Consider the following 228256-nt stretch of genomic DNA (forward strand, 5'->3'; position numbering starts at 1 on the left):
CTGGCACACCTGCCCTTCGGCGGATGCGTCTGCCAATGCCTGAGCCTTGTCCAAATCGGCACCGAGCAGTGCACACATCGCGCCGTTGCCAACCGGCACCGCCGCCTGCATCGCCTGCCCACGCAGCTTCAACAGTCGAGCGGTATCGGCCAAGCTAAATGCGCCCACGGCGCACAGCGCGGTATATTCCCCAAGACTGTGGCCGGCGACACAATCGCCCTTTTCCACAAGCGAAACGCCAAACTCACTTTCCAGAACCCGGAGCGTGGCAATCGCATTGGCCATAATCGCTGGCTGAGCGTTCTCGGTTAGCGTCAGCTGATCGTCGGGCCCTTCGGCCATGATAGTCGACAGCTTCTGCCCCAGAGCATCGTCAACTTCTTCAAAAACCGCGCGCGCCGCTGCGCTGGCTGCGGCGAGGTCGGTGCCCATGCCGACCTTCTGGCTCCCCTGCCCGGGAAATACGAACGCTCTCATCTTGCTCTCCAGTGAAAGAATGGCCCCGCGCCTATGCGCCTGCAGGCGGTACGGCAAGACCGAAGGGAACGATCTTGTTGTCTATCGTGTGTCCAATTTCCGCTCGCCCCAGATAAGGCACCCCTGCCCGCGCGCACCAATATTGTGCGATCTCTTCCGCTGTCGAACCGAAGGGGCGATCATTTTCCGGTACATCTGAAACAGCCCCTAATCGCAATCCCGCCACCTCTGCCAGATATGGCATCAGAGCGAAGAACAGGCGATCCACAGCATAGAGATGCTCGCCCACCTCCTCGACCATCACAATATGGCCACTCAGGTCGGGCATCAGATCGGTACCGCAAAGCATTGCGAGCGTTATCAGATTGAAGGCGACAGTTGGCTGCTCGCCATCGAGCGTTGGCTCAATTCCCCCTCTGCTACCGGATAGCCATGCCAAAGCTCGGTACGCAGCGGCTCCCTTGCTTACACCTTCCCCTCGGCGCACATCAGCGACGACAGGCCCGTGAACAGGCTTACCGATGCGGTGCCTGTATAATGCGCCGAGCAGATAACCGCAGTCAGAATAGCCGAGATAAGTCTTACTATGCGCCGCCCGATTCATTCCTGCAATCGCCTCAGCGGCAATTCGGTTTGAACCATAACCGCCACGTGCGAACCACACAGCTTCCACCGCTGGATCGTTGGCGCAATCGAGCAGCGCAGCCAGACGCACATCGTCGTCTCCTGCAAAATGCCCATGTGAGGCAAAACATTGTGGATGAAAATCCAGCGTCAGCGCGGGAAAGCTGGACTCGGCCAGCACAGTGACCTTTGCCGCGATATCCGGGGTTATGGGTGTGGCGGGCGCGCAGATTGCGATGCGGGTCATCCACGCTTCATATCAGCCGGTTCACATTTGACGAGTCCCGCACTAGCCAGAGAGCTGTATGACTGACACGACCGACCTGACATCCATTCCATGGTATTTCTGCGGCATTGGCGGCTCCGGCATGTTGCCACTGGCGCAAATTCTGCACGGAATGGGCGCGCATGTTTCCGGGTCGGATCGCAGCAACGATCAGGGGCGCACCCCGGAAAAATTCGACTGGCTGGAAGAGCACGGTTTCACTCTGTTCCCGCAAGATGGCAGCGGCGTGATTTCATCCGAACAGGTAATTGTCGCCAGCGCCGCCGTGGAAGATACCGTGCCGGAAATTGTCCGTGCGAAGGAGCTAGGCTGCAAACGAGTGACCCGTGCCGATTTGTTGTCCACGTTGTTTAATGGTGCGGATACAGGGATAGCTATCGCCGGCACCAGTGGTAAATCGACCACTACAGCCATGCTCGGCTGGATCCTGTACGATAATGACCGTGACCCGACGATCATGAATGGCGCGGTGATGAAGAACTTTGCCACCGCTGCCTCCCCCTATACCAGCGCCCAGGTGGGCAATGGCAGTCTGTTTGTCAGCGAGGTGGATGAAAGTGACGGTTCTATCGCGCTTTATCGCCCTGCAGTTGGCTTGTTGCTCAATGTGAGCCTCGACCATAAGTCAATGAAAGAGCTGCGCCAGTTATTTGGCGATTTTCTACGCGTTTCACACATCCGCGCTGTCAACCTGGACGACGAGGAAGTCCGGAGACTGACCGCCGGATTGGACAATTCCGTAAGCTATGCCATCGAAACGGACACAGCAGACGTTACGGTCGATCCAGCATCGATTGAGAGCAAGCCTTTATCGATTGCGGCAACGGTAATCGATAACCGCGATGGTTCGCGCCACCAATTACATGTTGCGATGCCGGGCAGACACAACCTGTCGAACGCATTGGCAGCGATTGCTGCGGCGAGCGCTGCAGATGTCCCCGTAGAAAAGGCGGTAGCGTCGCTGGGTAGTTTCAAAGGGCTGGCCCGGCGTTTCGATGTCATCGGCACTACACCTGGTGCGGTCAGCGTGATCGACGATTTCGGGCACAACCCGGAAAAATGCGCGGCGACCTTGCGAACGTTGAAAGCGCATCCGGGGCGGATCATCGCGTTCTTTCAGCCACACGGATATGGCCCATTGCGCCAGATGGGGCACGAACTGGCGGAAACATTTGCCCGCGAACTGGGGGACGGTGACCGCGTCCTGTTTTCCGATCCGGTCTATTTCGGAGGCACAGTTGACCGTAGCGAGGGCTCTGAACGGATCATCCGGCTGATAGAGCAATTGTCCGATGATGCCGGAAAAGACATCCGCGCCGACTATATCCCAACGCGCAAGGCGATTGCAGACCGGATTATTCAACTGGCCCGACCGGGCGATCGTATCGTTGTGATGGGCGCGCGCGATGACACCTTGACCGAGTTCGCGGAAAAGCTGTTACCGTTTCTACCGTAATAAGCGAGCAGGCGTGCCGAGCTGCTTCAATACACGCTGCCCCCCTTCCCCAGCAGCGTCTGTCCCCAATGCACGATCAGGGCAAGCACCGCACCTATTGTGAGGCCGAACGCGGCCGATCCCGCTGCATAGGTCAGCCAACCCAGCACACCAGCGAGCCCGCCAGTTGCACTTTCAGTGGAATGACGCAGGCCTTCCACGAAATGCTCAGGCGCGGAGATGCCGACTTGTGCCAGCCCGTGCAGGATAATTCCTCCCCCAACCCACAGCATTGCGACTGTGCCGATAGTCGATAATGCATTGAGCAACCACGGCATTGCACGGAGTAAAAAACGACCGGTTGCCTGCAGGGTCGCCGATGACTTCTTCGCCAAGTGCAGGCCGACATCATCCATCTTCACAATCATCCCGACCGCACCATAGACCAGAAAGGTGATACCAACTCCGACGATAGCGAGAACCGCCGCCCGCACGAAGAAACTTTCTGTCGATACTGCCGCGAGGGTGATCGCCATAATCTCTGCCGACAGGATCAGGTCTGTCCTGACCGCCCCGTTCACACGCCCTTTCTCGAATGCCACCGGGTCTTCGATTGTATCATCAAGCGTTTCACCATGTTTGGCACCGCCTACTTTCTCGATAATCTTTTCCGCGCCTTCGAACGAAAGGTAGCAGCCGCCTGCCATTAGAATGAACACAATTGCGGCGGGAAGAATCAAGCTGAGAATCAGCGCGCCGGGGAGCAGGATCAGCAATTTGTTCCGCAAGCTACCCTTGGTGATTCTCCAGATAATCGGCAATTCGCGCGCCGGGGACAGCCCTGTGACATATCCCGGCGTCACGGCCGCATCGTCAATTACGACACCGGCTGCCTTCGTTCCCGCCTTGCTTGCGGCAACACCAACATCGTCGATCGATGCCGCCGCCGCTCTCGCAATTATGGAAACATCGTCAAGCAGTGCAACCAGTCCACCAGGCAAATTCGTGCTCCCCTAAAAGCAATCGAGCCATTCAATCTCCGGTTGCTCCTCCCGTTCCCGACGCACAAGACTTGCATTTATCGACGATGCCGCTATGTGCGCGCCTTCCGCATCCACGGGTGCCGAAGAAGAAGAAGGCCGGAGGGGCCCCGTCATTCGGACGGACAAGCCAGCGATCGGCATTATGAAAGGACCGCGAAATGGCTCTGTACGAGCACATCTTTCTCGCGCGCCAGGATCTGAGCCAGGCTCAGGTCGATGCACTGGCGGCGACGGCCACTGAGATCGTCGAAAAGCTCGACGGCAAAGTGACCAAGACCGAGACCTGGGGTCTCAAGAACCTTGCCTACAAGATCGACCGTAATCGCAAAGCGCATTTCGTTCTGCTCAACATCGAAGCGCCGGGTACGGTGGTTGAAGAGCTCGAACGCCAGACGCGCATCAATGAAGACGTCATTCGCTACATGACGATCCGTGTCGACGAACATGAAAATGGCCCCAGCGTGATGATGCGTAAGGGCGACCGCGAGCGTAAGCGCCGCGACCGTGAGGAGCGCGACTGATGGCCCGCCCGTTTTTCCGCCGCCGTAAGTCTTGCCCGTTCTCGGCCAAGAATGCGCCGAAGATCGATTATAAAGACGTTCGTCTGCTGCAGGGCTTTATGTCCGAACGCGGCAAGATCGTTCCGAGCCGCATCACCGCCGTTTCGGCCAAGAAGCAGCGCGAGCTGGCCAAGGCCATCAAACGGGCACGCCACATCGGCCTGCTGCCCTACATCGTTAAGTAAGGAGGGCGGAACCGATGGATATCATCCTGCTCGAACGTATCGCCAACCTTGGTGGCATGGGCGATGTCGTGACCGTGAAAGATGGTTACGCACGCAACTTCCTGCTGCCGCAGAAAAAGGCGCTGCGCGCCAACGAAGCGAACAAGAAGGTTTTCGAAGCCAACCGTGATCGGCTGGAAAAAGAAAACGCAGAGCGCCGCACTGAGGCTGAAAAGGCCGGTGAGAAGCTCGACGGTGTCGAAATCGTTCTGATCCGCGCGTCTTCAAACGCCGGCCATCTTTACGGTTCGGTCAACGTACGCGACGTGGTGGTCGGTCTCGAAGACAAAGGTCACTCGGTTGACAAGCGTCAGGTCGTGATGGGGCATCCGATCAAGTACCTGGGCATCCACGATGTCACCATCGCGCTGCACCCTGAAGTGCACGTAACGGTGAAGGCAAACGTTGCTCGTTCGGACGATGAAGCCGAATTGCAGCGTCAGGGCGTCGACGTCATCGGTCAGATGGCTGAGGACGAGCGCTCGGAAAGCGAAGGCTTTACCGAATCTGTCGACCCCACTTTGGAGCCGGGCGAAATTCCGGCTGACATGATGGGTGAAGACGAAGCCGAAAAGGCAGACAGCGCTGAAGCCTGATCGGTTTACACCGCAGACAAAAAAAAGCCCGCTTTCCATTATGGAAAGCGGGCCTTTTGCTATCGGGGAACAACACCCCAATCAGCGCAACGTCTTGGCCAGAATGACGAGATGGGCATCGCCTTCACATGCACGAGGCACGAAACCACGTTCACGTTCGAGTGCAATCGCTTCATGGTTGTCGCGATCTTCGATGGAAATCACTTCGCGCACGCCGCGCTTCTTTGCTTCTTCAGCCAGCAAGCCAAGAACGGCCCAAGCCACGCCCTTGCCCTTGTAATCGGCCCGTACGGAAATAGCGACTTCAGCCGTATCCAGATCATTGTCGCAAGCCAGCATCCCCGTTGCAACCAGCTCGTTGTTGGCATCGTCGAATGCAAGGAACGTTTCCGAGCGGAAGTGATCGACTTCCACCATCGGCTTAAGTTGTTCGTGCCCAACGTGGCGATGAGCTGTCAGAAATCTGAAACGGCGATCTTCGTCCGAAACCTTGTCAAAGAATGCTTCCAGAGCGGTCTCATCACCAGGCTCTGCGGCCCGTGCATCGATGACCACGCCGGAGCGCGTATTCAACCTGTAAGCGATGTCCTGGATCTGGTCGTTCATGATAAACCCTCGCGTTTGCGCCCCATATTGAGCCAGCCGATTGCTGCGCTGCAACATGAGCCTCAGAGATCAATAATGCTAACTGATTTGCAGCAAATCAAGTTGCATTGATTGCAACACCTGCTTCGCGGCTGGCATACTGAGCAAACCGGGCTTAGATCGCCAGTTATGCAATCAATCGAATCGACCATCGCGCAACTCATCGCCATCCACGAAGAATCGGTGAGTACGCTACGCGCAGATATTCTCGAATATGGGCGGAATGGTACTGTCCCTGCCCCTGAAAAACGTCTCGACGGCAGCTATGCCTATCCCGAATTACGGATGCACTATAGCGGCGGCGAGCCGCATTCGACCAAAGCGCGCGCTTATGGAAAGCTGAATGAGGCAGGCGTGTACGCCACAACAGTCACGCGGCCGACAATGTTTGCCGATTATCTTCGCGAGCAACTTGAACTTATCGCAGCGGACTATCCGGTCGATCTGGAGGTGGTACGATCGCGGCAAGAAATCCCATTTCCCTATGTACTCGATGGTGAGGCGGGTGCGGAGCTGGCCGGCATCGCTCCTCAGGAACTTGCGCGTCATTTTCCATCGACCGAACTGGCTCTGATTGGGGACGAACTGGCCGACGGGATCGAAATCAACGATCCGGGCGACACGATACCCCTCTCGCTGTTCGATGGATTGCGAACCGATTTCAGCCTTGCTCGCCTTGCTCACTATACAGGTACGGCTCCCGAACATTTTCAACGCTTCGTGCTGTTCACAAATTACCATCGCTACGTCGATGAATTCGTCGACTGGGCTGGCGAACAACTGGGGCAGAACGGATACACAGCGCTTGCCGGGGCAGGCGGACTGATGCTTACCGAACGGCACAGTAATGCGCGTGAACACCTATCCGATACTGCATGGCGACGGCACCAGATGCCAGCATATCACCTTCTTAGCGAGGACGGGAACGGCATTACGCTGGTCAATATCGGAGTGGGGCCGTCCAACGCGAAAACGATCACTGATCACCTTGCCGTATTACGACCGGAAGCGTGGCTAATGATCGGTCACTGTGGCGGCCTGCGTCCGACACAGAAGATTGGCGACTACGTGCTTGCCCACGCTTATCTGCGCGACGATCACGTGCTCGATCATGTCCTGCCTCCTGAAATTCCGCTCCCCGCGATTGCGGAAGTGCAACAAGCACTTGCCGCAGCAGCGGAAGACGTATCCGGCACGGACGGCGCCGATCTGAAAGAACGGATGCGGACCGGTACAGTCGTTACGATCGACGATCGCAACTGGGAGCTACGTTACACCGATTCTGCTCACCGGTTTTCTTTGAGCCGTGCAGTCGGAATCGACATGGAAAGCGCCACCATCGCCGCGCAGGGCTACCGCTTCCGGGTGCCATACGGGACACTACTCTGCGTGTCGGACAAACCTTTGCACGGGGAAATCAAGCTTCCCGGCCAGGCCAACAAATTCTATGAAGAAGCCATCGCGGCGCATTTGCAAATCGGCATTTCAGCCTGCCATAAGATGCGCGCCGAAGGGGATCGGTTGCACAGCCGCAAGCTACGCGCATTCAATGAACCGCCGTTTCGGTAATTCTGCCGTCACGGCCATTTGGCAATGATGAAATAAGTCGACAGGGAAAGGGGGCGAATTTCACCCCTTCCCTTTTGTCTTCGTCTTCCCGGCAGCAGCGTGGGTTGCGATAAAGTCGATGATCATCCCGGCGATATCCTTCCCCGTGGCGGTTTCTATCCCCTCCAGACCGGGGGAAGAATTCACCTCCATAATGACCGGGCCATGATTGCTGCGAAGCATATCCACACCGCACACGTTCAAGCCCATGCGCCGCGCTGCCCTAACCGCTGTGCTGCGTTCCTCCGGGGTGATTTTGATAAGCTGAGCACTGCCCCCGCGATGGAGGTTCGAACGGAAATCGTCAGGCGCCCCTGTGCGTTGCATGGCCGCAACCACCTTACCCCCGACGACAAGAGCGCGGATGTCCGTGCCTCCCGCTTCCTTGATGAACTCCTGCACCAATATATTGACGTTGGCCCCGCGAAACGCCTCGATAACCGATTTTGCGCTCGCTTCGGTTTCGGCCAGAACCACTCCAATACCTTGCGTCCCCTCCAGCAATTTGATGACCACTGGCGGACCGTTGACCGCTTTGATGATCTGACTGGTCTGTTTCGGGTCGTGTGCAAATGCTGTGAGCGGCAGACCCAGCCCATATTTGGCAAGGATCTGCATCGACCGCAGCTTGTCCCTGCTACGTCCGATAGCGACGCTCTCGTTCAGCGGCCACACCCCGGCCATTTCGAACTGGCGTAAAATGGCGAGGCCATAGTGCGTTATCGATGCCCCGATCCGCGGGATCACCGCATCGTAGCCAGTGATCGTCTCGCCTTCATATGCCACGGTGGGCCGATGGCTGGCGATCTGCACGGTGCAGCGCAAAGTATTAAGTATATCGAGGGTGTGCCCGCGCGCCTCGGCCGCTTCCACCAGTCTACGGTGCGAATAGAGCGACGCATTACGCGCCAACATCGCGATTTTCATTTGAGGAGCTTTCTGCGTTCATCTGCGTCCGATTGCAGGTACGAACGCCCGCTATCGACGAGAAAGCGGCCCCTTAATGCGCTACGGCCGATAAGGATAGGGAATTTCATATCCGAACGATCCCTCAAGCTGAATTCTGCCGCAAATACCTGACTACCAAGGCGAAGTTGCGTCTTGATGATAGGCCGCTGCTCTGCCTCGCCATTCGAACTGGTGATCGTCCGCCGGTCTGCGCGCGGCACCTCAACAACCACCGGCTCGCTCAGCCCGTGCCCGACATCAAGCAGGAAACGCAGCCAGCGATGTCCGTCGCGGTCAAACCGCTCAATATCACTCGCATGCAAGCTGGAGGTACGCGCCCCGGTATCGATTTTTGCCGGAATGCGCGCAGCAGACAGATCGGGCAGCGCAATCATTTCGCGCCACCCGACCGTATCCAATGCCCGCTTCGGGGCGGTTACCACCCCTTTGGCTTGCCCTTGTTCTGTTCGTCGAGCCACTTCTGCAGCGGTGCAAAGTATTCAAGCATCGGCTTTGCACTCATTTCTCTGGTGCCGGTGAATGCCTTCAGTGCCTCAGGCCAAGGTTTGCTGGCGCCCATTTCCAGCATCGCGTTGAGGTTTTCACCGACCTTCTTGTTGCCGTAGAAACTGCAACGGTGCAGCGGCCCCTTCCACCCGGCCTGATCGCACGCAGCCTTGTAGAACTGAAACTGTAAGATACGCGCAAGGAAATAACGCATGTACGGGGTATTGCCGGGAATGTGATACTTCGCACCCGGATCGAAGGCGTCATCAGGCCTCGCGACTGGCGGAGTGATGCCCTGATACTCGCGCTTCAGATCGACCCATGCCTTGTTGTAATCGGCAGGTTTGATCGATCCGTCAAATACGCCCCAACGCCACTTATCGACCAGCAAACCGAATGGCAGAAACGCGACCTTATCCATTGCCTGCCGAAGGAGCAAACCGGTGTCCTTATCGGCACCTGGCACGTCCTTCTTATCCAGCAGACCAATGTCTACCAAATATTGCGGTGTGATCGACAGAGCGATGAAATCGCCGATAGCTTCGTGGAAACCATCGTTCGCGCCGTTGAGATAGAAATACGGCTGCTTGTTATAGGCGCGCTGGTAGTAGTTGTGGCCAAGCTCATGGTGAATTGTGACGAAATCGTCTGCATTCACCTTGATACACATCTTGATGCGGATATCGTCCTTGTTATCGATATCCCACGCGCTCGCGTGGCAGACAACTTCGCGATCCGCGGGCTTGGTGAACAAACTGCGTTGCCAGAACGTGTCCGGCAATTTCTTGAAGCCAAGCGAGGAATAAAAGTTCTCGCCATAGTGCACCATGTCGAGCGGGCCCTTGCCCTTGGCCTTAAGCAAGTCACCGATATCGTATCCCAGATCGCCCGATCCCTTCGGAGCGACCAGGGGATAGATATTGCCCCATTCCTGTGCCCACATATTGCCCAGCAGATCGGCACGGATCGGGCCAGTTTTGGGCTGGACCGCGTCGCCATATTTCTCGTTCAGCTTCCACCGGACATAGGTGTGCAGCGCTTCATACAGCGGCTTGGTTTCCTGCCACAAACGCTCTGTCATAGCTGCGAACTCCGCCGGGCTCATATCGTAACCCGAACGCCACATCGCTCCGACATCGGAAAAGCCAAGCTCTTTCGCGCCATCATTGGCGATGGCAACCATGCGGGCATAGTCACCCTTCATCGGCTTGCCGACTTGATCGTGCCAGCTTTGCCACATCTCGGCATATTCGGCCGGGGTATGATCGAGATTGCCCATTTCCGCTTCGATGTCGGAACCGTTGATCGGCTTCCCATCCAGCGTGCCCTGCCCCTTGCCATATTGGCTGGACAATCGCGTGGCGATTTCGTTTAGCTCTGTAGCTGCGCCCGCCGTTGTCGGGGCCGGTAGCACCAGACCATTCCGCATGATGTTCAGCTTGCGATTCACATCGTAGCTAAGCCCGGCAATATCGGCATAGCGGGCCGCCTCCAGCGCATACTTCACGCTCTTTTCAGTGCCCACTGCATTGATCCGCGCGGCCATCGCGTCGGTATCAGGCGTAATGAAGTTATAGTTGACCCAGTTCACCTGACTGGCTTCGACCGAGTAGTCGAACATATCTTTTTCAGCAGCGACCACAAATTCGCCTGCCCCTTCCGCGGTATGCGGATATTCGGACACATCGTCGTTGCCAGCGGTATCTTCGGCGTAAGCCGGCGCAGCAAGAGCGACCGACAGCGCTGCCAGCGCAGTGGATGCGTATTTCATAAAGTGTTGTCCCCCAAGGACTGCTGATGTGAAACAGGTTTCTATCGTTACCAGTGTGAACCTGTGTTGTAACTTAATCAAGCAGACAAGAAGCGCACCAGCTCCTCGCCCAATGCCTTCTCTGTGACCGAACTCATATGTGTACCGGGAATTTCTGCGAGCGTAGCATTTGGCAGCGCTTCAACCAGTTTTTCCGGTGAGCCATTATCGCGATCATTGACACCGCATAGAACCAGCGTCGGCATGGCGATCTTTGCTAATTCGTCTGGCGTTATGTCCCCGACTGACTGGAGAAGCAAACGCGCCGCCAAGCGGTCAACCTTTTGGGTTTTCATGAAGCTGACTGCGAAAAATGCGGAATCGCCGTGCTTGACGCTATCGAAACGGTCGATAGCATCGAGAAAGAAGGCTGCGCGACGGTTCCACCCTGCGAGCCCTTCCAGCCCCATACCGGAAAGCACCAGCCTCCGCGGCTTCAGACCAGCGATCACGCCGCGCGCAGCCGTTCGCGAACCGAGCGAGAAGCCGACAAGATCGTAGTCCTCCAGCCCGATTGCCTCAACCAGTGTGAACAGATCACGCACCAGCACGTCAATCGGATATGCCCCCGGATCATGCGGCTTCGCGCTGTGCCCATGTGCTCGCAAATCGGGCATGATCGCTTCGAAACCCGCCTCGGCCAGTTGGCGCGCATGTCCGAAACGCACCCAATTGGTGTTCGCGTCCGAAAACAGGCCATGCAGCAGCAAAACTGGTCGCCCACTACCTATACGGTGAACTGCGAGATCGGCACCGCCAAAACCGGGAACAGTCTCTGTGCGAAGATCAGGTTCGAGATTCGTCATGGCCGCCTTCTATCGTTGTGCAGAGCCATCGCAAACCGGATTGAACTTCATAAGCACCCTTATTATAATTGCACGTATGGAAAATTCGACGGCATACCTTTTGTCCGACAGCGCCCGATTGCTGCGGCGCGAATTCAATGTCCGGGTTCGATCATTGGGTATTACATCGGCACAGGCGCGATTGCTGCTCTTGCTGGATAGAAAACCCGGTGAGAATCAGGCCTTTTATGCTGATCGGCTTGAGATCGAACCGATAACCCTCTGCCGAATGGTTGACCGAATGGAAGATGCTGACCTTGTCGAAAGACAAGCTAACCCTAGCGACCGAAGAGCAAGATTGCTTTTCCTGACCGAGAAGAGCCGGAAAGAGATTGCGCGTATCAGGCAAGCCCTTAGAGTATTGATAGAAACCATGCTGACAGGTTTCAGTGGGGAAGAGGAATCTCAGCTTATGGGCCTGTTGCAACGGGTATCCGTGAACCTTGGTAGTACGTCGAATGGAGAGTCGCGTCATGGCTGAAGCAGACGCGGCCCGTCCTCTCGAAGGATCTGATCAACTGGCTGACGCCACCGAAATAACCTCTACAGCAGAGAACAAGAGGCAGCCTCGCCCCTTTCGCAAGTTAGCGTTGATGATCTCGCTTCCGCTCGTGTTGATTGGCGGAGCGGTGTTCTACTGGCTGAGTCTCCAGGGGAAAGTCTCCACTGACAACGCCTATGTCCAGCAGGACAAAGTATCTGTGAGCACGGAAGTGGGTGGAAAGATCGTACAGGTTGCTGTCAAAGACGGACAAATGGTAAAGGCGGGACAGTTATTGTTTCGGATCGATCCAGAGCCATTCCGTCTCCAGGTCGATCAGGCGAACGCACAAATTGCTGTTGCGCAATCGAATATTACCGCCCTTGAAAACTCGCCAGATCTAAGCGGCACGGACATTTCTGCGGCACGGGAGGACATCGGTTTTGCCGAGGCCAAGCTGGCGCGACAGCAGGCATTGTGGAAACGCGGATTTACGACAAAGGCAGATCTGGAAGCGGCGGAACATGCGGTTGCTCAAGCCCGCGAATCTTTGCGAGCAGCGCAAGCACGACAGGTTGAGGCGCGCGCCAAGCTTGCTCATGGCCCACAGGTGCCAGGCGAAAATCCCCAAATCGCTGCAGCGAAGGCGCAGCGTAGCGTGGCTGAATTAAATCTCGACCGAACAGAGGTTCACGCCCCTGAAAACGGAAGGATTGCACAAGCTGATCGCCTGCAACTTGGCCAGATGGTGCTACAGGGCCTGCCGGTGCTAACAATTGTTGAAACTGCAAGCTCGTATGTCACCGCAAACTACAAGGAAACCGACCTCGCCGATATGAAAGTCGGCCAGCCTGCAGAAATTACCTTCGATGCCTATCCTGGCCTCAAGGTCAAAGGACGCGTTGAATTTATCGGAGCAGGCACCGGATCTGAATTTTCCGTCCTCCCCGCACAAAACGCTACGGGCAACTGGGTGAAGGTCACACAGCGCGTTCCCGTGCGGATCGCGATCGAGGGGAAAACGCCACGTTCGTTAATCGCGGGCCAGTCAGCATACGTCACAGTCTTCACCGACGGCCGCAAGTAAGCATCTGATATGGCGAGCACGGCCAACCCTGCGCGCTCTGGAAAACGCACTCGTGCGCCTGCCGCGCCTATCGAAGATGTAGCGGCAAACCCATCCGACAATTTCCCGGCTCTGGTGGTTGGGGCAATGATGGCTTCCCTATTGCAGGTGCTAGACGGGACAATCGCCAACGTTGCGCTGCCTCACATGCAGGCCGCGCTGGGCGCCACAGCCGATACTGTAACATGGGTGCTCACCAGCTATATCATCGCCTCTGCCGTCGCGATGCCCATTACAGGCTGGCTTGCGGACAAAATCGGCGCACGCCGCTTGTTCATGACGGCGGTCGTCGGATTTGTCGGATCTTCTATGCTATGCGGTCTGGCACAGAGCATCGAACAGATGGTCTTCTTCCGCATATTGCAAGGAATTTCAGGCGCATTCATTGCACCGATGAGCCAGAGCTTCATGCTCGATAGCTCCAAACCGAGCAGACAACCGACGATGATGGCCATCTGGTCAGCGGGGATCATGATTGGTCCCATCGTGGGTCCGGTACTTGGAGGGTTTCTCACCGAAAGCGGTAACTGGCGCTGGGTATTCTACGTCAACGTACCGGTCGGTGCCCTGGCATTCGCAATGTTGGCAATTGGCCTGCCCGAACGCGAACGGCGAAATCGGTCCATCGATCTGGCAGGGTTTGCGATGATCGGGATCGGGCTTGCCTCTCTACAGCTCCTGCTGGACCGGGGGACACAGATCGATTGGTTCGCATCGGTCGAGGCCTGGGTCTATGCGATCACGCTGGCTTCCGCGATCTGGTTCGCAGTTATCCATTTTATCACTGTAAAGCACCCGCTGTTCGACCTGGAACTGTTCGAGGACCGCAACTTCCTGATCGGCATGGCGCTGATATTCATGGTCGGCTTGGTGCTGTTCGCTTCGATCGCGCTGCTACCACCTATGATGCAGCATCTGCTCGGCTACGACGTCGTCGATACCGGCCTCGTGCTGGCTCCTCGCGGAATCGGGGTGCTGATATCGATGCAGATTGGTGGAATCCTCCTCCGTAAGAGAATCGACCCGCGTATTCCGGTAGGCATTGGGTTTATGATCTGTGCTTACTCTCTGTTCGAGATGTCGCACTGGTCCTTAGCCGTTGATCGGTGGCACATCATATCGGCAGGGTTCGTGCAGGGCCTAGGGGTCGGCCTGGCGTTTATGCCGCTAAACTTCACATCTTTTGCGACACTGCCTGCACATTTGCGGACTGATGGAGCGAGCCTGCTCAATCTGGCTCGTAACGTAGGCTCTTCAGTCGGCATTTCGGTGGTGACGGTGTTTCTCGCAAGAAATATACAAATCGCGCACTCTGATATTGGTGGCCATGTCACCTCTGTCACCACTGACATGCTCGATGTTACGACTATCGACCGATACCAAAGCCTTGGGGACACCGCATTGCGGATCGTCGATGCCGAAGTGAATCGGCAAGCAGCCATGATCGGATATATCGACGACTTTTATCTGATGGGCTGGCTCACTCTGGCCACTTTGCCATTGGTTCTGATTATGCGGAAAGCGGTGCCGCCTAAGTCGGAAGAAGCACCACCTTTATCTGAGTGAGCCACTCCACCGCCACCCTGCCCTGCCCTGCCCTGCCCTGCTGGCTTAGCCTTTCTTGAGGCAGCGTCGGCCAAGCAGTTCCGCGATTTGCACCGCATTCAGAGCGGCACCTTTCCGCAGATTGTCCGAAACGCACCAGATGTTAAGGCCGTTTTCGACAGTCGGATCTTCTCGCACACGGCTGATAAAAGTCGCACCGTCGCCGACACACTCAACCGGAGTGACATAGCCACCGTCCTCACGCTTATCGACCAGCATCACGCCAGGTGCTTCGCGGAGGATGTCCATCGCCGCCTCTGCCGACAGTTCGCGTTCGAATTCGAGATTGATCGATTCCGCATGGCCGACGAACACCGGCACGCGCACACAGGTCGCCGAAACCTTGATCTTCGGATCGAGGATCTTCTTGGTTTCAACCACCATCTTCCATTCTTCTTTGGTCGATCCATCGTCGAGGAAGACATCGATGTGCGGGATCACGTTGAACGCGATCTGTTTGGTAAACTTCTTGGCGTTGACCGGATCGCCCACGAAGATAGCGCGGCTTTGCTCGAACAATTCGTCCATGCCTTCCTTGCCGGCACCGGAAACAGACTGATAAGTCGAAACTACGCAGCGCTTGATCCCGGCGGCATCGTGCAACGGCTTGAGCGCGACGACCATCTGGGCGGTCGAGCAGTTCGGGTTCGCAATGATGTTCTTCTTCGAATACCCGTCGATCGCATCGGGGTTCACTTCGGGAACGATCAACGGAACGTCCGGGTCCATGCGGAAATAGGAACTGTTGTCGATCACTACGCAACCGGCGGCTGCCGCCTTAGGGGCGTATTCCTTGGCAGGGCCACCGCCTGCGCTGAACAGAGCGATGTCGTAGCCGCTAAAATCGAAATGCTCGATATTCTTACACTTCAGCATCTTGCCGGTATCGCCGAACTCAACCTCGGAACCGGTCGAACGGCTGCTGGCGACGGCTGCAATCTCGTCAATCGGGAATTCGCGTTCAGCCAGAACGGCGAGCATTTCCCGCCCCACATTGCCTGTCGCACCAACGACTGCCACCCGGTATCCCACTATCGATAACTCCAATTAAATCGGCTGATCTCGGCGCCTCCAATACGCGCCACAAGGCAAAGAGCAAAGTGATCGTTGTTGCGGCGCACAAAGCAGGGGTTGTCTCCCACCTCAGGCAATGCCGATAAGGTGGAGAACGAGCATCACTGCCGCACCTGCTGAGCCCACTAACCCTGTCAGAGCAACCCATCGACGCCCTGCCCGGCGTATTATCGCCAGCCAGTTGACCAGCCCAAACACGATCAGAAAAACGAAGCTGCCACCTTCAACAAGCTGTTCGATTCCGCCGATCAGCACCAATACGATAGCAACGGCGGAGATAACGATCGTGCCGAACCACGGGACATTTCGTTCATCACGACTGGCGAATAGCGCAGGCATTTCGCCATCCTGCGCTGCCTGTTCAGCTAATCGCGCAGTCGCAAACACCGTAGCATTGATGGCCGATCCGGCGGAGAAAGTGGCGGCAACGGACACAGCGACGAAGCCTGCAACCCCTAACGCTTCCCGTCCGGCAATCGCCAGCGCCACCTCCTTGTTGGCAACAATCGCATCCGCTCCGGCCAGCATTCCAGCACCCAGCGATACAACGATATAGGTGATCGTGGTGACAATAATTGCCAGAGGCATCGCCACCGCTATCGTGCGTGGTGCGTCGCGCATTTCCTCGTAATCATAGCTCAAAAGCTGAAAGCCTTCGTACGCCATGAATACCACGCCCATGCCGATCAATGCGCTGCCGAATCCCACCGGATCGCCTGCCTCCAGCATCAATCTCTCAGGCGCCCAGTGCCACAATCCAACACCGGCAAGCAGCAGCAGAATGGCAAGCTTACCCCAGACCGCGACCTTTTCAAGCAAAGTCGCCTCTGCCGCTCCCAGCAAGTTGATCCCTGCAAGAATTACAATCGCAGCGATCCCTGCAAGCAATGCAACCCAGTGCGGCATTCCAAAAACGAATGCTGCATATGCACCGAATGTCACTGCATAGACTGACACCGTCAGGGTATATCCCGCAACAAGCACCCACACAGCGATGCGCGCGGCTGTTTTCCAACCCATCTCACGCAGATAGGCATAGGAACCACCTGACTGTCCGACCTGCCTGGTCAGCGCCGAATAGGAATGACCGGAAGCAAAGGCGACGATACCTCCCAGCAGGAAACTGACCCAGGTCCACTCACCTGCGACAGAAATCACAACCCCGAGCGTTGAGAAAATCCCCCCGCCGATCATCCCACCGACAGCCATCGCCCATGCCCCGCCGGGGCCAAGCACACGCTCGTTGCCGGAAGGAGCTGATAGGTTATCGCCCACCAGCAGGCACTCCATTCTTTTCGAGGAAATCGAAAATCGTATTCCACAAGTGAACACCGATCTTCGGCCCGCTCACACGGTGAGTATAGCCAGGGTAAAGCATCATATCGAAAGGCAACGCATTTGCCTGAAGTTCCGCAATCAGGGCGCTCGAATTTTCGAACACCACGTTATCGTCGCTCATTCCATGAATCAGCAGCAAAGGATCCGCGATCTTCGTCGCATCCTGCAATGCGTCGGATTTCTGATATGCTGCGGCATCGGACTCTGGCGCAGGCAGGCCCATATAGCGCTCGGTATAGGCCGTATCGTACAATTCCCATTTGGTCACAGGTGCCCCGGCGATCCCTGCGGCATACAATCCCTGATCGGCCTCCAGCATCTTGAGCGTCATATACCCGCCATAGGACCAGCCATAAGTCGCGATGCGATCCGGATCGACATAGTCGAGACTCTTCAGGAACTGCGCCCCCGCCTTCTGATCCTGCACTTCGATGCCGCCCATTGCGCGCCAGATCGGCTTTTCAAAGTCGACGCCGCGATTTGCGCTTCCGCGGTTGTCGATCTGGAACCAGATATAGCCCTTGTCGACGATGGCCTGCTCCAAGGCGCCCCCCCAACCCCGCGACACGGTTTGAGCATGCGGGCCGCCATAATGGCTGAAGAACACAGGATAGCGTTTCCCCGACTCCATATCGGGCACAATCATTTTCCAATGAAGTGAAGCGCCATCGGCTGTCTTGAGCGTGCCGAATTGCGGCTTACGATGGTTGGCAAGATAGTGGGCGTATGGATGGTCGGCATCGAGTGCATTCTGCTCGATCCAGGTAATTCGTTGCCCCTCGGAATCGGCGAGATAACTTTGCGGCGGCTGATCGGTGGCAGATCGCGTGACGATCAGCGAGCGCCCCTTTTCGTCCATCGAAGCGCGGTTAGAGAATTTCGCATCGGTCAGCCGAACCGGTTCGGCACCGGGGGTAAGCAGCGACAGCGAATAGACCTGCGGGGCCAGCACATCGTCTTTCGTCCCGGTAAAAAACGCTGTGCCACTTGCCTGATCGACACCGTCGAGACTGGTGACGACCCACTCCCCCTGGGTCAATTGCGTCCATTTACCAGACGCATACCGATAGAGATGGCCATAACCATCCCGCTCCGAACGCCAGATCAGGCTGCCGTCGTTGAGCCATTTGTAATCGTCTGTCAGATTAATCCAGTGCTGAGGCGCGGCTTTCTCAGTGAACAATACTTCGCTTTTGCCGGTCGCGGGATCGACCTTGAGCATGTCAAGCCGGGTCTGGAGGCGGTCGAGCCTCTGAACGTACAGCGCCTTGCCATCAGGCGCCCAGTCTACCCGTGCGAGATAGATATCGCGGTCGCCCCCCAGATCGACTTCCACCTGGTTCGCACCGTTCGGGTCCATCACGAACAGTTGGACCAGAGCGTTCGGTGTACCTGCGGCCGGGTAGCGTTGATCGTATGTCCGTGTACCTTCGGCCCCAATGGCCGCACGAGTGACAACACCGACAGGCGCTTCGTCAAAACGCTGTACAGCAATGCGTTTGTCGTGCGGTGACCACCAGTAACCGGTATAGCGACCCAGCTCTTCCTGTGCGACGAACTCCGCCTCCCCCCAGTGGACCGTCTCGGCGGATTCTTGCGGCGTGATCGCCTTTGGCTCTACGTCACCGACCTTGCCGGTCCACAGTCGGCCATCGCTGACAAATGAAACAAATGCCCCTTCCGGGCTGAGCGTTGCGTTCAATTCATCCGCTTCGCTTTCAGTCAGGCGGAGAACCCTTCCATCGACCCCGGCGAGAAACAGATCTCCGTCGAGAGGTACAAGCAAACTGCGAGAATCCTCCGCCCAGTCGTATGTCACGATCCCCTTGAGATTGCCGATCCGCTTGCGTTCACGCTGCATCTTCTCCGCTTCGGACAATTCACGCCTGCTGCCGAGTTTTTCTGAATCGACCAGCATTTTCCACTGACCGTTCTCCCTATCGAACGCCCACAGGTCATAGCGCTCGCGATCGCTGTCACGATTGCGAAGCACGGTCAGCCAACGGCCATCGGGAGAAAGCTTGACCCCGCGCGGGCTTTTCCCATCCAGAGCAGGACTGGCGAACACGCGCTCCAGCGTCAGCGTGTCGCCGGTTGTCGTGCTGGGCACTGAAGAGGGTTTCTCACTCATGTAAGGGGAACTTTCACCGGCAAAGGCAGGAAACGGTATGGCGGCGGCGAAGGCAGCTAGACTCGCCACTGCGACCAGATGTTTGATGGGCATTGAATTAGGGCTCGGCTTTTTTGCTGTCATCGATCGTCTGCCTAGGGCGCACACCACGGCAGGCGCAAGCTTTCGCTGCCCTTTCCCAGAAATAGAGCCACGACAAAGGAAAAGGGCGCCCCGGCCGATTGCCGGAACGCCCTCCTTCGGTGACTGTAAAAGTCTGTAAGCGGTATCGCTTAGGCGTTTTCGCGACGCTCTGCGATACGGGCGCGCTTGCCGGTGCGGCCGCGCAGATAATAAAGCTTCGCCCGGCGCACCACGCCGCGGCGGACCACGGTGATGCTTTCGATGTTTGGCGAATAGAGCGGGAAAACACGCTCCACACCTTCGCCGAAGCTCATCTTACGGACGGTGAAATTGCTGTTGATGCCCCGGTTCGACCGCGCGATGCATACGCCTTCGAAGTTCTGGGTACGTGTGCGGGTGCCTTCGACAACGCGCACACCCACGCGGACGGTATCGCCTGCGCGGAATTCGGGAATGTCCTTGCCTTCGGCAAGGCTTTCGATGGCTTCCGCCTCGAGCTGCTGGATCAGGTTCACTGGTCCGGTTCCTTCATTTCTCGCTGCACACCAGAGGCAGGGCGGCCCCGAGCGTTACCATAACGCTCCCAAAGGTCCGGCCTGCGTAGCCGTGTATCGTTCTCGCTGCGTTGCTTGCGCCACGCCGCGATTTTCGCATGATCCCCCGATCGCAGCACTTCAGGGATCGTGCGCCCTTCCCATTCATTAGGTCGGGTATAGTGCGGATATTCGAGCAATCCTTCTTCGAAAGATTCCTCGGTCCCGCTCGAAGCCGCGCCCATTACGCCCGGAAGCAAGCGAATGCAAGCATCGAGCATAGCCAGCGCGGCAGGTTCCCCGCCCGACAGAATAATGTCGCCCAGGCTCACCTGTTCTACCGGGCGGGTTTCGAAAATCCGTTCGTCGAATCCCTCGAACCGACCACACAAAATTGTCACCCCCGGCCCTGCTGCCAAAGCACGTATGCGATCCTGCGTCAGCGGTGCACCACGTGGGGTCATAGCCAGAACCGGGCAATCGGGCTGCTGCACAAGCGCGTGATCGACCGCTGCAGCGAGCACATCGACCTTGAGCACCATCCCGGCACCGCCGCCGGCCGGCGTATCGTCCACTGTGCGGTGCCTGTCTGTCGCGAAGTCACGGATTTGCACCGGATTGCAAGACCATGTCCCCTGCTCCAGCGCGCGGCCCGCCAAGGACACGCCCAATGGGCCGGGAAACATCTCCGGGTACAGCGTGAGAATAGTGGCAGCAAAGGTCATGTTACGATGAACTCTGCCACGATAATCACCCGCTTGCTGTCCCATTCGGGCACCGCTTCTTCTGTCAGCGGGACCATGAATCGCGTGCCGTCGGGCCGCTTGACCTCAAGAATATCGGTCGCGCCGAAATTCTCCACCGCGACCACGTCACCGAGCGGATCGCCCGTATGCGAAACCGCAGGCAAGCCCAACAGATCGGAGTGATAGAATTCGCCGTCTTCCAGAGGCGGCATTTCAGCGCGAGAAATCGTAATTTGCGTACCGCGCAGCTTTTCCGCGTCGGTACGGTCGGTCACTTCGGCAAAACGCGCGATAGCACCGCCCTTGTTATCACTCCGCACTTTGCTGAGCGTCAGCGTACCATCATTGAAGCTGCGGTAGCGGGAGAGCGCAGCAACGCCCTCCCCAAACAGCTTCAGGCGGACTTCGCCCGTCACCCCGTGCGCGCCTGCGATGGCGGCAAGCATGACGGGCCTATCCGAAACCAAGGATCAACCCTCAGCCTTTTCCTCAGCAGGTGCTTCGGCAGCGGCTTCTTCGGTCACTGCTTCTTCTGCCGGTGCATTGGCTTCTGCTTCTGCAGCCTTGGCAGCTTCAGCGGCCTCTGCAGCCTTCTCAGCCTTTTCTTCAGCACGTGCCTTGGCAGCTTCACCCGGCTCACCCTTCTTCGGGTTGTTGCGGGCAGCGCGCTCACGAATGCCGGCAGCATCAAGGAAACGGGCAACGCGGTCGCTGGGCTGGGCACCAACCGAAAGCCAGTGCTTCGCACGGTCGCTGTCAATCTTCACGCGGTTTTCGTCCCCCTTGGCGAGCAACGGGTTGTAAGTGCCGATCTGTTCCAGATACTTGCCATCACGCGGCGAACGCGAGTCCGACACGACGATGCGATAGTAAGGACGCTTTTTCGCGCCACCGCGCGACAGACGGATTGCAATTGCCATTGTTTGTTACCTTTCCAAACTAAATTTATGTAATCACTTCTTTTTCATCAAATCTTGCAGGTTCGGAGGCATGTTGCCGCCCATCCCGCCTAGTCCAGGGAGCGAAGGCGGCGCGCCTGCACCACCGGGGCCACCAAGCCCACCCATGCCACCTGCCCCGCCGCCACCGGCGCCACCGGCGCCGAACATTGCGGCCAGCCCTTTGAGGCCACCCATCTTCTTGATCTGCTTCATCGCCCGCGCCATTTCCTGGTGCATCTTGAGCAGCTTGTTCACATCCTGAACCTGAGTGCCCGAACCGGCAGCCACACGTTTCTTGCGCTTGGCATTCATCAGTTCGGGACGAGCACGTTCCTTCGCGGTCATCGAACCGATGATAGCGTCCATGTGGACGAGAACTTTGTCGTCCATCCCGCTTTCCGCCATTGCTGCCTTGGCTTTTTTCATGCCTGGCATCATCCCAGCGAGCATACCCAAGCCACCCATGTTCTGCATCTGGCGCAGCTGCATTCTCAGATCGTTGAGGTCGAACTGCCCCTTCGCCATGCGTTTGGCGAGGTGTTCGGCATCTTCTTCCTTGACCGTCGCTGCCGCCTTTTCGACCAGGCTGACAACGTCGCCCATGCCAAGGATACGGTCCGCAACACGCCCGGCATGGAATGCTTCGATGGCGTCGAGCTTCTCGCCCGTACCGGCAAATTTGATCGGTTTGCCGGTGACGGCCCGCATCGACAACGCCGCACCGCCGCGCGCATCACCGTCCATCCGGGTCAGCACCACGCCGGTCAGCGGAACTTCGCCGCTAAAGCTCTGCGCGACATTGACCGCGTCTTGCCCCGTCAGCGAGTCGACCACCAACAACACTTCGGTCGGGTTCGAAACCCCGGCGACCGCCTTCATCTCATCCATCAAAGCCTGATCGACGTGAAGACGACCGGCAGTGTCGAGCATCAGGACATCGACCGCCTGCAACTTCGCCGATTCGATCGCCCGGCGCGCGATATCAACCGGCTGCTGCCCTTTGACGATCGGCAGTGTCGCGACATCGACCTGCTCACCCAGCACGGCAAGCTGTTCCTGCGCGGCAGGACGGGCGACGTCGAGCGAAGCCATCATGGCTTTCTTGCCATGACGTTCGCGAATGTATTTGGCCAGTTTGGCCGTCGTCGTAGTCTTACCCGATCCTTGCAGGCCAACCATCATCACGACTACCGGGGGCTTCGCCTCCAGCAGCAACCCCTGATGTTCCTGCCCGCCAAGCATTTCGACCAGTTCGTCATGGACGATCTTGACGACCTGCTGCCCCGGAGTGACCGAACGGAGCACATCCTGCCCCACGGCCTTTTCCGTCACCGCATCGATGAACCGGCGAGCCACCGGCAGTGCGACGTCGGCTTCCAGCAGTGCGACGCGAATTTCGCGCATTGCCTCGCGCACATCGGCTTCGTTCAGCGAACCACGGCCGCGCAGGCGGTCGAATACGTTACCGAGGCGGTCGGACAGGTTGTCGAACATGCGCTCGTTCACTCCACTCGCTGCGACGGAATGTCGCCAAATGCCAAAAACGCCGGCGGACGAAACCTCGTCAGCCAGCGTGCGGACCCTGAAACGGAACCGACTTTTCAAATCTTGAATGGTGGAGCCTAGCGGGATCGAACCGCTGACCTCCTGCATGCCATGCAGGCGCTCTCCCAGCTGAGCTAAGGCCCCGTACCATTCATCTACCGACCGAAATCGGTCTGCCCATCAAATCCGCAACCGCGGGTGACTGACAGGACGCGCCCTTTATGAGCCACGCCCCGCCAATGCAAGAGCGAAATCAATTATCGTCGTCGTCGTCGTCCGAAGATGTCTGAACGCCGAGGTCATCGTCGCCGCCCAGATCGACGTCGTTATCCGGCGAATCATCGTCTTCGTCGATGTCTTCCAGATCGTCGTCGGCAAGGTCGCTATCGGCTTCCTTTTCCTTCTTCTCTTTCTCTTCCTCGAACGGAATCGGCTGCTTGGATTTGAGCACCGGCTCAGGGAACCATTCTTCGCCGCATTCGATGCACGTCACCGGCTCATCTTTGCCGAGATCGTAAAAGCGTTCACCGCACTTGGGGCACGAACGCTTGGTGCCCCATTCTGGCTTGACCATTGTCTGTCCTTGGCTTGGCCTCGACACCATGTGGCATCAGGCGTTTAATTCCGTGGCTGCTTGATGGGTGCGAATAAACCCTGAATCAAGTAGCGCCGTGAAAAGCGCGCGCGCCTTGCCACACGGCATGGGCGCTGTCAAAGAGCCGCGCGCATTGCAAATATTCAGTACAGCCGGATCATCCGTGAACAATAACCCCGTCCCACGCCGCTTCACAGCCACTGCCCCTCTGACGGGCCGCCTCCGTGTCCCCGGAGACAAATCGATCAGCCACCGCTCCGTTATGCTGGGCGCACTGGCCGTTGGCGAGACACGCGTAACCGGCCTGCTCGAAGGCGAAGATGTGATGGCTACCGCCGCCGCGATGCGGGCAATGGGCGCTCATGTGGAGAAAGTCGGCGTTGAGTGGCGCATTCACGGCGTTGGTGTCGGCGGCCTGCTGCAACCCGATTCGGCGCTGGAGATGGGCAATTCCGGTACATCGACCCGGCTGCTGATAGGCCTGATTGCGAGCCACGCGATCACTGCGAATTTCACCGGAGACGCCAGCCTTTCAAAGCGCCCGATGGGCCGCGTAATTGATCCGCTGTCTGTGATGGGGGCCAGCTTCACCACCTCCCCCGGCGGCACTTTGCCGCTGATGATGACCGGAGCGGAACCGGCCGTTCCGATTTCATACCGCCTGCCAGTCGCCAGCGCCCAGGTGAAGAGCGCGATTATGCTTGCGGGGCTGAATACACCCGGAATTACGACAGTCATCGAACCCGTGCCAACCCGGGACCACTCCGAACGCATGCTGCGTGGTTTCGGCGCGCAAGTCGATGTTGGTGAAGAAGGGGGCGAACGCGTCATTCGCGTTCACGGTCAGGCAGAGTTGTCGCCCCAGCAGATAGAAGTTCCGGGCGATCCCAGTTCCGCCGCGTTTTTCATGGTCGCCGCCAGCCTGATCGAAGGTAGCGATCTACTGATAGAAAACGTCGGCCTCAACCCCACTCGTGCCGGACTGATCGAAGTGCTCCGCGAAATGGGAGCTAACATTGAAGAAACGAACGCTCGCGAAGTTGGCGGGGAGCCGGTTGCCGACTTGCGCGTCCGCCATGCTGAATTGCGCGGCATCGACGTCGATCCGGCAGTGGCACCATCAATGATCGATGAGTTCCCAGTGCTGTTCGTGGCCGCCGCATTGGCGAACGGACGCACCGTCACCCGCGGGCTCGACGAGCTGCGCGTAAAGGAAAGCGATCGCTTGTCCGCAATGGCCACTGCCCTCACCGCTGCGGGCGCGCGGGTGGAAGAAACCGCGGACGGATTGATTATCGACGGGTCCGGCGGCGAACCATTGCGCGGCGCGATCGGCGCCCCAGTCACCACTCATCTCGACCATCGTATAGCTATGAGTATGGCAATCGCCGGACTGGCCACGAAAGAAGGTGTGGAGATCGACGATACGCGGCCCATCGCCACCAGTTTTCCCGCATTCGAGGCGTTGCTCGATGAGGCAATGGCTTGACCGGGCTCGACATCTATTCGCTGGTTGGGTTTGCTGGCATGGCCTGCATTATCGGCGCATATGCATATCTGACTCTGCGACCGACGCACAATCCGTTCATCCTGCATGGCACCAATCTGCTCGGCGCAGCGCTGCTGACAGTGTCTCTGCTGGTCCACACCAACTGGCCCAGCCTCGTACTTGAAGGATTCTGGGCAGCCATCGCGATTTACGGTCTGATCAAAGCATTGATAAAACGGCAGCAGCGCGCATGATTATCGCCATCGATGGCCCCACCGCGTCCGGCAAAGGTACGATCGCGAAAGCTCTGGCGGCTCACTTTGGCTTGCCGCACCTCGATACCGGATTGCTGTATCGCGCCGTCGGTCGGCAAGTATTTCTCGACGGAGGAGATCCGGACGATCCCGTCGATGCTCTCGCCGCGACGACCTTTGCTGATGAATTGTTGGGCGATCCCCATTTGCGAACCGAAGAATGTGGCGGTCTGGCGAGCCGGGTTTCGATCCACCCGACAATGCGGCAAGCGCTGTTCGAACGGCAGCGGGTATTCGCTGAACAGCCGGGCGGCGCGGTACTTGATGGCCGCGATATTGGCACTGTGATCGCCCCCGATGCGGACGTGAAACTGTTCATTACCGCCAGTGTCGATGCACGTGCCATGCGGCGGTGGAAAGAAATGCAGGCGCGTGGCGCCAGAATAACGTTCGACGAAATCGCAGAGGACCTCCGCCGCCGGGATGAGCGCGACATGAGGCGAAAAGATGCTCCATTGCGGGTCGCGGACGGTGCCTATGTGATCGATACGAGCGAACTAACCATCGATCAGGCGTTGGCGGCAGCCATCGATGCCACCGAAGAGGCATTGGAAAGCCGTCGATAGGCGCAATACTTTCGCCAGAGAGTGTCCTCATCATCGACGCAGCACGAGTGAGAACGCGGCTCTCCTGATTGTGACAGACCAAGTCAATCAGCCTGTGGGGGCTGAATAGGCACCTTTATGCCAGACAACTCTCTCACCCCAACAGCTTGCATCAGCTTGGCGTTGTTGAGCACGAAAGCACCACTGGGAATCAGATGAATAGTTGGCAAATGCCAGAGGCATAGGATGCTTTTGGCAAACGGCTATTGAATACCTGCTCTGCTGGGATCCTCTCGGAATATCGGTTCAGCTTTGACCACGCAGCACAGGCCGACCCAAATTCAGTGCGCCATAATTAACTCCCCAATGCTTCGTCGACGGGCAGTAACCGGCCCATTCTCACACCCGATATACTTCGACCAAATTGCCTCGATCATCTCGCGGATTCAGAAATAACCCCAGCTGAATTTCGAACCTACGGTCACCAGTATGGGGCGTAGCTTGAGACAAACAAATCCCGCCCGAGCATTGCCCGGGCGGGACTGTGTGTTGGCTTCACCAACTACGGTAAGCCGATCAGAGGAGAGAGCTTAGAACTCGATCCCCAAGCCCAGCGAGGCCGTTGTCGCACCGCGGTCCGTTGCGATACGTCCCTGAACAGTGCCACGGTCGTCTTCCGTACGGTAGCTTACACCAAACGCGAGGCCGACCTCACCACTCCGCAAGCCAGAGCCGATTGCAAGAGCAACCCTGCCAGGATTGATCGCTTGCGGGAGGGTGCCAATCGCTGCCGCGCTAGCGATACCGGCATTGGTATCGTTACGCAGCGCATTCAGGTCGAACCTCAGCTCCTGATTGTTCGCGAAAAGCTGGCTACCGTTGATCGCATCTGTGGATGTGGCCGAAACCTCACCCGCTGCAACATTGGTGATCCGACGCTCAGCGCCAGCAGCACCAACCGACACGGTATTCGGCCCACTCGCGACGCTACCGTTACCGAGCACAACCGAGTTCGAACTGTTTGCATCGACAGTAATGTTGTTGCCCACCACGTAAGTGTTGCTGGCAGCAACCGTGTTGCCACTACCAACAGCACCGGAGTTCGTACCAGAAACGACGTTATTGTAACCAACAGCGGTCGACTGATCCCCACTTGCCTGGTTGCGATAGCCGACAGCCGTCGCCTCCTTGCCAGCCAGCGAGCTATAACCAATGGCAGTGCCATTGTTTCCGGTCACCTGTGCCCAGGAGCCAAACGCAGAGCCACCCGTCACACCTTCATCGGTCTTCGCGAAGAAGCCTGTAGCGAGCGAGTCACGACCGCCAACCGATGCAATGGCATCGAAATCGGCATAGTTACCGGCGCCCTTTTCAGTGTTGGCGTTCCCGTCCGTAGCAATCATGCCGGACGGAGCGCTGCCACTGCCACCAACGCTGGTTGCCAGCTTCTGATCTGAATCGGTCGAAGCTTCAGCAACAGCGAGCAAGGGAGCAAGTGAGCTGGTCGCAGTCGAAACAGCGGTACTCAGGGAGCCCATATTGCTGTTGGTCGTCGACAGACCCGTGCTCAAGGAGCCGACTGCCTGCGTGTTACCCGATACCGTGGTGCTCAGCGAACCAACGGTGCTCACAGCGCCCGATACGGTCGTGCTCAGCGAGCCCACCGTGCTCACTGCACCAGACACCGTGGTGCTCATCGAGCCAACGCTGCTGTTGGTCGTCGACAGACCCGTGCTCAAGGAGCCGACAGCCTGCGTGTTACCCGACACCGTGGTGCTCAGCGAACCAACGGTGCTCACAGCGCCCGATACGGTCGTGCTCAGCGAGCCCACCGTGCTCACTGCAGCAGACACCGTGGTGCTCAGCGAACCGACAGTGCTGTTGGTCGTCGACAGACCCGTGCTCAAGGAGCTGACGCTACTTTCGGTGGTGCTCGCCACTGAGTAGAGTTGGCTGCCGTTGATGGCATCGGTGCTGCTGGCGGTTACGCGACCGGCGGCAACGTTGGTTACCTGGCGTTCGGCACCCACCGCACCAACGCTGACGACATTGACCGGCGTGGTGCCGGCGAAGTTGCCGTATGTGGTGGAACCGACGGTGGCGTTGATGACAGGGTTGCTTGCAGCATCGACGCTGCCTGCACCGAGGGCAACGCCGCCCGCGGTGGTGGCGGAGGCGTTTTTGCCAATAGCGACGGAATCGGTGCCAGTGGCCCCTTCACCACTATAGTTCGTTCCAGCCGCACTACCCACACTGTTCACACCAAAATAGTGTGCTTCACCGCTAGTCGCTGTGAGGGTTTCGATAGCCTGATTGGTTGCGAACAGCTGGCTGCCGTTCACGGCGTCGGTGCTAGTCGCGCTCAGCTTGCCCGCAGCAACGTGGGCCACCTGACGTTCTGCACCGGCAGACCCGACGCTGACAGTGGACGACGCCACCGGCGCACCCGCAAAGGTGTAGCTATTACCACGAATTGTGGTGCCCGTGGTCTGGGCATATGTACCCGCCGCACTGTCATTGCCGAGCACGACCGAGCCAGCTTTGTTGCTGCCCGCCGGGATATTTACATTGTTGCCGACAACGAAGATGTTGTCGCCATTAACGGTGTTGTTGTTGCCCACCGCATAACTGCCGTTGCCGTTGACGACATTGGGATCGCCGATCGCACCCGATCCGGTGCCTGTGACGGCATTACCTGTACCGATGGCAATGGTGGAAAGACCATCGGCCTTCGCCCCAGTGCCGATGACAATGGAATTTTCTCCGATCGCTTCGACCGACGCCCCGAGAGCGACAGAGAAAGCGCCAGTCGCTCTAGCCCCAGAGCCAAAAGCGGAAGCATCATCAGCGCTCGCTATACTGGCATTACCGACAGCCAACGCACCGGCGCCACTCGATTGTGCAAAAAAGCCAACCGCCACCGAACCGGCCCCGCTCGCCACCGACTCCACCCCTAAAGCAGAGGACGAGTCTGCAGTGGCGCTCGCGCTCCTGCCGAGACTAACCGAACTTGAAGTACTCGCTTTGGCCTCAGAGCCAATAGCAGTAGCCCCAACGCCAGTCGCGCTAGCCCCAACGCCAAAAGCGGAAGCCCCCCCCTCTTTCGCCAGACTGGAGCTACCGATAGCCACCGCGCCCGCCGAATTTGATTTCGCGGAATGGCCAATAGCTAACGCACTAATTGCAGTCGCTTGTGATTCAAGCCCGACGGCAATTGCATTATCCGCCGACACTAAAGACTGCGGGCCTACAGCAACAGACGAGACACCTTTGGCCGTCGCGTTCCTCCCGACAGCGAGCGCGCTATCTTTAGATGCCCCTGAGTTATAACCAAGAGCAGTAGCCCCGTCAGCAGTCGCTTTAGCCAGCTGACCAAAAGCAGAAGTATGGTCAACACTTGCGACACTGGTAGTACCGACAGCTACCGAACCAAGGCCATTCGCATGCGCCGAAAAGCCAATAGCCGTAGCCTGACTTTCCGTCGCAAAACTGTAGGCACCCAAGGCGGAAGCATATTCACCTCTAGTTATCGACTCGCGCCCAATAGCGATTGCACTATTTGCATTCGCAGACGCAGTCGAACCAATAGTGATCGCAGACGGACCTTGATTCTTCGACTCGCGCCCAATAGCAATTGCACTAACTTCATTCGCGGTCGCAGTCGCACCGATAGAGATTGCACCCCAACCGCCATTTTTCGCTTCGCTCCCAATAGCAATTGCCTCAGTACCAGTCACATCCGCAACCGTACCGATGGCAACTGAATTATCTGCCCTTGCCTTCGCAGCCACACCGACAGCGATAGCATTATTACGGGAACCAGAATAATTATTAGCGCTCTTGCCTATTGTAATATTCGCATTACCGGTGGCGCCCCCACCTGCCTCATTTCCAAGTACAACATTATAGTCGCCTTTGACATTAGAACCCGCAGAATAACCGACGAAACTATTCTTATCCCCCTTACCGTTATCGCCAGCATGTCCACCGACGGCTACCGATTCCAGGCCGCTCGCTGTGGCCGAATGCCCGAGCGCGACAGCCCCAGAGCCACTCGCGCTGGCCGCAGAGCCAAAAGCGGAAGTATATATAGAAGTCGCTTTAGCTCCAGAGCCAAAAGCGGAAGTATTCTTGTCTCTCGCCAGACTGGAGCTACCGACAGCCACCGCCTCCATCGTATTTGATTCCGCGGAATGGCCAATAGCTATCGCACTAGTTCCAGTCGTCCTTGAGTCGCGCCCGATGGCAATTGATGCATTTCCCGTTGCAGAAGTAGTCGTACCGATGGCAATCGTATTTTCGTATTTACCGGAATTTATGTTTGCGTGCCAGCCAATTGCGACGTTTGCAAAACCGGTAGTAGACCGCCCCGCAGATGCGCCAACCGCGACATTACCCTTCCCGCTACTGTACCCGCCAGCGTAAGTGCCAATCCAGACAGTATCTTCTTGGTTCTCAATGGTAGAACCAGCACCTGCATCATGGACATTCCCGCCACCCGCCCGCGCTTCCTGCGCGGTTGTGGCCAGCATGCCGCCCAGCACCAGTGCGACGGTGAATTTCTGCATACCGACACGACCGGCCATCGCAGTCAAAGTGTTGCTGCCGAAATAGGCGGGCAGATCGACATCGGCACCATCGGCACCGAAGGCGACACCTTCGGCAGCCAGCGGGCCAGCGGCGGGCACGCCATAACCGAGCGCGCCGACACCGCGATTGCGACGGCGTTTGATGCCCAGCACCAGACAGCTGGCACGCAGAGCAGCCATGATGCGGCGGCGCATTGTCCAGCCCATCTGTTCATCCCGCGCAAATTGCCCGGCAAAGCCGGATACGCCGCGGGACGGCGCGCGATCATGAATACGATCGTTCATCAGTTTATAACTCCATCAAAAATCGAAAAGGATTGCCGCACCGCAGCCCAAAAACGAGCCACGAAGGGGGCGTGCAGCAAAAGACGCCACAATTGCGCGCGCATCACTGGCCCAGTAATAAGAACAAATTGAACAAACCAGAGTTTGCAATACGAATATCCTTACAGAATCGGGGTGATCCACGCGATCCTTACCGTAACTATATTCGCTATAATGGCCGATCAACGGTCATCTTATTGAATACTATCGATTTTTTATTAATAGTATTTAAAATGATAAATGACATCGTAGATTTATCGTGATTTTATCGTGTCTTTCGTGGGATAATGTAAATATCGCCAGCGCCTATGTGTTGCGCGCACGACACGGTCACCCTGCCCCACCCCATCGGGGCGCGCCGGATAAGGTTCGGAAAAGTCAAAGGTTACGCAATTTCAAGAATCATCCGAATCGGCAATATAATATATCCATATCGGATTTATTATATAATAGAATATAATAAATCATCGCAATGCGAAACTTATTATGGTGTTATAATAAATAAAGACTGCCATTTTTAATTAAGCCGATCTGGGCATGCCCTGTGTCCTTCTGGGTGGTGCTGTCGGGTGGATTGTGTGGTTCACACGAAGGCGCGAAGACACGAAGTGGGTTTGGTTTGGGGCGGTGACACAACGAAGGGTGCCGCACATTACTCAGCCACCTCACCGTCATCCCGGCCTCAAGCCGGGGTCCAGCTTCTTTTGACGCCGCGCCAGAAGGTAAAGCGGGGCCCCGGATCAGGTCCGGGGCGACGAGGGAGAGATACGGGCCCGCCCTGCCCCTCGTCATTGCGAGGAGCCGAAGGGCGACGTGGCAATCCGGGGCGGTGTATTGCATCTATCGCGTCGGGTGCGATGGGCGGAGCCGTCAGGCCGTGGATTGCTTCACTGTGTTCGCAATGACGAGTGGGGGAGTAGGCTGCCAACCGGGTCGGGCCTTTTTCCGATCATGGCATCGCAATATGTGGCCCATGCCTCATCCCGTGGAGGGCGCAGCGCGGGGATGGCGGTGGGCGTTTGTGCTTGCGCGGGGGGTGACTATTCCCTATTTGCGCGGCCGTTCCCGAACATCCTTCAGTTATCCGATGGATCGAATGGAACCCGCGCGATGGCATCCGGCCCCGCGCGGCAAGCGGCCCTCTTGCCCCGTCAGCCGCGCAATGGTGCGTGGAAGCGGTGAAAGACCCCGGTAAAACCGGTGGCCGGTAGCAAAACGAATATACAGGAACTGAAACAATGGCATCCAGCGCCAATCCCTCGCGCGCCGATTTCGAGGCGTTGCTGAACGAACAGCTTGGCGGTGCGGGTGAAGACGGCTTCGAAGGCCGCGTCGTCAAAGGCACCGTTACCGCGATTGAAAACGGCATGGCCGTGATCGACGTAGGCCTGAAGAGCGAAGGCCGCATCAACCTCAAGGAATTCATGCGGAGCGATGACGAGCACGGGCTCGAAGTCGGTTCCGAAGTCGAAGTGTTCGTCGACCGTGTCGAAAACGCCGACGGCGAAGCGATGCTCAGCCGCGACCGCGCCCGCCGCGAAGCCGCGTGGGACAAGCTGGAAAGCGAATTCGGCGAAGGCAAGCGCGTCGATGGCCGCATCTTCGGCCGGGTCAAAGGCGGTTTCACCGTCGATCTCGATGGCGCCGTGGCGTTTCTGCCGGGCAGCCAGGTCGATATCCGCCCGGTGCGCGATGTAACCCCGCTGATGGATATGCCGCAGCCGTTCCAGATCCTGAAGATGGATCGCCGCCGCGGCAACATCGTCGTCAGCCGCCGCGCCGTGCTGGAAGAAACCCGCGCCGAACAGCGCAGCGAACTGATCGACAAGCTGGCCGAAGGTCAGGTGATCGACGGTGTTGTGAAGAACATCACCGATTACGGCGCGTTCGTCGATCTGGGCGGCATCGATGGCCTGCTGCACGTGACCGACATGAGCTACAAGCGGGTCAACCACCCGAACGAAGTCATCAATATCGGTGACACCGTGACCGTGCAGATCATCCGCATCAATTCAGATACCCAGCGCATCAGCCTGGGCATGAAGCAGCTCGAAAGCGATCCGTGGGATGGCGTTGGTGCGAAGTATCCGGTGGGCATGAAGCTGACCGGCACCGTGACCAACATCACCGAATACGGTGCGTTCGTGGAGCTGGAACCGGGCATCGAAGGCCTGGTCCACGTTTCCGAAATGAGCTGGACCAAGAAGAACGTGCATCCGGGCAAGATCGTTTCGACATCGCAGGAAGTCGAAGTGATGGTGCTGGAAGTCGATGCCGAGAAGCGCCGCATCTCGCTCGGCCTCAAGCAGGCCCAGCGCAATCCGTGGGAAGAATTCGCAGACGCGCATCCGATTGGCAGCAAGGTCACCGGCGAAGTCAAGAACGCGACCGAATTCGGCCTGTTCATCGGCCTGCCGGGCGATGTGGACGGCATGGTCCACATGTCGGACATCGCATGGGGCATCTCGGGCGAAGACGCGCTGGCGCTGCACCGCAAGGGTGAAGAAGTCGAAGCGATCGTGCTCGACGTCGACATCGAGAAGGAACGCATCAGCCTGGGCATGAAGCAGCTCGAAAAGGGTGCGCCGACCGAAGGCGGTTCCTCGGGCGCGCTGAAGCGTGGCGATGTCGTCACCGTCACCGTGCTGGAAGTGCGCGACGGCGGCCTGGAAGTGCAGGTTGGCGACGACGGTGCGACCGGCTTCATCAAGCGCAGCGACCTCGGCCGCGACCGCGACGAACAGCGTCCGGATCGCTTCCAGACCGGCCAGAAGATCGACGCGCTGGTCGCCGGCTTCGACCGTTCGAAGAAGCCGAACTTCTCGATCAAGGCGCGTCAGATCGCCGAAGAGAAGGAAGCGGTGGCACAGTTCGGTTCGTCCGATTCGGGTGCGTCGTTGGGCGACATCCTCGGCGAAGCGCTGAAGCAGAAGGGCGAGTAAGCCCCACCGCCCTGATCGGCTGCCTCTGCTTTATCGAGGGGGCGCCGGGAGGTGCGATACCTTTAAAGACACAGGAAGGCCCGTCCGCTCATCCGAGCAGGCGGGCCTTCCCTACATTTGCCGTCCTTGATACAGTATCGGCATGGTTGGCGTTCTGTTGTTTTTGGGTGCCTGGGCCGTTCAATGGGCGCCCGCCTGGGTTGCCATAGGCTACATGGTACCGGCGTTGTGGGCAATTCGGCAGGTCGCCAGCGCGAAGAATGGCGATGCGGCGCGCTATCGCAAGTTGGATATGGTCGTAATCGTGGCTGCAGTGGCGAGCATATGGGCACTCCTCATTATGCAGGCGATCGGGCACGGGGCGTGGCAACCTCCGCATAGCGCACCAACCGCCTTCCTGTTTGCGGTGCTATATGGAAGCCTGTCGATGCGCCGGATGCCCTGATCTGCCCTTTCACGTGCGGATTAAGATCGATAAGATCGCCCCATGATCGAAATCCATCAGTTCCCATGCTTGTCCGACAACTACGGATACTTGCTTCACGACCCGACGTCGGGCGAAACCGCCTGCATCGATACGCCCGATGCCGACGCCTATCGGCGCGCAGCGCAGGAGCGGGGATGGCAGATCACACAGATCTGGAACACCCATTGGCACCCCGATCACGCGGGCGGAAACGAAGCGATCAAGGCGGCAACAGGATGCACGATCTCCGGCCCGGAGGAAGTGACGAAGATCTCCCCGCTCGATCGCACACTGCACTCTGGCGACACAGTGAATCTGGGTGATCACACGGCGCGGGTGATCGATGTAGGGGGGCATACTCTTGGGCATCTGGCATATCATATGCCTGCCGAGGGGATCGCCTTCGTGGGAGACAGCGTATTTGCGCTCGGTTGCGGGCGAATGTTCGAAGGCTCGCCGGAACAGTTCTGGGCGAGTTTGCAGCGGATTCGGGCGTTACCGCCCGAAACGATGCTGTATTGCGCCCATGAATACACGCAAGCCAATGCTAGGTTCGCGCTGCATGCCGACCCTGATAACGCCGCGCTAAAGGACTATGCTGCGGAAATCGACGCACGTCGGGCGCGCGGTGAAGCAACCGTCCCGACTAAGTTAGAGCGGGAGTTGAACACCAACCCTTTTCTCCGTGCGGATGATGAGAGCCTACGCAATCGATGGGGCGGCGAAACTGCGACGGAGACTTTCGCAGCGCTCAGGAAAGCCAAAGACGATTTCTGAGATTGCGTCACAGAAGTGACAAGTGGGCTAACTTTGTTGCGACCCAATGGCGTAAATTACTGCATAATCGGAAGCGCTGTATGCGGCGGAAAGACGCCGACACATAGGGCGTTCCGGCCCTCGCTATTTCACGCCCTCCGTTTCTGCACGACGTGCGGCGGAGCTTCGAGCACGAATATACCAGTGCATTATGGGACATAAGAGCGATGGCAATGCTACGAAACGCTGCGCTCTCGATCACCTTAACCTTCCTGATAATTGCTGGCGAGATATCGTTCCCTGTTCGCCGTCGCGCTTAGAATCGATAGGATTGCGATGTTGCGAATTGGAAAGGCCCGGTCCCCAAAGGTCGCCTCTCACAACACGCCAATAAAAAGAGGCCGCGGAAATCCCTGAATCAGAGAACCCGCACGGCCTCAATAAGTCTATCACAAAGCCAGTTAAACTGGACTAAATCGATGAGATAATTTCGTCCGCCAGTTTACGATCTTCTGTTTCGCCATAATTGCCAGCAATTACTGCCCCCGCAGCGGCAACGGCAGCGCCAGCAGCTTCCCGGCGAAGATTATCAGCGGCTGCCCGTTCAGCAGCTGCAATCTTCTGCTCGGCCATCACCGCACGACGTTCAAGCATAACCGACGTATCTGCCTCTGCCTGAGCAATAATCTGCGCCGCTTCCTGCTTCGCATGATCGAGCATGGCAGCAGCATCCTGCGCGCTAGCAGCATGCTGTGCCTTCGCTTCGTCGAGCAAGGCCTGAGCCTCAGCCCGGATCTTTGCCGCCTCATCCAGATTGCGACGCTTCTCCGCAATCTGAGCATCTAATGCATCAGTGATTTTCTTCGGTGCCTTGGCGAAAAAGATCGCGATAACGAAGAAAATAGTGATCGAGACATAAACCCAACCTTCAGCCCCGAGGCCGAGCAGAGTTTGTTCCTCGTGTCCTGCCACTTCGGTGTGACCGGCAGGCTGCTCTTCGACGATTGCGGGAAGTGCACTCATGTCATGCGGTCCTGTCACGTTGCCTTATCGGGCCATCGCGGCATCAACCGCGCTACTTACAGCGTCTGCCGAGGGCTCACTGCCAGTAAGCTTGGCAACGATTGCCTGTGCCCCTTCCACAGCAACCCCACGAAGCGATCCATGCGCTTTGGCACTGGCATCGGCGATGCGCGCTTCCGCTGCTTCGATTTGGGCTGCGGATTCTGCATCTGCCCTGGCAAGACGGACTTCAGAAGCCTTGGCAGCTTCCGCCTTAGCCGCAGCAATATTGCTGCGCGCCTCGTCCCGACTCTTCTCCAGTTCAGCTCGATAGCGCTCGGTCAGCTCATCTGCCGATTCCTTGGCTGCACGAGCTGCCTCGAGATCACCGTCAATCTTCGCCGCACGCTCATCCATCACTTTGCCCAAACGCGGCAAAGTGAGGCGCACAATGCCGAAATAGAGCACGATGAAAAATAGCGCCAACCAGAAAAGCTGAGGCCAGAAGACGTTGGTGAAATCGAATTGAGGCATGACTCTCGAAGCCTGTCTTTCAGTGAAGCCAATCGGTGCGACCGGCCAGCCCCATCACGGGGTCTGGCCGGCAGCAGATCCGCTTAGCTGAAGGCCAGTGCCAGCGCCACAACAGCCGCGATCAGGCCGAGCGCTTCGGTCACAGCGAAGCCGAAAATCAGGCGACCGCCCATTTTGGCGTCAGCTTCGGGGTTACGCAGTGCGCTGTTCAGATACTGGCCGAAGATAGCGCCCACACCGATTGCGGCAAGACCCGCACCAATTGCTGCGAGACCTGCGCCAATAACCTTTGCCGATGCAACGTCCATGTCGAAAACCTTTCCTTGGTTCAATCAGTCATTTTCGGGCGAACTACCCGTTAGTGAAGGTTCACCGCATCATTGAGATAGAGCGATGCGAGAAGAGCGAAAACGTAAGCTTGCACGACCGCGATCAGAAGTTCGAGCGCCGTGAGCGCGACGTTCACTGCAAGAGGCAGTACGCCAAATACATAAGGCAGCGCGTTGAACGAACCGAGCGCCACGACGAAAGTGCCAAACACTTTCAGCAGCACGTGTCCGGCGGTCATGTTGGCGAACAAACGAATGGCCAGCGTGAACGGACGCGAGAGGAAGCTGAGAACCTCAATCACGAAAACGAACAAACCGAGCACGATATTCGCATCCTTCGGCCAAAACAGGCTGAAAAAGTGCAGGCCGTGACGCATAAAGCCAACGACGCAGACCACGGTAAACACAATGAAGGCCAAACCGATAGTCACGGTAACATGACTGGTTGGCGTAAATGCCCCCACCCACGGCAACAGGCCAAGCAGGTTACAAACCAGAACGAACATGAAGACCGCAAAAATCAGCGGTGCATAGCGCTTACCTTCCGGCCCGACGTTCTCGTCCAGCATGCTGGCCACGAAGTCGTAAACATATTCGACGGCCGCCTGCCAACGCCCAGGAACGAGCTGCGGCTTAGCAGTACCGACGAACATGAAGATAGCAATCGCGCCCAACGCAATTGCCATCCACAGCGCAGAGTTAGTGAAAGAGATATCGTAGCCACCGGCAGCGAGCGGGTGAAGCTTGACGATCTCAAACTGATGCATCGGGTTCATGGGATGTCCTGTGCCTTCAGCCGTCGTTACCGGGATCGCTATCGAACTGAGCGGAGGTTTTGATTGCGCGCCGTACGCCGGCCGCAAAACCGAGCACCAGAAGGACAATCATCGCCCACGGTGCCGTTCCGAGGCCGGCCCAGGTATCAATTGCCCAACCTATAAAGCCGGAAACCAAAACCGTACCGACGAATTCGATACCCACGGCCCAGCCGCGCGTTTCCGCGCGCCCTTCCGCATTGGTCACGCCGTGCTTACGGCGCGCCTGAGCATCGGCAATACGGCGGTCAAGATCGTCGCCTGAGTGCTGGTCGTTATTGTCGGCCAAAACTAAGTCCCGTCAGAACCTTGGGCCGCCCGCGAACGAGCGATTCCGGATAAAAGATATACAGAACCGGCCCTACCCGCCAAAGGGGTTGAGCCGGTGCGCCGCTCCCTTAGGCGGGGGGTGTATGCGAGTCAACCGGTGGAGGAAGCCCAAACCGGGGATCACGCCACTATATCGTGGGAAGTTACGAAGGGCACCGACTGTCGCGCTGGGGGGCGGAGCTGGTGCGAGTTTGCCAGGAACCATCAGGAGCCTGATATTTCTCCCCTGGAGCTGTTTTGAGAATCGCAAGACATCCTGCAGTGAACGCATATTCTTCAAGCGTGGCATTCGCCGCTTGTGCTCGACTGGCATAGACCGCGCGCCGCTTGATATTGATATCGCCCACAAGCTTCTGCAGCGCCGGACTGCCAGCACCGACGATGCCGAGGTAGCCGTCCATTTTCTCTCCGACCTGGCCCGATGAGCGCGCCGCTTCGTATGCAGGATCACGCTGTGCCAACGCAGGAGAAGACATTGCGAGACCAATGCCCGCAGCAGCGATAATGATATTTTTCAACAGGCTGCTCATCTTAGAAAATATCCTCATTCTCATCGATCGTATTGTTCGCGTCTGCCGCGAGACGATAAATCACTTCCTGCCGAATGTTGATATTCAGCTCGATCACGATTGGTTTATCAGGTGCCTTGACCGAAATGCACCCGCCAAGCGCAGCCGAACCGGCCATCGCCATCAACATTGTCCGCCCCATGCCACCCAAAGGCTTATCGCGCTCGGCCGACAAGCCATTTGCAGAGACATATTCGCGGATCGATTGGGCACAGATCATGGCCTGTTCTCGCTTTCTTTGGGCTGAACGGGTGTTTTTTCCGGTAAGATATCATGCGGTGAACCAGTGGACGGTGGGAGCGAAACGGCAGGTTTCAATCGCGTCCCATCACTTGAAACCAACCCCAGATCACGTGGATCACGCACAGACGCAGGATCGTACATGGCTTTGATCGAACTGATAAGCTGATAAAATGGCGCAGAAATATTGACGTTGAGGCGAATCGGGAGTGCCGCAATACGCCGGGTGAGAAAGTTCTGTTTCGCCCCTTCCCCCTGACGCACACCGTCAAGGCTGACATGCGTGATTATCTCACCGGTCAGCCGCCCTTCCATGGTAAGAACCATCTGACTGTAATCGATCGATTTCAGAACATCGAAGGCAAAATTCGCAATTGCCCCTTTGTCCTTATACGTCAGTTCACCCAGATAAGAGACATTGCCGCCTGGTGTCCGCGCGATCAGCATGCCGTGATCGATCCGCCCAACTCCATTGCGGTCAAATACAATGGGTACTGTACCGTCGAATATGCCTGTGGCCGCGAGGTTTTCGAGCTCCATTCGCTGAATGAATTGTGCCGCATCGAGGCCGACGATCTCAAAAACATAGCGACGCTCTTCACTCGCGCCGAACCGCATTTTCGTGGGGTGCAACGTGATCGTGCCGCCCATGAACGGCCACGTCCCTCCGGCGACAGCCAGATCCTGACCGTTCTTCAGCGTGAAGGTGACGCTGCCATTATCCACCTCTATTCCTGGATTGACCGATGCAATCTGCAAGGTTTGGTTTGGCGCGGTAGTCATTCCAAGCAAATCGGTGAATACCACAGTTCCGCTGGCACCCTTCACCGGCCCGAATGCCGCAGCGAAGTCTAGCGCATCGCTGGAAAAACGGCCTGAGCTTGTTATGCCCTTCGCATTCCAGTCGATCCGCCCCACACCTCGCACGGTTCCCTTCGCATTTGCTACGACACCGAGAGCGAGATCCGTCAACTGATCGGGCTGAAGCGCCTTATCGAACACCAATCCCTTCACTGCCAGATCGGCGGCCCCTGTCGAATTCACCAGATTATGGGCAATCGATACGTCCGCTACCTCGCGATGGGAATTTGGCGCCCTGAGCGACGCGGTGGCGTGAATGACACCATCCTTAAGCGTGAGAGAGGCCGCTTCCGCATCCAGAGGATTGAACCGATCCGCCAAAGCCCGATCTTCCAGACGGAAACGTCCATCTGCGAGAGTGAGGACACCGTTAGCGTATTTCCAGTTGCCCGCAGCACCGACCATATCGAGCGGTACCGAATAGAGCTTCACGTCCGTGTCCGCGAACGTGCCCGCTATCTCACCGCCAAATGTCGCCTGCAAATTGGATATCCGGAAATCGTTGCTTGATCCGCGAGCGCCAAGACCGACATCAACTTCGCGAGCAGTCATCGCACCGGGATAAGCAAAACCGATCGGGCCGCTCTTGAGCCGAATCGGAGTGTTTGCCAGCGTGCCTGCAAGGTCGAGAGCGGCGACACCGGCGGCGATACGCAGCGCCCCGGCACGCTGCTGAACGATTGGCGCGTCTTTTGTCGGGCAAAGTGTCAAAGATCGTCGCTCAAGAGAGAGTGATGCCATTGTCAGCCCATCGAAACCGACTTTCGTGCAATGGCGCCATAATGCCAGTCCACGAGCACCAGACCAGCTTCCCTCGATCGGCAGCTGCAAGTTGCGCGCCGACCCGCCGGGTAGCGGACCTGACGCTGAGACGCGCCCACGAAATTCGATCGCCCCGGCATCGCTTTGGATAATAGCCAGGTCGGGTATCGCCATACGAGAATCGCCCGCCACATATTCCGCCATCCGCATTCGCAGAACGGCGCGTCCGCCCTGCCCGCCTTCCATCCGTCCGACGATCCGAGGCAAATCCTTTCCGCCAGTGGCGAGATTGCCGGAAAACTGCAGCCCTTTACCCCCTCCCCCGGACACTTGCACTTGCGACAACGAGAGTAGAGTCGAACCACTTCCCCCGCGCAAACTCGCCTGAGGAATCACCAGATTGGCCGCCTCGCCCGTTCTGCGCGCAGTTATATCCGCCACGAAACGACTGGCTCGCCCCTCACGCAAAAGGGCGTTGCGGATTTGAGCCAGAAGGGGTGCAGCAAGCGTATCCTTAGCCGCGTGCTCTGCTGTTGCCAGCTTGGCATCAAGCGTATCACCGAGTCGCACACCATTTCCGGCGACACCAGATCGGATTTCAACTCGACCGAACGCATCGCTGGCTCTCAACGATCCATCCAGCGTCATAACTGCCACACGCACCTCTGGTAACGAAAGACCGCGAGCAGCGAGCGTATAGTTTGCCGTCAATGCATCGTTACGCCACACTGCGCGCACCGTACCGTTCAACCCACTTGCTCGCGTATCGGCTGCATTCAAGGCGCCCGTCTGCAGCTTTGCCTTGCCGTCGAATCCAGACAAGGCGCTATCGGTCGTCAAATCGGTAAGGAGAGCCACACCTTTCAGCGCTATCTGCTGAGAAGGGCACACCAATTCAGCGATTCGCACAGGGCCTGCAAAATGCGGCTTGCTCCCTTCGGTCGTCAGGGCCCCGTACATGGAAGCTCCCAGCGCTTTGCATTGACCGCCTTCGATTTTGGGAGCGACAGCAGCAAGCGTCCCCTTAAACCCATTATCTAACCGACCCTGCCCTTCGGCCTTAATTCCGATTGGCCCGAAATCACTTTCAATAAGGCCCCGTCCATCAATCAGGCGGATATCAAGGGCAGGCAAGCCTGACTGGCTGCTGCGATCGCTAAACAGAGCTTTATCAAGGGCTCCAAAACTCAGCCTGCCATCGCGCACAGAACCATAAAGCCGCGGGCGGATGAGAGTAATCCGACCGAGTGCGGGTATTCCGAAACGATAATTTATTGCAACCTGTGCATTGGCTATCGTGAGATCGGGGCTGTCAGGATTACCGATGACGATATTTTTTAGAATCTGTCGTTCCGGGCCGATTGAATCAATTTCGTAAGTTGCCGGAATTCCATAGCTTTCAAGCTGACTGGCGATGAGATTGTCCGCAATTTCTTCCCGGGAAAACCACACCGCCGCAACGATTGAGGTAAAAATCACCAACAAAACCAAAAGGATTCGCAGCAGCACGCGGCGACGGCCCACACTTGTGGCCTCCCCGTCGTAATCCTCTGCGTCAGTTTCGGCTTCAGCCATTCGTCCCCACTTGCGCGCAAGCCCCGCCAAAGGCAATGCATCAGCGCTCAACGCGATGACGGGGAAAAGGTTGCCTCAGCCTGAAGATTCAATTTCTGCGACGCCAGGTGCAAGATCGCACAGCGGAGAAGGGCATCGTTCACGCCTTCGGCAGCGATTGTTGCACGGTGGCGCTGAAGCATTGGCTGACTACGAAGTCCTCGAATACCTATTATTCGCGGCTAATCCGCGCGGGGATACCAAGCCAGTTGCCAAGGCACTTATAGAGAGATTCGGATCGCTTCCAGCGGTTCTCAATGCCGAGCCAGCCGGGTTGCAAACGGTCAAGGGCGTAGGAGAAACTGCAGCAGCCACTCTAAAGGCGGTCGCCATCGCGACACGCCGCAGCGCTCGTGGACAGGTTCAGCAGAGACCAGTGCTGAGCAGTTGGCAGGCATTGCTCGATTACCTCACGATCGACATGGCGCATTTGACGGTTGAGCGGGTGCGGGTGCTGTATCTCGACACGCGAAACCACCTTATCCTCGACCATCACGTCGGTGACGGTTCGATCGACGAGGCAGCCATCCATCCGCGCGAAGTTGTAAAGAAGGCGCTGGAGGTAGGGGCGACGGCACTGATTCTAGTCCACAATCACCCGAGCGGAAACCCAGAACCAAGTCGCGCGGATATTCAGATCACCACGCGCATCGCCGATGCGGGGAAGCTGTTGGGCATAACAGTTCACGATCATGTGATCATTGGCCGCAGCGGACACGTCAGCTTTCGCGCGAAAGGGCTGATTTAGCGATGTGTGTCGCCGCAATCGCATGGAAGACGCACGATCGCTGGCCATTGGTCGTCATCGGTAATCGCGATGAGTACCACGCACGTGCCGCCGAGCCGTTATCCCGATGGGAATGCGACCACCCGATTATCGCAGGACGCGATCTGGTTGGCGGCGGCACCTGGTTGGGGGTAAGCGAGACAGGCCGGTTTGCGCTCGTCACCAACCGTCGCGGGTTTGGTGCCCCCGACCCTTCCTGTAAATCGCGCGGTGAAATGGTTCGAAGCGTTCTCGCCGATCCTTCAGGCCCCGCCTTTTTAGGAGAGGAGGATCTTAGTCAGTTCAATCCGTTCAGCCTGTTTACTGTCATCGAAGCCAAAGAGTTATCCTTCCACACAAACCGGCCATACGGATTACACGCGCCCCTACCGCCGGGTATTTTCGGCCTCTCCAATGGTTCTTTGGATGAACCGTGGCCGAAAACACTATCGCTGAAGGCCGCTGTCGGTGAGTGGTTGGCGGGTAGCCAAGGCAACCGCGCGCCGCTGTTCGCTGCGCTACGAAGTGAAGCTCTACCGGACGCAGGCATCCCGCCACTCAATCGCTCCGATATCGCGGTGGAACCGCAAGACACCCCGCCCTTCATTCGCAACGATCTGTACGGCACCCGTTGCTCCACCGTAGTAACAGTCGAGTCCAACGGGCGCGGTATCATTGAAGAACGGTCCTTCGCACCCGATGGCAGAGAAACCGGTCGCATCGAAGTGATGTTTCGCTGGCCACCGTTTCGTTAACGGCCGCCCCGTCCCACTCACCTGGCCGGTTCGATCCCGTATGCTGCGTATTGCGCCTTCAAATCAGGATTAAGCTGCAATGCATTGGCAATATCCTGATTTCCGCCTTTTTTGTCTCCTAATTTGATCCGCACAACCCCTCTCATAAAGCGGGTGGGCATCAGATCCGGGCTCGCTGCCAATGCCGCATTTAGATCGCGCAAGGCATCTTCAAATTTTCCCAACCGGTAATAGGCCACCGCACGGCTATCTAAAAATGGTGCGGACCAGTTCGATTTTTCAACTGCACCATTGCACGCATCCATAATTGAAGCGTCGACAACATTCCAAATACCGCCTTGCCAGCATATTGCATTCAGTAAGTGGGCATCTCCCGGTCTGCGGTCAGCCGCCTTGCGGACCATGCTCAGCCCCTCTTCCTTCTGGCCAGCCCACATCAACGCGGCGCCTTCCGTTTGCTGTGCGTCCGAGGGCGTTTCCGCATAATCGGCGTATTCACGGGCGGCAGCCAGACTTTCATCGTATCTGCCCATGCGGCCAAGTAACTCGGCTTGCGCTGGCAAACTTGCCCCCTTGCCATCAAGGGATTCCACCTGTCGATAATCCGCCAATGCCCCGGATAAGTTGCCCTGCGCCTGCCTCACCCGCGCACGATCATAATACATATCCGCTGTTGCGCCTTTGGCGATTGCCTGATCGAGATCGCTTTCCGCACCCGCCAACTCGCCAATGCCGGAACGGAAATTGGCACGATTCACATAACTGGCGGCCTGATCCTCGGGCTCCGAGGCTTGCGCGATCAGCTCGGCATAGGCCTTATCGAGCGGAACGAGCAGTTTCCGTTTAGGGCCTACGTAATCCCACTCCATTAGCGTGTCAGAATCAGCTTCGATCCGGGGAAGGTTATTGGACACAGCAGCATAGGCCCGCACCGCATCGGGAATCGCTGGTGCCGCCAGTTCATCCGCAGCTGAACGGACGGTTTGTCTTACCGCCATCCGATTGCCTGACAACGACGCATCCGAGGCAATCTCTATGCCCGCAATCGTAGTCTTGATCGCCTTATCGCCATGAAGAGAGAACCCTCTCCCCTGATGCGGCAGAATCACTGAAAACGTATAGTCGCTATAATTCGGACCATTGAGCAACAACGGAACGCCCCTCCACGCCTGCCTTGCGCGATCGGCATCGAAGGAAACATTGCTTACCGGAGCACCTGGCGGAACGAGTTGCATAATCTCGTCCTTCCGCTTCCACGGCGGCGTCAGAATTCCCTTTGCCTTTACATGGGCAAAGCCACTGACATCGTCGTACTCGATTGTCGCGCTGGTTGCCTGACTGCCTCCAATAGTCGGTGCGATCATCGAGAGAACAGCCGATCGCAGCGCATCGCCCTCCAACTGCTCGCTCGCAGTCCGCAAACTTGCCGCCATCGGACCGCTGAATGCAAAGTCGACGTCGTACATCGCCGGAACACGCACACCGACACTGCTGTCGTAGGTCAATACGATCTTGTGAAGGGGCGATTTTGGCAATCGCGGTGTAAGCGGTACAAGCTCCGCGCCATCTTTTCGCAACGCCAGGCCATTAAAGAACGGAGGCACGACATCGATATTGTCCCGGCGCGTTCCAATGCTTGTCCCATCCAGCCAGTAGTCCACTCCATCGATAACAGCATGGACGATGACGTGATCAAAGCCCCCGGGCATTGGCAGCAATTCGGGCAAAACGTCACCAGCGGCGCTACGCACGGCAAATGGTTCTGCATCGACACCCAACGCTCTCAACATCGACACCAGCAAGACCGTTTTCGCCTTGCAATCGCCGTACCTCTGTTCCCACGTCTCGTCCGGCGATTGAGGAATATAATTGCCGCCATCCATGCCATTGGCGAGGTAACTAATTTTATCCTGCACAAATCGCGTGGCCAATGCCGCCCGATCAAGTGGATCGCTGGTCTGCCGGGCTATCTCGGCCACTTGCTCTGCTAGCGGCCCGTCCTTCGCAAACCCTGTTTTCGGTTCGAAGACCGCCGCCATTGTCCGCGAGACTTCCGGCCAGTCGGCGAACGTTGTGGCCTGGAGAATAGACGGAAAATCATAACGCGCCGGAGCTGATGCCGCCACTTCGGGTCGTTTGGGCAATGGCAAAGGAATGGCAACGCTCGTCGTTTCGCCCTTTTCCACGGCTTTCAGGCCATCCGGTCCTTGAAAGGCAGCCCACTGGACCGGCTCCGACTTTGGCCAGGAAACGGTGACCTCGCCATTATCGATCTGAAAGGGTTTGACCGGCAATCCCGTGATGCTTTGCATCTCGGCACCTAGCGCCTGATCCGCTAAAGTGATGGTGTACGCGACACGCAGGACATCGCCGACCCTCATGCCGGGAACCGCCAGAGTTGCAGTTCGCCTGCCATCGACTGCTCTGCGCTCAAGATTTTGCTCGCGGCGAAGCACTTCGAATTTCGCACCTTGGGCGAGGAGGTCGATCACCTCTCCATCGCGCAACAACTCGATGCGATGAATGATCAAGTCGCCTTTATCGGGCATCCATTCCGCAGTGATGGTCCCAGCCTGTGTCAGCATCACTGGAGTGGACATGCGAATGGCACTGTCTTGATAGGTGGAGACCACCCCACCTTCCATGTGAACCTGAACATCATACAGAGCGAACGCTGGTCCTGCGCTTTTGGATGCGCCGAGCGTTTTGGGAGCGACCCACCCAGCAGGGGCTGCGTAAACAACTACATCCCCTGCCAAAACCGGCGCGGATACACAGGAAACCGCAGCCGCTGTCAGAAGCCAATTACAGAATCTCATCTCACCCCCAATAGTTCATTTAGGAAAGTGATAGAGCATTACATTCCCTTTCCGCAAATCAAAATCTTTCTATTTCATCACTTCCATCAAGTGCATTTATTTTAGTCCGTACAGTTTGTTTTCGGCAGCCAACAATTGAGATGTTCTTCAGTTAGTTACTGGCTCCAAACCGCATGTCGATGCAGCTCCCGCATCCAGATCGAGACAGCGACCGTCGATATCTCCTTGCGGAATGGTAACACCTACAAAGGGAGCCAGCGTCGGTTCGATATCGACCGTGCGAACTGACAGCGGCTGCTCGAACGGAGACAGACCTTTGCGCCAGAACAGGATCGGTACGCGACGATCATAGTCATAAGGCGAGCCGTGGGTGGCGACATAGCCCGGCCCCGGATGGGCGATAGGGGTGACAGCCTTTCGCAGCAGCACGATAATGTCGCCCGAACGCGGAGCGTAAAACGATGCACGGGCGCGTTCTTCCAGCGTCCATTCTTCCACTGGCCCGGTTGGCAAAGGCACTTGGGCCAGTTCACGCGCATCGAAAACAGCCGCAACCTGCGGATATTCCTTAAGGCGCGTAATTGCCGCAGCGCGGACTTTGTCTCTCATCTCGCCCGACAGATCGCGATTCAGATAGAAATCGCCAATCGGCCCCCGTGCGAGCAGCGGCTTCACTCCGTCTGACAGGCCAAGGTCGGCGGCAATCGCCGCGCCGATATCGTCCGCCGTCAGCTTGTCATCGATCCGGGTCGCGGAAGGATATGCCTGCATTGCCACCCGTTCCGGCAGATCGTGGCCGCCGTGGTCGGCCGTCAGCATGACCATGTAATCGATGCCCTTGGCATCAAGGAAAGAAAACAGCCCTTCCAGAGTCTGATCGAGCGACGCCTGCTGGATGCACATCTCCACCCCTTCGTTACCGAACGAATGGCCGATGTAATCGGTCGCAGACAGGCCAAGCGAAAGAACGTCAGGCACCTTGCCCTGCCCCAGCTTCATATCGTCGATCACTTGTTCGGCAACGCGCACCGTCCAAGCATCGAGTGCCGGGCTGGCACGAAATGCACCATCGACCGCCCCCGGGCGATTGAAATGATAGGTGCCGACCGTTCCGCCATCTTTCACCGGAATGGCCTGATTCAGATGGCGGCACGATTCCGGCACGCTCAGGCCATCGGGATCGGGAGCGGCAAAAACGGGGGCCAGTTCAGCGTTGATCCTCTCCACGCCGGGTTCGACGGTCCGCCCTTTGAGGGTTACAAAACGCCCCTTCTTCCAGAAATAGATCGCGTCGACATTGTTGCCGCCCATCATCAGGGCGGCCCGATCCTTGCCCGATACCGCGACATTGCGTGACGCGGGTGAAATTGCCTTGAGCCGTTCGCCAAGTGTAGGGACGAGCAGGTGCACAGCCGATTCGACATAATTGCGATGATCGGTCCCGGCCTCGCGCTCGTCTTCCGCGCAATATATTATCTTGTCTGCCCGTGCCGCGCTCTGATCGACCCAATCATTGGCGACGATACCGGTGCGCGCTGGATTCGAACCGGTCATGATGGTCGAGTGACCGGGGCAGGTTTCAGTCGCAGCATGGCTTTGATAGCCGGACGGGAACACGATCGCATTGGCGAGCCGTTTCAAGCCGCCAGTGTAAGTCTGGCGATACTGGGCGAACAGATCGGCCGAAAACTGATCGACGGAAATGGCGAGCACCAGCTTGGGCGGATCGTTATCCTCCGGGGTCGCAGGAGGTGTAGTTTCCTCTCCCAATCCCGGACTTGCTGCGAGAACTCCGAGAGATACCGCAACCGACAGAGCGAGCTTACGCGTTGTTTTCAAGGCAATCGACCTTTCAGGATTCCGAGAATCGGTGAATATAATTTCACCGTTCGGCGTATTAGATGACAGCAGCGTGTCGGTTGGCAACAGTCCTGTCGGCTTGCGGACTTGCCTTCATTGCCCTCCCCACCTAGCCGCAGCGGCAAAGCACACTCGCCACACACGGAGTCGACAATGGTCCCCCGCTACGCCCGCCCTGACATGACCGCCATCTGGGAACCAGAGGCACGCTATCGCATCTGGTTCGAAATCGAAGCGCACGCGACAGAAAAGCTGGGTGAGCTTGGAGTTGTTCCGCAAAGCGCCGCCAAGGCACTGTGGGACTGGTGGGCGACCAACCCCAAAATCGACGTGCCTGCGATCGACGCGATTGAGGCGGTGACCAAGCACGATGTCATCGCGTTTCTGACATGGGTTGCGGAACAGGTTGGTGACGAAGCACGCTTCATGCATCAGGGGATGACCAGTTCCGACGTGCTCGATACCACGCTGGCGGTGCAACTGGCACGAACGAGCGACATTCTGCTGGAAGACCTCGACTTGCTGCTGGCCGCTATCAAGCGCCGGGCGGAAGAGCATAAATACACACCGACAATCGGCCGTAGTCATGGCATTCACGCCGAACCGGTGACTTTTGGTCTGAAGCTGGCACAGGCATATGCGGAGTTCGCGCGCTGCCGCCAACGCCTTGTCAACGCACGCGCCGAAATCGCGACATGTGCGATCAGCGGGGCAGTGGGGACATTCGCCAACGTCAATCCACAGGTAGAGGCGCACGTCGCAGAGCGACTGGGCCTGGCGATAGAGCCGGTATCGACACAGGTTATCCCGCGTGACCGCCACGCGATGTTCTTTGCAACGCTGGCGGTAATTGCCGGATCGATAGAGCGCGTCGCAGTCGAGATTCGCCACCTCCAGCGTACCGAAGTTCTGGAGGCGGAAGAATATTTCTCACCCGGCCAGAAGGGGTCGAGCGCAATGCCGCACAAGCGCAACCCGATCCTGACAGAAAACCTCACCGGGCAGGCGCGGATGATCCGCGCCTATGCCTTGCCCGCGCTGGAAAATGTCGCCCTGTGGCACGAGCGGGACATCTCCCATTCTTCGGTCGAGCGCTTCATCGGGCCGGACGCGACCATCACTCTCGATTTCGCACTCGCGCGTCTGACGGGCGTGATCGACAAGTTGCTGGTCTATCCCGAACGGATGCAAAAGAATCTCGACCGTATGGGTGGGCTGGTTCACTCGCAACGCGTGCTACTGGCTCTGACGCAAGCAGGTGTCAGCCGCGAAGATGCCTATCGTCTGGTTCAGCGTAACGCGATGAAGGTATGGGAATCCGATGGCGCGTTGAGCCTCCTGGATCTGTTGAAAGCCGATCCCGAAGTAACGGCTGCACTTTCGGATGCTGAGCTGGAAGAAAGGTTCGATCTCGATTATCACTTCAAGGAAGTCGATACGATTTTCGAGCGGGTATTTGGATAACAGGAATGTCCGACCCGGAGCGCGATACGTGTTCCGGGCCGGGTTCTCTCCGCCCAATCTCAGGCATTTACCGCGCACTCGCGCCGCTCCGCAAAATCACGTTGGATTGAGCCTGTACCAATCCTGCGAGGGCGCCAGCTAATGCCCGCCCTTCCCTTCCGCCGCTCATCGCCCTAGAGACAGGGCAACGCCAATAACGCCGGGAAACCATATGCAGATCGTCCGTACACTCGTCTGGACTGTATTGCTGGTCCTTTTGCTGGCCTTCAGCTTCTTCAACTGGAAGCCGGTTGAGGTACAGATCTGGTCCAATCTGGTGCTCGAAACCAAAGTTCCTGCACTGGTGATCGTTTCGTTTCTGCTTGGGCTGGTGCCGATGTGGATGCTCCACCGCGGCGTCAAGTGGAGGTTGGGCCGCCGGATCGGCGCGCTGGAGACCGCAGCGCGCTCCAAGCTGACTCCGCCGCCTGCTCCCCCGGCACTCACACCAGCGGCAGTCTCGCCTACCGTAACGGAGCGAGACGAAGCGCCGGTTGCCACTGTCGACAAACCTGTTTCGCGGGACGATATTGTCGGATGACAAACCCGGTTTTCCTTGCCCTCGACATACCGCAAATCGATGCGGCAAAAGCTATGGCCGAAAAGGTCAAGGCGCATGTGGGCGGCTTCAAGCTCGGACTCGAGTTCTTCTGCGCGCACGGCCATCACGGTGTACGCGAAATCGCGCAGGTGGGTCTGCCGATTTTTCTTGACCTTAAACTGCACGACATTCCCAACACCGTCGCAGGGGCCATGCAATCGATCCATACGCTGGAACCTTCTATAGTGACCGTTCATGCCAGCGGCGGACGGGCCATGATGGAAGATGCAAAGGCAGCTGCGGGCGATGGCTGCAAGGTTGTCGCCGTCACCATGCTGACCAGCCTCAGCGGACCCGACCTCGAAAGAATGGGAATGGCTTCCAGTGTCGAGGATCAGGTACTGCGACTGGCAGAAATGGCGAATCTTGCGGGGCTTGATGGGATCGTATGTTCCGGTCACGAAGTAAGCGCCGTCCACAGCCAGTGGAAAGACGGTTTCTTCGTCGTCCCCGGCCTGCGCCCGGCAGGTGCCGCAGTGGGCGACCAGAAACGCGTAGTCACTCCACGCCAGGCGCGTGACGATGGCGCCGGGGTGCTCGTGATCGGCCGCCCGATTAGCCGCGCGGATGATCCGGTGGAAGCGGCTCGGACGATCGAAGCCACTCTCTGACAATCTTTTATCTGCGATGGACTACTCGCGATGACTGTCGCAATTCGACCTGCCACCGCTGACGATCTTCTATCGCTGCACGCTATGATCGAACGCGCCTATCGCGGGGATACCGCCCGGATGGGCTGGACGCACGAGGCCGATCTGCTCAGCGACACACGCACGGAACGGGGGGAACTTGAAGCGATTGTCGCTGATTCATCGCAACTCCTGCTGATGGTGCAGGATGCTGACGGCACCCCAATTGGTTGCGTCAATGTCGCCAAGCGCGATGCATCGCTCGCATATCTCGGAATGCTCTGCATCGAACCGGAGCGTCAGGCCCGTGGACTGGGCAGAGAAATGATCGCCGCGGCTGAGCGTTACGCACGCGATACCTTTGGCTGCACGACAATTGAAATGACAGTGCTCGAACAGCGGAGCGAACTCATCGCTTACTATCAGAGGCGCGGCTATGCCCGAACCGGCGAGCGGCGGGCTTTTCCCGTCCCCCTCGACCCTCCCTATTTTATGACAGTGCTGGCCAAGCCCCTGCTTCGCCCGTTAGAGAGCGATCATGCCTGATACGATGATAAAGATTTGCGGACTGAAAACGCCCGAAGCTGTCGACGCGGCGGTCGATGCCGGCGCCACCCACATTGGACTGGTCCACTTCGAACCCAGCCCGCGCCACGTTTCCCTCAACGATGCGGCCAAGCTGCGTCGGCGCGTACCCGACAGTGTCAAGGTGGTGCTGTTGCTGGTCAATATGCAGCCCGCCCCCACCGGAGAAGCGCTCGATGCCGTGCAGCCGGACGTGGTGCAATTTCATGGCAACGAGACGCCTGAATGGCTCGCTCTGGTCAAAGAAAAAACCCGATACGAAGTGTGGAAGGCATGGGGGCTGATGAACGCACAATCGCTGGAAAACGTTCTGGCGTATGAAAGTAAGGTTGACCGTGTTCTATATGACGCCCCGGCGAAGAAACTGCCCGGCGGCAATGGAGTGCCGCTCGACTGGTCATTGCTGCGCGAATACCATCACCGCATTGCATGGGGACTTGCAGGCGGATTGACGCCAGAAAACGTCGTCGACGCTATCCGCACGACCCACGCCCCTTTGGTGGACGCGTCGTCTGGGTTGGAAAGCGCGCCAGGCGTGAAGGATATCGACCGGATTACCGCATTCTGCCGTGCCGTGCGCGAAGCATGAACCAACCAAAATCCCAAAAACCATTTTTCCGGCATTGACCATCGGCACAAGCGTTAGCTTTCGTACGAAAGAACACCTGTGCCGATGGCGATCAGCAGACCATCAAAAAGCGAATCCGATCCCGGTGAGCACCATGTCACCCCGGTCGTTGAACATGTGGCGATATTCGCCCTTCAGATAAATGCTTCCAGTCAGCGCGCGTTGATAGCCTACACCGAGATGGGTTGCGCTCCCCGCTTCGGCATGGCTGAACCCACCGGTGACATAAGCCCGGCCATTAGCGGCAACCTTCGTACCCAAACGGCCGGACAGCGCCCAGACATACTCGCCCCCTCGGGATGTGGCCTTATCGACAGAACCTTCCACGCCGACAAACTGATTGGCACCAATTTGCCAGTTGCGGCCAACGGCAGCTCCAACGCTCGCTGAGTTAAAGCGCTCCTGCCAAACGTATCCGCCCCGAACTTCTGCATAGCTTTCACCAGCATGGGCCGGTGCAGCATATGCCATTGCAATACCCACAGAGGATAACGCCAATGATTTATTGTACATTTAGTATAAACTCCACATATATAATATAATTATCATTGCATAAATAAATGTATATTGATTGTTATTGTAAATATCAATCCATTTAAACGTTAATTATTGATAATTGCAGATACTGGCGTCATACCATTCCCGGCCCGCCCCACCCTTGCACACGCTGGACATGGTTCGCGCCCTCTGCCAAGCGCCAAACCAATCATGAGCACGATCGCAAACTCATTTCGCACCCAGCCCGACGATAGCGGGCACTATGGCCAGTTCGGCGGCCGCTACGTCGCGGAAACGCTGATGCCGCTGATCCTCGATCTGGAAAAACACTACCGCGCGGCAAAGGACGATCCTGCGTTTCAGGCCGAATTCGACGACTTGATGGAGCACTATGTCGGTCGCCCCAGTCCGCTCTATTTCGCGGAACGACTGACAGAGGCACTGGGCGGCGGGCAAATCTGGTTCAAGCGCGAGGAACTGAACCACACCGGCGCGCACAAGATCAACAATTGCATCGGGCAAATCCTGCTTGCAATCCGTATGGGCAAAACCCGGATTATTGCGGAGACCGGCGCGGGCCAGCATGGCGTTGCCACGGCCACCGTCTGCGCGCGGTTCGGGTTGCCCTGCACCATTTTCATGGGCGCCACCGATGTCGCCCGGCAACAACCGAATGTGTTCCGCATGAAGTTGCTGGGCGCGGAAGTGGTGCCGGTGGAAAGCGGCGCGGCCACGCTCAAGGATGCGATGAACGAAGCCCTGCGCCACTGGGTCGCCCATGTGGACGATACGTTTTACATTATCGGCACCGCAGCGGGCCCCCACCCCTACCCGGAACTGGTCCGCGATTTTCAAAGTGTGATCGGCAAGGAAGCCCGTGCTCAGCTGCTCTCCCGCACTGGTCAATTGCCCGACCTGCTGCTCGCCGCAGTCGGTGGCGGATCGAACGCCATCGGGCTGTTCCATCCGTTTCTTGACGATCCCGATGTAAAAATGATCGGGATCGAAGCTGCCGGACACGGCATCGAAAGTGGACAGCACGCTGCCAGCCTGACAGGCGGCTCGCCCGGCGTCCTCCACGGTAACAAGACTTATCTGCTACAGGACGAAGATGGGCAGATAACCGAAGCGCACTCGATCAGCGCCGGTCTCGACTATCCCGGTATCGGGCCGGAGCATTCGTGGCTCCACGAAAGCGGACGTGTGGAATATCTGCCGGTCACCGACGACGAAGCGCTGGATGCCTTCCAGACATGTTGCCGCCTCGAGGGCATCATCCCCGCGCTGGAAAGCGCGCATGCGCTCGCGGCTCTGCCCAAGGTGGTGAAGGATTATCGCGAGGACCAGATCATCCTCGTCAATGTGTCCGGGCGTGGAGACAAAGATATCTTCACCGTGGCCGATGCGCTGGGAGTGAAGATTTGAAGCGCGGAGCGATCATCGCCACAGCCGCTCCGAAGGTCGCGGTACGTAAACGCCGTCTTGGAATGACACTATGAATCGCATCGCCGCCACTTTCGCCAGACCTCACCCTGCCCTTGTCTGCTTCCTGACAGCTGGCGACGGAGATACCGCCGCCAACCTCGATGCGCTGGTTGCCGGTGGGGCCGACATAATCGAACTGGGAATGCCATTCACCGACCCGATGGCCGATGGTCCGGCGATCCAGAAGGCCAACCTCCGCAGTCTGGGTGCTGGAACGTCGACGGCGGACGTGCTTGCCATTGCGAGAGCATTTCGCCAACGGCACCCGGATACGCCTCTGGTGCTGATGGGGTATGCCAATCCAATGATCCGGCGCGGCCCCGAATGGTTCGCCCGCGCAGCAAACGAAGCGGGCGTGGATGGCGTGATCTGTGTCGACATCCCGCCCGAAGAGGACGCCGCACTCGGCCCCGCATTGCGCGACGTTGGCATTTCACCGATCCGTCTGGCCACACCGACAACCGATGATGCGCGATTGCCCGCCGTTCTCGATGGATCGAGCGGGTTTCTCTATTACGTCGCTGTTGCCGGAGTTACCGGAATGCAGCAGGCGGCGATCGAATCGATCGAAGCCAATGTGACGCGTATCAAGCAATCGGCCGATATCCCCGTTGCGGTCGGCTTCGGAGTGAGAACGCCCGAACAAGCGGCTGAGATCGCGCAAGTTGCCGATGGCGTCGTGGTCGGTTCCGCGCTGGTCGAGCTGGTTGAAAAATATGGTACAGAGGCACCGGAACATATCAGAACTCTCACCGCATCTCTGGCCGATGCGGTTCATGGCGCGCAGTAATCCGTCTTTCAGCAGAGCACGTGTTGCGCTAGGTCCGCGATGACGAGAAATCAAAAAGGTCGAATGAAATGAGCTGGCTCACCCGCGTCCGCAACTCGCTACCGTTCGTTGCCAAGCGCGAGACGCCTGACAACCTGTGGATCAAGTGCCCCAGTTGCCAGGAAATGCTCTTTGTAAAAGAGTACGAAGAGAACCTGTCGGTATGCCCGCGTTGTGGCCATCATGGCCGGATCAATGCCGATACGCGGCTGACGCAACTGCTCGACGAAGGGTTTGAACTCCTCCCCCAGCCCGAAGTGGGTGAAGATCCGCTCAAGTTCCGCGATACCAAGAAATACACCGACCGCATCAAACAGGCGCGCGCCAAGAACCCGTACCGCGATGCCTTCAGCGTCGGTTCGGGCTCGATCGACGGGCGCCCTGCCGTTGTAGGGGTTCAGGATTTCAGCTTCATGGGCGGCAGCATGGGTATGGCCGTAGGCGCTGCATTCTGCGCCGGCGCGGAAGAGGCGCTCTCTCGCGGCTGCGGCTACATCGTCTGCACTGCAGCCGGTGGCGCACGTATGCAGGAAGGTATCCTGAGCCTGATGCAGATGCCCAAAGCAACCGTGATGACTCGTCGATTGCGAGAGGCAGGATTGCCCTATATCGTCGTACTGACCGATCCCACGACAGGCGGCGTTACAGCCAGTTACGCCATGTTAGGCGACATTCATGTGGCCGAACCGGGCGCATTGATCGGATTTGCCGGGCAACGCGTGATTCAGGACACCATTCGCGAACAGTTGCCCGAAGGTTTCCAGCGCGCCGAATACCTGCATAAACATGGGATGGTCGATATGGTCGTTCCTCGTGCTGAGCTGAAAGAACGGCTCGCTACCTTGCTGGACTACCTCCAGCCCGCGAAGGCAGCATGACCCAGCCCCCTCTGCCGCATCGGAGGGGCTTGCAATGAAAGACATCGCAAAGTCAGACGACCCGTCGGTTCAGGCTCAGCTTGATCGGCTGGGGCAACTGTCCTTACCGCAAGGGCGGTTTGGGCTGGAAACGATCCGCGCATTGCTCGCCCGCCTTGGTGACCCGCAGAAATTTCTACCGCCAGTGTTCCATGTAGCGGGGACCAACGGCAAAGGATCGACCTGTACCTACCTGCGCTACATTCTCGAAGCGGAAGGTTTGACGGTTCACACCGCTACCAAGCCACACCTCGTGCGCTACAACGAGCGCATCCGGATCGCAGGCAACCTGATATCCAATGCCGAGTTGGCGGCGCTCTTGGCCGAAGTGCTGGACGCAAGCGATAGCCTGTCGCCCAGTTTCTTCGAAGTCACGACTGCGGCAACCTTCCTCGCTTTCTCCCGACATCCGGCCGATGCGTGCATTATCGAAGTCGGCCTTGGTGGCCGGTTCGATGCAACCAACGTAATCGATCAGCCTGCAGTATGCGGGATCGCAAGCCTGGGCATCGACCACGAAGCGTTTTTACTCGCCCCCGAAGAGGATACGCCTACCGAGCCGCTCGCTCGAATCGCGTTCGAAAAGGCAGGGATCGCTCGCGAGGGCGTACCGCTGGTCACACAGAAGTATCCTGCTGCCGCCGCACTCGCTGTGACGAAGACCGCGAACACCACCGGCGCCTTGCTGAAAATGCGTGGATATGAATGGGATATGCGCGCAGACGAAACACTCGAATATATGGACGCCGCAGGCACGCTGTCGCTTCCCCTGCCCGTTCTGTCCGGTGTCCATCAGGCTGACAACGCAGCACTCGCCATTGCTATGCTGCGTCATCAGAGCCGGGTAACTGTAAGCCCGGCCGCAATGCGTCAGGGCTTACGCGCTGCCCGCTGGCCCGCCCGGCTGCAACGCCTGTCTCACGGGCCGCTCGCTGCTCTGGTGCCGGGTCACGATCTGTGGCTCGACGGCGGGCATAACCCCGATGCGGGCGCTGCGATCGCTCGCTATTTCGCCGGGCCAGTGCATCTTGTTATCGGTATGCTGGCAAGCAAGGATCCCGAGGCAATCATCAACCCGCTCGCAGACAGGTTGGCGAGCCTCACTGTCGTCCCGATACCGGGCAGCGAAGCCCACGGCGCCAATGCCTTTGGCCCAACGGCGACGGCGGCAGCATCGGTTTCGGATGCGCTGGCCGCCATCGGTCCAGACCATATTCCCATTCTGATCGCCGGATCGCTTTATCTCGCAGGCGAAGTGCTGCGGCTGAACGGCGAATTGCCGGACTAAGCGGCCGAAGGAATTGGAGAGGAGGGCAAACCGCCCTCCCCCATCAATCGGACCCGCTGACGTAACACTTGCTTAGTCGAACACCGCCGGATCGTTGCGCGCATCGCCCGGGCCCACTTCACCAGCCGTGCCCATTGCCGCATCGACCAGCCCCGTCCGCATCATCCACCAGAACAGAACGATGCCCGGCAATGCCAGAACCGTGGTCAGCAGATAGAAATCAACATAGCCAAATGCTTCGATCAGGGAACCGGCTGTGGTGCCAGTGAGAAGCCTTCCCACCCCGCTCGCCGCTGCACTAATCAGCGCGTATTGTGCCGCGGTGAACCGAAGGTCGCACAGCGCCGAGAAGTAAGCGACCACCACAACACCGCCATATCCACTTGCGAAGTTTTCGAACCCGATCGCCCCTGCCATCCCGAGATTCGAATGCCCCGCAGCCGCGAGCAATGCGAAACTCAGGTTCGATACCGCCATCAGGATCAGAGCAATCAGCACCGAACGCTTGAGGCCCAGCTTGGCATATATAATTCCGCCTACAAACACGCCGATAATCAGCGCCCAGAAGCCCACGCCAACGTCGTACATCGCGATTTCATCGTTGCTGAACCCAAGATCGTCGAACAACAGGCGGAACGTCAGATTGGCCAGGGTGTCACCGATTTTGTGAACAAGAATAAATGCCAGCACCAGCCACGCGCCGCTGCGTCGGAAGAATTCCGCAAACGGCCCGGCAATCGAATGCCAGATTTCGTCCATCGAACGTTTTTGCACCACGACCTTACGCCGTTCCGGCTCGCCCAGGACCAGCCCGGTGATCATAGCGGGCAGAGCGAACACGGCGCACACCATATAGGCCACGCTCCACCCCATACGGCTGGCCACAACCAGCGCCAGTGCACCTGCCGCCGCGGCGCCGATACGCCAGCCATATTGGCTCATCCCCGAACCCGTGCCGAGCTGATAGGGTTTGAGCGTTTCGATCCGATAGGCGTCAATCACAATATCGAAACTGGCCCCGGCAAGGCCCAGAAGGACCGCGCTGGTCGCTGTCCAGTATATGTCCCCTTTAGGATCGGACAGAGCGAGATTGATCACCGCGGCGATCACCAGCAGCCCAGTCACGCACATCCACGATACGCGCTGCCCCATTGCGCCGATGACCGGCAAACGGACACCGTCTATAATCCACGCCCACAGCGGTTTGAGGTTATAAACGAAGAATGCCAGCGTGAACGCAGTGATAGTCGATTTCTCGATCCCATCCTGCGCCAGTCGCGTGGTCAGCGTCGAAGCCAGCAGCGCAAACGGAAAGCCGGACGACACGCCCAGAAAGAACGCCGCCAGCGACTCTTTCTCCAGATATGGCCGCACCGAATCCCACAGGCTGCGCCGTTCGTCGGATATCGTTTCGGCCATTCCCTAGCGTCCTTCACGTTTAACAGGTTTCGTGCGACACTTAGACCAACGAGAGAGGATTAAGGAAGCGTCGCAATGGCACAGACCATCACCGCTCCGGGGAAAAAACCCACAGCTGGCCAGCTTGCATTGGCTCAGGCCGTTGCGCGCGGAGAACAGCGCAGTGAAATCGGCGTCACATCGGTTCCGGCAGATGTCTATACCGACCCCGCGCATTTCGCGCGCGAGAAGGCGGCTTTGTTCGACCGACTGCCGCAGGTTATCGCGCCGAGCGCTCTGCTGCCCGAATCGGGTATGGTCGTGCCGCACGATGCCACCGGCCGGCAACTGCTGCTCACGCGGGATAAAGCGGGGCAGATACATGTGTTCCACAATGTCTGTCGGCACCGCGGAACCCGGCTGGTCGAAGGAACCGAGGCGCAGTGTGCCGCGCGGTTGGTGTGCCCATATCATGCGTGGACATATCGCCTCGATGGCGGGTTGATCGCCCTGCCCCGCCCGGAAACCTTTCCCGGCATGGACAAAAGCGAGTTCTCCCTTGTCGAACTGCCCAGTTGCGAAACTAGCGGACTGATCTGGTTTTCGCCATCCGACAGCGCCGATTTCACCCATGCCCGGCAGGTGGGCGACGACATGGCTGCGTTCGGGGCGCAGGACCATTTCCTGTTTCGGCGGAAAACGCACACCGTGCGCGGCAACTGGAAGCTCATCATGGATGCCTTCCTCGAAAGCTACCATGTGCTGCGTCTGCACGCGAAAACGATTGCGCCGTTTTTCAAAGATGGCGTGACCAGCGGCGATATGATCGGTCCCCATGCCCGCTCTGCGGTTGGCCGGGCGGAGGAACTGGATGGAGTGGACCTGACCGATATGGCAGCGGTGCGCCGGTTCGTGACATTCGCGTACCAGCTATTGCCCGCGACCGTGATCATCCCCAGCCCCGACTATATCAACGTGATGGTCCTGATGCCGCAGGCACACGATTGTACGCTGGTGGAAGACTTCATGCTGATCCCCGAAGCGCCCGCGTCCAACAAGGCGCGCGACCATTGGGAACGCAGCTGGGCCTTGCTCGACGGCGGGGTATTCGCCAGCGAAGATTTCCGCGCAGCCGAGCTGGGACAGCAAGGTCTGGAGACTGGCGTAGTCAGCGAAATCACTCTCGGCACACTGGAAACCGGCATCCACCGCTTCCACCAGACGGTGAGCGAGGCGTTGCGCGCAGCCAATTGAAGGCCTAACGCGCGCGCCATGTCACAGTCGGACCGGCCTCAGGGCGAACGCATCGCAAAACTCCTCGCCCGCGCGGGTGTCGCCAGTCGGCGCGAGGTCGAACGTATGATCGAGGCAGGGCGTGTCGCGATCGACGGCAAAGTGCTGGAAACCCCGGCCACGATCATCCCCAATCTCAAAGGGGTAACGGTCGATGGCAAGCCGGTGGGCCGCGCCGAACCAACCCGCGTGTTCGCCTTCCACAAGCCCACCGGGCTTATCACCGCCGAATACGATCCCAAAGGGCGCCCGACAATTTATGCCGCACTGCGTAACGCGCTACCCAAAGGCACTCCGCGACTAATGCCGATCGGGCGGCTCGACATGAATACCGAAGGTCTGCTGCTGCTGACCAACGATGGCGAATTGAAACGGGCGCTGGAACTGCCGTCGTCGAATGTGCCCCGCACATATCGCGCCCGCGCGTTCGGCGATGTGACACAGGATCAACTGGAAGCGCTGATCGAAGGCGTCACTATCGACGGGATGCATTATGGCCGGATCGATGCCGATATGGAAAGGCGCACCGGCCGCAACCAGTGGATCGTGATGAGCATTACCGAAGGCAAGAACCGCGAAGTGCGCCGTGTGCTCGAACATCTGGGTCTGGAAGTGAGCCGGCTGATCCGGGTCGGCTACGGCCCGTTCGAACTGGGCGATATGCCACGCGGCACAGCGGTGGAGATTCCGCAGGTTCAGGTCGAACGACTCCGCAAACAGCTAAGCCGCGAAAAGAAATGAGGATCGTTGCTGGCGAATGGCGCGGTCGCAAGCTGATTGCGCCCAAAGGGGAGGCCACCCGGCCCACCGCCGATCGGACACGCGAAACGCTGTTCAATATGCTCTCCAGCCGGGTTGGCGATTTCGAAGGACTGGTCGTGGTCGACCTTTTCGCCGGCTCGGGCGCATTGGGCCTGGAGGCTCTTTCGCGCGGTGCCGCATCGTGCCTGTTCGTGGAGCAGGACGATGCCGCGTTGAAGGCAATCCGTGCGAATATCGCGTCGCTCGATGCCCGCCCCCGCTGTGAAGTGCGCGCCGGTTCGGTCATGGCCCTTGGTCCGGCGAAGAAACCTTACGATCTGATCCTCCTCGACCCGCCCTACGAAACAAGCGCGGGTGCGGTTGCGCTCGACCGGTTGCACCGGCTGGGTTGGATTGGCGAAGCGACATGGGTCGCTCTGGAAACCGGTGCGAAGGAAGATCCGGCAGTGAAGTCACTGGCGTTGAACACCACCCGCAAAGTAGGGCGCGCCGCGCTGCATCTGCTGCACGGCGCGCCCTGAGCGATTAAGCAATTTTAGTTGGCGTCAGGCGTTTCGCCGCTGTCGCTGGGCGGCGCGTCGAGCGCTTCCGCACGGGATTCGAACTGCTCCCAGGCAGCTTCCCGCTGGCTTTCGGGCACGGACATCAATGCCGAACGACTGTCGGGCGCAAGTCGCAGGAACGCTTCCTTGCGATTATCGGCCAGTGTCCAGAAATATGTCTGCTCCTCCGCGCCAAGGCTATCGTAAGCCGCGCGACCCTGAGGCGTCCATGCATCGTATGCAGCCTTCTGTTCGGCGGTCATACCGCTGGCGTCGGCAGGCGCCTCGGCTGCGGGTGCGTCTGGCGCAGTATCGACATCCTGCGCCAGAACGGAAGCGCCCGGAAGGGCAATAGCGGCGACCATCAGTGTTTTGACTATATTACGCATTATTAACTCCTAATTCTGCGTAACGAACACTCAGTCTTCACCCCACCCGTGAAGACCCACTCTGTTTGGCCTTTGATGGCAGAAACCTCAATCAGTAGGCTGATCGGCCCACCGCACCCCTCAGTCCAACAGTCGGCTACCGTGGCATTTATGCGTTCAAACGAAAACGGCGCCTCCCTTATTAGGAAGCGCCGCCCTCTCCATCAGTCTCAAGCGACTGAAACGGATTTTACTTTTTCATTTCGCTCGCGGGCTTGCCCGGCCACTTGTTTAGCGGCCTGGTTACACCTTTACCGCGTTTACCGGCCTCCCACGCGTTGATGCAGTTATCCTGCTGATTTTTGGAACACACAGGTAAATCGCCACTGGGCGGGTTGGTATCGGCGGGCGTGCTCTGCACCACTTCGTTACTTACGAAGCGCGGCGCGGCGGTGCTGCCCGTGGCAGCGGCGGTCGTGGCGGCAGCCGCGGTGCCCGATGCGGCCGGAGGGGGTGCGCCGTTCATCTGCGCGGTGATCGAAGTCCACGCGGCGGCCTGTTGCTCAGGCGTCATGACCAGAACTTTGCCGCGCTGATCGGGGGTCAGCACCCACCAGCCATCCTGCTGAACCGGAGTGAGCGTCCAGTAATAGACCTTATAGTTGTCCGGCCAGCCATCGTAATCTGTCTGGCGCTCGGCGGGCCAGCCGTCATAGGCCGCCTGCTGCGTATCGGTCATCACAAAGACATCGCCGCTGGCGTCTGTGGCGACAACGGTTTCATCCTGGGCAAAAGCCACCGTGGCGGGCATCGCCAGAGCAAGTGCTGCGGCGGTTGCAATCAATGTGCTCTTCATAGGTCAATTCTCCGCTTATTGCATTGCCCCCACTACGTTTTGCTGCATAAGCGGTTCCACAGCCTCCGACTTGCGCCCGCCCGCGATGTTCCCTATTTGTTCGCCCATCGATGACTGACATAGCCCCCCTCTCCAATGACGGCGAATCTGCGCCGATTCCCTCCTATGCAGCGCGGTTGAACCCGCCCCAGAGGGATGCCGTGTTGACCACCGAAGGGCCGGTGCTGATGCTGGCCGGAGCCGGCACTGGCAAGACAGCGGCGCTCACCGCACGCCTTGCACACCTTGTCGCAACTCGCCGGGCGTGGCCCAGCGAAATCCTGTGCGTCACCTTCACCAACAGAGCCGCGCGGGAAATGCGCGAACGCGTTGCAGGGCATATTGGGGATGCTGTGGAGGGAATGCCCTGGCTCGGCACCTTCCATTCGATCGCGGCGAAGATGCTGCGTAGGCATGCCGAACTGGTCGGCCTGCAATCGAACTACACCATCATCGACACCGATGATCAGTTGCGCTTGCTGAAGGCGATGATCGTCGAACAGAAGCTGGATGAAAAGCGCTGGCCCGCCCGACAGCTCGCCGGGCTGCTCGACCGGTGGAAGAATCGCGGGCTCAACCCAGACGATCTCGATGCAGTCGAAAACGAGGCCTATGCCAATGGGCGCGGTCAGCACTTCTACCGGCTCTATCAGGATAGGTTGAAGGCGCTGAATGCCTGCGATTTCGGCGATCTGCTGCTGCACATGCTGAACATCCTGCGCCGGGAGCCTGAGGTGCTGGCCCATTATCAGCAGCGCTTCAAATATATCATGGTGGACGAATATCAGGACACCAATCAGGTGCAGTACCTGTGGCTGCGTCTGCTGGCACAGCAGCGCAAAAACATCTGCGTCGTGGGGGATGACGACCAGTCGATCTATTCCTGGCGCGGCGCGGAAGTCGCCAACATCCTGCGGTTTGAGAAAGATTTTCCGGGCGCCAAAGTCATCAAGCTGGAGCAGAATTATCGCTCCACCCCGCATATTCTCGCCGCGGCATCGGGTCTGATCCGTGAGAACAGCGAACGGCTTGGCAAAACCCTCTGGACCGAAATCGAAGCAGGCGAGAAGGTTCGGGTGATCGGCGTGTGGGACGGACCGGAAGAGGCCCGCCGTGTCGGCGAGGAGATCGAGCGACTGGAGCGCGAAGGTCTGCCACTCGATCAGATCGCCATTCTGGTGCGTGCTCAATACCAGACGCGTGAATTTGAAGACCGGTTCATACAAATCGGCCTTAACTATCGAATAGTCGGCGGCTTTCGCTTTTACGAACGCGCCGAAATCCGCGACGCGCTGGCCTATTTGCGCGTCATTGCCCAGCCGCAGGACGATCTGGCATTCGAACGAATCTATAACCAGCCCAAGCGCGGGCTAGGCGCAAAGACGCTTGAACTGATGCACCGCCATGCGCGCAACACCGGCCTGCCGCTTGCCGCTGCGTCGCTGCAGTTGGCTGATAGCGACGAACTGCCCAAACGGGCCTCTGCCGCCATCGCCAGTCTCATGGGGCAATTTCTCCATTGGCGCGAATTGGCGGAGACTGTCACTCCTTCCGAACTGCTACGCACCGTACTGGACGAAAGCGGTTACGATGCGATGCTGCAGGCAGACAAAACCGCGGAAAGCACCGGAAGGGCAGAAAATCTCTCCGAACTCGCGCGCGCGATGGAAGAGTACGGCACTTTGGGCGATTTTCTCGAACATGTCGCTCTGGTGATGGATAACGACCGTGCCGATGACGGTGAGAAAGTCACCATCATGACGATGCATGCGGCCAAGGGGCTGGAATTCGATCACGTATTCCTGCCCGGTTGGGAGGAAGGCGTGTTTCCCAGCCAGCGCTCTCTCGACGAAGGCGGTCTGGCCAGCCTGGAGGAAGAACGCCGCCTGGCCTATGTCGCCATCACCCGCGCACGGCGACGCTGCACGATCTTTCATGCCGCGAACCGGCGCATTTATGGCCAATGGACCAGTTCGATCCCCAGCCGTTTCGTCGGGGAGCTGCCTGCCGACCATATAACCGAGGAATCGACGCTAACGGGTGGTGCCTCTCTATGGCGTGCCGGGCTGAGCGAGCATGACGATCCCTTTGCCCATGTTTCCAGCAACCGCCCGGATCGCTTGCACTCGCGCGGCCCCGGCTGGCAACGGGCGCTGACCACGGGATACGATACCGCTCCAAAGCGGGTGAAAGAAGCCACCCGCTCCGTCGCCAGCTTTGCCGCCAAACCGCGCACCGATATCGCTGTCGGCCAGCGCGTATTCCACGACAAGTTTGGATATGGCACTGTGACCGATCAGGACGGCAACAAGCTCGAAATCGATTTCGAGCAGGCCGGATCGAAACGGGTGATCGACAGCTTCGTATCGCTCGCCTGAGGCGCTTCTTCCTATACCGGCAGAGACAATTGGGCTTTCGTCAGATTCGCCCGGATCAGGACCGCCCCGCAGCTGTCTTTGCACTCTCGGAGTGCACAGACGGTTTCCTACATGACATGTAATCGCCATTGCACGATGGAGTTCGGTTTTACTGCTGAATTCACGCGATTTCTTCGATGAATCCGCAAAGGGGTTTTCTGGTTCTGGACAGTGTAACATGTGGTCCATGTCTCCGCCCGATGGACGGCAGCATATGAGGCGCAGTTACGTGGGCAAATTGTCGATTGGGAGTGCGGCCCCGGATAACGCAAAGGCGCTATCCGGGCCTGTGAAGCAAGCTCCACCCACCGCACCAACCGCGTATAGCACTCCCTCAACAGGGGTGCGACGAATGGCAATTCAGGTCGTTGCGCTCACGTCGAGAAAGTCTGGTCGCGGACCATTCCACTCGCCAGCGGGGATCGGCGCATCGTCGTAATCGTCGCGCCCACGCGAGCGACGCGGTTCGTTTCGCTCTCCGCGCGGTGAACGCTCCTGACGCGGCCGCTCCTGACGCTCATCCGCATCCTTCCGGCGGCTGCGCGTGCGGCGAGGCTGATCCTCAGCCGCATCATCGCTTTGAACTTCAGGCTCTTCCACCTTCGCGGGTGCCTTCAGTTCGACCCGAACATCCTTCTTGCCGAAGATCGGAATCTTCGTGCCGGTCAGCTTCTCGACATTGTCGATCGCTTCGCCGTCTTCTTCCGCCACGAAAGTGAATGCCCGCCCCTTCGCCCCGGCGCGGCCCGTGCGACCGATGCGGTGGACGTAATCGTCGGGGTGCCAGGGCGTGTCGTAATTGAACACGTGGCTCACTCCTTTGATGTCGAGCCCACGCGCCGCAACATCGCTGGCGACCAGAATATTGACTTCGCCCGCTTTAAACCGGGCGAGTTCCTTTTGACGGCTGTTCTGATCGATATCACCGTGGATTTCGCCACTGGCAAAGCCTTCGCGCTGCAAAGCCTTGTTCAGCTCACGCACGGTCGTTTTACGATTGGCGAAGATAATCGCGGTTTCCACCAGATCGTTACGCAACAACCAGGTCAGCGTTTCCCGCTTCTGCCGCGATTTCAGCGGAATCTTGAATGCGGTAATATCCTTGTTTGTCGTCGCCGCACGGCTCACTTCGATCCGCTTGGGATTGTTGAGAAACGTCTTGGCCAGCTTCTCGATCGGAGGAGGCATCGTGGCGCTGAACAGCATCGTTTGCCGGGTTTCGGGCAACTTGGAGCAAATGAACTCGATATCGGGAATAAATCCCATATCGAGCATCCGGTCCGCCTCATCGATCACCAGAAGTTCGCAGCCGTTGAGCAAAATCTTGCCGCGCTCGAACAGGTCCATCAGGCGCCCCGGCGTTGCGATCAGCACATCGACACCTTCATCAAGGGCCTTCAACTGATCGCCCATCTGAACTCCGCCGATCAGCAGGACCAGCTTGAGATCATGGTTCTTGCCATACTTCTCAAAATTCTCCGCAACCTGCGCGGCCAATTCGCGCGTTGGTGCCAGAATAAGCGAGCGTGGCATCAAAGCACGACGTCGACCGTTGGCCAGAATATCGATCATCGGCAGCACGAAACTGGCCGTTTTGCCGGTACCGGTCTGTGCGATCCCGATCAGATCCTTCATCATCAGAACCGGCGGAATCGCTTGCGCCTGAATAGGGGTCGGCTCGGTATAACCGGCGTCTTCCACCGCTTTAAGCAATTCGGGAGAGAGGCCGAGGTCGGCAAACGTCATATGGTCAGTATTTTTCCGGGTTGGGCGGACCGTGGATGGTCCGGGATGGAACTGTGGCAGTCGCTATCCGTAAATTTACCCGCCCTTGCACACGCAATGATGAGAAAGTCAAGAAATTGTAGAAACGGTATGGCGGATCAGTTGCCTACTTCAACCAATCGACGCAGGCTGCTGATCGAACAATTGCTGCCCGCGCGGGAATGAATTTTATCGCGGTTGACGCACATTTGCCCGTCGCGCGTCCGCTCAAGATAGAATCCGGCGTAGTAATCGCGCGCACTGCAATTGCGCGCCAGTTGCGCGGTCACCAGCGTGCGATCGCTAAGGAACAATAGTAGACGATCATCACCACGCGGTTCGACTCCGACGATTCTGTTCACCGGAATGCAATTGCCCATCTTACGCTCGACCAGCCGGGGCGGCGGCGGAACATCCATCCCATTAAAAGCACTGGGCCGCACGGAATTGCCGCGCGGCGATATGCGGATGATAACCCGCTGTTCAATCCGCACCTGATCGAATGCAGGTGTTTGCGTGGGTGGCGCGAGCGGAAGCCATTCGCTCACTTCCGAACCTGCGGGCGGGCGATCTTCTGGCGCCGTCAGGTGCGAACGATCCATCGATCCCTCAGGAAGGGTACTCGGAAATAGCAACGCAAGTGGCGCGACAAGGGCGAGCATGAGGTTCATGGTGAAGAGCGGGCAATGGCCCGAAAATGGACTCCCTGTGTCAATATGCCAACCGCTCTTACGACCTCTGCTTGAATATCGGCTTAATCCCGCAGTCGAAGATCGCAAGTTCTGGCTCTTTACCGGCCGCCTGTGCAATAGCGCCAACAATGACTGAAACGACATTTTTTGCAGAGGCGTCCACGCTGCTGGGCCCGCGCGGGCTTACTCGTGACCCGGAACTGGTCGATGCCTGGCTGACCGACTGGCGTGGTCGCTTTACAGGTGCGACATGTGCTCTGGCCTCGCCAGCATCCGCCGAAGAAGTATCTGCATTGGTCAAATTATGCGCGAAGCACGGTGTGCCGATTGTGCCACAAGGTGGAAACAGCGGGATGTGTGGCGGAGCTACGCCAGATGGGAGTGGTACCGCCTTGTTGCTTTCGCTTCGGCGCATGGATGCCATTCGTGCAATCAATGCAGACGCCGGGCAAGCGGTGTGTGAAGCCGGGGTTATCCTGCAAAATTTGCATGAGGCGGTGGAAGCCGGAGGGATGCGTTTCCCCCTCACTCTTGGAGGAAAAGGTTCGGCAACAATTGGTGGCCTAATTTCCACTAATGCCGGCGGTACTCAAGTTTTGCAGCACGGGTCGATGCGCGCGCAAGTCCTCGGTCTGGAAGCGGTTCTGGCTGATGGGCAGGTGTTCAATGCGATGACTGCATTGAAGAAAGACAATCGCGGGTTCGACCTGAAACAGTTGCTGATCGGTTCGGAGGGGACGCTTGGCATCGTTACCGCAGCAACTCTTCGCATCGTGCCTGCGATTGGCGAAAGACGCGTGATTTGGGCGGGGGTGGATTCGCTGGAAACGGCACGAGCGCTGCTGCTGAAATTCCAGCACGGGGCAGGCCATGCACTCGAAGGATTCGAAGTGCTCGCTCAGTCAACCCTTGAAGACGTTCTCCGTCACCTTCCCGGATCGCGCGGACCATTAGCTGGCAAACATGCATGGCATGCTCTCATCGAATTGGTGGCAGAACCCGGCAAAGCAGGGAAGATCGATGAACTGGCTGAAGGTATGATGGTCAGCTCATTCGAAAGCGGGCTGATCGAAGACGCGACCATCGCCGCCAACGAATCGCAGGCTGAAGCATTCTGGTTGCTGCGCGATTCAATTGCACCGGCGGAACGGGAAAAGGGCCCGGCAGTGCAACACGACATTTCCGTCCCGGTCGAGCGGATGCCTGCCTTTGTGGCTGCAGCAATACCACGAATTGAGCAGGAATGGCCCGGAACGGAAGCGATTGCATTCGGGCATCTCGGCGATGGCAACGTCCATTTCCATGTTATCGCGCCTGACGGTGTCGATCCATCGAGATGGTACGAAACCGATGGCAAAACGATCAGCGCGCAGGTCTATGAGATGGTCACCCAATGGGATGGATCAATCAGTGCGGAGCACGGCATCGGGCAACTCAAGCGCGACGAACTTGGCCGCCTTGGCGATCCCGTCGCGCTGCATATAATGCGGAAGGTCAAGCAGGCGCTCGATCCGCAAGGATTGCTCAACCCCGGCAAGCTCGTGCCGCTTGCACAGGGCGGTGCCACTCCCTAAAGCGACCGTCCACAGTGCCGTCTGGATGAATGGTCCGGCGCGGCCAACTTATTCTGATCCCCTTCTTTGGAGATGTCCGATGGCCACTGCGCCCGAAACCAACCTGCCTTTGTTTTACAATGACCTGATGCCGCTGAACAGCCGCGACCACGCCAAGTGGCGCGCAAAACAGATCGAATCGCTCAAATGGCTTTCCGGTCAGCACGCCATCCCGCTGACGGTAGATGAGTTCGTGCAGACTCAGCGCGACTACCCCATCGTTTTCAGCTCGGGCGAAAACCCTGTTCCGCTTGCGCTGATGGGCCTCAACGAAGGTGTAAACGTATTTGTCGACGAAAACGGCAAAGTCACCGACCCCGTTTATATTCCGGCTTATGTCCGCCGTTATCCCTTTATGCTCGCCCGCCTTACCCCCGATGCAGAAGAACTCTCGCTTTGCTTCGATCCGACCGCAGGCGTGATCGGTGACTTCAGCGAAGGTGAAATTCTGTTCGACGATCAGGGTAAACCGGCCCCCACCGTGGAAGGTATCCTCAACTTCTGCGAACAGTTTGAACAGGCTGGCGCGCGCACCCAGGCTTTCATCGAAGAAATCAAGAAGCACGATCTGCTGATGGAAGGTGAAATCGCTATCACCGACAACTCCAAGCCCGATCAGCCCTTCGTGTATCGCGGTTTCCAGATGATCAACGAGGAAAAGCTGCGCGAACTGAGTGGCGATGTACTCAGCGAATGGACCAAGAACGGCCTCCTTCCTCTGCTCCATGCCCACCTTTTCTCGCTCGATCTTATGCGCGTGATCTTCGGAATGCAGATGGGCCAGGGCAAAGTGCCGCAGCCAACTGCGCTCAACCCGGCCGAAACGCCAGCATCCTGATTTTCATATTCCAACTGCGCGGGCACGGCCAAACGCCCTGCCCGCGCGATTGGATGAGGGTTGAACTGGCCCCGATCAGAGCCTATCTTCCCAATACCGGATCGCGCTTCCCTCATGGCCGGTCCGGCAGGTGCATCATGATGCACCTCCTCCCTGAACCTTGGCCACCTCGTGCATTTGCACGAGGTGGTTTTTTATGGGCCTACGATTTTATTCGGCGGCAAGCGGGATCGCAGAGCCGCGCCCCAGTTCGGCAATTTGCCCTGCCAGTTGACTCACCAGCCCAGCCACCAGTCGCGCGACCCCGTTCATACGAACGGACGGCTCGCTGAGATGCGAATCAAGGTAGCTGGAGCGGCAAATCTCGATCTGAATTGCGTGTATTCCCCGCGCCGGCAGGGCGTGACGATCAAGCACATAACCACCAGCATAGGGCCGGTTGTGTGCAACCAAACGGCCATGCTGACCAAAATAGTCGAGCGCGGTCGCAACGATCCCCGGATCGCAACTTGCTCCAAACCTGTCGCCTATGACAAACTCGGCCGTCCGCTCACCGGGGTGGCGCGGTCGCAATGGCGGCATTGAATGGAGATCGATCAGTAGGGCCGCTCCCCAACGATCGCGAATCAAATCCAGCGAACGCCCAAGTGCCGCATGATAAGGTTGGTGGATATCAGCGATCCGTGAATCCAGTTCGGCGCGCTCAATCGGTCCGCTCCAGATCTCGCCAATTCCGGCCAACCGGCGTGGCACTAACCCCAACCCACTTCGCGAACGACGATTGGCAAGCGAATGCCGTGCCTCGTCTCTGGCCCCACCAGACACCATGCTCCAATCCATATCGTCTGTTGCCCGATTGAGATCGATCATCGCCCGCGGTGCGTATGCCCATAGCAACGCCGCTCCGGTCTGCTCTGCCACAGTCCGGCCAATGAGATCGACATAGCGATCTTCGAGACGCAGCGTTGTCTGAGCGGAACGGCGCATTTTGGCCAACAATTGCTCAGGATAATCGCGCCCGGCATGCGGCACCGATATCAATACAGGCAAAGGGGTCTGTGTTATGCCCGTTAGAACGAACGCCCGCTTACCATCACTTCCTGGAATATATCCGCCCGATTCGCCTGTGTGATCGTTTATATCGTTCATCAAAACTAGAATGCTCCCACGCGGAAGGCATGTCAAAACAGGTGGGAACGACAAACGCATAAGATTTCTTAAGTGCTCTCCGCTATACGAACCGCATGACCGAACTGCGGAAAATCAAGATTCTCCTGGCTGAAGACGACGATGCGATGCGTACCTATCTGGTGCGCGCGCTGGAGAAAGCCGATTATGAAGTTCTCGCTGTCGACCGGGGAACGGCGGCGATACCCCACCTTCAGAATGGCGATTTCGACCTGCTTCTGTCTGACATTGTGATGCCGGAAATGGACGGGATCGAGCTTGCCCAGCGGTGCAATGAGATCGCCCCGCGGACAAAAGTTATGTTCATTACCGGATTTGCAGCAGTCACATTGCGTGCGAGTCGCGAGCAGCCGCAGGCAAAAGTGCTCTCCAAACCATTCCATCTCCGCGATCTTGTGATGGAAGTGGACCGTGTTTTCGCCGGGGAAGCACAAGCGAGTCTTTGACCTCTTGCACAGGCGCGCCGCACTCGCTACATGGCCGCCTCGCCGCACAAGCGGTTGTCCGATAGTGCGGGCGTATAGCTCAGTGGTAGAGCACTATGTTGACATCGTAGGGGTCGCAAGTTCAATCCTTGCTACGCCCACCATCGGACCTTTCGCAAAAGGCGTCGCGCAAGCGGCGCCTTTCGTGTTTCCAGCCCCCACCTTGCACCTGCGCGTCTAGCTGCTAAAGCGCGGCAAACTCTCATACGAACAGGATGAACATGGCCAAGATCAAGGTGAAGAACCCGGTCGTCGAAATCGACGGCGACGAGATGACCCGCATTATCTGGCAGTGGATTCGCGAGCGGCTGATTCAGCCCTATCTCGACATCGACCTCCGGTATTACGATCTTTCGATCGAGAAACGCGACGAAACCGACGATCAGATCACCGTCGATGCCGCCAACGCGATCAAGGAACATGGCGTCGGCGTGAAATGCGCCACGATCACACCTGACGAAGCGCGCGTCGAAGAATTCGGCCTCAAGAAAATGTGGAAGAGCCCCAACGGCACGATCCGCAATATTCTGGGCGGGGTCGTCTTCCGCGAACCCATCGTGATCGACAATGTGCCGCGGCTGGTGCCCGGATGGACCGACCCCATCGTTGTCGGCCGCCACGCATTCGGTGACCAGTACAAGGCGACCGACACACTGATTCCGGGCAAGGGCAAGCTGCGCCTCGTATTCGAAGGCGAAGACGGCAAGAACATCGATCTCGATGTATTCGACTTCCCATCAAGCGGCGTCGCCATGGCGATGTACAACCTCGACGATTCGATCCGCGATTTCGCCCGCGCCAGCTTTAACTACGGCCTTGACCGTGGATGGCCCGTGTATCTTTCGACGAAGAACACGATCCTCAAGGCCTACGATGGCCGCTTCAAGGATCTGTTCCAGGATGTATTCGACACCGAATTCAAGCCTCAGTTCGAAAAGAAAGGCCTGACCTACGAACACCGCCTGATCGACGATATGGTCGCTTCGGCACTGAAGTGGAACGGCAAGTTCATCTGGGCATGTAAGAACTACGACGGCGACGTGCAGTCGGACATCGTCGCACAGGGCTTCGGCTCGCTCGGCCTGATGACATCTGTGCTGATGGCGCCCGACGGCAAGACCGTCGAAGCGGAAGCCGCTCACGGCACCGTCACCCGCCACTATCGCCAGCACCAGCAGGGCAAGGCGACCAGCACCAACCCGATCGCCAGTATTTTCGCCTGGACGCGCGGGCTGATGTATCGCGGCAAGTTCGACGACACCCCTGAAGTGGTGAAGTTCGCCGAAACGCTGGAGCAGGTCTGCATCAAGACAGTTGAGAGCGGTCAGATGACCAAAGACCTCGCGCTGCTGATCGGGCCGGGCCAGTCGTGGTTGACCACCGAACAATTCTTCGAAGCGATTGTGAATAACCTCGAAAAGGAAATGGCCAACTGGGCCTGATCTTTTTCTCCAATCGTCAACGGAATAGAAGGCCCCCGGATATTCGGGGGCCTTTTTCATATCCTTGCAGGAAACGTCTCACCGCGCTCCGGTCCGTGACAATCGATGCTTACGCCGATAGGTGAACCGAATGTCCGCCGAACTAAACACCCCCATGCTGTCCGACGCGCTGGTGATTCTCGGCGCGGCAGGGATTGTCATCCCTGTGTTCCACCGCTTCCGCATCACGCCTGTGATCGGGTTCATTCTGATCGGCATTGCAGTCGGCCCGTTCGGGTTGGGCAAGCTGGTGTATGAATATCCCTGGCTGAACCATTTCACGATAACCGACCCCAAGGGCTTGGAGCCATTCGCGGAATTCGGCATCATCCTGCTGCTGTTCACGATCGGGCTGGAACTGTCTTTCAAGCGGCTGTGGACCATGCGGAAACTCGTGTTCGGTCTCGGCGCACTCGAGCTGACGATAACGGGCAGCCTGCTGGCTATCTTCCTGATGATGCTTGGGCAATTTTGGACCGGCGCACTCGGCCTCGGACTGGCGCTGGCGCTCAGTTCAACGGCAATCGTTCTCCCCATTTCCGGCACAACCAGCCCGGTGGGGCGCGCAGCGCTGTCGATGTTACTGTTCGAAGATATTGCGATTGTGCCTATCATTTTCATGCTCGGCGCAATGGCGCCCTATGCAGGGGAAGCGGGATGGGGCGGCCTTCTTGGAACATTGTGGAAAGGCGGCCTTGTCGTGGTAGCCCTCCTGGTTCTCGGTCGGATCGCCCTGCCCCGTCTGTTTGCTCAGGCAGCACGTACCAAAAGCCCCGAACTGTTTCTGGCCGCCAGTTTGCTCGTGGTTATCGGAGCAAGCCTCGCCACAGCCGTTACCGGGCTCTCTCCGATCGTGGGGGCGCTAATCGCCGGACTACTGATCGCCGAGACCGAATACAGCACGGAAGTCGAAGAAATCATGGAGCCCTTCAAAGGGCTTGCGCTCGGGATATTTCTCATCACCGTTGGGATGAGCATCGATCTCGCCACCATCTGGAGCAACCTGTGGACGTTGGCACTGGCTGTCGTCGCTGTGCTGACCTTCAAGGCCTGCGTCACCGGGGTTTTGCTGCGGATGATGGGTGCCCGGCGTAGTACGGCTGCGGAAACCGGCGTATTGATGGCAAGCCCCAGTGAAACGACGCTAATCGTGCTGAGCGCAGCCAGCGCCGCCTTGTTGATTCAGCCCGGCACCGCACAATTCTGGCAGATCGTTACTGCCATCGGCCTCACCGTTACTCCCCTTTTGGCCCGGTTGGGTCGCATTATCGGGAGGCAGGTCGATCCCGTGCCGGAAATGGCGGTGGAGGATCGCGGCGTACCTCGAGTGATCATCGTTGGCATCGGCCGCGTGGGACGCCTCGTGGCGGATATGCTTGACATGCATGGCAAACCGTACGTGGCAATCGATTCCGATGCCGACCTGATCGCACGAGCGAAGCGCAAGGGATACCATGCGACATTTGGCGATGCATCTCATGGTCACGCGCTGGAACGGCTCGGGATCGATCATGCGCTGGCAATCATCCTGACAATGGACGAGCCTGTTCTGGCCCATCGTCTGACTACCAAGCTGCGTAAATCGCACCCAAACCTGACGATTATATCCCGCGCACGCGATCTGACCCACGCCACCGATCTCTATCGGGCAGGTGCGACCCACGCGGTGCCGGAAACGCTGGAAAGCTCGCTTCAATTGTCGGAGGCTCTGCTGGTCGATCTGGGTGTTGCGATGGGGCCTGTGATTGCCTCCATTCACGAAAAGCGCGACGAATTCCGCAGCCAGATTCAGCGCGAGGCTCAGTTGGAGCACAAGCCTAAACTGCGGACTTCGGTTGCAGAATCGGGATAGATTGCGCCGCTCGCTCGTTATTCCCTTAAACCGAGAGGAGATAACGATGAGCGACGCCAAACAGCACCCAAAGGCAGCCCCCAGCCAAAAGCCGCAGAATCAGGTTGGCGAGAACCACGGCGCCATCAATGGCCCGCAACGCACGGGGCATAACACCCGTACCACCGACACGCCGCGAGGCAGCGAAGTGGAAACCCGCAATTCAAGCAATCGACGCGGATGATCCGCCCCTAAATTACAGGGATGCGCTGAACTCGTGCAAGCAGATCAGGTCGCGGGCGTTGCCCCGGCCAATATGCGACGCACTGCGGTCAGCGCCTCTTCTGCTTTGCTGCCATCGGGGCCGCCGCCCTGCGCCATATCCGGTCGGCCTCCGCCACCTTTGCCGCCAAGTGCTTCCACACCGGCACGCACCAGATCGACGGCACTGAACCGGTCGGTCAGATCATCGGTGACGGCAACCGCGAATGCAGCCTTCCCGTCGTTGATCGCACAGATCGCCGCAACGCCGGATCCCATGCGTTTCTTCGCTTCATCGAGCAGTCCGCGCAGCTCTTTGGCTTCCAGTCCATCGATCGCCTGACCGCTGAACTTCACTCCACCGACATCTTCATCGACCGGGCCAGCGCTCGATCCCCCGCCGCCAAGGGCCAGCTCCTTTTTGGCATCGGCAAGTTCCCGTTCGAGCTGTTTCCGCTCAGAAACCAACGCTGCAACGCGATCGGCCACTTCGTCCACGGATGTTTTGAGCGCCCCGGCAACTGACTTCAAGGCATCCTCGCGCCCGACCAGCCACTGCCGGGCGGCTTCACCGGTCAACGCTTCGATCCGGCGCACACCAGAACTAACCGCCGTTTCGGAGACAATGCGAAACAGCCCGATATCTCCGGTGGCGCGAACATGAGTGCCACCACAAAGCTCTACCGAGTAATTGCGCCCTTCGGAATCATTGCGCCCCATCGAAAGGACGCGCACTTCGTCGCCGTATTTCTCTCCAAACAGAGCCATCGCCCCTGCGGCGATTGCGTCATCCGGCGTCATCAATCGGGTGACCACCGGATCGTTAGCGCGAATTTCAGCGTTCACCTCTGCCTCAATCGCTGCGATGTCTTCATCGCTTAACGCCTTGGGATGCGAGAAATCGAACCGCAGGCGATCTTCTGCCACCAGCGATCCCTTCTGGGTCACATGGTCGCCAAGCCGATTGCGGAGCGCAGCATGGACCAGATGGGTCGCAGAGTGATTGGCCCGGATACGGTCTCGCCGCTCAACATTGACCGACAAACGCACCGTATCGCCGACCTTAATCGAGCCGGCTTCGACCTTGCCTTCATGGGCATGGAGGCGGCCAAGCGGCTTGATGGTATCGCTTACCGCAATCATCAGCCCTTCCGGTGTGGAAATCGACCCGGCATCACCCGCCTGACCGCCGCTCTCACCATAGAACGGGGTCTGATTGACGAGCACTATCACTGAATCGCCCGCATCGGCGCTTGTTACTTCGGCACCGTCCTTAACTAGCGCGACGACACACCCTTCGCCTTCGGTAGAGGAGTACCCGGTGAATTCGGTGCTGCCTTCACGATCGGCAATATCGAACCAGATCTCGCTGTCGGCAGCCTGCCCGCTACCCTTCCATGCCGCCCGCGCCGCAGCTTTCTGCCGCGCCATCGCCGCATCGAACCCTTCGCGATCGACTGCAATCCCACGACTGCGGAGCGCATCTTCAGTCAGATCGTAAGGGAAACCATATGTATCGTAGAGCTTGAACGCAGTTTCTCCATCGAGACTATCGCCTTCGCTCATTCCGCCGGCCGCGTCGTCCAGAAGACCAAGACCCTTTTCCAAAGTGCGGCGGAACTGGGTCTCCTCACGCTCCAGCGTTTCTTCGATCAGCGGCTGAGCACGCCCGAGTTCAGGATAAGCCTGCCCCATCTCGGTCACCAGTGCAGGAACCAGACGATGCATCAATGGCTCTTTCGCTCCCAGCAGATGGGCATGGCGCATCGCCCGGCGCATGATCCGCCGCAACACATATCCACGCCCTTCATTAGACGGCAGAACTCCGTCGGCCAGCAGAAAGCTGGTAGAGCGCAAGTGATCCGCGATAACGCGATGGCTGGCAGTTTGCTCGCCTTCCGCCTTCACGCCGGTCAGGCTTTCACTCGCACCAATCAGTTGCTTGAACGTATCGATATCGTAGTTGTCGTGAACACCCTGCAAGACGGCCGCAATCCGTTCCAGTCCCATGCCGGTGTCGATGCTGGGCTTAGGCAAGTCGGAGACGATTTCACCGCCCGCCTGTTCATATTGCATGAACACCAGATTCCAGATTTCGACAAAACGGTCGCCGTCTTCATCGGGGCTGCCGGGAGGGCCGCCGAAGATATGGTCGCCGTGATCGTAGAACACCTCGGAACACGGACCACATGGGCCATCGTCGCCCATTGCCCAGAAATTGTCCTTCGTAGGAATGCGGATAATCCGCTCTTCCGGAAGGCCGCTGATCTTGCGCCACAGGTCGAACGCCTCGTCATCGGTGTGATAAACCGTGGCGGTCAGCTTTTCGGCCGGAATACCCCATTCTTTGGTCAACAAAGTCCAGGCATGGGTAATCGCCTGTTCCTTGAAATAGTCGCCAAAACTGAAATTGCCGAGCATTTCAAAGAACGTATGATGGCGGGCGGTATAGCCCACGTTATCCAGATCGTTGTGTTTCCCACCGGCGCGCACACACTTCTGGCTGCTGGTCGCAGTCGGTTCAGGCGGCGTTTCCAGCCCGGTGAACACGTTTTTAAACGGCACCATCCCGGCGTTGACGAACATCAGCGTCGGATCGTTATAAGGCACCAGCGGTGCGCTCGGCACTTCGCGGTGCCCGGCACCGGTAAAATAATCGAGGAAGCTGCGGCGGATTTCGTTGGTCGACGTCATGACATGGGCAGTTAGTTGCTGCGCGCGCGCGCCACAAGCGTATTCGCGTGTCTTTTGTGAACGGCAGCAGTGATCAGTGCGTCGCTGAAACGATCCATGCAGCACCGGGGAATGCCACAACCTTGCCCGACCGATGGTCGCGCAAATATCCCCGCAGCCGCTCGATAAAGGCAGCCTTTTCCGTTTCGCTGAGTTCCGCAATGATCCGAGCTGCCGGACCAATAGTCGACAGATACTCCAATGCATCTTCCACCGGGTCGTCGCCATAACCGGCGATATAGGCATAATCGAACGATTCGAATTCGATTTCGCGCCAACCTGCCGTGCTCAGGATTGCATAGACACGATCTTTATCGGCAAAAGCAAATGGACCCGGTCCACCGGAGGGTGGCGGCTGCTTCCCCCCCGGTTGCAACGAGGCGATTCCGCTCGCCCACGGATTTTCGGCGGGTGAGCGAAAGCAGGAGAAAAATAGCCCGGCATCATCTGCCGATATGGCATGAAGGTGAGTGAAGGCGGCCACCGGATCGGGGAAAAACATCACCCCGTGGCGGGATATGAGACGATCGGGTCGGAAGCTGTCTTTACACCATACCGCGGCATCGCCGTGCTCAAAGGTAACGTTGCCCAGATGCGCGCCGCGTTCGCGAGCAACCGAGAGCAAATCTTCGCTAATATCGATCCCGATCACCTGCGACTGCGGATGTCCGCGCGCAATGGCGAGGGACAGTTCGCCCGCGCCACATCCGATATCGAGCACATGGGATAATCCATTGCCGCTTGCCCGCCCCAGAAGGCGTTCGGTCAAACCGGAAAAGCTGCGATCGGTACGCCGCCATTCATTGGCCCATTTGCGACCAACTCCACCCTTCCATTCGGATGCATCTGTCATTGCCTGGCTCCAAATAACAAGTTCGGTTCCGCAGGTGGCTCGGTGAACCAACGCGGACCTTCCTCTGTCATATAAAAACAATCTTCCTGTCGCACACCGAATCTGCCGGGATAATAAATGCCGGGCTCATTCGAAAAACACATACCGATGTCGAGCTGTGTCGTTTCGCCGTGAACGAGATTGACCGGCTCGTGGCCATCCATCCCGATCCCATGCCCTGTTCGATGCGACAGGCCGGGCAATCGATAGCGCGGCCCCAACCCCTTGCTTTCATAGAGCGCCCGCACCGCATCGTCGACCGATCCCGCCGGCTGGCCGGGTTGGGCAGCCGCGAATGCTGTGTCCTGTCCTTCACGAACGAGATGCCAGGTGGCCATCGCGGCAGGGTCCGGTTCACCAAAAAAGACCGTGCGCGAAATATCCGACTGATAATCTTCCACTGTACAGCCACAGTCGAATAGCACTGTGGAACCGGGACGAACGACTTGCGGCTTCCCCGTTCCGTGGGGATAGGCCGATGCCTCGTCGATCAAAACCATCGAGAATTCGGGCGCCCCGCCCAGCGCGCGGGTGGCGGCATCCATCAGAGCGGAAATCTGCCGATTGGTCATGCCCGCCCGGATTTGCGGCACAGCCCATTCATAGGCAGCTTTGGTTACATCGGATGCGGCTTGCATCAACGCCATTTCGTTCGCTGTTTTCCGCATCCGGCAACCCCGCACTACGGCATCGGCGGAAACGATCCGCGCATCCGGCATGGCGTGGGCCAACCCGTCGCTGGCGAAGAAGCGAACAGTTTCCTCGATTCCGATCCGAGACTTGCCCAGCCCGATTGCCCTGAGCTGGCGGGCAAGTAGTTCAGTTGGGCTCTCGTCTTCCTGCCAGACATGGATATCTGCATCGATTTCCAGCGATTCCGCAACCGAAGGTCGTTCGAAAAACGGAGTGACGATAAACGGCATACCCATTGCCGGGATCACAGCCGCCGTCAGGCGTTCAGATCTCCACCAGCGGACACCGGTGAAATAGACCATGCTCGATCCGGGTTCGAGAACGATCGCAGCGATATCGTTTGCTGCCATCAACCGGCGCGCGCGCTCAATCCTTGCTGCGCGCTCGTCACGCCCGATGGGTTCGGCATTGCCGGTGATCGGGGCCAGCGCCGATGTGTCGATTTCCATTGCCCGGGCGATGGAGTGGAACCCAAGACTCGCTGAACCGGCAAGGAAGGCACTTGCCCCCAGCACCTTGCGCCGACTGATCTGCATATTTGCCCCACTACCAAAACTCACAACGCCTGTTCACAACACATGCACATTTGCAGGTGCGGGTGGAAGGGCCTGTTTTCTGGCAGAAGCGGACTTTCAGCCAGGTCAGTGCAGAACAGTATAACGAGTACCTCCAACGAAAAACCGGTGCGGGTTCCTCCGGCAAAGGAGAGAACGCTCGCACCGGTTTCCCAGGTATGTCGGGCGCGCGACGGGGGGTGGGGTATGGCGCGCCCGATTGAGGATCAATCTTCGTCGTCCGCGTCCGGACCCGTCATCATCTCCTCGGCGACAGCGTCGGTCCGGCCACGGATCGCAGCTTCCAACTTGTCGCAAACTTCCGGATTCTCTTTCAGATACTTTTTCGCGTTTTCACGGCCCTGCCCGATACGGATCGAGTCATAGCTGAACCATGAGCCGGATTTTTCGACCAGTCCGGCCTTCACGCCCAGATCGAGGATTTCGCCGATCTTCGAGATGCCTTCGCCATACATGATATCGAATTCGACCTGCTTGAACGGTGGGGCCACCTTGTTCTTGACCACCTTCACGCGGGTCGCATTGCCGATGATATCGTCCCGATCCTTGATCTGGCCGGTACGGCGAATATCGAGGCGCACAGAGGCGTAGAACTTCAGCGCGTTACCGCCGGTAGTCGTTTCCGGGTTACCGTACATCACACCGATCTTCATGCGGAGCTGGTTGATGAAGATCACCATGCATTTCGAACGGTTGATGGAACCTGTCAGTTTACGCAGGCTCTGGCTCATCAAGCGAGCCTGGAGGCCGACGTGGCTATCCCCCATCTCACCTTCGATTTCAGCCCGCGGGACCAGCGCAGCGACCGAATCGACCACCAGCACATCGATCGCATTCGAGCGCACCAGCGTATCGGTGATTTCGAGCGCCTGTTCCCCGGTATCGGGCTGAGAGACGATCAGTTCATCGATATCGACGCCCAGCTTCTTCGCATAAACCGGATCGAGAGCATGTTCGGCATCGACGAAGGCAGCCGTGCCCCCCGCCTTCTGCGCCTCTGCAATCACGTGCAGCGCCAGCGTAGTCTTGCCCGAGCTTTCAGGACCATATACTTCGATCACGCGGCCTTTCGGCAGGCCGCCGACGCCCAGTGCAATATCAAGTCCCAGCGAGCCGGTCGAAATCGTTTCGACCTGCATCGCTTCCTTCTGCCCGAGCTTCATAGCCGAGCCTTTACCAAACGCGCGATCAATCTGCGCGAGGGCGGCATCGAGTGCCTTTTGACGGTCCGTATCCACGCCTTTGCCTTCCACAAGTTTCAGGTTCGCTGCAGCCATGACACATGCCTCCGTCGTTTGCCTAGGGCCGTAGCCCGCTCATCAACTGTAGGATTATGTATCTGGTTTGTTCCACAAGAACAAGAGCGGAACAAAATTTTTGTAGGAAATAAATTATGCCATTATATTCATGTGCTTGCACTCAATTTCGAGCGCGAACGGTCCACTTTCGTTCAACCTGCCCCCCGCCCGGAACGGTGAATTCGTAGATCTGACGTCCATTCTTCACCCGCGCCTTCGTGCCGCGCTTCACCGTCCATTCGCCCGCCCCGCCCAGGTCGAGCCGCACTTTCACAGCATCGCGATTGGCATTGGTGAACACGGCAAGCATCTGACTGGTCTCGCCTTTATTGCCGGCCTTCGATTTGCTGACCGCACATTGCATCCGAATCTGGCCGCTCTCTCCGAGAGAGAAAGCGACTTCCTCCCCCTTCGTATAGTCGCGCAAGCTGTCTTCTCCGAGAAGCAGAGTGCCCTCCCCCGTAGGTTCAAACACGGTAATCCCGCCCATCGGCATCGGCACGCCAAGTCCGTTCTTCTCTTCGTTGTCTGCTTCGACCCGCATTTCCAGCGGCACAGAATCGCCAGTGGCATCGTCGGGCGTACAGTCCCCGCGATAGATCACATCGGCTTTCACCGAATCCCGCTGCAGGAAAGCAATCTGTTTCATACCCTTCGCAGCAACGGTCACCGGTTCGGGCACGCGATAGAGTTTCAGATCGCCCAGCTCTTCCTGTTGAGCGACCATCGCCGCACCAGAGGCCAGCTCGGCCTTGGCCCGGCGCATACCTGTCACCATGATCGCGTCTGCTGCCATTGCCATCGGCGCTGGCGGCGGAGGGGGTGGCGGCGGAGGGACAGGGTAATCTACAGGCATCCCTTCCGCCGTGCTGCCTAACGGATAGCACATAAGCTGGAGAGGCTTACCACGCGGCGGATCGGCCAGTTGGCGATAATCGCTTTTCACACTGAGAGTGCCAGCCACCGCCATCAACTCGGCATCGGGGAAAGACTGACCATTGTCGTTGAGCAAAGTGAGCCAACTGGTCAGCGCCAGCGTGGCTTTCCCCCCCGCCGCATTGTCGCGCAGCGTAGCAACATAGTGCGCCTGCCAGTCGAAGCCCCACGCAAGATAGGTCAGCGTAACGGTATATGTTCCGCCCTGCGGCGAGCGCGTATCGATGCTGAAAACCGGATTGGGCGAAAGACCCGTGGGCACTTTATCGAACGCCAGCTTCTCCGGCAGGCCGGAGCAGCGCACCGCTTCGTATCCGGAGGCAGTTTGCAGTACCAGTCCCCCATCGGCACGGGTGCGGACAACGGCATCCTGCGACACTTCCTTGCCCGTGGCCGGGTTCGTGCGGGTAATCGTCACCCGGTTGCCCAGAGTACCATCCACCAGCGCGGCGGGGCTAAGCAGGTCTGCGTTGCGGTTTTTCTCTATCGTCCCGCCGGGCAGACCGGTGACGATCGCGCTGACGGCAACCATCCCTTCCGCCACACCATCGAAACGCACAGTCGATTCCCCCGGCGGCAGGGTTACGGTGCGCGTCTCGCTCACCATTGCAAAGCCACGCGGCCAGTTGCGATTCATGGCCTGATCCGCCCCGCGCTGCGGATCGCGATAGACAGTCACCGCCAGATGCTGCGGCGGCGAAGCTTCCACCGCCGGGCGTGGAGCCTGCGCGACGACTGGCGATGCCGCGAGCGCCATCGCCAGTGCCGAAGGTATCAGGAAGCGCATAGCCACCCGCTCAGCCCCCTCAGTATCGCGCCTCATACGTCACGCGCACCACGCGCTTGCCGTTGGCGGGCACGGTCACATGATATGTGCGGCGGTCGGCGTTGACCTGCTCCCCCGCGACATCTTCGTTCACCACGCGATAGTCACGGCTCCACAATCCGCGATCCAGCCCGGACTGAGTCAGATCGACATCGACCGGCACCGATTTGGCATTGGTGAAGGTGTAGCGCATCGTCGTGCGCCAGAAATCGACCGCGCGTTGGCTTTCGATCTCCGTTACAGTTTGCCCATTCTTTATCACACGATACCGGCTGGACTTTTCCCATTCGGCGGAGGGTATCTTCTCGCGCTTTTCCACTTCGGCCTGAACCAGAACGTCGAATGCGTCACCTGTTTTCAGCGTCAGATCGCTGCCCATCGGCGTGTGGCCTATCGTGTTTTCACCGATGAATTGCGGCGTGCCCTGCCGGTCGCGCTGGTAAAACCGCACCGTCCCGGCGGGCAGAGCATCGCCCAGCCCCTGATCGCGGGAAGAGGAGAACGCGATGGCGCTATCGACGTTGACTGCGGAATCCTCGTTACTCAACCAGCCGATTGTGCGGGCATATATCTTACGCGCAGCAACGCCTTGCACATCGAGGAAGCTCACCTGTTTGGTCTGGGCATTGGCAATCGTGGTGCGCGCGGACAGCGGATAGAGATAGAAATCGCCAAGCTGTTCGCGGCTGGCAGTCTCAGTGCCCGGACTCATGCGAGTGGTGGCCGGTCGCACGGGGCGCGGCCGATAGTTCGACTGTCCCGACCCCGGCGAACCGGCAACCAGCACAGTATCGGCATTGTGAAATGTTGTGCCGGTCTGGTTGGTCAGCGTGACCCAGCCCTGCATATCGATCGTGCCTTTCCCTTCGTCATACAGCGCGACATAATCGGCTGACCAGCCAAGGCCGCCAGTGAGGTAGCGGATCGATGCCGGACGGCGCCCACCGCGATTGCTGTCCACTGTGACGGAGAGTGTCGGGCGTGCACGTAAGTTCGGCGGCACCCGGTCGAACACTGCGCGCACAGGCAGGCCATCGTCGCGCAGCACCTCGATCCGATTCCCGATCTGCACAACTACGCCGCCTGCGGTGCTCAGCACTTTGGCCCGCTCGCGGGTTTCAGCGCCAGTCGCCGGATTGGTACGGATCAAGGTAATGGTCTGCCCGATAGCCTTTTCCATCAACTTGCCAGGGGTGAGCAGGTCGAAATCGAAATTTTGTTCGATAATCCCCGCGCCGTCAGCTGCGAAGCTGAGCGTTTCCGGGCGGATACGCGCGGACACATCGGGGAATTCGATCCGGCTGCGCCCTTTGGCGATATCGAGCTGGCGTACATCCTGCACCAGCGCCTGATCGTTGTTATAAATCGTCACCGCCAGATCGCCCTGGGCGCTGGGGGCGTCGGGCGTATCCTGCGCCAGCGCGGCCGTAGCGAGCGCGCCGAACGCAGTGGCCGCAAGGATAGTGGAATAGCGCATGTGTCTTCCCCCAAGACTGGTGAATGAGCGGTATCGTTGCCGCAGCGACATTGCGGCACGGTGAATGTCGGGGTCAACCCGCTTCGGGAATGGCGGCCAGTTTGGAAAACGACCGCAAAGCGCGCCTCACTTCGGCGCGTATTTCGCCAGCAAGCCTGCAACCGTCTCCGAAATCTGCTGCACGCTGAATGGTTTGGGCATGAAATGCATCGCTTCGATATCGATTTCGTTGCGAAGCTGCTCTTCGGCATAGCCTGACATGAACAGGATCGGCAGCCGGGGTTTTACCTTGCGGACCTGCCGTGCCATCGCCGGACCATCCATTCCCGGCATGACCACGTCGGAGACGATCAGATCGAATTCGCCACCGTTGGCGACAGCGGCCAGCCCTTCTTCGCCATCGGCGCAAGGGGTGACTGTGTAGCCCGCCCGCGACAACGCGCGTTCGGCCACGGCGCGGACCATGTCTTCATCCTCCACCAGCAGGATGCGCCCGCCGCCCGACCATTTCGCCGCCGGTTCGACCGACTTCGATTTTTCCGCGGCAGGCGCTTCGCCGTGATGGACCGGGAAATAGATACTGAAACGCGCGCCTTCCGGGCGGCCAACTGCCGGAATATTATCCGCGAAAATAAACCCGCCCGATTGCTTCACAATGCCATAGACGGTGGACAGCCCCAGCCCGGTGCCCTTCCCCAGTTCCTTGGTCGTGAAGAACGGTTCGAATATCTTGGTGAGATTCTCCGGCGGAATGCCGCCGCCGGTATCCTGCACCACCAGCACGGTATAGTCCGCCTCCGGCAATATCTCGCTGGCCACCTTGCGGACATCGTGCGCGGTGACCCGGCGAGTGGAAATCGACACTTTTCCGCTGTTACCATGCGCCAGCATCGCATCGCGCGCATTGACCACGAGGTTGACGATCACCTGCTCCAGTTGCTGCGGGTCGGCGCGCACCGGACCAAGATCGCGGTCGTGATGGACCGACAGCTCGATCTTCTCGCCCAGCAGGCGCTTCAACAGCATTCCGACTTCGCTGATGACATCGGGTAGTTGCAAGACTTCAGGGCGCAAAGTCTGCTGGCGGCTGAATGCCAGCAATTGCCGGGTCAGCGCAGCCGCGCGGTTGGAGTTGGCGCGTATCTGCTGGATATCGTCGTAATCGCTGTCACCCGGCGTATGGCGCAGCAGCATCAGATCGCAGGTGCCGATTACGGCGGTCAGCACATTGTTGAAATCATGTGCCACACCACCGGCAAGCTGGCCGACGGCCTGCATCTTGGTCGCTTGCGCCACTTGCCGTTTGAGCCGGTTTTCCTCTGTTGAATCGACCAGACTCAGCAGAACCGCGACTTCGCCCAGCCCCCGCACACCGGCAATGCCCAGCGACACCGGATCATCGGGCATGTCACGCAAACGGATCGCCATGTCGCCGCTGGTCGAAGGGCCTTTGCCGAAGCGACGCACTGCATCGGACAGCGCCGTCTTGTCTTCGCGAACAACGAGATCGGAGGGATATTGCGGCAAGCCCCCTTCCTCGATCCCACCTGCCCGGCGGAATGCGCGGTTGGCAAACAGGAAGCGCCCATCGCGGTCGGTCACCGCCAGCCCCAGCGGCAATGCGCCAAGCAGCGATTCGAGCTGCGGGGTCGCCTGTTGCGTGCTCGCATCGCTGCCACCCATTCCCACGGTGCTGTCAATTAACAGCATTAGAGATGCGCTTTCGTCCGGCCCCGGCGCGCGGGCCGATTGCGGATCGCCCAGCGGTACATGGATCAGCATCTGCGGGCTGCCCCGCCGCCCTTCGCGGGCGAAGAAAATATGATCCTGATCGTCGGTCCGCAGCAACCGCGCGAAATCCTGCCCTGCCAGTGTCGCGCTGGCATCGCCGGTCGCCCGTTCGGCAAAACCAGGGGCACAGGCGCTGACCATGCCATCGGTCGCAACCAGCGCAGCTTCGATCCCGGCCCGCGACAGCAGTCGGCCAAGCTGCCCGGTAATCCGCGCTGCCATTTCGCCGGTCGGATCTTCTTCGGTGATCGCGATAAAGCGCCAGACGAGGTAATCCTCCCCCCGCCCGGCTCGTTCGGCCCAGATATTCCACGCGTGGGTGCCATCGTCCGAAACGATACCACGCGCCGTGCTCTTCCCGTCGCGCCATGCCTCGCGCGCGGTACGGGTGAGCGCCTCCAGACCTTTGCGATCGAGCGGCAACCCCGGCGGTGCGCTCTGATTGCCGAACCAGCTTTCGTATGTCGCGTTGGCGCAGACCAATCGGTTGGCCCGGTCGGCAATCGCAACAGCCGCTCCGTCGCGCTCCAGCGCAGCCACTGTCACCGACCAGTCGGGCGGCGCCAGCTCGCTTCTTTCCGCAGAGGGGCGCATCCGATCCAGCGCAACCGCCACCCCAAGCAACGCTGCAACTCCGCCAAAGAACGCGAGAGCAACAACGCCCTGACCCGTTATCAGCCACAGCAATAGCGCGCTGAGCATCAGAGCGCCCGCGATCCCGCCGAGCAGGACCGGCTGACGCATATCCGCGTTTGCGCCTCGCGGCAGAGTAAAGCGTGGCCCGCCGTTCATTTGCCAGACTTCAACCGTTCATCCAGGCGCGCTTCCATTTTCCGCAACCGTGCCTTGCGGCGATTGGCAACGATAAAGCGCCATACGAAATTGGTGACGAAATAACCGACCGATGAAAACACCACTGCCATCACGATGAAGCCGACCGCCGCCGCACCGGCCAGTTCGAAAAACCCGGTGAACCATGCCCACGGCCCACTGGCCATCGTCGATTGCGAAGCGTTAACCGTGACCGCATCGATTTTCAGCATGAAACGCCCGACTTTCGTCGCCAGCACGGCCCAGAACGGGAAAGTCAGCGGGTTGGTTATAAAAGTGACGAGCGCCGCCAGCGGCACATTGGCGCGTGTCGGCAAAGCCAGAAACGCCGCCAGAAATATTTGTCCGACTGGCACGATAAAGCCAGCAAACAGCCCCAGCGCCACCCCACGCGGCACCGACCGGCGGGTGAAGCGCCACAATTCAGGGCTCAGGAAACGATGCGCGATAGGGGCGAGATACTTGTTCTTCGCCATGCCTTCGCGTGTCGGCATGTTCCTGCTGGCCCAGCGAGAGAAAAGGTTGGACATTTGCCGGTCCAGATACACCTTTTACAGGTCGGTTAAAGAGGTTGCCCGACGAACCTTTGCAATTGTCGGCTCAATCGCGGCTTCGAGGGAAGGGTCAGACGAAACTTCGGCCTCAACCGAATGATTCCGCCGACATCAGCCACGATCGCGCAACAGACGGGCCTTATCGCGTTTCCAGTCACGCTCCTTGATCGTCTGTCGTTTGTCCTGCGCCTGCTTGCCCTTGGCCAGCGCCAGTTCGACTTTCGCCCGGCCTTTGCTGTTGAAATAGATGCTCAGCGGCACCAGCGTCATCCCCTTGCGCTCCACCGCGCCGGTCATCTTGGCGATTTCGCGTTCGTGCAGTAGCAGTTTACGCGGGCGCTTGGGCTCGTGGTTGAAGCGGTTGCCGTGGCTGAATTCGGGCACATTGGCGTTAACCAGCCATACCTCGCCCCCACGAATTTCGGCATAGCTTTCGGCAATTGTCGCTTCGCCTGCGCGCAGGCTTTTCACTTCGGTGCCGGTCAGCATCAGCCCCGCTTCGAAAGTGTCTTCGATAAAATAGTCGAACCGTGCGCGCCGGTTTTCGGCGACAGTCTTTGTTTTATCGAACGGAGTAGGTTTAGGACGGGCCATGAGGGAAGCGCATCTAGGCGTTCCCCTGCATAATGCCAAGTCACCCCAGTCGCGATGCCGCCAATCAGGCCGCTTCGACCAGCCCCGCATGTACCAGTGCGGCATCGACCGCCGCCTTGGCCGCATCGTTGCATTCGACCATCGGCAGGCGGATGTCGGGCAACAGCCAGCTATGCACCCGGCTAAGCGCGTATTTCACCGGGCCAGGGCTGGCATCTTCGAACATCGCATAGTGCAATGGATAGAGCCGGTCGTTCAGCTCGCGCGCCTTCACCAGATCGTTGTCCGCACAGGCCTGCTGGAATTCGGCACACAGCGCGGGGGCGACATTAGCGGTGACGGAAATGCAACCGACCGAACCGGCGGCATTGGCGGGCAATGCCAGCTCGTCGTCCCCGGAAAGCTGGCAGAAGTGCTTACCGATGCCCATGCGGTGATCGGTCACGCGCGAAAGATCGCCGCTGGCATCCTTGATGCCGATGATCCGTTCGGGATAGCGCTTGGCCAGTTCGCACACCGTTTCCGGCATGATATCAGTCACTGTGCGCCCCGGAACGTTGTAAAGAATGATCGGCAGATCGTTGTTTTCCGCCAGATAGCTGAAATGGGCGATAATCCCCTGCTGGCTGGGGCGGTTATAATACGGCGCCACACAAAGCGCTGCGGAAGCCCCCGCCTTCTTGGAAAAGCTCATATGCAGCAAGGCGTTCTGCGTGTCGTTGCTGCCGCAACCAGCGATTACCGGCACCCGGCCCGCTGCCTGTTCGACGCAGACTTCGATCACGCGATGATGTTCGGCGTTCGAGAGCGTCGATGCCTCCCCCGTGGTGCCGCATGGCACCAGCGCGCTGCTGCCGGATTCGATTTGCCAGTCCACGAGTTTGCGAAAAGCCGCCTCGTCGAACGATCCGTCGCGAAAAGGAGTCACAAGGGCTGGTATCGATCCGGAAAACATTGCGGTTGAGCCTTTAGTCTGTTCATATCGGTCGCTGTGTCGGCCAGAAACGGCTGACACATTCCCACGGGGGGAAATTCATTCAGCGCCTGATAAGGAGCCGTTGGCCATAATGTCCAGCATGGTCGCTATTCGAACGATTGTTTTAAGTTCCGTTGCCACTGTCGCGCTCTCCGCGTCGGCACCGTTGGCGGCGCAGGTTACACCGGTGCAGGCCGGGCGCACGCAACTGGTTGCCATGCAACCGACGCAGGCGTCTGCTGCCGTCGCACGGTGGCAGCAGTTGATGAGCAACGACCGGCTGGCATTTGCCGATTATGCCGGTTTCCTGCTCGCCTACCCCGATTATCCGCGTAGTCATATTATCCGCGGGCAAGCCGAAGACGCGCTGGATCGCGATCCTTCCACCCCGGCACAGATCGTGGCATTTTTCGACCGTTTCCCTCCGCTCAGCAATCCGGCCCGCGCGCGATATGCGCTGGCGCTGGCAGCGGTGAACCGCCCCGAGGCTGCAGAAGCGGCGCGGCTGGCATGGCGCGGCGGAACGATGAGTTCGCCTTCGGAAGCCTATCTTGTTGGCATGTTCGGCAGCCGCTTTACGCAGGACGATCAGGATGCGCGGATGGACGCCTTGCTGTGGCAGGGCGATACCACTGCCGCCGCCCGGCAGATCGCGCTGGTCAGCCCGGCAAATCGAGCGTTGTTCATGGCGCGCCTATCGCTGGTGCAAGGTGTCGATCCATCAGCAAATGGCCTGCCCGTTCCTGCCGACGCGACGAGCGATGCAGGCTATGTGTATAATCTTGCACGCTTCTACCGAAAGACGAGCCAGGGATATGCCGAGCAACAGATGCTCGCCAACCGGCCCGCATCCACGCGCCCGGCGTTCGACCCGGAAGATATGATCGGGGAAATGCTGATTTCCGCGCGTGGCGCGGATTCGCGCACCGCCGCGCAGATCGCCAGCAAGACCGACGACCTGTTCGAACCCAACGCCGATATCTCATCGATGAGCTATCGCCTGCGCGACGATTACACCTCGCTGATGTGGCTTGGCGGGACAAAGGCGCTGTGGTCGATGGGCGATGGGCGCCTGGCCGCGCCGATGTTCTATCGTTATGGCAATTCGGCGCGTACCCCGCAGACCCGTTCCAAGGGCTTCTTCTGGGCGGGCAATGCACTGGCCAAAGCGGGCGACCGCGCCGGGGCGGAACGTTATTTCGAAATGGCGGCGGAATACCCGGAATATTTCTATGGCCAGCTGGCTCTGGGCCATCTGAACCGCCCACTGCCCGATTTTGCAGCGAACACCCCGCCGCCGGTCACCCCCGCACAGCGCGCCGCTTTCGCACAGGAACCGCTGGCGCAGGCCATCGCCTCGACAGCGCGCAATGGCACCGACTGGCGCACCGAACGCTATTTCTTCATCGCGATCGCAGAAAAAGCCGAAACGCCTGAGCAAATGGCACTGGTGGCCGATTTCGCGCAGCAAATCCGCTTGCCCGAATTGTCGGTAGTGGTCGGTCGCGTCGCCCCGGAAAAGGGGCTGACACAGTTTACCGGCGCCGGGTTCCCCACCGTATCCAACCCGCCGGGAACTGACTTTACGATGGTGCACGCTATCGCCCGGCAGGAAAGTGAATTCGATGAAACCCGCACCAGCCACGCTGGCGCACGTGGCCTGATGCAGTTGATGCCTGGCACCGCGCGCGAACAGGCGGGCAAGCTGGGCATGGCCTATATGAGCGCCAATCTTACCGGCGATCCGCAGTACAACATCCAGCTGGGCGACGGATATTTTGCCCGGATGATGGACTATTACGGCGGCAGCTATCCGCTGGCAGTCGCCGCCTACAACGCCGGTCCGGGCAATGTGAACAAATGGCTGCGCGCCAATGGCGATCCGCGCAACGGCAATATCGACTGGCTGCAATGGATCGAAAGTATCCCGATTTTCGAAACCAAGAACTATGTCCAGCGCGTGCTGGAAAACGCCGTGGTGTACGAAGCGATGCACCCGGACCGCATCCGTTATGGCCAGCCTAAGTCGATCTACCGCTTCCTCGGCGCCCGTCGCCCCTGATCGGGCACGAGGGGGCAACACGACATGGCGGGGCAACAGCGACCATCCAATCCGATCAGTCCGGCAGGCTATGCCGCGATGAAGGCGCGGTACGATCACCTGCTGGACACCGAACGCCCGGAAATCGTGGAGATCGTCAGCTGGGCCGCGGGCAATGGCGACCGTTCGGAAAACGGCGACTATATCTATGGCCGCAAGCGGATGCGCGAAATCGATCGTGAGCTGGCGCATCTGGCGCGAAGGATGAAATCGGCCCGCGTGATCGATCCCGCACATCAACCGGACCAGAGCCGGGTATTCTTCGGTGCGACGGTCGAGATCGCTGACGAGGACGATGCGCGGATGGAGCTGACGCTGGTCGGAGATGACGAGCAGGATGCCGGCAAAGGGCGGATCGGCTGGTCCAGCCCGCTGGCACGCGCTCTTCGAGGTGCGGCGATTGGCGATCTGCGGACCGTGCGCCTGCCCGGCGGTGTGAAGGAATGGGAAGTCGTGGCCATCCGCTATGCATAAGGCCGCCATCCCCCTGCTCGCTCTGGCGACCACCCTTGCGCTGGCCAGTCCGCTGGCCGCGCGCGACAGTCTGGGCATGTTCGGCGGCTGGGGCGCGTTCCGCGATCCCGCTGCGCCACGCTGTTATGCCATTGCGAAGGCCCGCGACAGCACCAGCCAGCGCGATTACCAGCCTTATGCGACAGTCGCCAACTGGCCCAAGCGCGCCATTCGCGGACAGGTCCATTTTCGCCTGTCGCGCAAGCTGGCTGCGGAACCGCAACTGGGGCTGCGCGTGGGCAGCAAACGCTTCACACTCACCGGCGGCGGTGCAGACGCATGGGCCGCTGACAAGAAAGACGATGCCGCCATCGTCGCCGCTATGCGATCCGCCAACACGATGACGATCACCGCCCGCGACAGCCGCGGCCGCCGGTTCGCCAACACTTACGATCTCGATGGCGCAGCCACCGCGATGGATTCCGCGACAGTCGGCTGCGCGAAGTTGGGGCGATAGGGCGGCTCTCCCCTGCCCTCCTTATCCTCTCACATCACATGAAAAGGGCGGAGCCTTTCAGCCCCGCCCTTCCATTGGTTCGCTGTACTAAAGCTTAGAAGCGATAGCCCATCGTTGCCATGACCTGATGACGGTCGGTATCGATGTCGAAGCGGCTGGAATCCGGCGTATCGCCATTGAAGTCCAGTTCGCCCTTGCTGTAGTTCGAGTAACGGTATTCCGCACCGATATAGGCGTTCGGGGTCAGCGCGTATTCAACACCCGCACCCAGACGATAGCCGTCGGTGTCGAGACGCTGATTCAGGCTCGTCGTGCCGTCAGTCCCTTCGATGCCGAAGCGGGCGTTGGTGTAGCCACCCTTCACGTAGATCATCGTATTGGGCGAGGTCACGTAACCGAGACGTGCACCGACATAGATGTCGCGGTCGGCGCTCACGCGGCCCAGATTGAAGGTGTTGGGAACGCCATTGTTGTTGTCCCATTTGGCCGAGCTGTCGCCGATCGATGCTTCTGCACCCAGACGCAGATCGCCGCCAACGTCGGCATCGTAGCCGACAACAGCGCCATAAGCGACGCCATCGATCGACTGCTTGAGATCGCGGGTGTCGTCGATATCTTCGGTGCTGCCCGAGCGGACGTGGTCGTAACCCACCTCGCCACCGACCCGCAGGCCGGTGAACGGCGCGGCGCCCTGCGCCAGAGCCGGGGTGGCAACTGCCACCAGCGATCCGGTGGCGACGATAGCAAGAATCTTACGCATAAATACTCCATTTTCTTCATCCGGGCCGAGCGAGATGCCCTGCACCCTGGACCTGCCTAACGGAGCAGATTGCGGTCTGGTTTCATGAACGTAACACAACAAGAATATTGTTGTTTTTCAGCAACATCTGCCTCGACGAACCGACGAAATCGAACGACGAATGTCGGGAACCAGATGCTCAGATCGGTGTTCGCGCGTTGCGCGTGCGTAACAGATAATGTCAAAATTCCGATATATTCGTGCAGGTTAGCGGGAAGCTTTGCGTTGCCGCTCACCCGGCCCTATATCCGCCACGCAATGTCCCACACTCCGCTCATGACCATTCCCGGGCAAACCGATCCGGTTCCCGTCGCCCGCGACATCACACCGCGTGCCGATGGCCGTATCGATCTGATCGGCCTGCCCAAGCTACGCATCGCGGAACTGTTCGCGGAAGCGGGACTGGATGCGAAGCAGGCCAAGCTGCGCGCGAAGCAGGTGTTCCACTGGCTCTATCACCGCGGCGTGACCGATTTCGCGGCGATGACCGATATCGCCAAAACGATGCGCCCCTGGCTGGCCGAACGCTTCGTGATCGGGCGACCCGAAGTGGTGGAGGCGCAGCATTCGACCGACGGCACCCGCAAATGGTTGCTGCAAACCGCTGACGGGCACGAGTTCGAGATGGTCTTCATCCCCGATGCGGACCGCGGCACTCTGTGCGTGTCGAGCCAGGTCGGTTGTACGCTCAACTGCCGGTTCTGCCATACCGGCACGATGAAGCTGGTTCGCAACCTGACTCCCGGCGAAATCGTGGGTCAGGTCATGCTCGCTCGCGATGCGCTGGGCGAATGGCCCAAGGGCGCGATGGATTTCGCGGAGGAAGAGAGCGAAGCCGAATACCGCGCCGACGGTCGCCTGCTCACCAACATCGTGATGATGGGCATGGGCGAACCGCTGTATAATTTCGACAACGTGCGCGACGCACTGCGGCTGGTGATGGATGGCGAAGGGCTGGCGCTGTCGAAGCGGCGCATTACGCTGTCCACCAGCGGCGTCGTGCCGATGATGGACCGGTGCGGCGAAGAAATCGGCGTGAACCTCGCGGTGAGCCTCCATGCGGTAACCAAGGAAATCCGCGACGAAATCGTGCCGATCAACAAGAAATACGGGCTGGAAGAACTGCTCGCCGCCTGTGCTGCCTATCCCGGTGCCAGCAACGCCCGGCGGATCACGTTCGAATATGTCATGTTGAAGGACAAGAACGACACCGACGATCACGCGCGCGAACTCGTCCGCCTGATTAAGCAGTACAATCTGCCGGCGAAGGTCAACCTGATCCCGTTCAACCCCTGGCCCGGCGCGCCGTATGAATGCTCCACCCCCGAACGAGTGCGCGCTTTTTCCAACATCGTGTTCGAAGCGGGCATCAGCGCCCCCGTCCGCACTCCGCGTGGCCGGGATATCGATGCCGCCTGCGGTCAGCTCAAAACCGCCGCCCAGAAGAAAAGCCGCGCCGAACGCGACCGTGAGGCGGCTGCTGCGGTTGCGGCAACAACACAGGAAGCCGCCGGGTAATGACCTCCACCCGCGTAGAGGCACTGTGCATCGGGCAACCGGTGCCGTTTCGCGGGGAAGAACTGAGCGCCATTGGCAAAACGCCCGTCAGCGGGCCGATCCATATAGGGCGCGAGGGATTGGCAGGCGATGCTCAGGCCGATCGTCGCCATCACGGCGGGCCGGACATGGCGCTGCACCATTTCCCGCTCGATCATCATGCGTTCTGGCGCAGAGAAATCGGCGATCACCCGTTGCTCGATCTGCCCGGCGCTTTCGGCACCAATATCGCCACCCACGGCCTGACCGAACAGGCGGTCAATCTGGGTGCACGTTATCGACTGGGCAGCGCGCTGATCGAGGTGTCCCGCCCGCGCCAGCCCTGCTGGAAGATCGAACACCGTTTCGGCCATAAGAACATGCTCAGGCACATCCTCAAGACGCGGCGGTGTGGCTGGTATTACCGGGTGATCGAAGAAGGCACCGCGCAAGCAGGCGACATGCTGGAGCAGGTCACCCACGGGCGCGAGGAATGGCCAGTGGACCGCGTGTTCGAAGCGATCTGGGGCACCAGCGAACCGATGGATCGGGCGCAGCTTTATGCGCTGACAGAGGTTCAGGAGCTGGCGCCAGCGCTGCGCGATTCCATTCGCCGCAAACTGGAAAACGCTCCTCCCCGTTAGCCTGCATTTTGCCGCACGACAAACACAGCTCATCGGCAAATCATCCAGAAAACAAAACGTTCATGTGACGTTGTGGACCCAATCGGCAGGTTGAGCGTCAATCCGATGAACACCATTCAGGGAAAGGAAGCATCCCATGAAAAAGACCCTTCTCGTTATCGCCGCTGCGGGCCTTACCATCCCAATGGCAACCCCCGCCGCTGCCGATCCGCCATCGTGGGCCCCCGCGCATGGCTATCGCGAAAAGCAGCGTGACCGCTACGAACGCCGCGAAGCGCGCAAGTACTATCGGACCGACAATGGCATCCGTTACTGGCGCGGGGACGATGGGCGGTATTATTGCAAGAAATCCAACGGCACGACCGGGCTGATCGTTGGCGCTGCCGTCGGTGCTCTGGCTGGTCGTGCAGTCGATACCCGCGGCGATCGCACCACCGGCACCGTTGTCGGCGCAGCAGTTGGTGCGCTATTGGGCAAGGAAATCGATAGCGGGAAGGCTCGCTGCCGCTGATAGCAGCTGAGCCCTCTCCATCGGGGGCGCGTCGGGAGCAATCCCGGCGCGCCTTTTTCGTGGTTCATCGAACAGCGCGACTTCAAAGGGCGAGTCCCCCCGATACAAGCTGGCCCGATACTGGCTGGATTGGGATTTCCTAACACACTCCGGTTGTGCTCTATACTGCGCCGCCATGCTCCACCTTCACGCTCCCTCCCTCCCCTCCGTCGCGGAAGTCCGTTTCAGCACTGTGCAGCAAGGTGACTTTTCTTCTTCAGGACAGTGTAACATGTGGTCCACGTCTTCAGCTTCGGGGTGCAAAGTCTGAACATGCGGACCGTTGTCATCACTGGCGGAGCGAAGCGAATCGGGGCCGAACTGGCGCGCCGGTTCGGGGCCGATGGCTGGCATGTCGTGATCCATTATGGCCAGTCGCGCGATGCGGCAGAGGCATTGGCTGCCAGTCTGCCATCGGCAGAAACCGTGTCGTGCGACCTGCGCGATGGCGATGCCTCGGTGGCGATGGTGGAAAATCTCGCTGCGCGGCTGAGCGACTGGCGGGTGCTGGTCAATTCGGCCGCTGTGTTCGATCCTGACGATGTGCGGCAACTCGATCCGCAGGTCGCGCACGATACCATGCAGGTCAACGCATTGACCCCGGTGCGAATGGCGCAGGCGTTCCTCCGTCATGCTCAAGCCAGCGGCGGGCGGCGGGTAATCCAGTTCACCGATCAGAAGCTGGCCAACATCAACCCCGACTTCTTCAGCTATACCATGAGCAAGGGCGCCGTGGCGGCCGCTGTCAGAATGCTGGCAATGGGCGCAGGCACGGCGCAGGATCGCATCTATGCCCTGGCCCCCGGAGCGATTCTGGCCAGTCACGATCAGACCGACGATGAAATTGAGGTGTCGCACCGGCTCAATCTGCTGAAACGCAAGACCGGCGCGGACGAAATCGCCGACGCCTGCCTGTGGCTGGCCGAAGGATGGCTGGCGAGTGGAGAGACGGTTTACGTCGATAGCGGACAACACCTGCTGCACCAGCCGCGCGATGTGATCTACCTCGCCCGCGCAGGGGTGGACCCGTGATTCGGCGCACGAAACGCCCTGCAAAGCGCCCTACTCGCCGCCACGCGCTGTCCACCCGGCTGTGGCACTGGCTGAACGTGATCTGCGTCGTGATCATGTTCATGAGCGGGCTGAACATCTCCAACGCGCATCCCCGCCTCTACTGGGGGCAAGCCGGGTTCGCCGCGCGCGAGGCATGGCTGCATTTGCCGACGTTTCCCGGCTGGGCAACGATCCCCGGCTACTACAGCCTGTCAGGCGCGCGGGACTGGCATCTGCTGATAGCATGGCCGTTCGCAATCGGGCTGCTGGCAATGTGGGTCGCCATGCTCGCCAACCGCCACTTCGTGCGCGATCTCACCACCCGGCTGAACGAATGGCGCTGGAGCGCAATCCGCGCCGACATCGCCGCGCACCTGCGGTTCGATTTCGACCACGGCGGCGGCAAGTACAACTTCCTGCAAAAGCTGGCCTATGGCGGGGTGCTGGGCATCCTGCTGCCGGGCATGATCCTGACCGGGCTGGCGATCAGTCCGGGGATCGAACCGAGCTTCGGATGGTTCGTCCAGCTTGTCGGCGGGCGACAGTCGGCACGATCGATCCATTTCCTGTTCGCGTGGGGCACCGTGCTGTTCGCAGTGTTGCACATCGTGCTGGTGATCGCCTCCGGCCCGATCCGCCAGTTGCGCGACATGGTGACTGGGGGGCGCGCATCGTGAAGCGGCGTAGCGTCATCGCCGGACTCGGTGCCCTGCTCGCTACGGGCTGTTCGAAAGTGGCCGACAGCTCAACGGGGCAGGCGCTGTTCAAGGCGGCGGACGACTGGCACCGCAAGGCGCAACGCGCGCTGACGGGCCGCAAGGCAATGGCACCGGAGTTCAGCCGCGCGCAGATATCCCCCTATTTCCGCGGCAATGGCTCGCTCACAGTGGGTACGCCCGGCTATGCCGCCGCGCTGGAGAACGGGTTTGCCGACTGGCGGCTGAAGGTGACCGGTCTGGTCGAACATCCGCTAAGCCTCAGTCTGGACAACATTCGCCGCCTGCCGCAACGCACCCAGATCACGCGCCACGATTGTGTGGAGGGGTGGAGCGCGATTGGCGAATGGACCGGGCCGCAACTCTCGCTGCTGCTGGAGGCAGCGAAGCTAAAACCGGAGGCGCGGTTCATCGTGTTCCATTGCGCCGACCGGTTGCGGGGGCAGTCCTATTACGAGAGCATCGATCTCGACGATGCGTTTCACCCGCAAACCATCGTCGCGCACAGCCTGAACGGTGCACCTCTGCCCGAACGCAACGGTGCGCCGCTGCGGATGCGGATCGAACGGCAACTGGGATACAAACACGCCAAATACCTGACCATGATCGAAGCGGTTGCATCGCTAGACCAGATCGGCGGGGGACAAGGCGGATACTGGGAAGATGTAGCGGGCTATCAGTGGTACGCGGGGATATGATCCCCTACCCGGCAGCAAAACACATAAATGGAAGACGGTGTTGCAATGAGTTTGAGTGAACGGATTTTCGACCGCGTGATCGGCAACGCGGTGCACCTCGGCGTGTTCGAGGTGGTCCATGCCGATGGCACAGTGGCGCGCTTTGGCACGCCAACGGCGGGCTTCCCCGACATCCGCGTGCGCTTTGCCGATAACAAGGTCGCGCGCGATATCCTGCGCGATCCGGGCCTTGGTGCGGGCGAAACCTTCATGGATGGCCGCCTGATAATCGAACAGGGCGATATCATGGGCCTGATAACGCTGCTCAGCGCCAATTCGCCGTGGGATCATGGCCGCGCCATCGCCCCTCCCGGCGTGAAGCACCGCGTGGCCAATACGCTGGGCGCGGCTTACGAAGCAGTCAATCGGCAGGCCAGCGCGCGGCGCAACATCAGCCACCACTACGACATCGGCAACGATCTCTATCGCCTGATGCTCGACACCGAATACATGCAGTATTCGTGCGGTTACTGGCCCAGCACCGATATCACGCTGGAACAGGCGCAAGTGGCGAAGCTGGCGCATATCGCAGCCAAGCTGAAGCTGGAGCCGGGCAACCACGTGCTCGATATCGGATGTGGCTGGGGCGGAATGGCGATCTTCCTAGCGCAACATGCCGATGTGACTGTGACCGGGATCACGCTCAGCAAAGAGCAACTCGCCCTTGCCCGCAAAAATGCAGAGAAAGCGGGCGTGTCCGACCGGGTCAGTTTCGAGCTGATCGATTATCGCGATATGGCCGCACGGGGCGACCGGTTCGACCGCATCGTATCCGTGGGCATGTTCGAACACGTCGGCGTGCCGCAGTTCGAAACCTTCTTCCGCGCGTGTGCCACGCTGCTCAAGGTAGAGGGCGTCATGCTGCTGCACACCATCGGGCGGCTGGGCGGACCGGGCAAGACCGACGCCTTCACCCGCAAGTACATCTTCCCCGGCGGCTATATCCCCGCGCTAAGCGAAACGCTGGAGCGGAGCGAGAAAGTCCGCCTGATCGCCAGCGATATCGAAACCCTGCGCCTGCATTACGCGTGGACCCTGCGCGCATGGTACGATCGCTGCGTTGCCAATCGCGAGACGATAGAGGCCGCCTATGGTGCGCCCTTTTTCCGTATGTGGACTTTCTATCTTGCCGGGGCGACGGCTGCGTTCGAAAGCGGTGGCATGTGCAATTACCAGATACAGTACATCCGCGACCGCCACGCCCTGCCCGTCACCCGTGACTATCTCAGCGGCGAAGAGGCGCGGCTGACTGCGGAATGAGTGGCAGTGGCGGAGAGCCCTCCGCCCCGCTGACCCGGCGATCCATTTTCGCGCAGGCCTGGCCGATCATCCTCGGCCAGGCTTCGATTCCACTGGTCGGGATTGTCGATACCTTCGTGATCGGGCGCACCGGGGATGCCGTCGCGCTGGCCGGGGTAGCGCTCGGTTCGGTCATCGTGACATTCGTGTTCTGGGCCTTCGGGTTCCTGCGAATGGGCATGACCGGCCTCACCGCGCAGGCACACGGCACCGGCGATACGCAGGAAACCAACGCTCTGCTGGTGCGCGGGCTGGCGATGGGTGCAGCAATCGGGCTGATGCTGTTCGCATTGCAGTGGCCGCTTACTGCCGGGGCATTTGCTCTGATGGCTGGCGGGGAGAAGCTGACCGAGGCAGCGCATGGCTATGTCTCCGTGCGGTTCTTCGGTGCACCGGCGGCGCTGGGGTTCTACGCCCTGCTGGGCTGGCTGTTCGGTCTGGGCCGCACCCGTGCGGCGCTGGCGCTGCAGTTGATAATGAACGTCGCCAATGTCGCGCTCGATATCGGCTTCGTATGGGGGCTTGGCTGGGGTGCGCGCGGTGTCGCGGCAGGTACGGCAATGGCCGAATGGATTGCTCTGGCAGGCGGGATCGCTATTGCCGTGCGCGTCAGCGGGTGGCCTGCATTCCTTCGCCTGCGCCAGTATTCACACCTGTTTGCCCGCTCAGAATTGCGCCGTCTGATCAGTGTCAATCTGGACATCATGATCCGCACTCTGGCGCTGCTGTTCCTGTTCGCGTGGTTTGCCAATGGCGGCGCCCGGTTGGGAACTGTGCAGCTGGCCGCCAATGCCGTGCTGAACCAGTTCGTAGCTGTAGGCGCCTATGTGCTGGATGCATTCGCCTTCACGGCAGAGGCGCGGGTCGGAGCAGCTATTGGGAGAGGCAGCCGCGAAGAAGTGATGCGCGCCATCCGCCTGACAGGCGAATTCTCGCTCGGAGCGGGGCTGCTGTTAGCCGCGCTGATCCTGATCGCAGGCGGAATGGTTGTCGATGGCATGACCCCGAACGGCGCTGTGCGCGCCGCAGCCTACCCCTACCTCCCCTATGTCGCGCTGATCCCGTTGCTGGGGATGCCCGCATGGCTGCTCGACGGAGTCTATGTCGGGGCCACCTGGTCGCGCCCGTTCCGCAATGCCGCCCTTGTGACCGTGGCCATGTACATCGCAACCGACCTCGCCCTGCGCCCATATGCCGCGCACGGGCTGTGGCTGGCGATGCTGCTCAGCTACCTCTATCGCGCTGTCACGCTGGGGGCATTGCTCCCTGCGCGCCTGCGAACCATTGCGCCACGCGCATCTGCCGCCTAGTGGCCCTCTCCGAGTCCCATTCCAACCTTCTCCAATCGGAGCCTTTGCCAATGTCCGACATCAAGCGCGTCGTCCTCGCCTATTCCGGTGGTCTCGATACCAGCGTGATCGCCAAATGGCTGGAGACTGAGCGAGGGTGCGAAGTGGTGACTTTCACCGCCGATCTCGGACAGGGCGAAGAGCTGGAACCCGCCCGGCAGAAAGCCCGCGCAATGGGCATCCCCGATCAGCACATCTATATCGAAGACCTGCGCGAAGAATTCGTGCGCGATTTCGTGTTCCCGATGATGCGCGCCAATGCCCGCTACGAAGGCGATTACCTGCTCGGTACCAGCATCGCGCGACCGCTTATTTCCAAGCGTCTGGTCGAGATCGCCCACGAAACCGGAGCCGATGCGATTGCCCACGGCGCGACCGGCAAGGGCAACGATCAGGTTCGCTTCGAACTGTCGGCCTATGCACTCGACCCGGATATCAAGGTAATCGCCCCCTGGCGCGAATGGGATCTGACCAGCCGCACCGCTCTGATCGCGTGGGCCGAAGCACACCAGATTCAAGTGCCGAAGGACAAGCGCGGCGAAAGCCCGTTCAGCACCGATGCCAACCTGCTGCATACATCCAGCGAAGGCAAAGTGTTGGAAGATCCGTGGGAAGAAACCCCGGATTATGTCTATTCGCGCACCGACCACCCGGAAAACGCACCGGACACGCCCGAATACATCACCATCGATTTCGTGAAGGGCGACGGTGTCGCACTCAACGGCGAAGCGATGAGCCCGGCGACTTTGCTCACCGCGCTCAACGAACTGGGCCGCAAGCACGGGATCGGCAGGCTCGATCTGGTCGAAAACCGCTTCGTCGGGATGAAGAGCCGGGGCATGTACGAAACGCCGGGCGGCACGATATACGCCGTGGCCCATCGCGGCATCGAACAGATCACGCTCGATCGCGGCGCAGCTCACCTGAAAGACGAGCTGATGCCGAAATATGCCGAGCTGGTGTATAATGGCTTCTGGTTCGCCCCTGAACGCGAGATGCTGCAGGCCGCCATCGATCACAGTCAGGCGCGGGTGAACGGCACTGTCCGTCTCAAGCTTTACAAGGGCATGGCGCAGGTCGTCGGTCGCAAGAGCGCGGATTCGCTCTACTCCGAAGCGCACGTGACTTTCGAAGACGATGCCGGTGCCTACGATCAGCACGATGCGGAAGGCTTCATCAAGCTGAACGCTCTGCGCCTGAAGCTGCTGGCCAAGCGGGACCACCGCTAAGCTGGTTCGCTGAGGCGGGGATGTCCTCTCCGCCTCGCGAAATTCCTGCGCGTTTGACGGTCAAAGCCATCGCAACCGCGCAAGATGCGACCAACGGTTGAGTTATCCACTCGCGTCCACAGCGAAATCTGTGGACGGTGGATAACTACGGCTTGCAAAGCTTGAAAAGCGGCCAAGTCCGGCGCAGTCTCAACCTTGTCGAAAGGGCAGAAACCTTCCGAGATTGACGGCCTAACCGCTGGAAACTTCGAAAGAATTTCAACTCAATCGATATGGCGGCATCTGTCCGCGCGGTCTGCGAGATCGGCCATGCAGCAGGCTTCGGCTCAATGCAAGGCAGGTTGCCTGAACGGATCGCGAAGCAACGTCGCCATGACCGCAACCAGGGCGGTCTGCCGAGGAAGCGCGAAAAGGCTTCGGCCCATCCGCGCAGCCGACTGAGGCGGATCGAACGACGGAAACGGTCTCGGAACCGATAGCTTTAACGATGCAGGCCTTCGGGTCGGTAATACGGGGAGCAGTCGGAACCGGATGCCGGTGCGAGCGCCGGTGACAGAGCCAGCAGGCTTCGGCCCGATGGCGAAAGCACTGGGTGCCAAGTGGTTCCTCGCGAACCCCACGCGCCGGTGAGAGTGGGGTCGACCTTCGGGTCGGCCCCATTTCTCTGTGGGGTTGAGATGGAGCGAACCCGCGTCGCCCCCTTCCCTCAGTATCCGCGGGCCGGATCGAAAATCGGGACCAATGGCTCCCCGGCACGATACCGGTTGCAGTTGGCTAGGAAGCGTTCCGCAGAGCGCGCGAACATCTTGTCCTGAGCACGGCCCGAAAGGTGCATCGTCACTTGTGCATTAGGCAACGCCCACAACGGACTTTCGGGCGGCAGCGGTTCGGGCGTTGTCACATCGAGCAGAGCCCCGCCAATGCGCCGCCCCTCCAGCGCTGCGATCAACGCAGGCTGATCGACCACCGTACCGCGCGCGATATTCACCAGCACCGCGCTGTCCTTCATCGCCGCCAGTTCCGCCGCGCCGATCATCCCATCGGTTTCCGGCGTTGCGGGGACCGCGAGGATGACCCAGTCGAATTCGCCCAGCTTGCCGCGCCATTCGTCCGGCCCCAGTGCCCCACCGGCGGCAGAGCGGCGCACCGGCACGACTTCGACATCGAACGCTTCCAGCCGGGTTTTGATGAGCGATCCGATTGCCCCCAGCCCCAGCAGCAAGGCGCGGCTACCTGCCAGCTCCATCTTGCCCGGCGAATCGAGCAGCCATTCGCGCCGATCCTGAGCGCGGACAACGTCGCGATACCCTTTGGCGTGAGTCAGCATCAGCATGACGACATATTCCGCGATAGTCAGCGCACCGATTCCTGCGCCGTTGGTAATCGTCACCTTGCGTTCAGCCAGCAAATCCAGCGGGAGGAAATCCAACCCGGCATAGACCGAGTTAAGCCATTTCAGACCAGTCGCCGCGCGTACCGTTTCCGCCATCGCCCCGTGGTCGTACATATCGAACCATCCGATTTCGGCTTGCGGAGCGACCTCCAGCGCCTCTTCCTGAGAAGCAAACCACAACGGTTCGACCCAATCGGGTAGTTGCGGCTCGATCAGCGGCCGGATCATGGCGGACAAGGCGGCAACGGTCATGTGGCTCTCTCCCTCGTGTCCTCTGACCTCTCTGTTAGAGGGCGATCAGTCGGACATCGCTTCGTGCAATGCGGCCCGCAGCCCGTTGGGCATACTCGGCGTCGTCATATCGTCGAGCAACCAGCGGCCCTCTTCTCGGACCATAGTCAGGCGTTGTTCGACCGAACTGCCCCACCCTGCACGGACGCGCATACGGATCGTGGCGTGATCGCCATTCTGCTTCACCGAGAGAGGTTTAACCTTGAAGCCCTGTTGATCCCAGTCCTGACATTCGCAGAACCAGCCAAAATCGCTCAACTCGGTCACGTCTCCTGCTTCGTTCTTCGCCATCCACGCGGCGATAATCCGCGTCAGATCGGCGGAAAACACCGGCAGTTCCCAATCGGCGGCCGCGACATCACCCTTCCCCCGATACCCATCGTAGAGCGCGAGAGCAGCCCGCACCGCAGGGCGATTATCCGCAGCGACAGCCGCAGTTGGCAGGGCGGCCAACGCCAATGATGCCGCGAGTATCGACGCGCGGATCATCCCAGCCTCCACTCCCAGCCCAACGGATCGCCATCCATCGCCTCCACCCCCTGCCCCGCGAGCTCGTCGCGGATCGCATCGGAGGTGGCGAAATCCTTCTCCGCCCTTGCAGCTTTGCGGCGGCCGAGCGCGTCTTCGATCTCTGTCTCGCTGATGGTCACATCTTTGGGGCGAATGCGGAGGTCGGGGCGCGTCAGGCCGAACAGGTTGAGGCCGAGCACTGCATCCATTTCAGCGATCACCGCCCGCTTCGCCGCCTGATCGACTTTCTTTACCGCCAACGCATCTTCAAGCGCCGTCAGAGCCACGGCAGTGTTGAGATCGTCCGACATGGCAGCATCGAATTTTTCGAGCATCGGCACGAATTTGGGATGCAGGCGATCGCGCGAAAGCGGGGCCGTATCCGCACCTTCGGCACCTTGCTGCCTGAGATCCCCGCCTTCGCGAGGACTCGCTACTTCGCTGAGCTTTTCAGCGGCCATCAGCATACGTTTCAGCCGGGTCAGAGCCGCGCCCAACCCTTCCCACGAAAACTCCAGCTCGCTGCGATAATGCGCCTGCAGGCACATCAGGCGATAGGCGAGCGGGTGGTATCCCTTGTCGATCAGCAACTGGAGCCGCAGAAATTCCCCGCTCGACTTGCTCATCTTGCCGCTGCGTTCGACCAGGAAATTGTTGTGCATCCAGATCTTCGCGCCCGAATTGGTCGCAGTGGACAGACTGCCACAACCGCAGAATGCCTGATTTTGGGCGATCTCATTGGCATGATGGATTTCGCGGTGATCGATCCCACCGGTGTGAATATCGAACGGGAAACCAAGCAGCTTTCCGCTCATCACAGAGCATTCGAGATGCCAGCCCGGCGCGCCACGGCCCCATGGGCTGTCCCATTCCATCTGGCGCTTCTCTCCCGGCGGAGTCTTACGCCAGATCGCGAAGTCGGCGGCATTGCGCTTGCCATCGACCGCTTCGATGCGCCCTTCGCCTTCCTCGGTAACAGCGCGCGCCAGTCGGCCATAGTCGGCCACCGTCGAGACATCGAAATAGAGACCGCTATCAAGTTCGTAGCAATGCTCTGCCGCAATGCTTTCCGCGAATTCGATCATCGCATCGATATAATCGGTGGCGATCGACCAGTGCGCGGGCTGGCGGATGTTGAGCGCCTTGATGTCCGCCCAATATGCCTCTGTGTAATGCTTCGCGATGTCCCAGATCGACTGGGCGCGTTGCGCGGCAGCTTTCTCCAGCTTGTCCTCACCCGCATCGGCATCGTCGGTCAGATGGCCGACATCGGTGATGTTGATGACGTGTGTGAGTTTGTACCCCTTCCAGCTCAACGTGCGCCCCAGCACGTCGGCAAAGACATAGGCGCGCATGTTGCCAATATGCGGGTAGTTATAGACCGTCGGGCCGCAGCTATACACGCGCGCTTCGCCCGGATGCACGGGCACGAAGGGTTCAAGGCTGCGGGTCAGGCTGTTGAAGAGCGTGAGTTCGGTCATACCCACGGCTTTGACCGCGCACGCGGGCGCGGTCAATCGTTTCGCAGTCACTGACGCGTGTGCAGATCGCGACCGGGCTGGCTCAATCCCATCCTTCCCAGCGCACGACTTCGTCAAGCGGGGCGCGCTTCACATCGAAGCGATTGACCGGGTCAGCGGGATCGCGATGACCGATGGCCATGCCGCAGAAGAATGTGTGATCCGCCGGAATGTCGACACATTCGCGGACCTGTCGCGAATAGGCGGCCCACGCTTCCTGCGGGCATGAATCGAGCCCTTCTTCGCGCAGCAACAGCATCACGCTTTGCATCCACATGCCAATATCGGCCCATTGCGGCGGTCCCATGTATTTGGGGGTGTGGATCAGCATGAGAACCGGCGCACCGAATGCACGGAAATTGCTGGCGAACCATGCCAGACGTTTCGCCTTGTCCTCCCGCGAAACGCCAAGCGCGGCGTACATATCTTCCCCTACGCCGAAACGACGCGCTTCGTATGCTCCCTCCAGATCGGGCGGGTAGATATCGTACTCTGGCTGGAGCGCAGCCCGACCCTTAGGGAATTCCTGCGCCACACGGTCGAACAACCGTTGCATCGGATCGCCGGTCAGAACGATCGCATTCCACGGCTGAATATTCCCGCCGCTGGGCGCGCGCTGGGCCCTCTCCAGAATGCGAGTGAGAGTTGCGCGATCAACCGGCTGATCGGTAAACGCACGGATCGAACGGCGAGTGGCGATGGCTTGGGTAGGGGTCATTCCAGTTCTTCCAATATCGTCCCGATATCGCGGGATGTGTGAATGACGCGGAGGATTTCCACGGCATCACCGTTGCTGTGGAACACGATGTAATAGCGCCCATGGCGCGTGATTCGCACACCGGGATTCCACTCGAAACGGCTCCGGTATAAGCGTGGATTTTCTGCCACCTGAGTAATCCGGGTAAACAGGTCACCGATAAATTTCTCAGCTCTATCCGGATCTTCCTGCCCGATATACAAAGCGATTTCGCGCAAGTCGTCACGCGCGTCCTGCCGAAACGTGTAACCTGTCACTGCTGCCCGGCGCTATACTTGGCGGCCTGTTCGGCAACAATCTGGCGCATTTCGGCAAAGACTTCATCTGCTGGATAGCTGGGGCCCGCCATCGCATCGTCAACCATCTTCCGAAACTGCTGTTCGGCGGCAAAGCGACGTTCCCGATTTTCGTTCCACTGCCGCAAGGCTTCGCGAATAACCTCGCTGGTAGTCGCGTATTCGCCGACATCGACAGCCGCGCGCAAGCGAGCAGCCATCTCTTCCGGCATGGTAACGGTGATACGTTCGAGCTTTGCCATCTGCATACTTTATCACACAAAGTATGCGTCCCGCAATCAATCGACCTCGAACAGGTCCGCCAGTTGTTCGATAATCGTGCCGCCGAGCTGTTCGACATCCATGATCGTCACAGCGCGTTTGTAATACCGCGTGACATCGTGCCCGATGCCAATAGCGACGAGTTGCACCGGCGACTGTTTCTCGATCCAGTCGATCACCTTACGCAAATGCTGTTCGAGATAGCCCGCGCTGTTCACGCTCAGCGTGCTGTCATCAACCGGGGCGCCGTCGGAAATCACGATCAGGATGCGGCGATCTTCGGGGCGCGCCAGCAGGCGGTCGTGCGCCCACAGCAACGCCTCGCCGTCGATGTTTTCCTTCAGCAGCCCTTCGCGCATCATCAGGCCGAGATTGCGCCGGGCGCGGCGCCAAGGTTCGTCGGCCTTCTTATACACGATATGGCGCAAGTCGTTGAGGCGGCCCGGTTGCGGTGGCTTGCCATCGGCCAACCACGCTTCGCGCGATTGCCCGCCCTTCCATGCGCGCGTTGTGAAGCCAAGCACTTCGGTCTTCACTCCGCACCGTTCCAGAGTGCGGCCAAGGATATCGGCGCTGATCGCGGCGATGGAAATCGGTCGCCCGCGCATCGAACCGGAATTGTCGATCAGCAGCGTGACGACCGTATCCTTGAATTCCTGTTCGCGCTCAATCTTATAACTAAGCGAATGGCCGGGGCTGATCACCACGCGAGACAGCCGCGCGGCATCGAGCATCCCCTCTTCCTGATCGAAGTCCCATGCGCGATTCTGCTGCGCCATCAGACGGCGCTGAAGCCGATTGGCCAGTCGCGTGACCACGCCCTGCAACCCGGTCAACTGGCTGTCGAGGTAAGCCCGCAATCGATCCAGCTCGTCCGCATCGCACAGCTCGATCGCCTCGACCACTTCGTCGAACTTCTCGGTATAGGCCTTGTAGTTGAAATCTTCCGGCAGATCGGTCCACGGGCGGTTCGGGCGGACGGGCATCATGCCCTCCTCGCCTTCGTCGTCCGGGTCGCCTTCGGTCATTTCCTGATCGGAAGTGGTTTCGGTCTGCTCATCGCCGTCGGAATCGCCTTCGCTCGGTTCGCCGGCGACTTCGGCGGTTTGCGGATCGCCTTCGCCTTCGTTCTGCTCGTCGCCGTCTTCCTCGGGTGTTTCGCCTTCTTCCTCGTCGCCACCGTCGTCATCGTCGGATGGCTGATCGAGGTCGTCGGGCACCACGAGATCGAGGTGGCGCAACATATCGAGCGCCAGCCCCTGAAATGCCGCCTGATCGTCGAGCGAAAGAGCCAGCGTTTCAAAGTCCGCACCTGCACGGCTTTCGATGAATTCGCGGACCATTTCCACCCCGGCACGGGCGCGGTCGGGCACCGGTTCGCCGGTCAGCTTTTCCCGCAACATCAGCCCAAGCGCCGATTGCACCGGCACATCGTCTGCCGACTGCGCACGGGAAATAGGATCGGATGCGGTGCGTAGCTCTGTCGCAGAAGCAAGATTGCCGCGCATCCCGGCGAAATTGTTCGCACCCAGAGCTTCGTAACGAACCTGCTCTATCGCGTCGTAACAGGCCCGCGCGGTCGGTTCGCTCGGTGCGTTCTTCGCGTGGAGCGCTTCGTTATGATGACGCAACCTGAGCGCGAAGCTGTCGGCAAAGCCGCGCGCTTCCCGCGCCTGATCGGGCGGCAGGGTGCGGCCCGGCAAGGGAACGCGAAAATTCTTGCCGTTGGCACTGGGCGAATCCGCGCTCCACGCGACTTCGACTTCCGGCTCGTGCGCGATGGCGCGCGCTGTGCCGGTCAGCGCCTGCTTGAAACGGTCGAGGGGTGTCTGGTCGGCCAATGCGCGTCTGAAACTTACAGAATGCTCTGCCCGGTCTTCGCCCAGTCAGCGAGGAAGCCTTCGATGCCCTTGTCGGTCAGGACATGGTTGGCCAGCGATTTGATAACCTTGGGCGGCATCGTTGCGACATCGGCCCCGATCCGCGCGCTTTCCAGCACGTGGGTCGCATGGCGAACGCTGGCGACGAGAATTTCGGTGTCGAACAGATAGTTGTCGTAGATCAGACGGATATCGCGGATCAGGTCCATCCCGTCGAACCCGTTATCGTCGTGCCGCCCGACGAACGGGGACACGAACGTCGCCCCCGCCTTCGCCGCGAGCAGCGCCTGATTGGCGGAAAAGCACAGGGTGACGTTCACCATCGTGCCATCGCTCGTCAGCGCCTTGCAGGTTTTCAGCCCGTCAATCGTCAGCGGCACTTTGATGCAGACATTGTCAGCGATTTTGCGGAGGACTTCGGCCTCTTTCATCATCGTTTCGTGATCGAGCGCGACCACTTCCGCGCTGACCGGGCCATCGGTGATGCCGCAGATTTCCTTCGTCACTTCCATGAAATCGCGGCCCGATTTGGCGATCAGGCTGGGATTGGTGGTGACACCATCGAGCAGGCCGGTTTCGGCCAGTTCCTTGATATCGTCGATTTCGGCGGTGTCGGCGAAGAACTTCATGTGAAAGTGGCTCCCGGGAATACGATTCCCGGAAAGCCTTAGCGAGCAGTTCGACCGGCGGCTAGGGGCCGATCACAGTCCGTCGGTAATTGCGCCGCATGCAAATGCGGTGAGCTGGCCCACTTTGGTAACAGAGGTGGTGACGCGCAGCGCATCGTATATCCCCTTGGCCGGATTGGCTGGGAGCAAACGGCTATACGCTTTCCCGTCGGCCCGAACCGGGAAGCCCAGTTTCCGCAACACCGGGATAACTTTGCCCGGCGGGTCGGAAAACAGCAGCGTCTCACCAGACACTGCATCGCTACGCAGGTAGAATGAGTTTTCCAGCCCATAGACTTTCAAGCCATGCCACATGCCTGAAAAGTGAACTTCGGTGACAACATAGTCCGGTTCACCCTGCCCTGTTCTGGGATATGACACCATTGTCTGAATCGGTTTGGAAAATCCGGGCACGCGTACTTTGGCCGGCAGGGGTTTTTCGGTTCGGCTATCCCATCGAACGATGCCATTGAACACATCGTAGGCCGACTTGCTCCATTCGCATTCGGATGGCTTCGCAAAATCAAGCCAGTCGAGCCTTTTCGGGGCAATCGCGAATTGTTTCGTTCCTGCTGCCGGTATGGCAGATCCGTAGATGCGGCTGGCCACCAGCTTCTGAGCCAGTGTGGCCGCCTGCGTATCGGACAGCCCCGCAGTCCCGGATGACGGACGCAGGTCAGACAAAAACGTCAATGCCTCGTCCCGCAAAGCAACATCGGTGCCCGAGAGGATGTAGGCCAACTGCCCGTAAGTCCACGCATCCTGACCAGTCGCGATCTTACGCGCTGCTGCCAGAAACCCATCAGGCGTGCCATGCATCCCGGCCTGCACATAGTATTCAGCAATCTGATCGGTGCATTTCGACTGAGAGAGGAAATTCATGATTTTCGAGGGGCCCTTCGGCTCCTCGTAACCGCATGAGAACGCCAGTGCATAATACTCGGCGCCCGTCAGCGGTTGCCCCTTCTTCACGCGCCCGCGCAAAGTCTTACGCATCTTGGTGATCGATGAGTGTTGCTTGAGGACCGGGCCGATTATCTCCCCGGATGGCCTCGCCTGCGCGGTGGTTGGCAGACTCATGACCATTCCCGCTGCCAGTACCGCTGGTAGCGTTTTCCAAAACTGCATTTCTCAGTCCCCTGCTTATTCCAAGTGCAGGACCAGCATGCAAATTAATCGGCGGATGTCAAAGTCGTGCGCCGACCCCGAACACACCCATAATCAGCGGATCGTTGGTGCTGCGCGGGTTGGCGCGAATATCGGCCTCTTCGATTCCCATTTGCTGCCAGATCACATCGTTGACCTCTGTGGAAAACCTGTTGGCAACCTGGGGAATATCCACCCCGGTCAGCGCGGCGAGCGCCTGCCCGACGATGGGATCCTGCGCCACACGCAGGCCATCGCCCACTTCGGGCAGCATCGCATCGATCAGGCGGTTGCCCATTTCAGCTTGCAGGTAACTTGTCGCCGCCGTCGGTCCGCCGCGCACCAGATCGACCGCGTTTTCGAACCCGATCACGCGGATGGTATCGGCCACCACAGGTGCGGCCCGCTGCGCCCCGCGATAGGCAATCGGCGCGAGCGCACTGGCCAGCCTGTCCTTGAATAACCCGGAGGTGAGAATGCGCGCCAGCACCCCGCCGCGCGCACCGAGCATATCTTCGAAGCCCACTTGCGCGATCTGCTGATCCCAGAAACCGCCGGGAGCAGCCATACGATCGAACGCGCGTTCGCTGGACAGGAATAACAGCCGGGCAACCGCATCGGTGTAACTGTAACCACCATAAGTGGCGCAACCGGGCAGCGCCAGCAGGCCCATCGCGCCGATTCCGGCCAGAAATGTGCGGCGTCCAACGGGGGAAATCGTGCTCGCGGCAATCGAATTGGTCATAGGTGCTCTCCTGATCCTTGCCGCTCCACCCCGGCAACGCCCATATGTATGGTCAGATATGAACCGCGCCCGACTCCTGATGATGAATGCCGCGCTCGGCCCGCTCGACTATCGCGTGCCCGATGGCATGGATGTCGTGCCGGGATCGGTCGTGCTTGCTCCGCTTGGCCCGCGTCAGGTGATCGGAATCGTGTGGGAGGAAGGTCGGCTTCCGGCGGAACGGGTTGCGGACAGCCGCCTGCGTCCTTTGCTCGAAGTATTGCCAGTACCGCCACTGCGCGCCGAATTGCGGCGGCTGATCGAATGGACTGCGGACTATTACTGCGCTTCGCTGGCATCGGTCGCGCGGATGGTCCTGTCGAGCGGCGGCGCGCTGAAAGGCCCGGCGACGATGACCGAATACCGCTTGTCGGGCGGAATGCCCGAACGGATGACGCCCCAGCGCGAACGGGCAATGGCCGCACTGGAAGGCGAACAGGCGACGATCCGCGAACTGGCCGGCTTGTCCGACGTCAGCGAAGGGGTTCTGCGCGGGCTGGTCAATCAGGGTGTGCTGGAGCCGGTAGTGGTCGATTGCGACCGCCCCTACCTCCTCGCGCGGGCAGACTATGCCGAGCCGGTGCTGAACGGCGCCCAGCAGGACGTGGCGGACCGCTTTGTCGCGGCAGTGGAGGAGCGTCGCTTTGCCCCCTTCCTGCTCGATGGCGTGACCGGGTCGGGCAAGACCGAAACTTACTTCGAAGCGATTGCAGCCGCGATCCGTGCGGGGCAGCAAACGCTGGTGCTGCTGCCCGAAATCGCGCTGACCGAGGCCTTCCTGCGCCGGTTCGAAGACCGTTTCGGCGCCGCGCCGGTGTTGTGGCACAGCTCGTTGAAATCGACCGAGCGGCGGCGCGGATGGCGGGCAATTGCCAGCGGCTCAGCGCAAGTGGTGGTCGGGGCGCGGTCGGCCCTGTTCCTGCCTTACGCCAACCTCGGCCTGATCGTCGTCGACGAAGCGCACGAGACCAGCTTCAAGCAGGACGAAGGGGTGCGCTACAACGCGCGCGACGTCGCGGTAATGCGCGCCCGGTTCGAACGGATTCCCGTAGTTCTAGCCAGCGCGACCCCCGCTCTCGAAAGCCTGCAAATGGCGGCGGCGGGGACATATGAGAAACTCGATCTGGAAAGCCGTTATGGCGGGGCAATGCTGCCTGCCATCACGACGATCAACCTGACCGAAGAACCGCCCGAACGCGGCCGCTGGCTCGCCCCTCCGCTGGTGGAGGCGATGCAAGCGCGGATGGAACGCGGGGAACAGACACTGCTGTTCCTCAACCGCCGGGGCTTTGCCCCACTGACCCTGTGTCGCAATTGCGGGCATCGGTTTCAGTGTCCCAACTGCTCCGCCTGGCTGGTGGAGCACCGGTTGTCGCACCGGCTTGCGTGCCACCATTGCGGGCATGAGACGAGCACACCCGACGCCTGCCCCGAATGCGGGGAGCACGACTGCCTTGTCGCCTGCGGGCCGGGGGTGGAGCGGATCGCTGACGAAGTCGCCGCGATTTTGCCCGAAGCACGGGTGGCAGTGGCAACCAGCGACACGCTCAACACCCCGGAGAAAGCCGCCGCATTCGTTGCCGCGGCAGAAGAGGGCGCTATCGATGTGATCGTCGGCACACAGCTTGTCACCAAAGGGTTTCACTTCCCCGAATTGACTCTGGTGGGCGTGGTCGATGCCGATCTGGGGCTGGAAGGCGGCGATCTGCGCGCGGCGGAGCGGACATATCAGCAGGTCGCTCAGGTCGCAGGCCGTGCGGGGCGCGGGGCAAAGCCGGGCGAAGTGCTGATTCAAACCCGCCATCCCGATGCACCGGTAATCGCTGCCCTCGCCGCCGGAGATCGCGATGCGTTCTACGATGCGGAAACCGAAGCACGCCGCCATGCAGGCGCGCCACCGTTCGGCCGCTGGGCCGCAATCATCGTATCGAGCGAAGACGAAGCCGAAGCGCGCGAGGCCGCCAACCGCATCGGTGCCACTCGCCCCAACCTGCCCGATGTCGCGATCCTCGGCCCCGCGCCCGCGCCGCTATCGCTGCTGCGAGGGCGATACCGTTATCGTCTGCTCATCAACGCCCGCCGCACCGCTCAGGTGCAGGACGTGATCCGCGACTGGCTGGGCGCGCTGACCTTCCCCTCAGGCGTGCGGGTCGGCGTGGATATCGATCCGTACAGCTTCGTGTGAGGCAGGCGGAAGCGGGGGAGTGCAAATCCCCTCATCTCGTCACCTCATTCATCACACCCCGCATCGAACGTGGTGCGCGCATCTTCCACCGCAGCGCGATTGGCCATCGCCCAATCCCCCAGCGCCTGCACAGGTTCGCGCAGCGACTGGCCCAGCGGGGTCAGCGCATAGTCGACCCGCGGCGGAACGCTGGGCGTTACCGTGCGACTGACCAGCCCGTCACGCTCCAGCCCGCGTAGCGTGCGGGTCAGCATTCGCTGAGAAATGCTGTCGATAGCTCGCCGTAATTCATTGAAGCGCATAGGCCCGCGATCAAGATTCATCACCACTCGCATCGACCATTTGTCTCCCACCCGGCTCAGCACATCGTTGACCGCACGGCAGGCGCTGTGATCGCCATGATCCGCTGCCTTGTCGGCAGGTGCAGTAACACTGGGGGAACTAACGGACGGAAAGGTGCCTTCTTGCATAACTGCGGTCATGGTTTCCATATGGCCTCCTGGTAACCGATAGTAACTGGAAAGATCCTTCATGCAAATACTTCGAATCGACAGCGCATCGACCGGCGAAAATTCGATCAGCCGCCAGCTCACTCAAGCGCTGACCGATCATTTCACCGCAAAGTATCCCGATGCCAAGCTGATCGCACGCAATCTGGTCGCGAACCCGCTGCCGCATATCGACGATGCGCGGACCGGCGCCATTCGCCAGCCCACCGACGCGCATACCGACGAGATGAAGCAGGTGTTCGACGAAGAACGCGCGGTGCTCACCGAATTCCTCGAATCCGATATCGTGATAGTCGGCGCACCGATGTACAACTTCACGATCCCCAGCCAGTTGAAAGCATGGCTCGACCGTCTCGCTGTGCCCCGCCTCACCTTCCGCTATGGCGAAAATGGCGTCGAAGGGCTGGCCGGTGGCCGCAAAGTCGTGATCGCCTCCAGCCGCGGTGGCGCATACGAACAAGGTGGCGCGGCCGAACATCAGGAAACCCTGCTGCGCGATTTCTTCGGCTTTATCGGCGTCACCGACCTCCATTTCGTCACAGTCAACAACGCCGGTTTTGGCCCCGAAGCGGTGCAACAAGGCCTCGCCTCCGCGAAAGAGCAGATTGCTGAATTGTAAGCGTTTGCGCTGGACTTCTCCTCGATTGCCCCCAACTCTGCCTTGCAATCGAGGAGATTAAACCATGCTGACCGTCCACCACCTGCGGATATCGCAGTCAGAGCGTATCGTCTGGCTGTGTGAAGAACTGGGGCTCGATTACGACCTCAAAATCTATATCCGCAGGTCGGACAACAATCTTGCCCCGCCGGAATACAAGGCGCTGCACCCGATGGGGATTGCCCCGGTCATTACCGATGGCGATATCGTTCTGGGTGAAAGCGGGGCGATCTGCGAATATATCGACCGCAAATATGGCGACGAAAAATTATCGGTCGGCCCGGACAGCCCTGATTTTGCGGGGCACCTTTTCTGGTTCCACTTCGCCAATGCCACTTTCATGGCCAACGGGATGATGGGGCTGGTCGCCGCACAGATGGGCGGGCCAACACCCGAATTCGTAAGCGAACGGGTATCGAAAGCCTGGGCGTTGGCGGAAGCACGTGTGGGAGAAGCGGAATTCTTTGGCGGGTCGCAGCTGACCACCGCTGACATTATGATGGGCTTCAACCTCACCACTTCGCGGATGTTCGGGAACACCTCTCTCGAAGAGTATCCCAATATTGCCGGGTATCTCCAGCGCATCGGGCAACGGCCCGCGTACCAGCGCGCAATGGAGAAGTGCGAACCGGGAATGAAACCCAAGCTCGATTGAGCGATTCTATCGGGCCGGCGGTGGTTACCGGCGATACACCGCCGACGGCCTGCTCGATTGCTCCGCGTTGACCCCGGGGGGGCGCTTACGCCCGAACGATCTCTCTCGCCATCCGGCGACGCACCCACCATGGCCGGACGACATGCCCGGCGCGAACCGCCTTTACCGTCAGCCACACTCCTACCGCACCAGCCAGCACCAGCGCGACGACCGACGCCTCGGCCCCGAATGCACCGCCAGAGATCAGCGCTGCCCCTGCCGGATGGGCTTCGACCATTCCGTCGACGGCATGACCGGAAACGGGAACGTCCCACACCAGCCCTTGGGTCACATTCCATCCGAAGTGCAACCCGATAGGCAGCCATAGCGAGCGGGACAGCATATAGGCCCCGCCCAGCATCACCCCGGCCTCCACCGCGATCGCCAGCGAACTGAACCAGGTCGCATTGTCGTTTGCGATATGGGCGAACCCGAACAGGGCAGATGTGGCAGCCAGCGCGAACCAGCTTCCGCCCAGATCCTCCAGATAGCGGAACAGGATGCCGCGAAACGCGATCTCCTCGATCACTGCCGCCTGAATGCCAGCCACGAAGACAATCTCCAGCCACGATTGCGCGGTACCCATGCCCGAAACCGTGTAGCCGCCCATCAATGCGATCAGCCCGACAATCGCGGTCATCAGCACCGCCGCGCCGACGATCCCGATCATCAACCAGCATACCGACGCGATCCCGGCAAGGGGCAGATAATCCCGCCGTTCGGTGCCGACATGCGGGACGACCAGCTTGTAAATCGCGATGGCCAGCGCCGAACCCAGCGCCGCATTAAACACCATCTTCCCGCCTTCCGACAGCGGCAGATCGAGCAACGTGACCAGATAAGCGAGCCCACCGAAAACAATGGCGAACACAAGTACACTCAGCAGCAATGCAACGATCGGGAAATCGATCACCTGCCGCCACACGGGGAATCGGCGCGGGATGAATCTGGGGTTGAAAGCAGTCATGCGACCGTATCGCCACCGCCGATTGGCAAGGCAAGCACGGATCGCCAGGGCACTGATACACCCACTCTTTCCTACATCGGGCCGAACTGGCACATTCGCGCCGCCCTTCCCTGCCGCTCTTTTACATCGTCGACCGATAGCCAGTTCGCGCTGCCGCGCCGATTGCCTTCAGCTCGCTCCCCGGGGACACCCGAATGCGATCAGGCCACGGTTGGGCAGAGTATTCTGTGTGGAACGAAAGAACGCTCAGCCGGAAGAAGGCTTTTTTGCATCAGGACAGTGTAACATGTGTAACACCTGTTCAACCCCGACCTGCGATAGCTGAACGAAGCGCCGGTCAGTCGCCAGCCTCTTCGCGCCTGAGCAGCTCGCGCTTGATGTCGAGGCCATAGGCATAACCGCCCAGATCGCCCCCGGTGCGGATCACGCGGTGGCAGGGAATCAGCACGGCCACGTTGTTGCGGGCATTGGCACTGCCTGCCGCCCGCACGGCTTTGGGATTGCCCGCCGCCGCCGCGATCTGTGCATATGTGCGCGTCTCCCCGGCCGGTATCTCGCGCAGTGCCTTCCAGCAGGCCTCCTGAAAAGCGGTGCCCTTCACATCGAGCGGGATATGCGCGAAACCGTTGGCAGGCGCTTCCACCGAAGCCACCACTTGCGCCAGCAGGGCCGCAAACGCCTCCCCACCCTCCACCAGATCGGCTTTGGGGAAGCGGGCGCGCAGTGCCTCCTCCCCTTCGTCGAACGACAGGCGGCACACGCCCTTGTCGGTGGCAGCGACCAGCATCCTGCCCAGCGTGGTATCGACCACCGCCCAGTGGATCGTCGCCCCCTTGCCTCCATTGGCCCATGCGCTCGCGGTCATGCCCAGCCTGCCTTTCGTCTCATCGTAGAACCGTGACGGAGCGGAATAGCCCGCCGCATAGATCGCATCGGTCACTGTGCCTTCATCGCTCAGCGCTGCCCGCGCCCGCTCTTCGCGCAAGGCGCGGGCATAGGCGGCGGGGGACAGGCCGGTGTGACGGGTGAACACCCGCTGAAAATGGGTGGGGGAATATCCCGCCGCTTCTGCCAGTTCGGCCAGCGCAGGCGGTTCATCTGCCGCCTTGATCGCGGCAATGGCGGCCAGCACCGCGCGTTCGTCGCGCGCCACGTCTTTGGGGCTGCACCGCTTGCAGGGGCGCAGCCCTGCCGCCTCTGCTTCGGATGGCGTCGCGAAGAACTGCACGTTCTCTCGCCGGGGATGGCGCGCCGCGCACGACGGGCGGCAGTAAATGCCGGTGCTCAGCACACCGGTCACGAACTGCCCGTCGAATGCCCGGTCGCGCCGCAGCACGGCGGCCCATGCCTCGTCGTCGGTGAGGGTGCGTTCGGTCATCGCCGGAGTGGTGGCATATCGCGTCATTGCTGGCCAGATAGCGCATCCCACAGCGGCGCACATCCCGGCGCTTGCGGTCAAAGCCCCGCCCGGCGTAGAGAACGCAGCTGAATGGGACGTTTACTAGCCTTGCTCGCCGCGCTGTGCGCCTTTGCCATCGTGCCTGCCCCTACGCACGCCGAACCGGCCGACATCGCCGCCGCTGCCCGCGGGGTGGTTCGAGTGGTCATCATGGCCACCGATGGGGATCAGGTCTATCCGATCAGCCACGGCACAGGCTTTGCAGTGACACCGACCCGGATCGTCACCAACGCGCATGTGGTGCGGCAGGCGCAGATGGACGATACACTGCGTATCGCCGTGGTTCCGCCCGATGGAGACGGGGCCTCCTACGCCCGCATCGTGACCGTTGCCGCGTCCAAGGATCTGGCGCTGGTCGAAATCACCGATGGCCTGCGCCTGCCCCCGCTGACCATCGCCGGCAACCCGGCAAGCGACGGAGACGAAGTGGCTGCCGTCGGCTTCCCGATGAACGTGGACCGGGCGCAGGGGCTCGACATCGGGGACATCTTCAAGCCGCAGCAACCGGTGAAGAGCCGGGGCTTCATCTCAGGCAGCCGCCCTACCCGCGATTTCGACACCGTGCTGCACACCGCCCCGATCGCGCGCGGCAACTCTGGCGGGCCGCTCCTCGATTCGTGCGGACGTGTGCTGGGGGTCAACAGCTTCGGTGCCGAATCGGATGGCGCCGATGCGGAGTTCTACTTCGCTGTATCCGACCGCGAATTGCTGCCGTTCCTGCGCGATAACGGTATCTCGCCTGCGGTGAATGCAATGCCATGTCGCTCTATGGCTCAGCTCGACGCGGCTGAACGGGAACGCATGGCGGCCGAACAGGCCACTGCCCGCGCACAACTGGCAGCCCGCGCCGAGGCGGATCGCACTGCCCGCGAACGCGCTCAACTGGAGGCACAGCTTTCGGTTATGAGCGAGCGGGAGAACGCTATGGCGCTGGCGATGGTCCTGATGTTGATAGCGTGTGGTGCCGGAATTGCCGCATATGCCGCGCGCAATCGCGACGATGGCGGCAAGCGGATGCGGATCTATGGCGCAGTGGCAGCCGCTGCAACGGTAACCGCACTGACGATCTGGTTCACCCGCCCCGGCCTTGACGCGATCGACCGCAAAGTGACCGAAGCAATGAATGCGCGTGGTGACGCCGACGAATCAGGTGCCGAGGCTGAAAACGCAGCTGCCGCGAAAAACGGCGGCGGTCAGGAACTTGTCTGCACGATAGAGCCGGGGCGCAGCCGCATCGTCAGCCAGCCACCGGAAGACATGGCCTTCGCGTGGAGCGAGAGTGGATGCGTCAACCATCGCACGCAATATGGCTTCGCAGACGGAAAATGGAGCCGCCTGTTCGTGCCGAACGACGAAGATTCGGTCTCAGTCAATTCGTACGACCCGGATTCGCGCACCTTCCGCACCGACCGCTACCCCTTATCCCAGTCGGCAATGGCAGCGGCGCGCGCGGCGCGCGGTAAATACACCGCCCCCGCCTGTGGCGCGGCCAGTGCGGCCAGCAGGCTGGGCGAAATGCAGTCGGGCGTGGTCTCTTTGCTGACCAGTCAGCCAAACGAACGCCTTGTCTATTCGTGCAAACCGAAAGCGGGGGAATAGACCCAGGCAATTCGTCTATCCGCCATCCTGAATGTACCGTCGGATAGCGTGCACAACTGCTTGCGCTATCCACACCCATAAAGATCAATGCGTCAGTCAGGTTGCATCCCGGCAAACCCGATGATAGGGGCGCGCCAGCTAAGCCGGGGCAGCATAACAGTCGCCCACCCAACGGTGCGGCTGTTAAACATTCCTTTCCGACCCTTAGAGGACGACGACGAGTGGAAACTTCCGCCGGTATTCAGGCTAGCCTGCCAGGGCGCTACGCTTCGGCTTTGTTCGACCTTGCGAGCGAGGCGGGCACGGTATCTGCCGTCGAATCGGATCTCGATACGCTCAGCGCCGCGCTGACCGAATCGGCCGAACTCCGCGCGCTGACGATCAATCCCGAACTCAGCCGTCGCCAGCAGGGTGCCGCCATCGAAGGCGTCGCCAAACTGCTCGGCCTGTCGGATCTGACCGGAAAATTCCTCGGTGTGCTGGCGGGAAATCGCCGCCTCGCTTCCCTATCCGCAATGATCGGTGCGTTCCGCGCGATCGCCGCCGCGCAGCGCGGTGAAGTGAACGCGGAAGTGACCAGCGCCCACGCACTGACCGACGCGCAGATCGATCAGCTCAAACAGAAGCTGACCGCGCGCGAAGGTCGCACCGTCAAGATTTCGACCAGTGTGGATCCCGACTTGCTCGGCGGCCTCGTGGTCACCATCGGCTCCCAGCGAATCGATGGCTCGATTCGTACCCGTCTCAACTCACTTGCACAGGCCATGAAAGGCTAATCATGGAAATCCGCGCCGCAGAAATCTCCAAGGTCATCAAAGACCAGATCGCCAACTTCGGCACCGATGCAGAAGTCTCGGAAGTCGGCAGCGTGCTGTCGGTCGGTGACGGCATCGCCCGCATTCACGGCTTGGACAAGGTCCAGGCCGGTGAAATGGTCGAATTCGCCAACGGGGTACAGGGCATGGCCCTCAACCTCGAAGCCGACAACGTCGGTGTCGTGATTTTCGGCTCCGACGCCGAAATCAAGGAAGGCGACAGCGTCAAGCGTACCGGCACCATCGTGGACGTTCCCGTGGGCAAGGGTCTGCTGGGTCGCGTGGTCGATGCTCTGGGCAACCCGATCGATGGCAAGGGCCCGATCGAAGCGACCGAACGTAGCCGCGTCGAAGTGAAGGCACCGGGCATCATCCCGCGTCAGTCGGTGAACGAACCGGTTCAGACCGGCCTCAAGGCCATCGACGCTCTCGTGCCCGTCGGTCGTGGCCAGCGCGAACTGATCATTGGCGACCGTCAGACCGGCAAGACCGCTGTCGCCATCGACACCTTCATCAACCAGAAGGATGTCAACGCTGGCGACGACGAAGGCAAGAAGCTGTACTGCATCTATGTCGCTGTCGGTCAGAAGCGTTCGACCGTGGCACAGATCGTCCGCCAGCTCGAAGAAAACGGTGCGATGGAATACACCATCGTGGTCGCCGCGACCGCTTCGGAGCCTGCTCCGCTGCAGTACCTCGCTCCCTACACCGGTTGTGCGATGGGCGAATTCTTCCGCGACAACGGTATGCACGCCGTGATCGTTTACGACGACCTTTCGAAGCAGGCCGTGGCTTACCGCCAGATGTCGCTGCTTCTCCGCCGCCCGCCGGGCCGCGAAGCCTATCCGGGCGACGTTTTCTACCTGCACAGCCGTCTGCTCGAACGCGCTGCGAAGATGAGCGATGCAAATGGCGGCGGTTCGCTGACTGCTCTGCCGATCATCGAAACGCAGGCTGGCGACGTGTCGGCCTACATTCCGACCAACGTGATTTCGATCACCGACGGCCAGATCTTCCTCGAAACCAACCTGTTCTTCCAGGGTATCCGTCCTGCGATTAACGTCGGCCTGTCGGTCAGCCGCGTTGGCGGTGCCGCACAGACCAAGGCGATGAAGACCGTGTCCGGCTCGATCAAGCTGGAACTGGCGCAGTACCGCGAAATGGCAGCGTTTGCTCAGTTCGGTTCGGACCTCGACCCGGCAACGCAGCGCCTGCTCAACCGCGGTGCCCGTCTGACCGAACTTCTCAAGCAGAAACAGTTCAGCCCGATGCCGTTCGAAGAACAGACGGTTTCGATCTTCGCCGGCACCAACGGTTACCTCGACAGCGTCGAAACCAACCGCGTGACCGAATACGAAGGTGAAATGCTGGCATACATGCGCGCGCAGCACTCGGACGTTCTTGCCGAAATTCGTGAAAGCAAGAAGTTCGACGGCGGAACGAAGGACAAGACTGTCGCCGCGCTCGATGCTTTCGCTAAGCAATTCGCCTGAGCCTGAAGAGACTAGCTAGGGAGCCATCATGGCCTCGCTGAAGGAACTCAAAGGCCGGATCAACTCGGTCAAGTCGACCCAGAAGATCACCAAGGCCAAGCAGATGGTCGCGGCGGCGAAACTGCGTAAAGCGCAGACCGCTGCCGAGGCCGCGCGCCCTTATGCCGAACGGCTGGGCAAGGTCATGGCCTCCATCGCTGGCAAGGTTTCGGGCGACGGTGCCCCCAAACTGCTCGCCGGGACCGGTTCGGATCAGCGGCACCTGCTGGTGCTCGTCAACACCGACAAGGGTCTGTGCGGCGGTCTCAACGCCAACCTGGTGAAAGCCGCCAAGCTTAAGGCGAAGGAACTGCTGGCAGAGGGCAAGCAGGTCCAGTTCTATCTCGTCGGTCGGAAGGGGCGCGCGCCGATCAAGCGCGATTATGCCAATTCGATCGCCGAATGGTACGATACCAGCGAAGTACGCACTCCCGGCTTCCCCGAAGCCGAAGCGATCACAGCGCAGTTGCTCGACATGTTCGAGGACGGCCAGTTCGATGTGGCGCATCTGGTTTATCCGGTGTTCCAGTCTGCTCTGGCGCAAGACCCGACTGTGCAACAGTTGATCCCTGTCCCCGCACCCGAAACCGTTTCGGAAAGTGGCGCGGTTGTCGAGTATGAGCCGGACGAGGAAGAAATCCTCAAGGAACTGCTGCCGCGGTATGTCCGCACGCAGTTGTTCGGCGCACTGCTAGAACGCGAAGCCAGCGAACAGGGTGCATCGATGACCGCGATGGACAACGCGACGCGCAACGCGGGCGACCTGATCAACAAACTGACGATCCAGTACAACCGCAGCCGTCAGGCCGCGATTACCACCGAACTGATTGAAATCATTGCTGGCGCGGAAGCGCTCTAAGACGATAGGCAAGGAAGCAACAATGGCCACCGCACCCGTGCTCAACCAGACCACCAACGGCACCATCAGCCAGGTCATCGGCGCTGTCGTCGACGTCCAGTTCGATGGCGAACTGCCCGCAATTCTCACCGCGCTGGAAACCAAGAACGGCGAGAACACGCTCGTTCTCGAAGTTGCCCAGCACCTCGGTGAAAACACCGTTCGCACTATCGCGATGGATGCGACCGAAGGCCTCACCCGCGGGCAGGAAGTCATCAGCACCGGCGCGCAGATTTCGGTTCCGGTCGGTCCGAAGACCCTCGGTCGTATCATGAACGTAGTCGGTGAAGCGATCGACGAACGCGGCCCGATCGGCGCGGAACAGACCGCACCGATCCACGCGGAAGCCCCGCTGTTCATCGATCAGTCGACCGAAGCCAGCATTCTGGTCACCGGCATCAAGGTGATCGACCTGCTCGCTCCTTATGCGAAGGGCGGCAAGATCGGCCTGTTCGGCGGCGCCGGTGTGGGCAAGACCGTGCTCATTCAGGAACTCATCAACAACATCGCGAAGGGTCACGGCGGCGTGTCGGTCTTTGCCGGTGTGGGTGAACGTACCCGCGAGGGTAACGACCTGTACTACGAGTTCCTCGACGCAGGCGTTATTGCCAAGGATGCCGACGGCAACCCGACCAGCGAAGGTTCGAAGGTGGCACTCGTGTTCGGTCAGATGAACGAACCGCCGGGGGCACGTGCCCGCGTCGCTCTCTCAGGTCTGACTATGGCCGAGTACTTCCGCGATCAGGAAGGGCAGGACGTGCTGTTCTTCGTCGACAACATCTTCCGCTTCACGCAGGCGGGTTCGGAAGTGTCCGCGCTTCTCGGCCGTATTCCTTCGGCTGTGGGCTATCAGCCGACGCTGGCAACCGACATGGGTAACCTGCAGGAACGCATCACCTCGACCACCAAGGGCTCGATTACCTCGGTGCAGGCGATTTACGTTCCGGCGGACGACCTTACCGACCCGGCACCGGCAACCTCGTTCGCTCACCTTGATGCGACGACTACGCTCAGCCGTGCGATTTCCGAACTCGGCATCTATCCGGCGGTGGATCCGCTCGATTCGACCAGCCGCGTTCTGGAACCCCGCGTCGTGGGTGCCGAACACTACGAAACAGCTCGACACGTTCAGGAAATCCTGCAGAAGTACAAGAGCTTGCAGGATATCATCGCCATTCTCGGCATGGACGAACTGAGCGAAGAAGATAAGCTGACCGTCGCCCGTGCGCGTAAGATCCAGCGCTTCCTGTCGCAGCCGTTCCACGTGGCCGAAGTGTTCACCAACATTCCGGGCAAGTTCGTCCAGCTCGAAGACACGGTGAAGTCGTTCAAGGCCGTGGTTGACGGCGAATACGACCACCTGCCCGAAGCGGCATTCTACATGGTCGGCGGCATCGACGAAGCCGTTGAAAAGGCCAAGAAGCTGGCTGAAGAAGCCTAGTTAAGTGGATGAAGCTTTCCTCCAATTCGCGGGGATCGTCATTGGGGCGATGATCGCGGTTGGAGGATGGCTGTACAATGCGCGCAAAGAAAGGGAGTTCAGGAAGTTCGAACTTCGTGTAAAGTACCGCATTGAGACACTTGAATCTGCCCTCAATGCAGTTCTGACGTTAAACGAGAAACATCCTCAAGCATCTAGAATCGTTGAGAGCTTTACGGCTGCACGAAGCAAGATTGGCCTTTTCGGCACGGATGAAGAATTTCAGGAATTTGAGCGCCTAGTACGGATGATTGAGCAAAATGCTGGTGGCCAGTTGCAGGGAGAGAACATAAATGCTTTCCCTAAAATTCTCTTAGCGAACTTTCGTCGAGAAATTGGCCTGCCTCCTAGGTGCAGCGCATTAGAGCCTAAGGAATAATAATGTCTCTACACTTCGAACTCGTCACACCGGCCAAGCTGGTCCGTTCGGAAGATGTCTATATGGTCGTCGTCCCCGGTGCGGAGGGCGATTTCGGTGTGCTCGAAGGCCACGCGCCCCTGATGTCGACCGTGCGCGACGGCGCTGTGAAGATCTACGCCACCGATGGCGCGACGCCGGAGGAAGTTCAGGTCCGTGGCGGCTTCGCGGAAGTCGGTGAAAATGGCCTGACCGTGCTGGCGGAACACGTCGAAGACTGATTGCAACGCCAGTCGATTGCGCTGGCACCAAGGTAGGTCAACCGATCACGGCCTTACACTTGCATATTGGACGGCGGTTCGGCCAGATCACCCGGCCGCAATGTGAAAACCGCCGCAATGTCTGGGCGCGAATAGAGAACACTCGCCGTGCCATGTGACCTTGTGACCACACGGCCCCCTGCCCATCCCGACACGATCTGTACCTGCAGGCTTTGTAGCTATGATGCGTCGAGCCATTTCGCAGGCGTGCCCCCTACCGTGCTTCAAAACTATCCGGGTTTTCAGGCCTTAATCATAACTCGCCTCCGCCCATGCGGCACATTCTTGCACAATCTATAATTGGACGTTGCCGGTCCTCAGCCCGCCCGGCATAATTCCTGCCAATTCGGCGCGGGCGGCATAGCGGCTCTATCGCTGATCGTCGGGCAGGTTGGTATGGCCATGATAGATGGCAATCTTTTCTACACCTACCCCACCAGCATAGTCGTGCTGGCGCTCGTGGTGCTTGCCACCGATCGGGCACCACAGCAGTCCGAAGCAAATACCGCTGCCATTTCAAACCACACCCAATCAGCCTGACGCACAATGGGCTCGTTCCGTATGGTGAAAATAAACTAAACCATTCTTCGCAGGTCACCATTAGCCTTCGGCGCGGAATATGTGCGCGACGCAAGGGGGCAAATGGAGATTGAAGTATGGCTTACCCCTATAACAGTACCGTGGCAGAGGCGATCAAGCGCGCCGGTTTACCCAAATCGCACCGCGTGCACTGGTCCGACAACCGCAAAGCCGATGTCGTACGCGCCGTTCGCGAAGAGGTTATCAGTTTCGACGAAGCTAGCGAACGTTACTTGCTAAGCCGCACCGAATTTCGCGAATGGGAAGAACGGTTTGGCAAAACAGCCACGGCGAATGAAACACGCGAAACGGCAGACGCCTGATCCGCGCGCGTAATCCGGTTTAGTACGTCGGGGCGTGAAAATCGGGTGGCTTATTCGCGACCCAGTGCACGAATTTCATCAGCGCCGGGTTATCGAGCAGGCTTGCCCGATCATCCCCGATCCGGGCGAGCTGGGCGTTGGTGAAATTCGCGTGGATGGCCTGATGGCAGATCGGGTGAAGCGGGACTGTCACACGCCCCTTCTTCGCCTTGGGCACAGGATGGTGCCATTCGGTATGGGTGCCCAGCGGCCTTCCGCATAGCCAGCACTCCGAGGGAGGCGGTACTTCAGTCAACCGCCCTTCTCCCGTTCCGCCGCTTTCTTCTTCTTCATTGCATCATGAAAGCGATCGGCCCAACCGGGTTTGACGAGTTGTTCCGCACGGACGAGGCGCAACTCACCATCGCCAACATCGCGCGTGACCGTACTGCCTGCCGCGACGATAGCATCGGCGCCAATCCGAACGGGTGCGACCAATGCTGAGTTACTGCCAATGAATGCGCGCGCACCGATCACAGTCTTGTGCTTGAAATACCCGTCGTAGTTGCAGGTAATTGTACCGGCACCGATATTCGCACCCGCGCCCACTTCGGCATCGCCTAGATATGTCAGATGGTTTGCCTTCGCCCCTTCGCCCAGCACGGCTTTCTTCATTTCGACGAAGTTGCCGACCTTGGCGCGCTTCTCCATCACCGCACCGGGACGCAAACGAGCGTAAGGCCCCACTTCGCATCCCTCTCCGACCGTCGCGCCTTCCAAGTGGCTGAACGCCCGGATGCGAGCACCGTCTGCCACAGACACACCGGGCGCGAACACAACGTTTTGTTCCACCGTAACATCGCGGCCCAGTTCGGTATCCCAACTGAAAAACACGGTTTCCGGTGCGCGTAGCGATGCCCCATTGTCCATCGCTTCGGTACGCTTGAAATCCTGCCATTGTGCCTCTGCAGCGGCGAGTTCGGAGCGGCTGTTGATACCGCGTACTTCCGCTTCATCGGTTTCGACATAAGCGCTTTTGCGACCATCGGCAGCGGCAGTCATCACGATATCGGGCAAGTAATACTCACCTGCGGCATTGTCGTTACCAATACGGGACAGCAGCGCCCACAGGTCTGCGGCGCGGACTGCCATCATGCCTGAATTGCACAGATTGCAGGCACGCTCTTCCTCTGACGCATCCTTGAATTCCACCATCTTGGCAACTGTGCCGCCCTCGTCCGCAATGACCCGGCCATATGCGCCCGGATTGGCCGCACGAAACGCAAGTACGACGCTGGCGGGGGCATCCTCTGCGTGGAGCCGTTCGAGCATGGTACGCATCGTCGCGGGGCGAACGAACGGCACGTCGCCATACAGCACGATGACATCGCCAGAGAACCCGGACAACGCAGCCTGCGCCTGCTGAACAGCGTGCCCCGTGCCAAGCTGGGGTTCCTGCAAGGCAGTGGCCGCACGGCCCGCAACGGCCGCTTTGATCTGATCGCGACCGTGCCCGACAATCACCACTGTCTTGCTGGGCCCAAGTTCATCGACCGATGCCATCAGGTGATACAGCATAGATCGCCCGGCAATGGGGTGCAGCACCTTGTGCAGATCGCTTTTCATGCGGGTGCCCTTGCCGGCAGCGAGGATTACGGCAGCGAATTCGGTCATGATCTCTCCAGTTGCACGGGCGCTTTGCCACCAAATTCTTGCGGTTGGAAGAACAGTCGCCTAGCCGAAGGGGCACATGGCCGATTTTCCATTCGATATAGTCGCCTTCGATCTCGATGGCACCCTGCTGGAAACGCACCGTGATCTCGGCACTGCTGTGAATCACGCGCTGACGCTTGGAGGTTTCGCGACTGTGCCCATTGGCACCGCATCCGATCTCATCGGCGGTGGGGCAAAAATCATGCTTGCTCGGGCGATAGACGCACAGGGCGGCATAGAAGAAGGCCGGTTTCGCGAACTCTATAAGGCGATGCTCGCCTATTACGGCAAACACTACGCCGATCACACGCAGCCCTATCCCGGCGCAATCGAAGCGCTCGACGCGCTTGCCGCCAAAGGGGTGCGCCTTGCCGTGGTGACCAACAAGTTCGAAAGCTTCGCCAGAGGCATTCTCGACGCACTCGATCTGAGTGACCGGTTCGATTGCGTGATCGGTGGCGATACGCTGGGCAAAGGCAAATCGAAGCCCGCCCCCGATCCGCTGTGGGCAGCACAGGAACAGTGTGGCGGCGGGCGCATGGCATTTGTAGGCGACAGCTCCTACGACACCGGAGCGGCCCGCGCGGCAAATGTACCGGTGATCGCGGCCGCCTATGGCTATTGCGACAAACCGGCGCACGAACTCGATGCGGACGCCGTGATCGATTCGTTCGCAGGCTTAATTCCCGCGCTTGAAACGCTCTGACGCTACGGCATGGCGAACGGTCGCCGCGCCGGTTGCAACCGCGCGCGGAAAGTGCCACTCCCGCGCCACGTTTCCCTTTACGTAAAGCAAACTGGAGAGCCGCATGACCATTTCGTTTAAAGACAAAGTCGCAATCGTTACGGGTGCGGGTGGCGGTCTGGGCCGCGAATACGCGCTCGAACTCGCACGGCGCGGTGCCAAAGTTGTCGTCAACGACCTCGGCGGCTCACGCGATGGCACCGGCCATTCCGACATGGCGCTGCAAGTCGTCGAAGAAATCGAAAAGGCAGGCGGCGAAGCAGTCAGCAATGGCGCCAGCGTGACCGAATACGATCAGATGGAAAAGATGGTTGCCGACGCCAAGCAGAAGTGGGGCGGCGTGCACATCCTCATCAACAATGCCGGTGTGCTGCGCGACAAAACCTTCGCCAAGATGGAGCCGGAAGATTTTGAATTCGTGGTCAAAGTCCACCTGCTCGGCTCGGCTTATGCCAGCAAGGCATGTTGGGAAACAATGCGCGAACAGTCCTACGGTCGTATCCTGATGACGGCATCGTCCACCGGCTTGTTCGGAAACTTTGGTCAGGCAAACTATGGCGCGGCCAAGCTCGGCCTCGTCGGTCTGGCCAAGACTCTTCAGCTCGAAGGTGCCAAGTACAATATCAAGGTCAATTCGCTGGCGCCGGTCGCCGGTACGCGTATGACCGAAGACCTGTTCCCCGAAGAAGCCTTCAAGCTGTTCGACCCGGTGAACGTAGTGCCTGCCGCCCTCTATCTCGTAAGCGAAGATGCGCCCAGCAACGCCATCGTCGGCGCGGGTGCCGGTGGCTATCACTCGGCCTGGGTCGAAATGAACGAAGCCGTCTGGCTGCCGGAAGGTGAGCGGACAGTGGAAGGCTTCGCCGCAAACTGGGCGAAGATCAGCGAAGAAACCAATCTCCACGCTCCGCAATCGGGCGCGGAACAGTCAGGTGCGATCCTTCAGGCCATGCAGAAAGTTACCGGCACCGGGCCTTCGGGCACACGCGGCTGACCAACGGCGTATCGGTACGCTTATTCTGAATGAACATCTTCACCCCGGTCTTGTGTAACACCGGGGTGATTTGCTTCAGGGCTTTGTCTGCCGTCATGATTACCAATGACATGCGGCCGCAAAGATAATCCTGACGAAACGCGCGGACAGTCCGGGGCGACCTTGCGTCACCCGCTCCTCACCCCTATCTCACGATCAGGATACAACCGGAGGAAGATCGACATGGACCTGCATCTCGCCAGCTACACCATCCCGGTTTCGTTGCGAGAAGTTCTATCCCATGTCACCATCGATTTCGCTGTCCAATCTGGCGTGGTCCACACCTGACGGCACTCCGCTATTCGCTAATCTCAATCTGACATTCGGCGCTGAGCGTACCGGCATTGTCGGGCGCAATGGAGTTGGCAAAAGCACGCTCTTGCAACTGATCGCAGGCGATATGCAGCCAGCCGCTGGGCGCATATCGCTATCATGCACATTTGCCATGATGCGACAAAGCAGTCTGGCACACCCTGACGATACCCTTGTCGATCTGTTCGGTGCGCGCACCGCGCTCGACCTGCTTGATCGCGCGGAACGTGGTGTGGCCGAAATAGATGAGCTGGCCGATGCGGACTGGGATTTGCCCACTCGCCTCGAAGCAGCTTTGCATAAATGCGATTTGTCCGTTGATCCGCGCACACCGCTGGCGACCTTATCGGGAGGGCAACAAACCCGCGCGGCGCTGGCAGCAATGATCGTGGATCAGCCCGACTTCCTGCTGCTGGATGAGCCGACCAACAATCTCGACCGGACCGGTCGGCCCGCCGTGCACGATCTGCTGGACAGTTGGCGCGGCGGAGCAATCGTAGTCAGCCATGATCGCGAACTGCTGGAAACAATGGACGCCATCGTCGAACTGACATCGCTGGGGGTCACCCGCTATGGCGGCAATTATACTGCATACGAACAGCGTAAGGCACTCGATCTCGATGCGGCAGCCCGCGATCTCGCCCATGCGGAGAAGGTGGGCGCGGCTGCGGCGCGGCACGCGCAGCAAGCGGTTGAGCGCAAAGCTCGCAAAGATAGCGCCGGGCGCAAAAGTCGCGCGAAAGGGGGCCAGCCCAAAATACTGATGGATGCCGCCAAAGAACGGGCCGAGGCATCGGGCGGTGTCAATGCGCGATTACGCGAAACACGGCGCGATGAGGCGGCAGAGACGCTGATCGCTGCACGTGAGAAGATCGAAGTGCTGCGCCCATTGCATATGGATATGCCCACAACGGGGCTGGTACCAGGGCGAGGTGTATTGCGGTTTGAAGGAGTGAGCGGTGGATACGACCCAACCGGCCCGATCATTCACGATCTCTCGTTCGCTGTGCACGGCGCGGAAAGAATCGCGATCTGCGGGCCGAACGGTAGTGGCAAAAGCACGCTGCTGAAACTGGCGACGGGCCAGCTTACGCCGTTGAGCGGCAAGGTGCGCCGGTTCGTGCAGACGGCAATGCTGGATCAGCATGTCGGCCTGCTCGCTCGCGACGAAACATTCCTGAACAACTACCGAAGGTTGCACCCGGCAGCCGATCCACACACCACCCATGCGGCGCTGGCGCGGTTTGGTTTCCGCGCAACCGATGCCACGCGGATAGCCGGTTCGTTGAGCGGCGGGGAACGGCTGAGAGCCGGACTGGCCTGCACTCTCGGCGCAACGCCTGTGCCGATGCTCCTGATTCCGGATGAACCGACCAACCATCTCGATCTCGATGCGATCGCCGCATTAGAGAAGGCCCTGTCCGCCTACGATGGAGCTATGTTGGTAGTGAGCCACGATCAGGCGTTCATAAATTCGCTGAACATAAACAGGACTATCGAACTGCCCGGCAGCGACGTTCTCGACTAGTCGACCGCCTTCACCAGTCGCCGCTCCATCGGGGCGAGTACACCGCTAAGATCGTGCCCGCGCTTGAGCACCTGTCCGTGTTCGCCGAACAGGGTCCACATGCCTTGTTTGTTACGCAGCGCCGGACGCTTTTCGATCCGCGCCTGAGGGCGCTCCGCGGTGCGCCGGAATGCTGCAAAGGTGGCGCAATCCTTCGTGAAATCCATCGCATAGTCGCGCCATTCGCCTGCGGCGACCATGCGGCCGTAAAGGTCGAGTATCTTCTGCAATTCCTCGCGCGCAAAACCGATCTGATCGGGCGCGCGACCTGGAAAGCGAACGACAGTGCCTGATTGCGCCCCGCCCGACCCCGGGTTCATCAGCGATTGGTTCCGCTGCGCTTAGGCGAAATACCGTCGCCCTGTGCATCGCGCAGCGCGGCAACTTCGGCGCGTAAAGCGGCAAGTTCGGCTTCCAGTTTTTCTATACCGTCGCGATTGGGTTCGCATGGATCGTCGCACGGTGTCCCATAGGGAATAAATTCCCGCAGCCATTGATCTGCCGGCACGAGCGTGGAACGCGCCTTCAGCCCGATCATCGTTGCCCCTTCGGGCACATCGTCCGTCACGACAGCATTGGCCCCCACGCGAGCACGTTCGCCCACTGTGATAGGGCCGATGATCTGGGCGCCCGATCCGATGATGACATTGTCGCACAATGTCGGGTGACGTTTGCCCTTCTTACCATTGGTCGGATTGGTTCCGCCAAGCGTGACACACTGGTAGATCGTGACATTATCCCCGATCCGAGCTGTTTCGCCGATAACGGTGAAGCCGTGATCGATAAAGAAATTCCGGCCGATGATCGCGCCCGGATGAATATCGATCGCAGTCAGAAAGCGGCTGAAATGGTTGACCATACGGGCCAGCAGAAACAGCTTCGCGTCATAAAGCCAATGCGCCACGCGATGCAGCCCCAGCGCCCAGACACCGGGATAGAGCAGGATTTCCCACCGCGAATGCGGCGCGGGATCACGCGCGTGGATCGAGTCCAGATAGCTGGTCAGCCTGTCGAACATCGGTGAATCCTCCCACCAAACCGCCGCAATGGCAAGTTGCAGCTATATCAGCCGCGATTGATCCGCCCCTTGCACCGCTTCCAAAGCATCGCGCCACACCGACAATGTCGCCGGTACTTTGCGTTCGAGGCTCAGGCGGTCGATCGTCGCCACCAGAACCTCAATACCGGCGAAGCTGCGTTCAAGCCGGGGCACGAGATAAGTAGGAGCACCTTCGCCCAGCGCAAGACCGCGCGCCTCGGCATGGGCCCACAACAGCTCCTCGACCATCATATCGTCCGGCACACCCATCTGCAGGTGGAGCGCGGCCCCCATCCGGCTTCGTAAATCCGGCAGAGCAATCTCCCACGGATCGCTGTCGCTCACCAGCAACAACGGTGTGCCGCTTTCCTGCGCGCGGTTCCAGCGATGGAATACCTCGGTTTCATCGCACGTATCGACACCGTCGATCACTTCGCCGCCCTGCCCCGCGAACCAGCGCGCCAGCAGGCTCTTGCCCGAACGCGGCGGACCAACAAGCACGGCAGTGCGAAATGGCCAGTCTTGCGGGTGAGCCAACGCATCTGCCACGGCGCGATTGGCATTTCCGATGACGATGCGGACCGGATCATCGGCCCGCCGCACCGAGAGCGGCAGGGCAATCTGATTCATCAGCGACTGATCGCGAGCGCGTTGCCGCCCTGGCGGACAGTGAACCCGCGCGCCCTCAGCGCAGCAGCCAGTTCGGCCAGGCTGCCACCATAACTGACGCTCATCACCGATGTCCCGCCTATAGCGAGGCTCGATGTTGCGGCGCCACGCACACCCGGCGTTGCCCGAACGGCAGCGATGGTCGCATCGACAGCACCGGCGTTGGGTGTAGCAAACTGGACCACGAAGCTGGACACGATCGCTGGCGTTTGCGCCTGCGACGCTTCCCCTCCGGTCGTTTCGCCAGCTTGAGCCGCCTGTGCCGCTGCCGCCTCCGCTGCTGCACGCGCGCGCTCTTGCGCCTCCGCATTGCGGCCTATATTGATGAGCTGCTGCACCGCTGGATCGAGCTGTGGCGCACCGAGATTCAGCGTCGGATCGGGTTTGATCTGCCCATCGGCCAGCGCCTTTTCATAAATGGTGTTGAACCGCAGAACTGCCTTGTTGAGCATCGCCTGCAATTCCGCCGGATTGTTGGCCGACATCTTGAAACTGTCGAGATACATGTTGTCGGGGCCGTGACGCGCCGTAAACGTGCCATCGACGGGGCCGCCCGGCCAGCGATAGCGCAGATCGGCTACTGCCATCAGCACGTCGCTCGCGCCGAACTGATCAAGGATATTGCGCCACCATGTCCGGCTGCGTCGCGTCGTCTGGCCGAACGTCACCAACAGCGAACCCCCATTGGCACCCGATGGGCGCACATAATCCACCCGGCTCCCGCCCGGCTGATATTCAGCCCATGCCCGCTGCCACGGGTTACGCACTTCATAAACGGTGTCGGCCCCGGCACTGATGGTAACGGGAATCAGCAACATCGGTGCCGAACGCGCCGCCTGCCCGCCCCGGCCCAGAATCGCACCCGCACGCGCACGATCGAAACTGACACCCAGCGTGGCGATATAGCGTTTCGGCCCCAGCTCTTCCCGCTCGATCACCACGGCAGAGACAAGCGATTCGAGCTGCCCTTGCGAAATCGCCGGGCCTTTCAACTTTTTCCATGCATCCTGAATCGCCTGTTTCCAGCCCTTCTCACGGGCGGCATAGGCATTGTCGGCGGTCACATCGACTTCGATGCCGCCCACATCGATGTCGGTGGAAGAGGCGATAGCGGCGATGCCCCGATCACCCGAAACCTGCGCGATCAGCGCCCGTCCGGCGACAAGCGCCAATGCCAACGCGGCAACTGCGAAAATGGCCGTCAGGGCCACGTGGCGCCTTATGCGCGGAAGGGTCATTTGTATGGCCATGCAGAAAAGTTGGGGCCTTTTGCCCAAACGGGCATGGAAATCCAAGCGCGAATGCGTAAGGCGGTTGGTATGTCCACTGATGGTTCGCCCCCCAAGTCCTATACATATGAATCCGCTGGCGTCTCGATTGACGCTGGTAACGCGCTGGTCAAGGCGATCGGTCCGCTGGTGAAAGCCACCGCGCGGCCCGGCGCAACCAGTGAACTGGGGGGATTCGGCGGCTTTTTCGATCCCAAGGCTGCCGGATACAACGATCCGTTGCTGGTCGCCGCCAACGACGGAGTCGGCACCAAGCTGAAACTGGCCATCGATTACGATCGTCACGATTCGGTCGGCATCGATCTGGTGGCGATGTGCGTGAACGATCTGATCGTGCAGGGTGCAGAACCACTGTTCTTCCTCGACTATTTCGCGACGGGCAAGCTGGAGACCGGCATAGCTGAGCGCGTCGTGGCGGGCATTGCCGAAGGGTGCCGGATGGCCGGATGCGCGCTGATCGGCGGCGAAACAGCGGAGATGCCAGGTATGTATGCCGCTGGCGACTACGATCTTGCCGGTTTCTGCGTTGGCGCGGTCGAGCGAGGCGAACAGTTGACCGGAGAGAAAGTGGCCCCCGGCCATGTGCTGCTCGGCCTTGCCAGTTCCGGTGTCCACTCCAATGGATATTCACTCGTCCGTCGTCTGGCGGCGGACAAAGGCTGGCGACTGGACCGCCCCGCCCTGTTCGATCCCGAACGCCTGCTGATCGATGCACTGATCGAACCCACCCGGATCTACGTGAAGAGTTTGCTGCCGACGATTCGCGCCGGTCGAATCGATGCGCTGGCCCACATCACCGGTGGTGGCTTGCTGGAAAACATTCCGCGCGTTCTGCCCGAAGGAGCTCACGCCGTGATCGACGCCGACGCATGGGAGCAACCCGCGCTGATGGCCTTCCTGCAGGCACAGGGTAATATCGAACCGGGCGAAATGGCGCGCACGTTCAACTGCGGCATCGGCATGGTGCTGGCGGTTCGGGCTGACGAAGCAAGTGCAGTCGCCGCCGCCCTGGAGGCGGAGGGCGAACAGGTCGCGCGGATTGGCGAAGTCGTGGAAGGGCAGCGTGGCTGCTCTGTGCGCGGTTCGGCAGGCACATGGGCTGGCCGGGAAGACTGGGACGCGCAGCATCTGGCGTAAGCGACATCGGCAACGGTAGCGGAGACACGGGATATCTTAGGGCCGGGGCTTGAGCACTGATGACATCTGCTGCCAAAAGCACATCGCGTCGTCAGTCGCCCACATCAAGCAGGAAGTTCAACGCGATGAAGAAAGCCCGTGTCGCGGTTCTGATATCCGGCAGTGGGACCAATATGGCCGCCCTGCTCTATGCCAGTCGCCTTCCCGGCGCAGCTTACGAGATCGTTGCAGTTGGCAGCAACGATCCCGATGCGAAGGGGCTCGCGCTTGCGGCGGCCGAAGGAATCCCGACATTCGCCATCGCGCACAAAGGCATGAAGCGCGCCGATCATGACATGGCGATGGATGCCAAACTGCGCGAAAGCGGTGCGGAATATGTCGCGCTGGCCGGATACATGCGAATCCTGACGGCCGAATTCGTGGGCCGGTGGGCGGGCCGGATGCTCAATATCCACCCTTCCCTGCTGCCGAAATATACCGGACTGGATACGCACGCCCGCGCCATCGCAGCAGGCGACGCCAAGGGCGGAGTTTCGGTCCATTTGGTGACGGAGGAACTCGATGCAGGCGAAATCCTCGGCCAGATCGAAGTCGCTATCGTGCCGGGCGATACCGCCGAAAGTCTGGCGGCGAGAGTGCTGATCGCGGAGCATCAGCTCTATTCCCGCGTGTTGAGCGCCTATGTTTCACGCCCGTTCGATCCCGCATGGCTGGTCGGGCAAGTCCGCGAACGTGCCATGATAATGCCGCAGGCGGAAGAAACGATCAGCCATGGAATGCCCTGTTTCGGCATCGTCAAAGGCAAGAAATTCGCGTGGGTCAGCATGGATCATCACGGCGATAGCAAGACCGCGCTCCTCACCAAGATCAGCGGTGTGGATGAGCAGGCTATGCTGATCGAGCGCGATCCTGAACGGTTTTATCGCCCTACCTATTTCGGAGATGGCTGGATCGGCATGCGGCTCGATCTGGGCGATACGGACTGGGACGATGTCTCCGAACGGATCGCCAGAAGCTGGCGCGCTGTCGCGCCGAAGAAGCTGACGTCGCTGATGGACGCAGCAGACCAGTTCTAACACCGGAAGATGGGCAGACGATGACTGACACACCCCATATACTCCACGGCAAATGCCAATGCGGCGCAGTGCAGGTGGAGCTGACATCGACCAAGCAAACCGTGGAGGCCTGCCATTGTTCGATGTGCCGTCGGCTCAATGGCGGCGGTCCGTTGTTCTCGCTGGCCGGTGCCAAGCCGGACGATCTGAAGGTGACCGGCGCCGATCACGTATCGACCTATCATTCCTCCGAATGGGCGGAACGGGCATTTTGCGACACTTGCGGTGCAACGCTGTGGTATCACCTTCTACCCGGCGAGGGCCATTTCAGCCTCTCATCCGGTCTGTTCGATCTGCCTGAGGGCTATACCCTGAACGAGCAAATTTTTATCGACGAAAAACCAGCGTGGTATGATCTGGCTCAGGACACCCCGAAGAAAACCGGCGCGGACATTTTCGCCGAAGCGAAAGAGGCCGGTTTCACCTTCGATTGAGCCAGCGGTACGCGCTTACCGCCTGATCCAGCTTTTAGCCTCTTCCAGCTCGGCGACCGGGAACACAGCGACCTCTGCCCCCATCAGCGGAGCGAACAACTTGGTTGCGGACGTGATCCAGCCAATATCGGTGACCAGCGCAATACGGGAAAAATCGCCCCAGTGCGCGATGCCGAACCGCGTATCGTCCCACGCTGCATCGGCGGCATAAGTGGCATATTCTTCGCCCAGCACGATCAGGAACTTGAGCTTGTCGTGCTCTTTCAGCTTCGCTTCGACCAGCGGAACCAGCGTGTCACGATAGTCCTGCGCGGTAATGATTCCGACCGCCTTCAGCGCAACGACATCGCGCGGCAAACCGTCGATCACATCGAACCGGCCAGGATCGTCGTCCACGGCGTTGGCCCATTCTTTGGCTTTCGCCATCTTGTCCGTCGGGAACCGCCGAACCTTGGCGCCCACGAAATGATCGACGAATGCAGGCACAACACTCAGGATGGGCGAATCGCCAACGATGGCCACTTTCTTCACCACCCGATGATGATCGCGCACAAATTTCAGGTGTTTCTCCAGCGCAGCCAGACTGTCCCAGTGCGGCAGATGGCTGGCATCGATCACCAGATTGGGCACGATATCGGTACGATTGATATGACCGTCGATTGCAGCGCGCAAAGCGTCGAAGTCGGCTGCGCTGAGCGCACCTTCGGGTTTCAATACGGCAACCGCTGGCTGGGACAGGTCGATGTCGATCATGATCGTACTCCTCGCATTATTGCGCCCCCAAAATCCAGTTCAGCCTACCCCTTCCACTCGCGCCGCTCTTCCGCCTGGCGGAGCACTTCGTAGGCCACCTGAAACGCCTGAAACTGTTGCGCTGCGTCGGCATCGCCGGGCTTCACATCGGGGTGCACTTCCTTGGCCTTGGCACGCCACGCCCTTTTCACCGCATCAAAATCGGCGTCCGCTTCCAGCTCCAGCAATTCCAGCGCCCGCATTTCATCGGCAGTGCGCGATCCATCGCCACTTCCAGCCCAGCCATAGTGCGACGCTTCGGCATAGCCCGCGTTATCGCGTTCCTCGTTCGCTGCCCGTTCGGCCGCCTCTTCCTTCGAAAGCCCTTCGAAGTAATCCCATTTCTGGTTGTATTCGGCGGCGTGGCGCTGGCAAAAATACCAGCGATCCGGGCTGTTAGGCGATTTGGGCGCCGGGCAATTGCCCGGCTCTTCACATCCGTGCCGGTCGCACAGGCGCACGGTCGTCGCTTCACGCGAAGAGCCATAGCCGCGCCAGCGTGGGAAGCCCCAATCATTCGATCGGCGCGCCTTTACCATCGGAGATCGTTCACTTTCACTAGCCCCACCTAAGCCTTCACACCCCCCAATGGAAGGCGGAATGGGCAATTTGCACACGTCATGTTGCAATGCACAATACAGCGCATTACATTGTCAGCGCTATGTTCAGGATGAGCCCGCAAGTCAAAATCGCCGCAGTTGCATCGGCTCTCGCGCTTGTTGCGCTGGCGATTTCTGCGCCCGCTATCGAAGGCGGATCGCAGAACGGCGGGAATTCGCTATACCCGGCGATGGCTGAATTGCCGACACCGAATCTGCCGACTTTCTCCATTCTGCCGTACTGAGAGCGGCTTGCGCCCCGCCCTTTCCGGGCGAGGCACAACCTTCATTTCATCTATTCGACCACCACCGTCACATCGCGGCGGTTCTGTGCCCATGCGCTTTCGTTTGAGCCGAGCGCCACCGGGCGTTCCTTGCCATAGCTGATCGTGGTGATGCGGTTCGCCGCCACACCCAGCGAAACGAGGTAATTCTTCGCCGCGTTCGCACGGCGTTCGCCCAGCGCAAGGTTGTATTCGCGCGTGCCGCGTTCGTCGGTATTGCCTTCGACCCGGACATTGATGTTCGGATACCGCATCAGATACTGTGCCTGCGTCTGCAGAGCTGCAGCCGAGGCGCTGTCGATGTTGTAGCGGTCCGTGTCGAAATAGATCACGTTTTTGCCGTTCACCGCTTCTTCGAAGTGCGCCTGCGTGCCCAGCACCGGGCCAGTCGGCGCGGTCGGCGTCGGGGTAGCCGTCACGTTTGGTTCGGGTTCCGGCGGCAACGATGCCGGCGGTTCTTTTTTACAGGCGGCCAGCAGCGCAGTACCCGCCATCAGAGTGGCGATGACAATACGACGATCCATCTTGCGTCTCCTTCTCTATGAAACCTCAGGCAGCGATCGCCGCCCCCTTATCATGGAACAATGCACTTAGGGCAGGATCGGTCCCCAGGCCGGATCAGAAGCGTCCACCGGGGTCGGCAGGCGACGTTCATTGCGGCCGGTCAGGTCCACCTGCCACAGCGAACTGCGGCCCGAATTGCGCTCGGTGCGGAAGAACTGGATCACGCGGCCATTGGGCGACCATGTCGGTGCTTCGTCCTGCCATCCGCTGGTCAATGTTCGCACACCGCCGCCTTGCGTGTTCATCACCGCGACGTTGAAATTGCCTGCGATGCGGGTGAACGCGATCAGGTCGCCACGCGGGCTCCATTCCGGGGTGGCGCAGCGTCCGCCGGAAAAGCTGATGCGGCGCTGGTTCGAACCGTCGGCATTCATCACATAGCATTGCTGATTGCCGGAACGGTCGCTTTCAAAAACGATCTTGGTTCCATCGGGCGAATAGGAACCGCCGATATCGATGCCCGGTGCGTTGGTCAGGCGCACACTCGGCCCGCCTTGCGCCGATACGCGATAGATATCGGTGTTTCCACCAATCGCCATCGAATAGAGGATCCACTTGCCATCCGGGCTCCAGCGCGGGGCGAAAGTGGGGTTGCTGCTCTGCGTCACCAGATGCTGGCGCCCGGTGCCGATGTCGTAAACGTAAAGCCGCGGGTTGCCATCGACGTAGCTGAGATAGAGCAACTGCCGGTAATCGGGCGAATATCGTGGGGTCAGCGCAGTGGCCCGACCGTTGGTAATGAACCGGTGATTGGCACCGTCCGAATCCATGATCGCCAGACGTTTGACCCGGTGATCTTTCGGGCCGGTCTCCGCGATGTAGGCTATGCGGCTGTCGAAGAACGGGCTTTCGCCAGACAGACGCGAATAGACAAGATCGGAACACTTGTGCGCCGCGCGGCGCCAATCTGCCGGGGGCACGACCCAGCCACCGCGAGTCAGCTCCTTCTGCAGCTGCACGTCGTACAGGTAGCAGCCAACAATCAGCTTACCGTCGCCGCGCGCCCGCACATACCCTTCCACCAGCATTTCCGCGCTGCGGTTCGACCATGTCGGCCAACTGGGCGCGGTAATTTCGGGATAGCTGGGCTGCGGCAAGGCATTCGGTCCAACCGGCTTGAACAGCCCGTTGAATTTCAGATCGTTGTACACGACCTGAGCCAGACTTTTGCCCAATGCAGCAGTGCCGCCACTGCTCGCCTGTGTCGGCACATCGCGATCGGTAGCGAAACCGGGGATCGCGATGCCCAGATCCTGCCACTCGCTTTCGTCGGTAACGGTGAACGACAGTCCGCCATCGTCCTGGGCGGCCTCAACCGTTTCCACAGTGCCCCCTTCCGGCGCAGGCGCGGAAAGATCGCGATCGAAAGGCTTTGGCGTTTCCTGTGCGGCCAGCGGCGCAGTCGCCAGCGCGAGAGTGGCTGTGAACAGCAATAAGATCGGTTTCATCGCGATAGGTTCCTGTCGAATTTGGCGCCGTTAATGGTCTTCCACGCATTGTAGTACTCAGGCGGAAGATCGAACGGCGCGGCCAGTTCCACAGCACGGATTGCCCGTTCGGCGTGAAGCTGGGATTGCGGCTTGTTGGAATCGGTGATGCCCGACTGACTGACGACGCGCGGCTTGCTCGCCAAAGAGCCATCGGGGTTAAGGCGAAACGATAATACCGTTACCAGCAGATCGGCATCGGCCCCTTGCGGCGCGTTCCAGTGCGGTTTGATCTGGCGGATAATCGCCTGAACGATCGACGCCTTGGCACTGGTGCCGATTTTGCTGGCGGGAATGCGGGTTTCATTCGTGCTGGTGCTCGACCCTGCGCCAGACAGGAAATCGGAGCCGATACGGCTACCGCCCGACTTTTTGGGTGTGTCGGCCGGTTTGGCCGGAGCGGGCTTGGCCGCAGGTTTCGCCGGGGCAGGCTTTGTCGCCGCCTTTGGTGTTGGTTTGGGCTTGGCCGCAGGCTTGGACACAGGCTTCGGTTGAGGCGCACTGGTCGCCACCGGCCTGGGCGGTTGCGGCACGGGTTCGCTCACCGGCGCAGGTATCGGCTCTGGCGCGGGGGCTGGCTCTGGCGACAGCTCGGGCGCGATGGCAGCGCGGCTTTCCGGCACCGGATCGGGGGCAGTCGCTTCCAGCCCGACGTCGGTGGCGAGATTGACCGTCATCCGCTCAGGCTGAGGCGCGGCGGTCCGCTGCCCTGGCTGCAACAGCAGGACAACGGCGAGCGCAACATGCAGCCCCAGCGCGATGCCGAGGCCGATGCGTTCCTCACGGCGAAGATGCGCGATTGCCATCATTCACCCAAAACTATGGAGCGGTGACTGAACTGTTGGTGACCAGCGAGATCGAATTGAAACCGGCCCGGTTCAATTCGCCCATCACCGCCATCACCCGCCCATAATCCAGGCTCTTGTCGGCGCGCAGTGTAATCAGCGGCGGTTTCCCGCCTTTCTGCGGCAAGGCAGCCAGTGCCTGAGGAAATCCACCCACCGGCACCGGTGCATCGTCGATAAATATATACCCTTCCTGATCGACGGAGATCGTGATCTGGTCGGGTTCCTGATCGATGGCATTGGCACGGCTGTCTGGCAGATCGACCGGCACGCCTGCAGTCATCAGCGGGGCTGTGACCATGAAAATGATCAGCAGCACCAGCATCACGTCCACCAGCGGGGTAACGTTGATTTCCGCCATCGGTATGCGGGCGCGGTTGCCCCCGCGCGCACCGGCGCGATGCAGACCCATTGCCATCAGAGCGATTCCAGCTGACGGCTGAGCCCGGCGTGGAACTTGTCCGCGAAACGCTGAAGCTTCGCTTCGAACGCATTCACCGAATGGCTGAAACGGTTGTAAGCGATAACCGCAGGAATCGCCGCGAACAGGCCGATGGCCGTGGCGAACAACGCCTCCGAGATACCCGGCGCGACCACGGCGAGCGAGGAATTGGCCTGACTGCCGATCTGGAAGAAGCTGTTCATGATGCCCCATACGGTGCCGAACAGACCCACGAACGGAGCCACCGAACCAACGGTCGCGAGGAAATTCAGGCGGTTGGCCAGCTCGTCAGCCTCTGTGGCGACCTGCCCGCCCATTGCCCCGGCCAGTCGCTGACGCAGCCCTTCGCGATCTTTTACCCCGCCCTTGGTCGAACGCCGCCATTCGCCCATCGCGGCGCCCACAACGCGGGCAGCGGGGTTATCGCGCGCGCCCTTTTGATTCATCAGGTGATCGAAATCGTCGGCCTCCCACACTTCGCGTTCGAACTTCTCGCTTTTGCGGCGCGCGGCCGCGATGCGAAGCGAGAAGCTGACAATGATCGTCCAGGTCCAAATGCTCGCCAGAACCAGTCCGGCAATCACCGCCTTCACCACGATATCGGCGTCCATGAACAGTTGAACCGGGTCCAGCCGGGTGGGCGGCGTCACCGTGCCCAGTGCGAGGAATATGGTGTTGGTCATTGATGTCCTTCAGCAAAACGATCGAATGCCGCGCGCCATTCGGCAGGCTGGCGACGCGGACGCCCCTCTGGGCTGATAAATCCCACACGCACGGTCTGTTCCGCGACAAGTTGTTCCCCGCGCATCGCGCGCTGCACGATCCGCACGCTGGCCGCGCCCATTTCGGTGCAGCGGCTTTCGATCACGATATCGTCGTCAAGCTTTGCCGGGGCGGCATAGCGGATATGCAGATCGGCCACGGCATAGGCCCCCTCTCCCGCCTCCACTGCAGCGCGCTGATCGATGCCCAGCATCCGCACCAGATCGCTCCGCGCCCGTTCGAACCAGCGCAAGTAATTGGCATGATAGACAATTCCCGAAAGATCGGTGTCTTCGTAATAGGCGCGCACCGCGAACAGGTGCGTGTCGCCACGAAAAATGCCGCCGGGAGGGGTTGGTAAATTGCTCATCACGACCAGCGTCTAGCGGAGGGGCGAGTCGCGGGGCAAGCGGCAATAACGACGAATGGCACAGTGCAGGCGATGAACCGGGCAAATTGGTTAATTACGCCAGCGCAGCGTCTCGATCATTTCGACTGAGAGTGCGCCAATCGAACGTTTAGGCGATCATTCGTCCCAACGGCTGCCCGCCAAACAGATGAACATGCAAGTGCGGCACTTCCTGCCCGCCATGCGCGCCGACGTTTGCCAGCAGGCGATATCCCGGTTCGACCAGCCCATGCTCGCGCGCGATGTGGCCCACCGCGCGGACGAACCCGGCAATTTCCTCTACTGAGGCACGCGCAGAAAAGTCGTCCCAGCTCACGTACTTGCCTTTGGGAATTACGAGGATATGCAGCTTCGCCTGCGGATTGATATCGGGAAAGGCATATGCCCATTCGTCTTCGTAAATTCGGGTGGAGGGGATTTCTCCGCGCAGGATTTTGGCGAAAATATTGTCGTCGTCATACGGCAGGGTCGGATCGATCGGCATCGGATTATCCCTCTTGCTGGGTGCGACTGGCCTTCTCGTCGAGGCCCGATGTTCCTTCGCGGCGGTCGAGTTCGGCCAGCACATCGGCCAGCGGCACCCCCTTTTCCGCGAGCAGGACGATGAGGTGAAACAGAATATCGGCCGCTTCGCCGGTCAGTTCTTCATCCGAACCCGACAGCGCGGCGATCACGGTTTCTACCGCCTCTTCCCCCAGCTTGCGCGCAATCACCGGCAAGCCACGCGCATGAAGCTGCGCGACATAGCTCTTACCTGAATCGGCAGAGACGATCCGCTGGCGGATCGTGGTTTCGAGGCGGGTCAGTGTATCCATCGCCGCCGCTCATGGCGGGGCGTGGGGGGCGCGGTCAAGCGATCAGTCGCGGTCGCGGCGTTTCTTCGCAGCTTGCCGCCCAACGATCAGGCCGATTACGCCCATCGCGAACAATGTCATGCTGCCCGGCTCCGGCACGGCAGCAGTCGCGGCGAATGCGGGCGTTGCGGTCGCAAGAAGAACGATGGCAGGGATGTAGCGCATGGCGATGCTTAACGCGTTGAAAACCATGATTCGGCAAGCAGAATTTTACCACCGTCCCGCAGTGGGACTGGCAGCGGTGGGCGCTTATGCCCGCGCAGGCAGTCCCGCCGCACGCAGGGCGTCGTGTGCTTCGGCAATGGTATGCGTTCCGAAATGAAAAATGCTTGCCGCCAGCACAGCGCTGGCGTGGCCTTCGATTACGCCTTGCACCAGATGGTCGAGCGTACCGACGCCGCCACTGGCGACTACAGGCACCGACACCGCATCGGCAATCGTGCGGGTCAGCGCCAGATCGTATCCCGCCTGCGTCCCGTCGCCATCCATCGATGTGACCAGCAACTCCCCCGCGCCCAGTTCGGCCAGCCGCATGGCGTGTGCGACTGCGTCTATCCCGGTGGCCTTGCGCCCGCCATGAGTGAATATCTCCCAGCGCCCGTCCGCTACGCGCCGCGCATCGACACTGGCGACCACACATTGCGCGCCCATACGGGCAGCGATTTCGCCCACCAGTTCAGGGCGAGCGACCGCGGCGGAGTTCACCGCCACTTTGTCCGCTCCTGCCAGCAACAGCGCACGGGCATCGTCCACGCTCCGCACCCCGCCCCCGACCGTCAGCGGCATGAAACACACCTCCGCCGTGCGCCGCACGATATCGAGCAGCGTCCCGCGCCCTTCGTGACTGGCGGAAATGTCGAGGAAGCACAGTTCGTCCGCACCCGCCGCATCGTAGGCGCGCGCCTGCTCGACCGGATCGCCTGCATCTTTCAGATCGACGAAGTTGACGCCTTTCACCACACGGCCATTGGCCACGTCGAGACAGGGGATCACGCGAATGCGGACAGTCACGCGCGCGCCCCCATCGCAATCGCCGCCGCCAGGTCGAGCTTCCCCTCGTACAGCGCGCGGCCAGTGATGACGCCCTCAATCCCGTCTTTCGCGTGGAGCGAGAGGATGTGAATATCGTCCAGCCCCTTCACCCCGCCGCTGGCGATCACCGGGATATCGACGCTGCGCGCCAGCTCCACCGTAGCATCGATATTGCAGCCTTTCAGCAACCCATCGCGCCCGATATCGGTGAACAGCAACGATGCGACCCCTGCATCTTCGAACCGGCGCGCCAGATCGACCACGGGAACGTCCGACACTTCGGCCCAGCCTTCGGTGGCAACCATCCCGTCGCGCGCATCGACCGCCACGACTATGCCGCCGGGAAACTCGCGCGCCATGTCCTTCACGAACTGCGGATCTTTCAACGCGGCGGAGCCCATTACCAGCCGGGCAACGCCGAGGTCGAACCACCCCTCCACCGCTTCGCGAGTGCGGATGCCGCCGCCCAGTTGCACGTGGCCGGGAAATTCCGCGAGGATCGCTTCTACCGCCGCGCGGTTTTCCGCCCGTCCCGCGAATGACCCGTCGAGATCGACCACATGCAAATGCTGCGATCCGGCGGCAGCGAACAACATCGCCTGCGCCGCAGGGTTATCGCCATAGACAGTGGCACGGGCCATATCGCCCTCCGCCAGCCGGACGACTTCGCCGTTCTTCAGGTCGATAGCGGGAAATACGATCATGGGGCGGTGTTCTTTCCACTATAGACAAAGCGGCAGCGCAGATCCGCGTCAACGGATGACCAACGCAGGCAACTGGCCATTACGGCTGCCATGCAAGAAACCTTTCGAGCAGGGCCAGCCCGTATGTCTGGCTCTTTTCCGGGTGGAATTGCACGCCGAGCAGATTGTCGCGCGCAACCGCAGCCACCAGCCCGCCACCGTGGTCGGTAATCGCGGCGATGTGATGCCCTTCGTCGGGCTGGAAGTGATAGGAATGCAGGAAATACGCCTCCCCCGCTTCGATCAGTTCGGCACCGTCGTGATGCGGCATCGGGCGCACATCGTTCCAGCCCATGTGCGGCACCTTGATCGCCGGGTCGGTCCGCTCGATCGGCAAAACCTCTCCCGCGATCCAGCCGAGGCCCGCCGTGGTGCCATGTTCGCGCCCCTGCTTGGCGAGCAATTGCATCCCCACGCAAATGCCCAGAAACGGCACCCCGTCGCGCAGCACCCGCTGTTCGAGCGCATCGACGAGACCGGAAATCGCCTTCAATCCATCGGCACAGGCCTTGAAAGACCCCACGCCAGGCAGGACTATCCGCCGCGCACCGGCAACGATATCGGGGTCCGCCGTGACATGGACATGGCCCGCACCCGCCGCAAGCAGCGCGTTGTGCACCGAATGAAGGTTGCCCGCACCATAATCGATCAGAGCCAGTGCTTCAGACATATTGGCTTTTCGCACCCCCATCCGGGGATGCGATCCTCGCCAGACGGGCAGCAAAGCTGCCCCCGCTGCGGGCGGCCGGTCGGCCTTGCGGATGCCCGGCATCCCGAAAAGGCGCATTAGCCACCAAGCTGCCCCTTGGTGCTCGGCACAGCGCCGCCCTTTCGCGGATCGAGTTCCACCGCCGCGCGCATCGCACGGGCAAAACCTTTGTAGATCGCTTCGCAAATATGGTGGTTATTGGTGCCGTAGATCAGTTCGATATGCAGTGTGATACCGCAAGCCTGCGATACCGAGTGGAACCAGTGTTCGATCAGTTCGGTGTCCCATTCGCCCAGCTTTTCCTGGCTGAACCCGGCGCGCCACACCAGATAGGGGCGACCTGAAATATCCAGCGCCACGCGCGCCAGCGTTTCGTCCATCGGGGAATAGGCCTGCCCATAGCGGCCGATGCCGCCCATATCGCCCAGCGCCTGTGCCAGTGCCTGACCCAGCGCGATCGCGCTGTCTTCGGTGGTGTGATGCTGATCGACATGCAGATCGCCATCGACATGCATCGTCACGTCGATCAGCGAATGGCGGCTGAACTGTTCGACCATATGATCGAGAAAGCCGATTCCCGTGGCCACGTCATAACGCCCGCTGCCGTCGAGGTTAACCTCGACGCGGATCGCGGTTTCGCTGGTGTTTCGCTCAATCTTGCCGGTACGCATGAGCAGCCGCCTATACGCACGGTTGGGTATGGTGCAAGCATTCACGCTTGACCACGCGCTTCAGTGAAGCCACCTAGGCGCGAGATGAGCGAAGAAACCCCAGATAGCCTGATCCCCTACGACGAGATCGTGCAGGAAGCGCTGCGCGCTGTCGTCGGCCGTGTCCTTGGTGAAATCGAAAACACCGGCGGCACGCTGCCGGGGGAACATCATTTCTATATCACCTTCAAGACAGGTGCGCCGGGGGTCACGATCCCACCGCATCTGCGCGAACGGTTTCCCGATGAGATGACAATCGTTCTCCAGAACAAGTTCTGGGATCTGAAAGTGGATGAGGATGGCTTCACCGTCGGCCTCAGCTTCAACCAGATTCCGGCCAAGCTGGATGTGCCGTTTTCCGCTATCACCGCCTTCGTCGATCCGGCAGTCGATTTCGGACTGCAGTTTCAGGCCAGCCCCGAGGAACTCGATAGCGAAAGCCACGACGATGCCGAAAACGACGTGGCGGAACGCAAACCTCACCCCGCCGTTACCGAAAGCGATGACGGTTCGAATGTCGTGACTGTCGATTTCGGCAAGAAGAAGTAGCGGGCACCGCCACCCATCGTCCGCACAGCACAGGGGGATTGCGATGTTCGGCCGCAAAAAACGCAACAAGCGCAAGGCTACGGGCAATCACGTAACCGATCGCGGTGCCGTGGTGGTCGATAACACCGTAACCGCCGCCACCGGCAACGATAGCGATGTTGCCGGCCCGTCTCCCAATCCGGCGACCAATCTGCTGATCCACGATGTGTTGTTGCGGGCGGGGACGCGGATCATGCGTAATTCGCTTGAAAAAGGGCTGCTTTCCAACCGCTATGGGCGCGAAAGCGCGAAAGAGATGATCGACAACCGATCGGCCAAGGCAGCGATGACGACATTTCTTGTCTCGCGCCTTGCCACCCGATCGCTCCCCGGTGCGGCGATTGTCGGCACCGGCTTGCTGGCCAAAACCCTGTTCGATCGCAGCCAGAGCCGCCGCAAGGCCAAACGCAAGGGCGACCGGCAACTCCGCAGGCAACAGCGCGACAAGACATCGGACTGACGCTGCAGCCCTTTGGGTGATGCGCGAGCGGCGAAGCGGCGCGTTAGTCCGGGGAACGGCCATCTCGCACTGTGCGGACTTTTGTGATGCGCGGCGATGTCAGGTCTTGGATTGCTTCGCCACGCTCGCAATAACGCGAGGGTGAGCACGATCATCATCGCAAGCATCGTAGTAACTGAAAACCATCTCCCCACCCCGTCGCGCTGGACATGATCCGAGGCCCCGCTTCTATTTCCCCAGCACCACTGTTCGCGTCTTCCGCGCCATCAATGGCAACAACAGACACACACACCCTTGATTTTCGCCCCTACGATGCGGCAACAGCGCTCATGCCTGATTCCGCACACAGTTCCGCCACGCTCGCCCGACGCGGGCTGTTGTTCATTCTTTCCTCCCCCAGCGGCGCGGGAAAGACGACGATTTCGCGCATGTTGCTGCAAGGGGATAGCGAGATTAAGCTGTCCGTATCGGCCACCACCCGCCCCCCGCGTCCGGGCGAAGTCGATGGAATTCATTACCATTTCGTATCCGATGCCGATTTCGACCGTATGGTAGAGGAAGACGATTTCTACGAGTGGGCACCGGTATTCGGCCACCGATACGGCACCCCAAAAGGGCACATCCGTAATGCCCTGAAGGAAGGGCAGGATTTCCTGTTCGATATCGACTGGCAAGGCACCCAGCAGCTTTACCAGAAAGATCAGCAGGACGTGGTCCGCGTGTTCATCCTGCCCCCCAGCATCGACGAATTGCGCCGCCGCCTCGAATCGCGCGCGACCGATGCCGCGGACGTGATCGACAGCCGCATGGAACGCGCCCGCGCCGAAATAAGCCACTGGGACGCTTACGATTACGTGGTCATCAACGACGATGTGCAGGCCTGCTTCGCCAAAGTCAGCCAGATCCTCGCCGCCGAACGGATGAAGCGCCAGCGCCAGACCGGCCTGATCCCCTTCGTGCGCGAATTGATGAGTTAACCGGCGGATCGATGCGGCGGGCGTGATTTCACCGTCGCGAGCGACCGGCGGCAGAGTGATCGGGGCCTAATTCGCTCACCATTGGGAGCGTGGCGGAAATTCATAGCCCGACGGCAGGATCAATCGGCGCAGTTGTAATGGGATGCGAGGGCGGTCCATGGATTGCCACGTCGCCTGACGACCCCTCGCAATGACGAGGAAGGGCATGCGAACTGATGAGATGCGCGCCTACCGCCCCGCCCCCACCAACCGTCACTATTGCAGATGCGACGGTGCGTGAGATCGCCCCTTCACCCCTCCGGCGGTTGCCACAGTTCCAGCTTCACCCCCGCCGGGTCCAGCAGCCACGCGAAATTGCCGTATTCGCCATCCTGCCGGTCGAGGATCGATTCCCCTTCCCTCTCGATCCGGGCCACCATCCCGTCAAGGTCGTCCACCATCAGATTTATCATGAATGGTTGCTCACTGGGGGCCATGTAATCGGTGTCGGCGGGAAACAGGCTCCACTGCTGGAAACCGCCCGCTGTATCGGTGAACGTCGCGCTGCCCCAGTCGGTCAGGTCGAAGCCGAGTACACGGACATACCATGCGCGGACCGCGTCAGGGTCTGCCACTTTGTAGAAAACACCGCCGATTCCAAAGACTTTGGCCACGCCACCCTCCTGCGCTGTTGTGCTGGACGGCATAGCATGACGCGTGGAAAGTGCGATGCACGGAATCTGGCGCAGCCGGCGTGCGACATGGACCGTTCGCAAGGCGCTATCGACCCGTTTCCCGCGCCTGCGCCGTGTGGAGTGGTGGCCAGGTCAGACCATGAATTGCTGCGCTGCACCCGCAATGACGAGACAGTGAGTTTTGCACGGTAACGACGAATATATTCTCTACAGCAACAGATAGAGGGCAAGACCGGGTTCCCCGCGCCATCAGCCCCTCGTCATTGCGAGGAACGCAGCGACGCAGCAATCCGGCGGTCAGCCTTTCCTACACGGAAGTCGGCTGACACACTGGCGGGATGGCCCGGCTTGCTGTCCTTCTGAAAACGACCCGTTCGAAAGTCACAGGGCAGCACATACCGGCAAAAAGCAAAGTCCACACCCGCTGTCGGAAAGCAACACGCAACTATCCGTATCGACAGGCAAACCTGCCGAAAGTCACAGTTTTCAAAACTACAGGGAGCGTCACGCGCCCGTGTGGCCTTCGCCGCCGATCAGTGGCCCGACGGATCGACGAAGTTGCCCGCGCCGACATTGGCGTTGACTACGCCGCCATCGATCGGGATCGTGGTGCCGATCACGTAATCGCCCGCCCGGCTGAGCAGGTAGATCGCACCGGCGGCCATGTCCTCGGCCACGCCAACCCGTTTGCACGGGATGCCTTTGGCCACGGTATCCTCGTTGTCGCGCGCGGCGCGGTTCATCGCGCTGGGGAAAGCGCCCGGCCCGATGCCGTTGACCACGATGTTGTCGCGCACCAGCCGCGCCGCCATCCGCTTGGTCAGGTGGATCAGCCCGGCTTTCGACGCCTGATAGGGGTAGGTTTCCCACGGGTTGAGCTTCATCCCGTCTATGCTGGCGATCATCAGCACTTTCGCGGGGCGTTCCGGCGTGGCTGCTGCCTTGAGCAGAGGGTAGAGCTTCTGCGTCAGGAAGAACGGCGTCTTGAGGTTGAGATCGACCGTGCGGTGCCATCCGGCTTCGCTGAAGTTCTCGAACTCTTCGCCCCAGGCCGCGCCCGCATTGTTGACGAGAATGTCGAGCTTGTCTTCACGACTGGCCAGCTCGTCGGCCAGTGCCTTGATCCCGTCCATCCCGCTCAGGTCACCGACCAGACCGATGACCTTGTCGCCCAGTTCGGCGCTGGTTTCGTCAACCTGCTCCTTCTTGCGGGCGACGATGTAAACCCGCGCGCACCCGGCAGCGAGCAGCCCTTCGACGATCATCTTGCCAATGCCGCGGCTGCCCCCGGTGACCAGCGCCACACGGCCATCGAGGCCGAACATCTCGTTGAGGTTCATCATTGTCTCTCTCCAAATCTCGTAATCGCAGGCGCCGCCCGGCCCAGTTCGGGCTGGCGAGCGGGATCGCGGCGATCAGTATCCGCTCATCTCCGCCACGCGCCCGGCGTGGTAGTACACATCGCCCATGAACTCGGCCAGCGCGCGATCGCGCTTCATATAGAGGCCGATGTCGTATTCGTCGGTCATGCCGATGCCGCCATGCATCTGCACCCCTTCCTTGACCGCAAGACCCGCGGCTTTGCCCGCCTTCGCCTTGGCGACGGAGGCCATCAGACTGGCGTTCTCTGCCCCGGCATCGAGCAGTTGCTGTGCCTTGATAACCGCCGCGCGAGCGATCTCGACTTCGGAATAGAGGTGCGCCGCGCGGTGCTGCAGCGCCTGAAACTCACCGATCAGCTTGCCGAACTGCTTGCGCTGTTTCAGGTAATCGACCGTCATGTCCATCGAACCGCGAGCCACGCCCACGCCTTCGGCAGCAGCGCCCACGCGGCCCGCATCGAGCACCCGGTTGAGCACTGCGCGCCCGCCATCGACTTCACCGATCACCGCGTCGCCATCCAGCTCCACGTTCTCGAACGTGATGTGGCTGGCCATCGAACTGTCCACCAGCCGCACCGAGTTGTGGCCCATCCCGGCGGCGTCCCTGGGCACAGCAAACAGCGTGATCCCTTCGGCATCGGTTTCACTGCCCGAAGTTCGCGCGGCGACCACGATCATGTCCGCACTGGCACCCTGAACGACAAAGTCCTTCTTGCCGTTGAGGCGGAAGCCATTGCCCGACTTCTCTGCCTTGCACGCGATGCGGTCGGGGTTGTGCTTCGCCCCTTCGTCGATCGCCACCGCAAACACGCTGTCGCCCGCCAGCAAGCCGGGGAGATAGCGCGCTCTGAGATCGTCACCGCCCTGCCCCAGCGCGGTCGCCGCCATCACAGAGCTGGTGAGGAACGGCGACGGAGTCAGATTGCGGCCAATTTCCTCCAGCACGATGCCCGCCTCGACATGGCCCATACCAAGCCCGCCATCGGCCTCAGGCACCAGAATGCCGGTGAAGCCCATTTCGGCCATCTGTTTCCACAGCGCATGGCCGAAGCCATCCTTGCAGCCCTTGTCGCGCCAGTGGCGCAGTTGTTTGGCGATGGCGCCCTCTTCACCCATGAACTGGGCTGCGGTGTCGGCGAGCATCGCCTGATCGTCGTCATGATACAGCGGCATGTCTTACTCCCTCTCCCCCTTTGGGGAGGGGGCCGGGGATTGGCTCAATCCGTTCCCGGCCCGTGTTGTACTTCGCGCATGGGGCACTGCGGCCCCATCTCCAAGCCTTGGCCCCGAAGGGAAAGGCGGTTGCTAGGCTCCCGGCAGTTCGAGAATTCGCTTGGCGATGACGTTCAGCATCACTTCGCTGGTGCCGCCTTCGATCGAATTGGCCTTGGTCCGCAACCACGCGCGGGGCTTGGCCCCTTCGCTCGATTCGGAGCTGTCCCATTCGAGCGCGGCCGAACCGCCTGCCGCCATGATGAGTTCGTGCCGCCGCTTGTTCAGCTCGGTACCGGCGTACTTCATCATGTTTGGTTGCGCCGGATGCGCCTTGCCAACTTTGACCTCGTCCAGAAACTTCTCGCCCATCGCGGCATAGGCCAGCGCATCGACATCGAACATCGCCAGTTCGGCGCGCAGCACCGGATCGAGCGGCGCCCCTGCGGCGCGGGTCAGTGTGGCGCCGATTGCAGCGGTACGGTCGCCGCCATCGGCACCCGAGATCATCTCGCGTTCGTGGCCCAGCAGGTACTTCGCCACATCCCACCCGCGATTCACTTCGCCCACTTGCGCGGGGATACCGTCGCCATACTGCTTGGGCACTTCCACATCGTCGAAGAACGTCTCGCAGAACGGGCTGTTACCGCTGATCAGCAGGATCGGCTTGGTCGAAACACCGGGCGTTTCCATGTCGAACAGCATGAAGGTGATCCCGCGATACTTGTCGTTCTTGTCGGTGCGAACGAGGCAGAAAATCCAGTCCGCCTTGTCGGCATAACTGGTCCAGATCTTCTGACCGTTGACGATCCAGTGGTCGCCCTTGTCTTCGCCGTAGGTCTGCAGCGAAACGAGGTCCGATCCGCTGCCCGGTTCCGAATAGCCCTGACACCAGCGAATTTCGCCTCGGGCGATTTCGTTCAGGTACTTGAGCTTTTGTTGCTCGGTTCCGAACTGCAACAGCGCCGGGCCAAGCATCCAGATACCGAAGCTGGACAGCGGCGAACGGGCATTGATCCGCGACATCTCCTCGCGCAGCACTTTCGCCTCGGCCGGGGACAGACCTGCGCCGCCATACTCAGTGGGCCATGCAGGCACAGTATAGCCCTTGTCACGGCAGGCTTCGAACCACGCCTTCTGCGCGTCGTTCTTGAAAGTGGCCTTGCGCCCACCCCAGTATACATCGGCATCGTCACGCACGGGTTCGCGCATTTCCGGCGGGCAGTTTGCTTCCAGCCAGGCGCGGGTTTCCGACCGGAACTGGTCGAGATCAGACATCGTTCTCTCCTCGTCTTACCAGCAGACCGTAGGATCGAAACCGGGCGCATCGCAAGGCCTGAATTTGCGCCATACCGCATTTCTCCCTTTGCCGTAGCGTCAAGCGATCAGGCGTTGACGAAACGCGGCAGGCGTCTAACGTACCCGTTATACGAAAGACCCCCGCAGAGGGGCGCAGGAGAGTGATGCCCACCCCCGATTCTATCCAGCAGCGAGTCGCGCTGTCGTGACACCGCAAGCCGAAAAGCTGCCCACTCGCATCGTACTCGCCAACGGGTTCGGTTCGGTCGCATATGGAGTGAAGGACAACGGGTTCTCCACCTTCCTGCTGATCTTCTACAGTCAGGTGGTCGGCCTCGATGCGAAGCTGGTCAGCCTGGCATTGATGTTCGCGCTGATCGCGGATGCCTTTGTCGATCCGCTGATCGGACACCTGTCGGACCGCACCTACACCCGATGGGGGCGGCGCCACCCGTGGCTCTATATCGCGCCCTGGCCACTGGCGCTTGCCTGGATGATGTTATGGTCTCCACCCGACGATCATACGCATATCTTCGCCTATCTGGTGGTCGTGGCCATCCTCGTGCGAACGCTCGTGTCCGCCTGCGAAGTTCCGTCGCAATCGCTGGTGGCCGAACTGACGAGCGATTACGACGAGCGAACGCGTATCACCCGTTATCGCTACCTGTTCGCATGGGCGGGTGGATTGTTCGTGTTCTTCCTTGCCAACACGGTGTTCCTGCGGGCCGATGCCAACCACGAATTCGGTCAGCTCAATCCGCAAGGTTACTGGATGTTCGGCGTTGCCGGTGCGGCGATCATGATCGTTTCCGTCATCGTTTCGGCATTGGGGCAACACAAGCGGATTGCCCATTTGCCAAGTACGCGCCCGGCGCCAAGTTCACCGCTCAATGCGCTGAAGGAAATCGGTGAATCGCTGCGTCATCCGGCCGCACTTATCCTGCTGAGCGCGGCCATGATCGCAATCTCAAGCACACAGATGACGTTGACGATTTCCAACTTCCTCTATCTCTATGTCTGGCAGTTCGACGAGACCTTCTTCGCAATCCTACCCTTCGTACTGCTGGTGACCGTTCTGACGGCTTTCACCACCGTCCAGCCGCTGCATTCCCGGTTCGGAAAGCGCGCGACTGCAGTGGGCGCGGGTATTGTGGCTACACTGGTTTGGGTCACGCCCTATGCGTTGCGGATCGCCGGCGCCTGGCCTGCGGAAGGGACACCGCCCTCCAGCATCCTGCTTCTCGCCTTCATGCTCATATCGAATTCCGCAGCGATCATCGTGATGGTGTCGGCCCAGTCGATGCTGGCCGATGTCGTCGAAGCATCGCAGCAGCAGACCGGCCGGAGAACCGAAGGGGTCTTCGCATCGGGCTGGATGTTCGTGCAGAAATGCGGAACTGCGATCGGTATTGGCGTGACCGGCGTGCTGCTCAACTTCGCCGGACTGGAATCGCATGCTGTTCCGGGTCAGGTTGGGGAACCGGTAATAGATCGCCTGACGATTTCCTATGCCGCGCTGGTGACCGTTGCCGCAGTCGCCTCGTCGATCATATTCAGCCGTTTTCCCATTACGCGCGACGATCACGAAGCCCGCTTGTCGGCATTGGAAGCCGCATCTTCCGTCGATCCCGACGCGGAGGCGGCCCACCCCTGACAATCAATTGCCGAATTTGACGTAACGCCTTGGCGCGCCATTCTGGCTCTGCCACGGTCCTAAATTGAAACCGACTCGCGTCGCGCGAGCCCCGAACAGAGGAATAGCGGATATGGATTTCGACCCCACCGAACGGCAGCAACACTGGCGCGATCGGGTGCGCCACTTCATCGAAAACCATGTCCGCCCGCGTATGGGTGATTACGACCAGCAGGACGCCGAGGGCGAGCGCTGGAAAGTGATCGATGTGATCGAAGAGGAGAAGGCCCGCGCTAAGGCGCAGGGGATCTGGAACCTGTTCATGCCGCCGCAGTGCGGCCGCGCCCACGTCGACGACACCTTCGAATTTGAAGGACCGGGCCTGACCAACCTCGAATATGCACTGTGTGCCGAAGAGATGGGGCGCATCGGTTGGGCCAGCGAGGTCTTCAACTGTTCCGCTCCCGATACCGGGAACATGGAGGTGCTTCACCGCTATGGCACCCGCGAACAGAAGGATGAATGGCTCAAGCCCTTGATGAACGGCGAAATCCGTTCCGCCTTCCTGATGACCGAACCGCAGGTTGCATCGTCCGACGCGACCAACATCGAATGTTCGATCAAGCGTGACGGTGATGAATATGTCATCAACGGGCGCAAGTGGTGGTCATCCGGCGCTGGCGATCCGCGATGCAAGGTCGCCATCGTCATGGGCAAGACCGATTTCGAAGCGAAGCGGCACCAGCAGCAATCGATGGTGCTGATGCCGATGGACGCAGAAGGGGTCGAGATCGTCCGTCACCTGCCGGTGTTCGGCTATGACGATGCGCCACACGGGCACATGGAAATCAAGCTCAACAACGTCCGCGTTCCTGTCAGCAACATGTTGCTGGGCGAAGGGCGCGGGTTCGAAATCGCGCAAGGCCGCCTTGGGCCGGGCCGCATCCACCACTGTATGCGGACGATCGGCGTTGCCGAGGAAGCGCTGGCCAAGATGGCGCGCCGCCTGCAAAGCCGCGAGGCCTTTGGCAAGCCGATCTATCAGCATTCGGTGTGGGAAGAACGCATTGCCCGCGCGCGGATCGATATCGAAATGACCCGCCTGCTGTGCCTGAAGGCAGCCGATATGATGGACAAAGTCGGCAACAAGGCAGCGGCGCAGGAAATCGCCATGATCAAGGTGCAGGCCCCGACGATGGCCCTCAAGATCATCGACGATGCGATTCAGGCGCATGGCGGCGGCGGCGTGTCCGACGACTTCGGACTGGCCAAAGCATACGCCCATCAGCGCACACTGCGACTTGCCGATGGCCCGGACGAAGTTCACGCCCGCGCCATCGCCCGAATGGAATTCGCCCGTCATGCACCCGGCATGGATAAAGACGATTCGTTCAGCTCGGGCGATCTCGGAGTCACGCGATGAAAGCCGCCGTCCTCGTCCAGCCCGGACAGCCGCTGGCGATAGAAGAGCTTTCTATCGCCAAGCCTGGCCCCCACGAAGTGCTGATCCGCACATCGGCTTGTGGCCTGTGCCATTCGGACCTGCACTTCATCGAAGGCACCTACCCTCACCCCCTGCCCGCTGTGCCGGGGCACGAGGCGGCAGGCGTGGTCGAAGCGGTGGGAAGCGAAGTCCGCACAATGAAACCGGGCGATCATGTCGTCTCGTGCCTGTCGGCATTTTGCGGGCATTGCGAGTTCTGCGTAACAGGGCGCATGGCGCTGTGTCTTGGCGGAGACACCCGGCGTGGACCGGGAGAGGCTCCGCGCCTCACCCGCAGCGGATCGGGCGAAGCGGTCAACCAGATGCTCAATCTGTCCGCCTTTGCCGAACAGATGCTGATCCACGAACACGCCTGTGTGCGGATCGACCCGGACATGCCACTCGACCGTGCAGCCGTGATCGGATGCGCTGTCACGACCGGTGCCGGTGCAGTGTTCAACGCCTGCAAGCTGGTGCCAGGTGAAACGGTGGCGGTGATCGGCTGCGGCGGTGTTGGGCTTGCTGCTGTCAACGCTGCCAAGATCGCCGGGGCTGGCCGCGTGATTGCCTGCGATCCGATGCCTGAGAAGCGGAAGCTGGCCGAAGTGCTTGGCGCGACCGATACCGTCGATGCACTTGCCGAAGATGCTGCCGCGCAAGTTGTGGAAATGACCGGTGGCGGTGTCGATCACGCAATCGAAGCTGTCGGGCGGCAAGCCTCTGCCGATCTGGCGGTCAAAGTGCTCCGCCGCGGGGGCACGGCCACAATCCTCGGAATGATGCCGCTTGACTGCAAGGTCGGCCTTGGTGCGATGGATCTGCTCAGCGGGAAGAAACTGCAAGGCGCGATCATGGGTATGAACCGTTTTCCGGTGGACCTGCCGCGTCTGGTGGATTTCTACATGCGTGGCCTGCTCGATCTCGATACGATCATTGCCGAACGCATTCCGCTTAGCGCTGTGAACGAAGGGTTCGAGAAGATGAAGAAGGGCGACAGCGCACGCAGCGTGATCGTGTTCGATCAATGAGCCAGCCACCTGCAATTGACGCAGAAACCGCCTTTACCGGCACGGTAGAGCCGGAAGCTGCCGACCGTCTGGACGAAGCGAAACTGACTGCCTGGATGGAAGCCAATGTCGCCGGGTTTTCAGGCCCGTTGACGCAGGCGAAGTTCAAAGGCGGCCAGTCAAACCCGACCTACAAGCTATCCAGCCCGACCGGTAATTACGTCCTGCGGCGCAAGCCATTCGGCAAACTGCTGCCCAGTGCCCATGCCGTGGATCGCGAATTCCGCGTCCAGTCAGGGTTGCACAAGGTTGGATTTCCCGTCGCACGGCAATACGGGCTGTGTACCGATGACGATGTCGTGGGATCGTGGTTCTATGTCATGGACATGGTCGATGGTCGCACGATCTGGGACGGTGCCATGCCCGGCGCCTCACCCGAAGAGCGCCGCGCAACCTACTTCGCGATGATCGACACGCTGGCCGATTTGCACAAGGTTGATCTGGCCGAGGCCGGGCTCGAAGAATATGGAAAGCCGGGCAATTACTTCGGACGTCAGGTCGATCGCTGGACGAAGCAGTATCGCCTCTCCGAAACCGACGAGTTGCCCGAGATGGAGAAGCTCATCGCGTACCTTCCCGCTACTCTGCCTCCGCAAACGCGGACCAGTGTGGTTCATGGCGATTACCGTATCGACAACATGATCTTCGCTCCCGACCGGCCCGAAGTGCTCGCTGTGCTCGATTGGGAGCTATCGACACTGGGCGATCCATTGGCCGATTTCACCTATGTCTGCATGGCGTGGGTCACCGAAAACGAAGGTCGCTCCGGCGTGATAGATCTGGATCGCGCTGCACTCGGCATCCCGGAGCTGGACGAAATAGTCGAACGGTATTGTGCGGCGACAGATCGCAACGATGTGCCCGACATGAATTGGTATTTTGCCTACAACTTCTTCCGGTTGGCGGGCATTCTTCAGGGCATCAAGAAGCGTGTGATCGACGGCACTGCCAGCTCTGCCCATGCCAAGGCTATGTCGGAACGGGTATTGCCACTCGCTCAGTCCGCGTGGAGTTTCGCGCAGAGAGCAGGTGCCAGTTAACCAGTCGGTGCGGGGGCTGTCCATAAGGCCACCCCCTGCCTCCTGTCGCTCAGAAGATCGTGGACCAGCGCACCGCCATACCCGCGTCATCGGCTAAAGCGGCAAAATGGCCAGGGTCTTTGCGGTAGAACAGGCTGGCGCTGGCACTGCCGCCCCATAGTGGGCCGCTCCACGCAATCTCCCCGTCGATCTCACGTCCATAGGGAGACAAAGCCAATGTGCGGCTATCGTAAGACACACCCAAAGTATTGTAATCATACGCAATTGGCAGTCTGAGAGCGAGCCCGCCGCTCTCTACCCGCAAGGGTTGCGATAGACGCAGCCCCACGCGATCCTGCCGGGCAAACACCCCATCCCTTTGAAGATCGAGCGACCATGCACGGCTGACCATCTGCGATCCCGCGACGACCAGCCCGCTCCGGTCCGCCCGCGTCCAGCCCTGTCGCAACGCACCACCTAGCCGCCAGCCTTCGGCGAAGCGCCATCCGGCTCCGGCATCTATGAACAGAGTACGCGCACCGCCACCTCTAAACGCGTCGGCCATATATGCGCCGAGCACCGTCCGGTCCTCTCCTTGCCAGGTCACTGCCAGCGTGGTGTCGATTGCGCCGAACCGACGATCGGCGCCAAACGACAGGCTCTGTGTGCGATAGCGTTCGCGCTGGCGGCTCAGGATATTCGCTGCGTGGCGAACATCTCCGAGCCACGCCTCCCCACTGTCACCACTAGCGGTGAGGCCCCACTCGCCCAACTGATGGCGCACCGCAAACGACATCTCAGTCGAATGAGCGAACCCGCTGTCACCACGCGCATTTCCGGCGATCAGGAATGCAGGCTGTTCCTGCCCCTGCAACTGCGCCACCAAGCCATCGGATGGCTCCTGAAATGCAAAGCCGATCTGCGTATCCGGAGCGATCTGCATAGCAGCCCGCGCAGCCAATATGCGTGCCTGCTGCGCCTCCTCTCGCGTGAGCCGCAACGGTGCAACCCAACCCGCCATAGCGCGAGCACCGCCTGCCACCGAAAAGGCCAGCGAGACCCCTTTGGCCTGCACACCATGGCGGCGGAAACCGCTTTCCAGGGCACCGGTCAATCGTGGGGCGATATGCGCCACCTGCATTCGAGCGCCAAGGTCAACGTTATACGCTCTGCTATATCCATCGAGCACAATGGCACGCAGCGAGGCACCTGCCAGTGCGTCGCCCATCGCGGCCGATGCAATCGCTGTATCATCGCCCAATGGCATCGCGGTCGCCTCACCCGCCATCGCCGTGCGCCCTTGCGGAGCGAACGCCGCCGCAATGTTGAGCGTACCGCGCCCATATGTCGCATCGACACCGGTCGCGCCGAGATCGGTCGCTGAATCGAGCAGGATACGTACCATCTCTGCCCCTGTCAGGTTCGGAAATGCCTGCTTCAGCAGAGCCACGGCACCGGTTATTTGCGGCGCTGAAAAGCTGGTGCCTGCTTCCAATAGGACATATTGCCCACTGGCATCGGTCTGAACGAGGATTTGACCATCCTTGTATTCACAACAGATGCCTTCGCCCAATGCCGTGAGATAATAGGCGGCATCGTTGCCGGCCCGGTTGCTGAAATCAGAAATCCGGCCCTGTTTATCGACCGAACCGGCGATGATGACATTTGCGCCGCCTGCAGCACGCACTCCGCTGGCAAAGCCGTTGGGATTATTGGGATCGATTGTTGGATCGCTACCATCGCCCTCGTTTCCGGCAGATACGATAATGACTACGCCTGCTGCACTGGCATTCCGGATTGCCTGCGTCAGCGTGGCCCCAGGCCCATCGCCACTGCCAAGGCTGAGATTGATCACGGTAGCCCCGGCGGAAACCGCCCGATTGATACCGCTCGCAATCGAGCGATCGCTAAAAGTACAGCCACTTGCCGGATCGTTTGCGTTAGCAGTGGCACAGCTGCCCGGCTCATCGGCGCGATAGGTCAGAATCGTGGAATCGAACGCAATGCCCATCACGCCGGAATTGTTACGCGCTGCCGCCGCCACCAGCGTAACCTGCGTTCCGTGACCATCGACATCCTCTATCGTCCCGTTGCCCGCAACGTCTGCGCTGGCCGGATCGATACGCCCCGCAAATTCCGGACTATCTGTGTCGATCCCGCTATCAACCACAGCCAGTTTAACACCCTTACCCGTCGCCCCCTGCTCCCATGCGGTGATGGCATTGTGGTAATCGGGCCCATCGGACTGGCGATATTCGGCCGTATCGAAATTGGTCGGAGGGGGAGTAGGAGTAGGAGTAGGAGTAGGAGTAGGAGTTGGTGTGGGAGACGGCGTCGGGCTTGGCGGCGGCGCGGGAGCGGGGGTGGAAATAGGCCCACCGCCCGAACCACCGCCACATGCGCTTAGGATCGCCAGAACTCCCAGAGCCACGCCCAATCGCATTCCGCACACGATCTTGCGAGATATATCTCGCTGCGTCCGATTGCGACCCGGCATAGCAACTCCCCTTGTAATCAACTGAGTCGAAAGACTTTACTTGCTCATGCTAAAGAGATGATGAACGCTTGTCTGCGCCTGTTTGAGGTATCGGGCCGTCGTCAGTTGGCTTGCGACTGCGCGAAGCCATCGCTAGCGCAAGCGATGCTACATCCATTTGATCTCGAATATTCAGGAACCACCTCATGTCAGAAGAGCTTGCCGCCACCATCGACGCCGCCTGGGAAAACCGTGAAGAGGTAACCCCCGGCAGCAGAGAAGTTGGCGATGCCGTGGCGGAGGCGCTGGAATTGCTCGACAATGGAGAAGCACGTGTCGCGGAGCCCGATGGTAATGGTGGGTGGACGGTCAATCAGTGGCTCAAAAAGGCAGTTTTGCTTAGTTTCCGTCTCCACGATAACCGGGTGATGGAAGGCGGCAGCGCGGGCAATCCCGCGTTCGACAAAGTGCCCAGCAAGTTTTCCGGTTGGGGCGACAACCGTTTCCGCGAAGCCGGCTTCCGCGTAGTGCCCGGTGCTGTGGTGCGACGCGGCAGCTATATCGCACCGGGCGCAGTTCTGATGCCCAGTTTCGTCAACATCGGTGCCTATGTCGGCGAAGGCGCGATGATCGACACCTGGGCGACCGTCGGATCGTGTGCGCAAATCGGCAGCAACGTACACATTTCGGGCGGTGCCGGAATTGGCGGCGTTCTCGAACCACTGCAGGCCGATCCGGTGATTATCGGCGATGGCGCGTTCATCGGGGCCCGCAGCGAAGTCGCAGAAGGTGTGCGCGTCGGCGAAGGTGCCGTGCTTTCGATGGGCGTCTATCTGGGCGCCTCTACCAAGATCGTCGATCGCGCAACTGGCGAGGTTCATATCGGTCAGGTTCCTCCCTATGCCGTCGTTGTGCCCGGAACGATGCCCGGCAAACCACTGCCCGATGGCACACCTGGCCCGAACCTTTATTGCGCGGTGATCGTAAAAACCGTGGATGCCCAAACCCGTTCCAAAACAGGAATTAACGAGCTGCTGCGAGACTGACTCGCTTTCCCTCCACTGCTTCCGCCGGAACATTCGCCAATCCAAATCGTAAGTTGGCAGATGAATTTTCCGCAATGGGAGCAGTGAGAGATGGAAAAGCACGGCGAACAAGTCATCGAGACGGAAACCGAAGCAAGCGCCGGTTCGAAAGAAGGCGTTGTCCGCTGGATTCTCGGCATCAGCCTGGTTCTTGCCGTCGGTCTTCTGACAATTATTTGGGTTTCTGGAGCGATGACGCAGCCTGTAGCTTCGCAGCCACCAGCAAACACCCAAAATTCAGCCGATAGCGGTGACCAAGAGAATCAGACTAGCTTCAATGGCCTGCTCGAAGTCGAGAAAAACGACGCGGCGTCTCCTGCAAACTAACAGTCTTACGACAGGTGGGCCAACCTCGTCCTTGACTTGACAAAAGGCTGGCTAAAATCAAACCTCTCGTAGGTGAAAGAACGATGAAAGCGAAGTCCAAAGCCCAGCAGGAAGCCGCCGGTGCTGCCCTCTCGGCTAAGCGCGGCAACATCAAAGTATCCGATCTCCAAGGTGCTTCAAAGGAAATGTATGATTCCATGAGCGCGGATGAACTGGAAGATCTTGCAAAAACGAGCCGCAAGAATTTACCAGATAAGAAGAACTAAGCGCCTGTACGTCATGGCGGGAAGCAGCCATCAGACCCGCACAGTCTTGGACAGTAAGAGATTTGCCACACCAAGTGGATGGATATCGTTTCACCCCTCCCACAACAGCATTTGGGATCGCCATTACGGCCTGAATGCCAGAATTTGGTCGTCCCAAACACTGAGTTCTGAGCCATCTTAGGTCGGGATTGAGGCCCAAAGAAACCGGCAGTTCGCCATCTGCCAGGAAATCTTGCAGATGGCTTCCACTTCGCATGATGACTGCACCCGCTTCGACAGCAGATTCAATCGGCACAAGCCGCTTGGCCGTCACCCATTTCTCAAATGTGACTCAGCCCTTGGGAAATTGCTGCAATGAACGATCCCCGTCGGGGCTTGCGTCAAAAGAAGGCAGCCGTGTGCATGCTCCCCGCTTCTAGAACCGGGTCGGGCTTTCGATCGGCGGGTCGCCACGGTGTGCTGCGGAGTATGCCTCTACGGCCTTTAGCACACGCATGATATTGCCGCTGGCTATCTTTTCGAGATCTGCCTTGCTGTATCCCCGGCGCGCCAGTTCGGTAAATAACACCGGATATCCAGCGACATCTTCCATGCCTGCCGGTCCGCTGTCGATCCCGTCATAATCGCCACCCACACCGATATGGTCGATCCCTGCGATTTTGCGAACGTGGTCGATGTGATCCGCCCAATCGCTTGCGCTGGCAACCGGCTGAGGATGTGCGTCCCGCCACGCCTTCATCCCTGCTTCAACCTGTTGAGGCTGCCCCAACCAGAGCGACTTCAGCCGCGCCTCTTCCGCAGACTTATCCGCGCCCCACTGGCGAAGCTTTTCGCTTAGGAAAAAGGGGTAGCCAACAGCCATGACGATCCCACCATTCTGCTTAAGGCGGGTAAGAACCGAATCGGGGACGTTGCGCGCATGGCCGTTCACCGCTCGCGCACCGGAATGGCTGAACATCACCGGGGCTTTGCTGACATCCAGCGCGTCCATCATGGTCGCTTCGCTCACATGGCTAAGATCAACGAGCATACCGATCCGGTTCATTTCGCGCACTATGTCGCGCCCAAAATCGCTCAGCCCATCATGTTGCGGATCGTCTGTCGCACTGTCAGCCCATGGAATGGTCTTCGAATGGGTGAGTGTCATATATCGGGCACCAAGCGCGTACATCTGCCGCAATACGCCGAGGCTGCCGTTGATGGAGTATCCGCCCTCCATCCCAATCAGCGATGCGATTTTGCCTGCTTTTCGCGCAGCCATCACATCGCCTGTAGAATAGGCCATCTGCAACTGCTCGGGATAGCGCGCAACCAGACGTTTGATCGCATCGATCTGTTCGATCGTCGCCTGCACCGGCTGGGCATCCGGCAGATTGGCGCTCACATAGACCGACCAGAACTGTGCCCCGACTTTTCCCTTTGCCAGGCGCGAAAGGTCTGTCTGCATTGCACCGCCTTCCCCTTCGGCAGAAGGCGCTTTTGTGCTGTCGTTAAAGTCGAAATCGTGGATCTCGTTGTGCATCCGGGTCCGCAGTTGCCAGGGCACATCGTTATGTCCATCCCACACCGGCGCTTCAGCGAGGGCTTGCTGTGCGACCTGCTCAGGGGTTTGAGCGGCAGCCTGAGCGGTAATCGCCGTGGTAGCCAGAAGTGTCGCCAAGCCCAATCCGAAGTATCGCATCACAAGTGCTCCCCTGTTGCAGAATGCGTTCAGAGGAAATCTCTATCTGTTGCCGACCGGACTTGCCAGCAAGAACCCCTTCTCTCAGAGTTGCTCTGACATTTTGATGCTGTTTAGCGATAGATCATAGTGATGCCCGAGCAATCACTAAGACCCAAATGTCTGCCCGGAGGAGCGCGCATTACTGTCAATTTGAAACGGTAAGCAGCGGATCAGGCGGGTAATTGAGGTACCCGAAAAGACTGCAGATAGGCGGCAAAAATGCCAGCCTGAATAATCCGATAGACACCAATCGGCGCTATGGTCGTGATCGGATCGATCTAGATCCGACTTGCTTTGTGGGCGGGCGCAACGTCCGGTCTGGCCGTTCGCCCGCCACACAAAGGAGAAAGCACTCTTACGCTACGCGCAATCAGCTCATGTGCTTGGAAACAGCACCAGTCATCTTGAACATAGAAATCTGTGCAGAGCCGGTGACTTTGCCGAGAGTCGCGTCGGGGTTGATCTGACGCTTGTCCTTGCTGTCCTGCAGGTCGTGCTTCTTGATGTATTCCCACACCTTCGAAGTCACCTGAGCGCGAGTCATCGGACCCTTGCCGACAACAGCTTCGAGGTCCGGAGTGAGGTTCACCGGCTTCTGCAGTGCATTGTTCTTACCAGCCATCAGTTGGTCCTTTCATGCTTGGTCGTGATATTATCGCTAGTCGAAATCATCTTCGTCGGTCCAGTCTTCACTTTCGTCTGACCGGGCATAAGTGCCTGAATATATCGCTGCGGCGACGACATGCCCCTCAATCGCAGCAAAAACCTCGTCTTTTCCAGCCCCTGGCATCAGGGTCAAAGGCAGATCAAGCGCAAAAAGCTGGAAGACATAGTCGTGTGCGTCATCCTCACGCGGGGGCTGCGGCAATAGCCATTCGGAATTGCCGACACTGTTTTTGCCAACCCGAGGCGGAACTTCGCCTTCGAGCAATTGCCCTTTCTGTGCAGGCAAGCCCCAGACAAGCCAGTGGACCATCGGCTGCCCGCTACCTGCATCGGGATCTTCAACCACCAAGACCAGTTCGTGGGCACCAGGAGGAGGCGCTGTCCATTCAAGAGGCGGCGCGACCGCATCTTCCTCGTCCGCAGTAAAGCAGGGGTCGAGCTCATCGCCATCGCGGAACGCGGGGCTCGACAACTTGAATCCACCACGCCCGAGCGTGCCCGCATCCGCAAACCGCGCAACGGCCAGTTGCGCGTGCGCCGCCTTAGGCGCGCCAAAGGACGGTCCGAGCCAGCCGGGTACCGCATCTGCCATTACAATCCATCTCCCATTCGCAACAAAGAACACAGTTAGGCGCTTTCACGCACGACTGCGAGGGCGCAAGGCCAAAATCCGCAGTTTTCGACAGGTGTATGGGGCGGTTCGTCGCGCAACAGGCTTTTTGAAGATCCGAAATTGAAACTCCGAAAGCGCCGGTATCTTCTTCACTTGATCAATAGCGGTTAACAGCGCAGTCTAAATTGTAAACTCGCGTTCTGCGGGAGGAAGACTCGGGATAAAGGGGGAAAAGTGGGTATCGTTCGCAATACGCTCGCATTGATTCTGTCAGTTGTGCTGTCTTCCTGTGGTGGAGACGGATCGAATACTAGTGGCGGAACAATTTCTAACGGAAGTTCTGGCGGCAGTTCCGGTGGATCAAATACAAGCGGATGTTCATTGAGCGAACGACAGAACTGGGTAAAATCGCAACTAGACGAATGGTATTTATTCCCCACACTTCTGAACAATAGCGTTACTCCCTCGGCCTACACGAATGTTCAGGATTATATCGATTCTTTGGTGGCGCCCGCTCGCGCGCAGTCCAAGGATCGCTATTTCACTTACATCACCTCAATCGCTGAAGAAAACGCATACTACAATTCGGGCTCAACCGCTGGCCTTGGTGTTCGATTGGCATTGGACAGCTCCAGCAACCGCCTGTTTGTTGTTGAATCCTTTGAAAGTGGTCCTGCCCTGGGCGTTGGGATCGATCGCGGCACCGAAATTCTTGCAATTGGTACGGTTGAAAACGGTCTGCAGACGGTGTCTTCGCTTGTAGCAAGCGGCGGAACACAGGCTCTTTCGGATGCGCTTGGCCCCAATGATCCCGGCGTCAGTCGGATTCTTCAGGTATACACCAACGGGCAGGTTTCAAACGTCACGGTTACCAAAACGAATTATAACATCGACCCGGTCTCGAATCGGTATGGCGCCAAGGTGATCAACGACAATGGAACCAAAGTCGGCTATATAAATTTGCGGACTTTTATCGACAGTGCCGACTCAGACCTTCGGACTGCGATGGACACGTTCAGCAGTCAGGGGATCGACAAGGTTATCGTTGATCTGCGCTATAATGGTGGCGGGCTGGTCGATGTATCGGTGCTGTTTGGCGATCTGCTGGGCAAGGCCAATGTCGGCAAGGTTTTCAGTTATACGACTTACCGCGATTCAAAAAGTTCGAGAAACACCACCACGAACTTTTCTGCACAGTCTCAAGCGATCGCACCCACAAAAATCGCTTTCATCGGAATGCACGGGACGGCTTCGGCCAGCGAACTCCTTACCAATGCATTCATTCCGTATCTGGGCAACAATATGGCGCTGGTCGGAACAAACACATACGGAAAACCAGTGGGCCAGATCGGTCTCGATCGTTCAGCATGCGATGATCGCTTGCGGGTGATGGCCTTCAAGACTGAAAACGCCAACCATCAGGGCGAATATTTCACCGGGCTAGCCACAGTGGTCCCCAACACTTGCGCCGCCGGAGACGACATCTTCCACCAGCTTGGTGATCCATCCGAAGCTGCAACCCGCGCAGCACTCAATTTCCTTTCAGGCCAGAGCTGCACTCCGATTACATCATCGGCCAGCGGAACGCGCACCCAGGCAGCAACACCGCGCAGAACACTGATTACGCCAGCTCGCCCCAGCGCCGCGCAACACGAAACACCAGGACTGTTCTAGGCGACATCACGGCCAGCGGTGCGGATCTTACTGCGCCGCTGGCTGATCTAAGAACGCTCCGCGAGCGAATTGCTCAGCATTTGCTCCGCACGATCGCGAGCTGTATGTTCCGGCAAGCCAAGCGATCGGGCAAGCGCATGCCCCATCAACGCATCGCCTAACGCGAGCAATACCAAGGTAAGCGTATCCTCGTGCAAGGCACGAATATCGTCAGCCGTAGGTGCTGCAAGCGAAGCAATTTCGTCAATAAGTTTATGAATCGTTTCGACTATCGGGTCGAGGGCATCTTCGTTCCCGGTAACCAGCATCCAGCTTGCCAGAGCACCCGCCCCTTCTTTGTCGAATGCGTCGAACGTCAAATCGACAACATCGCGTGGAGTACCGAGGCCCGCACGACTTGCCTTAACAGCCTCTCCAATTGTTTCACATACGGTCTGCGCCAGATGTTGCGCCAGAGCCTTCTGAAGCCCCGATGCCGATCCAAAATGGTGCAGGAGATTTGCGTGGGTTCGACCAATCATTCCGGCAACCGCCTTCAGCGTGACCGCTTGCGGACCGGTTTCAATCAGTAACCGTCTGGCTGCCTCCAGCGCGGCGGTGCGCGATTCTTCAGGGCTCCAGCGTTTACGAGTGGCCACAACGAGGCCCTGACGATGTGTGGTAGATAGTCGGAAACATATTGGAACCTTGCGTAAAGTGAACCGGAACGATGGACAAGTGCGATGCGGCGACAACCGTCTGATACAGGCCACAACTTCCGGACGGTCAGCGTGGACACCTCATCCCCTTATTGACATAAATGTAAATAATTCTATTGACTCCCCTGTTAGCAACAGGAGCCAGTCTCATGAATGCGCCCGCTTCCTTTGGCGATCAACGTACAAAAAACCCCACCCCTGCGGACTTGGAAATCGTTGTCCGCGATCGCCGCTTTGCCCGCTCGGCAGAGCCGCGCCGCTGGTGGTTGAACAATGACCCAATCGCAACGGCCTGGTTTAATGCGCTTTCTGCCACATTCCCGCGCGGCGAAGCGTTCTTCATCGAATCGGTGAAGGCGCATCGTGACGGAGCGAGCGCCAAGCTGGAAGCCGAAATCCGCGCGTTCGTTAAGCAGGAAATCAACCACACCCGCGAACATATTGTATTCAACAAGCTGGCTGAAGCGAGCGGATACGATGTCAGCTTCATTGACAAGCGGGTTGCGGAGATGCTTGCCCTTACGAAAGATCGTCCTGTCATCCTCAATCTCGCCGCGACGATGGCACTGGAACACTTTACGGCCATGCTCGGCCACGAACTGCTCAAAAACCCGGCCCACCTGTTGGGGGCCGATGGCGATCTGGGCGATCTGTGGCGATGGCACGCAGCCGAAGAGATCGAGCATAAAGGCGTCGCTTATGACACCTGGCTCCACGCGACACGCGACTGGAGCCGGTTCCGCCGCTGGCGGGTGAAGTCGATCATGATGTTGATCGTCAGCAAGAATTTTATCCTCAACCGTGTGGAAGATATCGCCGCTTTGCTGGAACAGGATGGGCTGACCGGTTGGAAGTGGAAGACCAGGATCTGGGCGTATCTGCTGGTTAAGCCGGGCTTTCTACGCAAGATTGCCGGACAGTGGCTCGCTTATTTTCTCCCCGGATTCCACCCCTGGAACCACGACGACCGCGCCCTGATTGCGAATGTCGTCGAAGGAGACTTCCCCGACGCGGTCGCCCCGGCCTGACTCGGAACGATAAAGCGCGGTGGAATATTCCCATCAGACTGCTGATCGAGCCAACGTTAGTTATGATAGACGGTCACGCCGCTCGCATTTGCGGCGGACCGTCTTCTTCGCATTCTAACTCCCTTACCAGTTCCACAGCGGGAGCATCTCCGCCGCGTCCAAGAGAACTGTGAGGGCGGACAATGCCGGTCGGACGAAAGCCGACCTTGCGGAGAACCTTGCCCGAGGCCGGGTTGTCAACGAAATGACTCGCAACCAGTCGCCTGTGACCAATCGCATGGGCAATCTCGCACACCGCACGGGCGGCCTCAGTTGCATAACCGTACCCCCACCAGCGACGCCCCAGCCAATAACCGAGGTTCGCCTCTCCATTTAGATTATTGATTCCTATGCAACCGATGGGACGAGCGCCATTGGCATTGGGAATCACAACCAGAAACGATGGAAAGTCAGGATACTGCTTGCGCGAAACAAATGCGCGTGCATCTTCCGGCGCGTATGGCCATGGCGCACGCGTGAGATTCTGGACAACACCCTGATCGGCAATACCTTCGAAGACAGCTTCCCAGTCTTCCGGCCAGGCGGGCCGCAGGAACAACCGCTCGCTGCGATGGAACATCGTTACTCTCCTCGGCTCCACGCGACCGCCGATAAGCGCGCCGCATGACAGTGACGTTGCCGCGAAACAAAATTTCGCGAGATATTCGAGGGAGATACGACAAGAGGGAGACGGGTGGCCCCATCTCCCTCTGAGAGCCGGATACAAATCCGGCTGGGCCATCCCGTGGACGGCCCCTTTATCGGTCCGTCCGGCTTATTCGGCGGCTTGGGCCTGCATATCGACCGACACGTATTTACGGCCAAGCTTGCCCGAATGGAATCGCACGCGACCTTCGACGAGCGCGAAAAGCGTGTGATCCTTGCCCATCCCGACATTGCTGCCCGGATAAAACTTGGTCCCGCGCTGACGCACGATAATGTTACCCGGAATCACTTCCTGGCTACCGAATTTCTTGACTCCGAGGCGACGGCCAACGGAATCGCGACCGTTACGCGACGAGCCGCCTGCTTTTTTATGTGCCATTGTCTCGCGCCTTCCTTACTTGTCTTCGGTCTTCTTGGCGGCCGGCTTCTTGGCCGGAGCCTTCTTCTCAGCAGCGGGCTTTTCAGCAGCTCCAGCCTTTGCAGCAGACTTCTTCGGAGCGTCGGCCTTGGCGGCCGATGCAGCGTCATCAGCCTTCGGAGCGGCTTCCTTCTTGGGAGCAGCCTTCTTATCGGCCTTGCTGTCGCCCACTGCGGTAATACGCAGCAGTGTCATCTGCTGGCGATGACCAGCCTTCCGACGATAATTGTGGCGACGACGCTTCTTGAAGACGACGACCTTCTCGCTCTTCGCCTGGGCAATAATCTCGGCCGAAACGACGACCTTGGCCGCATCGGCCATCTTGTCGCCTTCGCCCGCCAGCAGGACATCGCCCAGCGTAACGGTATCGCCGGCTTCGCCTGCCAGCTTTTCGACTGCGATTTTATCTCCGGCGGCAACCCGGTATTGCTTGCCGCCCGTGCGCACTACTGCGAACATGGTGGTTGTCTCTCAATCTCGTGTGAACCGCCCTCAACTGGGCGGCGCGCCCGATCCGCCACCAGAAGGTAGCTTCTCGGAAAGATGGCTGCCGTTAAGGTAAGAGGGCGGCCAAGTCAACGTGTGGAATGCATAAACCTACGAAGGCTGGCATCGCGCGCTACCCGTGCTATGGCGGCGACGTGAACCGACCGACTATCTTTCTGCCACTTGCGGCCCTCATGATGACTGCAGGCTGCGCCTCCAGCGAAGGCTATCCCTCGCTAGCGATGCGCGATGCGGAGCGAGTGACTGGTACTTTTTCGCCCGTCACCGACAGCGAGAGCACAGATTCGATGCCTGCGCCAGAAATTCCCGGAGATGCAACGCTTTCCGCCCGCATCGACGGGCTTCTGGATGCCGCAAAGGCCGCGCACACCCGTTTCATGGATGCGGCCCCCCGTGCTCAGCGTTTGGCAAGCGCCGCTGGGGGTATCGGCAGCGACAGCTGGGCCAGCGCGCAGGTAGCATTGGCGGATCTCGAATCGCAACGCAGTCAGGCGGCCATCGCTTTATCCACGCTTGATGAAATTCATGTGGAAGGCGTCACCGCAAATGCGCTGCCAGGGATAGTCTCTGAGGCGCGCGACACAGTTATCTCTTTGGTTGGGGAAGAGGATGCACTTCTTTCACAGTTACGGGCAAAGGTGCGCGGATGACACTTGCTTGTGAAACCTGCCCGGTCCGTGATCGTGCCGCATGTTCGGTGTTGGCGGAGGAAGATCGCGCCGAGCTATCGCGAATTGGTACGACCCGTCGCCTTGAACGCGGAGAAAGCCTGTTTTTTGCGGGGGATAGCAGCGATAGTTGTGCGACCTTGGTACGCGGCGCGCTGAAAGTAAGCTCGCTGGATGCCGAAGGGACCGAACGCATTCTCGCGCTCGTCCATCCTGCTGGTTTTGCTGGAGAATTGTTCCAGCCTTTCACCCATCACGACGTAACGGCTTTGACCGACAGCGAACTCTGTGTGTTCGGGCGAAAAGATCTGGAAGCCGCGCTGGACCGATACCCGGAACTCGCCCGTGCATTGCTCCGCCGATCTCAGGAAGATCTGTTTGCTGCCCGTGACTTGCTGGCATTGACGGGCAAGCGTGAAGTCCGCGCCCGGCTCGCAGGCCTCATTCTGGCAATGGCGCGCGCGGCGAGCGATTCGCCATGTCACCCGGCAGAACGATTCGAGCTGCCGCTAAGTCGCGGAGAAATCGCGGCAATGCTTGGCACCACCATCGAGACGATCAGCCGCCGGATGACCGAGCTTGAGCGTGACGAGGTGATCCGCCGCACGGGTACGCGCGGAATCGAATTGGCCGATCCCGCGCGCCTTGCCGATCTGGCTCAGGGGTAAAGGTAGCAAAAACACCCCCGAATCAGCGTGATCCCTGACTGCATAATATTGTTGCAAAGCAATTATTTACCCTGCCTTTCTCTATGAAATCGAACTATTGTGTGACGATAGCTACGTCTGCGCGAGCCATCATTGGCGGACATCAAGATTTATCGCGTGACGGTTACCAGCGCGCGCGATCCTGAAAGTCCTGATCGCGCGGTTCGATCCAGCGCCAGCCTTCAGCGGTGCGCTCCCGTTTCCAGAACCATGCCGCCGACTTCAGATGATCCATCATGAAATCAACTACTTGAAAGGCGGAACGACGATGGGGCGAAGCGGCAGCGACCAGCACGATCGGATCGCCCGGAACCATCAACCCCACCCGGTGCCAGACCAACAGGCCATCGAGCGCCCAACGCGCCAGCGCATCACCCGCCAAATCGACCATGCCCGGCAAAGTAAGTGGTTCATAATGCGTGAGTTCAAGGGCATTCACGCCGTTGTCGGGGCGCACTGAACCTGTAAAACTGACAACCGCCCCGCTCTGTCGGTAAGCACTTTGAAATTGCGCGAGAACTTCGCTTGCTACGAAGTCGCTGGGAAGCAGCCGGACATCCAGCGGAGCATCGATCATCACGTCAGCCACCGCTAACCGGCGGTAATAGTGCGACTTCTTGTCCGTCCAGCGCAAATAGTGCGGTTTTGTCGCGCAAGACATGTCCCTGACAGGCGACGTGGATACGCTCGCCCTGCAATTGCTCCGCCACTGTTTGGGGCACTGCATCCAGCAGTTGCCGCCAGCTCAACGGCGCCGGCAGACTGATCTCCACCGTATCAACAAGGTCGGATAAGGGACCGAGAAACAACACTTTTACCGCCACCTCGCTTACCCCCCGGTGACCGACATATGGCGTGCCTGTGCAGGTGCGTCGCCGCGTTCGGTGATGGCGAAACGGTGGCGCTCTGGCTTGATTCGCATCGCTTCGCAGAGGGCGCTGTCCAGCGCGGCCTGCGGGTTGGGTGAGCGGAGTGCCGTGCGGAGATCGACCCGCTCCCCGCCTCCCAGACAAGGGTAGAGCTGCCCTGTAGCAGTCACCCGTATCCGATTGCAACCATTACAGAAATTATCGGTTAGCGGGGTGATGAAGCCAATCCGCCCACCGGTTTCATGTACATCGAAATAGCGCGCCGGGCCGCCTGTGCGGTAGTCGCTCGGCACCATATTCCATCGCTTATCCAATGCCTTACACACTTCTGTTAGTGGCAGATAGTGATCGACGCGGTCGCCATCGACATCGCCCAGCGGCATGACCTCGATCAGAGTGACATCGTGCCCCTCTGCATGCGCCCATTCGATCAGATTCGGCAGACTATCTTCATTCACACCTTTAAGTGCCACCACATTGATTTTAATCGATAATCCCGCCTCTTTCGCCGCCGTAATTCCCGCCAGCACGTCGGGTAATCGATCGCGGCGAGCCAGCGTGGCGTAGGTTTCGCGGTCGAGGGTATCGAGCGAGACGTTGATCCGCCGGACCCCGGCATTGGCCAGTGCAGAGGCGTATCCGGCCAGTTGGGTGCCATTGGTGGTGACGGTCAACTCGTTGAGATCATTACCTAATTGCCGCCCTAACCGCCCAATCAGGTCGATCACATCGCGCCGCACCAACGGTTCCCCGCCCGTGATGCGGATCTTGCTCACCCCGCGCGCAATAAACCCTTGAGCAAGTTCATATAATTCGTCGATGGTCAGCAGATCGCGGCGCGGCAGGAACTGCATCGCTTCGGGCATACAATACGTGCAGCGCAAGTCGCAGCGGTCGGTCACCGACAGGCGCAGGTAGGAAATCGTGCGCTGGAACCCGTCGACCAGCATTCCGGCTACCCGCCCCCCTCTTCCACAGAAGCGCTATCCACCTGAAAACATTGTCCTGTCACGCCCGGCGCCCGCTCCAGATAGGCCAGCGCAGCGGCAATCGCCGCATCATCGCCACCGATCACCATGTTAACTTGTTTGACACTAAATGCGCGTGCAAGTTCTTGAACTGCCGAGCGAATCCAGCCTTCGTGCGCCAAATCGGCTGCTCTTGTCACTAAAGCCAAAGATGACACATCCGTCTGGAGCGACAGACGGGCTTTAGGCACCCATTCGGCATAAAACACCTGTGCCGCGTCCAGCGCATCGGCAGGCAATGGCCCGATCCGCAGGACGGCCTGCCCCATCAGCGCCGGTCCCGGCTCAGCGTCATGCCGATTTTTTCCCCGGCTTCGGCAATCGCGAGCTTCACGATTTTAACCGTGACCCGCAGTACGCGATCATCGGCCACGAACAGCGTTTCGCAAATGTGGTCGGCCACCGCTTCGATCAGTTTGAAATGGACGCCGGGGGGCAAGGCATCGCTGGCTGCGAATTTCAGGTCCATGTAATTCTTGCTGGCATCGAGCGGCGTGTCGGGCGCGTAATGATGCGCGGGCTTCAGCTCCGCTGTGATCGTGATCCTCAGCGGTTGCGGCTTGCCCGTCTCTTCCGAATAAATTCCGGTGAGCACATCGACTTCGAGGTCGGCAACTTCCAGCGTCAGCGAATCGGCCATATGTCTTGTCCTTAGCCCGGATTGGACCAGCGCGCGAAAATCGCGGTGGGCAGCAGGCGGCCCCCTTCCCCCTCTTCGCGCACAGAGAGGTCGCCGTGTTCAATCGTGCCGGGCATCCCGGCAAAGGTTTCCGCCAGCAATCCGCCCAGCGCAAGGCTGCTCATCCGCACGGCATAGACAGTGAGGAACAGGAAACGGCTGTCGCTATCCAGCAGGCGACGGCAATCGGTGACCAATGGCCCCAACCCTTCCTCTATCCGCCAGGTTTCCCCGTTCGGCCCGCGACCGAATTTCGGCGGATCGAGGATAATCCCGTCATAGCGCCGTTCGCGCCGCACTTCGCGCGCGGCGAATTTGGCGGCGTCGTCCACCAGCCAGCGGATCGGGCGGTCGCCCATTCCCGCCAGCGCGGCGTTGTCGCGCGCCTGCGCGACCGATTTCTTGCTGGCATCGACATGCGCCACCGGGCCATGCGCGCTGAGCGCCAGCGATCCCACCCCGGTATAACCGAACAGATTGAGCGTCTGCGCGTCGTCCCGCCCGGCCAGCCGATCGCGCATCCAGCTCCACACCGGGGCCATATCGGGGAAAAATCCCAAATGGCGAAAAGGGGTGCAACTGGCGGTGAAGCGGACGTCGTCCCACGCCATCGGCCACCCTTCGCGCGGCACCTGCCCGCTGAAACGCCAGCGCCCGCCGCCGTCTTCATCCGAACCGGGCACGAATTCGCCATCGGCCTGCCAGTCGGGCAGGCGCGGCGACCACATCGCCTGCGGTTCGGGCCGGATAAAGCGATAGCGGCCGTACCGTTCCAGTTTCCGCCCATCGCCCGAATCGACCAGGCCGTAATCGCCCCAGCCCTCACCCGCCATCAGGTGCGGTTGCTCGATCAGCTCCGCCATCAGGCCGAAGGCGTCGCCCGTTCGGCGACATAGGCACGCACGGCGTCGTAATCGCCGGGCAATTCGTCATAGCGTTCTTCGCGCGCGAACAAGTCGCCCACCCGTGCGGGCAGATGCGGGCGGGTGCCGGTGGCGCGCTCCACCGCATCGCGGAACTTGGCCGGATGCGCGGTGGCCAGCGTGACCACGGGCACATCGGCCGCGATATCCGCCGCCCGCGCCGCGTGCAGGCCGATGGCGGTATGCGGATCGAGCACTTCACCGCAGTTTTCCCACGCCCAGCGCATCGCTTCGCCCATATCCTTGGCATCGGCGCGCGCACTGGTGAACAGCGCCGCGGCACCTTCGCGCTGGGCATTGGTGAGGCGCATTGCCTTGCTCGCTTCGAAACCGCGCATCTGTTCGGCCAGCGCCGCGCCATCGCGCCCGCCCGCATCGAACAGCAGGCGTTCGAAATTCGAACTGACCTGAATATCCATGCTCGGCGCGGCAGTGGGGGTGACCGTGCCCGCCGAATAGTCGCCATCGGTCAGCGCACGGTGGAGAATGTCGTTCACATTGGTCGCCACGATCAGTTGTTCGATCGGCAGACCCATCTGCGCCGCGACATAGCCCGCGAACACGTCTCCGAAATTGCCCGTCGGCACGGCAAAGGCCACTTTGCGTTCGGGCGCGCCCAGTTGCAGCGCAGAGGCAAAGTAATAGACCACCTGCGCCATCAGCCGCGCCCAGTTGATCGAATTGACCGCGCTGATGCGGAACCGCCCGGTCATCTCGCTGTCGGCGAACATGCGCTTCACCATCGCCTGCGCGTCGTCGAACGAACCGTCGATGGCGATATTGTGAACATTGGGCGCCAGCACAGTGGTCATCTGGCGGCGCTGCACATCGCTGACCCGGCCATTGGGGTGCAGCATGAACACATCGACCTGCGCGCGGCCCGCCAGCGCATCGATTGCCGCGCTGCCAGTGTCCCCGCTCGTCGCGCCGACAATCGTAAGGTGGTCGCTGCGGCGCGAGAGGAATTCTTCGAACAGCAGGCCCAGCAATTGCAGCGCCACGTCCTTGAACGCCAGCGTCGGGCCGTGGAACAGTTCCAGCACCCAGTGCTGCTCATCCAACTGGACCAGCGGCGTCACCGCCGCATGGGCGAAACGGCCATAGGCCTGCTCGCACAATTCGAGCAGCCGTTCGGGCGACAGGCTGTCCCCCACGAACGGCTGCATGACTTTCGCCGCCAGTTGCGGATAGGGCAAACCGCGCAGCGCCGCGATCTCGGCAGCCGAGAAACGCGGCCATGCGTTTGGCAGATACAGCCCGCCATCGCTGGCCAGCCCGGCCAGAGTGACGCTTTCGAAATCGAGCGCAGGCGCGCTTCCACGGGTCGAGACATATTCCATCGTGCGCCGCGCTTATCCCGCGAAAGCGCGAGCGGCAAGCAAACGCGACTTTAGCGGGGCAAAGCGGTGGGGTTTGTTGGGGGTGTTTGTGCGGCAGGAGGGGGGGGTAATTCTCCGTCTTTGTCCGTCTTGCCCAACAAGCTGGACCCCGGCTCGGAGGCCGGGGTGACGGAGGGAGCACCCTTTGCCTCTGCCACAACTGCTGCGAGGGTCAGGACCGTCAGACCATCGATTGCTTCACTACCTTCGCAATGACGAAGAAGCTTGGCGGGGCCGCCGCCCTCAGGCGTCGCCCCGGACTTGATCCGGGGCCCAGCTTTTCTTCGCAGGGCGCACTTGCTCGAATCCATTCAAAGAAACACACCAAGATGCCAACAATCGCCCACCGACCAATCAATAATCACTTCAGCACAGAATTCCCTTTGACTTCGCCCGAAAAATTACAATCATCGCAATTCCAAATAATTAGGGGGAATATACGATGGCTGAATTACTCAAAAGTGCAATAATGGCCGCCACGCTGGCGATGTCGAGCGGCGCTCTTGCCGCCGGGCCGCTGCCGGTGGATGCGCCAATCCCGAACGATCTGAAGGAGCGTGTATTCCTTCCCGCGTCGGCCGTCGCCGGGGTGCGTGACAAAATGGAGCGGGTCGTCGGATACTGGGCGTTCGTCGACAAGAACGGCAAGATCGAAGTGACTACGCTGCGCCCGGCCTCCTTCACCGGAGAAAGCGCGCTGACCAAAGTCACGCTCGGTTCGGGCAAGCCGAGTTACGAAACCATTCTCACATCATCGAAAGATCTGAATGCCGCGATTCCGGTGCTCAATTTCTCGTGGTCGACCAATCAGAAAGGGCAGGTCACGATCACCGACAGCGCCCAGTTCGTCGCCAAAGGCGATCCGACCAGCACCGATTGGGACAATCTGCCTGTTCCTACCAATGGCGGCCACTGGGTGTTCATCGATGCGGCAACGGTGAGTGTGGTGCAAACCTCTGTTCTGACAGAAAAATCAGGCGGATTGAGCGCTTTGCTGCAAGCATTCAGCATCGGCGGCAAAAACTATCAGGCGCTGAGCGGGACAAGCAGCGATCTGATCGTTGCGCTGTTCGTGAAACGCAATCCGCTCGACCTCGCCGCAGGGCTGGTTACCATGAAACAGGCCAGTGCACTGGCAGTGACGGAATCGTCGCTCAACGCACTCTCGGCGCAATAATAGCTGGCGGGGATCGGGGGCCCCCTGCTGGTGTGGGGGAGCGGATTGGCACCGCCTCCCTCATAGGCCGCGCCTTACCCGCGCCAGCGTTTCCGCAGCGCGAGGGCGTAGATCACCAGCGCGGTAGCGGCGAACAGAAACCATTGGATCGCATAGGCGAAATGGTTGTTGGGAATATCGCGCGGGTCTGGTCGGGCGAGCGGTTGCAGGCCGGCTTGTGGTGGATCGGCCACCAGTTTCGCACCGCCGGTGGTCGGGCCGATCATCCCGGTCACCGCGCCGCCACTCCATTGCGCGACAGCAGGCCGGTCGGACCAGCCCAGCGCAATTTCCGCCGTTTGCCCGCTCGCATTGCGACAGGTCACCAGATGCGCCCAACCGGGTTCGCCGCCAGCCGATTGACCCGAGCGTTCCTGATGCCCGGTCACTTGCGCGCAATCGAATCGGCTGCGGTGATAGAGCGCGTTTTCGATGGCGGGTTCCGAAGTCGGCCACGCAACCTCTGCCGAAGACATCGCCGCGCCTTCATAGCGGGCGAGCAGGTCTTCCTTCCATTCCTTGCGCTGCAATTGCCACACGCCCAGCGCGATCATGGTGGCGACCGCGGCCAACACGACGATAGTCGCCACGATAGGGATACGCCGGGTCGCCTGGGTCACTTGCGTTGCTGCCCTTCGCCCGCCTTGTTGCGATATTCGCTCGCCAGCAAAGCAGCCTTCGACACGCGCAGACCGCCCAGCACCAGCACCGTGGTAATCGGTATCCAGATCAGCGCCTGCACCCAGAACGGCGGTTCGGCCGCCAGCTGCAGCCAGATCGCCAGTCCGGCGACCAGCGCGCCGATACCCAGTGTCAGAAACGCCGCCGGGCCATCGCCCACGTTGAACTTGCCGAAATCGAGCCCACAGGCGCGGCAACGCGGGGCGAATTTCACCACCCCGTCAAACAGGGTTTTCGCACCGCATTGCGGGCACAAACCGGAAAGGGCAGCCTGACCAATGCCGGGCTGCCCCTTCGGTGAATCCGGATGTTCCGGTGTCATGTCAGCAGATCACCTCAGTGGATCGGCGCGCCCCAGCCGCCCCAGATATAGACGACTACGAACAGGAACAGCCACACCACGTCGACAAAGTGCCAGTACCACGCGGCCGCTTCGACGCCGAAGTGATGCTTGGGCGTGAAGTGGCCCTTGTAAGTCCGCACGAGGCACACGATCAGGAAGATCGTGCCAACGATCACGTGGAACCCGTGGAACCCGGTCGCCATGTAGAAGCCCGAGCTGTAGGTGTTGCCACCGAAGCCGAACGGCGCGTGCATGTATTCATACGCCTGAATGCTGGAGAACAGCAGGCCGAGCAGAATGGTCAGCCACAGACCCTGCTTCAGCCCGTTGCGATCGCCGTGAATCAAGCAATGGTGCGCCCAGGTCACCGTAGTGCCCGAACACAGCAGAATCATGGTATTGAGCAGCGGCAGGTCGAACGGATCGATCACCGCTTCGATCGCCTTGGGAGGGAACACGCCGCCGATCACGTCGGACAGGTGGCTGGGGAACAGCGCGAAATCGAACCACGCCCAGAACCATCCGACAAAGAACATCACTTCCGAAGCGATGAACAGGATCATCCCATAGCGCAGGTGAAGCTGCACGACAGGCGTGTGATCGCCCGCCTGCGCTTCTTTCACGATGTTCGAAAACCAGCTGAAAAACGTGGCGATCAGGCCCGCGATGCCCAGACCGAGGACGATCGGCCACCCGCTCATCGTGTCGCGGTGCATGAACAGCACCATACCGCTGGTGAATGTCAGCGCCGAAATCGACGCGATCAGCGGCCAGATGTCGGGCGGAAGAATGTGATAATCGTGGTTCTTGGCGCCAGCCATGTCCGAATCGTCCCTGTTTATCTGTTCAAACCCGGTTTTGAAGCCGGGCATTTTGCACTGCCTTAATGCGCCCTGCCGACCGGGTCCAGAGGGCAAAGCGCGGCTTTTCGCATCATTCCGCCGCCTTGCCGGTGCTTGCGCGGTGGAAAGTGTAACTGAGCGTGACCTGCTCCACCGGTGCGGCATCGGGATCGTCGCGGATTGACGGATCGATATAATACAACACCGGCATCACCACTTCCTGCCCCGGCTGGAGCGTCTGTTCGGTGAAGCAGAAACACTGAATCTTATTGAAATAAAAGCCAGTTTGATCGGGCGATACGTTAAATGTGGCCGCCCCGGTAACTGGTTGGTCCGAATTGTTTTTCGCGTAGTAGAACGCCATCTTGCGTTCGCCCAGCGTGACCGTCTGCGTCGTCTGCTCGGCGCGGAAGGTCCACGGCAGATTGGCATCGACATTGCCATCGAACCGCACCGAAATCGTCGCCCCGCCCAGCTTGCGCCCGGCCTCCGCCGCAGCGGCGGCCTTCGATTCATCGGCGCGCTGCGTGGTGCCGGCAAACCCGGTCACCTGGCAGAACAGGCGATAAAGCGGCACCGCGGCATAACCCAGGCCCAGCATCGCCAGTGCGATCGACAGGCCGATAATTCCGACTTTCAGATTGCTGCGTTCGATTGCCTGAGTCGACATGATCAGCCCATTTTCGCGATCGTGATGAAGTAGAACAGCACCACAAAGAATGTGAGGCCGAGCGCCAGAGCGACGTTTCGCCCCTTGCGGCGGCGTTTGAAAATCTCTTCTTCTTCCGGTGTCATGCCAACAATCCCTGCCCTGAAAGCGCGCGATCCGCAACCAGCATCGCAAACAGCGCGAACAGGTAGAGGATGCTGAATGCGAAGAGGCGTTTTTCCGGCTTCATAGTATCGTCTTCGCGTGTGCGCCGCAGCGCAACCGGTAGCGACAACACCAGAAATGCCAGCGAGAGCACCAGCGCCGAAACCCCGTAAAGTGCACCTGTTCCGCCAATAAACCACGGCGCGGCCGCCAGCGGAACCAGCAGAACGGAGTAGATCAGGATCTGATGGCGCGTCGCCGCCTCACCCCGAACCACCGGCATCATCGGGATCCCGACTTTCGCGTAATCGCTCTGCACAAACAGTGCGAGCGCCCAGAAATGCGGCGGGGTCCAGAAAAAGATGATGGCGAACAGCAGGATCGGCATGGCCGAGATATGGCCAGTCACAGCAATCCATCCGATCATCGGCGGAAACGCCCCCGCCCCGCCACCGATCACGATATTCTGCGGTGTCCGCGGCTTCAGCCAGATGGTATAGACGACCGCATAATACACGATCGAGACTGCCAGCACCCCGGCGGCGAGCCAGTGCACCGCCAGCCCCATCGTCGCGACCGACACGCCCGAAAGGAAAATCCCGAAATCGCGCGCATCGGTGCGGTTCATCCGCCCTTCGGGCAGCGGGCGACGCGCGGTACGCTTCATCCCGGCATCGATATCGGCTTCCCACCACTGGTTCAGCGACGCCGCACCGCCTGCGCCCAGCGCGATGCACAGGATCGCAGTGAAGCCGATGATCGGATTGATGTCCCCCGGTGCCGCCAGCAGCCCGCATAGCCCGGTGAAGATCACCAGGCTCATCACGCGCGGCTTGGTCAGCGCGAGGAAATCGCGCCAGTCGGTTGGCAATTGCAGAGCGGTTGGCTGAGTCATGATATCGCGCGCGCTATAGAGCCAGAGTACCGGCGCCTCAATGCCCCACCGGCAGTTTACCGAGCCATTCGAGCAACAGGCCGTTCACCGCCTCGGGCTTTTCCTGCTGAGTCCAGTGACCGGCGCCGGGCAGAATGTGCCCCTCCACCTTCGGCGCGAACAGTCGCATCATCGCCACCGGATCGCTGACCGCGCCGAACAGCGTGGTCGCCGGATCGCGTTCGCCGCCAATGAACAGACACGGCTGTTCGATCTTTTGGCCCGCAAACTGTTGCAGCCATTCGAAATCGCGTTCGTGATTGCGATAGCGGTTGAGCGGTCCGCGAAAACCGGACTGGCGAAACTCGGCTTCGTAGAAATCGAGATCGGCCTCAGTCAGCCAGTCGGTTGGCCGGGGATCGGGCAGGCCTTCGAGAAAGGTCGCGCCCAGCGGCTTATCGAAATAATCGCCGGGCGGCACATCGCCGCTGATCGAGTACATCATCCGGTGGACAAATTCGCGCGGGTCGGCCTCCGCCTCAGCCTCGGCAACGCCCGGTTCCTGAAAGTATTCCTGATAGAAGAACTTGCCCTGTGCGGTGAAGTGTTCCCGGAACACCTCGGTAAACGGGCGGGCCGGTATGCCGGAGAACGGCACCGACATTCCGGCCACTGCCAAAAACCGGTCCGGATGAGTCAGTGCCGAATTCCACACGATCGGCGCGCCCCAATCGTGACCGATCAGGATTGCAGGAGCGTCTGGCTGCAAGGCATCCGCCAGCCCAACAAGATCTCCGACGATCCGTTCGAGGGCATAGGCCTCAATCGGCTCCGGCTTGTCCGATCCGCCATAACCGCGCACATCGATGGCGCAGGCAGTGAAGCCGGCATCGGCAATCGCGCCGATCTGATGGCGCCAGGAATACCAGCTTTCGGGAAATCCGTGCACGAGGATGACCAGCGGACCTTCCCCCTGCACCGCGCAACGCAGGCTCAGTTCACCGACATCGATCATCCGCATTTCCGGCATTGCGCTCTCCCTCATCATTTTCGTCGTCCCTGAAGACGTTCCCACCGGTTTGCCCGAATGCGTGCCGCCATATGCAAACGGCCGGCCCTGCTGGACCGGCCGAAAACATGTGCGTGGGGCCGGTACACGCCCGGCCCGTTTCACTTGCGCCTTACGCAGTGGCGGGCGCATCACCCTTGGGCAGGTGATTGTGGTAGTCGTTATCCTCCGAAATCACCGGCAGCGTTTCGAACTGATGGTACGGCGGCGGGCTGGACAGGGTCCATTCCAGCGTCGTCGCGCCTTCGCCCCAGTAGTTGGCCGGTGCCTTCTTGCCCGCGATAAATGCGTAAGCAATGTTCACGAAGAAGAAGATCATGGAAAATGCCATGATTTCATAGCCGTGCGAGGCGATCTTATTCCAGTACTCATATGCCAGCGCATAGTCGGGATAGCGGCGCGGCATACCCTGCAGGCCGAGGAAGTGCATCGGGAAGAAGATCATGTTCACGCCGATGAAGAACACCCAGAAGTGGATGTGCGCCAGCAGTTCGGAGTGCATCTTCCCGCTCATCTTCGGGAACCAGTAGTAGAAGCCCGCGAACAGCGAGAACACCGCCCCCATCGACAGCACGTAGTGGAAGTGCGCGACCACGAAATAGGTATCGTGGACAACGTCGTCGATCCCGCCGTTGGCAAGATAGACGCCGGTCACGCCGCCAACGGTGAACAGGAAGATCATGCCCAGCGCCCAGACCATCGGGCTCTTGAACTCGATCGAACCGCCCCACATCGTGGCGATCCAGCTGAAGATCTTCACACCGGTCGGCACGGCGATAACCATCGTCGCGGCGGTGAAGTACATCTTCTCGTTCACCGAAAGGCCGGTGGTGTACATGTGGTGCGCCCACACGATGAACCCGACCACGCCGATGGCAACCATCGCGTATGCCATGCCGAGATAACCGAACACCGGCTTCTTGGAGAAAGTGGCAACGATCTGGCTGATCATACCAAAGCCCGGCAGGATCATGATGTACACTTCGGGGTGACCGAAGAACCAGAACAGGTGCTGGTACAGGATCGGATCGCCACCGCCCGCAGGATCGAAGAACGTCGTGCCGAAGTTACGGTCGGTGATCAGCATCGTGATCGCAGCGGCCAGAACCGGCAGCGCCAGCAGCAGCAGGAATGCGGTGACCAGCACCGACCACACAAACAGCGGCATCTTGTGCAGGGTCATCCCCGGCGCACGCATATTGAAGATGGTGGTGATGAAGTTGATCGCGCCCATGATCGACGCCGCACCGGCAAGATGCAGCGAGAAGATCGCGAAATCGACCGCCGGACCTGCGGAACCGGAGGTGGAAAGCGGTGCATAGACCGTCCAGCCCGTGCCCGCGCCAAGCCCGTTCACATCGCCCGGCACGAATGCCGAGAACATCAGCGAACAGAAACCGGCCACGGTCAGCCAGAAGCTAATGTTGTTCATCCGCGGGAACGCCATATCCGGCGCCCCGATCATGATCGGAACGAACCAGTTACCGAAACCGCCGATCATCGCCGGCATGACCATGAAGAACACCATGATCATACCGTGCGCGGTAATAAGCACGTTCCACAGGTGAGCATTGGCATCGAAAGACGCCTCACCACCCATGAGCTGCACCCACCAGCCAAGGTACTGGATGCCGGGCTCGGCCAGTTCGGCACGCATAATGCCCGAAATGCCGCCACCGACGATCCCCGCGAAAATCGCGAAAATCAGGTACATCGTGCCGATGTCCTTGTGATTGGTCGACATGAACCACCGGGCGAAGAAGCCCGGCTTGTGGTCGGCGTCGTGATGTCCGTGCTCTTCGTGAGCCTGGAAGGTATCGGCAGTGGTAGCCATGACGTCTCTCTAGGTTTCGTAACTACTGAATACGGATCAGGCCGCAGGGGCCGCGGCGGCAGGCGAAGCAGCATCGGCGGGGGCCGAAGCCGCATCCGCCGGAGTTGCCGCAGCAGGCGTAACGGTGGCGGCTTCTTCAGCCTTGCCAACAGTGCCGCCCTGCGAGCGGACCCATGCATCGAACTGCGGACGCGGCAGCGCCTCTACGGCGATCGGCATATAGCCATGCTTGCCGCCGCACAGTTCCGAACACTGGCCGTAATAGATGCCGGGTTCCGACACGAAGAAACGCTTTTCGTTCAGACGACCGGGAACCGCATCGAGCTTGAACCACAGCGAAGGCACCGCGAACGAGTGGATCACGTCAGCCCCGGTGGTCTGAAGGCGAATCCATTCACCGGCAGGCACGACCATACGATGATCGACCGCGAGTTGCGCCGGAAGGCCGCGCTTAACAGCTTCTTCATCGGGCAGCATGTTCGAGATCACTTCGAAACCGCCGTTGTCAGGATAAGAATAGCCCCAGTACCACTGGTAGCCGGTAACCTTGACGGTCACCGCATCTTTCGGCGGCGACTTGTACTGGGCAGACACCAGACTGATCGAAGGAAGCGCGATGCCGACCAGGATCAGCACCGGGACAAGCGTCCACACCACTTCAAGCAGTGTGTTGTGAGTCGTTTTCGAAGGGACCGGATTGGACCGCTTGTTGAAACGCACGACAACATAAACAAGCAAACCAAGGACGAAGACGCAGATGATCCCCATGATCCACAGCAGCGCATAGTGCAGCTTGTCCGCAGTTTCACCGATCGGAGAATACTGCTGCTGCACATTGAGCCCGCCATCGTGTGGCTGCCCCTTGATCCATTCCGGGCCAAGCGGCTTGTATGCGCTGTCTTCCGCGGTTGCCGCGGCATTGTCGTTAGCCGCAGCAGCAGCAGGAGCGGCTGCCTCGGTCGCCGCAGGCGCCGGAGCGGCCTGAGCACTGGCGATTTGCGGGCTGAGCGCCAGCATCAGAGCGGCCCACAGCGGAGCCCAGAAACGCACGAAAGTGCGGACGGTCGATTTGCCGGAAATCATTGGTGTGAAGCTTTCCATTGCCCTTGTTTTCGTCCCGAATCCGACATGCACCGCACACCGGAACGCCCCCCTGTCGAGGCTTGTTTGGCAGGGCTATACGCACGCTTGCCCCTAGCCTCAAGCACTTCTAGGGAGATTTTCACCCGGTCGTTGCACCGGGCCCACATGTCCCCATAGCGAGCGACCACCGAATGACCGACGAAGAGGTATTGCAGGAATTCCGCGCCAGCCAGGCTTTGTTAGAGGGACATTTCCTTCTTTCGAGTGGCCGCCACAGCGCGCAATACCTTCAATGTGCACGGGTTTTAATGAATCCAGAGCGGGCCGACCGGCTCGCCCGCGCACTCGCTCAGAAGCTCCCGCGGGAGATCCGCAGCGAGATCGAAGTCGTTGTCAGCCCGGCCATGGGTGGCATTATTATCGGGCAGGAAATGGGGCGCGTTCTCAACAAGGACGCGATTTTCCTCGAACGCCCGACTGGTACTTTCGAACTGCGGCGCGGATTCGCACTCGAACCGGGAACGAAAGTTCTGATGGTCGAAGATGTCGTCACCACCGGCCTCTCCAGTCGCGAAGCGATCGAGGCGGTGGCGCGCGAAGGCGGTGAAGTCATTGCCGAAGTGTCGCTGGTCGATCGCTCCGCCGGGGAAGCCGATCTGGGCGTTCCGTTCTTCCCCCTGATCGCACTGTCGGTGCCCAGCTATACCGACGACGAAGTGCCCGCCGAACTGGCCGCTATTCCGATCACCAAGCCGGGGAGCCGCAAATAGGATGCTCACTCCCCTGCGCCTCGGCGTCAACATCGATCATGTCGCTACGATCCGCAATGCGCGCGGTGGCGACCATCCCGATCCCGTGCGCGCTGCGGAAATCGTCGCTGCGGTAGGTGGCGACGGGATCACCGCGCACTTACGCGAAGATCGCCGCCATATTCGCGATGAAGATATCGCCCGCATTCAGGCTGCGACCGACCTTCCGCTCAACCTCGAAATGGCCGCGACCGACGAAATGCTGGCGATTGCCCTGCGTCATACGCCGCACGCTGCGTGTATCGTGCCGGAAAAGCGCGAGGAAGTGACGACCGAAGGCGGGCTGGACGCTGCCGGACAGCATAACCGCCTTGCCCCTATCGTCGCACGGCTGCGCGACGCTGATATCCGGGTTAGCCTGTTCATCGAACCGAGCGAGCGCCAGATAGAGGCCGCCGCCAAGCTCGGCGCGCAGGTCGTTGAGTTTCATACCGGCGAATATGCCAATGCCACCGGCGAAGAGGCCGAACGTCAGCGCGCACGGATCGCGACAATGGCCGCCGCAGCGGTCGATCTCGGCATCGAACCGCATGCCGGACACGGGCTGACCTACGACAATGTCCAGCCTATCGCAGCCATTCCGCAACTGGCCGAGCTGAACATCGGCCACTATCTGATTGGGGAAGCGGTTTTCGTCGGGCTGGAAACTGCCGTGCGGCATATGCGCGAACTGATGGATCAGGCGCGCCAGTCATGATTATCGGCATCGGCTCCGACCTTACCAATATGGACCGGATCGCCAACTCGCTCGACCGGTGGGGCGACAGGTTCGAAGCGCGCTGCTTCACCGAAGTGGAGCGAGCCAAAGCTGCGCGGCGCCCCTACACCCGCGTAGGCACCTTCGCGAAACGGTGGGCTGCGAAGGAAGCATTCGTCAAAGCGGTCGGCACAGGTTTCAAGCGCGGCGTGTATCACATCGATATCGGCGTTGTGAACGCCCCTTCGGGTGCGCCAACGCTGGCACTGGCCAACGGCGCAGCGGCCAGACTTGCGGAAATCACCCCGTCCGGCCATGAAGTGCTCATTCATCTTACCCTAACGGACGACCATCCATGGGCGCAGGCGTTCGTCGTTATCGAGGCTCAACCACTGTGAACCCACCGACCGGCTCCACCGCCGCCCCTTCTTCCGAAGCGAAATCCGTGACAGACGCCGAAAAACCCCGCGAGAAAGTCAACTGGATCGCCGAATTGCGCGGGCTGGCGCTGATGTTGCTCGCTGTGCTGGCATTCCACACATTGGTGGCCAAGCCGTTCTATATTCCCTCCACTTCGATGGTTCCTAACCTGATGGTGGGGGACAGGCTGGTTGTGTCGAAGTACCCCTATGGCTGGAACTGGTCGTCGGTTAGTTTCCACGTGCTGCCGCGAGGCGACTGGCGCATTTGGGGTGCGACGCCCGAATATGGCGATATCGTGATCGCTGTGCCGCCAGATAGCGACGAGGATTATATCAAACGGGTGATCGGCCTGCCGGGCGACCGGATTGCCGTCGTCAACGGACAGGTCATTCTCAACGGCAAGCCCGTGCCGCAGGCTGTCGAACCCGATCTGCAGATACCTGTCGACGCACAGATCTGTGATGGCAGGCCGTGCCTGTACTACTTTGACAATTATCGCACCCGTCTGCCTAGTGGAGAGCAGGTGTACGAAGTGCCGGTGCTGCGCGAAACGCTGCCCAACGGGGCGACTTATCGCGTGATCGATCATCGCGATCAGCAGCTCGACAATTTCCCCGAAATCACCATTCCAAAGGATTCGGTGTTCCTGATGGGCGATAACCGCGACCATTCGGCGGACAGCCGCGCGCCAGTGTGGGAACACGGTTTGGGCGGGCCGGTGCCGCTGGCCAATGTCGGCGGTCGTGCGGAATTCATCACGTTCTCGCTCGACGGGTCGACAGGATGGAACCCGCTCACGTGGTTCTCCTCCTTGCGTACCAATCGGGCGTGGAGCACATTGCGACCTGCAATCGCGCAGGGGAACCACCAGAATGAGCGACACTGAAGACACCGGGCCGTCGCCGGTTCACCGCAGCGATATCGGCACCAGCCCTAGCCGGATTGGTAACCCCAGGTTGCGGTTCGAAGCCGAGCGCGCGCTTGTGTGGGCGGCGGTCATCGGGCTGTTTGTTCTGGCGATATATGTATCGCAATCGCTGCTGGTGATATTCGGCGCGCTGGTATTCGGCACGATGATCGATGGAGGCGCGCGCCTGATCGGGAAAGTGTTGCCCATTGCCAGAGGATTTCGAGTAGCACTCGTCTTGCTGCTGACCGTGGGATTTCTGGCATGGCTGGTGCTTTTCGCCGGATCGCAGATTTCCGAACAGGCGGCGCAGTTTCCCCAGATCGTCAGCGAACAGGCCACCCGTGCTGTCCACTGGCTGCAGTCGAAGGGGTTCGACATTACGCAGGCCCAGATCGAATCGGTTATCGGCAGCGTGGTCAGTGGGGTCGGCACACTTGGGCGCGCCATCGGCGGCGCAGTCGGCGCAATTACTACATTGATTCTGATCCTGATTATCGGGATCTACCTCGCCATCGATCCCCGAATTTACGAACGTGGTGTCGAATGGATGGTGCCGGAAGAAAACCGCGAGGCATTTTCCGACACGCTCAGCCAGATGGCCTACAACATGCGGAGGCTGCTGGCCGGGCGATTGCTCGGCATGGTGTTCGAAGGCGTGTTCACTTATATCCTGCTGTCGTGGATCGGGGTGCCAATGGCGGCGCTGCTGGGTATCATCACCGGCCTGCTGGCATTCATTCCCAATATCGGTGCGATTATTTCGGGCCTGCTGATGGTGCTGGTCGGCTTTTCCGGCGGCACCGAAATGGGGCTGTGGACTCTGGCCACCTATTTCTTCGTCCAGAATTTCGACGGCTATGTCGTGGTCCCGATGATTGCCAAGAAAACGGTCGATCTGGCGCCTGCACTGGTGCTGGCCTTCCAGCTTATCATGGGCGTATTGTTCGGTGTGCTCGGCCTGATGCTGGCCGATCCGATGCTGGCGATGATCAAGGTCGGGCTGGAACGGCGCGCGCACCGCTTCGAGATGGCCGATCAGGCCAAGGCAACTAGCGACAACATCAACTGATATGGCCCGTAAGTTCCTCTACATCGTTGCATTTCTGATCGTTCTGGTGCTCGCCGGACTATTCGCTCTGCGTATCTGGTCGACCGAGCTGACCAAGCTGGCGCTGGTGCCGAGCGCTGCGTTCGAAAAGCAGACCCCGCTCAAGACGAATGCTTATGCCGACCCTAAACTCTGGCTCTCGCGGCCGGGAATGGCGAACGATCCGGCGCGCTGGCAACCGCCGGTCGGCACACCGGCCACCGACGCGGCAAGCGATGCCGCCAGCGGCGCGCCCTCACCTGACGCATCACAGGCGGAGCGGCAGGATTACGCAGTATTCTTCATCCACCCGACCAGCTACCTTGATCGCGCGCATTGGAATGCGCCTCTCGCTGGTGGGGAAGCGGATCGGATAGCGCAGATATATGTGAAGGGAATGGCCAGCCCGTTCAATCAGGCGAAGGAAATCTGGGCGCCACGGTATCGGCAGGCGACCTTCGGCGCATTCCTGACTGATCAACCCGAAGCGACACAGGCCATCGATGCAGCTTATGCCGATGTGCACGATGCCTTCACTTATTTCCTGTCGCAGATCGGCCCGGACACGCCAATCGTTCTGGCCGGGCATAGTCAGGGCGCGTTGCATCTGCTGCGGCTGTTGCGACAGGACGTTGCGAACAAGCCGCTCGCAGGGCGTATCGCCGCAGTATATGCGATTGGCTGGCCAATTTCGGTGCAGCACGATCTGGCCGGGCTCGGCCTGCCGGGCTGCGACAAGGCGGATCAGGCGGGCTGCGTGATGAGCTGGTCGAGCTATGCCGAACCGGCCGATCCGAGCATGGTGCTCGACACATATCGCAACTCCATCGGCTTTGATGGGCAGCCACGTGGCGACAGCCCTATTCTCTGCACCAACCCCCTCACCGGGAAGATCGGCGGCAGCGCACCGGCCAGCGCCAATCTCGGCACACTTGTTCCCGATGAAGAACTGACCAAAGGGCGCCTCGTTGCCGGATATGCGCTGGCAAGATGCGATGAACGCGGGTTACTGCTCATCGGGGAGCCGCCCGCGATGGGCAATGCCGTGCTCCCCGGCAACAACTACCACGTGTACGATATCCCATTGTTCTGGAAGAATTTGCAACGCGATGTCACCCGCCGGGTGAAGGCGTGGCAAGGCGCGCAGTGATTACCGACAACGCGCTCGATTTCAGCGATGCGCTAGCCGATGGCGGCGTATTGCTCGCGCTCGATCTCGGCACAAAGACCATCGGCATTGCCACTTGCGATGCGGGGTGGCGCTTCGCCACGGCGGGCAAGACTTTGCTGCGCGGCAAATTCGGGCGGGATAAAGAAGCGCTGTCAGCAATCGTCCGCGACCGGCAGGTGGCAGGCGTCGTGATCGGTCTGCCACGCAATATGGATGGTAGCGAAGGCCCCCGCGCACAGGCCAGCCGCGCTTATGCACGCAACCTGTCCGAAGCGCTCGACCTGCCGATATTGCTCTGGGACGAACGGTGGAGCACCACCAGCGCCGAACGCGCGCTGATCGATCAGGACATGAGCCGCGCCAAGCGCAAGGACAGGATCGACAGCCACGCCGCCGCCGTGATCCTGCAAGGGGCAATAGACCGACTGGCAGGCGCGGCGTTTTAGCAGGGCGCGGCTGACGTTCGTATCGCTCTTTTACGGCGCCCCTCTCTGGTGTGCCTTCTTTCTGTCGTCACCTTGACCCCGCCGCTGGGATTGCACTTCAAGTGCCCCCCTTCCATGTCCGTCATGGCGAGCGCAGGGGAGCAGTCCGTGCCGGGAAGGCGTCGCCCTCTACAACCTTTGTGTTGAGGGTGACGGGTACACCATGGATTGCCGTGTCGCTCCGCTCCTCGCAATGACGAAGAGAGAGGGGAAGCTATTGCGCTGCCCCCGTCGATCTAGTTTGGCATCCAGGGTGACAAAGTAACAGACGAGCCTTGTTACCACCTCACCAGGACCAATCATCATTCAGTCGAATGCGCGTTGCCCTACTACGCTGAGGCCATACCCCTCCAGCGCGACCAGCGAATGTTCGGTATCGGTCAGTAAAACCATATCCTGCACGCCCAGTTCAGTCAGCACTTGTGCGCCGCCGCCATAATCGCGCTGTTCGCTAGCCGAAGCACTGGCAACCGGGCCCTTACCGTTGGCCATATCAATCGCACGGCTGAAATATTCGCGCGTCGGGCGGCTGATAAGAACGATTACGCCCACCCCTTCTTCACCGATAATCTGCATCGATTTTTCAACGATGTCGCTGCGGTTGTTCTGTTCGCCAAACAGATCGGGGAAAACCGACAGCGCATGCATCCGCACCAGTGTCGGCTTCGTCGGATCGACCGCGCCTTTCACCAATGCCAGCATCTCGTCGTTTGTCGCTTTATTGTAGAACGTGATCGCCTGCCATTCGCCGCCCCAGCGGCTGGTGAACTGGCGCTGGTTGCGGCGCACGATCACTTTGTCATGCTTGCGGCGATAGGCGATCAGGTCGCGGATCGTGCCGATCTTCATGTCGTGCCGCCGGGCAAAGCGGACCAGATCGTCCATTCGCGCCATCGTGCCATCGTCATTCATGACTTCGCAAATCACACCCGAAGGGTTGAGCCCGGCAAGACGCGAGATATCAACCGCCGCTTCGGTGTGTCCCGCGCGCACGAGCACCCCGCCATCGCGGGCGACCAGCGGGAAAACATGGCCGGGCGTCACGATATCGTCGCGCCCCTTGTTGCCATCGATCGCGACCGAGACAGTGCGCGCGCGGTCACCTGCACTGATCCCCGTGCTGACCCCTTCGCGTGCCTCGATCGAGGTAGTGAAGGCGGTTTCGTGGCGGGTGCGGTTGTTCTGACTCATCAGATCGAGGCCAAGCTGCTCCACCCGCTCACGGGTGAGCGAAAGGCAAATCAGCCCGCGCCCGTGCGTCGCCATGAAATTGATCGCATCGGGTGTCGCCATCTGCGCGGGAATAATCAGATCGCCTTCGTTCTCGCGATCTTCATCGTCCACCAGCACGATCATCCGTCCGTTACGCGCTTCGTCGATAATCTCTTCCGCACTCGCCATCACTGGGCGCTCATCGTTCTCGGCAATAAAATCGTCGAGCTTTGCCAGCGTCTCGGCCGTGGGGTTCCAGCTATCCTCAGTGCAATCACGCAGCGAGTTGGCATGAAGCCCGGCGGCGCGGGCGAGCGCAGTGCGGCTCATGCGGTTTTCGGAAACGATCGCGCGCACACGGGCGATGGTCGGATTGCTGGCTGTCTGAGTCGTCATGCAGGCCGTATATGCACATTATAATGTGACGACAACACTTCAATGTGATTCAATTGCCGCAACGATGGATTCCAGCCATTTGCGCGGCGCTGCCCGATTTCCAGCGTCTGCCACAAATTCCTGCCCTCTCGCAACCGTTTGCAGTCGATTTTCGGGCAACCAGCGATCGGCGCGATCATGATAACTCAACTCGCCTTTGCGTAACCATTCGGGACGCCGCCAGATGCTGGGCGGCCCCTCCGGCACAGTCAACCGCAACTCAGGAGACGCTGCGGCGGCACCCTTGCCGGGCCCACGATAGATCGTGTCGTTCCGCGCGTGCAGACCAATGGCATGTGGGTGATCGAGAGCAGTCAGCTCCTGCCGGACAGCCGCGGCACAATCGGTCAGGTCAATAATCTCCGCCACATGCAAATAGCCAAAAATGCGATGATGCGGCGGTTCACCGGCTGCTTGGAACAAGCCGAAGAAAACGAACCAGTCGCCCACCTCGACCCCGCGATTGGCCAGATGTGTCTGCGCCGCGCCGCATTGGCCCAGCAGGCATTCGCCCTGATCGGTAAACATGGGATCGTGATGACACAGATCATCAGCCTTGTGCCGCCTTCGACTGGCATGCTCCACATAATCGCCCAGCCCCAGATCGGCCCACGAAGTGCGCGAATATCTGCTGCTGGGAATAGGCAAGCTGACCGGACGGCCATCGACAATCGGTGAAGGCCCACCCCCGGATGCGCTATCGAACCCTTTGCGGCTGAAGACAATCCGCATCGTTATCAGGCAACGGGCAGGCCTGCCGCAGCCCGCTGGATCGCATCGGGATCGTGCACAAACTTACCCTTCGCCTTCCGCATGGCCAGGGCCAGCGCCGCCTGCGCCACGTCCTCTGCCCGAACGGAGCGATAGGCGCGGTATTTACCCTGCATCAGCAGGTCCGTGATCGGCGCAGCGATAATGCCTATCCGTTCGCCCAGACGACGGTCGCCATCGCGTTCCCCACGCAGCAAACCAGGGCGCAGGATATCAAGCCGGTCGAACCCGATCTGGCGCAACGCGCCTTCCACTTCCCCCTTAACCTTCAGATAGAAATTGCGGCTCAGGCTGTTGGCCCCGGCAGAGCTGACCGCGACAAAGCTCCGCACCCCATGCACCTTAGCCGCCCGCGCCGTATCCAGCACAAGCCGTTCGTCCACCGCGCGAAATGCATCTTCGTCTTTGCCTGCCTGCGCCCATGTCGTGCCAAGGGCAGAGATCATCGCAGCGGGCCGGATCGCACCAATCAGATTGCCCCATTGCGCGGGATCGGCGATATGCATCTCCATCCGCGCCCCGGCTGGCAGCGGCATCTCGCGACGGGCAATCGCAAACAGGCAGATGTCAGTGCGGCCGACGCATTGTTCGATCACAGTGCGCCCGATCAGCCCGGTGGCACCGACCAGCGCGATCCGCAGCGGTTCAGACATTCTGCAATCCGGCCGGCACTTTGCCATATATCCGCGCACACTGATCCATCGCGTACCGATCAGTCATCCCGGCAATGAAATCGGCCAGCATGCGGCTGTGCTCCGGCTCCTGCGAAGGCAGTTTCGCGCGCCATTCGGGCGGCAACTGGCCGGGATCCTGATCGTATGCCGCGAACAACCGCGCCACCACCTCACGCGCATTCTCTGCCGCAGAAATCTGCTCAGGGTGGTAATACAGCTTGTCGTACATGAACCGCTTCAACCCCCGCTCCGCCAGCGCCATCGCGGGGGAGAAACCCGCCAGCGCCGATGGGTGCGCCCGGACTTCCGCCACGCTGGCAATATCGGCAACCTGCGCGCGGGTATGTTCGATCACATCGTTGACCATCGCCCCGATCTGGCTGCGGATCAGTTCGCGCAATTGCAGCTCGCGGCTGACAGATGGGAAGCGCCGCTCTACCGCGCGGAATTGATCCGCCAGCAGATCGATCTGCATCAGATCGTCCAGATCGAGGAAACCGGCGCGCAGGCCATCGTCGATATCGTGGTTGTCGTATGCAATGTCGTCCGCAACCGCGGCGACTTGCGCTTCAAGGCTGGGCCATGTGCCCAGATCGAGGGGAAACGCCGCATCCAGCTCTGCCAGCGCCCAGCCCGGCGATGCAACCGGGCCATTATGCTTCGCCAGCCCTTCGAGCAAATCCCATGTCAGATTGATGCCGGGATGCCCGATATAAGGGCTTTCCAGCCGCATCAGAGTGCGTAGCCCGTGGGCGTTATGATCGAACCCCCCGCGCTCGACCATCGCCTGTTCCAGCGCGGTTTCGCCTGCATGACCGAACGGCGGATGGCCGATATCGTGCGCGAGGCACAGTGCCTCTGTCAGATCTTCGTCCAGCCCCAGCGCACGGGCGATCACGCGGCCGATCTGCGCCACTTCCAGACTGTGGGTTAGCCGGGTGCGATAGTGATCGCCATCAGGCGCAATGAACACCTGCGTTTTCGAGCGCAGGCGGCGGAATGCGATGGAATGAATGATCCGATCGCGATCCCGCTGGAACTCGCTACGCGGTCCGCGCGCGCCCTTCCGGTCTTCGGCAAATTCGCGACCGCGCGTGGCGGCAGGATCGGCAGCATATCGAGCGCGGTTCATAGAAGTATGGGCGATAGTCGCAGCGACCGTCAGCGACAACCGGAACAGTCGTGGAACATTGTCCCGACGCATACACGCGGCGCGCAAAAAGGGCTGCACACCGCGAACGATGTGCAGCCCCCTTCGAGGTTGCCCGCTCTGGTGCGACCCGCCGGGTATCCTCGAAACCGTTCGGGGTTGGCGATGATAACGTCGTGACGACAGTCTGGGTGCACGCTAGCCGTTCCACAGACCAAACCGCTCCGATCTCCATCGGACTTTCTAAGATTTCAGATCGAGGTAATGACAGCTCGCGCCCAATTGAGAAGCATCAAATGATAAAATTTGGGCAATTTTTGTCCAAATTTTTCCTCGCAATAGAAATCACACCTCAAGCAGCCACTGTATTGCGGCATCGCAATGCGCGCGGGTGGAATCGAATATCGGCAGAACATTGGCATCGACATCGATCACCAGCTCCAGCTCGGTACAGGCAAGCACAATTGCCTTCGCCCCATCCTGTTCCTTGCGGGTGATGAGAGTCTTGAACATCCTCTCCGCCTCCCGTGTGGCCTTGCCGCGCATCAGATCGTCGTAAATCACGCGGTCGATCTGATCGATGGCATCGCTATCTGGCGGCATCAAATCGACACCGTGCGCGACGAGGCGTTGCCGGTAAAAGCTCTCGGTCATGACGTTGCGCGTACCGAACAGCGCCGCATCGGTTGCCCCGGCCTCCTGCATTTCCCGGCCCACGCAATCGGCAATATGGATGATGGGGATCGATACCGATGCCGCCACCCTGTCATAGACCTTGTGCATCGAATTGGCGCAAATCATCAGTGCTCCGGCCCCGGCCTGTTCGAGCCGCTGCGCGCTCTCGCTCAACACCTGCGCGGCTCGGTCCCATTCGGCATCTTCGCGTAAGCCGTAGAGATGGGAGAAATCGAGGCTTTCGATCAGCAGGGGGGCACTCGCATGCCCTCCTTCGCTGGCGCGTTGCACACCGCGGTTGATCCGTTCGTAATATGTCCGGGTCGATACCCAGCTCATCCCGCCAATCAGGCCCAGCTTACGCACGTGCGCCTCCATATATTGTAATTAGTATTTGAATTTACGATCGTTGGCCGCAGGCTCCCGGCCTTAGTGGTCTGCGCGCGCCGCGTCCATTTGCGGCAACGCAGCAATCCACCGCTCCACCGCTTCCAGCCCGTCATGATCCACCGTCGCCTTGCCCAGTTCGGGCATCGCAACCCCCGCTTCGGAGCTGGCCATACGATAGGTAAGGATCGACTGGTCCGGCTTGCCCGGCACAACATCGTACAACAGGTTGCCCGCCCCACGACCGGCAGCGACGGGATGCTTCATGATCCCGATGGCATGCGGATCGGATTGCTCCCACCGCAGATCGAGGCCCGAATTCGATGCGGTCGCGCCGGGGCGATGGCAATGGGCACAATTGGCCTCGAGATAGCCGCGCGCCGCCGCCGCTACAGAAACAGTGGCGCGATCTTCCCACATGGGAATTCTGTTTGCGACGGCAGGCACTTTGTCGATCATCCCGGCATCGGCAAAGCGATCAAGCCAATCGGCCGAAAGATTGCGCGCTTTCGGCCCAATGGGGATTACCTCTCCGTTCAACCCGTGGCATTCCTTGCACTGGTTCTTGTTGGGCACCCGATAATCGATCGCCTCACCCGCAGGTGTCGTGACGGGCATCCGCGCACCGGCAACTGCCAGTTTCGCTTCGGTCTGTTCGTCGTTCCAGACATAGGGCAACGCCAGCCAGCCATCGGCGCGGTGCAGCAACACACGGGTTTCGATCAGGCGCCGCTTGCCATCTTTCTGAAAAGCGAAAGTCTTGATCAACGCTGCGCCCACCGGCAGGTCGATCAATCCCTCCCCATCGGCCTTCGCCTGTGTGCCCTGAGGTACATAGACGAACCGCAGCTTCTCCGCTCCATCTGACCATAGCGGAGTATTCAGCCGATATGGCGTCACCCGCGCTGTCGGTATCTGCGCGGCGGCATCGGTAAAGAACCCATATTCGGACAAAGTGCGCGGCAGACCCGCTTCAGCAATTACCGCATCGTTCACTGCCCCGCGATCAGGTGCAGCGGCCAGAGCGGCAGCCGCCGTTGCCAGCGCAGCGCCGAATACGAACGAACGGATCATGAAACCAGCCGGGCTTCCAGTTCTTTGGGAGCGCCAATTCCTTCCATATTCCACGGTTGGCCATAAGCAGGCACGCTGAGTGGCCCTGGCCTGGCCTCCGCCATCGATTGTCCCTGCTTGCTAAGGTTGAGCGACCACCCAGGCATTTCCGGGCTGGCCAGAACGGCAGGGGTATCGTCATCCTGCTGTAAACCGTCCCACATCAGCGTCGGCAGCGCACCGCCGAATGCCTGCACTACGGGGGCAATACCCGGCAGATCGGGGGCCTGCCCATTATCGTATGCTTGATTGTCGGCCACCACCACCTCGCGTGGATAGGGGTTGTACCGCTTGTCCTCGAACGGCTTGATATAGCTGACCACCATCACCGCGGCGGTGGGGTTATCGACAATAGTATTGTTGTCCACCCACACCTGTTCGTTGGCCATCACCATGATGCCTGTGCCGCGCGGCACCCCGGCGACAATATTTCCTTTGGGAGCGAAATTGGGCGTGGTATTCGTGCTGACGAGGTTTTCCCGCACCAGCACGTTACCGCCCCCCATCACCGGCAGATTGGGCAGGTCGAACACCAGAATGCCGCCGGTATTGCCGGTGACCATATTGCGTTCGACAATCGCGTCTCGGCTGTTTTCGATTTCGATCCCGGCGACATTCTGCCGCGCGATGGAGTTCCGCACGGTAATCTTGCGCGACTGGCCGACATAGATCCCCGCATCCGATGCGCCCGACACTTCGCATTCGGCGATCAGCACTCCGGTGCTTTCCACGGGATAGATGCCGTATGCCCCATTGGTTGGCTTTGGCCCGCTGGTCCAGGTCACGCGGACGCGCTGATAGACGATGTTGTCGGCACCCTTCGATTTGATCCCATCGCCTTGCGGATTTTCAACCGCGAAATCGCGCAGAGTGACTTTGTCCGATGTCACCAGCAACCCCTCGCCTGCGCCCTTCTGGCCAGTGAAGTCGAGGACGGTGGCATTCATCCCTGCACCGCGCACAGTCACGTTATCGACATCGAGGCTTAGCCCGTCGTCGAGCACGAAACGTCCCGCGCCCAGCACGACCTCGTCCCCCGGCTCGCTCAGGATCAATGCTTCTTGCAATCGCTGCCCGGCACCGTCGCCTGCGGCGATTTCGTGAGTGGCCGCATACGCGGGGCTCGCGGCGCACAGCGCCAGCGCAGTCATACAGGTCATCCTCATGGGTCCGATGCTGATACTGACAGACATGTAAGTCAATCGCTCATCCGGAAATTATTCCTATGATTATCTACTTGCGCGACTCATCGGGCAGGCGCAGTCCTCTGATGTCCTACCTGGAGTGGAGCATTGTGAGATGATGCGTGCAAAGCTTGTTGGCGCCTCGCTGGCGCTGGTCCTGATCGCTGCCCCGGCAATGGCCGAAGACTGGGATTTCGTGCTGACCAACGACACCGGCAAAACGGTGACACAGGTCGAACTGTCTCCCGCAGGCACAGCCAAATGGGCTGCTCAACGGACCGACGAAGGCGTGTCGAGCGAAGTGAAGAACGGCAATGACTGGACCGTCCATTTCGACAAATCCAAAGACACCTGCGATTATGACGTGCGCCTGACGTTTGCCGACAAGAGCACCGTCGTGTGGACCGGGCTGAACGTGTGCGACAATGCCTTTGCCGAATTCAGCTATCGCAATGGCAACCCGGTGATCGTGGTCGACGACGATTGATCGGCACAGATCGCAAGGCGCCCGCGATCAGTCGAGCGCCTTGACGATTTCCTCGACCATCTTCTTGGCATCGCTCAGCAACATCGTCGTCTGGTTCATATAGAACACATCGTTATCGACCCCGGCATAGCCCACGCCGCCCATGCTGCGTTTGATGAAGAACACCTGCTTCGCCTTGTCCACATCGAACACCGGCATTCCGTAAATCGGGGATGATTTGTCGGTCTTGGCCGCGGGGTTCACCACGTCATTCGCACCGATGATGAAGGCGACATCGGCAGTCGCGAATTCGCTGTTGATGTCTTCCAGCTCGAACACTTCGTCGTATGGCACGTTTGCCTCTGCCAGCAGCACGTTCATATGCCCCGGCATACGCCCTGCAACCGGGTGGATGGCGTATTTCACCTCAACACCCTTCTCTTTCAGCACATCGCCCATCTCGCGCAAGGCGTGCTGCGCCTGTGCCACGGCCATGCCATAGCCGGGGATGATGATGACCTTTTCCGCCTGTTCCAGCATGAAGGCGGCATCGTCGGCACTGCCCTGCTTATACGGACGCTGCTCGCCACCGGCAGCGCTGCCGCCGGAGCTGTCTTCCGCGCCGAAGCCGCCTGCGATAACGCTGATGAAACTGCGGTTCATCGCCCGGCACATGATATAGCTGAGAATCGCACCGGACGATCCGACCAATGCACCTGTGACGATCATCGCGGTGTTGTGCAACGTGAAGCCCATCGCCGCCGCCGCCCAGCCGGAATAGCTGTTCAGCATCGACACCACGACGGGCATATCCGCGCCGCCGATAGGGATAATCAGCAGGAAGCCGATGGCAAAGGCCAGGCCGAGCACGACCCAGAAAATCCACCCCTCGCCCGCCCCGGCAAAAGGCTGCATGGTATAGAGCGCAGTCAGCACAATAATCGCCAGCAGGGTGCCGAGGTTGATGACATGCCGCGCGGGCAGCATGATCGGCGCGCCGCTCATATTCCCGTTCAGCTTGGCAAAGGCGATCACCGATCCGCTGAACGTGATCGCCCCAATGGCCGCGCCCAACACCATCTCCACCCGACTGACGGCCAGAATACTGCCTGTCGCGTCGAGAATGCCGAACGATCCGGGATTAAGGAATGCCGCCGCTGCCACCAGCACAGCGGCAAGGCCGACAAGGCTGTGAAACGCCGCGACAAGTTGCGGCATCGCCGTCATCGCAATCCGCCGTGCGATCACGAACCCGACTGCGCCACCGATGGCAATGGCAATCGCGATTTCCCAGATATTGGCGACCGAATGGGTGACCAGCGTCGTCACCACTGCGATCAACATACCCGCCATGCCGAACCGGTTGCCCCGGCGGCTAGTGGCCGGGCTGGATAGCCCGCGCAATGCAAGGATAAAGAACACCCCGGCGACGAGATAAGCCAGCGCCACCCACGGGTTGACCGATTGCCCCTCGGCCCCGGCGGCATAGGCCGGTGTTGAAACAGACAGAGCCAGCGCAGCGCCTACAGTCGCTGTGATCCGGGACTTGATCCGATTACCGAACTCAGAGCGATGGCCTGTTGCGGAGAATAGCGAATCCATCACTTCTTCTCCTTCTTCTTGTACATCGCCAGCATCCGCTCGGTCACAGCGAAGCCGCCGAATATATTGACGCTGGCCAGTACAACCGCCGCCAGACCCAGCCACTTGGCCCCTGGCACCTCCGCTGCCGCCGATGCGATCAGCGCACCGACTATGATGACGCTCGAAATCGCATTGGTCACCGCCATCAATGGCGTGTGCAGCGCAGGCGTGACCGACCAGACGACGTAGTACCCCACGAAGCAGGCCAGCACGAAAATCGACAGAATGGATATGAAGTCCATTAACGGATGGCTCCTGCTGATCCTCCCCCACCGGGGGAGGTGGCAGCCGCCTCAGCGGCTGACGGATGGGGATTATCGACCCAATAGCGCACTATCGAATCTGCAATGACCGACGCATCACGTGAGACCGCCTTTGCGGTTTGGAGGGATTGCAGAGTGCAGTTCTTCACTTCGCCTCCTCCGTCAGCGCGACGCGCTGCCACCTCCCCCGATGATGGAGGAATACCGCACTTTCAGACGCCTCCCTCAACCCTGCAACCTCTCGCTGACAACCGCCCCGCCTTTGGTCAGGCGCACGGCATCGCCGATCTCGTCGTCCAGAGTGACAGTGCCCGCGTCCTTGTCCCAGAAGGCGGAGAGGAAGTTGAACAGATTGCGCGCGAACAGCGCAGAGGCATCTGCCGCCAGCATCGCGGGCGTGTTGGCATAACCGATGATCTTCACGCCATGCTTTTCCACCACCTCGTCCGCAACGGAGCCTTCGACATTGCCGCCTTGTGCAACGGCCAGATCGAAGATCACGCTGCCAGGTTTCATGCTGGCAACCTGCGCGTCGGAAATCAGGCGCGGCGCGGCGCGGCCGGGGATCAGCGCGGTGGTGATGACGATATCCTGTTTGGCGATATGGCCCGATACCAGTTCGGCCTGCGCCTTCTGGTATTCTTCGCTCATTTCGGTGGCATAGCCGCCGCTGCCTTCGCCTTCGATTCCGGCCACGCTTTCGACGAAAATCGGCTTAGCACCCAGCGACTGTATCTGTTCCTTCGTCGCGCTACGCACGTCGGTTGCGGAAACCTGCGCGCCCAGCCGTTTGGCCGTGGCAATCGCCTGCAACCCGGCGACACCGACACCCATCACGAACACCCGCGCGGCCTGAACCGTGCCGGCGGCGGTCATCATCATCGGAAACGCACGGCCATATGTATCGGCGGCAGCGATCACCGCCTTGTATCCGGCAAGGTTGGACTGGCTGGAAAGCACGTCCATGCTCTGCGCGCGGGTAATGCGAGGCATGAACTCCATGCTCAACGCTTCCAGCCCGGCGCTGGCATAGGCATCGACACGCGCACGGTTGCCGAACGGGTCGAACGTAGCGGCGACCATTGCGCCGGGTTTCACCCTGGCAAGGGCACCCGGATCGGGCGCCTGCACACCAAGGACGATATCTGCACCCTTCAGCACCTGCTCCGCCGGGCCAAGCTCGGCCCCGGCATCAGAATAGGCAGCATCGGTGATGGAGGCAGTTTGCCCGGCGCCCTGTTCAACCGCGACGACAGCACCCAATCCCATGAACTTCTTCACGGTTTCAGGTGTGACCGCGACGCGGGTTTCACCCGGCGCAGTCTCCTTGAGGACAGCTATCCGCAAGGCGGCGATCAGCTTGCGATCGCTAGAACGACCAGCGCGACGATGACGATCAACACCGGAACAGTAACCTTCAACAGACCGATGAAGCTGTCGTAAGTCCCCTCGTGTTCCTTCATTTCGTTTGCAGATGTCATTTTGATCCGAACCCCTGTTATAGGCAAACTCTCTTTCCCGCTTCCTATCGGACGCGTGCCGCTGGCTCAAGCCCCGTCGCATCAGCCTTAATCTCGCCTTTACTTGCTTGGGGTAAAGCGGGCATTCGTACCAGAACGGGACAGTCGGGGAACTATGTCACACGGCGCAGAACGCCTTTTGATGCTGATTGACGATGAACCGGCGCAGAGCCGGTTGATCAGCGCGCTCGCCGCCCGTGAGGGCTGGCGCACGATCGTCGTGACCGATTCGGAAAGCGCCATCGCAACCCTTGGCACGCGCCAGGGGATGCAGCTTTCCGCGATCATCCTCGACCAATGGGTGCCGGGCGACAATGCCTGCAGCCTGATCGAAGAGCTTAAGGCCCGCCGCCCCGGACTGCCGGTATTGATGCTGACCACCAGTTCCAGCCCATTGCTGGCGGTGGAGGCGATGCGCGCAGGTGCCACCGATTACCTCATTAAACCGGTCGCGCCCGACCGTCTGATGCAGGCCCTCCGCAGTGCGACCCGGCAGGAAGCTCCGCGCGACGAACTGCAACCGCTGACCGAGAAGATGGGCACCGTGCTCGACTTCGACGCGATGGTCGGCACCGCGCCGATGTTCCGTGCCGCTCTCGCCAAAGCTGCCAAGGCCGCGCGTGGCCACGGCAACGTGCTGATCGAAGGGGAGAACGGCACCGGCAAGGAGATGCTGCTGCGCGCGATGCACGCGGCCAGCCCGCGTTCGAAGGCTCCGTTCCGGCTCATCAACGCGCGTGGCATTCCAGCCCATTCCATCGAATCGGTGCTGTTCGGCCATGAGAAAGGCGCATTTCCCGGTGCGTTCGAACGGCAGATGGGCGCATTGCAGTTCTGCGATGGCGGCACACTGGTGATCGACGAAGTCGACCGGCTCGACATGGCAATGCAGGCCAAGCTGGCCGAAACGCTGGCCACCGGGGTGGTTCGTCCCGTTGGTGCCAAGCACGGTTTCCGCATCGATGTGCGGGTGCTGAGCGCAAGCAACCTGCCGCTGATCGATGCGAAGAACGCGGGTTATTTCCACCCCGCCCTGCTCGAACAGCTTGGCGCGACGCGCATTGCGCTGCCCGCCTTGCGTGACCGGGCGGGCGATATCCCCGCCCTCTCGCGCTATTTCCTGACGCGGATCGGTGAACAACCGGGCCTTCGTACGCTGACGATAACCGACAGCGCACTGTCGCTGCTATCGGCATACGACTGGCCGGGCAACGTGCGCCAATTGCAACAGGTGCTGTTCCGCGCTGCCGTGTTCTGTGACGGCGATGCGCTGACCGCCGCCAGCTTCCCGCAACTGACCGAGATTCTGGGCAGCGAGTTCGACGATCAGCGAGACCCGCGACAGGAAGGCGTGGGCGTGATGCTCTACACCGACGATGGTAACCTGCGCCCGCTGGAAGAGATCGAGGCCGATGTGATCCGGCTGGCCATTGGCCACTATCGCGGGCGAATGACCGAAGTGGCCCGGCGGCTGGGGATCGGACGTTCGACGCTCTACCGCAAGTTAGGCGATCTGGGGATCGACAACGCTGCATAGTGGCGGTCCGGTTGCACTGTCGGTTCACGGAGACATGGACCGCTCCTTCAAGTTTTGAAAGTGTGACTTTCGGCCTCCAAAATCGCAACTCCGCGCAGCAAGTACCTGTGTTCACGACCATTTCCGTGGTCCAAACGTGGAACGCGGCATCGTCACGATGTGGCTTTCACTTTTTGCCGGATTGCGCTGCCGGATCGCACTGTTTCAAAACCTCCATTCCCCCTGCGATTGCGCCGCGCGAAACGCAGCGCCGACCGGCAAAGTGCCACGGTGCATATCGTGTAGGAAAACCGTTTCGCCGCCCGCTCTGCTCCGCTAGATTGCGAGGATGACAGACACGAACCATCCGGGTGCCGCCAACCCCCTCGACTTTTCCGGCAAGACCGCGCTCGTCACCGGGGCAGGATCGGGCATCGGCGCGGCCACCGCCCGATGGCTGGCCGATCATGGCATTGCGAAGCTGCATCTGGTCGATGTCGATCCGGCAGGATTGGAGGCGCTCGCCCTGCACTGCGAAGTCGAACATCATGTGCACGACGTGTCCGATCCACAGTTCTGGGGCGGGTTCGAGCGCAGCGTAGGCAAACTCGATCACGCGCTGGTCAACGCCGGAATCGGCAGTGCAGGCCCGATCGCGGAGCAGAGTTTCGAGGAATGGCGCCGCGTGATGGCAATCAACCTCGATGGCGCGTTCCTGACGCTGGCCGCCGTGCTGCGCCTGATGCGCGCCAATGGCGGCGGCAGCGCGGTCGTCACCAGTTCGATAACGGCAATTAAGCCGGTGGCCGGGATTGGCGCTTATGGCGTGGCCAAGGCCGGTGTGGCGCACATGGCGCGGATCGCCGCAGCAGAAAACGCCCGGCACAATATCCGCGTGAACGCCATCGCGCCCGGTGGGGTCGATACCAATATCTGGAACAGCGGAGAGGCTTTTCAACAAGCGGTGGCCACGCACGGGCGCGATGCTGCGATTGCTGCGATGGGCGCGGATACCCCGCGTGGCCGTTTCGCCACGCCCGACGAACTGGCCTGCGACATCGGCTATCTGCTGTCCGACATGGCGGCCAATGTTACCGGCACCGTTCTGGTGAGCGACGGGGGCTATTCGCTGTAGCTATATGAAAGGATGATCATCTCCGGGGGCGCCGAGCCGGAATAGCGCAAGCGGGAACACCGTATCACCCGACCATCCTCTTCCCTCGTCATTGCGAGGAGCCGCAGGCGACGTGGCAACCCATAGCCCGCCCCGGCAGCATCATCCACAAGCGCCGGATCGGGCATTCGGAACCACAGCACTGGAATTCCGTTCATTCGGCAAGCACCGAATAACGAAGGGGATTTTATGGATATCGTCGATTGCATTCTTGCCGACCACGACCGCCAGCGTCGCATGTTCGCCGCGTTGGACGAAGCGCGCGGCGATGAGAACAGCGATAAGGATACGCTGGACAAGATATTTAATCGCCTTCGCAACTTCCTCGAAGCCCATGCGGAGGCAGAAGAGCTCTATTTCTACCCACGGCTGCTGCAACTGGGCGACGGCGCGCTCGATTCCGACAGTGCGGAAGAAACCACCGACGATGCGATCGACGATCACAACAAGATCGCCGAAGCCGCCGAAGCCGCGAAGAAGGAGAAGGTCGGTTCGGACGCATGGTGGAAATGCGTCGATAAGACCAACCTTCAGAACTCCAAGCATATGAGCGAGGAAGAGCGTCAGGGCCTGACCGATTTCCGTCGCAGAGTGCCATTGAAGGAACGCGTGCAGCTCGGCCTCAAATACCTCGCCTTCGAATCGCACCATTCGGGCGAATACGAACGCGAAGAGAAAGACCCGGAAGAATACATCGAGGAAAACGAGGCCGCCTGATCAAATACACAGTTCAGAGAGGGAGGATACGCCTCCCTCTTATTGGCAGTTTGCGAGAAACTTCAAAACGACATCGCTATATTAATATATTTTTTATCGATTTAACCCGCTAATTGATTTGCGATAAGGTGGCGTCGTTGAAAAACGGCACCCGAACAATGGCCACAACCGGCCTCAGGATTCGGGAAGTACTCAATCGTGAAAATGCCTCTGCCCGCCGTCATTGCGGCCATCCTTACCTTTGGCTGCGCCAGTTCTGCCTCTGCCGAGACAAGCGGCGAACGGGACTGGCATTATCGCGATGGTGAAACAGCGGAAAACTGGTCTGCCGCCAATCCCCGTTATGCAATGTGCGATCGGGGCACGATGCAATCGCCCATCGACCTGAGCGCAGTCGCCACGCGCGGTACAGCGCGCTTCGCCGCCGCTTATGGCCCCGCCATTGCGAAGCTGACGGTCGGACCCGGCAAGGTGAAGGTCGCCGCCGACGAAGGCATGGGCCTGATCCACGGGGGACGCCTGTTCCCACTCAGGCAAGTTCATTTCCACACTCCGGCCGAGCACAAAACCCACGGCAAACTCTATCCGCTCGCCGCGCATTTCGTCCATGCGACCGACGATGGCGAGTTGACTGTTCTGGGCGTGACGTTCGAAGCGGGCGCGGCAAATCCCGCTCTGCAGACAATACTCGACGCGGCGACTAACGGGGCAGACAATGTCGAACTCGATTTCGCACAACTGGCGCCGCGCGATCCGGCGGTCTATCGCTACATGGGCTCGCTCACCACCCCTCCGTGCAGCGAAGGGGTGAACTGGTTCGTTGCTGACACCGTGATGACCGCCAGCCAGGAACAGATTGCCGCGATGACCGATCGACTGGGCACCAGCAACCGATCGCTGCAACCACTCAACGGCCGTCTGGTTCTCGCGCCGGAGAATTGACGCTGGCGGTATTCGGTTCTGATCCGACGACTAGCGCAGCCAATCAATCCCCCGGCAGGGCGGAGAAATCGGTCAGCGCGGCATCGCGCAGACCGCGCCACACATTGCGCGCCTGCACCGTTTCGAACACGTCGTGCACCCGCACGATCTGCACCCCGGCATCCATCCCCTTGACCGCGAGCGCCACGCTGCCGCCTTGCCGCTGTTGAGCAGCAACCTCGTTGCTGAGCGCGCCGATCATCCTCTTGCGGCTGACGCCCAGCATGATCGGCTGCCTCAGCGCATGGAACAGAGGCAGTGCATTGATAAGAATTAGGTTTTCCGCCAGCGACTTACCAAATCCAATGCCGGGATCGAGCACGATGTTCGCCCGCGCCACGCCGGCGGCCAGTGCCGCATCGCGCCGTTCGCGCAGCCAGTCGAACACATCGAACGCCACTGCGGCATAGTCGCCATCGGCATGGAGGTCTTCGCCCTCCCCCGGCGCATGCATCAGCACCACCGGGCAACCGCGCGCGGCGACCAGCTCCATGCTGCGCGGATCGTGGCGCAGAGCGGACACGTCGTTGATCATATGCGCCCCGCTGTCGAGCGCGGCCTCCATCACCGCGGCACGGCGGGTATCGACACTGATCGCCGCGCCCATCTGCGCGCAGTATTCGACCGCGGGGCGGACACGCTCAAGCTCGTCCCCCTCCCACACGGCAGGCGCGCCGGGGCGCGTGGATTCGCCGCCGATATCGACCATCGCCGCACCGGCTTCCAGCATCTGCGCCGCGTGGGCCGCGCCGTCTTCGGGCCGGTCGAGGAACTTGCCCCCGTCGGAGAAGCTGTCGGGCGTAACGTTGAGGATGCCCGCCACTTGCGGCTGATCGAGCCGGATCGTGCGCCCGCCCATCTGCAACGGCGGATGCGCCATCCGCAGATTGCTCCACTGCTCCTCCGCCTCTGCGCCCAGATCGGCCGGAAGCGCGGCGAAGGTATCGGCGGCCTCTGCCGGGCTGAACCGCAGGCGCTGGGTCACTTGCCCGCCCTGACGGACGATCGCGGCAAAGCGATGGGCATAGGCCAGCCCTCCGGCCAGCCGCACGGCATCGCCCTCCTCACTCTGCGGGCTATCGCAAAGGCCGATGGGCTGGAGGTAGATCTGCTGGCTCATCGCGCGCGCACCTTCATGTAACAGGGTGACATGGACCGCATGTTACACAGTCCTGAAGAGAAAAAACCCACCACCACCAATTGCCGCTTGCGATGGGGATGAAAAGGGCGATTGCGGTGCATTCCCCCGATCTATGGCTAGTGGGGGATGTAGGAAAGATGGAGAGAGGGCGGGAGGCATCGTCTATCACCCACGCGCGGCGCCTGCGCTGATCTGGCCGCCCCACACCGTCGCCCGGACTTGATCCGGATCCCGCTATTCTTCCAGCGCAGGCGGGGGGAAGCTGGACCCCGGCTCGATGGCCGGGGTGACGGCATAATGGAAGCGGCTGATTGGCGGGCTACCATGACCCACCGCCCCACCTCGTCATACCGAGGAGCGAAAGGCGACGTGGCGACCCATGAACCGAACCTCGCCTCCCATAACAACCAATGCGAGGGCGGAACCATCACATCTTGGATTGCTTCACTGCATTCGTAATGACGAGGGGAGACGTGTGACTGCCCCACCCCGTCGCCCCGGACCTGATCCGGGGCCCCGCTGTTCTTCCAGCGCAGTGCAGGTGGAAGCTGGACCCCGGCTCGATGGCCGGGGTGACGGGTGTGTTAATCGGATGGAGCGAAAAAGGCGAGCGGGGTGACGGAACAGTCCGCCCCCTCAGCCTCAGTCTTCCACGCTCAGCAGGTAAAGCTGCCTTGCCGCATCGATCGGTTTTACTTCGCCGCTCTGTTCCATGTGCCAGAAAGTCCAGCCGTTGCAGCTTGGCGCGCCTTGCAGGTCTTTGCCGAGGCCGTGGATCGAGCCGACCTGCTTTTCAAATGCCAGCGAGCCATCGGCGCGCACCGTGGCGGTCCAGCGGCGTTTCTTGTCGAACACCGCCGTTCCGGGCGGGATCAGCCCGGCTTCCACCAATGCGCCGAACGCAACCTTGGGCGCGGACTTGCGGCTCTGCATCGTCGCCAGCGCGCTTTCGTCCAGCGGCAGTTCCTTGGCGATGCGTTCGCGGGCAACGCCGCGATAGAAACTCTCGCGCTCGCAGCCGATCCATTGGCGGCCCAGCCGCTTGGCCACAGCACCGGTGGTGCCGGTGCCGAAGAACGGATCGAGCACGACATCGCCCTTCTCCGTAGTGGACAGCAGCACGCGGTAGAGCAGCGATTCCGGTTTCTGCGTCGGGTGCGCCTTGTGCCCGTCGTGCTTCAGCCGTTCGTTGCCGCTGCAAATCGGCAGCACCCAGTCGCTCCGCATCTGCAGCTCGTCGTTGAGCGTCTTCATGGCGCGATAATTGAAGTGGTACTTCGCCTTTTCGCCCATGCTGGCCCACAGCAGGGTTTCGTGCGCGTTAGTGAACCGGGTGCCTTTGAAATTGGGCATCGGGTTGGTCTTGCGCCAGACGATGTCGTTGAGAATCCAGAACCCCAGATCCTGCAGGATCGCGCCGACGCGGTAGATGTTGTGATAACTGCCGATCACCCACAGCGCGCCATCGGGTTTCAGCACGCGCTTCGCTTCGGTCAGCCAGGCGCGGGTGAAATCGTCATAAGTCTTGAAACTGTCGAACCGGTCCCAGTCGTCGGTCACGGCATCGACCTGGCTGCCATCGGGCCGGTTCAGATCGCCGCCGAGCTGGAGATTGTACGGCGGATCGGCAAATACCAGATCGACGCTGGCGGTCGGCAGACGCCGCATCGCCTCCACGCAATCGCCGGCCAGTATCTGGCCCACCGGCAATTCACGCACATCGTTTTCAATTTCCGCAACGCGCCGCGCGCGGACTTTCGTGGTCTCGATGACCCCCATCGTAATCATTCCCCCGTCAGAGTTATCCACAGGGTGAGTCCTTCGGGACTCCGCGTCAAGCGAAAGGTTTGCGAACCATCGAATCGGTTGGAATCAGTTGAGGCGGAACATAAGGTGCCCGCCACAAGATATTGAGTCACAGTGGAATCTGCAGACTCGACATAGTGGGGTGTGGCGGCGAAGACTCAAATCAGCGTCATTTGTGCGACCGGGGCGAAACTGCGGCGATGCAGTGGACACGGACCGTGTTCGCGCAGCGCCGCGATGTGATCTTTGGTGCCGTATCCCTTGTTCCGTTCCCAGCCATATTGCGGGTATTGCCGGGCGGCATCCAGCATAAGGCGGTCGCGCCATTCCTTCGCGATAATGCTGGCCGCGCCAATGGCGGGCTCCAGCCCGTCGCCCCCGACAATCGCGCGTGCGGGCCAGCGCCATTCGGCCTGCCGCCCCACCGGGGTCTTGTTGCCATCGATCAGCACTTCGCCCGGATCGCGGCCCAGCGCCTCTGCCAGTCGCGAAGTGGCCAGCGTCATCGCCAGCATCGTCGCAGCGAAGATATTGATCCGGTCGATCTCTTCCGGGGAGACGATGCCCACCCCCCACGCGCAACTTTCGCGCACCACCGGATCGAGCCGCGCGCGGGCCTTCGCGCTCAGTTTCTTGGAATCGCCGATCCCTTGGGGACATGGCTCGCACAGGACGACAGCGGCTGCTACCACTGGCCCGGCCAGGGGTCCGCGCCCGGCCTCGTCCACCCCGGCGACCAGAGATGCGGACCCGAAATCGGGATGGGGAGTTCCTGACAGTATGACCATGACCAAATTCCTTGCCGCTTTCCTATTCACTGCCGCTCTGCCGCTCGCAAGTTGCAACGCGCAGACCGTGGGGGACAGCGCCACCAATGACGCCAGCGATAGTGCCGAACGCCCGTTTGCAGTGACCGAACATGGCAGTTTCGACGAACCGTGGGCCGCGGCATTCGCCCCCGGCACCAGCGTTCTGTTCGTGACGGAGAAACCGGGGACGATGAAATTCATCGATGTCGCCTCCGGCAAGCAAGGCACAGTCAGCGGTCTGCCCAAAGTCGATTATGGCGGTCAGGGCGGCCTGGGCGATGTCGCCTTTTTACCCGGTGAATCCGCCGCCACCGTCGGCCAGCGAACGATCTATCTGACGTGGGCTGAAGCAGGCCCCGGCGATACCCGCGGCGCGGCGCTGGGCAAGGGAACGCTGACCTGCGACAAACCGGAAAGCTGCCGTATTGACGGGCTGAAGGTGATCTGGCGGCAGGAACCCAAAGTCACCGGGCGCGGCCATTATTCGCACCGCATCGCGATAGCCCCCGATGGCCAGACGATGTTCGTCGCCAGCGGCGAACGGCAGAAAGGCGAACCGGCGCAAGACCTGCAGAGCGATCTGGGCAAGATCGTCCACCTCAACCTCGACGGGACACCGGCGGCGGGCAATCCGCTGGCGGAAAACAACGTCGCCCGGCCAGAGATATGGTCTCTGGGCCATCGCAATATCCTTGGTCTGCAATTCGATGCCAGCGGACAGTTGTGGGATCTGGAACACGGCCCGGCAGGCGGCGACGAGCTGAACCGGGTGGTCGCAGGCAAGAACTATGGCTGGCCCGTGGTGTCGAACGGCGATCATTACAACGGCACACCGATCCCGCGCCACGACACCCGCCCCGACTTCGCTGCCCCGGCAATAAGCTGGAACCCGGTGATCGCGCCGGGCGATTTCATCTTCTATTCCGGCGAGCTGTTCCCGCAATGGAAAGGGGCCGCCGTGATCGCGGCGATGAAGCCTGCCGGGCTGGTAGTCGTACAGACCGAAGGCGACACCGCGAAGGAAGTCGCCCGCTACCCCTTCGACAAGCGTATCCGCGAGGTCGTGCAGGGACCGGACGGCGCGATCTGGCTGCTGGAGGACAAGGCAGGCGGCCGCCTGCTGGAATTGCGCCCGCGATAGGTGGCGGTGATCGGGCCAGACTGCTCACCGGGATGGCTATGCGGTTTGGGCTGAGATGGGAGCCATTTGGACGCCTCAACGGTGCCAATAATGGATCCCGATCCTAGTGCTCCAGCACCCGGCGAAGCGGGCGGGCATTACCTTCGCGATAGGAGTGTATCTTGCAAAGCTGATCGCCGTGAAACGTCACTTTCCAAAGCCCTTCCACGCATTCGGCGGGATCGTCGGATACGATCCGTCCGCGGCAGAGGACATCACTACCCTTGGGCGTGACGGAATCGAACACGATTTTCATATCCGGCACGATTTCAAATATCCGCCGCAGCGCTTCCAGATAGCGTTCGCGCGGGCCGATCGGATAATTGGCTGTGTCGCGATAGGTCATCGTCGGCGTGAGCATACGTTCCATCGCAGCGAAGTCGCGTGCGTTGAGCGCGTCGACAAACGCACGCGTCAGCGCGACTTTCGAGGGCTTTCGCTCGAAAAACGGGAGAAGGCGCAAGCGGCGCATTCCCCCGTTCTAACCCCCTTTCAGGGGAATTGATATTGTCACAGGTTAAACCGGATCGAACCGGCCTGCAAAAAATCAGCCGACGATTTCAGACTCGTCGAAGAAGAATGCGATTTCGATTTTCGCGTTCTCGTCGCTGTCCGAACCGTGGACCGAATTCGCTTCGATGCTTTCGGCAAACGCCTTGCGAATCGTGCCTTCGGCGGCGTCGGCAGGATTGGTTGCGCCCATCACGTCGCGATTGCGCTTTACGGCATCTTCGCCTTCCAGCACCTGTACCACGACCGGGCCGCTGATCATGAAATCGACCAGTTCACCGAAGAAAGGGCGTTCCTTGTGAACGGCATAGAAGCCTTCTGCCTGTTCCTTGGTCATCTGAATGCGCTTGGACGCGACGACGCGCAGGCCGGCTTCCTCGAGCATTTTGGTGACCGCGCCGGTCAGGTTGCGGCGGGTGGCGTCGGGCTTGATAATCGAAAAGGTACGGGTAACCGCCATTGTCTGGGTTCCTTGCGAACATTTTTGGAGTGGAAGTGGGGTTGTTGCGCGCGCCCCTAGCGCCGGGTTGCACGCGGCGCAAGTGTCACGCTTTCTTCGCCCATTTCCCGTTTTCCTGCGCGTAATAGCTGCGTGTCACATCGTCGCGACCGTCAAACTGGCGCCATGTCGCGCGCGCCGCCTGAATGCCCGCCTCGCCAAACAGCAGAAACACGCGCGCAAACCCCTCCGCCTCCGCCCGCCAGTCGCCATCGGCGATCACGCAATAGCGGGCATCGTTGGCGGCCGCGCAGTCGGCGGAGAGCAGGATCGGCTGGCGCGCGGCATGGGGGGCACTGGCTTCACCATTGGCAAGGAAAGCCTGCGGATCGCCTTCCCACATCGCCCGGCCCAGCCCCACCCGTTGTTCGGCATCGCTGTCGACCACCAGCAGCCGTTCGCCCGCCTGCCGGGTACGCGCGGCGATCAATGCCACAACGCGTTCGACAGGGTCGCGCGAAAGCTGCCAGAAATCGAGTTGCATCAGCTCTCTGCAGTGGCTTTCACAAACCGGTCGAGCAAGCGCACGCCGAAGCCTGTTGCGCCCTTGTCCCAGCTATGACCAGGTTTGTCGGACCAGACCATGCCCGCAATGTCGAGATGCGCCCAAGGGGTGTCGTTTTCGATATAGCGTTGCAGGAACTGCGCGGCGGTGATCGAACCGGCGAACCGCGAGCCGATGTTCTTCATATCGGCAATCGGGCTGTCCAGCAGCTTGTCGTAAGCAGGTGCCAGCGGGAAGCGCCACAGCTTGTCGCCGGTCGCCTTACCCGCACCAAGGAGTTGCTCGGCCAGTTCGTCGGAGTTGGAGAAGCAGCCGCCATGTTCGGTGCCCAGCGCAATCATCATCGCACCAGTCAGCGTAGCGAGATCGACGATCTTCGAAGGTTTGAACTGCTTTTGCGTCCAGGTCAGCGCATCGGCCAGTACCAGCCGCCCTTCGGCATCGGTGTTGAGCACTTCCACCGTCTGGCCGGACATCGTCGTGACGACATCGCCCGGACGCTGAGCATTGCCATCGGGCATGTTTTCGACCAGCCCGATGACGCCTACCACGTTCACAGGCGCCTTGCGTGTGACCAGCGTCATCATTGCGCCAACCACTGCGGCCGATCCGCCCATGTCCCACTTCATATCTTCCATACCCGGCCCGGGCTTGAGCGAGATACCGCCGGTATCGAACGTCACCCCTTTGCCGACAAATGCGATTGGCGCATCGTCGGGGTTGCCGCCCATCCATTTGATGGCAAGCACCCGCGATTCGCGGATCGAGCCCTGCCCCACGCCAAGCAGTGCCCCCATGCCAAGATCCTTCATCGTCGCTTCGTCGAGCACGATCAGTTCCGCCCCGGTATCGGCAAAGCGTTCGGTGCAACGCGCAACATAGCTTTCCGGGTAGAGAATATTGGCGGGCTCGGTCACAAGTTCGCGCGCCAGCTCCACGCCCTTCGCCACCGCAGCGGCGTCTTCCCATGCTTCCTTAGCGCCATCGGCCGCGCCAACGACGACAACGGAATCGAGCGTCGCCTTCTGATCGTCTTTCAGCCTGGTGCGATAGATATCGTAGCGCCAGGAACGCAGGCGGAAACCCAGCAGCACCGAAGCCGCTTCTTCCGCTGTCAGGTCGGTCAGTTCGATCGCAATCGATTCAGCCCCCGAACGCAGATATTTGGCGGCCAGAGCGGCCCCTGCCTTCTCACAATTTGCAAGACGTTCGGCATCGTCGGCCTTGCCCGCACCGGCAAGCGCGACGCGCACGACGTGCCCCTTCCTGTCGGCGAACACTTCGAATATCTGCCCCGCACTCCCCTTGAACCGGGCGACCGATGCGCCCTGTGCGATCATCGGTTCAAGACTAGCAAGGTCATCACCCTGATCGATGATACGAGCGACGAGCCGTGCATCGTCAGGAAGCGAGGGGGCGAATTCGATCTGCATGAAAGCTCCGAAAAGTAATCGTTATTTGGGGCCAGCAGAGGGAAAGCCCGGCTGGCACGCTGATGGCGATTGCGATTAGGCCGCGACGATGCGATAGGCAAGGGATGCCCCCCATCCCGACAGCATTTGTGCAAGCTGCGGCGCCTCGCTTGCCCTACCGATTTGCCAGCGCATCCGCGCTCGTTATCGCTTTGTTTGCTGCACCGGCCAGCGCGCAGGACACGACCGGAGAAACAACCGAAGTCCTCGAATCGGCGGCGAAAACCACGCCTCCGCCCACCACTGCCCCGCTTACCGGTGCGGAGCGGGTGGTACAGTTCGAAGCGGGCGAAGTCGCTTACGATTCGAACGGTGAAAGCGCGACCGCCACCGGCAATGTCGTGCTCCGCAGCGAACAGCGATCGGTCCGCGCCGACACGGTTAAATGGAACCGTAAGACCGGGCTGATCGTCGCCAACGGCAATGTGCGTCTGGTCGATGAAAACGGCAACCAGCTTTACACCGACAAGCTGGAACTGACCGACACGTTCGAAGCCGGATCGATGGAAGATGTCCTGCTCGCGCTGCGCGAAGGGGGCCGTCTGGCGGCAGTTCACGGCGAACGAATGGCCGACGGTACGGTTGAGCTCGACAAGGCTGCATACACCGGATGCCCCGTCGAAAACGCCGATGGCTGCCCGAAAAAGCCCAGCTGGCGGATCACTTCGGAAAAAGTGCTCTATGATCCGAAGACCAGCGATGTCCGGTTCAAGGGGGCATACCTCGAACTGTTCGGCATGCGCCTGCTGCCGATGCCAGGCCTCAGCGTGCGTACCGACGGCAGTGCGGTATCCGGCTTCCTGATCCCCGAAATTCAGTTTTCGGAAAACAACGGGGTTCAGGTCAGTGGTAAATACTATGCCCGATTGGCCGATAACAAGGATCTGGAGGCAAAGGCAGACCTATTCACAGATGCACCGCCGATGATTTCCGGTAGCTGGCGGCATCTGACCGATATCGGCGCGTATCAGATAACCGGCTATCTCACGACCAGCCGCCGCAGCACCAACGCGACGACCGGTGACACAGAGCGCGACGTGCGCGGATATCTGTTCACCAATGGCCGTTTTCAGTTCGATCCGAACTGGAGCCTCGATTATTCAATTCGCAGAGCAAGCGACCGCACCTTCCTGCGTCGATACGATATCAGTTACGATGATCGCCTGCGTTCGCTCGTCAAGCTGGAGCGAACGGGCGCAACCAGTTTTTTCCAACTGGCTGGCTATGCCACCCAATCCCTGCGGCTGAATGCAGACCAGGGTCAGGTTCCCGTTGCGCTGCCGCTGATCGATTGGCGCAAGCGGATCGACGACCCCTTGCTGGGCGGCAAGATAGAGATTCGGGGTAACTCGCTGGCCCTGATGCGCGACGCCGGGCAGAACACGCAGCGCGCCTTTGCCGGTGCACGATGGGATTTGCGGCGTGTTACCGGCATGGGCCAACTCGTCACTCTGACCGGACTGGTGCGCGGCGACGTCTACCATTCAACGGACAATCAACTGACCGACACAGCGCTCTATCGTGGCAATCCGGGATGGGAAACACGTGGGGTGGCTCTGGCCGCACTTGACATTCAGTGGCCGTTTGCAGGCCGTGCATTCGGCGGCACACAAGTGATTACGCCACGGTTGCAATTCGTCGCCAGCCCACCCATCCGCAACCTCGCGGTGCCAAATGAAGACGCGCGCGCGGTCGATCTGGAAGATTCGAACCTGTTCGCGCTCAACCGTTTCCCCGGTTATGATCGCGTGGAAGACGGTGCGCGTATGACCTATGGCGTCGACTACGATCTTCAGTTCCCCGACTGGCGCATCCGCAGCACTGTGGGCCAGTCCTACCGCCTGTCCAATCAACGAACGATCGTGCCCGATGGGACGGGTTTGTCCGAACAGGTTTCGGACTTCGTTGGCCGGACTGAAGTGCGCTACAAGGATTTCGTCAAGCTGACCCACCGGTTCCGGCTGGACAAAGATGATCTCGCTGTACGTCGCAACGAACTGGATGCAACAGTAGGGTCGAGCAAGACCTATCTCGAGGTGGGCTATCTCCGGCTCAACCGCGATATTTCCAGCACGATAGAAGATTTACGTGATCGCGAGGAACTACGCGCGGCAACGCGTATCGCATTCGCCCGATACTGGTCGGTATTCGGTTCGGGTGTGTTCAACCTGACTGATCGGGAGGAAGACCCGACACTGACATCCAGCGGATTCGACCCGGTTCGCACCCGGCTGGGCGTGGCTTACGAAGACGAATGCCTCGAACTCGGGCTGACCTGGCGGCGAGACTATGTGGACACCGGCGATGCACGGCGCGGTAACACGTTCCAGCTCTATTTTGCTCTCAGAGGCCTCGGTTTCCGCTGATTCCCTTTTGCGAATACGGGGATTGGCCGTTCCGCAGGCGTTGGCAGCACGGGGCAAAACCGCTATCCGCGACACTCAGCTTGGGTTAAGCCACCCGGCTACATTGGCACTTCATTACAAAGTAGCCGGAAACCGGCGCTGCAATCGGACTTTACGCGTGATCGAAAAGACTGTTTCCAAACTGATTTGCGGCATCGCCGCGTTCGGCATGATCGCCGCCCCCATCACCGCGACTGCACAGCAGGCGCAGGCGATGGACGAAGCGAACAACGATGCGAGCGGGCTCGACTTGCCGGCAAACATATCGCTGCTGGGGAACAGCAACCCGAACGAACGTAAACCGACCGCCGTGGTCAATGGACAGGTTATCACCGGCACCGACGTGGACCAGCGTGTCGCTCTCGTAGTCGCAGCGAACAAGGGCAAGATTTCCGAGGAAGAAATGCAGCGCCTGCGGGCACAAGTCCTGCGGAACCTGATCGACGAAACACTGGAAATTCAGGCGGCCAAGGCGCAGGAAATCGAAGTCAGCGCCGCTCAGGTCGATGAAACGTACAAACGCGTCGCTCAACAGAATTTTGGGCAATCGCCCTCAGCGCTTGACGCACATCTGGAATCGATCGGTTCATCTCCCGCTTCGTTGAAGCGCCAGATCCTGGGCGAAATGGCGTGGCAGCAGCTGCTGCGTCGCAATGTGTCGCCGTTCGTCAACGTGTCGAGCGAAGAAGTGAACGAAATGCTCGCGCGCCTGAATGCTTCGCGCGGGACGGAAGAGTATCGCCTCGGCGAAATTTACATGGCAGCCACTCCGACAACGCAGGCGCAAGTTGAAGCGAACATGCGTAAAATCATCGAGCAACTGCGTTCGGGCGGCAGCTTCGTCGCCTATGCACGCCAGTTTTCGGAGGCATCGACCGCCGCAGTTGGCGGCGACCTTGGCTTTGTCCGTCTCGAAACCCTGCCCGCCGAACTGGCGGCTGCGGCGCGTGAAATGCAACCGGGGCAGGTGATTGGTCCGATTGCCAACTCTGGCGGCTATTCGATCCTTTACCTGATCGACAAGAAGGCGATCCTTTCGGCCGACCCGCGCGACGCGACGCTCAGCCTCAAGCAGATTTCGCTCAATTTCCCCAAGGGGACCAGCAAGGCCGACGCGACCAAGCGGCTGGAAGCTTTCACTCAACAGGTTCAGGCGATCAAGGGTTGCGGCGATGCCGAAGCCAGTGCCGCCAAAATCGGTGCCGATATCGTCAGCAACGACAACATCCGTGTGCGCGCCTTGCCGGAACAATTGCAGCAAATCATGCTGAACCTGCAAATCGGGCAGTCCACTCCGCCGTTTGGTTCGGTGGAAGAAGGCGTGCGTGTGCTGATGCTGTGCGGGCGTGACGATCCGCAGACCGGCGATGCACCGTCGTTCGATCAGGTGATGAGCCAGCTCGAAAACGAACGCATCGACAAGCGTGCTCAGCGTTACCTGCGCGACCTGCGTAACGACGCCTACATCGTTTACAACTGATCGCGATGCCCCCCCCCCTCGCCCTGTCGCTGGGGGATCCGGCTGGTATTGGGCCGGAACTGATCGTTGCCAGCTGGGCGCAGCGCAATGCCGCTGCCCTGCCGCCGTTCTTCGCTGTGGGCGGCGCCAGTCTGCTGGCCAGCGCCGCTGCGGCTCGCGGGCTGGATGTCCCGATAGAGCGGATCGATAGCCCGACGCAGGCTGCGGATATATTTCCCTATGCCCTGCCCGTGCTGGGAGAGATCGATGCAGCGTGGACCCCCGGCAAACCCGACCGGGACGGCGCGCGACTGGCGCTTGCATCTCTCCGCACTGCCGCGGAACTGACCGTTTCGGGCGACGCGGCCGCCATCGTGACCGGCCCCATTGCGAAGGCTCTGCTGGCCGAAGTCGGTTTCGACTATCCGGGGCAGACCGAATTCGTCGCTGCAGCAAGCGGCGTGGTGGCGGATGACGCGGTGATGATGCTGGCCGGTCCACAATTGCGGACTATCCCGCTCACGGTGCACGTCGCTCTGTCACAAGTGCCCGCGCTCATTACCGGCGATCTGATCCGGCGCCGCGCCCGGATCGCCGCAGCCGCGTTGCAGCGCGATTTCGGCCTTGCCAACCCGCGCATAGCGATTGCCGCGCTCAATCCCCACGCTGGGGAACAGGGGCGCATGGGCCATGAAGACAGCGATGTGATTGTCCCCGCGATTGCTGCGCTGGTGGCGGAAGGGTTCGCTGTGACTGGCCCGCACCCTGCCGACGCGCTGTTTGCGCCGCATGCGCGTGGCGATTATGACGTTGCCTTGTGCATGTATCACGATCAGGCGCTGATCCCAATCAAAGCGCTGGATTTCGATGCCGGGGTCAATGTGACACTCGGCCTGCCGATTATCCGCACCAGCCCCGATCACGGCACCGCATTCGCCATCGCGGGCACCGGCAAGGCCGATCCCGGCGCCACCATTGCGGCGATCCGCATGGCCGGCGAATGCGCCGCGCGACGGGCAAATTTATAAAGTAGAAGCGAAGTTCGCCTCATAATACATGGCTGAGGCGCACAGCCACGCCCGCCCGTCTCTTCCTTCGTCATTGCGAGGAAGCCAGAGGCGACGTGGCAATCCATGAACCATACTTCACCTCAACCACAACCGGTGCGATGGGCGGAAACGTCAGGTCATGGATTGCTTCACTGCGTTCGCAATGACGAGCGGGGAGAAGCGCGACCACCCCACACCGTCGCCCTGGACCTGATCCGGGGTCCCGCTATTCTTTCAGCGCGGTGCAGGTGGAAGCTGGACCCCTGATCAAGTCCGGGGCGACGGCACAATAGAAGCGTCCGATTGGCGGGCGGCCATCACTCAACCGCCCGCATCACCTCGTCATTGCAAGGAGCCACAGGCGACGTGGCAATCCATGGACCGTACCCCACCTCCCTCACAGCCGATGCGATGGGCGGAGCCTCGCACCATCGATTGCTTCGCTGCACTGGCAATGGCGAAATGGTATGTGAGCGCTCCCGCATCGGCTTCAACATGGTCAGTAATAAGACACCCCCGCTCCCACTCCATTCCCTTCACCCCCTGAAAATTCCCTTCGGCGGCTTCGCATCGCCTGCAATCGCGCCTAAGAAAGCCGGGTGAACCCGCCCCTGCCCCCCATTCGCGACGTCATCAATCGCCACGGCCTGAGCGCGAGCAAAGCGCTGGGGCAGAACTTCCTGCTCGACGAACAACTGCTTGACCGGATCGCCGCGATTCCCGGCGATCTGGCAGGCCACCCCGTGCTGGAGGTCGGCCCCGGTCCCGGCGGGCTAACCCGCGCCATCTTGCGCGCCGGGGGCAAAGTCACCGCCATCGAAATGGATCGCCGCTGCCTGCCCGCGCTGGAGGAACTGAGCACAGCATTCCCCGGCCAGCTTTCCGTGATCGAAGGCGACGCGATGAAGATCGATCACGCGCAGACGATGGGCGCGCCTTATGCTGTGATTGCCAACCTGCCTTATAACGTGGGTACCGCGCTGTTCGTCCGCTGGCTGAGCGGCGAACAATGGCCACCGCAGTGGACTTCGCTGACGCTGATGTTCCAGCTCGAAGTGGCTCAGCGCATTGTCGCCCAGCCCGGCACCGGCGCATATGGCAGGCTGGCGGTGCTCGCGCAGTGGCGGTCGGATGCGAAGCTGGCGATGAAGGTCCATCGCAGTGCCTTCACCCCTCCCCCCAAAGTGATGAGCGCGATCGTCCACGTAACGCCAAAGGCTCAGCCCGAAGGCGTATCGGCCCGATTGCTGGAGCGTGTGACCGAAGCCGCCTTCGGCCAGCGGCGCAAGATGCTGCGGCAGAGCCTGAAAGGCGTGCCACACGCGCTCGATGCGCTGGATATCGTGGGAATCGATCCGCAGCGCCGCGCCGAAACTCTTTCGGTCGACGAGTTTGTTGTGCTGGCCCGTACACTTGGCACGCTGGGGTAGACAGCCAAGCCTATCCCTCTAGAGAAGTTGCCGATGAAACAACTTGCCGAAACACTCGCCGAGCGGATCGATCAGCCAGCGATGCTGGCGCAAGTGCAGGGATGGGCCGCAGTGAACACCGGCACCGCCAACCTCGACGGTTTGGCGACACAAGCTGCAATGCTGGCCGATGCGTTCTCCGCGCTGCCCGGTGCTGTCGAACTGGTCGATCCTGCGCCAGTGACTGCCATCGCCGCCGACGGGCGCGAATTCGAGAAGGCGCATGGTCAGCATATGGTGCTGCGGGTACGCCCCGATGCGCCGCGCAGATTCCTGTTCACCGGACACATGGACACCGTATTTCCGGCCGACCATCCGTTTCAGGGGCAGACATGGATCGACAGCGAAACGCTGAACGGCCCCGGTCTTGCCGATATGAAGGGCGGCCTTTCGGTGATCCTCCATGCGCTGACCGCGTTCGAGACTCTGCCCGAGGCCGCGCAGGTGGGCTACGATGTGCTGGTCAATTCGGATGAAGAGACCGGATCGCTTTCCTCCTCTGCGCTGATCGAAACGCTGGCACAGGGCAAATATGCCGCGCTGACTTACGAGCCGAGTGCTCTGCCCGATGGCACGCTTGCCCATGCACGCGGGGGCAGCGGCAATTATTCGCTCACCGTTACGGGGAAGTCGGCCCATGCCGGCCGCAATCCGCTCGACGGGCGCAACGCGATTGTCGCCGCCGCGACGCTGGCGGTGCGTCTGAAGGAATTGCAGCGCAGCGATATCAGCGTGAACCCGGCCAAGATCGAAGGCGGTGCGGCCAACAACGTCGTGCCCGATCACGCGATCCTGCGGTTCAACATCCGCCCCAAGGCGCCCGATGCCGCCGAACGCTTCGTGGCCGAAATGAACGCCCTGCTGGGCGAAGTGCGCCAGTCGCAGGAAGTGGACATATCTGTCCACGGCGGCATCACCCGCCCGCCCAAACCCGTCGGTGCACGGGCGCAAAAGCTGTTCGATCTTGTGCGCGACTGCGGTGCCGTGCTGGGCCAGCATATCGACTGGCAAGCCAGCGGCGGGGTGTGCGACGGCAACAATATCGCCGCCACCGGCGTTCCCGTGGTCGATACGATGGGCGTGCGCGGCGGCAAGATCCATTCGCCGGACGAATTTATGATCGTCCCATCCCTATCCGAACGTGCGGCGCTGTCCGCGTTCGTCCTGTCACGTCTTTCCAGTGGAGATACGCTGTGAGCTTCCTCCTGCGCGCCGCGCGCCCCGCCGATCTCGAACCGCTGTATGAAATGGCCAAGCTGACCGGCGGCGGTTTCACCAACTTGCCGCCCGACCGCAATGCGTTGACCACCAAGCTCGAACGCGCCGCCGATGCCTTTGCCCGCCCGGAAGACGACTTGCGCGACGAACAGTTCGTGCTGGTGCTGGAAAATGGTGAGACTGGCGCGGTCCGCGGCACGTGCCAGTTGATGACGCAGGTTGGCCAGCGCTGGCCGTTCTATTCCTATCGCCTGACCACCCTGACTCAGCACTCGAAAGAGCTGGACCGCACGGTGCGGGCCGAAATGCTCAGCCTCGTCACCGATCTGGAAGGGGCCAGCGAAGTCGGCGGCCTGTTCCTCCATCCGGGGGAACGCGCAGGTGGGCTTGGCCTGTTGCTGGCGCGCAGCCGCTATCTGTTCATTGCCATGCACCGGGCGCGCTTTGCCGATCGCATTCTGGCCGAACTGCGCGGGATTATCGACGAACGCGGCGGCAGCCCGTTCTGGGATGGTGTCGCGGGCCGGTTCTTCGGCATGAGTTTTCAGGATGCGGATTATTTCAACGCGATTCACGGCAATCAGTTCATCGCCGACCTGATGCCCAAGCACCCGGTCTATATCGCGATGCTGGACGACGATGCGCGCACCGCCATCGGCGTGCCCCACCCCACCGGACGGGCCGCCATGCGGATGCTTGAAAACGAAGGTTTCCGCGCCGCAGGCTACGTAGACATTTTCGACGGTGGCCCCACGATGACCGCGCAGACCGACGATGTCGTATCGATCAGGGATGCGAAGGCAGCGAAAGTGACCGGGTTCGATCTCGACAAAGGCGAGAAGGCGATCCTCGCATCGGGTCGCCTGCAGGAATTCCGTAGTTGTTACGGCATCCGCGCATTCGACGACGACGGCAATCTGCGGATCGACGCACAGGCGGCCGATCTGCTCGACGTAAGCGAAGGCGATACAGTGTGGAGCGTGGCGCGATGAAACCTGTAGAAATCAATTTCGATGGGATTGTCGGGCCAAGTCACAACTACGCTGGCCTGAGCCTCGGCAACCTTGCCGCCACTCGCCATGCGGGCGATGCCAGCTATCCGCGTGCAGCTGCGCTGCAAGGGATAGCGAAGATGCGGCACAATATGGCGCTGGGGCTGGCGCAGGGATTTCTACTGCCGTTGCCGCGCCCCAATGCAGGCTATCTTGCGGCGTTGGGTGCCGACAGCACGACCGATCCGGTGCTGACGGCTCAGGCATGGTCGGCCAGTTCGATGTGGACCGCCAATGCCGCCACTGTCTCGCCCGCTGGCGATACGGCGGATGGACGATGCCATCTGACTCCGGCCAATCTGGTGACGATGCCGCACCGGGCGCAAGAATGGCCCGATACCGCGCGGCAACTGGCGCTGGCATTTGCCGACCGCCAGCACTTCGCGCTGCACGGCCCCGTACCGCCGACTTTTGGCGATGAAGGCGCAGCCAATCACATGCGGCTGTGCGAAGGGCACGATGCCGCCGGAGTCGAAGTGTTCGTTTATGGCCGGACAGGCGGCGCATTTCCCGCGCGACAGCACGAACAGGCCAGTCGCGCAGTCGCTCGCCTGCATGGACTGGACCCGGAACGCACGGTGTTTATCGAACAAGCGCCCAAGGCCATTGCGGCGGGCGCGTTTCATAACGATGTCGTCGCTGTCGCGAACGAACGCGTGCTGTTCACTCATGCCGAAGCTTTCGCAGATCAGCAGGGCGCATACGATGCGATTCGAACGAAGTTTCCCGCGCTGGAAGTGGTTGAAGTGCCCGCCGATGCGGTGTCGCTGAACGAAGCGATCGCGACATACCTGTTCAACGCGCAACTGCTGACTTTGCCCACCGGCGAAATGGCTCTGGTCGTGCCGACCGAATGCACCGATAATGCCGCGGTCAGTTCATGGCTGAATAGCATGCTGGCCAGCAATGGCCCGATCCGCCGCGTGCTGCCGGTCGATGTCCGCCAGTCAATGGCCAACGGCGGCGGCCCCGCCTGCCTGCGCCTGCGCGTCGTGGCCGATCCGGCAACGGTCGATCCCCGGTTCATGCTGAACGAGGCGAAGGCCGATCTTATCGAAAGCGCGATAGCGGCGCATTGGCCCGAACAGATCGATCCTGTCGATGTCGGCGGCGAATCGCTCGCTCAAGATGTTATCGCCGCACGACTGTCCCTTCTCGAAACACTCGGCCTCGCAGAACTTGGTTAACGCACTGGACCGCCTGTCGGCACTCCTTACAGTGCGGAACTCGTTAACCGTCGTAACCCGCGGCAATTAGCCATTGGCACGGGATTTGCTCCAGGTCGCGTTAAGCATTTCGGGGAAGGTATGTTTCGCAAGCTCCGCCGCCTGTTTGTGATCAAGACACGCTTCGAAGCGTGCCTGATCATTTACGCGCTGGCGCTGGGGGCATGCGAGCGAGGCATGGCCTATGTGCACCAGTTTCCCGGCTATGGGGGAAAGCTGCTGTTCCTCGCTGCTACCGGATCGGTGTTTCTGGCTGGGGCCAAAATTTTCGATTGTTTGCGGATGGAGCAGGAGCGCAAGGCTTCAGCTGGGGAGTAGTTTTTGGGTTCGGTGTTTTTGTTCACACGAAGACACGAAGGCACTAAGATGTTGATGCCTGAATGGTCTGGTAGTGACTTATCCGCCCGCGCAGAATCATGATAATATTCCGCGCAAGCGCGGGGGTGTTGGACAGCAACCGTGGCGCGACATCCACACTCGCCCAAAGACCACTTAGTGCCTTCGTGTGAATCAAACCCTCCGCACCAAGGCCTGAATCAGGCAGCACACAAAAAGGGAAAGTGGGGGATTGTGTTGCTAGGCTCCCCCGGGCCCCCGGTTTCCGATTCTGTTACCCGGTTCGGTCCGAACCGTGCTCTAAGCTTTGTAAGATCAGGCCGTTAGGCCATCAGGTTACGCAGCGAGAGCAAGTGCTTCGTTATCGTTGGCACTTATGAGTTTTGAGCCTTGAACGGGTTACTCAGCCCGAGCGAAAACGATGCCTTTCAACACACGTCGATCCTAGTTCGGCCCCATCATCGTGCCCCCAACTGGGGAGCGGTGGTGGAGCCGCCGGGTACTGCCCCCGGGTCCGCTGTGCCTATTGCACACCGCAATTTATCGCCATAGCCAGCAAAAACCGGCACCCCCGATATAGGGAATGCCGGCTTAATGTGAAGTGACTACGGATAAATTCCGTAGGATCAGTGACTTGCGATCACTTTTTCAGTGCGTCGCGAATTTCCGCCAGCAATTCCACTTCGGTCGGGCCCGCCGGAGCGGCTTCTTCGGCCTGCTTTTCGAACCGCGCCATCACCTTGTTGGTGTACCGCACCAGCAGGAAGATGACGAAAGCCAGGATCACGAAGTTGATCGCCATCGAAATAAAGTTGCCCCAGGCCAGTACATTGGCACCGGCCTCACGCGCCGCCGCCAGCGAAGTGCCGGGCGCAACATCGCCGGAAAGTACCACATATTTGTTCGAAAAATCGACGTCGCCTACCAGCGCACCGATCAGCGGCATGATCAGATCGTCGGTCATCGATGTCACGATCTTGCCGAACGCCGCCCCGATAATAACCGCCACGGCCAGTTGCATGACATTGCCCTTGGCAATGAACTCCTTGAATTCCGAAAGCACGACGCCCCCTATTTAACCTATGATGCAATTTCGGCGTTCTGGCAGCGCGATGCCGCACTGCCAAGTGCCTTTCCCATTCAGGCTCAGTCGGTTCCAGCGCGCGACCATCAACCATGCCACCGCTTCGGTTTACGCTGACCGGGAGGGTGCGTCACGCATGGCCTGCAATTCCGCGCGGATATCGCGCAGCACATCCAGTTGCGGATCGGTTGGCAATGCATCGCTTTTCGAAGTGTCGGTGACGTTTTTCTTCTCCTCCTCGATTGCATCGAGAACTCGGTTCACCGCTTTCACCAACAGAAACAATGCGAAGGCAAGGATCAAAAAATTCACCACTTGCGTCAGGAAATCACCATATCCGATCATCGCCACCCCGGCTTGCTGCAACCTCTCATAATTATCCGGCGATCCTTCGTAAGAGGCCGGAATCGGTCCAAGGCGGATAAACCAGTTGCTGAAGTCCACACTTCCAAACAACCAGCCGATACTCGGCATCAGAATCGCTTCGGTCAGCGAAGTCGTGATTTTACCGAAAGCAGCACCGATCACCACGCCAACTGCAAGGTCCAGCACGTTGCCACGGGCGATGAATTTGCGGAATTCGCCAAACAGGTTCATCCAAATGTCTCCATTAAAAGGCTCTTTCTCCGAACCGGGAAAGCGACAGGGAGTTCCTTGAAACACCCCGTCGGTGTGCTATGTTAGCAATACAGATTGCGCGCGCAAAGTGCGTGCGACCAGAGGAGTATGTTCGACAAATGAATATCCGTTCTTTCGGCCGCTACGCGCTTGTCGCGCTGGCCTCGATCGGTCTTGCCGCGTGCGGGATCAACTCGGTTCCGACTAAGGAAGAAGCTGCCAAGGCCAAGTGGGCCGATGTCCAGGCCGCATTCCAGGAACGCGCCAACCTCGTGCCCAATCTGGCCGAAGTGGCCAAGGGCGCAGCGGAGCAGGAGAAAGCGATCCTGACCGGTGTGGTGG

The 228256-nt window shown here is 60.0% G+C and carries 232 protein-coding genes, 2 tRNA genes and 1 other RNA gene (2 of these 235 only partly in view); 105 read left to right on the forward strand and 130 right to left on the reverse strand.

Annotated features, from left to right (window positions below):
* Positions 1–477, reverse strand: partial view of an ACP S-malonyltransferase gene (fabD, locus tag CV013_RS04940; RefSeq protein ID WP_102154150.1) — the 5' portion only. The gene continues 462 nt to the left of window position 1, outside the view; only the first 477 of its 939 coding nucleotides appear in the window; it begins with the start codon at positions 475–477; its stop codon lies beyond the left edge, outside the window.
* 31 nt (positions 478–508) lie between these two features.
* Positions 509–1348, reverse strand: coding sequence for an LD-carboxypeptidase (locus CV013_RS04945; protein WP_102154151.1), 840 nt, complete (start codon positions 1346–1348; stop codon positions 509–511).
* 58 nt (positions 1349–1406) lie between these two features.
* Here CV013_RS04945 and CV013_RS04950 point away from each other — a divergent pair, with 58 nt between their 5' ends.
* Positions 1407–2843 (forward strand): glutamate ligase domain-containing protein, encoded by a 1437-nt coding sequence (locus CV013_RS04950; protein ID WP_102154152.1) that lies wholly within the window; start codon positions 1407–1409, stop codon positions 2841–2843.
* A 26-nt stretch (positions 2844–2869) separates the two neighbouring features.
* On the opposite strand, the gene CV013_RS04955 is transcribed toward CV013_RS04950, so the two are convergent.
* Positions 2870–3823 (reverse strand): DUF808 domain-containing protein, encoded by a 954-nt coding sequence (locus CV013_RS04955; protein ID WP_102154153.1) that lies wholly within the window; start codon positions 3821–3823, stop codon positions 2870–2872.
* Positions 3824–4023: 200 nt separating this feature from the next.
* On the opposite strand from CV013_RS04955, the gene rpsF reads away from it, so the two are divergent.
* From rpsF to rplI, 3 genes are read left to right on the forward strand one after another with little or no spacing between them, the layout of a single operon-like run.
* Positions 4024–4386: a 30S ribosomal protein S6 gene (gene rpsF / locus CV013_RS04960; RefSeq protein ID WP_102154154.1), complete on the forward strand. Its 363-nt coding sequence runs from the start codon at positions 4024–4026 to the stop codon at positions 4384–4386.
* Entirely contained in the window at positions 4386–4610 is a 225-nt protein-coding gene (rpsR, locus tag CV013_RS04965) for a 30S ribosomal protein S18 (RefSeq protein ID WP_102154155.1), read from the forward strand. The genes rpsF and rpsR overlap by 1 nt, the downstream gene beginning before the upstream one ends.
* 14 nt (positions 4611–4624) lie before the next feature.
* On the forward strand, positions 4625–5245 hold the full coding sequence (gene rplI / locus CV013_RS04970; RefSeq protein ID WP_102154156.1) for a 50S ribosomal protein L9: 621 nt from the start codon (positions 4625–4627) through the stop codon (positions 5243–5245).
* An 81-nt stretch (positions 5246–5326) separates the two neighbouring features.
* Here the strand turns inward: rplI and CV013_RS04975 are convergent, their stop codons facing one another.
* A complete protein-coding gene (locus CV013_RS04975) occupies positions 5327–5851 on the reverse strand; it encodes a GNAT family N-acetyltransferase (RefSeq protein WP_102154542.1) in 525 nt (174 codons plus the stop codon).
* Positions 5852–6019: 168 nt separating this feature from the next.
* Between CV013_RS04975 and CV013_RS04980 the strand changes: the two genes are divergently transcribed.
* Entirely contained in the window at positions 6020–7459 is a 1440-nt protein-coding gene (locus CV013_RS04980; RefSeq protein WP_102154157.1) for an AMP nucleosidase, read from the forward strand.
* A 60-nt stretch (positions 7460–7519) separates the two neighbouring features.
* Here CV013_RS04980 and rimK read toward each other — a convergent pair whose 3' ends face one another.
* From rimK to CV013_RS05000, 4 genes are all read right to left on the reverse strand, one after another.
* Positions 7520–8425 (reverse strand): 30S ribosomal protein S6--L-glutamate ligase, encoded by a 906-nt coding sequence (gene rimK / locus CV013_RS04985; RefSeq protein ID WP_102154158.1) that lies wholly within the window; start codon positions 8423–8425, stop codon positions 7520–7522.
* Positions 8422–8889 carry an ATP-dependent zinc protease family protein gene (locus tag CV013_RS04990; RefSeq protein ID WP_223805286.1) on the reverse strand — a complete coding sequence of 156 codons (468 nt, stop codon included), beginning with the start codon at positions 8887–8889 and terminating at the stop codon, positions 8422–8424. Before CV013_RS04990 ends, rimK begins: the two co-directional genes overlap by 4 nt.
* Complete coding sequence (locus CV013_RS04995; protein ID WP_102154159.1) at positions 8883–10724, reverse strand: M2 family metallopeptidase; 1842 nt, start codon at positions 10722–10724, stop codon at positions 8883–8885. The genes CV013_RS04990 and CV013_RS04995 overlap by 7 nt, the downstream gene beginning before the upstream one ends.
* A gap of 77 nt (positions 10725–10801) precedes the next feature.
* The gene (locus tag CV013_RS05000; RefSeq protein WP_102154160.1) at positions 10802–11569 is read right to left on the reverse strand and encodes an alpha/beta fold hydrolase; all 768 of its coding nucleotides are present in this window, start codon (positions 11567–11569) and stop codon (positions 10802–10804) included.
* A gap of 76 nt (positions 11570–11645) precedes the next feature.
* Between CV013_RS05000 and CV013_RS05005 the strand changes: the two genes are divergently transcribed.
* Genes CV013_RS05005 through CV013_RS05015 form a run of 3 tightly spaced genes read left to right on the forward strand, consistent with a single transcriptional unit; the run spans position 11646 to position 14781 of the window.
* A complete protein-coding gene (locus CV013_RS05005) occupies positions 11646–12089 on the forward strand; it encodes a MarR family winged helix-turn-helix transcriptional regulator (protein WP_102154544.1) in 444 nt (147 codons plus the stop codon).
* Positions 12082–13176 (forward strand): HlyD family secretion protein, encoded by a 1095-nt coding sequence (locus CV013_RS05010; protein WP_102154161.1) that lies wholly within the window; start codon positions 12082–12084, stop codon positions 13174–13176. Before CV013_RS05005 ends, CV013_RS05010 begins: the two co-directional genes overlap by 8 nt.
* 9 nt (positions 13177–13185) lie before the next feature.
* The gene (locus CV013_RS05015) at positions 13186–14781 is read left to right on the forward strand and encodes a DHA2 family efflux MFS transporter permease subunit (protein ID WP_102154162.1); all 1596 of its coding nucleotides are present in this window, start codon (positions 13186–13188) and stop codon (positions 14779–14781) included.
* Between the two features lie 45 nt (positions 14782–14826).
* Here CV013_RS05015 and CV013_RS05020 read toward each other — a convergent pair whose 3' ends face one another.
* The 10 genes from CV013_RS05020 to CV013_RS05065 form a co-directional block, all read right to left on the reverse strand.
* Positions 14827–15852: an aspartate-semialdehyde dehydrogenase gene (locus tag CV013_RS05020; RefSeq protein ID WP_102154163.1), complete on the reverse strand. Its 1026-nt coding sequence runs from the start codon at positions 15850–15852 to the stop codon at positions 14827–14829.
* A 111-nt stretch (positions 15853–15963) separates the two neighbouring features.
* Complete coding sequence (locus CV013_RS05025) at positions 15964–17169, reverse strand: APC family permease (protein ID WP_157935732.1); 1206 nt, start codon at positions 17167–17169, stop codon at positions 15964–15966.
* The gene (locus CV013_RS05030) at positions 17159–19456 is read right to left on the reverse strand and encodes a S9 family peptidase (RefSeq protein WP_102154165.1); all 2298 of its coding nucleotides are present in this window, start codon (positions 19454–19456) and stop codon (positions 17159–17161) included. The genes CV013_RS05025 and CV013_RS05030 overlap by 11 nt, the downstream gene beginning before the upstream one ends.
* Positions 19457–19635: 179 nt before the next feature.
* On the reverse strand, positions 19636–20001 hold the full coding sequence (rplS, locus tag CV013_RS05035; RefSeq protein WP_102154166.1) for a 50S ribosomal protein L19: 366 nt from the start codon (positions 19999–20001) through the stop codon (positions 19636–19638).
* A complete protein-coding gene (trmD, locus tag CV013_RS05040; protein ID WP_102154167.1) occupies positions 19998–20744 on the reverse strand; it encodes a tRNA (guanosine(37)-N1)-methyltransferase TrmD in 747 nt (248 codons plus the stop codon). The genes rplS and trmD overlap by 4 nt, the downstream gene beginning before the upstream one ends.
* Complete coding sequence (gene rimM / locus CV013_RS05045) at positions 20741–21211, reverse strand: ribosome maturation factor RimM (protein WP_102154168.1); 471 nt, start codon at positions 21209–21211, stop codon at positions 20741–20743. Before rimM ends, trmD begins: the two co-directional genes overlap by 4 nt.
* Positions 21212–21235: 24 nt before the next feature.
* Positions 21236–21685 (reverse strand): 30S ribosomal protein S16, encoded by a 450-nt coding sequence (rpsP, locus tag CV013_RS05050; RefSeq protein WP_102154169.1) that lies wholly within the window; start codon positions 21683–21685, stop codon positions 21236–21238.
* A gap of 33 nt (positions 21686–21718) precedes the next feature.
* Entirely contained in the window at positions 21719–23212 is a 1494-nt protein-coding gene (gene ffh, locus CV013_RS05055; protein WP_198591823.1) for a signal recognition particle protein, read from the reverse strand.
* Between the two features lie 107 nt (positions 23213–23319).
* A tRNA-Ala gene (locus CV013_RS05060) sits at positions 23320–23395 on the reverse strand.
* Between the two features lie 109 nt (positions 23396–23504).
* Complete coding sequence (locus tag CV013_RS05065; protein WP_102154171.1) at positions 23505–23825, reverse strand: TIGR02300 family protein; 321 nt, start codon at positions 23823–23825, stop codon at positions 23505–23507.
* Between the two features lie 127 nt (positions 23826–23952).
* On the opposite strand from CV013_RS05065, the gene aroA reads away from it, so the two are divergent.
* The 3 genes from aroA to CV013_RS05080 are packed head-to-tail and all read left to right on the forward strand — an operon-like array spanning position 23953 to position 26215.
* Positions 23953–25335 carry a 3-phosphoshikimate 1-carboxyvinyltransferase gene (aroA, locus tag CV013_RS05070; protein ID WP_102154172.1) on the forward strand — a complete coding sequence of 461 codons (1383 nt, stop codon included), beginning with the start codon at positions 23953–23955 and terminating at the stop codon, positions 25333–25335.
* On the forward strand, positions 25332–25589 hold the full coding sequence (locus tag CV013_RS05075; RefSeq protein WP_456243241.1) for a CBU_0592 family membrane protein: 258 nt from the start codon (positions 25332–25334) through the stop codon (positions 25587–25589). Before aroA ends, CV013_RS05075 begins: the two co-directional genes overlap by 4 nt.
* Entirely contained in the window at positions 25586–26215 is a 630-nt protein-coding gene (locus CV013_RS05080) for a (d)CMP kinase (protein WP_102154173.1), read from the forward strand. The genes CV013_RS05075 and CV013_RS05080 overlap by 4 nt, the downstream gene beginning before the upstream one ends.
* 569 nt (positions 26216–26784) lie before the next feature.
* Here the strand turns inward: CV013_RS05080 and CV013_RS16005 are convergent.
* Positions 26785–30780 (reverse strand): YadA-like family protein, encoded by a 3996-nt coding sequence (locus CV013_RS16005; protein ID WP_408057020.1) that lies wholly within the window; start codon positions 30778–30780, stop codon positions 26785–26787.
* On the opposite strand from CV013_RS16005, the gene CV013_RS15650 reads away from it, so the two are divergent.
* The 4 genes from CV013_RS15650 (at position 30676) to gloB (ending at position 35292) form a co-directional block, all read left to right on the forward strand.
* Positions 30676–31200 (forward strand): hypothetical protein, encoded by a 525-nt coding sequence (locus CV013_RS15650; protein ID WP_198591825.1) that lies wholly within the window; start codon positions 30676–30678, stop codon positions 31198–31200. The genes CV013_RS16005 and CV013_RS15650 overlap by 105 nt on opposite strands.
* Positions 31201–32345: 1145 nt before the next feature.
* Positions 32346–34049 (forward strand): 30S ribosomal protein S1, encoded by a 1704-nt coding sequence (rpsA, locus tag CV013_RS05090; RefSeq protein ID WP_102154175.1) that lies wholly within the window; start codon positions 32346–32348, stop codon positions 34047–34049.
* A gap of 214 nt (positions 34050–34263) precedes the next feature.
* Positions 34264–34494: a hypothetical protein gene (locus tag CV013_RS05095; RefSeq protein WP_123639938.1), complete on the forward strand. Its 231-nt coding sequence runs from the start codon at positions 34264–34266 to the stop codon at positions 34492–34494.
* Between the two features lie 42 nt (positions 34495–34536).
* The gene (gene gloB / locus CV013_RS05100) at positions 34537–35292 is read left to right on the forward strand and encodes a hydroxyacylglutathione hydrolase (protein WP_102154177.1); all 756 of its coding nucleotides are present in this window, start codon (positions 34537–34539) and stop codon (positions 35290–35292) included.
* Positions 35293–35742: 450 nt separating this feature from the next.
* Here gloB and CV013_RS05105 read toward each other — a convergent pair whose 3' ends face one another.
* The 8 genes from CV013_RS05105 to CV013_RS05140 form a co-directional block, all read right to left on the reverse strand.
* Positions 35743–36294, reverse strand: coding sequence for a F0F1 ATP synthase subunit B family protein (locus CV013_RS05105; protein WP_102154178.1), 552 nt, complete (start codon positions 36292–36294; stop codon positions 35743–35745).
* Positions 36295–36318: 24 nt separating this feature from the next.
* A complete protein-coding gene (locus CV013_RS05110) occupies positions 36319–36807 on the reverse strand; it encodes a F0F1 ATP synthase subunit B family protein (protein ID WP_102154179.1) in 489 nt (162 codons plus the stop codon).
* Between the two features lie 83 nt (positions 36808–36890).
* Positions 36891–37115, reverse strand: coding sequence for a F0F1 ATP synthase subunit C (locus CV013_RS05115; protein WP_102154180.1), 225 nt, complete (start codon positions 37113–37115; stop codon positions 36891–36893).
* A gap of 50 nt (positions 37116–37165) precedes the next feature.
* Complete coding sequence (locus CV013_RS05120) at positions 37166–37912, reverse strand: F0F1 ATP synthase subunit A (protein WP_223805282.1); 747 nt, start codon at positions 37910–37912, stop codon at positions 37166–37168.
* A gap of 16 nt (positions 37913–37928) precedes the next feature.
* On the reverse strand, positions 37929–38240 hold the full coding sequence (locus CV013_RS05125; RefSeq protein ID WP_102154181.1) for an AtpZ/AtpI family protein: 312 nt from the start codon (positions 38238–38240) through the stop codon (positions 37929–37931).
* A gap of 184 nt (positions 38241–38424) precedes the next feature.
* A complete protein-coding gene (locus CV013_RS05130; RefSeq protein ID WP_102154182.1) occupies positions 38425–38811 on the reverse strand; it encodes a YdbL family protein in 387 nt (128 codons plus the stop codon).
* Between the two features lies 1 nt (position 38812).
* Positions 38813–39070: a YnbE family lipoprotein gene (locus tag CV013_RS15810; RefSeq protein WP_223805281.1), complete on the reverse strand. Its 258-nt coding sequence runs from the start codon at positions 39068–39070 to the stop codon at positions 38813–38815.
* Positions 39067–42288 carry an intermembrane phospholipid transport protein YdbH family protein gene (locus CV013_RS05140; RefSeq protein ID WP_102154183.1) on the reverse strand — a complete coding sequence of 1074 codons (3222 nt, stop codon included), beginning with the start codon at positions 42286–42288 and terminating at the stop codon, positions 39067–39069. The genes CV013_RS15810 and CV013_RS05140 overlap by 4 nt, the downstream gene beginning before the upstream one ends.
* A 70-nt stretch (positions 42289–42358) precedes the next feature.
* Between CV013_RS05140 and radC the strand changes: the two genes are divergently transcribed.
* Together radC and CV013_RS05150 are read left to right on the forward strand one after the other, a co-directional pair.
* Positions 42359–43075 carry a RadC family protein gene (gene radC / locus CV013_RS05145; protein ID WP_223805280.1) on the forward strand — a complete coding sequence of 239 codons (717 nt, stop codon included), beginning with the start codon at positions 42359–42361 and terminating at the stop codon, positions 43073–43075.
* Positions 43076–43077: 2 nt separating this feature from the next.
* Positions 43078–43848 carry an NRDE family protein gene (locus CV013_RS05150; RefSeq protein WP_102154185.1) on the forward strand — a complete coding sequence of 257 codons (771 nt, stop codon included), beginning with the start codon at positions 43078–43080 and terminating at the stop codon, positions 43846–43848.
* 17 nt (positions 43849–43865) lie between these two features.
* On the opposite strand, the gene CV013_RS05155 is transcribed toward CV013_RS05150, so the two are convergent.
* Both CV013_RS05155 and CV013_RS05160 read right to left on the reverse strand, forming a co-directional pair.
* The gene (locus CV013_RS05155; RefSeq protein ID WP_102154186.1) at positions 43866–46667 is read right to left on the reverse strand and encodes a DUF3857 domain-containing protein; all 2802 of its coding nucleotides are present in this window, start codon (positions 46665–46667) and stop codon (positions 43866–43868) included.
* 147 nt (positions 46668–46814) lie between these two features.
* Complete coding sequence (locus CV013_RS05160; RefSeq protein ID WP_102154548.1) at positions 46815–48506, reverse strand: alkaline phosphatase family protein; 1692 nt, start codon at positions 48504–48506, stop codon at positions 46815–46817.
* A gap of 174 nt (positions 48507–48680) precedes the next feature.
* Between CV013_RS05160 and purB the strand changes: the two genes are divergently transcribed.
* The 5 genes from purB (at position 48681) to CV013_RS05185 (ending at position 52434) form a co-directional block, all read left to right on the forward strand.
* The gene (purB, locus tag CV013_RS05165; RefSeq protein WP_102154187.1) at positions 48681–49991 is read left to right on the forward strand and encodes an adenylosuccinate lyase; all 1311 of its coding nucleotides are present in this window, start codon (positions 48681–48683) and stop codon (positions 49989–49991) included.
* A gap of 211 nt (positions 49992–50202) precedes the next feature.
* Positions 50203–50571 (forward strand): hypothetical protein, encoded by a 369-nt coding sequence (locus CV013_RS05170; RefSeq protein WP_102154188.1) that lies wholly within the window; start codon positions 50203–50205, stop codon positions 50569–50571.
* Positions 50568–51242 carry an orotidine-5'-phosphate decarboxylase gene (gene pyrF, locus CV013_RS05175; protein ID WP_102154189.1) on the forward strand — a complete coding sequence of 225 codons (675 nt, stop codon included), beginning with the start codon at positions 50568–50570 and terminating at the stop codon, positions 51240–51242. The genes CV013_RS05170 and pyrF overlap by 4 nt, the downstream gene beginning before the upstream one ends.
* Positions 51243–51272: 30 nt before the next feature.
* Complete coding sequence (locus CV013_RS05180; RefSeq protein ID WP_102154190.1) at positions 51273–51806, forward strand: GNAT family N-acetyltransferase; 534 nt, start codon at positions 51273–51275, stop codon at positions 51804–51806.
* Positions 51799–52434, forward strand: coding sequence for a phosphoribosylanthranilate isomerase (locus CV013_RS05185; protein ID WP_102154191.1), 636 nt, complete (start codon positions 51799–51801; stop codon positions 52432–52434). The genes CV013_RS05180 and CV013_RS05185 overlap by 8 nt, the downstream gene beginning before the upstream one ends.
* A gap of 102 nt (positions 52435–52536) precedes the next feature.
* Here the strand turns inward: CV013_RS05185 and CV013_RS05190 are convergent, their stop codons facing one another.
* Positions 52537–52944, reverse strand: coding sequence for a hypothetical protein (locus CV013_RS05190; RefSeq protein WP_102154192.1), 408 nt, complete (start codon positions 52942–52944; stop codon positions 52537–52539).
* 237 nt (positions 52945–53181) lie between these two features.
* On the opposite strand from CV013_RS05190, the gene trpB reads away from it, so the two are divergent.
* The 4 genes from trpB to CV013_RS05210 all read left to right on the forward strand — a co-directional run bounded on the left by trpB (position 53182) and on the right by CV013_RS05210 (position 57490).
* Positions 53182–54396 (forward strand): tryptophan synthase subunit beta, encoded by a 1215-nt coding sequence (gene trpB / locus CV013_RS05195; RefSeq protein ID WP_102154193.1) that lies wholly within the window; start codon positions 53182–53184, stop codon positions 54394–54396.
* A 70-nt stretch (positions 54397–54466) separates the two neighbouring features.
* Complete coding sequence (gene trpA / locus CV013_RS05200; RefSeq protein WP_102154194.1) at positions 54467–55246, forward strand: tryptophan synthase subunit alpha; 780 nt, start codon at positions 54467–54469, stop codon at positions 55244–55246.
* Between the two features lie 68 nt (positions 55247–55314).
* A complete protein-coding gene (accD, locus tag CV013_RS05205; RefSeq protein WP_102154195.1) occupies positions 55315–56163 on the forward strand; it encodes an acetyl-CoA carboxylase, carboxyltransferase subunit beta in 849 nt (282 codons plus the stop codon).
* Between the two features lie 34 nt (positions 56164–56197).
* The gene (locus CV013_RS05210) at positions 56198–57490 is read left to right on the forward strand and encodes a bifunctional folylpolyglutamate synthase/dihydrofolate synthase (protein WP_102154196.1); all 1293 of its coding nucleotides are present in this window, start codon (positions 56198–56200) and stop codon (positions 57488–57490) included.
* A 72-nt stretch (positions 57491–57562) separates the two neighbouring features.
* Here CV013_RS05210 and CV013_RS05215 read toward each other — a convergent pair whose 3' ends face one another.
* On the reverse strand, positions 57563–58909 hold the full coding sequence (locus tag CV013_RS05215; protein WP_102154197.1) for an AmpG family muropeptide MFS transporter: 1347 nt from the start codon (positions 58907–58909) through the stop codon (positions 57563–57565).
* A 75-nt stretch (positions 58910–58984) separates the two neighbouring features.
* Between CV013_RS05215 and CV013_RS05220 the strand changes: the two genes are divergently transcribed.
* From CV013_RS05220 to rsmD, 3 genes are read left to right on the forward strand one after another with little or no spacing between them, the layout of a single operon-like run.
* Positions 58985–60142, forward strand: coding sequence for an aromatic ring-hydroxylating oxygenase subunit alpha (locus CV013_RS05220; protein ID WP_102154198.1), 1158 nt, complete (start codon positions 58985–58987; stop codon positions 60140–60142).
* An 18-nt stretch (positions 60143–60160) separates the two neighbouring features.
* Positions 60161–60922 carry a pseudouridine synthase gene (locus tag CV013_RS05225; RefSeq protein ID WP_102154199.1) on the forward strand — a complete coding sequence of 254 codons (762 nt, stop codon included), beginning with the start codon at positions 60161–60163 and terminating at the stop codon, positions 60920–60922.
* Positions 60919–61464, forward strand: coding sequence for a 16S rRNA (guanine(966)-N(2))-methyltransferase RsmD (rsmD, locus tag CV013_RS05230; RefSeq protein WP_102154200.1), 546 nt, complete (start codon positions 60919–60921; stop codon positions 61462–61464). The genes CV013_RS05225 and rsmD overlap by 4 nt, the downstream gene beginning before the upstream one ends.
* Positions 61465–61478: 14 nt before the next feature.
* On the opposite strand, the gene CV013_RS05235 is transcribed toward rsmD, so the two are convergent.
* Together CV013_RS05235 and CV013_RS05240 are read right to left on the reverse strand one after the other, a co-directional pair.
* Complete coding sequence (locus tag CV013_RS05235) at positions 61479–61874, reverse strand: hypothetical protein (protein ID WP_102154201.1); 396 nt, start codon at positions 61872–61874, stop codon at positions 61479–61481.
* 229 nt (positions 61875–62103) lie between these two features.
* Positions 62104–62709 (reverse strand): hypothetical protein, encoded by a 606-nt coding sequence (locus CV013_RS05240; RefSeq protein ID WP_102154202.1) that lies wholly within the window; start codon positions 62707–62709, stop codon positions 62104–62106.
* Between the two features lie 110 nt (positions 62710–62819).
* Here CV013_RS05240 and CV013_RS05245 point away from each other — a divergent pair, with 110 nt between their 5' ends.
* Complete coding sequence (locus CV013_RS05245) at positions 62820–65126, forward strand: ATP-dependent helicase (protein ID WP_102154203.1); 2307 nt, start codon at positions 62820–62822, stop codon at positions 65124–65126.
* A 399-nt stretch (positions 65127–65525) separates the two neighbouring features.
* Here CV013_RS05245 and CV013_RS05250 read toward each other — a convergent pair whose 3' ends face one another.
* Together CV013_RS05250 and CV013_RS05255 are read right to left on the reverse strand one after the other, a co-directional pair.
* A complete protein-coding gene (locus tag CV013_RS05250; protein ID WP_102154204.1) occupies positions 65526–66911 on the reverse strand; it encodes a DEAD/DEAH box helicase in 1386 nt (461 codons plus the stop codon).
* Positions 66912–67048: 137 nt separating this feature from the next.
* Entirely contained in the window at positions 67049–67531 is a 483-nt protein-coding gene (locus CV013_RS05255) for a hypothetical protein (protein ID WP_102154205.1), read from the reverse strand.
* A gap of 218 nt (positions 67532–67749) precedes the next feature.
* Between CV013_RS05255 and CV013_RS05260 the strand changes: the two genes are divergently transcribed.
* Positions 67750–69195 (forward strand): FAD-binding oxidoreductase, encoded by a 1446-nt coding sequence (locus CV013_RS05260; protein ID WP_102154206.1) that lies wholly within the window; start codon positions 67750–67752, stop codon positions 69193–69195.
* Positions 69196–69274: 79 nt separating this feature from the next.
* Positions 69275–70072 (forward strand): SapC family protein, encoded by a 798-nt coding sequence (locus tag CV013_RS05265; RefSeq protein WP_102154207.1) that lies wholly within the window; start codon positions 69275–69277, stop codon positions 70070–70072.
* A gap of 210 nt (positions 70073–70282) precedes the next feature.
* On the opposite strand, the gene CV013_RS05270 is transcribed toward CV013_RS05265, so the two are convergent.
* Entirely contained in the window at positions 70283–71221 is a 939-nt protein-coding gene (locus CV013_RS05270) for an N-formylglutamate amidohydrolase (RefSeq protein ID WP_102154208.1), read from the reverse strand.
* Between the two features lie 95 nt (positions 71222–71316).
* Between CV013_RS05270 and cpdR the strand changes: the two genes are divergently transcribed.
* From cpdR to CV013_RS15515, 5 genes are all read left to right on the forward strand, one after another.
* Positions 71317–71706, forward strand: coding sequence for a cell cycle two-component system response regulator CpdR (gene cpdR / locus CV013_RS05275; protein ID WP_102154209.1), 390 nt, complete (start codon positions 71317–71319; stop codon positions 71704–71706).
* Between the two features lie 68 nt (positions 71707–71774).
* Positions 71775–71849, forward strand: a tRNA-Val gene (locus CV013_RS05280).
* Between the two features lie 117 nt (positions 71850–71966).
* Positions 71967–73187, forward strand: coding sequence for an NADP-dependent isocitrate dehydrogenase (locus CV013_RS05285; RefSeq protein WP_102154549.1), 1221 nt, complete (start codon positions 71967–71969; stop codon positions 73185–73187).
* A 130-nt stretch (positions 73188–73317) separates the two neighbouring features.
* Positions 73318–75078, forward strand: a complete 1761-nt coding sequence (locus tag CV013_RS05290) for a cation:proton antiporter domain-containing protein (RefSeq protein WP_102154210.1) — start codon at positions 73318–73320, stop codon at positions 75076–75078.
* Between the two features lie 46 nt (positions 75079–75124).
* On the forward strand, positions 75125–75301 hold the full coding sequence (locus tag CV013_RS15515; RefSeq protein ID WP_157935733.1) for a hypothetical protein: 177 nt from the start codon (positions 75125–75127) through the stop codon (positions 75299–75301).
* A 44-nt stretch (positions 75302–75345) separates the two neighbouring features.
* Here CV013_RS15515 and alaS read toward each other — a convergent pair whose 3' ends face one another.
* From alaS to dapA, 10 genes are all read right to left on the reverse strand, one after another.
* The gene (alaS, locus tag CV013_RS05295) at positions 75346–78012 is read right to left on the reverse strand and encodes an alanine--tRNA ligase (RefSeq protein WP_102154211.1); all 2667 of its coding nucleotides are present in this window, start codon (positions 78010–78012) and stop codon (positions 75346–75348) included.
* Between the two features lie 73 nt (positions 78013–78085).
* Positions 78086–78904: a class I SAM-dependent methyltransferase gene (locus CV013_RS05300; RefSeq protein ID WP_102154212.1), complete on the reverse strand. Its 819-nt coding sequence runs from the start codon at positions 78902–78904 to the stop codon at positions 78086–78088.
* Positions 78901–80172, reverse strand: a complete 1272-nt coding sequence (locus tag CV013_RS05305) for a M24 family metallopeptidase (protein ID WP_102154213.1) — start codon at positions 80170–80172, stop codon at positions 78901–78903. The genes CV013_RS05300 and CV013_RS05305 overlap by 4 nt, the downstream gene beginning before the upstream one ends.
* 245 nt (positions 80173–80417) lie before the next feature.
* Complete coding sequence (gene recA, locus CV013_RS05310) at positions 80418–81488, reverse strand: recombinase RecA (RefSeq protein WP_102154214.1); 1071 nt, start codon at positions 81486–81488, stop codon at positions 80418–80420.
* 142 nt (positions 81489–81630) lie between these two features.
* Positions 81631–83268, reverse strand: coding sequence for a DUF4139 domain-containing protein (locus CV013_RS05315; protein WP_123639936.1), 1638 nt, complete (start codon positions 83266–83268; stop codon positions 81631–81633).
* Complete coding sequence (locus tag CV013_RS05320) at positions 83252–84748, reverse strand: DUF4139 domain-containing protein (RefSeq protein ID WP_102154216.1); 1497 nt, start codon at positions 84746–84748, stop codon at positions 83252–83254. Before CV013_RS05320 ends, CV013_RS05315 begins: the two co-directional genes overlap by 17 nt.
* Before the next feature lie 126 nt (positions 84749–84874).
* Complete coding sequence (locus CV013_RS05325; RefSeq protein ID WP_102154550.1) at positions 84875–87283, reverse strand: hybrid sensor histidine kinase/response regulator; 2409 nt, start codon at positions 87281–87283, stop codon at positions 84875–84877.
* A 44-nt stretch (positions 87284–87327) separates the two neighbouring features.
* Entirely contained in the window at positions 87328–87900 is a 573-nt protein-coding gene (locus CV013_RS05330; protein WP_223805278.1) for a DUF2062 domain-containing protein, read from the reverse strand.
* 135 nt (positions 87901–88035) lie between these two features.
* A complete protein-coding gene (gene smpB, locus CV013_RS05335; protein WP_102154218.1) occupies positions 88036–88518 on the reverse strand; it encodes an SsrA-binding protein SmpB in 483 nt (160 codons plus the stop codon).
* 64 nt (positions 88519–88582) lie between these two features.
* Entirely contained in the window at positions 88583–89473 is an 891-nt protein-coding gene (gene dapA / locus CV013_RS05340; protein ID WP_102154219.1) for a 4-hydroxy-tetrahydrodipicolinate synthase, read from the reverse strand.
* Between the two features lie 112 nt (positions 89474–89585).
* On the opposite strand from dapA, the gene CV013_RS05345 reads away from it, so the two are divergent.
* From CV013_RS05345 to CV013_RS05355, 3 genes are read left to right on the forward strand one after another with little or no spacing between them, the layout of a single operon-like run.
* Positions 89586–91556 carry a lytic transglycosylase domain-containing protein gene (locus tag CV013_RS05345; RefSeq protein WP_102154220.1) on the forward strand — a complete coding sequence of 657 codons (1971 nt, stop codon included), beginning with the start codon at positions 89586–89588 and terminating at the stop codon, positions 91554–91556.
* Between the two features lie 24 nt (positions 91557–91580).
* Positions 91581–92069, forward strand: coding sequence for a GreA/GreB family elongation factor (locus CV013_RS05350; RefSeq protein ID WP_102154221.1), 489 nt, complete (start codon positions 91581–91583; stop codon positions 92067–92069).
* A complete protein-coding gene (locus CV013_RS05355; RefSeq protein WP_102154222.1) occupies positions 92062–92565 on the forward strand; it encodes an invasion associated locus B family protein in 504 nt (167 codons plus the stop codon). The genes CV013_RS05350 and CV013_RS05355 overlap by 8 nt, the downstream gene beginning before the upstream one ends.
* Before the next feature lie 94 nt (positions 92566–92659).
* Here CV013_RS05355 and CV013_RS05360 read toward each other — a convergent pair whose 3' ends face one another.
* Entirely contained in the window at positions 92660–93325 is a 666-nt protein-coding gene (locus CV013_RS05360) for an outer membrane protein (RefSeq protein ID WP_102154551.1), read from the reverse strand.
* Between the two features lie 315 nt (positions 93326–93640).
* Here CV013_RS05360 and rlmN point away from each other — a divergent pair, with 315 nt between their 5' ends.
* The 9 genes from rlmN to CV013_RS05405 all read left to right on the forward strand — a co-directional run bounded on the left by rlmN (position 93641) and on the right by CV013_RS05405 (position 102477).
* A complete protein-coding gene (gene rlmN / locus CV013_RS05365; RefSeq protein ID WP_408057021.1) occupies positions 93641–94882 on the forward strand; it encodes a 23S rRNA (adenine(2503)-C(2))-methyltransferase RlmN in 1242 nt (413 codons plus the stop codon).
* A complete protein-coding gene (locus CV013_RS05370; protein WP_102154224.1) occupies positions 94882–95544 on the forward strand; it encodes an MOSC domain-containing protein in 663 nt (220 codons plus the stop codon). The genes rlmN and CV013_RS05370 overlap by 1 nt, the downstream gene beginning before the upstream one ends.
* A gap of 136 nt (positions 95545–95680) precedes the next feature.
* Entirely contained in the window at positions 95681–96055 is a 375-nt protein-coding gene (locus CV013_RS05375; RefSeq protein ID WP_102154225.1) for a glycine zipper 2TM domain-containing protein, read from the forward strand.
* Positions 96056–96367: 312 nt separating this feature from the next.
* Positions 96368–97126, forward strand: a complete 759-nt coding sequence (locus CV013_RS05380; RefSeq protein ID WP_102154226.1) for an SDR family oxidoreductase — start codon at positions 96368–96370, stop codon at positions 97124–97126.
* The gene (locus CV013_RS15815; protein ID WP_102154227.1) at positions 97123–97824 is read left to right on the forward strand and encodes a cytochrome b/b6 domain-containing protein; all 702 of its coding nucleotides are present in this window, start codon (positions 97123–97125) and stop codon (positions 97822–97824) included. The genes CV013_RS05380 and CV013_RS15815 overlap by 4 nt, the downstream gene beginning before the upstream one ends.
* Entirely contained in the window at positions 97821–98561 is a 741-nt protein-coding gene (locus CV013_RS05390; protein ID WP_109862134.1) for a molybdopterin-dependent oxidoreductase, read from the forward strand. Before CV013_RS15815 ends, CV013_RS05390 begins: the two co-directional genes overlap by 4 nt.
* 51 nt (positions 98562–98612) lie before the next feature.
* The gene (locus CV013_RS05395; protein ID WP_102154552.1) at positions 98613–99860 is read left to right on the forward strand and encodes an SAM-dependent methyltransferase; all 1248 of its coding nucleotides are present in this window, start codon (positions 98613–98615) and stop codon (positions 99858–99860) included.
* Positions 99857–101209 carry an MATE family efflux transporter gene (locus tag CV013_RS05400; protein ID WP_102154229.1) on the forward strand — a complete coding sequence of 451 codons (1353 nt, stop codon included), beginning with the start codon at positions 99857–99859 and terminating at the stop codon, positions 101207–101209. The genes CV013_RS05395 and CV013_RS05400 overlap by 4 nt, the downstream gene beginning before the upstream one ends.
* A 50-nt stretch (positions 101210–101259) precedes the next feature.
* Entirely contained in the window at positions 101260–102477 is a 1218-nt protein-coding gene (locus CV013_RS05405; protein WP_102154230.1) for an argininosuccinate synthase, read from the forward strand.
* 706 nt (positions 102478–103183) lie between these two features.
* Here CV013_RS05405 and CV013_RS05410 read toward each other — a convergent pair.
* The 10 genes from CV013_RS05410 to CV013_RS05455 all read right to left on the reverse strand — a co-directional run bounded on the left by CV013_RS05410 (position 103184) and on the right by CV013_RS05455 (position 111944).
* A complete protein-coding gene (locus CV013_RS05410) occupies positions 103184–104122 on the reverse strand; it encodes an NAD(P)-dependent oxidoreductase (RefSeq protein WP_102154231.1) in 939 nt (312 codons plus the stop codon).
* Between the two features lie 45 nt (positions 104123–104167).
* Positions 104168–104650 (reverse strand): DUF3828 domain-containing protein, encoded by a 483-nt coding sequence (locus CV013_RS05415; RefSeq protein WP_102154232.1) that lies wholly within the window; start codon positions 104648–104650, stop codon positions 104168–104170.
* Positions 104647–106152, reverse strand: a complete 1506-nt coding sequence (gene cysS / locus CV013_RS05420; protein ID WP_102154553.1) for a cysteine--tRNA ligase — start codon at positions 106150–106152, stop codon at positions 104647–104649. Before cysS ends, CV013_RS05415 begins: the two co-directional genes overlap by 4 nt.
* An 82-nt stretch (positions 106153–106234) precedes the next feature.
* Positions 106235–106909, reverse strand: coding sequence for a nitroreductase (locus CV013_RS05425; protein WP_102154233.1), 675 nt, complete (start codon positions 106907–106909; stop codon positions 106235–106237).
* Positions 106906–107205, reverse strand: a complete 300-nt coding sequence (locus CV013_RS05430) for a type II toxin-antitoxin system RelE/ParE family toxin (protein WP_102154234.1) — start codon at positions 107203–107205, stop codon at positions 106906–106908. The genes CV013_RS05425 and CV013_RS05430 overlap by 4 nt, the downstream gene beginning before the upstream one ends.
* A complete protein-coding gene (locus CV013_RS05435) occupies positions 107202–107486 on the reverse strand; it encodes a ribbon-helix-helix domain-containing protein (RefSeq protein WP_102154554.1) in 285 nt (94 codons plus the stop codon). Before CV013_RS05435 ends, CV013_RS05430 begins: the two co-directional genes overlap by 4 nt.
* Positions 107487–107522: 36 nt before the next feature.
* Entirely contained in the window at positions 107523–109346 is a 1824-nt protein-coding gene (cobT, locus tag CV013_RS05440; RefSeq protein WP_102154235.1) for a cobaltochelatase subunit CobT, read from the reverse strand.
* Between the two features lie 14 nt (positions 109347–109360).
* Positions 109361–110014, reverse strand: coding sequence for a fructose-6-phosphate aldolase (fsa, locus tag CV013_RS05445; protein WP_102154236.1), 654 nt, complete (start codon positions 110012–110014; stop codon positions 109361–109363).
* 72 nt (positions 110015–110086) lie between these two features.
* On the reverse strand, positions 110087–111133 hold the full coding sequence (locus CV013_RS05450; protein ID WP_102154237.1) for a hypothetical protein: 1047 nt from the start codon (positions 111131–111133) through the stop codon (positions 110087–110089).
* Positions 111134–111239: 106 nt separating this feature from the next.
* Complete coding sequence (locus CV013_RS05455) at positions 111240–111944, reverse strand: DUF4197 domain-containing protein (protein ID WP_102154238.1); 705 nt, start codon at positions 111942–111944, stop codon at positions 111240–111242.
* A gap of 58 nt (positions 111945–112002) precedes the next feature.
* On the opposite strand from CV013_RS05455, the gene CV013_RS05460 reads away from it, so the two are divergent.
* The gene (locus CV013_RS05460; RefSeq protein WP_102154239.1) at positions 112003–114168 is read left to right on the forward strand and encodes a primosomal protein N'; all 2166 of its coding nucleotides are present in this window, start codon (positions 112003–112005) and stop codon (positions 114166–114168) included.
* Between the two features lie 44 nt (positions 114169–114212).
* Here CV013_RS05460 and CV013_RS05465 read toward each other — a convergent pair whose 3' ends face one another.
* The gene (locus CV013_RS05465) at positions 114213–114659 is read right to left on the reverse strand and encodes a winged helix-turn-helix transcriptional regulator (RefSeq protein ID WP_223805277.1); all 447 of its coding nucleotides are present in this window, start codon (positions 114657–114659) and stop codon (positions 114213–114215) included.
* Between the two features lie 40 nt (positions 114660–114699).
* Here CV013_RS05465 and CV013_RS05470 point away from each other — a divergent pair, with 40 nt between their 5' ends.
* Positions 114700–115296: an FMN-dependent NADH-azoreductase gene (locus tag CV013_RS05470; protein WP_102154240.1), complete on the forward strand. Its 597-nt coding sequence runs from the start codon at positions 114700–114702 to the stop codon at positions 115294–115296.
* 64 nt (positions 115297–115360) lie between these two features.
* Entirely contained in the window at positions 115361–115990 is a 630-nt protein-coding gene (locus CV013_RS05475) for a glutathione S-transferase family protein (protein WP_102154241.1), read from the forward strand.
* A gap of 85 nt (positions 115991–116075) precedes the next feature.
* On the opposite strand, the gene CV013_RS05480 is transcribed toward CV013_RS05475, so the two are convergent.
* Positions 116076–116996, reverse strand: a complete 921-nt coding sequence (locus CV013_RS05480) for a CPBP family intramembrane glutamic endopeptidase (RefSeq protein ID WP_102154242.1) — start codon at positions 116994–116996, stop codon at positions 116076–116078.
* A gap of 337 nt (positions 116997–117333) precedes the next feature.
* Positions 117334–118374 carry a bifunctional transcriptional activator/DNA repair enzyme AdaA gene (locus CV013_RS05485; RefSeq protein WP_102154556.1) on the reverse strand — a complete coding sequence of 347 codons (1041 nt, stop codon included), beginning with the start codon at positions 118372–118374 and terminating at the stop codon, positions 117334–117336.
* Positions 118375–118485: 111 nt separating this feature from the next.
* Here CV013_RS05485 and CV013_RS05490 point away from each other — a divergent pair, with 111 nt between their 5' ends.
* The 9 genes from CV013_RS05490 to CV013_RS05525 all read left to right on the forward strand — a co-directional run bounded on the left by CV013_RS05490 (position 118486) and on the right by CV013_RS05525 (position 126359).
* Positions 118486–120054 carry a trypsin-like peptidase domain-containing protein gene (locus CV013_RS05490; RefSeq protein WP_102154243.1) on the forward strand — a complete coding sequence of 523 codons (1569 nt, stop codon included), beginning with the start codon at positions 118486–118488 and terminating at the stop codon, positions 120052–120054.
* 221 nt (positions 120055–120275) lie between these two features.
* Entirely contained in the window at positions 120276–120830 is a 555-nt protein-coding gene (locus CV013_RS05495; RefSeq protein WP_102154244.1) for a F0F1 ATP synthase subunit delta, read from the forward strand.
* 2 nt (positions 120831–120832) lie between these two features.
* Positions 120833–122362 carry a F0F1 ATP synthase subunit alpha gene (gene atpA, locus CV013_RS05500; protein WP_102154245.1) on the forward strand — a complete coding sequence of 510 codons (1530 nt, stop codon included), beginning with the start codon at positions 120833–120835 and terminating at the stop codon, positions 122360–122362.
* Positions 122363–122390: 28 nt separating this feature from the next.
* Positions 122391–123260, forward strand: coding sequence for a F0F1 ATP synthase subunit gamma (locus CV013_RS05505; protein ID WP_102154246.1), 870 nt, complete (start codon positions 122391–122393; stop codon positions 123258–123260).
* Positions 123261–123282: 22 nt separating this feature from the next.
* Entirely contained in the window at positions 123283–124740 is a 1458-nt protein-coding gene (gene atpD, locus CV013_RS05510; RefSeq protein ID WP_102154247.1) for a F0F1 ATP synthase subunit beta, read from the forward strand.
* 4 nt (positions 124741–124744) lie between these two features.
* Positions 124745–125158, forward strand: a complete 414-nt coding sequence (locus tag CV013_RS05515; RefSeq protein ID WP_102154248.1) for a hypothetical protein — start codon at positions 124745–124747, stop codon at positions 125156–125158.
* 2 nt (positions 125159–125160) lie between these two features.
* Positions 125161–125418, forward strand: a complete 258-nt coding sequence (locus tag CV013_RS05520) for an ATP synthase F1 subunit epsilon (protein WP_102154249.1) — start codon at positions 125161–125163, stop codon at positions 125416–125418.
* Positions 125419–125757: 339 nt separating this feature from the next.
* A complete protein-coding gene (locus CV013_RS15655; protein WP_123639935.1) occupies positions 125758–125997 on the forward strand; it encodes a hypothetical protein in 240 nt (79 codons plus the stop codon).
* 116 nt (positions 125998–126113) lie between these two features.
* Complete coding sequence (locus CV013_RS05525) at positions 126114–126359, forward strand: DUF1153 domain-containing protein (RefSeq protein ID WP_102154250.1); 246 nt, start codon at positions 126114–126116, stop codon at positions 126357–126359.
* 19 nt (positions 126360–126378) lie between these two features.
* On the opposite strand, the gene CV013_RS05530 is transcribed toward CV013_RS05525, so the two are convergent.
* Both CV013_RS05530 and glmU read right to left on the reverse strand, forming a co-directional pair.
* Positions 126379–126654, reverse strand: a complete 276-nt coding sequence (locus CV013_RS05530) for an HNH endonuclease (RefSeq protein ID WP_102154251.1) — start codon at positions 126652–126654, stop codon at positions 126379–126381.
* Positions 126651–128012 (reverse strand): bifunctional UDP-N-acetylglucosamine diphosphorylase/glucosamine-1-phosphate N-acetyltransferase GlmU, encoded by a 1362-nt coding sequence (glmU, locus tag CV013_RS05535; protein ID WP_102154252.1) that lies wholly within the window; start codon positions 128010–128012, stop codon positions 126651–126653. Before glmU ends, CV013_RS05530 begins: the two co-directional genes overlap by 4 nt.
* A gap of 76 nt (positions 128013–128088) precedes the next feature.
* Here glmU and CV013_RS05540 point away from each other — a divergent pair, with 76 nt between their 5' ends.
* The 3 genes from CV013_RS05540 (at position 128089) to CV013_RS05550 (ending at position 131669) form a co-directional block, all read left to right on the forward strand.
* Positions 128089–128757 (forward strand): HAD-IA family hydrolase, encoded by a 669-nt coding sequence (locus CV013_RS05540; protein ID WP_102154253.1) that lies wholly within the window; start codon positions 128089–128091, stop codon positions 128755–128757.
* A 103-nt stretch (positions 128758–128860) separates the two neighbouring features.
* Positions 128861–129790: an SDR family NAD(P)-dependent oxidoreductase gene (locus tag CV013_RS05545; RefSeq protein ID WP_102154254.1), complete on the forward strand. Its 930-nt coding sequence runs from the start codon at positions 128861–128863 to the stop codon at positions 129788–129790.
* A 280-nt stretch (positions 129791–130070) separates the two neighbouring features.
* The gene (locus CV013_RS05550; RefSeq protein ID WP_102154255.1) at positions 130071–131669 is read left to right on the forward strand and encodes an ABC-F family ATP-binding cassette domain-containing protein; all 1599 of its coding nucleotides are present in this window, start codon (positions 130071–130073) and stop codon (positions 131667–131669) included.
* Here CV013_RS05550 and CV013_RS05555 read toward each other — a convergent pair.
* Genes CV013_RS05555 through CV013_RS05570 form a run of 4 tightly spaced genes read right to left on the reverse strand, consistent with a single transcriptional unit; the run spans position 131666 to position 134627 of the window.
* A complete protein-coding gene (locus tag CV013_RS05555; protein ID WP_102154256.1) occupies positions 131666–132028 on the reverse strand; it encodes a DUF2794 domain-containing protein in 363 nt (120 codons plus the stop codon). The two genes, CV013_RS05550 and CV013_RS05555, sit on opposite strands and share 4 nt — an antisense overlap.
* On the reverse strand, positions 132028–132726 hold the full coding sequence (gene epsC / locus CV013_RS05560) for a serine O-acetyltransferase EpsC (protein ID WP_102154257.1): 699 nt from the start codon (positions 132724–132726) through the stop codon (positions 132028–132030). The genes CV013_RS05555 and epsC overlap by 1 nt, the downstream gene beginning before the upstream one ends.
* A gap of 42 nt (positions 132727–132768) precedes the next feature.
* On the reverse strand, positions 132769–133377 hold the full coding sequence (locus CV013_RS05565; protein ID WP_102154258.1) for a P-loop NTPase family protein: 609 nt from the start codon (positions 133375–133377) through the stop codon (positions 132769–132771).
* A complete protein-coding gene (locus tag CV013_RS05570) occupies positions 133377–134627 on the reverse strand; it encodes a heavy-metal-associated domain-containing protein (RefSeq protein WP_223805275.1) in 1251 nt (416 codons plus the stop codon). Before CV013_RS05570 ends, CV013_RS05565 begins: the two co-directional genes overlap by 1 nt.
* A gap of 108 nt (positions 134628–134735) precedes the next feature.
* Between CV013_RS05570 and purM the strand changes: the two genes are divergently transcribed.
* The 3 genes from purM (at position 134736) to CV013_RS05585 (ending at position 137391) form a co-directional block, all read left to right on the forward strand.
* Entirely contained in the window at positions 134736–135842 is a 1107-nt protein-coding gene (purM, locus tag CV013_RS05575; protein WP_102154557.1) for a phosphoribosylformylglycinamidine cyclo-ligase, read from the forward strand.
* A 125-nt stretch (positions 135843–135967) separates the two neighbouring features.
* Positions 135968–136918 carry a phosphoribosylglycinamide formyltransferase gene (gene purN, locus CV013_RS05580; protein ID WP_102154260.1) on the forward strand — a complete coding sequence of 317 codons (951 nt, stop codon included), beginning with the start codon at positions 135968–135970 and terminating at the stop codon, positions 136916–136918.
* Positions 136919–136938: 20 nt separating this feature from the next.
* Positions 136939–137391, forward strand: a complete 453-nt coding sequence (locus CV013_RS05585; protein WP_102154261.1) for a GFA family protein — start codon at positions 136939–136941, stop codon at positions 137389–137391.
* A 15-nt stretch (positions 137392–137406) separates the two neighbouring features.
* Here the strand turns inward: CV013_RS05585 and CV013_RS05590 are convergent, their stop codons facing one another.
* Both CV013_RS05590 and CV013_RS05595 read right to left on the reverse strand, forming a co-directional pair.
* Complete coding sequence (locus CV013_RS05590) at positions 137407–138144, reverse strand: SpoIIAA family protein (protein WP_102154262.1); 738 nt, start codon at positions 138142–138144, stop codon at positions 137407–137409.
* Positions 138145–138188: 44 nt separating this feature from the next.
* On the reverse strand, positions 138189–138722 hold the full coding sequence (locus CV013_RS05595) for a J domain-containing protein (protein ID WP_102154263.1): 534 nt from the start codon (positions 138720–138722) through the stop codon (positions 138189–138191).
* A 122-nt stretch (positions 138723–138844) separates the two neighbouring features.
* On the opposite strand from CV013_RS05595, the gene CV013_RS05600 reads away from it, so the two are divergent.
* Positions 138845–139027 carry a hypothetical protein gene (locus CV013_RS05600; protein WP_198591826.1) on the forward strand — a complete coding sequence of 61 codons (183 nt, stop codon included), beginning with the start codon at positions 138845–138847 and terminating at the stop codon, positions 139025–139027.
* Positions 139028–139077: 50 nt separating this feature from the next.
* Here CV013_RS05600 and pal read toward each other — a convergent pair whose 3' ends face one another.
* The 13 genes from pal to hisB form a co-directional block, all read right to left on the reverse strand.
* A complete protein-coding gene (gene pal / locus CV013_RS05605) occupies positions 139078–139590 on the reverse strand; it encodes a peptidoglycan-associated lipoprotein Pal (protein WP_102154265.1) in 513 nt (170 codons plus the stop codon).
* A gap of 66 nt (positions 139591–139656) precedes the next feature.
* Positions 139657–141078: a Tol-Pal system beta propeller repeat protein TolB gene (tolB, locus tag CV013_RS05610; RefSeq protein WP_102154266.1), complete on the reverse strand. Its 1422-nt coding sequence runs from the start codon at positions 141076–141078 to the stop codon at positions 139657–139659.
* Complete coding sequence (locus CV013_RS05615) at positions 141075–141923, reverse strand: energy transducer TonB (RefSeq protein WP_190276543.1); 849 nt, start codon at positions 141921–141923, stop codon at positions 141075–141077. Before CV013_RS05615 ends, tolB begins: the two co-directional genes overlap by 4 nt.
* Before the next feature lie 13 nt (positions 141924–141936).
* Entirely contained in the window at positions 141937–142380 is a 444-nt protein-coding gene (locus CV013_RS05620; protein ID WP_102154268.1) for an ExbD/TolR family protein, read from the reverse strand.
* Complete coding sequence (gene tolQ / locus CV013_RS05625; RefSeq protein ID WP_102154269.1) at positions 142380–143087, reverse strand: protein TolQ; 708 nt, start codon at positions 143085–143087, stop codon at positions 142380–142382. Before tolQ ends, CV013_RS05620 begins: the two co-directional genes overlap by 1 nt.
* Positions 143084–143536, reverse strand: a complete 453-nt coding sequence (locus tag CV013_RS05630) for a YbgC/FadM family acyl-CoA thioesterase (protein WP_102154270.1) — start codon at positions 143534–143536, stop codon at positions 143084–143086. The genes tolQ and CV013_RS05630 overlap by 4 nt, the downstream gene beginning before the upstream one ends.
* Before the next feature lie 148 nt (positions 143537–143684).
* Positions 143685–144059, reverse strand: coding sequence for a histidine triad nucleotide-binding protein (locus tag CV013_RS05635; protein WP_102154271.1), 375 nt, complete (start codon positions 144057–144059; stop codon positions 143685–143687).
* A 4-nt stretch (positions 144060–144063) separates the two neighbouring features.
* A complete protein-coding gene (locus CV013_RS05640; RefSeq protein ID WP_102154272.1) occupies positions 144064–144390 on the reverse strand; it encodes a phosphoribosyl-ATP diphosphatase in 327 nt (108 codons plus the stop codon).
* A 42-nt stretch (positions 144391–144432) separates the two neighbouring features.
* Complete coding sequence (locus tag CV013_RS05645; protein ID WP_102154558.1) at positions 144433–144594, reverse strand: PEP-CTERM sorting domain-containing protein; 162 nt, start codon at positions 144592–144594, stop codon at positions 144433–144435.
* Positions 144595–144678: 84 nt separating this feature from the next.
* A complete protein-coding gene (hisF, locus tag CV013_RS05650) occupies positions 144679–145440 on the reverse strand; it encodes an imidazole glycerol phosphate synthase subunit HisF (RefSeq protein WP_102154273.1) in 762 nt (253 codons plus the stop codon).
* The gene (hisA, locus tag CV013_RS05655) at positions 145437–146165 is read right to left on the reverse strand and encodes a 1-(5-phosphoribosyl)-5-[(5-phosphoribosylamino)methylideneamino]imidazole-4-carboxamide isomerase (protein ID WP_102154274.1); all 729 of its coding nucleotides are present in this window, start codon (positions 146163–146165) and stop codon (positions 145437–145439) included. Before hisA ends, hisF begins: the two co-directional genes overlap by 4 nt.
* Before the next feature lie 79 nt (positions 146166–146244).
* On the reverse strand, positions 146245–146874 hold the full coding sequence (hisH, locus tag CV013_RS05660) for an imidazole glycerol phosphate synthase subunit HisH (RefSeq protein WP_102154559.1): 630 nt from the start codon (positions 146872–146874) through the stop codon (positions 146245–146247).
* 116 nt (positions 146875–146990) lie between these two features.
* Entirely contained in the window at positions 146991–147584 is a 594-nt protein-coding gene (gene hisB, locus CV013_RS05665) for an imidazoleglycerol-phosphate dehydratase HisB (protein WP_102154275.1), read from the reverse strand.
* 84 nt (positions 147585–147668) lie between these two features.
* Between hisB and CV013_RS05670 the strand changes: the two genes are divergently transcribed.
* The 3 genes from CV013_RS05670 to gmk all read left to right on the forward strand — a co-directional run bounded on the left by CV013_RS05670 (position 147669) and on the right by gmk (position 149648).
* A complete protein-coding gene (locus CV013_RS05670) occupies positions 147669–148172 on the forward strand; it encodes an SspB family protein (RefSeq protein WP_102154276.1) in 504 nt (167 codons plus the stop codon).
* A gap of 43 nt (positions 148173–148215) precedes the next feature.
* The gene (locus CV013_RS05675; protein WP_102154277.1) at positions 148216–148671 is read left to right on the forward strand and encodes a hypothetical protein; all 456 of its coding nucleotides are present in this window, start codon (positions 148216–148218) and stop codon (positions 148669–148671) included.
* 329 nt (positions 148672–149000) lie between these two features.
* Positions 149001–149648, forward strand: a complete 648-nt coding sequence (gene gmk / locus CV013_RS05680; RefSeq protein WP_102154278.1) for a guanylate kinase — start codon at positions 149001–149003, stop codon at positions 149646–149648.
* A gap of 290 nt (positions 149649–149938) precedes the next feature.
* On the opposite strand, the gene CV013_RS05685 is transcribed toward gmk, so the two are convergent.
* The 4 genes from CV013_RS05685 to CV013_RS05700 all read right to left on the reverse strand — a co-directional run bounded on the left by CV013_RS05685 (position 149939) and on the right by CV013_RS05700 (position 154194).
* Positions 149939–150301, reverse strand: coding sequence for a VOC family protein (locus CV013_RS05685; RefSeq protein ID WP_102154560.1), 363 nt, complete (start codon positions 150299–150301; stop codon positions 149939–149941).
* 554 nt (positions 150302–150855) lie between these two features.
* Complete coding sequence (locus tag CV013_RS05690) at positions 150856–151665, reverse strand: SDR family oxidoreductase (protein WP_408057014.1); 810 nt, start codon at positions 151663–151665, stop codon at positions 150856–150858.
* Positions 151666–151737: 72 nt separating this feature from the next.
* Positions 151738–152877: an acyl-CoA dehydrogenase family protein gene (locus CV013_RS05695; RefSeq protein WP_102154279.1), complete on the reverse strand. Its 1140-nt coding sequence runs from the start codon at positions 152875–152877 to the stop codon at positions 151738–151740.
* A gap of 132 nt (positions 152878–153009) precedes the next feature.
* Entirely contained in the window at positions 153010–154194 is a 1185-nt protein-coding gene (locus CV013_RS05700; RefSeq protein ID WP_102154280.1) for an acyl-CoA dehydrogenase family protein, read from the reverse strand.
* A gap of 226 nt (positions 154195–154420) precedes the next feature.
* Between CV013_RS05700 and CV013_RS05705 the strand changes: the two genes are divergently transcribed.
* From CV013_RS05705 to CV013_RS05720, 4 genes are all read left to right on the forward strand, one after another.
* Positions 154421–155869, forward strand: a complete 1449-nt coding sequence (locus CV013_RS05705; protein WP_102154281.1) for an MFS transporter — start codon at positions 154421–154423, stop codon at positions 155867–155869.
* A gap of 112 nt (positions 155870–155981) precedes the next feature.
* The gene (locus CV013_RS05710; RefSeq protein ID WP_102154282.1) at positions 155982–157271 is read left to right on the forward strand and encodes an acyl-CoA dehydrogenase family protein; all 1290 of its coding nucleotides are present in this window, start codon (positions 155982–155984) and stop codon (positions 157269–157271) included.
* Positions 157268–158359, forward strand: a complete 1092-nt coding sequence (locus CV013_RS05715; RefSeq protein WP_102154283.1) for a Zn-dependent alcohol dehydrogenase — start codon at positions 157268–157270, stop codon at positions 158357–158359. The genes CV013_RS05710 and CV013_RS05715 overlap by 4 nt, the downstream gene beginning before the upstream one ends.
* Complete coding sequence (locus CV013_RS05720; protein WP_102154284.1) at positions 158356–159438, forward strand: phosphotransferase family protein; 1083 nt, start codon at positions 158356–158358, stop codon at positions 159436–159438. Before CV013_RS05715 ends, CV013_RS05720 begins: the two co-directional genes overlap by 4 nt.
* Positions 159439–159487: 49 nt before the next feature.
* On the opposite strand, the gene CV013_RS05725 is transcribed toward CV013_RS05720, so the two are convergent.
* A complete protein-coding gene (locus CV013_RS05725; protein WP_223805274.1) occupies positions 159488–161914 on the reverse strand; it encodes a S8 family peptidase in 2427 nt (808 codons plus the stop codon).
* 185 nt (positions 161915–162099) lie between these two features.
* Here CV013_RS05725 and dapD point away from each other — a divergent pair, with 185 nt between their 5' ends.
* From dapD to CV013_RS05740, 3 genes are all read left to right on the forward strand, one after another.
* Complete coding sequence (gene dapD, locus CV013_RS05730) at positions 162100–162939, forward strand: 2,3,4,5-tetrahydropyridine-2,6-dicarboxylate N-succinyltransferase (RefSeq protein WP_102154286.1); 840 nt, start codon at positions 162100–162102, stop codon at positions 162937–162939.
* Between the two features lie 90 nt (positions 162940–163029).
* Positions 163030–163305 (forward strand): hypothetical protein, encoded by a 276-nt coding sequence (locus CV013_RS05735; protein ID WP_102154287.1) that lies wholly within the window; start codon positions 163030–163032, stop codon positions 163303–163305.
* A gap of 83 nt (positions 163306–163388) precedes the next feature.
* Positions 163389–163571 (forward strand): DUF3008 family protein, encoded by a 183-nt coding sequence (locus CV013_RS05740; protein ID WP_102154288.1) that lies wholly within the window; start codon positions 163389–163391, stop codon positions 163569–163571.
* 415 nt (positions 163572–163986) lie between these two features.
* Here the strand turns inward: CV013_RS05740 and CV013_RS05745 are convergent, their stop codons facing one another.
* The 3 genes from CV013_RS05745 to CV013_RS05755 all read right to left on the reverse strand — a co-directional run bounded on the left by CV013_RS05745 (position 163987) and on the right by CV013_RS05755 (position 166552).
* Positions 163987–165252: a dipeptidase gene (locus CV013_RS05745; RefSeq protein WP_102154289.1), complete on the reverse strand. Its 1266-nt coding sequence runs from the start codon at positions 165250–165252 to the stop codon at positions 163987–163989.
* Positions 165253–165664: 412 nt separating this feature from the next.
* The gene (locus CV013_RS05750; RefSeq protein WP_102154290.1) at positions 165665–165916 is read right to left on the reverse strand and encodes an SWIB/MDM2 domain-containing protein; all 252 of its coding nucleotides are present in this window, start codon (positions 165914–165916) and stop codon (positions 165665–165667) included.
* A gap of 36 nt (positions 165917–165952) precedes the next feature.
* Complete coding sequence (locus tag CV013_RS05755; RefSeq protein ID WP_102154291.1) at positions 165953–166552, reverse strand: YbhB/YbcL family Raf kinase inhibitor-like protein; 600 nt, start codon at positions 166550–166552, stop codon at positions 165953–165955.
* A gap of 402 nt (positions 166553–166954) precedes the next feature.
* On the opposite strand from CV013_RS05755, the gene CV013_RS05760 reads away from it, so the two are divergent.
* A complete protein-coding gene (locus CV013_RS05760; protein ID WP_223805273.1) occupies positions 166955–168247 on the forward strand; it encodes a S41 family peptidase in 1293 nt (430 codons plus the stop codon).
* Between the two features lie 47 nt (positions 168248–168294).
* Here the strand turns inward: CV013_RS05760 and CV013_RS05765 are convergent, their stop codons facing one another.
* On the reverse strand, positions 168295–168885 hold the full coding sequence (locus tag CV013_RS05765; RefSeq protein WP_102154292.1) for a TetR/AcrR family transcriptional regulator: 591 nt from the start codon (positions 168883–168885) through the stop codon (positions 168295–168297).
* Positions 168886–169094: 209 nt separating this feature from the next.
* Here CV013_RS05765 and CV013_RS05770 point away from each other — a divergent pair, with 209 nt between their 5' ends.
* Positions 169095–169973, forward strand: a complete 879-nt coding sequence (locus CV013_RS05770; RefSeq protein WP_102154293.1) for a metal-dependent hydrolase — start codon at positions 169095–169097, stop codon at positions 169971–169973.
* Positions 169974–170046: 73 nt separating this feature from the next.
* Here the strand turns inward: CV013_RS05770 and CV013_RS05775 are convergent, their stop codons facing one another.
* The 3 genes from CV013_RS05775 to rplU form a co-directional block, all read right to left on the reverse strand.
* Positions 170047–170592 carry a GNAT family N-acetyltransferase gene (locus CV013_RS05775; RefSeq protein WP_102154294.1) on the reverse strand — a complete coding sequence of 182 codons (546 nt, stop codon included), beginning with the start codon at positions 170590–170592 and terminating at the stop codon, positions 170047–170049.
* Between the two features lie 195 nt (positions 170593–170787).
* Positions 170788–171057 carry a 50S ribosomal protein L27 gene (rpmA, locus tag CV013_RS05780; protein WP_102154295.1) on the reverse strand — a complete coding sequence of 90 codons (270 nt, stop codon included), beginning with the start codon at positions 171055–171057 and terminating at the stop codon, positions 170788–170790.
* Between the two features lie 15 nt (positions 171058–171072).
* Positions 171073–171555: a 50S ribosomal protein L21 gene (gene rplU, locus CV013_RS05785; protein ID WP_102154296.1), complete on the reverse strand. Its 483-nt coding sequence runs from the start codon at positions 171553–171555 to the stop codon at positions 171073–171075.
* Positions 171556–171824: 269 nt separating this feature from the next.
* On the opposite strand from rplU, the gene CV013_RS05790 reads away from it, so the two are divergent.
* Together CV013_RS05790 and CV013_RS05795 are read left to right on the forward strand one after the other, a co-directional pair.
* Positions 171825–172253 (forward strand): hypothetical protein, encoded by a 429-nt coding sequence (locus CV013_RS05790; protein WP_123639934.1) that lies wholly within the window; start codon positions 171825–171827, stop codon positions 172251–172253.
* Positions 172250–172939: a Crp/Fnr family transcriptional regulator gene (locus CV013_RS05795; protein ID WP_102154298.1), complete on the forward strand. Its 690-nt coding sequence runs from the start codon at positions 172250–172252 to the stop codon at positions 172937–172939. The genes CV013_RS05790 and CV013_RS05795 overlap by 4 nt, the downstream gene beginning before the upstream one ends.
* Before the next feature lie 163 nt (positions 172940–173102).
* Here CV013_RS05795 and CV013_RS05800 read toward each other — a convergent pair whose 3' ends face one another.
* The 7 genes from CV013_RS05800 to thrC are packed head-to-tail and all read right to left on the reverse strand — an operon-like array spanning position 173103 to position 177817.
* A complete protein-coding gene (locus CV013_RS05800; protein ID WP_102154563.1) occupies positions 173103–173555 on the reverse strand; it encodes a molybdenum cofactor biosynthesis protein MoaE in 453 nt (150 codons plus the stop codon).
* Positions 173556–173559: 4 nt separating this feature from the next.
* Positions 173560–173802 carry a MoaD/ThiS family protein gene (locus tag CV013_RS05805; RefSeq protein WP_102154299.1) on the reverse strand — a complete coding sequence of 81 codons (243 nt, stop codon included), beginning with the start codon at positions 173800–173802 and terminating at the stop codon, positions 173560–173562.
* Positions 173803–173807: 5 nt separating this feature from the next.
* Entirely contained in the window at positions 173808–174797 is a 990-nt protein-coding gene (moaA, locus tag CV013_RS05810) for a GTP 3',8-cyclase MoaA (protein ID WP_102154300.1), read from the reverse strand.
* Between the two features lie 5 nt (positions 174798–174802).
* On the reverse strand, positions 174803–175144 hold the full coding sequence (locus CV013_RS05815; protein WP_102154301.1) for a Rossmann fold domain-containing protein: 342 nt from the start codon (positions 175142–175144) through the stop codon (positions 174803–174805).
* On the reverse strand, positions 175144–175515 hold the full coding sequence (locus tag CV013_RS05820) for a dihydroneopterin aldolase (RefSeq protein ID WP_102154302.1): 372 nt from the start codon (positions 175513–175515) through the stop codon (positions 175144–175146). Before CV013_RS05820 ends, CV013_RS05815 begins: the two co-directional genes overlap by 1 nt.
* Positions 175516–175526: 11 nt before the next feature.
* Positions 175527–176417: a class I SAM-dependent methyltransferase gene (locus CV013_RS05825; protein ID WP_102154303.1), complete on the reverse strand. Its 891-nt coding sequence runs from the start codon at positions 176415–176417 to the stop codon at positions 175527–175529.
* Positions 176417–177817, reverse strand: coding sequence for a threonine synthase (gene thrC / locus CV013_RS05830; RefSeq protein WP_102154304.1), 1401 nt, complete (start codon positions 177815–177817; stop codon positions 176417–176419). Before thrC ends, CV013_RS05825 begins: the two co-directional genes overlap by 1 nt.
* A gap of 481 nt (positions 177818–178298) precedes the next feature.
* Between thrC and CV013_RS05835 the strand changes: the two genes are divergently transcribed.
* A complete protein-coding gene (locus tag CV013_RS05835) occupies positions 178299–179033 on the forward strand; it encodes a hypothetical protein (protein WP_123639933.1) in 735 nt (244 codons plus the stop codon).
* Positions 179034–179107: 74 nt separating this feature from the next.
* On the opposite strand, the gene CV013_RS05840 is transcribed toward CV013_RS05835, so the two are convergent.
* The 9 genes from CV013_RS05840 to coxB all read right to left on the reverse strand — a co-directional run bounded on the left by CV013_RS05840 (position 179108) and on the right by coxB (position 186630).
* On the reverse strand, positions 179108–179692 hold the full coding sequence (locus tag CV013_RS05840) for an SURF1 family protein (RefSeq protein WP_223805272.1): 585 nt from the start codon (positions 179690–179692) through the stop codon (positions 179108–179110).
* Entirely contained in the window at positions 179689–180075 is a 387-nt protein-coding gene (locus tag CV013_RS05845; protein WP_102154306.1) for a DUF983 domain-containing protein, read from the reverse strand. Before CV013_RS05845 ends, CV013_RS05840 begins: the two co-directional genes overlap by 4 nt.
* Before the next feature lie 14 nt (positions 180076–180089).
* Positions 180090–180917 carry a cytochrome c oxidase subunit 3 gene (locus tag CV013_RS05850; protein WP_102154565.1) on the reverse strand — a complete coding sequence of 276 codons (828 nt, stop codon included), beginning with the start codon at positions 180915–180917 and terminating at the stop codon, positions 180090–180092.
* A 112-nt stretch (positions 180918–181029) separates the two neighbouring features.
* Entirely contained in the window at positions 181030–181608 is a 579-nt protein-coding gene (locus tag CV013_RS05855; RefSeq protein WP_102154307.1) for a cytochrome c oxidase assembly protein, read from the reverse strand.
* A gap of 2 nt (positions 181609–181610) precedes the next feature.
* Entirely contained in the window at positions 181611–181733 is a 123-nt protein-coding gene (locus CV013_RS15935) for a hypothetical protein (RefSeq protein ID WP_267907922.1), read from the reverse strand.
* On the reverse strand, positions 181730–182647 hold the full coding sequence (locus tag CV013_RS05860; RefSeq protein ID WP_102154308.1) for a heme o synthase: 918 nt from the start codon (positions 182645–182647) through the stop codon (positions 181730–181732). Before CV013_RS05860 ends, CV013_RS15935 begins: the two co-directional genes overlap by 4 nt.
* Before the next feature lie 37 nt (positions 182648–182684).
* On the reverse strand, positions 182685–183674 hold the full coding sequence (locus CV013_RS05865) for an alpha/beta fold hydrolase (RefSeq protein ID WP_223805271.1): 990 nt from the start codon (positions 183672–183674) through the stop codon (positions 182685–182687).
* Positions 183675–183807: 133 nt separating this feature from the next.
* On the reverse strand, positions 183808–185529 hold the full coding sequence (gene ctaD, locus CV013_RS05870; RefSeq protein ID WP_102154309.1) for a cytochrome c oxidase subunit I: 1722 nt from the start codon (positions 185527–185529) through the stop codon (positions 183808–183810).
* A gap of 36 nt (positions 185530–185565) precedes the next feature.
* Positions 185566–186630: a cytochrome c oxidase subunit II gene (gene coxB / locus CV013_RS05875; RefSeq protein ID WP_102154310.1), complete on the reverse strand. Its 1065-nt coding sequence runs from the start codon at positions 186628–186630 to the stop codon at positions 185566–185568.
* A gap of 173 nt (positions 186631–186803) precedes the next feature.
* Between coxB and pyrE the strand changes: the two genes are divergently transcribed.
* The 7 genes from pyrE to ruvX are packed head-to-tail and all read left to right on the forward strand — an operon-like array spanning position 186804 to position 192155.
* Positions 186804–187382 (forward strand): orotate phosphoribosyltransferase, encoded by a 579-nt coding sequence (gene pyrE, locus CV013_RS05880; RefSeq protein ID WP_102154311.1) that lies wholly within the window; start codon positions 186804–186806, stop codon positions 187380–187382.
* Between the two features lies 1 nt (position 187383).
* Positions 187384–188118, forward strand: a complete 735-nt coding sequence (locus CV013_RS05885) for a pyridoxine 5'-phosphate synthase (RefSeq protein ID WP_102154312.1) — start codon at positions 187384–187386, stop codon at positions 188116–188118.
* The gene (gene acpS / locus CV013_RS05890; RefSeq protein ID WP_102154313.1) at positions 188115–188516 is read left to right on the forward strand and encodes a holo-ACP synthase; all 402 of its coding nucleotides are present in this window, start codon (positions 188115–188117) and stop codon (positions 188514–188516) included. Before CV013_RS05885 ends, acpS begins: the two co-directional genes overlap by 4 nt.
* Positions 188513–189427, forward strand: a complete 915-nt coding sequence (gene lepB, locus CV013_RS05895; RefSeq protein WP_408057015.1) for a signal peptidase I — start codon at positions 188513–188515, stop codon at positions 189425–189427. Before acpS ends, lepB begins: the two co-directional genes overlap by 4 nt.
* On the forward strand, positions 189414–190520 hold the full coding sequence (locus CV013_RS05900; protein WP_102154315.1) for an AI-2E family transporter: 1107 nt from the start codon (positions 189414–189416) through the stop codon (positions 190518–190520). Before lepB ends, CV013_RS05900 begins: the two co-directional genes overlap by 14 nt.
* A gap of 1 nt (position 190521) precedes the next feature.
* Complete coding sequence (locus CV013_RS05905) at positions 190522–191688, forward strand: DUF3089 domain-containing protein (RefSeq protein WP_102154316.1); 1167 nt, start codon at positions 190522–190524, stop codon at positions 191686–191688.
* On the forward strand, positions 191685–192155 hold the full coding sequence (gene ruvX, locus CV013_RS05910) for a Holliday junction resolvase RuvX (RefSeq protein WP_223805270.1): 471 nt from the start codon (positions 191685–191687) through the stop codon (positions 192153–192155). The genes CV013_RS05905 and ruvX overlap by 4 nt, the downstream gene beginning before the upstream one ends.
* Before the next feature lie 345 nt (positions 192156–192500).
* Here the strand turns inward: ruvX and ribB are convergent, their stop codons facing one another.
* The 7 genes from ribB to CV013_RS05945 form a co-directional block, all read right to left on the reverse strand.
* Positions 192501–193802, reverse strand: coding sequence for a 3,4-dihydroxy-2-butanone-4-phosphate synthase (ribB, locus tag CV013_RS05915; RefSeq protein ID WP_102154318.1), 1302 nt, complete (start codon positions 193800–193802; stop codon positions 192501–192503).
* A 39-nt stretch (positions 193803–193841) separates the two neighbouring features.
* The gene (locus CV013_RS05920; protein ID WP_102154319.1) at positions 193842–194573 is read right to left on the reverse strand and encodes an Nmad3 family putative nucleotide modification protein; all 732 of its coding nucleotides are present in this window, start codon (positions 194571–194573) and stop codon (positions 193842–193844) included.
* A 5-nt stretch (positions 194574–194578) separates the two neighbouring features.
* On the reverse strand, positions 194579–195265 hold the full coding sequence (locus CV013_RS05925) for an NAD(P)H-binding protein (RefSeq protein ID WP_102154320.1): 687 nt from the start codon (positions 195263–195265) through the stop codon (positions 194579–194581).
* Positions 195258–196418 (reverse strand): deoxyguanosinetriphosphate triphosphohydrolase, encoded by a 1161-nt coding sequence (locus tag CV013_RS05930; RefSeq protein ID WP_102154321.1) that lies wholly within the window; start codon positions 196416–196418, stop codon positions 195258–195260. The genes CV013_RS05925 and CV013_RS05930 overlap by 8 nt, the downstream gene beginning before the upstream one ends.
* 363 nt (positions 196419–196781) lie before the next feature.
* The gene (locus CV013_RS05935) at positions 196782–197477 is read right to left on the reverse strand and encodes an aspartate/glutamate racemase family protein (protein ID WP_102154567.1); all 696 of its coding nucleotides are present in this window, start codon (positions 197475–197477) and stop codon (positions 196782–196784) included.
* A gap of 63 nt (positions 197478–197540) precedes the next feature.
* Entirely contained in the window at positions 197541–198572 is a 1032-nt protein-coding gene (locus CV013_RS05940; protein ID WP_102154322.1) for an SO2930 family diheme c-type cytochrome, read from the reverse strand.
* A complete protein-coding gene (locus tag CV013_RS05945; RefSeq protein WP_102154568.1) occupies positions 198569–199777 on the reverse strand; it encodes a parallel beta-helix domain-containing protein in 1209 nt (402 codons plus the stop codon). Before CV013_RS05945 ends, CV013_RS05940 begins: the two co-directional genes overlap by 4 nt.
* A 133-nt stretch (positions 199778–199910) precedes the next feature.
* On the opposite strand from CV013_RS05945, the gene CV013_RS05950 reads away from it, so the two are divergent.
* Entirely contained in the window at positions 199911–200282 is a 372-nt protein-coding gene (locus CV013_RS05950; RefSeq protein WP_102154323.1) for a hypothetical protein, read from the forward strand.
* A gap of 27 nt (positions 200283–200309) precedes the next feature.
* On the opposite strand, the gene CV013_RS05955 is transcribed toward CV013_RS05950, so the two are convergent.
* From CV013_RS05955 to CV013_RS05970, 4 genes are all read right to left on the reverse strand, one after another.
* Complete coding sequence (locus CV013_RS05955) at positions 200310–201863, reverse strand: NAD(P)(+) transhydrogenase (Re/Si-specific) subunit beta (RefSeq protein ID WP_102154324.1); 1554 nt, start codon at positions 201861–201863, stop codon at positions 200310–200312.
* Positions 201863–202147, reverse strand: a complete 285-nt coding sequence (locus CV013_RS05960) for an NAD(P) transhydrogenase subunit alpha (protein WP_102154325.1) — start codon at positions 202145–202147, stop codon at positions 201863–201865. The genes CV013_RS05955 and CV013_RS05960 overlap by 1 nt, the downstream gene beginning before the upstream one ends.
* A gap of 246 nt (positions 202148–202393) precedes the next feature.
* On the reverse strand, positions 202394–203515 hold the full coding sequence (locus CV013_RS05965; protein ID WP_190276517.1) for an NAD(P) transhydrogenase subunit alpha: 1122 nt from the start codon (positions 203513–203515) through the stop codon (positions 202394–202396).
* Positions 203516–203523: 8 nt separating this feature from the next.
* Complete coding sequence (locus tag CV013_RS05970; RefSeq protein WP_102154570.1) at positions 203524–203649, reverse strand: aa3-type cytochrome c oxidase subunit IV; 126 nt, start codon at positions 203647–203649, stop codon at positions 203524–203526.
* A 154-nt stretch (positions 203650–203803) separates the two neighbouring features.
* Between CV013_RS05970 and CV013_RS05975 the strand changes: the two genes are divergently transcribed.
* From CV013_RS05975 to CV013_RS05990, 4 genes are all read left to right on the forward strand, one after another.
* Positions 203804–205225 carry a sigma-54-dependent transcriptional regulator gene (locus CV013_RS05975; protein WP_102154326.1) on the forward strand — a complete coding sequence of 474 codons (1422 nt, stop codon included), beginning with the start codon at positions 203804–203806 and terminating at the stop codon, positions 205223–205225.
* A 328-nt stretch (positions 205226–205553) separates the two neighbouring features.
* A complete protein-coding gene (locus CV013_RS05980; RefSeq protein WP_102154327.1) occupies positions 205554–206339 on the forward strand; it encodes an SDR family NAD(P)-dependent oxidoreductase in 786 nt (261 codons plus the stop codon).
* 228 nt (positions 206340–206567) lie between these two features.
* Positions 206568–207095 carry a hemerythrin domain-containing protein gene (locus CV013_RS05985; protein ID WP_102154328.1) on the forward strand — a complete coding sequence of 176 codons (528 nt, stop codon included), beginning with the start codon at positions 206568–206570 and terminating at the stop codon, positions 207093–207095.
* A 204-nt stretch (positions 207096–207299) separates the two neighbouring features.
* Entirely contained in the window at positions 207300–208037 is a 738-nt protein-coding gene (locus CV013_RS05990; protein WP_102154329.1) for a carbonic anhydrase, read from the forward strand.
* Between the two features lie 43 nt (positions 208038–208080).
* Here the strand turns inward: CV013_RS05990 and folP are convergent, their stop codons facing one another.
* From folP to CV013_RS06005, 3 genes are all read right to left on the reverse strand, one after another.
* Entirely contained in the window at positions 208081–209196 is a 1116-nt protein-coding gene (gene folP, locus CV013_RS05995; RefSeq protein ID WP_102154330.1) for a dihydropteroate synthase, read from the reverse strand.
* Positions 209197–209859: 663 nt separating this feature from the next.
* Positions 209860–210996 carry a site-specific DNA-methyltransferase gene (locus CV013_RS06000; protein ID WP_102154331.1) on the reverse strand — a complete coding sequence of 379 codons (1137 nt, stop codon included), beginning with the start codon at positions 210994–210996 and terminating at the stop codon, positions 209860–209862.
* Positions 210997–211181: 185 nt separating this feature from the next.
* Entirely contained in the window at positions 211182–211811 is a 630-nt protein-coding gene (locus tag CV013_RS06005) for a ribonuclease HII (protein ID WP_102154332.1), read from the reverse strand.
* Here CV013_RS06005 and CV013_RS06010 point away from each other — a divergent pair.
* Positions 211804–212973 (forward strand): PQQ-dependent sugar dehydrogenase, encoded by a 1170-nt coding sequence (locus CV013_RS06010; protein WP_102154333.1) that lies wholly within the window; start codon positions 211804–211806, stop codon positions 212971–212973. The genes CV013_RS06005 and CV013_RS06010 overlap by 8 nt on opposite strands.
* 103 nt (positions 212974–213076) lie before the next feature.
* On the opposite strand, the gene CV013_RS06015 is transcribed toward CV013_RS06010, so the two are convergent.
* The 4 genes from CV013_RS06015 to CV013_RS06030 form a co-directional block, all read right to left on the reverse strand.
* On the reverse strand, positions 213077–213484 hold the full coding sequence (locus CV013_RS06015; protein WP_102154334.1) for a nuclear transport factor 2 family protein: 408 nt from the start codon (positions 213482–213484) through the stop codon (positions 213077–213079).
* A 75-nt stretch (positions 213485–213559) separates the two neighbouring features.
* The gene (gene ndk / locus CV013_RS06020) at positions 213560–213982 is read right to left on the reverse strand and encodes a nucleoside-diphosphate kinase (RefSeq protein WP_102154335.1); all 423 of its coding nucleotides are present in this window, start codon (positions 213980–213982) and stop codon (positions 213560–213562) included.
* An 85-nt stretch (positions 213983–214067) separates the two neighbouring features.
* The gene (locus CV013_RS06025) at positions 214068–214505 is read right to left on the reverse strand and encodes a DNA polymerase III subunit chi (protein ID WP_102154336.1); all 438 of its coding nucleotides are present in this window, start codon (positions 214503–214505) and stop codon (positions 214068–214070) included.
* On the reverse strand, positions 214505–215959 hold the full coding sequence (locus tag CV013_RS06030; protein WP_102154337.1) for a leucyl aminopeptidase: 1455 nt from the start codon (positions 215957–215959) through the stop codon (positions 214505–214507). The genes CV013_RS06025 and CV013_RS06030 overlap by 1 nt, the downstream gene beginning before the upstream one ends.
* 104 nt (positions 215960–216063) lie before the next feature.
* Between CV013_RS06030 and CV013_RS06035 the strand changes: the two genes are divergently transcribed.
* The 8 genes from CV013_RS06035 (at position 216064) to CV013_RS06070 (ending at position 226194) form a co-directional block, all read left to right on the forward strand.
* Positions 216064–218364 (forward strand): LPS-assembly protein LptD, encoded by a 2301-nt coding sequence (locus CV013_RS06035; protein ID WP_102154338.1) that lies wholly within the window; start codon positions 216064–216066, stop codon positions 218362–218364.
* A gap of 208 nt (positions 218365–218572) precedes the next feature.
* The gene (locus tag CV013_RS06040) at positions 218573–219883 is read left to right on the forward strand and encodes a peptidylprolyl isomerase (protein WP_102154571.1); all 1311 of its coding nucleotides are present in this window, start codon (positions 218573–218575) and stop codon (positions 219881–219883) included.
* A gap of 5 nt (positions 219884–219888) precedes the next feature.
* Positions 219889–220890, forward strand: coding sequence for a 4-hydroxythreonine-4-phosphate dehydrogenase PdxA (gene pdxA / locus CV013_RS06045; RefSeq protein WP_190276516.1), 1002 nt, complete (start codon positions 219889–219891; stop codon positions 220888–220890).
* 620 nt (positions 220891–221510) lie between these two features.
* Positions 221511–222341, forward strand: coding sequence for a 16S rRNA (adenine(1518)-N(6)/adenine(1519)-N(6))-dimethyltransferase RsmA (gene rsmA, locus CV013_RS06050; RefSeq protein ID WP_102154340.1), 831 nt, complete (start codon positions 221511–221513; stop codon positions 222339–222341).
* Positions 222342–222374: 33 nt separating this feature from the next.
* Positions 222375–223577, forward strand: coding sequence for a hydrolase (locus CV013_RS06055; protein WP_102154341.1), 1203 nt, complete (start codon positions 222375–222377; stop codon positions 223575–223577).
* The gene (locus tag CV013_RS06060; RefSeq protein ID WP_102154342.1) at positions 223574–224590 is read left to right on the forward strand and encodes an arginine N-succinyltransferase; all 1017 of its coding nucleotides are present in this window, start codon (positions 223574–223576) and stop codon (positions 224588–224590) included. Before CV013_RS06055 ends, CV013_RS06060 begins: the two co-directional genes overlap by 4 nt.
* Positions 224587–225837: an N-succinylarginine dihydrolase gene (locus CV013_RS06065; RefSeq protein WP_102154572.1), complete on the forward strand. Its 1251-nt coding sequence runs from the start codon at positions 224587–224589 to the stop codon at positions 225835–225837. The genes CV013_RS06060 and CV013_RS06065 overlap by 4 nt, the downstream gene beginning before the upstream one ends.
* Positions 225838–225957: 120 nt before the next feature.
* Complete coding sequence (locus tag CV013_RS06070; protein ID WP_102154343.1) at positions 225958–226194, forward strand: hypothetical protein; 237 nt, start codon at positions 225958–225960, stop codon at positions 226192–226194.
* A gap of 278 nt (positions 226195–226472) precedes the next feature.
* Here CV013_RS06070 and ssrA read toward each other — a convergent pair.
* From ssrA to mscL (CV013_RS06085), 3 genes are all read right to left on the reverse strand, one after another.
* Positions 226473–226817: a transfer-messenger RNA gene (gene ssrA / locus CV013_RS06075) on the reverse strand.
* 35 nt (positions 226818–226852) lie between these two features.
* Positions 226853–227275, reverse strand: a complete 423-nt coding sequence (mscL, locus tag CV013_RS06080) for a large conductance mechanosensitive channel protein MscL (RefSeq protein WP_102154344.1) — start codon at positions 227273–227275, stop codon at positions 226853–226855.
* 129 nt (positions 227276–227404) lie between these two features.
* The gene (gene mscL, locus CV013_RS06085; RefSeq protein ID WP_102154345.1) at positions 227405–227893 is read right to left on the reverse strand and encodes a large conductance mechanosensitive channel protein MscL; all 489 of its coding nucleotides are present in this window, start codon (positions 227891–227893) and stop codon (positions 227405–227407) included.
* Positions 227894–228033: 140 nt separating this feature from the next.
* Between mscL (CV013_RS06085) and CV013_RS06090 the strand changes: the two genes are divergently transcribed.
* Positions 228034–228256, forward strand: the beginning of a protein-coding gene (locus CV013_RS06090; protein WP_102154346.1) for a LemA family protein. It continues 455 nt past the right edge of the window; only the first 223 of its 678 coding nucleotides appear in the window; the start codon lies at positions 228034–228036; the stop codon falls past the right edge of the window.

Source organism: Tsuneonella flava (genome assembly GCF_002870965.1).
GTDB lineage: Bacteria > Pseudomonadota > Alphaproteobacteria > Sphingomonadales > Sphingomonadaceae > Tsuneonella > Tsuneonella flava.

Coding starts and splice junctions, on each gene's coding strand:
- CV013_RS06010 (WP_102154333.1), top strand. CDS start 211,804: ATGACCATGACCAAATTCCTTGCCGCTTTCCTATTCACTGCCGCTCTG.
- CV013_RS05725 (WP_223805274.1), bottom strand. CDS start 161,914: ATGCCGGGTCGCAATCGGACGCAGCGAGATATATCTCGCAAGATCGTG.
- CV013_RS05095 (WP_123639938.1), top strand. CDS start 34,264: ATGGTACCGGCGTTGTGGGCAATTCGGCAGGTCGCCAGCGCGAAGAAT.
- rplU (WP_102154296.1), bottom strand. CDS start 171,555: ATGTTCGCAGTAGTGCGCACGGGCGGCAAGCAATACCGGGTTGCCGCC.
- CV013_RS05250 (WP_102154204.1), bottom strand. CDS start 66,911: ATGACGTTTGCCGACCTCGGCCTCTCTCCCGAATTGCTTAAAGCGGTG.
- CV013_RS05695 (WP_102154279.1), bottom strand. CDS start 152,877: ATGCCGCTGTATCATGACGACGATCAGGCGATGCTCGCCGACACCGCA.
- CV013_RS05745 (WP_102154289.1), bottom strand. CDS start 165,252: ATGCGATACTTCGGATTGGGCTTGGCGACACTTCTGGCTACCACGGCG.
- acpS (WP_102154313.1), top strand. CDS start 188,115: ATGATTATCGGCATCGGCTCCGACCTTACCAATATGGACCGGATCGCC.
- rimM (WP_102154168.1), bottom strand. CDS start 21,211: ATGCTTGCCGCCATCGCAGGCGCGCACGGGGTGACGGGCGAAGTCCGC.
- CV013_RS05225 (WP_102154199.1), top strand. CDS start 60,161: ATGTCACAGTCGGACCGGCCTCAGGGCGAACGCATCGCAAAACTCCTC.
- CV013_RS05355 (WP_102154222.1), top strand. CDS start 92,062: ATGCATAAGGCCGCCATCCCCCTGCTCGCTCTGGCGACCACCCTTGCG.
- purN (WP_102154260.1), top strand. CDS start 135,968: ATGAAGAAAGCCCGTGTCGCGGTTCTGATATCCGGCAGTGGGACCAAT.
- CV013_RS05755 (WP_102154291.1), bottom strand. CDS start 166,552: ATGGCAGATGCGGTACCCGGCTGGCTCGGACCGTCCTTTGGCGCGCCT.
- CV013_RS05220 (WP_102154198.1), top strand. CDS start 58,985: ATGGCACAGACCATCACCGCTCCGGGGAAAAAACCCACAGCTGGCCAG.
- CV013_RS05375 (WP_102154225.1), top strand. CDS start 95,681: ATGAAAAAGACCCTTCTCGTTATCGCCGCTGCGGGCCTTACCATCCCA.
- CV013_RS05845 (WP_102154306.1), bottom strand. CDS start 180,075: ATGACACCGGAACATCCGGATTCACCGAAGGGGCAGCCCGGCATTGGT.
- CV013_RS05490 (WP_102154243.1), top strand. CDS start 118,486: ATGGGACGTTTACTAGCCTTGCTCGCCGCGCTGTGCGCCTTTGCCATC.
- CV013_RS05700 (WP_102154280.1), bottom strand. CDS start 154,194: ATGTCTGATCTCGACCAGTTCCGGTCGGAAACCCGCGCCTGGCTGGAA.
- smpB (WP_102154218.1), bottom strand. CDS start 88,518: ATGGCCCGTCCTAAACCTACTCCGTTCGATAAAACAAAGACTGTCGCC.
- purB (WP_102154187.1), top strand. CDS start 48,681: ATGGTCCCCCGCTACGCCCGCCCTGACATGACCGCCATCTGGGAACCA.
- CV013_RS05270 (WP_102154208.1), bottom strand. CDS start 71,221: ATGAACGATATAAACGATCACACAGGCGAATCGGGCGGATATATTCCA.
- hisA (WP_102154274.1), bottom strand. CDS start 146,165: ATGATCGTATTTCCCGCTATCGACCTGAAGAACGGCGAAGTCGTCCGG.
- tolB (WP_102154266.1), bottom strand. CDS start 141,078: ATGAAACCGATCTTATTGCTGTTCACAGCCACTCTCGCGCTGGCGACT.
- CV013_RS05065 (WP_102154171.1), bottom strand. CDS start 23,825: ATGGTCAAGCCAGAATGGGGCACCAAGCGTTCGTGCCCCAAGTGCGGT.
- CV013_RS05405 (WP_102154230.1), top strand. CDS start 101,260: ATGTCCGACATCAAGCGCGTCGTCCTCGCCTATTCCGGTGGTCTCGAT.
- CV013_RS05150 (WP_102154185.1), top strand. CDS start 43,078: ATGTGTGTCGCCGCAATCGCATGGAAGACGCACGATCGCTGGCCATTG.
- CV013_RS05170 (WP_102154188.1), top strand. CDS start 50,203: ATGCAGATCGTCCGTACACTCGTCTGGACTGTATTGCTGGTCCTTTTG.
- CV013_RS05855 (WP_102154307.1), bottom strand. CDS start 181,608: ATGTCGACTCAGGCAATCGAACGCAGCAATCTGAAAGTCGGAATTATC.
- CV013_RS05525 (WP_102154250.1), top strand. CDS start 126,114: ATGGCTTACCCCTATAACAGTACCGTGGCAGAGGCGATCAAGCGCGCC.
- CV013_RS05105 (WP_102154178.1), bottom strand. CDS start 36,294: ATGAGTGCACTTCCCGCAATCGTCGAAGAGCAGCCTGCCGGTCACACC.
- CV013_RS05540 (WP_102154253.1), top strand. CDS start 128,089: ATGGCCGATTTTCCATTCGATATAGTCGCCTTCGATCTCGATGGCACC.
- CV013_RS05635 (WP_102154271.1), bottom strand. CDS start 144,059: ATGCCGATCGATCCGACCCTGCCGTATGACGACGACAATATTTTCGCC.
- CV013_RS05620 (WP_102154268.1), bottom strand. CDS start 142,380: ATGGCAATGGGTCTGCATCGCGCCGGTGCGCGCGGGGGCAACCGCGCC.
- CV013_RS05970 (WP_102154570.1), bottom strand. CDS start 203,649: ATGACATCTGCAAACGAAATGAAGGAACACGAGGGGACTTACGACAGC.
- CV013_RS05455 (WP_102154238.1), bottom strand. CDS start 111,944: ATGACCAATTCGATTGCCGCGAGCACGATTTCCCCCGTTGGACGCCGC.
- CV013_RS15650 (WP_198591825.1), top strand. CDS start 30,676: ATGGACATTCCCGCCACCCGCCCGCGCTTCCTGCGCGGTTGTGGCCAG.
- CV013_RS05210 (WP_102154196.1), top strand. CDS start 56,198: ATGAAAGACATCGCAAAGTCAGACGACCCGTCGGTTCAGGCTCAGCTT.
- CV013_RS05550 (WP_102154255.1), top strand. CDS start 130,071: ATGTCACCATCGATTTCGCTGTCCAATCTGGCGTGGTCCACACCTGAC.
- rpsR (WP_102154155.1), top strand. CDS start 4,386: ATGGCCCGCCCGTTTTTCCGCCGCCGTAAGTCTTGCCCGTTCTCGGCC.
- CV013_RS05615 (WP_190276543.1), bottom strand. CDS start 141,923: ATGGCAATCGCGCATCTTCGCCGTGAGGAACGCATCGGCCTCGGCATC.
- CV013_RS05115 (WP_102154180.1), bottom strand. CDS start 37,115: ATGGACGTTGCATCGGCAAAGGTTATTGGCGCAGGTCTCGCAGCAATT.
- rlmN (WP_408057021.1), top strand. CDS start 93,641: ATGACCATTCCCGGGCAAACCGATCCGGTTCCCGTCGCCCGCGACATC.
- rpsF (WP_102154154.1), top strand. CDS start 4,024: ATGGCTCTGTACGAGCACATCTTTCTCGCGCGCCAGGATCTGAGCCAG.
- CV013_RS05940 (WP_102154322.1), bottom strand. CDS start 198,572: ATGATCCGTTCGTTCGTATTCGGCGCTGCGCTGGCAACGGCGGCTGCC.
- CV013_RS05330 (WP_223805278.1), bottom strand. CDS start 87,900: ATGTCCAACCTTTTCTCTCGCTGGGCCAGCAGGAACATGCCGACACGC.
- CV013_RS05350 (WP_102154221.1), top strand. CDS start 91,581: ATGGCGGGGCAACAGCGACCATCCAATCCGATCAGTCCGGCAGGCTAT.
- trpB (WP_102154193.1), top strand. CDS start 53,182: ATGAGCACGATCGCAAACTCATTTCGCACCCAGCCCGACGATAGCGGG.
- atpA (WP_102154245.1), top strand. CDS start 120,833: ATGGAAATCCGCGCCGCAGAAATCTCCAAGGTCATCAAAGACCAGATC.
- CV013_RS05925 (WP_102154320.1), bottom strand. CDS start 195,265: ATGTCTGAACCGCTGCGGATCGCGCTGGTCGGTGCCACCGGGCTGATC.
- CV013_RS05465 (WP_223805277.1), bottom strand. CDS start 114,659: ATGGAAACCATGACCGCAGTTATGCAAGAAGGCACCTTTCCGTCCGTT.
- CV013_RS05505 (WP_102154246.1), top strand. CDS start 122,391: ATGGCCTCGCTGAAGGAACTCAAAGGCCGGATCAACTCGGTCAAGTCG.
- CV013_RS05815 (WP_102154301.1), bottom strand. CDS start 175,144: ATGGGGCAGGCCGTCCTGCGGATCGGGCCATTGCCTGCCGATGCGCTG.
- hisB (WP_102154275.1), bottom strand. CDS start 147,584: ATGCGTACCGGCAAGATTGAGCGAAACACCAGCGAAACCGCGATCCGC.
- CV013_RS05130 (WP_102154182.1), bottom strand. CDS start 38,811: ATGAGCAGCCTGTTGAAAAATATCATTATCGCTGCTGCGGGCATTGGT.
- CV013_RS05960 (WP_102154325.1), bottom strand. CDS start 202,147: ATGGACTTCATATCCATTCTGTCGATTTTCGTGCTGGCCTGCTTCGTG.
- pyrE (WP_102154311.1), top strand. CDS start 186,804: ATGACCGACGAAGAGGTATTGCAGGAATTCCGCGCCAGCCAGGCTTTG.
- CV013_RS05015 (WP_102154162.1), top strand. CDS start 13,186: ATGGCGAGCACGGCCAACCCTGCGCGCTCTGGAAAACGCACTCGTGCG.
- CV013_RS05360 (WP_102154551.1), bottom strand. CDS start 93,325: ATGCGTAAGATTCTTGCTATCGTCGCCACCGGATCGCTGGTGGCAGTT.
- CV013_RS05835 (WP_123639933.1), top strand. CDS start 178,299: ATGGCTGAATTACTCAAAAGTGCAATAATGGCCGCCACGCTGGCGATG.
- CV013_RS05600 (WP_198591826.1), top strand. CDS start 138,845: ATGTTCAGGATGAGCCCGCAAGTCAAAATCGCCGCAGTTGCATCGGCT.
- CV013_RS05670 (WP_102154276.1), top strand. CDS start 147,669: ATGAGCGAAGAAACCCCAGATAGCCTGATCCCCTACGACGAGATCGTG.
- CV013_RS05645 (WP_102154558.1), bottom strand. CDS start 144,594: ATGCGCTACATCCCTGCCATCGTTCTTCTTGCGACCGCAACGCCCGCA.
- CV013_RS05555 (WP_102154256.1), bottom strand. CDS start 132,028: ATGAACCCGGGGTCGGGCGGGGCGCAATCAGGCACTGTCGTTCGCTTT.
- CV013_RS06000 (WP_102154331.1), bottom strand. CDS start 210,996: ATGGGGGTCATCGAGACCACGAAAGTCCGCGCGCGGCGCGTTGCGGAA.
- CV013_RS05945 (WP_102154568.1), bottom strand. CDS start 199,777: ATGAGGATGACCTGTATGACTGCGCTGGCGCTGTGCGCCGCGAGCCCC.
- CV013_RS05800 (WP_102154563.1), bottom strand. CDS start 173,555: ATGATCGATGCTCCGCTGGATGTCCGGCTGCTTCCCAGCGACTTCGTA.
- CV013_RS05595 (WP_102154263.1), bottom strand. CDS start 138,722: ATGGTAAAGGCGCGCCGATCGAATGATTGGGGCTTCCCACGCTGGCGC.
- CV013_RS05260 (WP_102154206.1), top strand. CDS start 67,750: ATGACTGAAACGACATTTTTTGCAGAGGCGTCCACGCTGCTGGGCCCG.
- CV013_RS05585 (WP_102154261.1), top strand. CDS start 136,939: ATGACTGACACACCCCATATACTCCACGGCAAATGCCAATGCGGCGCA.
- pdxA (WP_190276516.1), top strand. CDS start 219,889: ATGCCCCCCCCCCTCGCCCTGTCGCTGGGGGATCCGGCTGGTATTGGG.
- CV013_RS05975 (WP_102154326.1), top strand. CDS start 203,804: ATGTCACACGGCGCAGAACGCCTTTTGATGCTGATTGACGATGAACCG.
- CV013_RS05240 (WP_102154202.1), bottom strand. CDS start 62,709: ATGAAGAGCACATTGATTGCAACCGCCGCAGCACTTGCTCTGGCGATG.
- rpsA (WP_102154175.1), top strand. CDS start 32,346: ATGGCATCCAGCGCCAATCCCTCGCGCGCCGATTTCGAGGCGTTGCTG.
- CV013_RS05675 (WP_102154277.1), top strand. CDS start 148,216: ATGTTCGGCCGCAAAAAACGCAACAAGCGCAAGGCTACGGGCAATCAC.
- CV013_RS05415 (WP_102154232.1), bottom strand. CDS start 104,650: ATGATCCGCGCGTCGATACTCGCGGCATCATTGGCGTTGGCCGCCCTG.
- CV013_RS05480 (WP_102154242.1), bottom strand. CDS start 116,996: ATGACTGCTTTCAACCCCAGATTCATCCCGCGCCGATTCCCCGTGTGG.
- CV013_RS06070 (WP_102154343.1), top strand. CDS start 225,958: ATGTTTCGCAAGCTCCGCCGCCTGTTTGTGATCAAGACACGCTTCGAA.
- CV013_RS05000 (WP_102154160.1), bottom strand. CDS start 11,569: ATGACGAATCTCGAACCTGATCTTCGCACAGAGACTGTTCCCGGTTTT.
- rpsP (WP_102154169.1), bottom strand. CDS start 21,685: ATGGCAATTGCAATCCGTCTGTCGCGCGGTGGCGCGAAAAAGCGTCCT.
- accD (WP_102154195.1), top strand. CDS start 55,315: ATGAGCTGGCTCACCCGCGTCCGCAACTCGCTACCGTTCGTTGCCAAG.
- mscL (WP_102154345.1), bottom strand. CDS start 227,893: ATGAACCTGTTTGGCGAATTCCGCAAATTCATCGCCCGTGGCAACGTG.
- CV013_RS05985 (WP_102154328.1), top strand. CDS start 206,568: ATGGATATCGTCGATTGCATTCTTGCCGACCACGACCGCCAGCGTCGC.
- CV013_RS05140 (WP_102154183.1), bottom strand. CDS start 42,288: ATGGCTGAAGCCGAAACTGACGCAGAGGATTACGACGGGGAGGCCACA.
- CV013_RS05265 (WP_102154207.1), top strand. CDS start 69,275: ATGGCCACTGCGCCCGAAACCAACCTGCCTTTGTTTTACAATGACCTG.
- CV013_RS05190 (WP_102154192.1), bottom strand. CDS start 52,944: ATGGCATATGCTGCACCGGCCCATGCTGGTGAAAGCTATGCAGAAGTT.
- glmU (WP_102154252.1), bottom strand. CDS start 128,012: ATGACCGAATTCGCTGCCGTAATCCTCGCTGCCGGCAAGGGCACCCGC.
- recA (WP_102154214.1), bottom strand. CDS start 81,488: ATGGCTGCAGCGAACCTGAAACTTGTGGAAGGCAAAGGCGTGGATACG.
- CV013_RS05245 (WP_102154203.1), top strand. CDS start 62,820: ATGACTGACATAGCCCCCCTCTCCAATGACGGCGAATCTGCGCCGATT.
- trpA (WP_102154194.1), top strand. CDS start 54,467: ATGAATCGCATCGCCGCCACTTTCGCCAGACCTCACCCTGCCCTTGTC.
- CV013_RS05720 (WP_102154284.1), top strand. CDS start 158,356: ATGAGCCAGCCACCTGCAATTGACGCAGAAACCGCCTTTACCGGCACG.
- CV013_RS05735 (WP_102154287.1), top strand. CDS start 163,030: ATGGAAAAGCACGGCGAACAAGTCATCGAGACGGAAACCGAAGCAAGC.
- CV013_RS05305 (WP_102154213.1), bottom strand. CDS start 80,172: ATGCAGATCAGTCGGCGCAAGGTGCTGGGGGCAAGTGCCTTCCTTGCC.
- CV013_RS05920 (WP_102154319.1), bottom strand. CDS start 194,573: ATGCGGATTGTCTTCAGCCGCAAAGGGTTCGATAGCGCATCCGGGGGT.
- CV013_RS05450 (WP_102154237.1), bottom strand. CDS start 111,133: ATGAGTCTGCCAACCACCGCGCAGGCGAGGCCATCCGGGGAGATAATC.
- CV013_RS04950 (WP_102154152.1), top strand. CDS start 1,407: ATGACTGACACGACCGACCTGACATCCATTCCATGGTATTTCTGCGGC.
- CV013_RS05990 (WP_102154329.1), top strand. CDS start 207,300: ATGCCTCTGCCCGCCGTCATTGCGGCCATCCTTACCTTTGGCTGCGCC.
- CV013_RS15810 (WP_223805281.1), bottom strand. CDS start 39,070: ATGATCTGTGCCCAATCGATCCGCGAATATGTCTCTGCAAATGGCTTG.
- CV013_RS05710 (WP_102154282.1), top strand. CDS start 155,982: ATGGATTTCGACCCCACCGAACGGCAGCAACACTGGCGCGATCGGGTG.
- CV013_RS05750 (WP_102154290.1), bottom strand. CDS start 165,916: ATGGCTGGTAAGAACAATGCACTGCAGAAGCCGGTGAACCTCACTCCG.
- moaA (WP_102154300.1), bottom strand. CDS start 174,797: ATGCTGGTCGACGGGTTCCAGCGCACGATTTCCTACCTGCGCCTGTCG.
- CV013_RS05010 (WP_102154161.1), top strand. CDS start 12,082: ATGGCTGAAGCAGACGCGGCCCGTCCTCTCGAAGGATCTGATCAACTG.
- CV013_RS05865 (WP_223805271.1), bottom strand. CDS start 183,674: ATGATGAGGGAGAGCGCAATGCCGGAAATGCGGATGATCGATGTCGGT.
- dapA (WP_102154219.1), bottom strand. CDS start 89,473: ATGTTTTCCGGATCGATACCAGCCCTTGTGACTCCTTTTCGCGACGGA.
- CV013_RS06065 (WP_102154572.1), top strand. CDS start 224,587: ATGAAACCTGTAGAAATCAATTTCGATGGGATTGTCGGGCCAAGTCAC.
- CV013_RS05320 (WP_102154216.1), bottom strand. CDS start 84,748: ATGCGCTATTCCACTATCCTTGCGGCCACTGCGTTCGGCGCGCTCGCT.
- CV013_RS05410 (WP_102154231.1), bottom strand. CDS start 104,122: ATGACCGTTGCCGCCTTGTCCGCCATGATCCGGCCGCTGATCGAGCCG.
- CV013_RS05425 (WP_102154233.1), bottom strand. CDS start 106,909: ATGACCCCTACCCAAGCCATCGCCACTCGCCGTTCGATCCGTGCGTTT.
- CV013_RS05860 (WP_102154308.1), bottom strand. CDS start 182,647: ATGACTCAGCCAACCGCTCTGCAATTGCCAACCGACTGGCGCGATTTC.
- CV013_RS15515 (WP_157935733.1), top strand. CDS start 75,125: ATGAGCGACGCCAAACAGCACCCAAAGGCAGCCCCCAGCCAAAAGCCG.
- CV013_RS05565 (WP_102154258.1), bottom strand. CDS start 133,377: ATGAATCAGATTGCCCTGCCGCTCTCGGTGCGGCGGGCCGATGATCCG.
- rsmD (WP_102154200.1), top strand. CDS start 60,919: ATGAGGATCGTTGCTGGCGAATGGCGCGGTCGCAAGCTGATTGCGCCC.
- rplI (WP_102154156.1), top strand. CDS start 4,625: ATGGATATCATCCTGCTCGAACGTATCGCCAACCTTGGTGGCATGGGC.
- CV013_RS05215 (WP_102154197.1), bottom strand. CDS start 58,909: ATGGCCGAAACGATATCCGACGAACGGCGCAGCCTGTGGGATTCGGTG.
- ctaD (WP_102154309.1), bottom strand. CDS start 185,529: ATGGCTACCACTGCCGATACCTTCCAGGCTCACGAAGAGCACGGACAT.
- CV013_RS05630 (WP_102154270.1), bottom strand. CDS start 143,536: ATGAGCAATTTACCAACCCCTCCCGGCGGCATTTTTCGTGGCGACACG.
- CV013_RS05485 (WP_102154556.1), bottom strand. CDS start 118,374: ATGACCGAACGCACCCTCACCGACGACGAGGCATGGGCCGCCGTGCTG.
- CV013_RS05640 (WP_102154272.1), bottom strand. CDS start 144,390: ATGGATACACTGACCCGCCTCGAAACCACGATCCGCCAGCGGATCGTC.
- pal (WP_102154265.1), bottom strand. CDS start 139,590: ATGGATCGTCGTATTGTCATCGCCACTCTGATGGCGGGTACTGCGCTG.
- CV013_RS06040 (WP_102154571.1), top strand. CDS start 218,573: ATGATCGCCGCCCCCATCACCGCGACTGCACAGCAGGCGCAGGCGATG.
- CV013_RS05180 (WP_102154190.1), top strand. CDS start 51,273: ATGACTGTCGCAATTCGACCTGCCACCGCTGACGATCTTCTATCGCTG.
- gloB (WP_102154177.1), top strand. CDS start 34,537: ATGATCGAAATCCATCAGTTCCCATGCTTGTCCGACAACTACGGATAC.
- CV013_RS06030 (WP_102154337.1), bottom strand. CDS start 215,959: ATGCAGATCGAATTCGCCCCCTCGCTTCCTGACGATGCACGGCTCGTC.
- hisH (WP_102154559.1), bottom strand. CDS start 146,874: ATGTCTGAAGCACTGGCTCTGATCGATTATGGTGCGGGCAACCTTCAT.
- CV013_RS05030 (WP_102154165.1), bottom strand. CDS start 19,456: ATGCCCATCAAACATCTGGTCGCAGTGGCGAGTCTAGCTGCCTTCGCC.
- coxB (WP_102154310.1), bottom strand. CDS start 186,630: ATGGAAAGCTTCACACCAATGATTTCCGGCAAATCGACCGTCCGCACT.
- tolQ (WP_102154269.1), bottom strand. CDS start 143,087: ATGACCAACACCATATTCCTCGCACTGGGCACGGTGACGCCGCCCACC.
- CV013_RS04975 (WP_102154542.1), bottom strand. CDS start 5,851: ATGAACGACCAGATCCAGGACATCGCTTACAGGTTGAATACGCGCTCC.
- CV013_RS05690 (WP_408057014.1), bottom strand. CDS start 151,665: ATGATGAACCTCAACGAGATGTTCGGCCTCGATGGCCGTGTGGCGCTG.
- dapD (WP_102154286.1), top strand. CDS start 162,100: ATGTCAGAAGAGCTTGCCGCCACCATCGACGCCGCCTGGGAAAACCGT.
- CV013_RS05470 (WP_102154240.1), top strand. CDS start 114,700: ATGCAAATACTTCGAATCGACAGCGCATCGACCGGCGAAAATTCGATC.
- CV013_RS05380 (WP_102154226.1), top strand. CDS start 96,368: ATGCGGACCGTTGTCATCACTGGCGGAGCGAAGCGAATCGGGGCCGAA.
- ndk (WP_102154335.1), bottom strand. CDS start 213,982: ATGGCGGTTACCCGTACCTTTTCGATTATCAAGCCCGACGCCACCCGC.
- CV013_RS05795 (WP_102154298.1), top strand. CDS start 172,250: ATGACACTTGCTTGTGAAACCTGCCCGGTCCGTGATCGTGCCGCATGT.
- CV013_RS05315 (WP_123639936.1), bottom strand. CDS start 83,268: ATGAGGCGCGATACTGAGGGGGCTGAGCGGGTGGCTATGCGCTTCCTG.
- CV013_RS05255 (WP_102154205.1), bottom strand. CDS start 67,531: ATGGATCGTTCGCACCTGACGGCGCCAGAAGATCGCCCGCCCGCAGGT.
- atpD (WP_102154247.1), top strand. CDS start 123,283: ATGGCCACCGCACCCGTGCTCAACCAGACCACCAACGGCACCATCAGC.
- CV013_RS05955 (WP_102154324.1), bottom strand. CDS start 201,863: ATGGATTCGCTATTCTCCGCAACAGGCCATCGCTCTGAGTTCGGTAAT.
- CV013_RS05980 (WP_102154327.1), top strand. CDS start 205,554: ATGACAGACACGAACCATCCGGGTGCCGCCAACCCCCTCGACTTTTCC.
- CV013_RS06035 (WP_102154338.1), top strand. CDS start 216,064: ATGCCCCCCATCCCGACAGCATTTGTGCAAGCTGCGGCGCCTCGCTTG.
- CV013_RS04945 (WP_102154151.1), bottom strand. CDS start 1,348: ATGACCCGCATCGCAATCTGCGCGCCCGCCACACCCATAACCCCGGAT.
- CV013_RS05790 (WP_123639934.1), top strand. CDS start 171,825: ATGCGCGATGCGGAGCGAGTGACTGGTACTTTTTCGCCCGTCACCGAC.
- CV013_RS04995 (WP_102154159.1), bottom strand. CDS start 10,724: ATGAAATACGCATCCACTGCGCTGGCAGCGCTGTCGGTCGCTCTTGCT.
- CV013_RS05825 (WP_102154303.1), bottom strand. CDS start 176,417: ATGGCGGAGCTGATCGAGCAACCGCACCTGATGGCGGGTGAGGGCTGG.
- CV013_RS05400 (WP_102154229.1), top strand. CDS start 99,857: ATGAGTGGCAGTGGCGGAGAGCCCTCCGCCCCGCTGACCCGGCGATCC.
- pyrF (WP_102154189.1), top strand. CDS start 50,568: ATGACAAACCCGGTTTTCCTTGCCCTCGACATACCGCAAATCGATGCG.
- cpdR (WP_102154209.1), top strand. CDS start 71,317: ATGACCGAACTGCGGAAAATCAAGATTCTCCTGGCTGAAGACGACGAT.
- CV013_RS05475 (WP_102154241.1), top strand. CDS start 115,361: ATGCTGACCGTCCACCACCTGCGGATATCGCAGTCAGAGCGTATCGTC.
- CV013_RS05930 (WP_102154321.1), bottom strand. CDS start 196,418: ATGAACCGCGCTCGATATGCTGCCGATCCTGCCGCCACGCGCGGTCGC.
- alaS (WP_102154211.1), bottom strand. CDS start 78,012: ATGACGTCGACCAACGAAATCCGCCGCAGCTTCCTCGATTATTTTACC.
- fsa (WP_102154236.1), bottom strand. CDS start 110,014: ATGAAGTTCTTCGCCGACACCGCCGAAATCGACGATATCAAGGAACTG.
- CV013_RS05950 (WP_102154323.1), top strand. CDS start 199,911: ATGATGCGTGCAAAGCTTGTTGGCGCCTCGCTGGCGCTGGTCCTGATC.
- CV013_RS05290 (WP_102154210.1), top strand. CDS start 73,318: ATGTCCGCCGAACTAAACACCCCCATGCTGTCCGACGCGCTGGTGATT.
- CV013_RS05715 (WP_102154283.1), top strand. CDS start 157,268: ATGAAAGCCGCCGTCCTCGTCCAGCCCGGACAGCCGCTGGCGATAGAA.
- epsC (WP_102154257.1), bottom strand. CDS start 132,726: ATGTTCGACAGGCTGACCAGCTATCTGGACTCGATCCACGCGCGTGAT.
- CV013_RS05850 (WP_102154565.1), bottom strand. CDS start 180,917: ATGGCTGGCGCCAAGAACCACGATTATCACATTCTTCCGCCCGACATC.
- CV013_RS05325 (WP_102154550.1), bottom strand. CDS start 87,283: ATGCGTCAGCCGGTCCTGCTCGGCGGGATCGCGGGCGCTCTGATGCTC.
- CV013_RS06025 (WP_102154336.1), bottom strand. CDS start 214,505: ATGCAACTCGATTTCTGGCAGCTTTCGCGCGACCCTGTCGAACGCGTT.
- rimK (WP_102154158.1), bottom strand. CDS start 8,425: ATGAAAATCGCGATGTTGGCGCGTAATGCGTCGCTCTATTCGCACCGT.
- trmD (WP_102154167.1), bottom strand. CDS start 20,744: ATGACCTTTGCTGCCACTATTCTCACGCTGTACCCGGAGATGTTTCCC.
- aroA (WP_102154172.1), top strand. CDS start 23,953: ATGGGCGCTGTCAAAGAGCCGCGCGCATTGCAAATATTCAGTACAGCC.
- CV013_RS05155 (WP_102154186.1), bottom strand. CDS start 46,667: ATGAGATTCTGTAATTGGCTTCTGACAGCGGCTGCGGTTTCCTGTGTA.
- CV013_RS16005 (WP_408057020.1), bottom strand. CDS start 30,780: ATGGCCGGTCGTGTCGGTATGCAGAAATTCACCGTCGCACTGGTGCTG.
- CV013_RS05185 (WP_102154191.1), top strand. CDS start 51,799: ATGCCTGATACGATGATAAAGATTTGCGGACTGAAAACGCCCGAAGCT.
- CV013_RS05300 (WP_102154212.1), bottom strand. CDS start 78,904: ATGACAGATGCATCCGAATGGAAGGGTGGAGTTGGTCGCAAATGGGCC.
- CV013_RS05370 (WP_102154224.1), top strand. CDS start 94,882: ATGACCTCCACCCGCGTAGAGGCACTGTGCATCGGGCAACCGGTGCCG.
- CV013_RS05285 (WP_102154549.1), top strand. CDS start 71,967: ATGGCCAAGATCAAGGTGAAGAACCCGGTCGTCGAAATCGACGGCGAC.
- CV013_RS06055 (WP_102154341.1), top strand. CDS start 222,375: ATGAAACAACTTGCCGAAACACTCGCCGAGCGGATCGATCAGCCAGCG.
- CV013_RS05345 (WP_102154220.1), top strand. CDS start 89,586: ATGTCCAGCATGGTCGCTATTCGAACGATTGTTTTAAGTTCCGTTGCC.
- CV013_RS05235 (WP_102154201.1), bottom strand. CDS start 61,874: ATGCGTAATATAGTCAAAACACTGATGGTCGCCGCTATTGCCCTTCCG.
- CV013_RS05005 (WP_102154544.1), top strand. CDS start 11,646: ATGGAAAATTCGACGGCATACCTTTTGTCCGACAGCGCCCGATTGCTG.
- CV013_RS05120 (WP_223805282.1), bottom strand. CDS start 37,912: ATGAACCCGATGCATCAGTTTGAGATCGTCAAGCTTCACCCGCTCGCT.
- ribB (WP_102154318.1), bottom strand. CDS start 193,802: ATGACGACTCAGACAGCCAGCAATCCGACCATCGCCCGTGTGCGCGCG.
- CV013_RS05110 (WP_102154179.1), bottom strand. CDS start 36,807: ATGCCTCAATTCGATTTCACCAACGTCTTCTGGCCTCAGCTTTTCTGG.
- purM (WP_102154557.1), top strand. CDS start 134,736: ATGTCCACTGATGGTTCGCCCCCCAAGTCCTATACATATGAATCCGCT.
- folP (WP_102154330.1), bottom strand. CDS start 209,196: ATGAGCCAGCAGATCTACCTCCAGCCCATCGGCCTTTGCGATAGCCCG.
- CV013_RS05740 (WP_102154288.1), top strand. CDS start 163,389: ATGAAAGCGAAGTCCAAAGCCCAGCAGGAAGCCGCCGGTGCTGCCCTC.
- CV013_RS05900 (WP_102154315.1), top strand. CDS start 189,414: ATGAGCGACACTGAAGACACCGGGCCGTCGCCGGTTCACCGCAGCGAT.
- CV013_RS05520 (WP_102154249.1), top strand. CDS start 125,161: ATGTCTCTACACTTCGAACTCGTCACACCGGCCAAGCTGGTCCGTTCG.
- CV013_RS05905 (WP_102154316.1), top strand. CDS start 190,522: ATGGCCCGTAAGTTCCTCTACATCGTTGCATTTCTGATCGTTCTGGTG.
- CV013_RS05080 (WP_102154173.1), top strand. CDS start 25,586: ATGATTATCGCCATCGATGGCCCCACCGCGTCCGGCAAAGGTACGATC.
- CV013_RS05435 (WP_102154554.1), bottom strand. CDS start 107,486: ATGGCAAAGCTCGAACGTATCACCGTTACCATGCCGGAAGAGATGGCT.
- CV013_RS06005 (WP_102154332.1), bottom strand. CDS start 211,811: ATGGTCATACTGTCAGGAACTCCCCATCCCGATTTCGGGTCCGCATCT.
- CV013_RS05885 (WP_102154312.1), top strand. CDS start 187,384: ATGCTCACTCCCCTGCGCCTCGGCGTCAACATCGATCATGTCGCTACG.
- CV013_RS05770 (WP_102154293.1), top strand. CDS start 169,095: ATGAATGCGCCCGCTTCCTTTGGCGATCAACGTACAAAAAACCCCACC.
- rpmA (WP_102154295.1), bottom strand. CDS start 171,057: ATGGCACATAAAAAAGCAGGCGGCTCGTCGCGTAACGGTCGCGATTCC.
- CV013_RS06015 (WP_102154334.1), bottom strand. CDS start 213,484: ATGCGCCGCTTGCGCCTTCTCCCGTTTTTCGAGCGAAAGCCCTCGAAA.
- CV013_RS15935 (WP_267907922.1), bottom strand. CDS start 181,733: ATGACACCGGAAGAAGAAGAGATTTTCAAACGCCGCCGCAAGGGGCGA.
- CV013_RS05775 (WP_102154294.1), bottom strand. CDS start 170,592: ATGTTCCATCGCAGCGAGCGGTTGTTCCTGCGGCCCGCCTGGCCGGAA.
- thrC (WP_102154304.1), bottom strand. CDS start 177,817: ATGGAATATGTCTCGACCCGTGGAAGCGCGCCTGCGCTCGATTTCGAA.
- CV013_RS04980 (WP_102154157.1), top strand. CDS start 6,020: ATGCAATCAATCGAATCGACCATCGCGCAACTCATCGCCATCCACGAA.
- gmk (WP_102154278.1), top strand. CDS start 149,001: ATGCCTGATTCCGCACACAGTTCCGCCACGCTCGCCCGACGCGGGCTG.
- CV013_RS05545 (WP_102154254.1), top strand. CDS start 128,861: ATGACCATTTCGTTTAAAGACAAAGTCGCAATCGTTACGGGTGCGGGT.
- cysS (WP_102154553.1), bottom strand. CDS start 106,152: ATGACCGAACTCACGCTCTTCAACAGCCTGACCCGCAGCCTTGAACCC.
- CV013_RS05460 (WP_102154239.1), top strand. CDS start 112,003: ATGAACCGCGCCCGACTCCTGATGATGAATGCCGCGCTCGGCCCGCTC.
- CV013_RS05820 (WP_102154302.1), bottom strand. CDS start 175,515: ATGGCCGATTCGCTGACGCTGGAAGTTGCCGACCTCGAAGTCGATGTG.
- CV013_RS05590 (WP_102154262.1), bottom strand. CDS start 138,144: ATGATCGACATCGACCTGTCCCAGCCAGCGGTTGCCGTATTGAAACCC.